The following is a 230686-nucleotide window of genomic DNA, read 5'->3' as shown; positions in this document are numbered from 1 at the left end:
CTCACCTGGCATTACCCGCACATTGTTGTCCCCGTCCAGCCACATACGGGCCCGCAGAAATTCAGTTCTACCTGCTCTGCGCTTGAAGTCTTTATCCAGCAATCCGGTAATTTCAACGGGTTTGCTTGCGACTTCGCCAGAGAGTTTTTTCAGTGCTGGAATGACTAGTTGCAACAAGGTAACAAAGGATGATACCGGGTTTCCGGGTAATCCTGAAAACAGGGTATTCTCAATTGCGCCGAATGCATAAGGTTTACCGGGTTTAATGGCGATTTTCCAAAAAGCAATCACGCCCAGTTCTTCCATAACGGGCTTAACAAAGTCAGCATCTCCTACGGAAACTCCGCCTGAACTTATTACCCAGTCATTTTGTTGTGCCGCCCGTTTAAAGGCATCGCGAGTGCTATCTAACTGGTCTGGAATGATACCTAAGTCTGTCACTTCAGCACCCAATTTACGTAAAATAGCAATCAAGCCCACCCGGTTACTCTCGTAGATTTTTCCTGGATTTAATTGCTGGCCTGGTTCAACCAATTCATCACCGGTAGCCATTACCGCTACCTTAATTTTTCGAAATACTTCTACCCGTGCCATACCCACTGATGCCAACAAGGAGAGATGTTGCGGAGCCAGACGTGTACCTTTCGATAACATCACGCTGTTTATTTTTATGTCTTCTCCAGCTTTTCGAATATTTTCTCCAATCCTGATGGGATTTTTTAAACTTAATCCTTTACCTTCAACATGGGTGTCCTCCTGCATGATAACCGCACCAGTGCCTTCCGGAATAGGGGCTCCAGTCATGATTCGCACAGCTTCACCTTGTTCTAAGGTTTTTTCATAGCGCTGGCCAGCCATGACTTCGCCTACGATTTTAAAAACACAGTGATACTCGAGGTTCTTTACGGCGTAGCCATCCATTGCTGAATTGTCGTAGGGCGGAACGTTTACTGGGGAAATTACATCTTTAGCAATAATGCGGCCCAATGCTTGGGTCAAGGCAACGGATTCAGTTTCTTTTATCGGGGAAATAATTTCCAATTGCTTGTTTAAAGCCTGTTCAATGGGTAAGAGACCGGGAGAATTACAGCCAGACATGATAAGTGCGCCCTATATTTGAAAGTTAAACTCAGGAAGACAGTTCTACCAAACTGAGCCGCTCTTTATACCTGCCTTCCTGTGTAGGTGCAATAACACGAAGCTGTGATTAAGCAAAACAATGTGAAATGAGGAGTTGCTTATTTTCAGGATAAAACAATAATTTACAGAAATAAGTGAATTTTCGGGTAAAATACTTACTGAGTTAAGGGGGCAATAATTTCAGGTGTCACCTTATCGTACAGAATTACACTAAAACACACACATTTTTGGACACACTGTATGGGCACAACAACTAAAAGATTAGGGTTTTCCCTGTCAGCCATTGCCTTAGCTTTCAGCGCCGCACAGGTGCAGGCGGCCGACAATCTGGCTGAGGCGATAGAGCAAGGGCATACCACACTGGATTTTCGTCTACGCTATGAAACGGTGGATCAGGATAACGCATTACAGGACGCTGACGCGCTAACATTGCGTACCCGTTTAACGTATGAATCTGCGGCCAATAATGGCTTTTCCTTTGTTGTGGAAGCGGAGGATGTGCGCTCTGTACTGGGAATCGATGATTACAGTGTGCCGCCTACCGGTTTTAATCCCGGTGTTTATTCTGTAATTGCAGATCCCGACTCTACAGAGTTGGATCAGGCTTATGTTCAATATTCGAATGTAAAAACCACAGTGCGGGCAGGCAGACAGGTTATCGCTTTGGATAATCAACGTCATGTTGGTCATGTAGGTTGGCGTCAGGATCGGCAAACCTTTGATGCGTTGAGTGTGGTTCATCGCTACAACAAAGAGTTCACAACAAGATATTATTTTATCAACCAGCGCAATCGCATTTTTGCCGACGAGTTGGATGTGGACTCAGAAGATCACCTGATAAACATCAGCTACAAGAGCGATATCGGAACCTTTACCGGTTATGCCTATTTGCTGGAGATTGATAATAATACGGACAATAGCCTGGACACTTACGGCATTCGACTCGACGGTGATAAAAAACTGGATTCGATGAAGTTGTTCTATCAACTGGAGTTTGCCACTCAGGAAAATCAGGTACTTGGTAGTGAGGCTGATGCGAACTACTGGTTACTTGAGGCTGGATTGGGAATTCGCAAACACAAATTCACCCTGGGTCTGGAAAACATGGGGTCCGATGATGGCATTTATGGCTTTTCGACACCATTGGCAACATTACACAAATTTAACGGTTGGACCGACCAATTTTTGGCAACTCCTGCCAATGGTTTGCAGAGTCTTTATTTCAAGTTGCAAGGTAAATTGCTGGAGGGTAAATACCATCTAGCCTGGTATGATTTTTCAGCCGATGAAGATGCGCCTGGTTTATCGGATTACGGCAGCGAGCTGGAATTACAATATACTTATGACTTTAGCAAAAATTATACAGTTGGATTGAAGTACTCCACTTATTCTGCCGACGATTTAGGCGTCGACACAGATAAAGCCTGGGTTTGGCTGGACGCTAAGTTTTAAAATATGTGTCTAAATCAAGAGGCGGCTTATAAAGCCGCCTCTTGAGGAAATTACTTTAAATGTTCGACAACCACACCGTTTGATAAGGCTGTAGACTCACTTCTTCTGTGATGTCGGTAATTTCGGTGTCAGTGATTAAATCTCGCCAGTTATCCGTAACAGTCAGGTTTAATTCACTCAAGCGCAGTACTTGTGGTTGCTCGGTAATGTTACTGATGCAAAAAATGCTTTGCCTCCTATCCATACTCTGACGCCAAAATCCAAACAACTGTAACCCCAAGTGCAAAGTAAATTGTATTGCGTTGGGATGAAACGCTTTTTGTCGGGTTCTGATATCTATCAGGGCCTTCATGCGTTGTAAGACTTTGTGGTGATGATTGAACTTCGAGCCCAATTCCATCTTTAACATGTCGTAATTCCAACGCTTGCGGTTGATGGCCCGGTTGTGATGGGTATTCTTTAACTTTTCGTAATCATTGTTTGTGCCCAGCATACTGTGAATATAAATCCCTGGAATACCCTCCAGGCCAAGCATGATGGCATGAGCGCATATAAAACGTTCCAGGCCCCATTTATCCGGTCCAGCGGTGGTGCCTTGCAATGCATCAAACAAGGCGATATTCATTTCGTAAGCTTTTTGCTCACCATTTTCAGAGGTGCGCCAGGAAATTCGGCCACCGAACTGTTTCATAGTGTTGATCAATGTCGTCAGTTCATCTTCTGACAGCAATCCTTCGGCGGGTCTTAAACCAATGCCGTCGTGAGAGGCGATAAAATTGAAATAAGTGGTGCCATTTTGTGCAGGAGGCATACTCATCAACCAGCGTTTCAGGTACAAGCAGTTGCCGGTTATCAGGGTATTTACCAGCAGAGGTGGCAAGCTAAAATTGTAGATCGCATGAGCTTCATTGGCGTTGCCAAAGTAAGTGAGATTTTGGGTGTTGGGGATATTGGTTTCGGTGATTATTACGGCATCAGGTTGGCTGTGTTCAATCAGGGTTCGCAATAATCGGATCACTTCATGAGTTTGCATCAGGTTAATGCTGGGGGTACCGGCAATTTTCCATAAAAATGCCACTGCATCCATGCGAAAAATACGCACGCCTGAATCCAGGTACTGGCGAATAATCGAAACAAAGGCTAACAATACGTCCGGGTTGCGAAAATCAAAATCCACCTGGTCATGACTAAAGGTGCACCAGACATGTTGTAATCCTTTCGCCGTTTCTGTTTCCCGCAACAAGGGGGACGTTCTCGGCCGCACCACCTGCGAAAGATCATCATCAGGTGAAGCCGTAAAAAAGTAATCAGAACCCGGTCCTTCACCACGGATAAAGTTTTGAAACCAGGCGCTGCGGCTTGAGCAGTGATTGATGACTAAATCCGCCATCAGGCGTCGGTCTTTGGCAATCGCTTCAATATCTTGCCAGTCGCCTAGAGCCTCGTTGACACTGGAGTAATCAATGACAGCAAATCCATCATCAGAGCTATAGGGGAAAAAGGGCAATATATGGACGCTGTTGATGCTGTCTGCAAAATACTTGTCCATAAACTGACGCAAGGTTTTTAACGGGTGCTCATCATCCCGGACGATACTGTCACCATAGGTGATGAGCACGACATCCTGCTGATCCCAGTTGTTCTGAAAAACCCCTGGCTGTTTGATGTCTTTATCCAGGCGCATCAGTGCGATCAGTTCATCACTCAGTGTTTGGTACGAGCGATTCAGCGTTATGCCATCGTAGATGACTTCCAGTTGTTGCTGTAGTTTGTGTTTTAAGTTGTCTAACAGCTCTGACATAACAGGATCCTTTAACTATATTCGTTGAAGTCTAACTCTACCGCTTCCTTTATCTCTTCGAGAATATCTGGTACTGCGCTAACGACACGGTTCCAGGTGGGAATAAAGGGCGTTTCCATGGGATTTTCCAGAAAATGCTGACCTGCCGTCATGATGTTTTGCGCAAACATCTCCACAGCATTTTCTTCAGTGTGAATATCAAATTTTAGGCCATTCATAATGGCATCGTTGTTGAAAGTTTCCACAAAATCAAGGGCAATTCGATAATAGGTGGCTTTCAGCGAACGGAAGGTGCCGGCATCAAATTTTTCACCCTGAGTGGCCAGTTTTCTGAATAGTGCTTTGGCGATATCAATAGACATTTTAGACAGTCCCGCTTGTTGATTATCCAGCGACAAATCCTGATGTTTATGATCGTAAGTTTTAGCAATATCCACCTGGCAAATCCGGTTATGGGAATAATTGCGATGCATTTCCGACAGGGTGCCAATCTCCAATCCCCAATCACTGGGAATGCGTAAATCATTTAAGACATCGCGACGGAATGAGAATTCACCGGCTAATGGATAACGAAAACTGTCCATATATTCCAGATATTCATTGTGACCACAAACACGCTGTAGCGCTCGGATCAAAGGGGTAACCAACAAGCGCGAAACCCGACCGTTAATCTTGCCGTCAGCGACACGAGCGTAATAGCCTTTACTGAATTCGTAATTAAATCTGGGGTTGGCCACGGGATAAAGCAGACGTGCTAGTAATCCTCTGTCATAAGTGAGGATGTCACAATCGTGTAAACCGATAGATTCGGCTTTTTTGGTAGCCAGAATGTAACCCATGCAATACCAGACATTACGTCCCTTGCCCAATTCAGTGGGGGCTAATTCCAGGGCTTGTAATTTGGCATCAATCGCTTTCAGACGAGGGCCATCGTTCCACAAAACTCTGTGGTGTTGAGGTAGTTTTTTGAAGAAATCCAGGGCGTGGCGATATTGCGCTTCGTCAGCTCTGTCCAGGCCAATAACCACTTGTGATAAATAGTCTACCTTGCTGATATCTTCGATAATATTGGGTAGTGCCTCGCCTTCGAGTTCGGAAAACAAAGAAGGTAACAACAAGCCCATAGGACGAGCCTGGCTAAAAGTTTTTAGTTCAGCTTCGAGATCCTCTGCACTGCGGTCGGCCAGATTGTGTAGCGTCGTAATGACACCATTTTGGTAAAAGTCTGCCATGGGTATTTACTCCTGATTGAAGACGATTTTTTCGAGGCATTCGGACCAGCCATCTGGCCCACAGAGGGTACTTTTGTAAAGATGTTTTGATTTTTTTATTATTGGAAAAGGGTGGTGTGCCGATTTTATCTGCACAGCAATATCAGCAGCTTCCAGCATGGCGCTATCATTTTGGCTGTCGCCCAAAGCGATGCTGGTGAATTGTTGTTCTTCACATTCTTGCGAGAACATTTGAGTCAGCCATTGCTGAGCTTTGCCCTTATCTGTGTCGCCACAAATATGGGTAAAGCGGCCACCGGTTAATACTGTGGCGCCTGCGGCCTGCATGCTATGTAAAAACTCTCGTTTGGCGTATTCATCACCTGACCAATGAAGCGGCTCGCCGTATTGACGCTGCATGGCCATTTGTGCAGCTTCTGGTGTTAGTCCTGTCAGCGCCACAACCTCAGACACACTCATCTGCGAGAAGCCTTTAAACATACCGTAAAAGTGCTGTCCGTGTTGTTGAATTAATGTCAACCAATGCTGTCTTTCATGAGTAAATGACTTTATCCACATGTCATCTTTTTCAATGGTCTCAGGTGGTTGCCAGGGGAAAAAGTCTTTGGGGATTGCAACCGCAGCCCCATTTTCAAAAATAAAAGGGGTCTGCAATGCCGCAGCTTCTGTAAAGGCTTTGATTTCAGCAAAGGTTTTACTGCTGTTGGGGATCACAAAGTGACCAGCCGCTTTCAACTTGTTGAGCGTGTCAGACGCTGCCGCGAAGCTATAGTTGTCATGATCCAGCAAGGTGCCATCGAGATCAGTAAAAATGAGATAGGTAGCTACGGACATGCACTGTACTCCAAACTAAAATGTTATAAACCAATCGTGCCTTGAATGTTGCGCAGATTATCCAGTTCCAATACCACGTCACAGCTTTGCGGTAATGATCTCAAACACTCTTCGGTGAGGCGCTGATAGAATTGAATAAACTGCAAAACCTCAGCTTCATTCATCAGACGATTGTTATTTGTGCCCTTAATCGTAGCGGATAATTTTTGTTCCTGCTCCAGTCGCCATTGGAAGACGTTGTCAAAACCCGGCGCCTTTAACATCACCCAAAAATCCATCAGGGAATAGAGTGGTTGATAATGTTCGGTTATTTGCTGATTTACCCAGTTGCGCCAAATTCGGTTGGCATCTTGTTCTGCTTCCAGCGCGTTGACCGGGTAGCGCAGTTGCAACTGAGATTGTGGGCTGACACCCCAACACCAACCTTCCATGATAACCAGATCCACCGGGCCATTTATTTTTGGCCAGTCACTGCTGGGATAGGGGTTATCTGTTGCTTTATTAAATCTAGGTACAGGCACACTACCTGGCGCTTTTAAAGCAGTCAGTGTTTTTGCCATTAATTCGTTATCGTGTGTACCTGGGACGCCACGGGTTGCCAGCAGTGGTGAAATACGTTCTGCCAATTCACGTCTGGTTTTGCGGTCGTGATAAAAGTCATCGAGGGAAAGCACCGCGACTTTCATTCCATTAGCCGTAAACCATTCCCCTAAAAATGCACTCAGAGTGGATTTCCCAGAGCCCTGGCAACCGTTTATGGCTAAATAAAAAGTGCCATTGTGTAGCGTCTGAGCTTCTGCAATTTTTTCTGCCAGGGGCAAAAAGTACCGGGACACCGTCTCGGCAAAAGCGTTTGGCAATTGATGAGTTGCTAAAAAGTCATTCAAAAATGTGGCTTTGATAGCAAATACTCCTGATTTAAATAGGTTGTTGCATTGCGAATGGTTTCAACATCCATGCCATCGCATGGATGATCTGTTATTTAACTTTGAACCTATAAAACTTAGGGGCTAGGGGATAATGATAGTGGAAAATACACATTGTCGAGAAATCTTCGATGCACCAAAATGGTGAGCATTATCAAAGAACCCTAAGCTAATGGTGCAATTTTTTGCTACAGATTGGTGCGAAATACATAAGCGATATAAGGAATAAACAAAAGGTTGCGTTAAATCGCTAATCTGTTGCTGATGATTGGGGTGAAATACTTGAGTAAATTACTCAGGTAATTTACCATTGCCGCCATTAATAGGACAGATGCCTTGTTATTCTTCGGAGTGCGTTCGAAGAAGGTATTTTGGTCAGCAAAATTAAAGATGATGGTATGTCTGAACAAATAGAAGACGCGTTAAGAAAAGAGTATGAAGCGGGTTTCGTTTCGGCGATTGAGTCGGAAACATTTGCCCCTGGACTGGATGAAGACGTTATTCGTCGTATTTCAGCAATTAAAGGTGAACCTGAGTGGATGTTAGATTGGCGCCTTAAGGCCTTTAGAATCTGGCAGAAAATGGAAGAGCCTGAGTGGGCGCATTTACATTACCCAAAAATCGATTACCAGAATATTTCCTATTATTCTGCGCCTAAGAGTATGGCGGATAAGCCCAAGTCACTGGACGAAGTTGATCCAGAGCTGTTGGCTACCTACGAAAAACTGGGTATTCCACTACACGAGCAGGAAATGTTAGCAGGCGTCGCGGTTGATGCCGTATTCGATTCAGTGTCGGTCGTTACTACTTATCGTGAAAAGTTGGAAGAAGCCGGTGTTATCTTTTGCCCCATTTCAGAAGCGGTGCACAAATACCCTGAACTGGTGAAGAAATATCTGGGCCGCGTTGTACCACAACACGACAACTATTTTGCCGCGCTAAATTGCGCCGTTTTTACCGATGGCTCTTTTGTTTATATTCCCAAAGGCACACGCTGCCCGATGGAGCTATCCACTTATTTCAGAATTAACGAGCAAAATACAGGACAATTTGAGCGCACACTGATTGTTGCTGATGAAGGCAGTTATGTCAGTTATCTGGAAGGCTGTACAGCACCACAACGCGATGAGAATCAGTTGCATGCTGCTGTCGTTGAGTTGGTTGCATTAGATGACGCTGAAATCAAATATTCCACAGTACAGAACTGGTACCCAGGCGATGCAGAAGGCAAGGGCGGTATCTATAACTTCGTAACTAAACGCGGTATTTGCCACACTAACGCCAAAATCTCCTGGACACAGGTAGAAACCGGTTCTGCCATCACCTGGAAATATCCGAGTTGTATATTGAAGGGTGACAACAGTATCGGTGAATTTTATTCTGTGGCCTTGACTCGAGGCAAACAACAAGCCGACACGGGCACTAAGATGATTCACATCGGTGAAAACACTAAATCCACCATTATCTCAAAAGGCATTTCAGCAGCGCAGAGTAACAACAGTTACCGCGGTCTGGTGCAAATGCACAAGAGTGCCAAAAAAGCCCGAAACTTTACTCAGTGTGATTCCTTGCTGATTGGAGACCAATGTGGCGCTCACACTTTCCCTTATGTAGAAAGCAGTAACCCCAGCGCCATTGTGGAACACGAAGCCACCACATCGAAGGTTAGTGATGAGCAAATGTTTTTGTGTCAGCAACGTGGATTGGATGCCGAAAAAGCCGTATCTATGATCGTTAATGGCTTTTGTAAAGAGGTCTTTAAAGAGCTACCTATGGAGTTCGCAGTAGAGGCCGGTAAGTTATTAGAAATCAGTTTAGAAGGTTCGGTGGGTTAATCCTGACGAGGCAAGCAAGGTAAAGAATTAATGTTAAAGATCAGCAATTTAAAAGCAAAAGTTGAAGATAAAGAAATCCTGAAGGGCTTGAGTCTTGAGGTAAAGCCCGGCGAAGTGCATGCCATTATGGGCCCCAACGGCGCCGGTAAAAGTACTTTGGGTTATGTATTGACCGGCCGTGATGGTTATGAAGTAACCGGTGGTGAAGCAGCTTTAAACGGTGAAGATTTGCTGGAGCTGGAAATTGAAGAGCGCGCTCGCGCTGGATTGTTCCTGGCCTTCCAATATCCGGTGGAAATCCCCGGTGTCAGTAATCTGGAATTTATGAAAGCCGCGGTTGATGCCATTCGCGAAGAACGCGGTGAAGAAGCGCTGAGTTCTGCTGACTTCTTAAAAGCTGCCAAAGCAGCCTGTAAGCAGGTGAATCTGCCTCTGGATTTCCTGAAACGCGGCGTTAATGAAGGCTTTTCTGGCGGTGAGAAAAAGCGTAACGAAATCATGCAGATGCTGCTGTTGCAACCTAAGCTGTGCATCCTGGATGAGTCCGATTCTGGTCTGGATATTGATGCGTTAAAAGTGGTAGCTGAAGGGGTGAACAGTCAGCGTGATGAGCAGCGTAGTTTCATCGTTGTTACCCATTACCAGCGTTTGCTGGATTACATCAAGCCGGATTTTGTACACGTATTGTCGGACGGCAAGATAGTTAAAAGTGGCGATGCCTCTTTAGCTCACGAATTAGAAGCCGAAGGTTACGCCTGGTTGGAAACATATGACCGTCAAGCCGAAGAGGAAACGGCATGAGTGCATGGTTAGCCAACGCGATTGAAAAAAGTCATTCAGTCAATGACTGGCTAATGGCAAAACGCCAGGGCGCACTGGCGTTATTGCAAGAAAAGAGCTGGCCGGGTCGTAAAACTGAAGACTGGAAATATACTTCAGTGCGCGCCTTAGAAAAACGCACTATTAATGGCGCTGCCAATGCAGGTCAGGCTGATATTTCAGCAATCGCCGGTCTGGAAGCGATTGAACTACATTTCATCGATGGCCATTTTCAGGGGGGTAAACAATCCCTGCCTGAGGGACTGAGTATTGTTGAACTGGGCAAAGCTGATGCTGATGTTCAGGCCTGGGCCGTTGACGCTTTCTCAGCCTGTAAACCCAAAAAACATCTGTTTGGTTTAATTAATGACACCCTGGCGGATTCTGGTCTGGTGATTGACGTGGCGGCAGGTGCCGACATTAAGCAGCCAATGCGCATAGTCAATGAAATTACCCAAGACATCGATGTACAGCATCGGGTACTGGTTCGTTTAGGTGAGGGTGCGAAAGCTACCGTTATTGAACAAGCGGGCGGCACTCAGGAAAGTTATTTTTCAGGTTTTGCTGAGTACTTTTTGGCTGAAAAGGCGGAACTTGAACACTATCGCTTTTGTTTGCGAACGGGTAAAGCCCTCAGCATTGGCGGCAGTCATTTTGAATTGAAAAGCAACGCCCAGATCAATTCTACTCTGGTGGGATTTGGTTCTGAGTTGTCCCGACTTGACGTTGATGTCATGCATCGCGGTGAAGGTGCTCATGCTAAAATCAATGCGGTTTACCTGCTGGACTCTGGCGAAATTTTCGATTTGCATTCCTGTATTGAACACGAAATTGGTCACTGCACCACAGATGAAACGGTACGTGGCATTGTCGGTGATAAAGCAACCGCTACCTTTAACGGCCGTATTCATATTCACCGTGATGCGCAAAAGACCCTGGCTGAACTGAATAATAAAAACCTGCTGTTAACAGACAATGCGCAAATTAATACCAAGCCTGAGCTGGAAATATATGCAGATGATGTGCGCTGTGCCCATGGTGCAACTGTTGCAGAATTAGATAAATCTGCACTTTACTATCTCACCAGTCGCGGTGTCAGTAAATCTCAGGCGTTGGTGATGTTGAATTTTGGTTTCATCAATGCATTGGTTGATGAAATGCCCAATGCTGCCCTGGCAGAGTGGTTAAGACCACAACTGCAGGAGCGTTTTGCCAACATGAATCTGGAACCGTCTGAAGCATGAGTTTTAATCCCGCGGAAATTAAAAAACAATTTCCAATATTGCAGCGTCAAATAGACGGTAATCCACTGATTTATCTGGATAATGCTGCCACCACACAAAAGCCTCAGGCAGTGATTGATGCCTTGACTCATTACTATACTCACTGTAACAGTAATGTGCATCGCGGTGCTCACGCTTTGGCTGATGAAGCCACCAGACTCTATGAAGCTGCACGTGAAAAAGTGGCTACATTTATCAATGCCTACGATAAAAAGGAAGTGATCTGGACGGCGGGAACCACCGAAGCCATCAATATCGTCGCCAACGGTGCAAAACAGCTATTAAAAGCCGGAGATGAGGTGATTGTTACCGAAATGGAGCATCACGCCAATCTCGTGACCTGGCAGCAGGTTTGTAAGATTTCTGGTGCCAGTCTTAAGGTTGCGCCCATTTCTGACGATGGTGAGCTGGATATTGCTGCGTTTCAGAAGTTACTGAATAGTAATACTAAGTTGGTGGCCATTCCGCATATCAGTAATGCGCTTGGCACTATTAATCCATTGCATGAATTAATCCCAATGGCGAAGTCGGTGAATGCCTTGGTGATGATCGATGGAGCTCAGGGAATTGCCCATGGCGATGTCGATGTACAGGCTATGGGATGCGATTTCTACGCGTTTTCCGGTCACAAATTTTTTGCGCCAACCGGTATTGGGGTGTTGTGGGGCAAAGCAGAAATACTGTCGGACTGGCCTGTTTGGCAAACCGGTGGCGAAATGATTTCTGTGGTGACCTATGACAGCGCAACCTGGGGAGAGCTACCTAATCGACTTGAAGCTGGTACCCCTAATATTGCCGGTGCTGTGGGATTGGGGGCGGCCATTGACTGGTTTAATAGTCTTGATCTTGAAGCCGTAAAAGCCCATGAAAAGTTGTTAATGCAAAAAGCCGTGGAATTATCCGCCAGTGTTGATGGTCTTATTATCAAGGGTAATGCACGTGATAAAATTGGGGTGCTTAGCTTTATTATCGAAGGTACACACCCGGCAGATATCGGCTTTTTATTAGATAAACAAGGTATTGCCATCAGAACCGGTGATCATTGTGCTCAGCCACTTATGAATCGACTGGGCGTTCCGGGAACGGCACGGGCATCTTTTTCCATCTACAATACGGTAGAAGATGTGGAAGCACTGTTTAAAGCATTGCAAAAAGTCAAAATGATGTTGATGTAGAGAGTTGAGATGACGGTAAATACATTTGATCCAACGGCTGCGTTGGTAACCGTAACTGATTCGGCAAAAGCCCACTTTGCAAAAATGTTGGGTAATAATCAGGACAAGATGATTCGCCTCAGCACCAAGGTAAGCGGCTGTTCCGGCTATGCTTACGTATTGGATGCCGTTGACGCGAAAAAAGATAGCGATCTGGAAATAACCCTGGATAACGGATTATTACTGATAATTGCGGCAGATGCGGCTCCACTCGTACAGGACACTGAAATCGATTACGTCAAAGTGGGTATCAACGGTGAAATTCGCTTTAATAACCCAAATGTCGTCAGTGAGTGTGGCTGCGGCGAAAGCTTTAACGTAGGTTAATTCCCAAATGCAAAAGAAAATGGTGGTCACTCAACGGGAGTGCCCGGCAAGGCGCGTGCCCTCAGGTGAACAAACCACTATCCCCGCTAATCAATTTGTTACTATCAACCAGGCTCTGGGCGGTAATTACACTGTTACCTGGATGGGCAACATGTTGCGTATTGATGGTACAGATGGCGATGCCATTGGCATGAAACCCGAAGAATTAACCTTTGATTCTGTAGATCACGACGAAATTCGCGAATCCCAGGTTAATCAGGCACTAGACACCATCTTTGATCCGGAAATTCCCATTAGCCTGGTATCTCTCGGATTAATCTATAAGGTGGATATTCAGCAGGAAAGCGGCAAAGTTGATATTGATATGACCCTGACAGCACCGGGCTGTGGTATGGGGCCAGTATTAATCAGTGACGTAAAATATCGGGTTGCTAAAGTGCCTAATGTCAAAGAGGTTAAGGTTAATCTGGTATTTGATCCCCCCTGGTCAAAAGACATGATGTCGGAAGAGGCGCAGCTGGAAGCTGGCCTGTTTTTTTAATTCTTATTGAAAGCCAAAATTTATGAGCCTACCAACTACAGAAGAAATATTAGATGACCTGGCGTTTTTTGATAGCTGGGAAGAGCGCTACAAATACATCATCGATTTGGGTAAAGCTTTACCTGCCTTTCCACAAGAATTGCAAACACCTGATCGATTAGTAAAGGGCTGTCAGAGCAGTGTCTGGCTGGAAATTGCCGGTGATAAAGATCGCATCGAGTTTCTGGTAGACAGTGACGCGGTTATCGTAAAAGGGTTATTGGTATTGGTACTGGCTGCCTATAACAACAAGTCAGCGCAACAGATATTGTCTTTTGATATCGACGCCTATTTTAAACAGCTGGATCTGGAGCGTCATATCAGTCCAACCCGTGGCAATGGCCTTAAGTCTATTGTTGCTCGCATTAACAGTATCGCTAAAGCGGCTCTCGCGTAACAGTCGTTGTTTTCACTTCGTAACCTTTTGTTATGATTAATGCACGATTAGGCATTGAATTAAAAAGGTTCCAAGGGTAACTTGAAGATCTAAATAAACTCCGAGCCTGATGACCTAAGTAGCGTCAGTTAATTCTGAACAGCGTTATAAGGAACTCTGGCCGTTCTGCTTACCAATGCATGATGCAGTGGCGCGGAACATGGGTTGGGTGAGAAATCAATCAGCCTCCCGAAAGCTAATATTTACGGACAAATATCAGCTTTAACTTGGAAAGGTGTTCAATGTTACAAGATACTTTTGGTCGCAGATTTCACTATCTGCGGCTATCCATTACTGATGTTTGTAATTTCCGGTGCAGTTATTGTTTACCGGATGGTTATCAGTGCGACTCTGATCGAAACTTTTTGTCCCTGGCTGAAATTAAGACCATAGCGCAAGCGTTTGCTGCATTGGGGACTTCTAAAATTCGCCTGACCGGTGGCGAGCCCTCCTTGCGTAAAGACCTGCCGGAAATCATTGCCGCCTGTGCACAGACTCCAGGTATAGAAAATGTAGTGATCACCACCAACGGCTATCGATTTCCCGATGTCATCGATGAATGGTATGCCGCCGGAATAGGGGGCATCAATGTCAGTATTGATTCCTTAGATGCTAATGTGTTTAGCGCCATAACCGGCGCGGACAAACTCAAAGCCATTCTGGCGGGCATTGAAAAAGCTTCTTCTTTAGGTATACCGGTTAAGATCAATTCCGTCCTGATGAAAGGCGTAAACGAACACAGCCTGAAACAGTTTCAAAACTGGCTGAAAGACACACCGGTTACTTTGCGCTTTATCGAGTTAATGGAGACCGGGCTGAGTCATCAGTTCTTCAAACAACACCATGTACCGGGAGAACCGTTAAAGCAGCAACTTTTGCAGGAAGGTTGGACAAGGGTTGTGCGAGGAAAATCCGCGGGCCCGGCTCAGGAATTTCAGCATCCTGATTATGCCGGAAGAATCGGTTTAATCATGCCTTACAGCAAAGACTTTTGTGATAGTTGCAACCGTTTGCGCATATCTGCCACCGGAAAATTACACCTGTGTTTGTTTGCAGAACAAGGTTTGTCGCTGCGAGAAGAAATTGCTTCGGGTGACCAGCAAGCTTTGCAGCACAAGATAACCCACATGCTCAATGATAAAGAAGTAAGTCACTGGTTACAGGATGGCTTTACTGGTGCCACAAAAAACCTGGCTATGCTGGGTGGCTAAAATTAATTAGGAGTAAAACGATACCAATGAGTGCCTCTGAACAAAAACTCAATATTGCGATATTAACTGTGTCAGATACGCGCACAGAAGAAACGGATACCTCAGGTCGCTATCTGGTGGAAGCCATTACCGAAGCGGGCCACACTCTGGTGGAAAAGGCGATTGTTATTGATGATAAATACCGGTTGCGGGAAATTGTATCTCGCTGGATTGCTGCAAATAACATCCACGTAGTGATAACTACAGGTGGAACCGGGTTTACTGGCAGAGATACTACGCCTGAAGCGTTAAGTGTGTTGTTTGATAAAGACATTGAAGGCTTTGGAGAACTCTTCAGGCATATTTCCTATCAGGAAATTGGTACATCCACTGTACAGTCCAGAGCCTTTGCCGGTATAGCTAATAAGACAGCCATCTTTTGTTTGCCGGGTTCAACCGGGGCATGCAAAACTGGCTGGCACGGTATCCTTAAAGAACAACTTGATGGCACTCACAAGCCTTGTAACTTTGTTGGTCATTTAACTAATTAATATGAAAAACGTTGCAAATAACAGCTCGCCGGGTTTAACCCATATCAATCAAAAGGGTGAGGCCGCGATGGTAGATGTCACCGAAAAGGCGATAACTCAGCGCGCAGCAATCGCCACAGGTATTATTAGCATGTCACCGGCCACCTTTGAGTTGATTGTTACCGGTGGGCACGCCAAAGGCGATGTACTGGCTGTAGCACGAATAGCTGGTATACAGGCCGCAAAGAAGTGTGCTGATCTGATCCCTTTGTGTCATCCATTAATGCTTAGCAAGGTGCAGGTGGATTTTGAACCTGATCCTCAGCGCCACCAAATTAAAGTGCAAGCTTTGTGCAAACTGGCGGGTAAAACCGGGGTTGAAATGGAAGCATTAACAGCGGTAGCGGTGGCTTGTTTGACTTTGTTTGATATGTGCAAAGCGGTAGATCCAGAAATGGTTATCTCTGACATTATGGTGAATAGTAAAACCGGAGGGAAAACCGGTGATTGGCAGCACAGCAAGTTAAACAAGGGGCAGGCATGATAACCGTATTGTTTTTTGCGCAGTTACGAGAGCAACTACAATGCGATAAATTGCAGTTGAATGACTATCCCCAAACGGTTGCTGAATTGCGCGCTTTACTGGGGAAGCGATCACCCCTATGGGCTGAGCTATTGATAAACGACAGTGCCCTGGCAGCAGTCAACCAAACCATCAGTGATGATCAGGTATGTCTGAATGAAGGTGATGAGGTTGCCTTTTTTCCGCCCGTGACCGGAGGTTAGTTTGACTAAAATTACTGTGCGGGTACAGGAAGCTGATTTTTCACTAGAAGGTGAATATCAGGCGGTTATAGAGGGCAACGCAGGGGCGGGAGCTGTAGTGTCTTTTGTGGGGCTTGTACGTGATTTTAATGATGGTCGAAATGTTACTGGACTAAAGTTGGAACACTATCCCGGTATGACAGAAAAAGCCCTCAATGACATAGTGCAGCAAGCGAGTCAGCGTTGGCAATTGCAGGCGGCAACCGTCATTCATCGGGTAGGGCAGTTATCTCTTGCGGAGCAAATAGTATTGGTGGTAGTGGCCAGCGCCCATCGCGGCGATGCTTTTGACGCCTGCGAGTTTATTATGGATTACCTCAAAACCAAGGCGCCGTTTTGGAAAAAAGAAACCACTGAAGAAGGTGAGCTTTGGGTGGTGGCAAAGTCAGCCGATCAAGATAAAGCGAATAAATGGTAATTGCACTTTTGCTTTAAATAACAGCTTTTTTTACTTTTCTGCAATTAGCGTTGCTCTGAGCGGTGCGGGATAGCCTTCGATGGTTTTGCTGACATCTTCTTTATCCAGAAAGTCTTGCAGCGAATGACTGGTCATCCATTCTGTACGCCGTTGTTCATCCAGACTGGTCTCGTCAAGATTGACACAGCGAATGTTTTTAAACCCGGCCCTCGACATCCAGTGTTCCAGCGCTTTGACACTGGGAATAAACCAGACATTGCGCATTTGTGCGTAACGCTCACCGGGCACCAGCACGGTATTTTCGTCGCCTTCTACAACCAGCGTTTCCAGTACTAATTCGCCACCGACTTTCAGTTGGTCTTTTAGCTGTTGCAAAAACTCGAACGGGCTTTTTCTGTGGTATAGCACACCCATGGAAAACACGGTATCAAATGCTTTAAGCGCGGGCATTTGCTCTATGCCCACGGGTAATAGATGAATTGGGTAATCAAGGGCGAAATGTTTTATGGCTTGAAACTGAATCAAAAACAATTGCGTGGGGTCGATACCCACTACTAATTCTGGCTCTTGTGCCAGCATACGCCACATGTGATAGCCGCTGCCACAGCCTACATCTAAAACCTTTCTACCCGTCAGTGATTTAATGTGGGGTGCTACTCGATCCCACTTCCAATCTGAGCGCCACTCAGTATCAATGTGAATATCATGAATGAAAAAGGGGCCCTTGCGCCATGGCATAAATTGCTTGAGCAGCCCTGTGATTTGCTTTTGTTGATATTCAGTAATATCGCTTGCTGAACCAATGCGTACTTCGTTAACCAAGTCTACCTTTGCAGGTTTGGTGTCGGGAAGTTGCTCCAGCAATTTACACCATTTTTTAAAATCACCGTGCAGAGCTTCTTTATGCCATTTAGCTAAATGGGCCGGTAAGGTTTCAAGCCAATGTCCCAATGAGGTGGGCGCTATCTCCTGGTAAAACTGAGAAAACCATTTCATTATTTAACCCTCTTTTTCTGACATAGGTTTAATTGCCAGCATCGAGGCAAAGTTGAAACACTGAAACCAAGTCAAGGCTTCAGAAAATCCAATGTCTTTAAGTCGATTCAGGTGAAAAGGTAAGGGTTCCAGCTTCATAATGTTTTCAATCGCGGTGCGTTTCTGGCTAATTTCAAGTTCGCTGTAACCGTTGCGTCTTTTGAATTCATGATGCAGCTCAATCAAACTTTCGTCTGCGGTAGAATGTCCGAGTGATACTTTTTCTGACAAAACTAAAATACCGCCTGGGTTTAGCCCGTCATAAATGTTTTTAAGGACGTTAAAGCGCTGTTCAGGTGGAATAAATTGCAAGGTGAAATTAAGAATAACCACGGATGCATTGGCTATTTCTATTTGAGTTATATCTGCTTGTTTTACCGAAACCGGAATGTCTGATTTAAAAGCCGCGAGATGACTTGTGCAGCGGGATACCATATCGGGACTATTGTCTATCGCTTCGATCTTTACGTTTTTGGCGTTTACGTATTTTCTAACCGACAAACTCGCCGCACCCAGAGAGCAGCCCAGGTCGTAGATATTACTATTGTCCTGAGCAAACTGTTGTGCCAGCAATCCTATATTATCAATTATAGTGCTGTAACCCGGCACCGAGCGTTGGATCATGTCCGGGAACACCGCGACGACATCCTGATCAAATTTAAAGTCCGCGACTTTTTCCAGAGGTTTTGAATATATCAGATCTTTGTTCAAAGGATTTCAGGCCAAGCAAAAGACGCCATTTTAACGCAAAATCACCGCCCCCTAAATAGCTGGATTTCTTTTTCCGTTTAATTGATGAGCAATTTCTTTTTGAGAAACAAAGAAGTAGCTAAAAATATTAGACTAAAGTCGTAGTCTGCACCATAATGCTTTTTACTGTTGTAGAAATATCAAAGGTTTACAATGACAAAGTTTTTAGTAGCGGATGATCACCCATTATTTAGAGATGCGTTGACAGCAGCATTAAAGGCTTTAATTAATGACCTGGAATTCATTCAGGCCGGAACGCTTGACGAAGCAATTGCCGTATTAGAGCAACACAAGGACATCGACCTGGTGTTGTTGGATTTGCACATGCCCGGCAGTGAGGATTTTTACGGAGTAATTCGCATCACAGAAGATTTTCCGGACGTGCCAGTGGCTGTTGTCTCAGCCAGTGACTCTCCCATAGTGGTGTCAAAAGTAATGGCCTTTGGTGCCAGAGGCTTTATTCCTAAAACCACTCCGTCAGTAGAAACGGCAGAAGCCATTAAATCGATCCTGGGCGGCTCCAATTGGTTGCCGGAAGGTTTTCGCGACAATCTGATCAAAGTAGAACGCGAAGATATTGATATCGCCTCACGAATGGCTGAACTAACGCCGAAGCAGTTTCAGGTGTTAAAGCATTTACAGGGCGGTATGTTAAATAAACAAATAGCATTTGATTTGAATATCACCGAAGCGACAGTGAAGGCGCATATCAGTGCAATTTTCAAAAAACTGGAAGTGAATAACCGAACTCAGGCTGTTTTAGTTGCAGAGAAGCTACAACTCAATTAACGTTTCTCATCTGCGTAACTAAATCTGAGAACTAAAATGATAAATTCGGATCTTCCTTTGGTGGATTTGCATCGTCATCTTGACGGTAATATTCTGCCTGACACTATCTGGCGACTAGCCAACAAAAACGGTATTGAATTACCCGTTAACTCTCTTGAAGCACTCATTCCCTTAACGCAAATTCAGGATCAAACCAGTGACTTACTGGCTTTTCTGCAAAAGCTGGATTACGGCGTATCTGTATTAGCCAGTATTGATGACTGTTATACCGTTGCATATGAAAACATGTTGGATGCCAAACGTCAGGGCATCGATTATGTAGAATTGCGTTTTTCTCCTTATTACATGGCTATGAATCACAACCTGAACATGGCTGATGTGGTGGCAGCTGTTGTGGATGGTGTCAGAACAGGGGAAAAAGACACTGGCGTAAAAGCTAATCTGATTGGTATTTTAAGCCGCACTTTCGGTGCTGAAACCTGTATGGCCGAATTAGAGTCATTACTGGCTCATAAAGATAAAATTGTCGCTTTGGACTTGGCGGGTGATGAAATCAATTATCCTGCAGAGTTATATAAAGAGCACTTTAAGAAGGGGCGTGATGCGGGTTGGAATATTACCGTGCATGCCGGTGAAGCAGATGGCCCACAAAGTGTGTGGAATGCCATCGAAATGCTGGGCGCTACCCGTATTGGTCACGGCGTTGCCGCTACTCAGGATCCTAAACTGATGGAATATATGGCTAAAAATGGCATTTCTGTTGAGTCTTGCCCAACATCTAACTATCAGACAGCCACCGTTAAAGCGGTTAAGGATAGCCCGATGCCGATATTTCTGGAGAATGGTATTGTGGTTAGTCTAAATACTGACGACCCTGCGGTATCTAATATTGATTTACCCCATGAATATGATGTGGCGAAAAACGTAGTTGGGTTAACTGAGCAACAGTTACGCCTGGTCCAGGAAAATGGTGTTCATGCAGCATTTTTATCTGATTCGGAGAAAAAAGCGCTATTTGCCAGCAAGCGTTAAATCTCCTCAGGCGGCAGTTGCAGTTCTTCTGTCGCCTGGTTATTCCCCAAAAACCTTCTAAAATTGCTTGATAAAAGCGCAAATTAATCATTACTTGACCATTTGGTCAATACTTGCGAGACTCAGGTAAGCTGTCATTTTGAGTAGAAATTAGCCGTTGCAGATGTTTATTTAAACAGTTAGATAGAAAACATCTCTGTTTATAAAGTTTTAATCTAAAATATCTGCAACAAGTATTACAATTAGAATAGAATAATAAAAAAAAACACTGACTTAACTGATTTAACACACTTTAGGACACAGCAACATGATAAAGAAATCAGCTATTGCAGTCGCACTTCAGTGCGCGCTTCTCTCTCTGGGTGCTCAGGCACAAGAACAGGAGGCAGAAGATAACAGCGGCTTAGAAACCATTACTGTTAAAGCTCAGAAAAGAACCCAGAGCATTCAGGATGTTCCAATCTCAATCTCTGCGCTTAACGGTGAAAAGTTTGAAGCTATTTTCTCCGGCGGTGATGACATCCTTTCTCTGGCAGCAAGAGCGCCAGGTCTGAATGCTGAATCTTCGAACGGTCGTGTTGCTCCGCGCTTTTATCTGCGTGGTCTAGGTAATACCGACTTTGATTTGGCAGCATCCCAACCTGTTTCAATCGTGATGGATGATGTTGTTAAAGAAAACGTAATTTTAAAAAGTTTTCCACTATTTGATATTGAGCAAGTAGAGGTTTTACGAGGCCCACAAGGTAGCTTGTTTGGTCGTAACACCACTGCAGGTATCGTTAAATTCGACACCCGTAAGCCTACTGAAGATTTTGAAGCTTTTGTTGAAGCCTCAGCGGGGTCGATGGAAACCTACAACCTTGAAGCTGCTGTTGGCGGCGGTTTAACGGACAATTTTTCGGGTCGTTTTTCTTTGTTGTCACAGAATCGCGGTGACTGGATAGATAACGGTTGGACAGGCGAGAATGACGCAATGGGTGGTTTTAACGAACTAGCCTGGCGTGGTCAATTGTTGTGGGACATAAGTATGGATACTTCAGTATTGCTGCAAGTATATGGTCGCGATCTGGATGGTACTGCCTCGATTTTCCGGGCCAACGCGTTGAGTACTGGTAGCAACGACTTTAATCAAAATTATGATCGTGATGTGGTTTATTACGATGCAGATCTAGACGGTGACGGCAGACAAGACCGTAACCCGCAGAACTACGAAAACACCGGTGTGACCTTGCGTATAGATCAGGAATTGGGTAACGATATCACCTTTACATCCATCACTGACTACAATATAGCTGAAGGTGATTCCCTCGGGGACATTGATGGTGGTGTAATTATATCCGGAGATGATCCGTCTGCAGTGCCAGCTGGACTAACTTACGCTATTTACGATACTGATTTTGGTCCAAATACCACTTTCCCTGGTTTTATTCCTTTCGGTGCTGTTACACAAGATAGACTGGACGATTTACACCAGTTTACCCACGAAATCCGTCTTGTAGAATCTGGAGCGGATAATTTGGATTGGACACTGGGTGCCTATATTTTTGATGCGGAGTTCGATGTAACCTCTATTGATGGTTTCTACGGTGCTACGACGGTTACGCACTCGAACCAATCGTGGGCTATCTTTGGTCAAATGGCTTATGATGTCAGTGATGATACTACGGTGACCTTGGGTCTCAACTACACAAATGATGAAAAACAATTGTCGGTTGGAGACCAAAACGTCAACGGTTTTGCACTTGTGATTGGTGCCGCGAGTGTACAGCAGTATGCAGATGTGCAGGTTGATGATAGTCAGTTAAGTGGTGACCTGTCGATTAATCATACAATCAATCGTGATGTCAGTGTCTATGCGCGTGCTGCGGTAGGTTTCCGTGCCCCGACCATTCAGGGTCGTGACGTGGCTTTCGAATCTGCGCCATCTGTGGCGGACTCAGAAACCGTAACCTCGTTTGAAGCCGGTTTTAAAGCGGATTTATTGGATCGCGTATTGCGTTTAAACGGTGCAATTTACCACTATGAAGTTGAAGATATGCAGTTCTCAGCAATCGGTGGTGACGGTAACTTCACTCGTCTTATCAATGCTGACAAAGGTATTGGACAAGGTTTTGAAGTTGAAGCAACCTGGTTGGCTGCAGAAGGACTCACTTTAACAGCGGGTTACAGCTATAACGATACTGAAATCGATGATCCAAACCTTCGCGTTTCTCCGGGTTGTGGCGCTGGTCAATGTACACTTGTTGACCAAACTGACGCAAACGGACTGGCAATCGTTGACGGAAACCCATTCCCACAGGCACCAAAAACAAACTTTAGTTTTACCGCTCGTTACTCTTTTGAAATCGAAAGCGGTGAAATTTTTGCTTACACTGACTGGGTGTATCAAGGTGAAACCAATCTGTTCTTGTATGACTCTGTCGAGTTCACGACTGATTCGCAGTTCGAAGGTGGTTTAAGAGTGGGTTATGAGAACTTCGATGACCAATACACAATCTCATTATTCGGTCGTAATATTACTGACGAAGAGAACTTAAGAGGTGCAATCGACTTCAATAACTTAACTGTGATTGACAACAATCCAAGAGTTTGGGGTGTTGAGTTCAGGAAAGAGTTTTATTAATTCTAATTAATAATAATTCATTCTAGATGCAGCCGCCCTTAAGGGCGGCTTTTTTGTTTGCCCAGCGAAGCTGGCAAACCCGTCAGGTTGAAAGAAACCTGAATCACCCCGACTGAGGGGAAGATAATCCAAATGGCAAGGGCGTTGCTGGCTAACGGCAAGGTCTGAAGGAAGCCATAGGAAGTCAGAGGTACACAACGAAAGTGAACCTGATTCGGCAAAGCAGGAGGGTAAGCGTGCAAAATAGCGTGAAGCCCGATACTCAGTCAGTTCTGTTTTGTGCTTGAGGGTGGGATCTCTGACAGGGAGCCAGTGCAGTAACTGGGGAAGCCTGACACCGTCTCTGGTGAAGAGCCAGAATCATCTGTACGAGGGGAGACTCAAGGCAGGTGTTGGTGCGAGGTGGCAGATGAATCCGTAGTAGTGAGTAAGGCCCGGCCTGTGAAACCCAGTAATGGTGTGGAGGATAAAACCGAGCTGACCATTAGCATAGTGTCTGATGGGACACTGACTGGCCAAAAGCTTATCAGTGTTGCGAAGGGAGGAAGCATACTTCAAGTCTGTGATGAACAGATGTTTTTTTTTAGTGGTACACGAGTCGGTTAGCTATCGAAGTCTTCCTGTCTGGTTTGTGGTGGAAACCGCAGACTGGAACATGAAACTGTACACGGGAGTAATGTTGTGCACGTTAAGTAGATTGCCATTGTGCCAGCACGCTTTACGACAACATGAAATATACCAACGCAAAGAAAGGATATCCGTCCCCACACAGCACACAACCTGAGGAGGCAAGGTGAGAGTTTATTACAGTTTGTATGGGCAACTGCTTAATAAAGAGCGCCTGTACAAAGGATTCAAAAAGGTAAAGAAAGCGAAAGGCGCGGCCGGAACAGATGGGCAGAGCCTGAGCGACTTCGCCTTAAATCTGAGTGATAATCTTGACCAACTTGTCTGTGAACTCAAAACCAGAAAGTACAGTCCACAACCTGTCAGGCGGAAAGAAATACCGAAAGACGATGGTGGTACACGATTACTGGGGATCCCAGCAGTACGGGACAGAGTAGTCCAGCAGGCCCTGTATGATCTGCTTATGCCGCTCTTTGATGCGCAATTCCATCCATCAAGCTTTGGATACAGACCGCATCGAAGTTGTCACGATGCCATTAATAAAGCCACGATGTTCATCCGTCGCTACGGACTGGAGCATGTTGTGGATATGGACCTGTCGAAGTGCTTTGATAAGCTCGATCATGAGATTATCCTTGAAAGTATCCGAAAGCGAGTCACAGATGGCAGCGTACTGTTACTGATAAATCAGTTCCTGAAAAGTGGTGTAATGGTAGATGGTTACTGGCAGCAGAGCGGCTCAGGAAGCCCGCAAGGTGGTGTGATAAGCCCACTGATAGCGAATATCTATCTGGATGCGTTTGATCAGGAGATGAGGAAGCGAGGGCACCGAATAGTGCGCTATGCCGATGATATTCTGATCTTCTGCCGAAGTCGTTCTGGAGCAGAAAATGCACAGAAACAGGCGACGAAGCTACTGGAGAAAGGGCTGAAACTGACAGTTAACCAGGCGAAATCTCACATTGCTCATAGCGATGAGGGAGTGAAATTTCTGGGTGTTGAAATTGGGCGTCAATACACCCGTATACAACCTCAGAAACTCGCAGCGTTTAAAAAGAAGTTGAAGCAGATGACGAAACGCAATGGTGGCAAACCGCTGTGTGCAGTTATCAAAGAGTTGAACCCTGTTTTAAGAGGGTTTAGCCAGTACTTCAGGATTGCCAATAGCAACAGGGAATTTTCTAAGATAGCGAGATGGTTGAGGCGCAGGCTTCGCAGTATCCAATTGAAATTATGGAAGAAACCAGCGAAGCTGCATCGAAGACTGAAGCAGCTTGGTTATAAACCGCCGTTCAGGTTTATCCAAATGAACAGTTGGAGAAATGCTCATAGCCCTCTGGCCAGTTATGCGATGCCAAATCAATGGTTCAACGACCTTGGTCTGGTCAATTTTGAGCTAATTAGGACGGGGTATGTGTTCAGCGCTTATGCTGAATGGAAGTATGCATGAGCCGTATACGAGGTCCGTACGTACGGTTCTGTGAGAGGGATGAGGCGGTGACGCCTCACCCTACTTGATGTGTTTATTGCTTAATCACTGAACAGAAATATTGAATAACAGCCATAAAAAAGCGTCCATATGGACGCTTTTTGAACACTGATTAAGGTGTATTATTTCTTAATTGGTGTAAATGGGCGTTGCGCTTCACCGGTATACAACTGGCGAGGACGACCAATTTTTTGACCTTCCTGACCCAGCATTTCATGCCAGTGAGAAATCCAGCCAACGGTTCTGGCTAGTGCAAATATACAGGTGAACATATTGGTAGGAATACCAATCGCTTTAAGAATGATACCTGAGTAGAAATCCACGTTCGGGAACAACTTCTTAGAAGCGAAATACTCGTCCTCAAGCGCGATTTTTTCAAGCTCCATCGCTACCTGTAATAACGGATCTTTAACGTCCAATTCTGCCAATACTTCGTGGCAGCTTTCACGCATCACAGTAGCACGCGGATCGTAGTTTTTATAAACCCGGTGTCCGAAGCCCATCAGACGGAACGGGTCGTTCTTGTCTTTTGCTTTGGCAATGAATTCTGGAATGCGATCAACTGAACCGATTTTCTCTAACATGTTCAGACAAGCTTCGTTGGCACCACCGTGCGCAGGTCCCCATAAAGAAGCAACGCCCGCAGCAATACATGCATAAGGGTTTGCACCAGAAGAACCCGCCAGGCGTACAGTCGAAGTTGAAGCGTTTTGCTCGTGATCAGCGTGTAGTGTAAAGATGCGATCTACTGCACGGGCTACAGCCGGGCTGATCTTGTACTCTTCAGCAGGCACAGAGAACATCATGTTCAGGAAGTTTTCTGCATAAGATAAATCATTACGGGGGTAGACAAAAGGTTGACCAATGTTGTGTTTATAGGCCATCGCTACAAGAGTTGGCATTTTGGCCACCAGGCGATAAGCACTGCGCAAACGCTTGTCTGGATCGCTGACGTCTAAGTCGTCGTGATAAAACGAGGACATCGCACCTACAGTGCCGCACAGCATCGCCATAGGGTGAGCGTCAGGGCGGAATCCATGGAAAAAATTAGTCATGGTTTCGTGAACCATGGTGTGGCGAGTTATCGTGTCTTTGAAATCCGAATAAGTTGCTGCATCTGGCGCTTCGCCGTGTAAAAGCATGTAGCAAACTTCAAGGTAATCTGCATCGCGAGCCAACTCCTCGATGGAGTAACCTCTGTGTAATAGCACACCTTTTTCACCATCAATAAAGGTAATTGATGATTCGCATGAGCCAGTTGCCATAAAACCTGGGTCGAAAGTGAAATGCCCGATAGAACCCAATTTTCTTACATCTATAACTGGGTTGCCGGCTGTACCCGTGTGTACGGGAAGTTCTATTTCTTTATCACCAACTTTTAATATGGCTGAATCAGCTGCCATAAAAATTCTCCTTTCGAATGTTCTAGGGGGGTGCTCATTGATTCGTCAAAAATGGACGAGACTTGTAAAGTAGACGGTAGTTTTACTTTATCCTCATAGTATAAGTCAATTTTAATGCGTATTTCATCGGTAAGTATGCATATTTCTAAAACTTTGATCACATTGCTCAAAATTTTAACAATCACGTCTTTGATCCGTAACAAAAATTGTATTTCCTGAATCCCATGGATATACTTCAGTGCGAAAACGTAAATCTGTCAGACAGGCGCTGTTATTGGTCTGCAAGCAAATTTCGTTAATAAAATGTAAATAATCCAGTTTGCATTACATACGTATGTAAATTGTGATGACATTCAAGGTGGAACACTCGCTTATTGCTCAGGTGATATTTGAGTCGACACACAAACATTCCAGGTTGGCGACAAATCGTGAAAAAACAAAGACCCGTAAATTTAGAACTCAATACGATTAGTTTTCCCCCATCAGCTCTGGTTTCAATTTTACATCGTGTAACAGGTGTAGCGTTGTTTTTCGCTTTGTTACTTGTAATTGGAGCATGGGCTTGTTCATTAACTTCAGCAGAAAGCTTTGCACACGTCTCTGAGTTAATGAATGGCGTTTTAGGTAAGTTAGTCGTTATCGGCACAGTGTCAGCGTTGACTTATCATATTCTTGGCGGTGTCCGTCATATGTTTATGGATATGGGGCATTTCGAAGAATTAGAGTCAGGTAATAACAGTGCTAAGTTTATTATTGGCCTGTGGATTGTACTGACGGTACTGATGGGAGTAGTGATATGGTAACTAACCAGGCAAGTATTAAGAGGGATGGTGTTCAAGACTTCGTCTCTTTGCGTACCACCGCAATCGTAATTTTAGCTTACAGCATATTTATGCTGTGGTTCTTCGTTTCCACTCCAGAGATTACCTACGAGGTCTGGTCTGGTTTGTTCTCTAATCTGGCTGTGAAAGTATTCACGCTTGCAGCTCTGGTTTCCATCATGATCCACGTACGCATTGGTTTGTGGCAGGTATTAACTGACTATGTGAAGCCACATAACGTCAGAGCCGTTATCCAGTTTGTTTTGAACCTTATTGCCTTCGCTTACGTAGCCGTGGGTTTATTTGTATTGTGGGGTGTGTAAGTGAAAGTAGCAGTTCATGAATTTGACGCGGTAGTAATTGGCGCCGGTGGTGCCGGTATGAGAGCCGCTTTACAAATTTCTCAGTCTGGTAAGTCTTGTGCGCTTTTGTCTAAAGTGTTCCCAACTCGTTCTCACACAGTATCAGCGCAGGGTGGTATTACCGTAGCATTAGGTAACGCCCATGAAGATAACTGGGAATGGCACATGTATGACACAGTAAAGGGTTCTGATTACATTGGTGATCAGGACGCTATCGAATACATGTGTAAGACAGGGCCTGAAGCTATCATCGAAATGGAAAACATGGGCCTGCCATTTTCGCGTTTCGAGAACGGTAAAATCTACCAACGTCCATTTGGCGGTCAGTCAAAGGATTTCGGCGGTGAGCAGGGCGCTCGCACAGCTGCTGCAGCTGACCGTACAGGCCACGCTCTGCTGCATTTGCTCTATCAGCAAAACGTTAAAAACAAGACAAAAGTATTCAGCGAGTGGTATGCACTGGACCTGGTAAAAAACCAGGACGGTGATGTTGTCGGCTGTACTGCCATTGATATTGAAACCGGCGAAGTAGTTTACTTCAAGTCTCGTGCTGTGGTGCTTGCTACAGGCGGTGCTGGTCGTATCTATGCGTCTACTACCAATGCTCACATTAACACCGGTGATGGTGTTGGGATGGCATTGCGTGCAGGTGTATGTTTGCAAGATATGGAAATGTGGCAATTCCACCCAACGGGTATAGCGGGAGCTGGTACTCTGGTAACAGAGGGCTGTCGTGGTGAGGGTGGTTATCTGTTAAATAAAGATGGCGAGCGCTTTATGGAGCGTTATGCGCCTAACGCCAAAGACCTTGCTGGCCGTGACGTTGTTGCTCGCTCAATGATGACTGAAATTCGCGAAGGTCGCGGTTGTGAAGGCCCCTGGGGCACACACATCAAATTAAAATTGGATCACCTTGGTAAGGATGTATTGGAATCTCGTCTGCCGGGTATTCTTGAGCTTTCTCGTACCTTCGCACACGTTGATCCGGTAAAAGAACCCATTCCGGTAATTCCAACCTGCCACTATATGATGGGTGGTATTCCAACTAATGTTGACGGCCAATGTTTAACAGTAGCGCCAGATGGCAGTGAAAAAGTGGTTAAAGGCTTATTCGCTTGTGGTGAAATTGCTTGTGTATCTGTGCACGGTGCAAACCGCTTGGGCGGTAATTCACTACTTGATCTGGTGGTATTTGGTCGCGCCACTGGCTTGCATTTGGGTGAGGCGCTTAATCAGGTAGATACTTCTCGTGATGCTTCTGAGTCTGACCTTGACGCGGCATTAGCGCGCTTTAATCGTTGGGAGTCTTCTGACGTAGGTAAAGGCGAAGATCCGGTACAGATCAAGAAAGACATGCAGCAATGTATGCAGCTAAACTTCTCGGTATTCCGTGAGGGTGATGCGATGGCAACTGGCTTGAATGAATTGAAAGAAATTCGCGAGCGTTTACAGCACGCCAGATTGGACGACAAGAGCTCTGAATTCAACACCCAGCGTATTGAGTGTCTGGAATTAGATAACCTGATGGAAACAGCTTACGCTACAGCGGTAGCAGCGAACTTCCGTACAGAAAGTCGCGGTGCTCACAGTCGCTTTGACTTCCCGGATCGCGATGACGAAAACTGGTTGTGTCACTCAGTTTACATCCCTGAGAATGAGTCTATGCGTAAGCGAGAAGTCAACATGACACCTAAGACTCGTGAAGCATTTCCACCTAAGACGCGTACCTACTAAGGAGCACTACAATGATAAGAGAATTTTCAGTTTATCGTTACAATCCTGATGTTGATAACGCGCCTAAGATGCAGGATTATCAACTGGAGGTTGAAGAAGGTCAGGATATGATGGTGCTTGACGCACTGCTGGCCTTAAAAGAAAAAGATCCTACATTATCATTCCGTCGTTCGTGCCGTGAGGGAGTTTGTGGCTCCGACGGTTTGAACATGAACGGTAAAAACGGTTTGGCTTGTATTACGCCTTTATCCGCCTTAGGAAAAGGTAAAGTCGTAATCAGACCATTACCTGGCCTGCCTGTTGTGCGTGATCTGGTAATTGATATGACTCAGTTCTACACTCAATACGAAAAGGTTAAACCATTCTTAATTAATGATTCAAAACAACCGCCTGCCAGAGAGCATTTGCAATCTCCTGAAGAGCGTGAAGAGCTGGATGGTTTGTACGAGTGTATCTTGTGTGCTTGTTGTTCGACATCTTGTCCATCGTTCTGGTGGAACCCAGATAAGTTTATTGGCCCTGCAGGTTTGTTGCATGCCTACCGCTTCCTGGCGGATAGTCGTGATACGGCAACTGAAGAGCGACTGAATGACCTGGATGACGCATTTAGCGTGTTTAGATGTCATGGTATCATGAACTGTGTAAGCGTTTGTCCTAAAGGACTTAATCCGACAAAAGCCATTGGTAAAATAAAATCAATGCTTTTGCAACGGGCTGTTTAGTCACAATAAACGTAAATCGCGTTTTATTTTGATTACTAAATAGCCAATCGTAGTAAGGTTGGCTATTTTTTTATTGGTACTTTGTTGGTCTTAATAAAGACCTGTTGAAAATGAATACGATGAAGGGACGGTAATGCACGAAAGCGTCATGAAAGCGTGGTGGGAATCTTCCCATATGGCTGGTGGTAACGCTGCTTACGTTGAAGAACTTTATGAAGCGTACCTGGAAGATCCACAAAGCGTTTCGGAAGAGTGGCGAAGCACGTTTGATAAACTGCCAAAAGTAGATGGTGTTTCTATTGAAACACGTCACAGTCTCGTCCGAGACGAGTTTAAAAAGATGGCCGCAATGGGGCTCGCAGGTAGAGCGCCAGCAGCCGCAGCAGGCGAAGTAGGGGATCTAAAACAGGTTAAGGTATTGCAGCTTATCAATGCATACCGATTCCGCGGGCATCAACATGCTAATCTCGACCCTCTAGGTTTATGGCAACAAGAGCGTGTCAGAGACCTGGAGCTTTCTCACCATAACCTTTCTGAACAAGATTTCGATACAGTCTTTAATATTGGCTCATACGCTGTGGGTCAAGAAAAGATGTCTTTGGGCGAGCTGTTCAAGTCACTAAATCGGACTTATTGCGGCTCAATCGGCGCTGAGTACATGCATATCACCAACACTGAAGAAAAGCGTTGGATTCAGCAGTATTTAGAAGCCGCTCAGGCCAAACCCGATCTCTCCAGAGAACAAAAAGTGAATGTGCTTAAGGGGTTAATTGCTGCTGACGGTATGGAAAAATACCTTGGTGCTAAATTTCCAGGTGCAAAACGCTTCTCTCTGGAAGGTGGTGATTCACTGGTACCCATGATTAAAACCTTAATCACCCAGGCGGGTGCAGCAGGTTCGAAAGAAGTGGTTATCGGCATGGCTCACCGTGGTCGCCTCAATGTGCTGGTTAACGTTTTAGGTAAAAACCCATCTGTTTTGTTTGATGAGTTTTCCGGATTACACGATGAGTCACTGGGCTCAGGTGACGTTAAATACCACGCAGGTTACTCTTCAGATTTCGCCACATCGGGTGGTCCTGTGCATTTGGCACTGGCCTTTAACCCTTCTCATTTAGAAATCGTTAATCCTGTTGTTATGGGTTCGGTTCGCGCCAGATTAGACCGACGTGGTTGCAGTGATGGCTCTATGTGCTTGCCTATTACGGTGCACGGTGATTCTGCAATCGCAGGTCAGGGCGTTGTACAAGAAACCTTTAATATGTCCCAAACCCGTGGCTTCCAGGTGGGTGGTACGGTACGTATTGTGGTAAATAACCAGGTGGGTTTCACTACCTCTAAGACCGAAGATACCCGCTCCACACAGTATTGTACTGATATTGCGAAAATGGTTCAGGCACCTATCTTCCATGTTAACTCTGATGATCCTGAAGCGGTAATTTTCGTCACTAAAATGGCACTGGATTATCGCAATACATTCAAACGCGATGTGGTTATCGACTTGGTTTGTTATCGCCGCCATGGTCATAACGAAGCTGATGAACCAAATGCGACTCAGCCTCTGATGTATCAAAAGATTCGCAAACACCCTGTGCCTCGTCAGATCTACGCCAACCAATTGATTGCGGAAGGCGCCTTGTCTGAACACGACGTAGACAAGTTAGTCGCAGAATATCGCGCTGCATTGGATCACGGTGCTTGTGTGGTTGATGAATGGCGTCCAATGACAGAGCATTCGGTGGACTGGACTCCATACATTGGTCATGATTGGGATGTGCCTTATGACGGTAGCGTCAGCATAGAAAAGCTCAAACAGTTGGGTGAAAAAGTCTGTGCTATTCCGGATGGCTTCAAACTACAGTCTCGTGTTAATAAACTTTATATGGACAGACTTTCCATGATGAAAGGCGAAAAGCCTTTAGATTGGGGAGCTGCAGAAACCCTGGCTTATGCCACATTAGTGGTGGAGAAAACCGACATCCGATTTACTGGTCAGGATGCCGGACGCGGTACATTCTTCCATCGTCATGCAGTTATGCATAACCAGGAAGACGGTGCTGAGCACACACCGTTACAGCACATTGCCGATGAACAAGGCGTATTTGAAATATACGATTCAGTGTTGTCAGAAGAAGCGGTTATGGCGTTTGAGTTTGGCTACGCAACCGCAGAACCGGGAACTTTGACTATCTGGGAAGCGCAGTTTGGTGATTTTGCCAACGGTGCTCAGGTGGTAATAGACCAATTCTTGAGCTCAGGTGAACACAAATGGGGACGCCTGTGTGGTTTGACATTGTTACTACCGCACGGTTATGAAGGTCAGGGACCTGAACACAGTTCAGCCAGATTGGAGCGATTCTTACAATTATGTGCTGATCACAACTGGCAAGTGTGCGTCCCATCGACACCGGCGCAGGTTTACAATATGTTACGCCGTCAGGCTGTTCGCCCAATGCGCCGTCCTCTTATTGTTATGTCGCCTAAATCATTGTTGCGTCATCCTCAGGCCGTATCTTCTTTAGAAGAGTTGTCTGCCGGTGTATTCCATAACGTCATTGACGAAATTGATGACATTAAACCTGCCAATGTAAAACGCGTGGTTATGTGTTCCGGCAAGGTTTACTATGATTTGTTAGATTCTCGTCGCAAAAACGAAATCAATGATGTTGCAATTATTCGAATTGAGCAGCTTTATCCATTCCCGCACGCGGAAATAGAAAAAGTGGTAGAGCGCTACAAGCATGTTAAAGACTGGGTCTGGTGTCAGGAAGAGCCTCAAAATCAGGGCGCTTGGTACTGTAGCCAACACCACTTCTGGGATTCCATTCCAAAAGGTGCAAAAGTTACCTATGCGGGTCGTGCGGCTTCTTCTGCCCCGGCTGTCGGTTATTTATCAGTCCACAACCAGCAACAGAAAAAGTTGGTTGAAGAGGCACTCGAGTTAAACAAGGATTAAAATGAGCATTGAAATTAAAGTTCCCGTATTGCCGGAATCTGTGGCTGATGCAACCGTAGCCACATGGCATGTTAAAGTAGGTGATAAAGTGTCTCGCGACCAAAACCTGGTCGATATTGAGACTGATAAAGTGGTTTTAGAAGTAGTGGCACCAGAAGACGGTGTTATTACTGAAATTAGTAGCCCAGAAGGTGAAACCGTTCTTGCGGAACAGGTTATTGCTCTGGTTGAGGCCGGTGCCGCAGCCAGCTCAGACAAATCTGCAAAAGCGGAAAGCAAAGCACAATCAAGTTCAGATGAAAGCGCAAAAGGTGAATCAGTGGATATTAAAGTACCTGTGTTACCTGAATCGGTAGCCGATGCAACAATAGCAACCTGGCATGTCCAACCAGGCGAAGCCGTATCTCGTGACCAAAACCTGGTAGACATTGAAACAGATAAAGTGGTTTTAGAAGTCGTCGCACCAGCTGATGGTTCTATATCAGAAATCCTGCACAACGAAGGTGATACGGTAACTGCAGAGCAAGTTATTGCGAAATTCGCCGCGGGTGCCGGAGCTGCTGCGCCAGCCCCTGCCGCTGAAGAAAGCGATTCAGATGATGAAGTTCTGAGTCCGTCAGTGCGTCGCCTGTTGGCTGAAAAAGACATTGATCCAGCTAAGATTAAAGGTTCAGGTAAAAACGGTCGTATTACTAAAGAAGATGTTGAGAAGCATCTTAAAGCTGCGAGTTCCGTGCCTGCTCCTGCGGCATCTGCTCCAGAGGCAGCCGTAACCGGTTTGGCTGATCGCACCGAAAAACGCGTGCCTATGACGCGTTTGCGTAAAACTATTGCAAATCGTTTGTTGGAGGCCAAAAACTCAACAGCGATGTTAACCACGTTCAACGAAGTCAACATGAAACCTATCATGGACCTGCGCAAGAAATACCAAACGGTATTTGAAGAAAAGCACGGGATCCGTCTTGGCTTCATGTCCTTCTATGTAAAAGCTGTAACTGAAGCGCTGAAGCGTTATCCAGAAGTCAATGCTTCAATTGATGGTGATGACATTTGTTACCATAACTATTTTGACGTTTCGATTGCAGTTTCTACACCTCGCGGACTCGTGACTCCGGTATTGAAAGACTGTGACCAGTTAGGTCTGGCAGGTATCGAGAAAGGGATCAAGAGTCTGGCACTTAAAGGCCGTGATGGTAAGTTAACCATGGATGAATTAACCGGCGGTAATTTCACAATTACTAACGGTGGTGTATTTGGTTCATTGATGTCTACACCTATCATTAACCCACCACAAAGCGCTATCTTAGGAATGCACAAAATTCAGGACAGACCTATGGCAGTGGACGGCAAAGTAGAGATTCTTCCAATGATGTATCTGGCGTTGTCTTATGACCACAGAATCGTTGATGGTAAAGAGTCAGTCGGCTTCCTGGTCACAGTTAAAGAGATGCTGGAAGATCCGACACGCTTACTGTTGGATGTATAAGGAAGTATTGCCGTCTATGACGGCATTACTTTATTGGTGCAGGATGCACACTGACAACTTATTTCAGGTCGATTTAGTCGACGTTTTTTAAATAATCACGGAAATTTCACCATGAATTTGCATGAATATCAGGGTAAACAGCTGTTTAAAGAATATGGCTTACCCGTCTCAGAAGGTTATGCAACCGACACTCCTCAGGCTGCTGCTGAAGCTGCCGATAGCATTGGTGGCAACGAGTGGGTTGTCAAATGTCAGGTCCATGCCGGTGGTCGCGGTAAAGCTGGCGGTGTAAAGCTGGTTAAAAGTAAAGACGAAATCAAAGAATTTGCTCAGAAGTGGTTAGGCCAAAACCTGGTTACTTTCCAGACTGACGAAAACGGTCAGCCAGTTAGCAAAATCTTAGTAGAATCATGCACTGATATTGCTGATGAGTTATATCTGGGTGCAGTAGTTGATCGTGGTACACGTCGCGTTGTATTCATGGCTTCAACTGAAGGTGGTGTTGACATTGAGACTGTTGCTGAAGAAACACCAGAAAAAATCCTAAAAGCGGAAATCGATCCGCTGGTTGGTCCGCAGCCTTATCAGGCGCGTGAAATGGCCTTCAAATTGGGTCTTCAGGGCGTACAAATCAAACAGTTCACCAAGATCTTCATGGGTCTGGCTAAAATGTTTGAAGACCTGGACGTAGCACTAATTGAAATCAATCCTTTGGTTGTTAAAACTGATGGCGACTTGCACTGTCTTGACGCTAAAGTAGGTATTGATAGCAATGCTATGTACCGTCAACCTAAGTTGAAAGACATGCACGATCCATCTCAGGAAGATGCGCGTGAAGCTCATGCTGCACAGTGGGAGCTGAACTATGTTGCACTAGACGGTAACGTAGGTTGTATGGTTAACGGTGCGGGCCTTGCAATGGGTACCATGGATATCGTAAACCTGCACGGTGGTAAGCCTGCAAACTTTTTGGATGTTGGTGGCGGTGCTACTAAAGAGCGCGTTGCTGAAGCATTCAAAATCATCTTGTCTGATGACAATGTAAAAGCTGTTTTGGTTAACATTTTTGGCGGTATCGTGCGTTGTGACATGATCGCTGAAGGTATTATCGGTGCAGTAAAAGAAGTTGGCGTTAACGTTCCAGTTGTGGTTCGTTTAGAAGGTACTAATGCAGACCTGGGCCGTGATGTTCTGGCGAACTCTGGTCTGGATATTATTGCTGCAACAAGTCTGACTGACGCAGCTCAGCAAGTAGTTAAAGCAGCGGAGGGCAAATAATGTCTGTATTAATTAATAAAGATACTAAAGTTATCTGTCAGGGTTTCACTGGTGGTCAGGGTACTTTCCACTCTGAGCAAGCGATTGCCTACGGTACACAAATGGTAGGTGGTGTTACACCTGGCAAAGGTGGTACTGAACACCTGGGTCTTCCGGTATTCAATACAGTCCGTGAAGCAGTAGAAGCAACTGGAGCAACAGCAACGGTTATCTACGTACCTGCTCCTTTCTGTAAAGACTCTATCATCGAAGCTGCTGATGCAGGTATCGAGCTGATCGTTTGTATCACTGAAGGTATTCCTACTCTGGATATGCTTTACGTTAAAGAATACGTAAACCAGAAAGGCGTGCGTATGATTGGTCCTAACTGCCCTGGTGTTATCACTCCGGGTGAATGTAAGATCGGTATCATGCCCGGCCACATCCACTTACCTGGTAAAGTTGGTATTGTTTCTCGTTCTGGTACCTTAACTTATGAAGCGGTTAAGCAAACTACTGACGAAGGCTTTGGCCAGTCTACCTGCGTAGGTATCGGTGGTGATCCTATTCCTGGTTCAAACTTTATCGATATCCTGCAAATGTTCCAGGATGATGACGGTACTGAAGCTATCGTTATGATCGGTGAGATTGGTGGAACAGCAGAAGAAGAAGCGGCTGCCTTTATCAAAGAAAACGTTACTAAGCCGGTTGTGTCTTACATTGCTGGTGTAACGGCTCCTCCTGGTAAGCGTATGGGCCATGCTGGTGCGATTATCGCGGGCGGTAAAGGAACTGCAGACGATAAATTTGCTGCGCTTGAAGCGGCTGGTGTTAAAACCGTTCGTTCTCTGGCAGACATCGGTAAAGCATTGCGCGAAATTACTGGTTGGTAATAATCCGCATTGTTAGTATTCTTAAAAACCCGCCTTTCGGCGGGTTTTTTGTTATAAAGCCAAGTACTCAGTTTTGAAACCTTGTCACTATGCAGGTATAGGCAAAGTTATCCCACAATTCAGAATTGTATAGTGCAACAACATCACGCCCATTTTCCTTAAGAGTTTTTTGCATCTCTACTGGTACGCCTAATAAACTCAAGTACTCGTTTTTAACGACCACAAACTGATTCTTATACGGAACCAAAAAACAATCTTCTCGTTTGTTTAATACCGTTTTTGCTTCTTCATAATTTGCGAACCAAAGATTGAGCAGTGGGCTGCATTTGGGATGATACCAGAGCTTTCCATAGTCATACTTGCAATCTGAAATGCAACCACCCAATACCGCTGACGCATGTCGCCAGTGTAGAAAGCCGGCCTGTTTCGCTACAGACTGCAATGCTTGTTTCAGTGATATTGATTCGGCTTCTGGTGCAGATTTTTGAAGTCGTTTCGCTTTGATTTTAAGTTCTGTAATGGCTTTGCTCATCGCTCTGTCTCCTGCCAATGTTGGTTGTTGGCTTTTAACTGATTTTGCGCAATGAGGTAAAGTGTGACTATGAGCAATATTGCAAGCGATGCACAAGCAATTGTTACTACTGAAAAGTGCGGGTAGAGCAAAGAGTACAATAATTCGGTCATTGTTTAATTCCTAAGTTCATTTGGATTCCGCATTTCCAACTTAGGTTCAACTGAACCGTATACTGATTTATCCAGAGTGATGTCATCTTTGGCGGAGCAGGCGTCTCTGAAACCTGGGCGCAAAATTACCTGCCTTTAAAAGGTTTGTCAATGTGACTTTGGTTTTAAGTTGACCCAACTGCATACGTATTCATGGCCCTTTACATACGTATGCACCATGTTAACGCCTTGTAAAAAAATGTTTAAAAATCTAACTTGCCGCGTTAGTTCTTTTTATATTGCGCTTCGTGCGTATCAGGCGTTGTAAATCCAATCGGAAAATATAATGAAAATACCATCACACAAATTGAAGCTTTTAACTTCAACGTTGATCAGCATGGCTTTATGGTCTTGCTCATCAGACAGCCTGGATCTCCCAGAAGTTTCTCCACCTACAACAGTTCCAGACACTCCGGAGCCATTGACTTGTGATTCGCCCGAAGTCGTTAATGAATCGGGAGATGCCTGTGAGCTACCCGCGCCATCAGTAACAGCGCAAGAAAATGAAGCGGTCATTTATTACAATCGACCCGATGGCGAGTATGACGGCTGGGTTTTACATTTGTGGAACAATGAAAACTGTCCGGATACTGTGGCAGAACCGACTACCTGGCCTGATGGTCCTTCGGTAGCTGGTGTGGACCCTGCCTATGGCGGTTATTTTATTGTGCCATTACTTGATGGTTATTCCGATTGCATGAACTTTATTGTTCACGATGCTGATGGCAATAAAGATTTATCGCAACAAGATCGCATGATGGATCTTTCCGGGGAGCGTATTGCCTGGACTCTGTCCGGTGTGCCAGATGTATTTTATGAAGCCATTGTTGAAATACCGGTGTCTGTGCAAAATGCAGAAGTACACTGGGTATACAGTGATACGTTAGTCTGGGGAGCAGACACCAGTAACTATTCAGACATTCGTTTGTATTGGTCAGAAACTGCAGATCTGGAATTCAATGCTGAAACCGGCATTGCTGGGGATAACTATGTCTCTCTGACGCTTTCTGAATCAGAAAACAGTGCAGCCGCTATGGCGTTAAATCAGGCTGACTGGGATAGTCTGACTATTGATGCTGAACTGGAACAGGTTAAGCAAATGCTTAAATCGCAGCTTATTGTAGTTGCCATGGATTCCGATGGTGATGTGGCAGCGGCAACGCGAGTGCAAACTGCAGCTGTGCTGGATGATATCTATACCAGTGGTGACAGTGATGCTGATGAGGCTAGCTATGGACCACAGTATGACAGTGATGTAGTTACTCTTAATTTATGGGCACCTACGGCGCAAGATGTCAGTTTGAAACTGTATGATGCGGACAAATCTTTGCTCAGTACCGAAGCAATGGCTTATGACGATGCAACCGGTATTTGGACTGTGAGTGGTAGCGTATCTGAGCTGGACAGACTTTTCTATCGCTTCGAAGTCACAGTATTTCATCCGCTGGAAAATGCTGTGGTCACTGTGGAAAGTACCGACCCTTACTCAGTCAGTGTGGCCACCAATGGACGTTATTCGCAAATTGTTAACCTTAATGACGATGATCTGAAACCAGCCAATTGGGATGGTCATCAATCTCCGGTTATCGAAAACTTTGAAGATGCCGTTATCTATGAGGCTCATATTCGTGATTTTAGTGCACTAGATGCATCAGTATCCCAAGAGTTACGCGGTAAGTATCTGGCCTACACTGACACTAGCTCAGTGCCTGTGCAACACCTACAAAGCCTGGTGGAAAAGGGATTAAACTTCTATCACATAATGCCTGCTAACGATATTGCCAGCATCAATGAAGATCCTGCTCAAGTGGTTAATTTAGAAGATACTGTAGCAGACCTTTGTGCCTTAAATAGCAGTGCTCCGGTTTGCGGAGTTGAAGATGATGCAGCGACTTTGCTGTCTGTTTTTGAAAGTTATGATCCAGCATCAGAAGATGCCCAGGCCTTAGTTTCTGCAATGCGCGGCTATGACAGCTTCAATTGGGGTTATGATCCGCATCACTTTAATGTGCCAGATGGTGCCTATGCATCTGATGCCGACGGTGTCGCCCGAATCGTTGAAATGCGCTCCATGATCAAAGCTTTACATGACATGGGCTTGCGGGTTGCTTTGGATGTAGTGTACAACCACACATCGTCTTCTGGTACCAATGTGAATTCAGTGTTTGATAAGGTAGTGCCAGGCTATTACCACAGATATAACCGTACCACTGGTGATATTGAACGCTCCACTTGCTGTGAGAATACCGCTACTGAAAACCGCATGATGGCGAAGTTTATGACGGATTCATTAGTGTTGTGGGCGGAACAATATCGCTATGACTCATTCCGTTTCGATCTGATGGGTCATATCCCTAAAAGTGCCATTATGGAGTCCTGGGCCGCTGTACAGACAGTAGACCCTGACAATTATTTCTATGGTGAAGGTTGGGATTTTGGTGAAGTGGGCGGTAACCGCTTGTTTGAACAAGCCACCCAAAGAAATATGGCGGGTACTGAGGTTGGTACATTTAACGACCAAATCCGCGAAGCCATCCGTGGTGCAGCTATGTTCAGTGGTGATAGCGGTTCAGGCACTTTACGGGTTCAAGACAGGATCAGAATGTCTTTAGCGGGCACACTAACTGACTTCCAGTTTGTGAGTTCTACCAACGCCTTTATTAAAACTAATACCATTGGTGGTTATGCGCAGGACCCTGCCGACATTATCAATTATGTTTCTAAACACGATAATGAAACCCTTTGGGACCAACTTAATTACACTTTGCCTTCTGACATTTCCATTGAAAACCGAGTCAGAGCGCAAAATATCTCAATGGCAACCACTATGTTGAGCCAGGGTATTCCATTTTTGCAGCAAGGTGGTGATTTATTGCGCTCTAAATCAATGGATCGCAATACTTATGATGCCGGCGACTGGTTTAACCGCATTGACTTCTCAATGAACAGTAATAACTGGAATGTAGGTATGCCTCTGCAATCAGAAAACGGCGGTCGCTGGGATGAGATTAGACCTATTCTTGCAGATGCCGGGCGCGCAGCGTCAATGACTGATATTCAGTTTGCGGCAGAAGTATTTAAGGAATATCTGGAAATCCGTCAGTCAACTAAGCTGTTCCGTTTGACTACCGGGGAGCAAATTAAAGAGCGTATTGGTTTCCATAACGTCGGACCAGACCAGAAGTCAGGCCTGATTGTTATGAGCATTGATGACGGTGCTGATTTAGAAGATATCGATCCGCTTTATGATGCTGTGGTTGTGGTAATTAACACCACTGATAGTGCGATAACTCATGCCATTCCTTCGGCTTCCGGGTTTAGCTTGCACCCTGTGCAAATGAACTCTATCGATTCGCAAGTCATGGCCGCCTCCTTCACTGAAAATGGAGACCAGGGAGAGTTCAGTGTTCCTGCTTATTCTCTGGCTGTTTTTGTTAAACACCAGCAAGGCGGGCAGGGAGTTGGTCTTAATCAGTATGCCACGATAGGCACGCCGGATTTACCCGTCTATGGCAACACCGCTGTCTATATTCGCGGTAGCATGAATGACTGGGGTACATCTAACCCAATGAGTTATCAGGGTGAAGGTATCTATCAGGTTTCAATTAGTTTAGAGGAAGGTGTAACTTACGAGTTTAAGTTTGCCAGTGAAGACTGGGCGACGGTTAACTTCGGTGCTGGTGATGACGGTGATGTTATTACCACAGGTGAGGGTTTGTCACTTGGCTATGGTAACAATCTGAGGTTCACGCCTGATTCTACCGAATCCTATATTTTCTCTGTTGATGCCAGTGAAGCTCAGGCTCCAATCATCACTGTGAGAGTGGAAGAACCTTTCGCTGGGGTAGGGGTCTTCCTGCGAGGTAGCATGAATGACTGGAGCGAAAACAGCCCGTTTGTTTATGAAGGCTCGGGTATCTACAGTATTCAGTTGCAGATGGCTGCTGGAGATTATGAGTTTAAAGTTGCTTCTGCCGATTGGGAAACGGTGAATCTTGGAGGAGATGGTTCTGCCGTTTCTCTGGAGTCTGATTACGGACTATATGCGGGGGCTGGGAATATCCAAATCAGCATCCCAACTGACGGTACCTACATCTTCACCATGAATGCTGCGGATCTAAATGCAGTGAGTCTCAGTGTATTTGAAGGTGGTATGTATGGCAGTACAGCGGTATTTATACGCGGTACTATGAACGACTGGAGTACCACAGATGAAATGCAATTTGACGGCGTTAAATCCTACTCACTGACTTTGTCACTAGCAGCCGGTAGCTATGAGTTTAAGGTTGCCAGTGAAGACTGGGCAACTGTCGATCTTGGTGCAGGGTCACAAGGAAATAGTGTTATCGTTGGAGAAAGAGTCACACTCGCTCCTGTAGGTGGCGATCTGAGCCTTAATATCACAGAAGCTGGCGATTACCTGTTTGAACTTATTGGTCCAAACAGGGAATCCCCTGACCTGAGAGTCACCAAACAGTAATTTTAAGCTGTATGAAAAACGCCACTTTTACAGTGGCGTTTTTTTTCGTCTTTTGAGGCTAAGAAGGCTAAAAATACAGCAATTTTTGTAACCCACTTTCAATGCATATTATGTAAATAGGCTGTTAAGGGAAATGCAATGTTAGCGCATCTGGAATTCACTTAATCCTCACAACTGTTTTGATGGTTTTTACTGTAAATAGGAAATAATAAATAAATACAATGACTTAACTGTTGCGGGTAATATTTTTGTCAAAAGTGGAATTGTTAAAAAAATGTACGATAATGAAGATGAATACGTATGCAAGAAGTTGTCACGTTTCAAATTCAGGCGTTAAAATCTTGGTAAATAAAAATAAGAGAAATGCTGAGAAAGGACACTTATTTTCAGCCTGACCCTTAACTCTGGTAATTAAAAACGGGAAAACACAATGTCACAATTCAAAAAAAGCATGTTGGCCTTTTCGGTCTCTGCCGCGATGACAGGTCTGACTGCAACTTCGGTTGTTGCTCAGGAAGCTGAAGAAGCTGCAGATAACACCGAAGTCATTCAGGTCACGGGTATCCGCGGTGCGCTGCAACGTGCACAGGCAATTAAGATGGATCAAACGTCCATCGTAGAAGCACTGTCAGCAGAAGATATCGGTAAATTACCAGATACTTCAGTTGCCGAATCATTGGCTCGACTGCCTGGTCTGGCTGGTGAGCGACGCAACGGTCGTACCAGTGGTTTGTCAGTTCGTGGTTTTAACGAAAACTACGTAGGTACTACCCTGAATGGCCGCGAGCTTTTAGGTATGGGTGACAACCGTGGTGTTGAATACGATCTATATCCTTCTGAGATTGTTGCAAACATCCTGGTATACAAGACTCCTGAGGCGGGTCTGATGACTCAGGGCATTGGTGGTACGATTGATATGCAAACGGTTAGCCCTTTGAGCGCTGATCCTACATTTGCTATTAACGCCAACTTCGAAAAGAACCAGGAAGACGCTGGTAACCCAGACTTCGATAATAACGGGCATCGCGTATCCTTTAACTTTGTTGATCAGTTTGCTGACGATACTTTAGGTGTAGCACTAACCTATGCCACGATGGAATCCCCACGTCAGGAAAATCACTTCCGCGGCTGGGGTTATGCAACCGCAAACCCTGAGCGTGCAGCTGAAGGTGTAGATGTACCTGAAGGTACTGTAATTTTAGGTGGTCACGATTCCTATACAAGATCTGCTTTGCTAGAGCGTGACTCACTGGCAGCGGTTATCGAATATGCTCCGAACGACAAGCTGAAACTACAGTTTGATGCTTTGTATATCGATTTTGAAGAAAACGATGTTAAGCGTGGTATTGAAGAAGGTGGTGCCGAGTGGGGTACAGGTGCATATACCATCACAGGTGTTGAAGATGGCTTGGTAACCTCTGGTTACTACGATGGCTTTATTTCTGTTATCCGTAACGATGCCAGAAAGCAAGAATCTGAATTAACTACATTCGGCCTTAATGTTGAGTACGCAATCAACGATGAGTGGACAGCCACATTTGATGTATCAACCGGCGAAGTTGACAAGACTATTATTGATGTTGAGAGTTATTCAGGTGTAGGACGTGCAGGTATTGATGGACGCCCAGCAACTCCTCGTTCCTGGACTATGACAGATACTGGTGCGGTGTACGGAAGCCACCCAACTATGGGTGATGTGGATTTGTCTGACCCTAATCTAGTGCGTTTAGCTGGTCCTCAGGCATGGGGTGGTAGTTTGACTCCAATCGAAAGATTCCAGGGCGTTGAAGGCTTTGGTCCTAACACTGCTCAGGATGGCTTCGTCAACGAACCTATTTTTGACGAATCTTTAGACGCTGTTCGCGTTGATATTGAAGGCCTGGTAGAGTGGGGCTTCTTCAGTAAATTTACTGCTGGTATTAATTACGCAGAGCGTGAGAAAACAAAGGTTAACACGGGTGCTTATTTAACATCACCTGATTGGCCAAATGATGGTCCAATCCCTAATCCTTTGGGTGTTGCGGATTTGAGCTTCATCGGTATCAATGGTGTCGTAGCCTATGATGGTATTGGTCTTTATCAAAGCGGTTACTACATTGAGACACCTGCAGAATTGGTTGAAAATGGTCGTTTGGGTGACTCCTATTCAATTAAAGAAGACATTCTGACTGCTTACGCCAAACTGGATATTGACACTGAAATCGGCGACATGTTCCTGAAAGGTAACATCGGTATTCAAATCGTAGATGTAGACCAAACGGGTTCTGGTTTTAACACTACCACTGGACCAACAGGCTTTACTGAAGCAGTTCCAATCACCGATGGTGATTCCTACTCTGACATTTTACCTACCCTAAACCTAAGCCTGGAAATTGCTGAAAATCAGTTTATCAGAACAGCTTTAGGTAAAGTGTTAAGTCGTCCTCGTATGGATGATATGCGTCCAAACAATCAGGTGACCTTTACATTTAATGATAACCAAATTATCTCGGATCAAATAGCAAATGGCCCTTGGGGTGCAAATGCGGGTAACGCCAGACTTAAACCTCTGGAAGCGAACCAGTTTGATATTTCATACGAAAACTACTTCTCTGATTCTGGTTATTTTGCCATCAGCTTCTTCTATAAGGATCTGAAAAACTGGCATGATTCTGGGGTAGCTATCGGTGATTTCAGTGACTTGTATATCCCAGGGTTTCACCAAACATCTGGTGAGACTGATATTAATGAAGATGGTGTGATTGATGAAAACGATATCGTCGGTCCTACTCTATTCCAGGGTGTCGTTAACTTCCGTGCAGATGGCCTTGAGGGTTATGTGAGAGGTTGGGAATTCCAAGCCAGCGTACCGTTTGACATGATTCATGAATATCTGGATGGTTTTGGTGCATACGCCAGTGCGACCTTCCTGAAAGGTGAATTTGATAATGGTGGGGCAGTTCCTGGTCTATCAGAAGAGTCTTACTCGTTAACCATGTACTATGAAAATGCCGGTTTTGAAGCTCGTATTTCTGGTACTAAACGTGACCCGTTCAGCACTGAAACTCGTGCCATTAGCTTGTCATTAGCACAGATTGATGACCGCGGTGGTGAACTATGGGATGCGCAGATTGGTTATGATTTCAGTGAATCAGGTATTGATGCTCTACACGGTTTACGTGTGACTCTGCAGGCACAAAACCTGACTGATGAAGATACCATTCAGGCAAACCCAGGTGACGGTCGTCAGATTACACAGTACCAGTCATTTGGACGTAACTTCCTGTTAGGTCTGAACTATACATTCTAAGCTTTGATTGCCAGCGCTTTCACAGTGCTGGTAGTTCAAAACTAGATGTAAATCAGATGACATACAAAAGCCCCAATTAGCTATACTAATTGGGGTTTTTTTACAAGTAATAGGTTGCAAAAAGCAAAAGTGCTTATGAATAAAGTGGTAAGAAAAGTTGTAGTTGTAGGTGGCGGGACTGCAGGATGGATCTCGGCTGCGGTGCTAAAAAGGATGTTGGGCAACAACATTGATGTTGAGTTGGTGGAATCGGAGAGCATTGGAACCGTTGGGGTTGGTGAAGCGACAATTCCACCTATTATGCTTCTGAATAACCTGTTGGGCTTAGATGAAAGGGAGTTTTTACGCGAAACCAACGCTACCATGAAGTTAGCTATTAAGTTTGAAAACTGGCGTGTTAAGGGCGAGAGCTACTACCACACATTCGGCGCGCCGGGTAAGAGTTTTGCTTTTTGTCACTTTCATCACTATTTCAAGCGAGCCCAATCTCTCGGCTTGAAACAATCTTTGTGGGATTTCGATTTAAACTATCGCGCTTGTGAAGCGGGCAAATTTGCCCATATCAAGAGCCCGGATCCCGTCATTGAAATGCCTTACGCCTATCATTTTGACGCTTCTTTATACGCTCGCTTTCTCAGGAAAAAATGCGAAGCCATGGGGGTGGTTCGAACTGAGGGGATGATTGAGTCGGTAATTCAGGACGAAGGTAATGGCTTTATTGAAGCTGTGGTTTTGCAAAACGGACAACGCATTCAAGGCGATTTGTTTATTGACTGCTCTGGCTTCAGAGGTCTGTTAATTCAGCAAAAGCTCGGTACGGGTTACGAAGATTGGACCCATTGGTTACCTTGCGATCGCGCTGTGGCAATTCCTTCTAAACGACATGAAAAAACCAAGCCTTATACCCGCTCTATTGCTCACGAAGCAGGGTGGCAGTGGCGAATTCCTTTGCAACATCGCAACGGCAATGGTCTGGTGTACAGTAGTAACCACATTTCTGATGAGGGTGCATTACAAACCTTGATGTCCAATCTGGACACTGAAGCCATCGGCGATCCAAACTTTATCCGCTTTAAAACAGGTCGACGCAGAAAACAGTGGAACCGCAATGTCGTGGCTATTGGCTTGGCCAGTGGCTTTCTGGAGCCATTAGAGTCCACCAGTATTCACCTCATTCAATCTGGTATCGTGCGTTTGATCCACCTCTTTCCTCATGCCGGAATCGAACAAAAATTGATAGACGAGTACAACAAGCAATCACAAATAGAATACGAACAGGTGCGGGATTTTATCATTCTCCATTATCACGTAAATGAGCGTGATGACAGCCAGTTTTGGCGAGAAGTGCGCAATATGGAAATCCCTGATTCGCTGCAACACAAGATTGAACTGTTCCGCAGCAACGGTATGTTGTTCAGAGAACAAAATGACCTGTTTTTAGAACCATCCTGGTTACAGGTGATGATGGGACAAGGGATCCAACCACAAGATTATCACCCGCTGGCTAATGCCATGCCTGAAGATAAGTTAATGGGATTAATGCAGAGTTTACTTCAGATTAAAAACGATCCTATCACCAAGATTTCCGAGCATGACGAGTTCCTGAAAAAGTATTGTGGAAGCTAGCGTGAAGAAGCCATTAAAAATTATTATTCTCGGGGGCGGCACTGCAGGCTGGATGGCGGCAAACTTGTTTGTCAGGAAATTTCCAAAAGAGCAGGTTCAGATACAGTTAATCGAATCACCTGACATAGCTACAATAGGAGTGGGTGAAGGCTCAACGCCCACTTTAAAACGCTTTTTTGAGTTATTGGATGTTCCTGAATCACAATGGATGAACCGTTGTAATGCCACATACAAGGTGAGTATTCAGTTTGAAGGTTGGAGTCCTGCCTCCGGCATAAACAGCTATCGCCACCCCTTTATCAGCCAAACCGATACCTTTACTCAGAAAGCGTTTGAAGTGAATTGTCGAACTCGCAGAATGGGGCTGGATACCCATACAGTCCCAGACGACTTTCTGATAAACGGTGTTTTGGCACAACAAATGAAAGGGCCAATTACGCCTGAAAACTTTCCGTTTCGCATGGAATATGGTTATCACTTTGATAGTGGGTTACTGGGTGAGTTTTTACGGGAATTGGCGGTGGAACGGGGAGTTTTATATCAATCTAAAAATATCGCATCCGTCACACAACATACTAATGGGGATATCAAGTCTTTGCTGGACGACAAAGGCGAAGAATATCAGGCTGATTTCTTTGTTGATTGCACCGGGTTTAGCAGTGTTTTATTGCAGAAAACCCTGGGCGTAAAATTTCAGTCATACAAGAACAACTTGTTTAATGATTCAGCCGTCGTCATGCAGACCGACGCCCTTGATATCATCCCACCTGAAACTAAATCTACTGCTATGTCGGCGGGATGGTGCTGGCAAATTCCTCTGCAAAATCGAGTGGGGAATGGCTATGTTTATAGTTCAGATTATATCGATAGTGACAAAGCGGAAACAGAATTTCGGCAACATTTAAACGCCATGGATAGCGATGTTGAGTGTCGACATTTAAAAATGAAAGTCGGGCAGGTTGAACAGCACTGGCAAAAAAACTGTCTGGCTATCGGTTTGTCTCAGGGGTTTATTGAGCCACTTGAGGCCACCGCACTGCATTTGGTGCAGATTTGTCTTGAGAAGTTTTGTCAGGATTTTAGCGAAGGGCAATACAGCAACAAAAATGCTGATAAGTTTAATGCTTTCGCAAAAGAGCGGTTTGATAAGGTGCGCGATTATATTGTTGCCCATTACAAACTCAACACCCGCGACGATAGCCAATATTGGCGGGATAATCGCAATAATTCTAATATTTCCGCATCCCTCAGTCACGTGTTGGATAAATGGTTTCGACGGGAAGATGTTAGCGCTGAAATTCATCGACAAAACATTGCCATGCACTGGGATCCGATTTCCTGGCATTGCCTGCTTTCAGGTTACGGCGCCTATCCGCCTGTAGCACCCAATCAGCCTGGCAAAGGTGATCATTACAAGGAGCAGAACGTTGCTGCTTTCCTGAAGGGCTGTGCGCTTAATTTTAGTGCTCATCAGGATAATCTGGCGGCCTTGCGCAATGATAAAATTTAACTTTAACTTTAACCGGGGGCGTCAAGTGTCCCGCACACTTCGCTTTGTTATCTTCAGTTACTTGATTTTTGGGCTTTTTTTTCAGCCCTTAAGTGCCAAAGAATATGTCTCCCACGTAATTGCTGATAATACGCTTAAGCTGACTACAAGCGAAGGTTTGATTCAGATAAGGCCGTTGAGTCAGGCAGCTGTTGAAGTGGTTTATTCGCAAAGTGACGAAGACCTTGCTCCGTCATTCGCGCTGTCACCGACAACAGAATCAGCCTCTTTTGGCTTGTATGAAGAGCCCCGCTTATTAATGTTTATGGGGGAGCAATTACAGGTACATATCACTAAAACGCCATTTTCTATCTCTTATTATCACAATGACAAAAAACTATTAAGTCATGAGTCTGGATTCTTTCAATACCCTGGAATGCGTGGTGTCAGATTTGCCCTTGAGCCTTCAGAGTTTCTGATTGGCGGTGGTCAAAGGGTTTTAGGCATGGACCGGCGTGGTCATCGTCTGCCCCTCTACAATAAAACCCATTGGGGCTATACCACCGAATCCAATCAAATGTACTTTGGCTTACCTGCACTGTTGTCCACCAATGGCTATGGTTTGATTTTTGATAATGCTGCCAAGGGGGCAATGGATCTCGGAGCCTCTGAATCCGATGTTTTACAATTTGAAGCTGTCGCCGGGCGCAATGCATACATAGTGGTTGCTGGGCTAATCGACAATCAGGTGGATTACCCAAAGCTGATACAAAACTTCACTGATATAACCGGCCGCCAACCTTTACCTCCAGCCTGGGCGTTCGGTAATTTTGCATCGCGGTTTGGTTATCGCTCAGAACAGCAGGTGCGTGAAGTGGTCAGGAAATATCAGGAGGCTGATATTCCATTGGATACAGTTGTCTTAGATCTTTACTGGTTCGGACCACAAATGCAGGGATATATGGGCAATCTGGACTGGGACCGAAAAAATTGGCCCAACCCTGAAAAAATGATCGCTGACTTCAAAGAACAGGGTATTCAAACTGTTGTCATAACCGAGCCATTTATCTTAAACACCTCTAAAAATTGGCAAAGTGCTTTAGAAAACGAAGCCTTGGCCACTGATTTGTCCGGTGAAAAGCCCAGAGTTTTTGATATGTTTTTTGGTACTGCGGGATTGGTTGATGTGTTTAGCGAGTCAGGGCAGAACTGGTTCTGGCGCAAAAACAAGGCCATCCTCAGTCAGGGCATAGCCGGTATTTGGGGAGATTTGGGCGAGCCAGAAATGCATCCGGAAAACACCTTGCATGCTATCGGGACCGCCAATGAGGTACACAATGCCTATGGGCATCGTTGGGCGCAACTGTTGTACGAAAACCATTTGCGAGACTTTCCTGAAGACAGATTATTCTTACTAATGCGTTCAGGTTTTGTGGGCTCACAGCGTTTCGGCATGATCCCCTGGACCGGCGATGTTAGTCGCTCTTGGGGGGGATTGAAGCCGCAAGTTGAGCTAACTCTGCAAATGGGTATGCTCGGCTTGGCCTATACCCACTCTGATTTAGGTGGTTTTGGCGGCGATGAAGATGTTTTTGATAAAGAGATGTACATTCGCTGGTTACAGTATGGGGTATTTCAACCTGTTTATCGGCCACACGCATTTGACTCTGTTCCATCAGAGCCTGTTTTTCATGACCAGCAAACTCAGGATATTTTGCGGGACTGGATTAAACTGAGATATCAATTATTCCCCTATAACTATTCCCTGGCATATGAAAACGCCACTACCGGAATGCCGTTACTGCGTCCGGTTTATTTTGCCGAACCGGAAAACTTAGCCTTGTTAAGCGAGAAAGACAGTTATCTGTGGGGAGACGCCTTTTTTGTGCATCCGGTGACCGAACCCGGTGTAGATTCTGTAACAACTCGCATTCCCAAAGGTGTTTGGTTTAATTATTGGAATAATGACATTGTCGAAGGGGGCAAGGAGCACAAGGTTGCAGTGTCGTTGAGTACCATACCGTTATTTGTAAAGGCCGGGAGTTTTGTACCTTTTAGCAGCAGTACTACACCTTTAAGCCAGTATCGCGGTGATGCGCCTGATATTCATTATTATCATCATGACTCTGTCAGCACAGGCTCTGGACTCCTGTATGAAGATGACGGTAAAAACAGAGATTCTTTAACTGAGGCTTTACATCTTACGCGTTTTAGCGCCACTCAAATCCCTTCAGGTCTGAATATCGAAATCAGGGCTGAAGGACAAGGCTTTTCCTCCATGGTTGGCAACAGATTGACCCGCTTTAGTTTGATTAATGTTGAAACTCAAAATGTAAAGGAAATCAGGGTCATGCAGAAGGGGCAAAAAGTAGCCCATCAGATTACATCTTCAGAAAATGATCACTTACGATTTTCTTTTGATTGGGACAGCCTCGACGCAAGTATTCAGATCATTACCAATAACAGCCCGAAAAAGGAGCAAACTCAATGAAAAAACTGGCAATCGGACTTTTGGTGGCCTCCGTTTTAGGAGGTTGCAGTAAACCTGCTACAGAGCTTGGAGTAGCTACTGACACCCCTGCCAATTTTGCAGCACATTGGCTCAGCGAAGATGTCATCGTAATTAAACCTGAAGCAGGTGCTGTGTCATTTTCATTATATGCATCTGAAGCGGCGCAGCTTGATGAAGGGGCCAGGCCTGAGTTTTTGCTGCCATTAAAATCAATGGATAGCCCTGCATGGCTAGCTACAGCCGTCCCTCATCTGCAAGAGTTTACTGCGCTTACCTTGAGTGAACCGATTAAAGACATAAAATCCCTGTTAAAAGGTCAACTGGCCGTTGCGCAAAAAAATTCTGCAGGGGAAGTGGTTAGCTTATCTTATCTGCAAACTGCCAGAGTGTTAGATACTTTGTACACCAGCGGTGAAAAGGATGCAGATGAAGTACATGATCTGGGAGCTACCATACAGGACGAATCCAGTCAGTTTGCGCTTTGGGCGCCCACCGCAAAAGCGGTGAACGTTAATCTGTATGACGATAGTAAATCTCTGTTGACCTCAGTAACCATGACTGAGGATGATAATGGTGTTTGGCGAGCCTCTTCTGAACTGGGGCAAGGCACCTGGTACCGTTATGAGCTTGAAGTTTACCACCCGCGTACCCAGGCAATCGAGAAATATGAAGTCACAGACCCATATTCGTTGAGCTTATCCCGCAACAGTCAATATTCTCAGGTAGTGGATTTAGCCAGTGAAGACAGCAAACCCGCCAATTGGGACAAGCAAACAGACACAGAGTTGTCGCACCCTGAAAGCCTGATTTTGTACGAAACCCATATCCGGGATTTTAGTGCATCGGATAAAAACTTATCTAATCCCGAGTATGCCGGAAAATACAAAGCCTTCAGCGAAACCGCCAGTGATGGCGCAAAGCATTTAAGTGCACTTAAACTGGCTGGTTTGAACACGGTTCACCTACTACCAACTTATGACATATCCACCGTTGACGAAGATCCATCGAAAGTGATTTTTCCATCAGATCCTCTCAGTAAGGTCTGTCAAATTGCTCCGCAAGTGACGGTTTGTGACACTGACGTTGATAAAACACAATCCTTACAAAGTTTACTGCAAAGCTTTGATCCGCTAACGGGTGAAGCTCAGGCTATCATCGAAGAGATCCGACCTAATGACCCATACAATTGGGGCTATGACCCATATCATTACACCGTGCCGGAAGGCAGCTATGCCCTAAATCCCGACGGGATTCATCGTGTTCTGGAGTTTCGTGAAATGGTAATGAGCCTGCACGAGAAAGGGTTTAAAGTGATTATGGATGTGGTTTATAACCATACCTTCGCATCAGGCCTGGATGACAAGTCTGTGCTGGATAAGGTGGTGCCAAATTATTATCACCGTCTGAACCCAATATCTGGAGAGGTTGAAAAGTCTACCTGCTGTGAAAATTCAGCCACCGAAAATCGAATGATGGCCAAACTAATGACCGATTCATTAGTGGTGTGGGCACGAGATTATAAAATCGACGGCTTCCGCTTTGATCTGATGGGCCATCAACCGAAAGCGGCAATGCTGGAGTCAAGAGAAGCAGTCAGAGCTGTTGATCCCGACACTTATTTTTACGGTGAAGGCTGGAACTTTGGTGAAGTAGCGAATAACGCCCAGTTCGAGCAGGCTGCACAGATCCCACTGGCAGGCACCGAAATAGGCACCTTTACCGATCGATTACGCGATGCTGTTCGCGGCGGCTCATCTTTTGTCAGTGCTGATGAGTTACGCTTTGGCCAGGGTATTGCCAACGGCTTAATCGTGCAACCTAACGAGTTGCAAACAGAAGCACAGCAAGAAGCTCAGTTAGCTGAATATTATCTGTCTATGGATCAAATCAGAGTTGGTCTGGCAGGTAACCTGGCTAACTTTCCTTTGATAAACGCACAAGGTCAGTCAGTTACCGGAAAGGACATTCCTTATGGTGGTGCACCAACCGGTTATGCATTGGATCCAGCTGATACTATTAATTACGTGTCAAAACACGATAATCAGACATTGTGGGACAACAATCATTATCGTATGCCATTTGAAGCCACCACAGAACAAAGGGTCAGATATCAAAACTTGTCACTGGCTTATCCTTTGCTTGCTCAGGGTATTCCGTTTCTGCACATGGGCGGTGAACTATTGCGTTCAAAGTCTTTTTTGCGGGACAGTTATGATTATGGCGACTGGTTTAATGCCGTTGATTTTGGCAAACAAGCTAACAACTACAATGTTGGATTACCGCCAGCGGTTAAAGATGAAGCTAACTGGGATGTGATTACTCGTATTATCCAGGGCAACGAAGGGCGCGATCTGGTTAAACCAGCACACATAGAGTTTGCATCTAAGGTATTTATGGACTTTATTGCTATTCGTGCTTCATCACACTTGTTTAGCCTGCAAACAGAGCAGCAAGTAATAGAACGGATTGCATTCCACAACACGGGTAAAGAGCAGCAAATGGGACTGATTGCCATGAGCATTGCCGATGGACAGGGAGTAAACGATTTAGATGCCGCATTTAACGGTATAATGGTTATTTTCAACAATGCGCCAACCACTCAAACCTTTAGCTTTGAAGGTGCAGGTGAATATAGTTTGCATCCCAGACAGGCAAATGGTGAGGATCCGGTTACGGCCTCAGCTCAGGCCAAAGCCGATAGTTTTGTAATACCAGGCTTAACAGCTGCAGTATTTGTCAAATAGTGACATGCCGTGAACGAAGGCTTTGTGTCTTCGTTTCCGCATTGATTGCTCGGAGAGATTACAAAAAACCTGCCAGTGAGGCAGGTTTTTTCTTATATCAAAGAGCCTTCAATATTTTAATATGCCGCCTTAAATCCAGAACGGTGAAGGCGGCAATAACGGCCAGACTTACCTTGAATATTAAGCCGACATGCTCAGTAATTCGGGGATCCATACTTTCTGAAATCCCAATAACTACAGTCTGGTCGGCATGGGTAAGCATCAATGCCAGCACAAGCAAGCCAATAATATCGATGCAAAGTGCCATTAATATAGTGGATTTGCGCCAAATTTGATTGCACAACTGCCATGTATAGAGAGCAATCGAGCAAAGTAGCAGTATATTAACTGGCCAAAACAGCAAATGATAAATATCGTGAAATTGAATTGTTAAGCCATCATATTCGTAAAGTGCACTTTGTGAAAAATCCAGCCAATGATTCCAGATGATGAAAAATATCACATCGCTGACTACATTGGTGATGGCATCTTGCTGATCAGATTTGCTTTGCTTTATCCCTTGAGATTTTATTGGATCCCAATCCTCTTTAAAATAGTCAGTCTTACCTCGGTATTCCAACACGGCAAAAAACAAAGTATTTAATGCAAATGCTATCAGCCCCAATTCCAGTAAACCGCCAAACCAGCCTGTCGTTAAAAACAGATCATTGGTGCCTGTTACATAGCGCAACAGCCCATTGATAAAAAACAAAATGAGCACCAACGTGAGTGAGATTCGCAGGCTATAGCGCCATACCGGATAAAGCTCAGGACCAACCAGGTATTGTTGTTTACCAAATCGGGCTGCTACGGTACGGGGCGAACCCAATTTTCTGAGAACATCCGCGATTTCCTCTTCACTGGCATCCCGTTGCTTTTCTTCGGCTATGGCATCCAGGTGCTCCTCGATACTACTCTGTAACTCTGTCAGTACATCTTTATCTGCAGAGTCGGGAAGATTGGATGCCACTTGATCCAGATAATTTTGCACCAGTCTCATTGTTCAACTCCTTTGAGAATATTCTCAATGTTAATATTTAATGCCTGCCACTCGTTCTGCATTTCATGCAGGGCCGTGACACCGTCATCAGATAACCAATAAAAACGCTTCTTGCGTTTACTTTCTTCTCGCCACTCACTAACCAACAACCCTTGCTTTTCCAGCCGCCGAACCAGTGGATACAAAGTACCTTCGTCGATATCCAGGCCATTCTCACTAAGGGATTTTCTGAGCGAGTAACCATAGTGTTCCTGTCGGAGTTGCATCAGTACTGCAAGTACCAGAATACCTCTGCGCAACTCTTGTTTAAGTTTATCTAGTTGTTCAATTTCCAAAGCCAGTTCCTGCCTATAATTGGAGATTTAAAACCCATATACTGTGCTTCGTATACTGTACGATAAACAGTATGTTTATACTATGTGTTACACAGTAAATTAAGTCAAATATTTTTTGCCCAAATTTTCTACTATTTGATTGACCCTTCGCCACACAGGTTTTAATTACAGTTGTAATATTAAAATTGCGTTGTTACGATTACGGCTGTAATTTCAAGAGTCATCATCAGCTTTGGAAGTCAATTAATGGAATTTGCAATTTATAAGAGGGCAGCGGTTGTAGCGTTGATATGTATTGCACAAATGGCGTGCACCTCAAAACCCACTATTCATATTTACGGAAAATATTTGTCGGAAAATAGCATTAATACGCTAGAGCAACGTTTTTTACAGTTAGGCTATGAGGCGAATACTAATCAGCTTGATACACCGGTTTCAGTTACTGAGAATACGATTCTGTATTCACTGATGCTGGAGCACCAGGAAACCCTGGATAAAGCACAGCAAGTTGTGGAGGCAAGCGGTTATAAAGTCAATTTATTGCAGCCAATGGTACGGGGCAATCATTGGTATACCAAAAATTCATTGGCGCTGATTCTGTTTCCGGAAGATTCAGCAAACAATAGTCATTTTTTTCATCAGGATCTGGTGCATCAGTATCAGGTTGAAGAGTGTGACAATGATTTAGTTTTAAAGTTAAACGCAGATTTCAGCTATCAGATTGCTGGCAAAGAATGGAGCGAGGATGAACTACCCCTGGTAAGTGGCAGCTGGCATTATCGCCAATTTCCCTATGTTGAGTTGAGGCCAGGCAATAACACCCAGTGGCACATGTACTTTGAAATCAGCCGTTCTACCACAAGCGATCAAATAAGTACTATTCAGATGCAAAAGTTGTCTCCTCTGGAGCCTTACAGCTTAATTTCAGGGTGCACATTTGAAATTGGCCAACGGGTTACTGGGTAACATTACTCTAATAAAAAGACCGGCATTAGCCGGTCTCTGTTCATACAATGCTATTTCTGCGAAAAACTTACCACTCAGTGGTAAATCTGACCCCAAATTCACTGGCATCATTAGATAGAATTCGCAGTACATAATCACCAGTATTCAGACGGGCGTTGTCGTAACGCTCATCGAAGATGTTGCGGCCGTACAAACCGATTGTGTAAGCTTCGTTACCCGGAGTATAGGAAATATCCATATTGACTAAAGTGCGGTCTTCAATCAGAGTCATACGTTCTGGTGCAGAGCTTGGCTCGCCGTACATGTCGTCACGCCATGAATAGTCGACACGTACTTTTACCGATGCGCCATCTTCCAGGAACATTTCATATGCCGGACCAAAGGCCAAAGTCCATTCCGGAGTAAGCGGTGCAACCGGTGTAAATACGGTACCGTTAACTAATTGTTCGTCCACTTCAACATCCATAAAACCGATGCTGGTTTGCAAGCTGAAATTGCCCAGGGTCAGATTACTGTCAAATTCAACGCCACGAGAAGTTTGTGATACCACCAGGTTGGCTGTATCAAAACCAGCATCGCTGACCTGGCTTACCTGGTAGGGTAAATCGTCATATTCAGTGTTGAATACAGCAATACTCAAATCCAGGTAATCAGTCAATCGGCCCTTAACACCGACTTCATAGTTAACGGCCGTGATGTTTTCGGTTGCTGTAAAACAGTTATTGGCATTCACCGCAGCCACCGCATTATCCAGGTCATCAAAACCACCAGCTCCAAAGAATTGTCCGATTAGACAGTAAGGACGGGCAGGGTATTGGCCACCCTGATAACCTGTTTGGATTGTTGCGTAGGCATTCATGCCATTTTCGAAGGTATAATTACCCGCCAGTTCCCAACTTAACTCATCCCACTCGTCAGAATCGTAGATGGTGCCCAGTGGTGGGAATACGTTAGCTGACGCATCCTTTTCATCTTCGGTATAACGAAGGCCACCAGATAGACGCAAATCATCCGATACGTCGTAGCCAATGTTGACAAACGCCGCTTTACTTGTGGCTTCCTGATCTAACTGCAAGGTGTTACCGCCACCATCAAAACTGGAATCTGAACCCTGGCGGTTATCGCCTTCTTCCTGGAACCAATATAAACCTGCCACAAAGTCGGCGCTTTCGCCCAAGTAACCGCTGAATTGTAATTCAATGGAATCCTGTTCAGCAGTACCACGCTCAGGGTAGTGATCCAGGGCATAGACTGTCGCATCATCGTCCAGACCCGCTTTGTATTCTGAAGAGCGGTGACTAGCGATAACCTTCATCATCAGGTCATCATTGATGTCCCATTCGGTAGTGAAAGATACACCGTGTGCGCTGTTTGAAACTTCATTTACCGCATCTGTGCCTGTGGCGTTGTCATAGATATCTGCCGCCACGTCATCATTAGACAGCATCACACCGACACCGTTATTTCCTGAGGTATAGCGGGTATTAGGGCCTAATTCATCAATAAGTGCCGTGTATGGACGCAAGCCACCGTCACCATTGTTACCATCGGCGGTCAGGATAAAACGCAAGTTGTCGGAAGGCTCATATTTAACGGAGAAGCGGCCATAAACTTCCTGGGTTTCACCCACATCCCATTTTGGATTTTCCAGATTATAAAACTCACCTAAGCCATCGCGCTCGGTGTAGCCAATATTCATATTAAACGCCAGACCAGGAGACAGTTCACGATTGGTGAAAATATCAGTGCGCAAACGGCCACGGGTGCCTGCTTCCAGGTTGACTTTAGTGGAGTTCACTTCGTTTGGTTGCTTGGTAATAATATTGATGGCACCACCGATTGAGTTGCGACCGTACAAAGTCCCTTGTGGACCGCGCAATACTTCAATACGCTCTATATTAGATAGGCTCCAGTTCTGACCTACCTGACGTCCCAGGTAAACGCCATCAACGTAAACACTCACACCCGGATCTGTGGTAATCAGGTGATCCTGCAAGCCGATACCGCGAATAAAAGGGTTGGCTGAGGATGTATGACCAGCGGAAAAGCCTGTTACGTTCAGATTTGGTACAAACTTGCCTACGTCGGTCAGGTCGCTGATACCTTGTTCTGCCAGGGCATCACCCTGAAATGCGCTGATTGCAATTGGAACTTCATAAATGACCTGAGCACGTTTGGTCGCGGTTACCGTAATTGCTTCAAAATCAGAGGCATCGTCTTCTGATTCCTGAGCGTATGCTGTACCTGAAAGCGCAAGTTGAATTGCTGCGCACAGAAGTGATGTTCTGAGCAGCTTGTTGCTGTCGCGGTGTGTGTTCATGTTTTCTCCGTTGCAACACCAATTGTTGTGGGGCCAGTGTTGCGATTGTGTGTGTTTCGTTCAGCCTACTTCTTCACGTGACCGTAAATTTGCCTGAAGCCAGTCAGTTGTGAAGTTCGAATGTAGTGCGTTTGTTGTGTGGCAGCTTCGTTAAAGCATGTTGAGCTTTTTCGCGTTAAAAACGCGCTAATATAGAACAAAACTCATATATTAAAGGTCAACAGGGCTTGAGAAGTGCTTCTTCTTGCGGGAAGGTATTTTAGCGCTATTTTGCAGATATTGTTAATGTTTTTTGACCAACAGGTCGAATTTTATACGCATTACATTGCACTTTGGAAAATTAGCCCGTTTTCGCTTTGATTGTCTGCTGTTCAATTGGGCGCAAATTAGATAGAATTCCCGCCCTGTTTTTTAAGGTAACCAAAGAATAAATATGTTTGAAATCAATCCTGTGCAAAATGGTATCGCAGACGTAAAAGCGCGTACTGAGCTGCTTAGGGGGTATCTTTGACTTTGCTGTAAAGTCAGAGCGCCTTGAAGAAGTTAATCGGGAACTTGAGTCTCCTGATGTGTGGAATGAGCCTGAGCGTGCGCAAGCTCTGGGTAAAGAAAAAGTTGCGTTGGAAACCGTCGTAGATACGATTTTGCAACTAGATCAAGGCGTTGAAGACGTTGAGGGCTTGCTTGAACTGGCAGTTGAAGCGGAAGATGAAGAGACATTCAACGAAGCCCAGGAAGAACTAAAGACCATGATCCTGAAGCTGGAAGAGCTGGAATTTCGCCGCATGTTTTCCGGTCCTAACGATGCTAATGATTGTTATATGGATATTCAGGCTGGTTCTGGCGGTACAGAAGCACAAGATTGGGCCAATATGCTGTTGCGTATGTATTTACGCTGGGGCGAAGAGCATGAATTTAAAACGGAACTTATTGAAGTCTCCGATGGTGATGTAGCAGGTATCAAAAGTGCCACTATTCGCTTTGGTGGCGAATACGCGTTTGGCTGGTTGCGCACTGAAACTGGCGTACATCGCCTGGTTCGCAAGTCACCATTTGATTCAGGTAATCGCCGCCATACCTCTTTTGCATCAGCATTTGTTTACCCTGAAATTAATGATGATATAGAAATTGAAATCAATCCTTCTGATTTGCGTATTGATACCTACCGTGCCTCTGGCGCAGGTGGACAGCACGTAAACAGAACTGACTCTGCTGTGCGTATTACCCATTTACCCACTAATATTGTGGTGCAGTGTCAGAATGATCGTTCGCAACACAAGAATAAAGATCAGGCCATGAAGCAGCTAAAAGCGAAACTTTATGAGTTTGAGTTACAAAAACAAAACGAAGAAAAGCAAGCGATGGAAGATGGCAAATCGGATATTGGTTGGGGCAGCCAGATACGTTCCTATGTATTAGATGACTCCCGAATCAAAGATTTGCGTACCGGTGTAGAAACCCGAAATACTCAGGCCGTCCTGGACGGTGATCTGGATAAGTTTATTCAGGCCAGCTTGAAGTCTGGTCTTTAAATCAGGAAATAATAGACACATGTCTGAGCAACAACTCGATGAAAACAAATTAATCGCGGAACGCCGTGGCAAACTGGCTAATATTCGGGAAAATTGTCCTGCTAACGCGCACCCGAATAAATTCCGCAGAGAAAACTATAGTGCCGACCTGCAAATGGCCTTTGGTGACCATGACAAAGAAAGTCTGGAAGAACTGGCTGTACAGGTATCCGTAGCCGGTCGAATCATGTCTAAACGCGGTCCGTTTTTGGTTCTGCAAGATATGAAAGGTCGCATTCAGGCCTATGCCGCTAAAGACGTGCAAAAAGATTTGAAGGCCAAATACGGGCAACTGGATATCGGCGACATTGTCGGTGTTAGTGGAGCACTGCATAAATCCGGTAAAGGCGACCTTTACGTCAACATGGAAAAATATGAGTTGTTGACTAAGTCTTTAAGACCTTTGCCAGAAAAATTCCATGGTTTGGCAGATCAGGAAACCAAGTATCGTCAGCGTTATGTGGATCTCATTATGAGTCCGGAAACTCGCGATACTTTTGTGATGCGCAGCCGCATTGTAGAGGGCATTCGTCGTTACCTTAGCGATCGCGATTTTATGGAAGTGGAAACACCGATGTTACAGGTAATCCCGGGTGGTGCAACGGCTAAGCCATTTGTAACTCATCACAATGCGTTAGATATCGATATGTATTTGCGTATTGCTCCGGAACTGTACTTAAAGCGTTTAGTTGTTGGTGGTTTCGAACGAGTTTTTGAAATTAACCGGAACTTCCGTAACGAGGGGCTTTCAACTCGCCACAACCCTGAATTCACCATGATTGAATGGTATCAGGCCTATGCTGACTATCATGATCTGATGGACCTGACTGAAGATATGTTGCGTACCTTAGCGAGGGATATCTTAGGCACTACGGATATTCGCAATACTACCAAAAACGAAGAGGGTGAAGTTGTCAGTGAAGTGATCTACAACTTTGGCGAACCCTTTGCCCGTTTGAGCATGGCTGAAGCTATTATCAAGCATTACCCGGAAGTTGACGCGTCTATCATTAATGATGCGGAAAACAATCTGGAAGGTTTACAAGCCATTGCCCGTCAGCTGCACATCAAAGAGCCTGAAGTGGATGGTATTTGGGGACCTGGAAAATACCTCTGTGAGATCTTCGAAGCAGTAGCGGAAGAAAAGCTGGAGCAACCCACATTCATCACTGAATACCCGTGGGAAGTGTCGCCCTTAGCGCGTCGCAACGACGACAATCCTTTTATCACTGACCGTTTTGAGTTTTTCGTAGGTGGTCGTGAATTAGCCAACGGTTTCTCAGAGCTTAACGATGCTGAAGATCAGGCGGCTCGGTTCAGAAAGCAAGTGGAAGAAAAAGAAGCCGGTGACGATGAAGCCATGCATTTCGATGACGACTACATTAGGGCATTGGAATATGGCTTGCCGCCAACAGCGGGCGAGGGCATAGGTATCGATCGCCTGGTGATGTTATTCTCTGATTCTCCGACGATTAAAGACGTTATCCTGTTTCCTCACATGAAACCGGAAGTGACTGAGTAGTTTCAAAGACTAGCTAACACATAAAAAGGCGCTGAAAAGCGCCTTTTATCTACCGTAATAGCTTGGAATTACAATTTCTGTAATATGAATTCAGGTTTCACTCCAGAAAAACACATAATTCCCCGTGGTTTTGGCCTGACTGTCCTGTTCTGATGTGGTCCATTCGATATCGGTAAAGTTCAGGGTTAACTGTTCAGTGGCCATATCATTGGCATGAGATTGGGTTTCAATGGAGCTGATCATGCAGTTGAAGAGTTTAACCGTCACTATGTTACCGATGATCGAATTGCCATCTCCATCGATGTTGGCATTGCGGCATAAAAACAATTGAGTCGGCTCAATACCGTCATCAATGGGGGTGGCGGATAGCATATGCTTGTATAAAAGCGGTGATGCTTTGTCTACGTATTTGACGATTTTGAGGTCTTCCATATCAGGACGCCCTGAGGTCCTGGCGGAATTACTCACATTGGTGGTCATTTGTTGTTTAAAGCCATACCCCATAGAAACAAGCTCGATACACCCCGATAAGTCTGCGCCGGACTCCACCAGTTCACCGTCAATCATGCTGGCTCCTGCTAATTCTTCACGTCCGGGTTTTAGTAAAACTAAATCCAACTGTTTTTCCTCTGGGTGGGGTTAACCGATTCAGCATAGAAAAATTTAACGCCGTTGTAAAACAATCATCTATGGATTCAAATTAGCTCCTGAATTAAGCAAACGTTCTTTTCTTAATCTATTATCCAGGCTAGTATATCGTATAATGTGAATTTACAATTTAAGGTGATTTATGACCGAGTTTACTCCATATACTGCACTGGCAGGTGGTGCGTTAATTGGTTTGGCGGGGGTAATTTTGTTATTAGCTCATGGACGGGTTATGGGTGTATCGGGATTACTGGCAAGTGCTCTTAACTCGCCTAAAGGAGCTAAAACAGCTATTTGGTTTATCCTCGGACTAGTTGCAGGGCCAGCTCTTATTAATGCATTTCAATACGATACTGTACAAATCAAATTACCAGCGGAAATTACTCTTGATTGGTGGCAAATCATTGTAGGTGCTCTGTTGGTTGGAATTGGAACACGTGTGGGGGCAGGTTGCACCAGTGGTCATGGTGTTTGTGGTATAGGCCGACTTTCCGTGCGTTCAATTGTTGCTACCTGTGTGTTTATGGTTGTAGCGATTGTGGTTGTTAGCATTTTACGGCACTAGTCAGGAGCAAATTATGCAGCGTTTTTCAAGTTTATGGGCGTTTTTAGCTGGGGTTATTTTTTCTATGGGGCTTTTGTTGTCACAAATGGTAAATCCTCAGAAGGTTCAAAACTTCCTGGATATCTTGGGTGATTGGGATCCTAGTTTACTATTGGTGATGTCAGCAGCATTGGCGGTATATTGGCTGGGTTATTTTTTGGTAAAGCCTAAAATGGAAAAGCCCTGGTGCGAGAGTTCCTTTAATTTGCCTGTGAATAAACAACTGGATAAGCAGCTCTTTATTGGCGCCTCTCTGTTTGGGATTGGTTGGGGGGTGACTGGATTGTGTCCTGGACCGGCACTGGCGAATCTGTCTGGAGGGGAACTTAAATTGCTGGTATTTGTGCTGGTGATGGCTATGAGTATGGTCATTTTTGACAAAATAAAACCAGTTAAAACTTCCTGAGGCCATACCAATGAAAAGTGCTTTTACTGACATGGAGAAAAATGCAGCGCAGGCTGTGACTATGTTAAAGATGCTGGCCAACAAACATCGCCTGATGTTGTTGTGCATTTTGCAAGACGGAGAAAAATCTGTGTCGGAACTAAATGTTTTAGTGGCGATTCCACAGTCTACCTTGTCACAGCACCTGGCTTTTTTGCGTCGCGAAAAACTGGTTAAAACCCGGCGCGACGCGCAAACCATTTACTACTCACTGGCTGACAAAAAAGTAATACCGATAATCAGTTTGTTGCACGAACTCTATTGCCAATAACCCGAAGTTAGTCGATGCCCACCACGTCACTACGACGCTCCATTGCTACTACGTTTATCCAGTTATTATGAAGTTTGCCCAAGCGCTCCTGAGTCCCCAGTATTTTAAACCCACATTTGCGGTGCAGTGCTATGCTGGCAAGGTTGTGTTCGAATATCCCGGCTTTTAATGTCCAGATCCCATGTTTTTCTGAACAGCTGACTAAGGCATTAAGTAGTTGCTCGCCACCACCGTAACCTCTGGCGTCAGAAGCCATATAAACGGTAACCTCTGCAACGCCAGCATAACAACAGCGGCTGGAAACGGGGGAAAGTGCTGCCCAACCGCAAACCCGATTAGTTTCATTCACTATGACTAAACGGCAGTGGTGGGTAAAGGATTTATCCCAGTCTTGCCATGACTTTACTTCAGTTTGAAAGGTGGCTAATCCGGTATCAATACCTTGCTGATAAATAGCCTGAACGTATTCAAAATCCATTTTCACAAAAGGGCGAACTTCAAACATGGTGTTATTGATTTGCTGATTTAACTGCTGTAAGTGTGAGCCAATCCGGCGAAGTTAGCAAACTATTAGCCTTAATTTGCGTCTTTATCCGGGGCGTTTTTTTCTTCAGAAGCGGATAGTGACTGGGCTGAATCCTGGGGTAATTGCCATTCGTCACCAATCAATTCATCTTCGTCATCCTGTTCTTCCCACGCATATTTGCGTTCAATTGGTTTCGGGTCGGCATTGCGAAATAACAGGGCTGAAATGACACCCGATAACGCGCCAAACAAATGATATTCAAAAGAAATACCTTGTTCCCGAGGAAAAATGGTGAGGGTCATACTGCCGTACATAAAAAATGCAATCATCATCAGCGCTATCGAGCGTTTGTCTCGTCGTAATATGCTGGCGAGTAACAGATAGAAGAACAGTCCATGGGTTAATCCGCTGGCACCAAAATGCCACGCTTCGCGCGCAAATAACCAGGTACCCAGCCCGGAACCAATCCAGACAATAACAATGGTCCAATATTTAGAATTGGGGTAGCCAAAATAGAGCGCCCCTAACAACAGTAGTAACGGCAAACTATTACTGGCGAGGTGTTCAAAAGAGCCATGCACCAGCGGACCACTGATGATACCGATTAAGCCTTCTATCTTACCCGGATAAACACCCATTTCATGCAGAGATACACCGAGGGATAACTCCGCGACTTTGACACACCATAAGCCCAGTACAAACAGCAACCCCGGTATAGCGGCCTGTTTGATGCTGGACAGCGCGCTTGGTTTTACAGAAGACAAACTCATTCCCAATAAACAACAATACTGAAGATATAGGGTGCCGTGTTGCGATTACCAGCTTTAATTCGCCATAACAAAGAACAATCGCATCTGAAAGCATTAGCGAGTTTGCTGTTCTCGCAACCATTGTAGCTCTTCTTCAGAAGCAAATTGTTGATCCCATTGAGCCAGTTTGGGTTGCATTAACGCAAACCATAAAGGCGGTATCAGGGTTAATCCTAACGTACCCAGATAACCCGTGGGCATTAAGGGGGCTTCTGACATGGGCTTTAGGTGTTGGAAAGGCACGTTAGCATTTGCATGGTGATGAGAATGCCGGGTCAGATTAAACAAAGACCAACTGCTGATTTTGTTATTTGCGTTCCAGGAGTGTCTGGGAAATACCCGTTTTCCAGGGATTCTGACCAATCCGTAGTGTTCCATGTAATTGACTATTTCCAGCAGGCTTTTTGCAATAAGTCCTGATGCGGTAAAGAACAATAAGCCCGCAATGCCCCCCAGAAAATAGCTCAACAACATGAGTAAAACACTAAAAAGCACGCCGCGAATAAATCGATTACGTAATGAAAGCAGAGAGCTTTTGTTTCTTTCTAATCGGTCTTTTTCAATCTTCCAGGCGCTGACATTACCTTTGATGGTGGATATCACAATATGTTGATATACGTTTCTGCCTCTGGGAGCACTGGCTGGATCTTTTTCTGTGGCAATATTAATGTGATGTCCAAAAACATGTTCAATGGCGAAATTGCTGTCGAAACTAAACGCCAGTAACCATCTGCCAACTCTGTGAGAAAAGCTGCCCCATTTTCTGTGCACTAACTCGTGAGCGGTTACTGTACCCAATGTACCTATCAAAAGTCCGCAATACAAAACCGCCACGCACCAATACAGTAACGAGGAATTTTGCATACTGCTAAGTTGAGTTATAGCGACCAGCATCAACGTTGCTAATAAAGGTAAGGCCCACCAGAGTTGAAGCCGGTAGCACCAGGCTGGCGCTGGTTTTGGTTCAGATAAGTCATCGCCTAAAAACAGATCGCCAAACACAATCGAAAACAGAGTAAAAGCAAAGCCAGCAATGAGCCATGTTTCTCCTAACCAAATGGTGGCAATGCCGATAATAGCGTAACAGTGAAACAAGAAAAATTTAAGGTAATACATAACCACTCCGACTTAGTTGTGGTTAAATATTGAACCAGTTTTTATCAACTCAGAGAGGTGCCGTAATGACAAAAGGGGAGTCATTTATTGACAAAGTCGAAAACATTGAGCATAAACCCCTATACTTTTATCAAGCACCTGACTGACGATTTTGCACGTACCGGCTCACTACATCACACATATTGGTAAATTATTGGCAACCCTGGGAGTGGACCCTGTTGAATGGTTAAAGGAAAACGATGCCAGCCAAAATCTGTTACAAGACGACTCTCTTTACGTACCAGTAGAGCAGTATGAAAGACTCGTAGAAAGTGCGGTTTTCTTGTCACCTATTCCAGACATTGGTTTAAGGTTGGGTGAAAAGTTGGGCTTAGGCAGTCATGGCCTGTTGGGCTATGGACTGCTGTTGTGTGAGAATTTGTCGCAGGCGGCACAATTACTGGATAAATATGTCAGTACCCGAACGGCGTTTATTCGCACCAAAATTGAAGTGCAAGCCGATTCGCTGGAGATCCATATCAACTCAACCTTTAAACATCCGGCTGTGCATCGTTCATTTTGTGAAACTGTGGTGGTCTCCCTGGCTAATCTGTTTACTGTTTTGTCCGGGCAGACCCATAGGGAAGATGTAATCACAGAAATTTGCTTTGATTATATTGCTCCCGAATATGAGATGCTTTATTCACAATATTTGCCAGTCCCTTTGAGCTTTAGCGCGGGTTCTTGCAAAATCGCTCTGGAAAAACAATGGCTACATCATCATTTTAGTCAGGCTGACGAGGTTGCGCTTCGGCAATTGACCCGGCAATTTGAGCAACAGATAAAACAACAGCGTCGGGAAGTGTCTGACACCTGGACACAGAAGGTTGAGACGATTTTTCAGCATGAGCAGCAGCGATTTCCCACCTTACAGGAAGTCGCTACACTGTTGTTCACGACTCCACGAACACTGCATCGTCGATTGCTGAATGAAGGCTGCAGTTTTCGTGAGTTAATGATAAAAAATAAGCAAGCTCAGGCGGAAAAATACTTGCTGACTTCTGATATGAGTGTGCAGCAAATTGCCTGGGCATTGGGTTATGATGATGTGGCTAATTTTCGCCGAGCATTTAAGTCTTGGTTTAATATGTCACCCAATGAATTTCGCCAACAGAAATCCGCAAAAGAAGTACAACATGATTTCAATTGATAACAATCCCGACTCAACTGAGTCGCTACATCCCGTGCGCTTACACTTTGCTCACGCGAACGGTTTCCCTGCAAGCAGTTATAAAAAGCTTTGGCAGTTTTTTCCAAAGCATTTTGAGGTTTTGGCTCATGAACAGTTCGGTCATGATCATCGTTTTCCGGTGAATGATAATTGGCAGAATCAGGTGGATGAACTGATAAACTTTTTACAACACTCCTGTGACACCCCAGTATACTTAGTGGGCCATTCTTTTGGTGGTGTCATTTCGTTTTTAGTTAGCTGTCAAAGACCTGATCTGGTGAAGGGCCTTATTATGTTGGATCCTCCCATAATGGTTGGCCTGATGAGTCATGTTTTTCGCTTTCTGAAAAAGACCCCCTTAATCGACAAAGTAACGCCCTCAGGAAAGTCTAAAATTCGCAAGATACATTGGGATGATCACAGTCAGGTATTAGATTATTTTAAACCCAAAGCGCTGTTCAAACATTTTGATCCTGATTGTGTACAAGACTATGTGCAATCGGCGATTAAAGTTGAGGGTAAGGAAGCCAGACTGGCCTATAAAGCCGACGTAGAAACGGCCATATTCAGAAACATTCCTCACAACCTGAATTTATTTAAAAGCAAGCTGAGTGCTCCAGCTAAACTCTTTACAGCACAACACACCAATGCCTGTTTTCCGCCTATGGTACGGCGACTGCTAAAACAACATCCGTCAATGGAGCATCAAATGATACCCAGTGTTGGGCATATGTTTCCATTGGAAAGGCCTGAACTGACTGCACAATTGATCACTGAGACAATAAACCGCTGGGAAGTTGCAGACTAGATCATAAGCCTTTTGAACCTGGTCGCAATAGCGAGACAAGGAGGGTTATGCGTAACGTCATTGACCGAGGATTAATAACTGGAACAATGTGGCAGGTTCACTGTGAATTTTTGATTTCAGCGAACCTGACCCCCTGAAGTTACCCTGAAGTTAGCTTTTATTTTATGTCCAAAATTGACAATATCGGACGTCCGACTATATGATGATTGTAGGAGGTGCTTGTCATGAATGTTAATTTGAGCACAGTCTTTGAAGACTACATAAAGCAGCAGTTAGACTCTGGAATGTATAATAACGCCAGTGAGGTTATTCGCGAAGCTCTGCGCCTTAAAATGCAGCAAGACGAAGTGTATAAGGCGAAGCTGGAAGCATTGCGACAGGCTATTGATGACGGAATAAATAGCGGCGATTTAATTCCCCTTGATATGAGCAGCATTATCGAAGAAGCCAGAGAAAATGCCGGAGTCGATGCTTAAGATAAATTTAAAGCCCCTTGCCAGAAAAGACCTTCTCAATATCTGGCAGTATTCATACAATTCTTGGGGGGCAGCACAGGCCGATAAATATTTACAAGGTCTGGAAAAAGCATTTAAGCGGCTTTCATCAACCCCTAAGCTTGGCAGAATAATTGAAGAGGTCATGCAAGGCATCAGAATGCACCCGCATGAACATCACCTCATAATTTATAAGGTTTCCGACACGTCAATTGAAGTTGTAAGGGTTCTGCACGGACGCATGGACATACAGCGCCAACCTTTGCAATAAGGCACTAAAAACAATAAAAACAAAGAAGGACATCCACCTTAAGATTGGTGTATTCCAGTTTTGGTGATTTTGTTTGTTGTTTATGCACTTTTCTGAGCAGCCTGGAATTTGACTTCCTCAACCTGTCTTTATTTTTGAACAGGCAAACTTGGAGTGGAATATACATTTGTATACTCTGGTGAAATGTACCACGGTTCTGATAGAAATAAGGAAATACACTTTTACGCTAATATTCCTGTAAGTGCTATTTCGTCTGCATGACATTGGCTGGTACAATCTGGCGCAAGACTTAAGGTGGATCTTATAGGCCCAATTATCCACTTCTGGATATTTGGGTTAGGTAGCCGGAGCACATCAAAGTTGCATCCTGGTTCTGCTCGCTGTCTATATTGCATTTCTTGTTTAAAAGGGAACAAATACTAGTGTCTCGACCTGCGTCAATGACAATCAATCTGGATGCCTTGCGGCATAACCTGGCAATTGCCAAAAGGTGTAGCCCATTTAGTAAAGTTGTAGCTGTCTTGAAAGCCAATGCTTATGGTCATGGTGCTGTAGAAGTGGCGTTCGCATTACAGGATCATGTAGAAATGTTTGCGGTATCCAGTATTGAAGAAGCGATGCAACTGAGAGAAGCCGGTCTGACACGTCCCATTTTGCTACTGGAAGGGTGTTTTAGTGCCAGTGATTTAAGTATGGCTGCCGCCCGTGACTTCCCGGTTGTGTTCCATAGCGAGTATCAAATCAATGCCCTGGAAAAACAACCACTCACTAAGCCGCTTTCAGCCTGGTTAAAAATCGATACCGGAATGCATAGACTGGGAATTTATCCCGCTTCGGGGTTGCGCTTGTACCAACGATTAAAGCAATCCAATAAGACCCGGGGGGTGGTGACTCTGATGACTCACATGGCCAGCGCTGATTTGTTGGATGAACCCTACACAGAGCAACAGTTAGCGGTCTTTAAAGCGGTTAAAAAACAGATAATCGCCTCTGATGATGGCTCCATCAGTACCAGTATTGGAAATTCCGGCACTATTTTGGGCTGGCCTGAAGGGCGTAGTGATTATATCCGGCCCGGAATTATGCTTTATGGCTTATCACCATTTGAAAGGGCCCATGAAGAGGCTGACAAACTGCGGCCTGTAATGTCGCTACAATCTAAAATTATTGCTATTCGCAACATTGAGCGCGGGGAGCGAGTTGGTTATGGCAGTACCTGGGTTGCTGAACAACCTTCTCGTATCGCGACTGTTGCGATAGGTTATGGTGATGGCTATCCGCGCAATGCAAAAAGTGGCACGCCGGTATTAGTGCGTGACAAAAGAGCGTATTTGGCTGGCCGGGTCTCCATGGATATGTTGAGCATCGATATTACTCATATACCGGAAGTGAGAATTGGGGATACGGTCACTTTGTGGGGAGAGTCTTTAAGTGCCAACGAGGTGGCGCAATGGGCAGATACTATCGGTTATGAATTGGTTACCAGAATGCCATTGAGAGTACCAAAAACTTACATTTTGTCAGAGACATAAAAAAGGCTGGTATTAAACCAGCCTGATTTTTAAGCGCCAAAAGTTGATAACCTAGTGATCACACTTGCCGTCGATACATCTGCCATACAGATACAAACTGTGATTGGTCAGTTTGATGCCGTGAGCTTCACAAATTTCTTTTTGGCGAGTTTCAATAACATCATCTTCAAACTCAATTACTTTGCCACAATCCAGGCATACAAGGTGATCGTGATGATTTTTTGCACTGATTTCAAATACTGACTTTCCACCTTCAAAATGATGTCTGTCCAGGATGCCTGCATCGTCAAACTGGTTTAGCACCCGGTAAACTGTCGCCAAGCCAATATCTTCCCCTTGTTCTAACAAGATTTTATAGACATCTTCAGCGCTAATGTGCTGATTTTTAGGTTCTTTTAGGATTTCCAGGATTTTTAGACGTGGCAAAGTGACTTTGAGTCCGGCTTTCTTCAGTTCTTGATTTTGATCCATTTTCTTGGCTTTTCAGTCATTAATTATCGGTATTATAAGTGACTTGGACAGGATTGAAAGGGGGATATTCAGAATAAAAATAATGGCTATTTGTTAAAAACAAGTTAACTGGTTGTACCACAAGGCGCTATACTAGGCTAGAATTAAGAGAGTATGCTAAGAAAATCAGAGATTTAAAGTTTAATGTTGGAAATTCAAAAGCAACACCATCAGTTAGTATTAAAGGGGAATCGGAATCTGGCCGATACAACCCGTAACCCATTGAATGCCAATTAGAAGAATAACGAGGCAAGGAAAGTTATGCGATTTACAGTTGTAGCAAAAACAATTCTCGGCTTTATCTTGCTGGGATTTGTGTTGTTTATCACAAACGTCATGTCTTATGTGGGGCTCTCTGATATTCGGGAATCGTCTGAATCTGTCATCAACGAAAAGATGCCACTTCAGAGCCAGGTGTTAAAAATTCAAACGCAATTACTCAATTTGGGTAAGGCGTCGCTAAGCGGCTATTACCTGGATAACCTGTCAGCCCTTAATAGTAACAAGAATCAATTTGATGAATTACTGGAAGAGTTTGAAGGCACTTTGCGTGAACTACAGCGCATGCCGATGGGAGATGGCCAACTCAGTTATTTAACCGACGGCAGGCGCTCCGTGGAATCCTACCTGCAAAATGCCAAGAACATGTATATGGAGAGGCAGGGATTTTTAAATCAAAGAGACAGTATTATCAGCTATATGGACAGGGTTTCATTGGCCGTTGATGATACCAGTGCGCCCCTGTTAGACCTGGCTTATATGCCTGGCGCAGAAAGCGATGATGCTATTAAGAGTTTGGCTGGTGCCGGCAATAATATTGATACCCTGTTAATTACTTTACTCAATTCCACTAACGAACTGGTTGCAACACAAGACCCTAAAGTGTCAGAAGATATTGTAGGCACAATGGAGTTTTCCATGAGCAATATCGATGAGGCGGACCAGTTCGTTTCGCGGTTGGCGGAGTCGGTGGACACGGATGGATTAGTTGAAGATTACAAAGAGCAGTTAGCCAAGCTTAAACCGTTAATTTTTGGCAGTAATGGCGTCGTTGCCATGCATCGCTTTAAGTTGGAAAAGCTGGCCAATGCACAAACGGCAAAAACGGCCTCTGAAACCAGTCTGGATAAGGCGATTGAACATTTCAAAGCGCTGTTTGATGAGGTTAATGACAGTACCCTCCAGGGACAAAACGAAATTCTGGAAATCATAGAAAGTAATATCACCATTGGCGTGATTATTATGCTGCTGGGCACTGCTCTGGCAGTGGGAACTGGCTATGTAGTTTACAAGAGTATTTCCGTACCAATTGGTCGAATTGCTCGCAGTTTGCGGGTGATAAGTTCTGGGGATTTAACTCACAAAGCTGACACGTCCAGTAACTGTGAGTTCGGAGATTTATCAAAACAGGTCAACGTCTTATCTGAAAATCTGCATCAGTTAGTGGTGCATATTCTGGAGCAACAGGAAGGATTAAATGCCGCCACTGCACAAACGGTAGAACTGGGGCATGAGGCGCTGGAAAAAGTTGACAAGCAACGAGAAGAGATTCACCTGACTGCCGACAGCACAGAACTGGTCAGGAAGAGTAGCCAAAGTAACGTTGAACAGATACGTGTTGGGATGGAAAAACTCAACGAAGTCGCCCAACAGTCAGCGCAGGCAAGTGGCCTGGCAGCTCAGGGTGAAAAGCAAATCCAACAACAGGCGAAACAAGCAGACTATTCCAGTGAGGTGATTTCTAATCTGGCTGAAAATAGCCGCAATATTGGTGGCATTCTGGATGTCATTAAGAGCATTGCTGAGCAAACTAATTTACTGGCGCTTAATGCCGCGATTGAAGCTGCGCGGGCAGGTGAGCAGGGACGAGGGTTTGCGGTTGTGGCAGATGAAGTGCGTACACTGGCCACTAAAACTCAGAACTCCACTCAGGAAATAGAAACCATGATTGGCAGTTTACAGTCTGACGCTGACAAAGCTGTTCGCACTATTGAAGAAGGCAAAGAGCTGTCAGATAAGAGCGTGGCTATGATCCGCGAAGTGAACAGTAAGGTTTCTCAAATCACCAGAATTATCGAAGAGTTGTCTGATGTTAACCATCGTATAGTAAAAGATTCAGGTGAACAGGATAGGGTTCTGAATGATGTATCAAAACGCCTTAACACCATAGTCGAGTTGGCTGACAACAGCGCTGCTCTGACGGAGCAGTCCAATACGGCCACTGAAGAAGTAAATAGCCTGATGGCGCAATTACAGGATGCGGTAACGCGATTTAAGGTATAGTTTAGGTATCAGAAACAGAAAAGGGAGCATCAGCTCCCTTTTTTAGTTTTTATATCAGCTTAAACTAATTCAGCCAGACACATTTCGTCAAAAATCTGCTTGGACCAGGCTTTCACTCTTTGCTCAGTTAACTCCGGTTGACGATCTTCATCAATGCCTAAACCAACAAAGTGATTGTCGTCTGCCATGCCTTTTGACGCCTCAAAGTCATAGCCTTCTGTTGACCTGTGGCCGACAATAATTGCGCCCTTGGTTTCTACTATGTCTCTTACCATGCCCATGGCATCAAGGAAATACTCGGCATAATCTTCCTGATCACCACAACCAAAAATACCAACCAGCTTGTCGGTAAAGTCAATTTCTTCCAGTTCCGGGAAAAAGTCATCCCAGTCACATTGCGCTTCACCGTAGTACCAGGTGGGGATACCGAAAAGCAAGAAGTCATACTTTTCAATATCTTCTTTGGTACTTTTTGCGATGTCATGAATTTCAATGACATGCTTGCCAATTTCTTTTTGAATCATTTTGGCCACGTGTTCGGTATTACCCGTGTCACTACCAAAAAATAGTCCGACGATTGCCATAACCTTCTATTCTCACTTTAAAACTTTTCCTGAAATTATTCAGGTTGGATAAATTGTAAAATTGTTAAACGCCCTGACGAAAGCTCATCAGGCGCTAAAAAATACTTGTATTACGCCCTTAGCTAAAAAGCCGACACAGCCGAAAAATAGTACTGAATAGACTACGATCCTGCCGCCCATTGGGATGTCATTTTTTTTGAGTACGTCGTGTACTGCGAATCCCATTAATACAAATAAACCACTCAGTGCCAGATACATGATAATGGTTTCAATTTGTTCGTAATATTCGCTTAGCATGACGTAATTGATTCGACCTTTGTAAATTGGCGCGCACTATAGCACAGGCGCAGGTTGTTGTTAATTGTGTAATTGATTTGCATTAGCATCTCAGTGGGCAAATTCCGGTTTAGTCGCTGTCTTCTAAAAATCGCGAAACAATACCGGCAAATACGTTGGGTTTCTCCGCGTGTAACCAGTGTCCTGTGCCATTAATGATTTTAGCTTCTGCATGGGGGAACAATGAACCAATAGCTGTCTGATGCTCTCGGGTGATGTAGTCGCTATTTCCGCCTTTGATGAACAGGGTTCTGGCTCTGTATTGCGTATCTGCCACAATGGCATCAGATAATAAGTCATAGTCTCGGATTAACATTTCAAGATTGAAGCGCCATGCAAAGCTACCTTCTTCTGTTTTATACAAACTTTTTAATAAAAACTGTCTGACGCCAGGTTCTGTTATGTGTTCAGCCATCAGTGTATCAGCTTCCTGACGGCTATTGATTTGCTGTAGATCAACGTTTTGCAGTCCATTGAAAACATTTTGATGGCGAGGGGAGTATCGAACCGGAGCTATGTCGGCCACCATAAGTCTTTTTACCAGAGATGGCTGTGTCAGCGCCAATTGCATCGCCACCTTTCCACCCAGGGAATGTCCTAGCATATTGACGGATGAGGCGTTAATGCTGTGCAGGGTTTCTGCTACATTTTCTGCGTATTGGGTAAAGCTAAAAGCCTCAGAGTATGGTGATTTACCATGGTCCGGTAAATCAATGCTGATCACCTGATATTCTCCTTCCAATTGCCTGGCAATAACGCCAAGATTCTCCAGACTACCAAATAATCCATGTAGCAATACTATCGGCTCGCCACGGCCCTTAATGTCATAATTCAAAATCATATAATTACTATTTCACTGGTCAGCGATGTTATTTTACAAATTTAATTGAAATGTGTAGGCAATAGGTTAATTTAACAAGTATAAAAATATTGGTATATGCAACTAATGTCTTACACAGAGCATTGGCAGCCTGTAAACCAAAAGTAAAAGCGGTATTGGTCTTATAGTGGTTATCGACAATATCGCTTAACGTTATCCCTGCAATCGTCGCTTCGTTTATTTTCTTAAAAATAGGACTTATTGATATGGCACTTCATCCACAGGCTGGTCAACCGGCCTCTCGAGAGCAGTTAGTTAATGTTCCCCGATTAATGACCAGCTACTACAGCAATCAACCAGACGTGGCTGATAGTACACAACTGGTTTCCTTTGGTACGTCAGGTCACCGAGGAAGTTCACTGTCTTCAACCTTTAATGAAACTCATATTGCGGCGATAAGCCAGGCACTGGCGGAATATCGATTAAATCAAGGCACAACCGGCCCGATGTTTATCGGAATGGATACTCATGCGCTGTCAGAGGCGGCATTTGTTACCGCTGTTGAAGTACTTATCGCCAATGGTGTCACCGTGGTGGCACAGCAGAGCAGGGGCTATACACCGACCCCGGTTATTTCTCACGCCATCTTGTGTTACAACCAGGGCCGCACAAGCTCGCCTGCAGACGGCATTGTTATAACCCCTTCGCACAATCCGCCTGAAGATGGTGGCTTTAAGTATAACCCGCCAAATGGTGGACCGGCCGATAGTGATGTGACCGCAATTATTCAGGCTCGTGCAAATCAGATTATTATTGATGGTAATCGCGACGTTAAAAAAGTCAGTATTACCCAGGCGCTAAACAGTGAGCTGTACTCTGAACGGGATTTTAAAGAGGAGTATATTGCGCAACTGGATCAGGTTATTGATATGAAGGCGATCGCTTCAGCGAACCTTAAATTGGGTACCGATCCGCTGGGTGGGGCAGGTCTGGAGTACTGGGATCAGATTGCAGATCGTTACGGCTTAAACATTGATGTAGTGAACCGAAATGTTGATCCTACCTTCTCGTTTATGACCCGCGATAAAGACGGTAAATTGCGTATGGACTGCTCATCGCCCTATGCCATGGCAGGACTGATCGGACTCAAAGATAAATACGATTTAGCGTTTGGCAACGATCCGGATTTTGATCGTCACGGCATTGTTACCCCTTCCGTAGGCTTAATGAACCCAAATCACTACCTGGCGGTTGCCATTAACTATTTGTATCAACATCGCCCTCAATGGTCTGATTCTCTGCAGATTGGCAAGACATTGGTTTCCAGCTCAATGATTGACAGAGTTGCAGGTGCATTAGGACGAAAAGTTGCCGAAATGCCTGTAGGATTTAAGTGGTTTGTGCAAGGAATGCTGAATTCTGAATTGGGTTTCGCCGGTGAAGAGAGCGCCGGTGGCATTTTCTTGCGTCGTGACGGTTCAGCCTGGGCAACAGATAAAGATGGCATCATCTTATGTTTATTAGGCGCTGAAATCCTGGCGACAACGGAAAAAGATCCGGGCGAGCACTATCAGGCGCTAACAGAGCAGTTTGGAGCTCCATCCTATAAACGCATTGATGTTGCAGCCTCTCCGGCACAAAAAGATGCCTTAAAGTCGCTCAGTGCGGATGATGTTAACTCAGAACAGCTAGCCGGTGAAACGATTAAGCAGGTGCAAACACATGCCCCTGGAAATGGCGCTGCTATAGGTGGTGTTAAGGTTAGTACTGAAAATGGTTGGTTTGCTGCAAGACCTTCTGGTACAGAAAACATCTATAAGATTTATGCTGAAAGTTTCCGAGGTGATACGCACCTTGAGGATTTATTGTCTGAAGCACAAAATCTGGTGGACGAGGTTTTCAAAAAACAAGGTTGTTAACGTGGTGTTTTCAGGGTGTTAATGAAATGTAAAAATATGCGTTAAAAATTTGTTATGCATACGTTTGCGGTGAAAAAATAACAAAAAAATAACATTTAACCCCTTAAATTTGTGATCTAAACATGCTTAACTCTGCACTAAATGTAATTTAATTACAGAACGGTGTAGAGTTTTTTCATTTTTGAACTGAAAAATAAGCACCCGAAGCGCATTTAAGAGGGTTAAATCAATGGCAACCAGATCCACGACCAAGAAAACAACAACTAAAAAAGCGGCCGCTTCTAAAACGGTTAAGGCTGCTGCTCCTGTAAGTACTGAATTAAAATTTGATAAAGAAGCTTTAAAGCAATCTATCGTTCGTCATCTGCATTGCACCCTGGGTACAGATGAAAACAAAGCGAATAATCACGCCTGGTGGAAAGCCGTTTGTGCGGCCATAAATGAACAGGTTTTGGAGCGTTTACGCACCACTCAGAAAACCCATTATTTCAACGATACACGCGCAGTACATTATTTCTCCGCTGAATTTTTAATGGGCAGATTGTTATCGAACAACATGCACAACCTGGGATTGTTTGAAAACACTGACAAAGCCCTGCAAGAACTCGGTATTAGCCTGACTGACATCATGGAAGAAGAGCCGGATATGGCGTTAGGTAACGGTGGTTTAGGGCGTCTTGCGGCCTGTTATATCGACTCATTGGCTACCTTAGAGTTTCCAGCAATCGGCTATGGTTTACATTACGAGCACGGTCTGTTTCGCCAGGAAATACAAAATGGCGCTCAGATCGAAAGACCTGACAGCTGGAGAGATTACGGTAACCCATGGGAAATTTGCCGACCAGAATCCATTCAGGAAATTCCATTGTATGGTTATGTAGAAACCAAGTATGGCGAAAATGGCAAGATCCAAAAAGAGTGGCACCCTGGCTCAATCGTTAAAGGCCTGCCCTGGGATATTCCGGTTGTGGGTTACGAAGGTAAAACCGTTAACGTATTGCGATTATGGCAAAGCCAGTCTTCAGACTATTTCAATTGGGATGTCTTTAACGCCGGTGGATACATAGATTCTCATTCAGAAACTGTGCAGGCCGAGACTATTTCCAAAGTACTGTATCCGAATGATGAAACTGAGGCGGGTAAAGAGCTGCGCCTTATCCAACAATATTTCTTCTGTGCTTGTTCATTGAAGGATATCGTTAGACGTTACAAGCGTGCCCATGGTACTGACTGGAGCCGTTTTGCAGAACAGGTTGTTATTCAGTTAAATGATACTCACCCTGCTATCGCTATCCCTGAATTGATGCGAATTCTGGTAGACCGGGTAGAAATGTCATGGGAAGACGCCTGGGCTATGACTACCAAAGTCTTTGCCTACACCAACCATACATTGTTACCTGAGGCCCTGGAAAAGTGGCCAGCGAGAATGATCGAGAAGATCTTGCCTCGTCACCTGGAGATCATTTACGAAATTAACCATCGCTTCATGAAGGAAGTTGATGCTAAGTGGCCAGGACAGCCTGAGATAAAGGCGAAACTTTCTATTATTGAAGAAGGTAATGAGAAAATGGTTCGCATGGGCCACTTAAGTGTGGTGGGATCATTTGCAGTAAACGGCGTTGCAGAGATTCACTCGAAACTGGTTAAAGCAAATCTGTTTCCTGAGTTTGATCAAATGTGGCCTGGCAAGTTTACCAATGTCACCAATGGTATTACTCCAAGACGTTGGTTAAAAGCTTGTAACCCAGAGTTGTCAGCGTTAATCGATGACAAGATTGGTACAGATTGGCCAGTCCACCTGGATAAATTAACCGGATTAAATCAGTTCGCGAAAGAGAAAAAGTTCCAGAATGAATTTATGGCGATTAAACGCCGCAACAAGGTTGCCTTGGCTGAAGAAGTGTTGCGCTTAACTGGCGAAACCATTGATCCGGATGCGATTTTTGACATTCAGATTAAGCGTTTGCACGAGTACAAGCGTCAGCACCTAAACCTGTTGCACATTATGGCGCTGTATCGTCGACTGTTAGAAAATCCCGATTATGATATGCATCCACGCGTGTTTATATTTGGCGCTAAAGCGGCTCCTGGCTATAAACTGGCCAAAGATATTATTTACGCCATTAACAAGGTTGCTGAACGCATTAATGCCGACAACCGGGTTAATAGTAAGCTGAAAGTCATTTTCATGCCTAACTATCGGGTTTCTCTGGCGGAGAAGATGATCCCTGCAGCGGATGTGTCAGAGCAAATTTCTACCGCGGGTAAAGAGGCATCGGGCACAGGTAATATGAAGCTGGCCTTAAACGGGGCATTAACCATAGGTACCATGGATGGCGCGAATATTGAAATTGCTGAAGAAGTCGGTGATGACAATATCTTTATCTTTGGATTGAATGTCGATGAAGTGAACGCTTTACGTGAAACTGGTTACAACCCATACGATCACTATTATCAAAATGCCGAAATCAAAGCGGTATTAGACTGGTTGGATACTGATTACTTCACTCCGGGTAAACCAGGTGAGTTATCTTCCATAAAACGCAGTTTATTGGAGCACGGCGATGCATACTTAGCACTGGCTGATTATGAGTCTTATTCTGAGGCGCATAGCAGAGTTGATAAGGCCTACAGAGATAAAGCCGGTTGGGCAGAAAAAGCCATTATCAACACGGCAAATATGGGTAAATTTAACTCTGACCGTTCGATCCGTGATTATGTAAGTAAGATCTGGAAATTGGACAGTTGTAAGGTAACTTCTTAACCCTAAAGTGCAGATAAAAGTAAGATAAGTATCTTATATAAAACCCTTGAAATAGGGGCGTTAATCGAGTTTAACGCACACTTTACAGTTAAAAGCCTTGATTATTGCATCAGGGCTTTTTTTTTGATTAAAAAAGCGCTAAATTCCCTGTTGGTTTTTTGAGGTTTAGTCGTACTCTATGAGTGTAGTTCACAATGTGCTTGCTGAGATCCCGAGTCGGTATGCTTTTTTGCAGAAAGTGCAAAGCTTAATCGACCAGAACGATCAGGTATCATTGTTCCTTATTGATGTGGTCAGATTTTCAGACGTATCTACCAGCTTTGGTTACAAAGCTGGCGATTACATATTGTCTGAAATCGTCAAACGCATTCAGTCAATTTTTGCTTTTGATGCTGAAGTGGGCAGGGTAAGTGGCGATGTTTTCGGTCTGTTATTTCCAGGTCAACACAGAACCACTCAGTTAAACAGTTTCTACACCCGACTAAACGAGCATTTCAAGTCTCCCATTCACATCGGTGATCATGCATTTATTGCTGATTTTAATGTGGGTGCAGTGTCCAATCCGACAGACAACCGCGATGTTAACCGACTCTTCTCTGGTGCTGAAACTGCGTTAAAGCAGGCGAAGGGCAATAAGTACGATAACTTTGCCATTGTGTCTATGACACAAAAGAAACACATGGGCGGTCGGGCACTGGCGCTAAAAGCCGATCTGAAGCGAGCATTTGCCAAAGATGAATTGGAGCTGTACTTCCAGCCTAAGATTGATTTGGCAAGTTTGCAGATAACCGGTGCTGAGTGCTTGCTGCGTTGGCATCATCCACTTGATGGTGTGTTGTTTCCGGGAGCCCTCATCGATGCTGCAGAATCCTATAACATGATGAATGAGTTGGGTTATTGGGCATTGCGCAAAGCCTTTGATAGCCTGCTTTATTTTCAGGCGGCGGGTTTTGACATTAACCTGGCAGTGAATGTTTCCCCGACACAGCTGTACGATGATAAGTTTGTGCATCGTTTAAAGCAGTACAGCGATAACATGTGCATAGATTTAAGCCGGATAGAATTGGAGCTGACAGAAGATGCCGCCATGTCCAATTCACTCATGGTGAACAAGCAGCTTGCAGCTGCAAAAAGGCTTGGAGCTAAAATTGCCATTGATGATTTTGGCAAAGGCTATTCCAACCTGGCTTACATTCGTGATCTTGACATTGATACCATCAAAATTGATAAAACCTTTATCATGCAGTTACTGGAAAATCCGGTGAACAAGGCCATCGTAGAGGCGACCAAGGTTATCGCGGACTCTTTGTCTTGTAACGTGGTCGCTGAAGGTATCGAAGAATTACAGCATTTGCATATCTTACGAGAATTAGGCATCAAGTCAGGCCAGGGGTATTTGTTTTCACAAGCCGTACCGATGAAAGAGTTTGTAGCACTATTACACACAGATATTAGCGTCGGTGGTTCCTACGCCTTCACCGAAAGAGCCTGATAGCAGTTACCAAATCTCACTCCTGCTTATAAAATTTTTTACTATCCTGTAATACCATTTCCATTATATATTTATACTCTCAGCGCAGCCTCAGGGACATTAGTTCGAGGCGTGCGAATGAAAGAATACTGGTTGTCTTGTGAACTTCGCACAACAAAGAAATAATGTTCCTGAGGCGCGTCTACGATGGGGCTGAAAAGCATTTATACTGTGTTGGATGTTTTTGATTTAGGCCCACTAGACCGGCAAACATCCGCCTTGTCTAAATGCTTTTCATCACCCACTGAGATGGCTAAATATATAAAGGAAATGGTATAATTAACACCTTCAACACCGTAAATAATAAGAACCCTACAAAAACTATGTCCGAAACTATTAATCAATTACTCTCAAAGGGTGATTTCCTGCACCTGTCCAGACGATCTCCGGAACTATTTGCCACGCCATTTGAGTTCACTTTGCCCAATAGCACCAGAGTGCAGGTGCTGTCTGAAGGCGTAATCCAGTTTGAACCCGTCAACTTTGGCATCAAAGATGTCGTTTACTCTTGTGGTGTTCACGGTAACGAGACTGCACCCATTGAAATCTGTGATGAGCTTGTTAAAGCGGTTTTAACCGGAGAGTTGCAACTGGCTCATCGGCTACTGGTGATATTTGGTAATTTACCAGCCATGGACATCGCCCAGCGATTCGTACAGGAAAACATGAACCGGCTGTTTGATGGGGAACACAGTAATCCTGACGTGGAAAGCAACCCCGAAAGAGTGCGTGCCGGGCACCTGGAAGCAGTGGTTCGCGATTTTTTCCTGAAGGTAGGAGAAGGGCGGCAACGCTTCCACTATGACTTGCACACCGCAATCAGGGACTCCAAAAACGAAAAGTTTGCGGTTTACCCATTTACGCACGGTCGCCCCAGAAGCCCCGAGCAGTTGGTATTTTTGCAACAATGTGGTGTATCCACAATTTTACTGTCAGAATCACCCACCACCACATTTAGTTATTTCAGCTGTAAAAACTTCCAGGCTGATGCCTTTACGGTTGAGTTGGGCAAAGTTCGCCCATTTGGAGAAAATGATATGTCGCGTTTTGCTGCAGCAAAAAACATGTTACAGCGCTGGGTGACAGAGGAAACCGTTACGCTTCCCGCATTTGATGAAAATCAATTTCATATATATCGGGTGAATCAGATTATTAATCGTCACAAAGACGATTTTGTTCTACATTTTGCTGATGACACGCCCAATTTTAGCGATTACCCGAAAGGTACTTTACTGGCCTCCGAGTCTGGAGCTGAATATCGCGCAGAACAAGACGGCGAAGCCATTGTTTTTCCCAATGCGAAAGTCGCCTTGGGGCAACGCGCATTGTTAACAGTGGTGCCTACAAGTTTAAAGGATTGATAATGTCTGAATCTTTTATTTTGCACCCGCAATTAGAGCAAGATTGCTTTCTGGTGAAGGATTTACCACTTTGTCGCGTACTCCTGATGAACGAAGCGCGTTATCCCTGGTTCATACTGGTTCCCCGAGTCAATGGACTTAAAGAGCTAATGCAATTATCAGATAATGATGCCAGACAATATTGGTTTGAATCGGGTTTAATACAGCGCTTTTTAAGTTCAGAACTTAGTGCTGATAAAATTAATGTGGCGGCATTGGGGAATGTGGTGCCGCAACTTCATGTTCATCATATCGCACGATTTACAACAGATGAGGCCTGGCCAGCGCCTGTCTGGGGAAAGTTTTCCCCTAACGCCTACACTGACGACGCTTCGTCACAATTAATCTCTCAACTTAAAGAATACATACAAGGGGAATTAGGATGATCGTAACTACCACACATGAACTACAGGGTTATGAAATAGAACATTACTATGGCATCGTTGTGGGCGAAGCGGTAATGGGCGCAAATTTATTTAAGGATATCTTTGCATCGGTCAGAGATATTGTTGGTGGTCGCAGTGGCGCTTATGAAGATGTGTTAACCAAAGCCAGAAAAATCGCCTTTTCCGAAATTGAAGCCGAAGCCAGAGGCTGCGGAGCTAATGCAGTAATCGGCATCGACATTGATTATCAGATAGTTGGCGACAAAGGCAGTATGTTAATGGTAAGTATCGCCGGAACTGCTGTTAAGGCACACAAAGCCAAAGCTTAGTCGCGACTCACATCATAAATAGGGGCGGGCTCTGAACCAGGCGGTAAGAATAAACTTTTCGCCCTTGGTCACAGGTCTACCTTCATGGTAGGCCTGGCTGTTAACGTCTCCCGTGGGCAGTAAGTTGTTCCAGATACAAGCTGAACCCGCTTTAGGCGAAACCGTTTTTTCTGCCTGGCTGAAGTAAGTGTGGCCACCTTCGAAATTGTCATTCAAATAGAGTAAACAAGTCCAGGTACGTTGCCCCTGATCTTTCATGTTTTGTTGATAACCGGGATGCGTTTTGTCAAACCAGTCCGCGTGGTTTTGATAGGCCTGACCGGGTTCGTAGCGTTGAATTTGTAATGGTTCACAGTAAGCTGGATGAATACCCAAAGTCTGGCTAAGGTGTTGTTTTAGTTTTTGTTCAATATCCAGAGCAATATCTCTCACTAATGCGGTGTCTGAAGTTCTGCCAGAATCTTTTTGCGCATAGGCCTTTCCGACAACTCTGGAGGGTGAAAAATGCCTTTTAGAGCGAATGATGAGCTGTTCACATAGTTTCGTTTCTACGACGTCGGGCAAAACAAACAACTGCATTTCTTCACAACTTAATTGCAAGCGTTGTAATTTTTGTGTGAAGGGTAATTTCGAAAGCGCGTAAAAATAGCCGCCGGAATCGAATATCTCTGCTTGTTGCGAAATATTCTCTGGTAACTGTTCGATTATGGCACCTGGTACGGGTGGGGAATAGCCGTCTAGCAAGGCTGATACCGCCGATTCAGAAAACCCTCGCTTCAGCAGATAATAAAAAAGCTGTTGTTTGCTAACACCTTTGCGCAATTGCTGGGAAATCCATTGTTCCAGTTTGTGCGTGGCTTGCTGTAAGTCTGACATACAATTTTACGAAGTTAGATTTGCATTCACCGTGGCTTGTTGCTTATATCCTGATTAATAATTCCTTAATGTCAATGTAATTTAAATTCTATGGCGATACCTCTTCTCTGGTTAGGAGCCGCTGCAGCAACCTATGCCGGCATTAAATACAGCAGCAAAGTGTCAAAGTATCGGGGCTATGCAGATGTTTTACCTGGTGGTACTAAGCTCACTGCAAAACCGGTTAATGGCGCGATTGTTTGTTGTGAAGTTTACGGTGTATTAGATCACACCGGAATTTGGGCAGAAGACAGTATTATCGAATTGAATGGCAACGGCCTGGTGCGCAATATTAGTCTCGAACGATTTTTGGCGGACCGCTCCGGAGAGGAAGCCTATATCGCATGTGATAAATACGGCCTGCCAATGGCCTGCGATGCCACATTTCAAAATGCCATTGCAAACATCTATCAATATAGACCTTACGACCTATTTAAAAATAACTGTCATCGCTTTGTCTGGGAAATGCTCAGCGATATTAGAGAGCCGGTTAATTCTTTCACAGACCTGAATCAACGTCTGAGTTCATATCATCACTCACCGGTTTCCTGGCTAAAACTCCCCTGAACTTTTTGTTAATCGGCTGAAAATTGACCTGAAACAAATTTTCAGTTGCAAAATTACGCTATAAATAAACCTGCTGCTAATATTGATAATATAAAAACTAACCAATGTCGGTTGTTTTAACTCAATAGTGGAGGGTGATGTTATGCAACATCAATTCCTGTTAAATAATTTAGATAAGTCTGATGTGTTGCAATCCAGTTTAATCGCTACCGGAATCAAAGAACAAGACATTCATTTTGTGACGGAAACAAACCGTGATTATGCTGGCCATCATGTTCATGAAGCATCAATTTTTGAAGAGCGAGATTTGCTACACAGTGCAGTGCGCTATGGCATGTTGGGCTTTTTCGTGGGGATTCTGCTCAGTGTCGTCTTGTATTTCACTCAGCCCTATGGCTGGCAGTTTAATGCGGTAAATGCGGCCTTTGTTCTGGCCCTGACAACCGGCTTTGGTGGCTGGATAGGCGGCCTTTTTGGCATCAGCCACAGAAATTATCGCATTAGTCGCTATGAAAATGAGCTGAAAAATGGCAAAGCCATCATGCTTGTATATACTGATGATGAGCATGCCGATAAAGCGAAGCAAATTGTGCAACAAACCGAAGCTGGTTCGCGCTATCTCGGCAAGGATACGACGTTCGATAATCCATTGAAAAACCAAAAACTAGAAGAACTGGAAGATTAGGAGAATATATGTCGCATAAATTTGAGGAACAACCGCATAACGCCATTACAGACAGTAAGATCGCCAGGGTTATCCCCTGCAAAGAATTAGATTACGGCGACCCAATCAAATGGTTGCGACTGGGGCTGAAAGACATGCTTAAGGCCCCACACATTACTGCCTTTTTTGGCTTGCTGTTTGCCATTGTACCTTGGTTTATTTACTACCTGGTGGAGCAAACCGGCTGGCATCTGGTGATTTTACCAGCGTTAGTTTGTTTTATGTTAATTGGACCTTTTCTGGCCGCAGGACTTTATGATGTCTCCTGGGAACTGGAAAAAAATCACGTTCCCAGTATTTGGCACAGTATTAAAGCCATTACCCGTAATGCCGTTAATGAGTGGGCTTTTGGGATTTTGTTAATGGTGCTGATGATATTCTGGCTGAGAGTCGCGGCCTTAATCCATGCCTTGTATCCTCCATATCTGGATGAAAATTTTGAAAACCTGTTACCCTTTTTGACTGTGGGTACATTAGTGGGGGCGGCATTTACTATGCTGGTTTTCTTTATCAGTGCATTTACCCAACCCATTTTAATGGAGCGTAAAGTGGATTTGGCCACAGCAGTTATGACCAGTATGAATGCCGTTTGGGTAAACAAAAAGGTTATGGCTATTTGGGGCGGGATTATTTTTAGCTTTGTTGCTTTTGGCTTTGTTGTTGGTATCACCTTGGACAAGATTCTGGGCTTTGGTAGCTTTTTGTTTACTATGCCGTTGATAGGCTATGCCGCCTGGCATGCTTATATCGATACTATCGAAACCAAACGAGGACGAAAGTTCGAATAGCTTGCTGAGTTAATTAATTGCTAAAGCGGCAGTTATCAGAACTGCCGCTTTTTTTTGCTTGTTGTATTGTCCTTTTCCATATTTTAAATAATTGACCGTTAGTCAGTTGAGAGCCTTTATTTGAATTGACCAGTTAGATCCTATTCAGTCCCATTTTTGTGATTCGATGACTTGCAGATTAAAGCCAATTTTTTGCAATGGGCTAATCTAATCCCATGCTTACTCAGCAAGCCAGATTGCAGGACGCAGTCAGGCAGAGTCAACAGGACGTTGAGATACTGCGAGGGAAGGGTAAGTAAATGGATTAAACTAAAACAACTCAGGAAGATGTTTGTATTTAGTTTAAAAGCAGTTGGAAGCTTGGGTCCGTATGGTCGTCAGGATGACGTTTTCTCAAAGTGTTTGGATTCGCAAAGGATTTGTGATGGATTTAGCCGTAAGTAGATAGGAGCTGCTGTCGGTTAATGAGGACCAAAGACAGCCCTTACAAGGAGTTGTCGATTAAAGGGAGTTGTCAGAGCAGGGATATTCTTCAGGGGCGGGATGCAATGATTGAAGAATCTGACAGATAGACAAGGGTTGTTGTGTGACTGGTTGTGTTGTCACACAACACTCTTTTCCCCTGAATATATGGAATTGATATTACTGGGTGTTATTGGCGATGGCTTGGTTGAAATAGTTTTCTACACTGATTTGACTGTCGTTTACCAGTCGCTGGTAGCAAACTCCGGCAAAAGCATAAGAGTGGGTGCCGTACTCTAATAAAACATAAGGGGCGTCAGGGTTGGAGTCGTCATAGCTCCATTGTCCACCAATTGTAGCCTTAAACACTTCACCTACATATGCACCGTAAATGTTGCACAGGGTGAAAACCGCTTTATCTTCAAGCGCTTGATCGCGATATTTATTAATCCATCTTAAGATCACTTCATCTATTTGTTTGATGCTCTCAGCACTACCATCCAGGTTTATGCCAAATTCATCGCGTGTTGTGATCACCGCATTTCTGGCACTGTCTTGCATTAATTCATCAAGTTCTTCGCGGGTCATTGCCATATTTCATTCCAAATTATTGTTGTAATTCTCGTTGGGCCAAAATCAAGTCGGTTAGCATCTTAGTGCCAGGCCCCATTCTATCTGAATGTGGGTTAACAAGCGACATGGTAACAGACCGAAAACTACTACCTTGTATCTTTAACTGGGTTAATTCACCTGCCTCAATGTACTTTTCAACATTGTGGACGGGCAACCAGCAAAACCCAAGCCCCTGGCGCAGGAACTTGATGGCCGTTTCAAAGCGACTGACCGTCCAGCGTTGTTCTGCCTTTAACCAACCCTGTCGTTCTATTGGCGCTTTTGCTGTGTCTTTGATAACTATCTGCAAATGTTGCACCAACTCATTGGGATCAATGGGACTTTTTTTCTGTGCTAATGGATTTTCCGGGTGAGTGACGGCCACAAATTTAACATTCAGAATGGGTTCGCTCAAAACCCCTTTTGGGATCGATGCGGTGAGAGCGATATCAGCCCAACCTTCATTAATAAGTTCTTCAGTGCCGGTTAGTACCGTATCTAATATATTTAAGCGACTGCCACGACAAGAAGGATAAAACTCCATCAAAATGGGAGTTAGAAACTGATCCGGAAAGGCCAGTTCAACGGCAATGTTTATTTCAGGCTCCCATTGCTGATTAATGCTTTTTGCCAGCTCTTCCAGATCTTCAACGCTCTTACTCAGCAAACGAGAACGGCGCAGCATAACTTCTCCAGCTTTGGTGAGATAGGCTTTGCGGCCCCTTACTTCCAGGAGCTGAACATCCAATTGTGATTGTAATTTGGCAACTGCGTGGTTAAGGGAAGACTGACTCTTGTTAAGCACTTTGGCTGCATGGGCATAGCCACCATGGTCAACAACTGCTTGTAAAATACGCCATTGCTCGAGAGTCGTTTTAGAGCGATACATGAGAATGTTCGATTTTTGTGATTATCTGAATATAATACTAGTCGTATCATTCTATTTATGTAAAGCAATTTTTAGTCGCTAAATTGTACCGCGGGTGGCAATAGGCTCTATCAAAAACGAAACTGGACCACACCTAATAACTGCGTTTGGCTAAGGTTAGCGTCCCTGTCCGCAAATTGAGCGCGACTGGCTTGCCAGGATTCGCTAAACAAGAGTTCAGTACCTAATTGCCAGTGCTCATTTAAGTTGTAACGATAGGCAAGGGTGGCCCCCCAGCCATTACCATTGTTGTTGTCTTCTGCTATCAAGTTATCTTTGTCTATGGTGTTAAAGTCGTCATAGCGGATGGCAAAGTTGTGAAATTCACTGCGATAGGCAAGCATGGCATACCAGCTATTAAAGCCCACCATCACGGCACCCGGACCCATGGCAGTGCGACCATGCATACCTTGCGTAATAATGCGCCAGTGGCGATCAAATCGGTATTGCCAGGCCAACGAATGGAAAATGGTATGCCAGGCATATTGTCCTCCTCTGGCAAGAATGGTTTCGTCGGCATTGTTGTTAAAATAACTGTAGCGCACCCGGGAAGTTTTTTGATAATCCCAATGCAAACCAAGTTGGTAGCCCCAGCGCCCGTCAATTTCACGGAATGGCTCCACCCAATTTGCTTGTGGTGCTAACGCCTGGCCTTCACCGATGGAGGGGTAGTCAGCGAAAAATATGCGCTCATTTATTATGGACTGTTTGTCATGTAACCCCCAACCACGCCATGCCAGTAATGTACCAGCCGGATCATTGCCCTTATAAACTGCGCCAGAAAATGCGAAGGTATGGGGGCTGCGACCGTGAAATCGGCCCGGACGGGTAACTTTAAATTCACCACCTAAAGTACGTACTTCCTCGCCAATCCAACTGCTGATAGCTGAATTGGTATAGGTATATGGCGATAACCAGCCGATGTCCGGATTTTCAAAGCCAAACTCTGGATAAAACATACCGGCTCTGAATTGCCAACGATACTTGCTGGACCAAATGGGTTTGTACTTTAACCAGAGTTGGGTTAATCCAGCGTGATTATCCGGTGTCTCAGTCGCATTGATAACCGAGTGCCACGACACATAATCTGTCAGATCTCCGGAGATTTCTAATATCGCCTGACTGACTTGAAACTTGTTGCCATTGTCGTATCGCAGAATCCCTGTTCCGCCCTCAAAAAAACTTAACTCTTCGTCTGATGAAATAGCCAAAGCCCCCTGAATTAAGCCGCGAACTTGCAATGGTTCAGCATTAATGGCAGTGGAGATGGTGAGTGATAGCAGGAATGCGGCAAATTTCATTGTTGTTCTCGGTTTTGCATAAAATTCCAAAATGCGACAAAAAGGGCTGTGCTAAACACCCATTTTAGTAATCATCAAAGTCGTCAAAATCGTTGGCTTCATCATAGTTCGGTAACAATTCCGTTTGAAGTTGGATATGTATTTGCTCTGCGGGCGAGAGCAACTGCCCATAATGGGGTGGTTCCTGCTGTGACAGTCTGGCGTGCCACATGTTCCAATGGAACTGTTCGTTATCTGGCACCTCTAACATCACCATGCCGTTGCTATCGGATTTGGCGAACCAAGGGGTGTTTGTTACATAGACATAGGCTTGCATCCAATCGTGAATATTGCAGCCTATATGAATCGCCCCAGATTCCGCCATTAGGGGGCCTGAACGAGTCTCTCCGGCCTCGACTGTAAGGTCAAATTGTTGAATGTCGGACAGGCTGTAGACCTGGTGTTTAATGTTATCCTGGTTGGGAAAGCTGACAGCTTTTCCTTTTTGGACAGCCACCACATGAGGGCTAAACTGTTTATTATTTTGTGTCATTACCGCGTTTGGAGGAGACATTTTCTGGGCCAGGTTAATTGCGCCTTGTGATAGTGGCTCCAGAGTTATAATGGCTTCAGGAAGCGGTTTGCCACTGTTGTCCTTGAGTTGAAAGGTAACAGTTGCAGCCCAGCTTTGAAAAGAAAAACCAAGCAGTATAATCAAAGTGCGAAACAGGAATGACATAAGCAGCTCTACAAATCATTCGACCTTAAATCGATTTAATAACGATTGCATATCTCTGGCCAATGACAGCAGTGCTACCACTTCTTTTAAGGTGTCCTGAGAATGCGCGTCGGACTCCACCGCCATGGATTTCAGGTTGTCGATGCTGCGATTAATTTCTTCAGCTGTTACCGATTGTTCTTCAACGGCACTGGCTACAGTCATGTTCATCCCGGAGATCAAATCAACGGCAGTGGTGATCTCTTGTAATGCTTGACCGGAGAGAATGGCTTTTTCATCCAAAATTTTTGAATTATTTAATGATTCCTCCATCACAGAGACTGCCTGAGCACTCTCGTTACTGAGCTGTTCGATGTTTTCCCTAATTTGCTTAGTCAGTTCTGAAGTGCGTTTTGCCAGGTTGCGTACTTCTTCTGCTACTACCGCAAATCCTCGGCCTTGCTCCCTAGCCCGAGCGGCTTCTATCGCCGCGTTCAGCGCCAGTAAGTTAGTTTGGTCGGCGATTTCACTAATGGTGTCAGTGACGTTTGAAATGGATTGCGTTCGCACGTCTAGTTGCTTAACAACTTCAGAGGTATGGGCAATATTGGATGTAATGGTATTGATGGTGGAAACGGATTCGTTAACGACGGCATGGCCTTTAATCGCTAACTGATTCGCTTCTTCCGTTGCTTCAGAGGCGTTTGCTGCATTTTTGGCAACGTCAGTTACTGCTATGCTCATTTGACTCATAGAACCAGAGACATTGTCGCTGACCTCTTGTTGTTTGGAGGTTGCATGTTGCAGACGATTCATTTTCTCAGCAACAAATTCCATGGACTGCATAAAGCTCACCATGGCCTGTTTTATCTGTTTCAAAATCTCCGCTTGGTTACTGGCAAACTTGTTAAAAGCAATAGCTGTTTCACCAATTTCATCACAACGGTCTTCCTCCAGCCGTTGTGTCAAATCACCATCACCTGAAGAAATTTGTTTTAATCTGTCTGTCAGTACTTTGAGTGGTTGTGCCAGCAATCGAATCGCCATCAATGTCATAAAAGTACCAAACAATACCGCGCCGATTGTTACGAATAAGATCAGTGAGGCTGAAAAGGTAACGTTTGATTCTGCCTCCTGCACAACCATTTGGCTGTCCTGAGTAACCACCGCACTCATTTGATCTATCACATCATGCATTTCGGCAAATTTCTGTGAAGCATCCTGCAAACTAATTTGCGACGCTTCGCGGCGTTCTTCTCTGCCGTTATTTTCCCGCAATGACACCACCTGGAAAGTCAGCGTTTGCCATTCTTTGCTCAAACGCTCGTAATCATTCATCAAACGATGGATTTGCGGATCGTCAATGACAAGTTTGAATTGCTGGAGTTTTTGCTGCGCTTCTTCAATGTTCAGCTTGTGGTAGTTCACCAGATTGCGGAACTGTGGGGAACTGGCATTGACAAATATCAAGCTGCGCTCGGCTGAGATCGCCCGATACAAATTCGCATCGGCGGCCAGCATAAGATTGGATGCCGTAAAGTACTTATTGGCGATGATATCGACATCATTGGCCAGTTTTTGCTGATTCCAGAAGGCTACAATAATGACCACAGACAATGAAGCAAAAAACGACCCTGTTAACAGCCACAATTTATTTTTGATGGATAAATTTAAAAACCAGTGCATATCTTATTATCCGGAGTGTCTTGCAAAGCGAACTATTTTTACAAGAAAGACTGAGGGCAGAAATAATTTCTGTCAATAAAAAGTGATTTGGCCATGGGTAATTAATGTGACCGTTACTTCCCCAGGGATTTTGGTTGTCGGGTTGATTCAAACATGTCATGTAATCTGCTGTAATGTGCTTGTTAAAAATATTGCAGATAATATTTAACGCTTTGATAGCGCAGGGGGAGAGCATGAGTGCTTATATTTTAACCACAAAGCCCAGAAACTAAATATTTACATTTTAATAAAAAGCCAAACTGACTCGTATATAGATTCAGTTAGGTCAAAGTTTGTTCGAAGTGCTAAACCTTGTTTCCCTTTACGCGCTATAAACTGCGCCATCAGTTAAAACAACAATGAGGGATATCAGGGATGATATCTCAATCAATGCCCAGCACAGGGATGTGCTGTCATTGATGGTCGTTGTTGTTCTGATGGAGAAGTTTATGCTTTTGCGCGTCAGGGGCTGCGGGGGATTCTTAAGGGGGGCGCAGCCCGGTCCCCTTGAGGCGCAGTCGGCGCCCCGACAATGATTTCAATCAAACAACAATGGTTGAATTAGACTACGTCACTGAAAAAAGTCTACTTACCAGCAAACTCAACTAAGGAGCCTGAAGACTGGTTGATAGTCTCGCTTAAGTATTCCAGGCCAAATTAACTAGCTTTTGGCTCCCATTAGAGCTGATTATGTTCGAGTATTGCTCAAAAAACGATCGCGATCTCGCCCTGTTTGATAGCGCAACCATTTTTGATGATGTAAGGGGGTAAAAACGGCAGTGAACAGCTGTTTAAAAGCAAAGCTTTAATGAATTTGTCTTAACGCTCTCTCGTGAGGCATCAGATGAAAAGGTTTTTTACGTTTTTAACATAGCTTAAAAACCGGTTACTTAATCTCATATAAGGAAAACACATGAGTACCACTACTTCTCCAAACCCCCAATCGTTAACCGCAAATACAATCACTGACTCAGCTGTTTCACTAGGCGGTGGGGTAGATTTGGCGCTAACAATCGCAGAAAAAACTGTGCCAAAACCCTATAAAATAGCGGTAAAGGCGGCAAAAATAGCAAAGGGCGTATTCTTTCCAAAGCCCAATATGACTTTGGAAACCCTCAAAGAAATTAAAGCTCAACTGGATGAAATGGACAAAAAGCTTGATGAAATCCAGATGATAAGTTCCGCCACTTATATGGCTGTAAAAACCTTAGCTTATGATTACGCGCAAAACCATTATGACAGTATTGTCACCTCACTCATTGACGCCAATATCAGTGTTAACAATAAGTTTGAAGCCTTTTACACTCAAAATGTTTTTCCCCGTACACCTGACGAATTCTATGAGTTCACTGCAAATCTTTGCCAGGGAGGCGTTTGCTCACAGGCAGATAGCAATGTTTTGAGGCTTCTGGGTGCAAATGTTCCTGAGCTAGCAACAAGTGGTGTTTTAACCGAAAGTCAGGTGGCTTCTTCAAATTTGGATCCTGCAGAATTATTGAACGAATTTTCTGACGGGTTGAGTCCTCAGCGCAATATTTGGAAAGATCTGAACAAGGCATACCGTGATGTGCTTGAAAAGACTCATGGTGAGAGCAGCATCGACAATAAAGTTGTTTATTACATGGCAGCAATGCAACCCATTGTTACCTTACAACTTAATTTACTCTCTGACATGCAACAATTGTTTTTTATGAATCAGGTTCAGGTTGCGCTGCTTTACAATCGCCCAGAGCTTTATACCGGGAAGCATGCACAGTTTCCATATTTACTATCTGATAAAAGTGGAAAAGCCGGTTATGAAGAAACACTGGTATATATGGAAGACTTTTTTGAGGATTTGGGAAACAAGTTCACTACAGTTTTCGGGGCAACCGAAGATTCCGAAGACAGAACAAAAGGTATAATTCAATTTGTTGAGCAGGCAGATTACCTGAACAACTTTTGCTCTGGTGACAGTGAGTCTGACCGATTGTTTAATACTGAAAGTATTAGTAAAAACTGCTGGATTGAAGAGCTCAATATGCCCAATAAGAAAAGTGAATGGCATACCGGCACCGTTACGGCATTGTGCAGAGTTTCAGAAGATATCCAGGAACTTACTTTAAAAAGGCTTTACTTCAACTTTCCTTACAGAGTAGATAATTTAAATAACATCACTGAACTGAATAATCCTGCAATTGAATACAAGGATGGTGTATTAAAAGCCAATAACCCGATAGATTTTAAAAATATTGTCGATACCTCAGCGCCTTCTGGCACACCATCAGCCTCTACTTGGGTAGCACACACGTCTGGTGCTCTTGGCCGTTACCACCTGATGTACCAAAAGTACAAAATCAATCTCGACTCATCCAGTAAATTTACAGAGCATGTATACGACGACAGAAAAAGTAAAATGAACAACTCATCGCGTCCCAATAAGTACGATATCTCAGTAAAGGATGGCAAGCTTGAATACCCAAAATGGGAAGGACCTGTTTATAGCAGCTCGGCAAATCCCGATGGCTGGACCAGCAGTGCTTACGCAGAGACCCAAAATGGCAGAGGTTATTGGGTAAATAGCCACTTTGTGCAGCGCGACTATCCATCCAGCACAGGAATAAGCGACCCCAAAGGACAACTTATTTATCTGGCTCCACTAAAAAATGACACCAGTTGTGAGCAAACTATTAAAGATGGCATAGTCACACTTAGCTGGCCTGCGGGCCCTGACGGAGAGGCAACAACCGTAAGTATAGACACCACTGAAAGTTGCAAATGTCCAGACAATAGCGGAACCTCAGGTGGCGGAGCATCTTTTAAGTGTGGAGAAAATGTGTTTTCTGTTACTACTGAAGCGACGATAGTGGAAATCCAGCCCTTGGCTCCTAAATAGTCCGAAAAAATTGCTTTGACAGCAAATTGCAGTTAGCAACCAGCAAAGCTTTATATCAGGATGGTTGTTGCCACAGCCATCCTGACAAATTAGACAAGTGCTTTTGCTGGAATAGCGCCAAGCCATTAATTGCGCAAACACTCAAGAACACTTTCCCAATACAGGAATGTAACACAGTGGTGGTTTAGCCTTTGGCTAACAGCGCGTTGGCAACTTTGGAGTTATTGCTGCGATTAAGTGCCTTGGTGATCTTGTCACCAGCATCCACTAAAGCATCAAGGTTAATACCTGTCTCAATGCCCATGCCATTTAGCATATAAACCACATCTTCAGTGGCCACATTGCCTGAAGCGCCTTTGGCATAAGGACAACCACCTAAACCTGCGACAGCAGCATCGATGACATTAACGCCCATTTGCAACGCCATAAGGATATTACTCAACGCCTGACCGTAAGTGTCATGAAAATGCACAGCTAGTTTTTCGACAGGGACATCCTGCAAAACTGCATTCAACATCTGTTGGGTTTTTAGCGGTGTGCCAACACCAATGGTATCGCCAAGAGAGATTTCGTAACAGCCCATATCCAGCAACTGTTTCGACACTTGTTTAACCGCTTCCGGGGCAATGTCACCTTCATAGGGACAACCTAAAACGCAGGAAACATAGCCGCGCACCTTGATGTTTTGCTGCTGTGCAGCCTCGAGAACCGGAGCAAAACGCGCCAGGCTTTCAGCAATCGAGCAGTTGATGTTCTTTTGTGAAAATGACTCAGACGCGGCACCAAAAATCGCCACTTCATCGGCTCCGGCTTCCATTGCTGCCTCAAAGCCTTTTAGGTTTGGGGTCAGGGCAGAGTAGGTGACACTTTGTTTACGCTTCACCTGTTTAAAAACCTCGGCAGAATCGGCCATTTTCGGCACCCATTTGGGCGAGACAAAACTTCCGGTTTCAATCATGGATAGTCCGGCATTCGCCAGACCTTCCACTAAGGCAATTTTATCTTGCAATAAAATATCGGCCTTTTCGTTTTGCAGCCCGTCACGAGGTCCCACTTCAACGATGGTTGCTGATTGCGGTAATGCCATTATTCGCTCACCTCAAAAGCCAGAAGCTCTGCGCCACCATCTACCAGTTCACCGGCCTGAAAGAAGAACTCAGTGACTTTACCTTTTGCCGGTGCTTTGATGGTGTGCTCCATTTTCATGGCTTCCATGATCAGCAATGGTGTATCAGCGTCAACCGTCTCTTCGGCCTCAACCATGAGTTTTACAACAGTGCCGTTCATGGGAGCAGTTAGCCCCCCGTCGGCGTCTTGCATATCATCTAAACCTAAATCAGGTTCATCTTCACTGAAGTGTAGGGCGGTTTGTGCGGTGTACAAAGACATATTACTACCATGAACTACCAGCGTAGCTTTTTGGCGATGACCATTAACATTGGCGATTAATTCGTTGCCGCTCAGCTTGCCAGATACCAATAGATCTTCACCATTGATATTCAACTCAAACTGTTCTGCGTCCACATGGGTAACTGTAACTTCGAATTTTTCACCAGCTACACCTACAACGACAGTTTGACTGTGTTGCTCATTGGCACGCCAGGCGTTGGTAAATTGCCAAGGAGACGAGACATCAGCGCTATTGGCTTTGGGTTGAGTCTGTTTTTTATTGAGCAAAATAGCTAATACCATTAACGGCAAACACTGATTGAAGTCATAGTCGCTGTTTACAAATATCTTGTCCTGGTGCTTCTCAATGAAGCCGGTGTCCAGTTCAACATTTCTGAAGGCATCGGTACTGGCCAGATTGTACAAAAACGGCAGGTTAGTGGTCATGCCATTGATATGGTAATCACTAAGTGCCGAAGTCAGACGATTGAGCGCTTTGTTGCGATCTTCGTCCCAGACAATCAGTTTGGCAATCATAGGATCGTAATAAACTGATACTTCATCGCCCTGACGCACGCCAGTATCGACCCGCACATGGCGGTTTTCCAGCGGGGCTTGCAGATAGGTAAGTTGACCGGTAACCGGCAAGAAGTCATTGTCGGGATCTTCGGCATATACCCGCGCTTCAAATGCATGGCCGTTGACTTTGAGCTGCTCCTGAGTGAGCGGTAAAGGCTCACCAGCAGCGACATTCAGCTGCCATTGCACCAGATCCTGGCCGGTAATCATTTCGGTAACCGGGTGCTCTACCTGTAAACGGGTATTCATTTCCATAAAGTAGAAACTACCGTCTACGTCATACAAGAATTCCACGGTGCCGGCACCAACGTAATCAATGGCCTTAGCGGCTTTCAGTGCGGCTTCACCCATGGCTTTTCTGACTTCATCAGATAAACCAGGCGCAGGCGCTTCTTCGATAACCTTTTGGTGACGACGTTGCACCGAACAATCCCGTTCGAACAAATACACACCGTTACCCTGTTTGTCACAAAACACCTGAATTTCCACGTGTCTGGGTTGTGTCAGGTATTTTTCAACCAACATGGTGTCATCACTAAAGCTGGACAAGGCTTCGCGTTTTGCCGCAGCTAAGGCTCCAGCAAATTCTTTTTCAGACCATACCTGGCGCATGCCTTTACCACCGCCACCAGCCGCAGCTTTGAGCAATACCGGATAACCCATGTCATCGGCGGCTTTTTTGATAACGGCTTCTGACTGGTCATCACCGTGATAGCCAGGTACCAGAGGTACACTCGCTTTTTCCATGATGGTTTTGGCTGCGCTTTTACTACCCATGGCTTCTATAGCGCCGGTCGGCGGCCCTACAAAGGTAATGTTGTTAGCTTCGCACAGATTGGCGAATTTTGCATTTTCAGATAAAAATCCATAGCCAGGATGCACCGCATCTGCACCAACTTCCTTACAAACATCAATGATGGTTTGAGCTTTCAGGTAGCTGTCTTTGGCAGCCGGGCCGCCAATGTGTACTGCTTCATCCGCCATTTGTACATGTAAGGCATTGGCATCAGCATCGGAATAGACGGCAACTGTGGGGATCCCCATTTTGCGCGCAGTTTTAATAACACGGCAACAAATTTCACCGCGGTTAGCGATTAGTAATTTCTTAAACATGTTTAATCCTTGCGCCAGTTGGGTTTACGTTTTTCCAGGAATGCGCTCAATCCTTCCTGCCCTTCGTCAGACACCCGGACAGTGGCAATTCGCAAGCAGGTCTTTTCAATGACCTCTTCTTCACCGGGCTGATTCTTAACATCAAAAATCAGCTGTTTTGCTGCCGCGACCGCCTGTGGTCCGTTGCGCAAAATGTTATTCAGCAGATCTTCGATGGAGCTATCCAGTTCTTCTTCAGTAACAGTTTCGCTCACCAGCCCCAGTCTTCTGGCTCGTCGAGCGGAAAACACTTCCGCGGTCATAAAATAGCGACGAGCAACCCGTTCGCCCATTGCGGCAATCACATAAGGACTGATGGTGGCTGGAATTAACCCAAGGCGTACTTCGCTTAAACAAAATTTACTAAGTTTGCTGGCGACTGCCATATCGCAACAGGCCACCAGGCCCACAGCACCACCATAAGTGGCTCCCTGAACCTTGGCTATAGTGGGTTTAGGCATGTAATTCAGGTGCCATAACATGTCTGCGAGCTTTTTCGCGTCAGCAACATTCTCATCAAAGGAGTAATCTGCCATGCGCTTCATCCAGCCAGCATCTGCACCAGCGCAGAAACTTTGGCCATTGGCTTGCAATACCATAGCGCGCACGTTTTTATCTTCACCGATTTGTTTGAACAGGTGCGTCAGTTCAGCAATTAGGGCATCGTCAAAGGCGTTGTGCTTTTCCGGGCGATTAAGAGTAACCGTGGCTACGCCACGTTCATCAAGGTTATAAAGTACAGAGTCAGTCATCATCACACCTTACATTCTAAAGACGCCGAATTGAGTTTCCTCAACAGGCTTATTCAGGGCCGCTGACAGGCTCAACCCCAATACAAAACGGGTGTCAGCAGGATCGATTACACCATCGTCCCATAAACGGGCCGAGGCGTAGTAGGGGTGTCCCTGATGTTCGTAGTTGTCCACGATAGGTTGCTTAAAGGCTTGTTCTTCTTCTGCGGACCAGGTTTCGCCAGCGCGTTGTTTTTGTTCTTTTTTCACCTGCGCCAGAACGCCTGCTGCTTGTTCACCACCCATTACCGAAATACGGGCGTTTGGCCACATAAACAGGAATCGAGGATCGTAAGCGCGGCCACACATGCCGTAGTTACCGGCACCAAAGCTACCACCAATGAGTACGGTGAATTTAGGCACATTGGCACAGGCTACTGCCGTTACCATCTTGGCGCCATTTTTGGCAATACCACCAGACTCATACTGTTTACCCACCATAAATCCGGTGATGTTTTGCAGGAAGACCAGTGGAATTTTGCGCTGGGCGCAAAGCTCAATAAAGTGCGCACCTTTTAGTGCTGATTCGGAAAACAAAATTCCGTTATTGGCAACGATGCCCACTGGATAACCAAATATACGGGCAAACCCGCACACCAGTGTGGTGCCATAAAGCGCCTTAAACTCATCAAATTCGGAACCATCGACGATGCGGGCGATAATTTCACGCACGTCATAGGGCTGACGGGTGTCTTTCGGAATAATGCCGTAAATTTCTTTGGCATCGTAAAGTGGCTCTCTGGCTTCGCGAATATCGATGTTGGGTTGTTTTACGCGGTTTAATCGGGCAACAGAGTCACGGGCGATCTTAAGCGCATGGTGATCGTTGTTGGCTAGGTGATCTACTACACCTGAAGTACGGCAATGAACATCGCCGCCGCCCAGCTCTTCTGCTGATACTACTTCACCTGTTGCGGCTTTAACCAGAGGTGGTCCACCTAGGAAGATTGTGCCCTGATTTTTAACGATAATGGATTCGTCTGCCATGGCGGGGACATAAGCGCCACCGGCAGTACAACTACCCATAACCACTGCGATTTGTGGAATGTTTTTAGCTGACAGGTTGGCCTGGTTGTAAAAAATGCGACCAAAGTGTTCTCTGTCCGGAAATACATCGTCCTGACGAGGCAGGTTTGCACCACCGGAGTCCACCAGGTAAATACAGGGCAGGTTGTTTTGTTCGGCAATGGTTTGGGCGCGCAGGTGCTTTTTCACCGTAAGAGGATAGTAGGTGCCGCCTTTTACCGTAGCGTCGTTAGCGACAATCATGCATTCCTGACCGGATACCCGTCCAATACCCGCGATAACCCCAGCGGCAGGCACATAGTCTTCATAGACGTTCCAGGCTGCCAGTTGCGAGATCTCAAGAAAGGGAGAGCCGGGGTCTAATAAGGCATTGATACGTTCTCTGGGCAACAATTTGCCTCGGTCGGTATGACGCTTATTGGCTTTTTCGCCACCACCTTGTTTGATTTGCGCGATTTTTTCTTGCAGATCGTTCACCTGCAGCGCCATGTGCTCAGCATTTTCTGCAAACGCAGCACTTTTCACATTAATTTTTGATTGAATTGGATTACTTGCTTGTGTCGACACATTTAACTCCGTTAAATCCGCTTCATAAAAAATCGGATTTGCGAAAAATCCGATTCATTAATTACAACCGGGCTTGAATCTACCCGGTCAATATACTTTAGACTGATTCTTTGAATAATTCGCGACCAATCAGCATACGACGTATTTCAGAAGTACCGGCACCGATTTCATAAAGTTTGGCGTCGCGCAGCAAGCGTCCAGTGGGATATTCATTGATATAGCCATTACCGCCCAATAACTGAATAGCGTCCAGCGCCATTTTGGTGGCCAATTCTGCCGCATAAAGAATCGCACCTGCAGCATCTTTACGGGTGGTTTCGCCACGGTCGCAAGCTTTGGCTACGGTGTAAACGTAGGCACGCGCTGCATTCATCTGAGTGTACATATCGGCAACTTTACCTTGTACCAATTGGAATTCACCGATGGATTGACCAAACTGCTTGCGGTCGTGAATGTAGGGCACCACGATATCCATGGCAGCTTGCATAATACCGATAGGGCCACCAGAAAGTACCAGTCGTTCGTAATCCAGGCCGCTCATCAGCACGCGCACACCGCCGCCAACTTCACCCAGAATGTTTTCTTCAGGAACTTCTACATCTTCGAATACCAGCTCGCAGGTATTGGAAGAGCGCATACCCAATTTGTCCAGCTTTTGCGCCTGCGAGAAACCGGCAAAGCCTTTTTCAACGATAAAAGCGGTGATCCCTTTGGAGCCACCTTTAACGTCAGTTTTTGCGTAAATCACGAAAGTGCTGGCGTCAGGACCATTGGTGATCCACATCTTGTTACCGTTAAGAATGTAACGGTCGCCTTTTTTATCCGCACGCAATTTCATGCTGACCACATCAGAACCGGCGTTAGGCTCACTCATGGCCAAAGCGCCAATGTGCTCACCGCTTACCAGTCTAGGCAGGTACTTTTCTTTTTGCGCTGCGGTACCGTTTTTGTGGATCTGATTGACACACAGGTTACTATGAGCACCATAGCTTAAACCTATGCCAGCTGATGCACGGCTAATTTCTTCCATAGCGACAACGTGGGCCAGATAACCCATATCCACACCGCCGTATTCTTCCGCGACGGTCATACCTAACAGGCCCATTTCACCGAATTGAGTCCACAGCTGGTTGGGGAAGGCGTTATCTTCATCGGATTTTTCTGCCAGAGGCGCAATTTCGCCCTGCGCGAACTGGTAAATACCTTCTCTTAACGCATCAATATCTTCGCCAAGATCAAAATTTAATGTAGGGTAGGGAGTATTCATGGATTTACACACCTTTGGTTAATTCAGATAATTCTTCTTTACAACGCAGCTCCACGTCATTTAGCTCATTCATCAGCATCTGAATATCTTCCATTTGCTGTTTCATGATGGCGCGTTTCTCATGCGTCATGCGTAACATTTCTTCTAGTTGTACTTTTGAGCTTTGATGAGAATCATAGAGCTCAAACAAGGTTTTGGTTTCAGCTAAAGAAAATCCCAGACGTTTGCCGCGTAGGATCAACTTTAGCCGAACTCTATCTTTTTTATTGTAGATACGGCTTTGACCGGCTCGCTCTGGTGCCAGCAGGCCTTGCTCTTCGTAAAAACGAATAGAGCGGGGGGTAATGTCAAATTCTTTTGACAATTCACCAATAGAATAAGTTTGCTCACTCACAGGTTTACCTTTACGTTCACGTAAGGAATAAGTTAACGTAAAGGTAAAGTAACCCTGACAACTTTTCAACATTCTATTTACAACCGATTTCGACAAAGTTATCGCTTGCGTCCAGAATGTTGTACAGGATGGAGATGGTCCTAAAGTACAGTCGCTTAGATTGACCAAATAGACCACAATGCCAACATCATCAGCAAAGGTAATGAAAATGACAACAGAAAATATCGTTATTGTATCTGCCAAACGCACCCCAATGGGTGCATTTATGGGCAGCTTATCCCCTCTGACCTCTACAGAACTGGGCGCTGGTGCCATTGCCAGTGTCTTGGCCGATTGCCAGGCAGACGCCAACCAGGTTGATGAAGTGATTATGGGCTGTGTATTGCCTGCTGGTCTGGGGCAATCGCCTGCAAGACAAGCAGCACTGGCGGGTGGTTTACCGCTTTCTGCTGGTGTAACCACAATTAACAAAGTATGTGGTTCGGGTATGAAGGCCGTTATGATGGCTCATGACTTTATCAAAGCTGGAAGTGCCGAAGTGGTGATAGCAGGTGGTATGGAAAGCATGTCCAATGCACCTTATTTATTGCCTAAAGCCCGTGGCGGTTATCGCATGGGTCATGGCCAGGTTCATGATCACATGATGCTGGATGGTCTGGAAAATGCCTACGACGGTCAAGCGATGGGTTGTTTTGCTCAGGCTACTGCCGATGCAGAAGGTATCACTCGTGAAGACATGGACGCGTTTGCTTTGTCTTCTTTGGATAAGGCCAAAACTGCCATAGCTGAAGGTTACTTCAAAAATGAAGTGTCTGATGTGGTGATTCAGGGCCGTAAAGGCAATCTGGTGGTCAGCGAAGATGAGTCTCCGGCTAAAGCCATGCCAGAGAAAATCCCCAATTTACGTCCGGCATTTAAAAAAGACGGCACAGTGACAGCTGCAAACTCCAGCTCTATCTCTGATGGTGCCGCTGCGCTTATGATTATGACAGAGTCCAAAGCTAAATCATTGGGCCTTGAGCCACTGGCTCGCATTGTCGCTCATTCCACCAATTCGATTGAGCCAGAAAACTTCACAGTCGCGCCGGTGGGTGCAATGCAGAAGTTAATGGATAAAGCGGGTTGGTCGTTAAATGACGTAGATCTATTCGAAATCAATGAAGCCTTCGCTATGGTGACCATGTTGGCGGTGCGTCAGCTAGAGCTTGACGAAAGCAAGGTTAATGTCAACGGCGGTGCTTGTGCACTGGGGCATCCTATTGGCGCATCAGGTGCCCGAATTCTGGTGACTTTGATCCACGCCTTAAAACGTCTGGGTAAGTCAAAAGGCGTTGCGTCATTGTGTATTGGTGGTGGTGAAGCAACTGCGATTGCCGTAGAAGTGATGTAATTCTGCTAAGTTGTTCTACAAAAGCTGGCCAGTGCGCCAGCTTTTTTGTTTTAAACCTTAAACTAATTGCTCTCAAAGTAGGTTTTGATACTGTTTAATTCGCTTGCCAGTTCATCACAAGCAGTAATCAACTGATCTGAACTCTCTCCGCTGCGAATCGCTTTTCTGATTTGCATACACAGGTTATAAGCTTGTGGCAGTGCCAGTTTATTAGATTGCTTTTGCAACTCATTAATACTGGAAGCCAGCTCAAGTGAATCTGATGCGGCTTCTTGCTGCACTTTTTCCAGAAGTGTTGGCAATGTAGTAAAAAATGATTGCAGGGCGCTGTGCCAGGCAGAAAAACTAACGCTGTGGTTGTGAATGCCCACCGCCTTATCTACACCCGGTATCTCATTAATAAACTGCATATCGCCCAAGATATCATTTATTAACTGGCTGACCTTCTCAAACTCTTCAGCTTTTAATCGGTTTTCAATCTGATTAAAGGTATCGCCTATATTCGCAAAACCAAAGTTAGCTGCTGAGCCTCTGATCGTATGCGCTAATTCAGTTAATTCCGTCCAGTTTTCTGACTGCCATAGCATGACCGCCTGTTCTACTTCCTGATTAAGCTGAGTGGCATAATTGTCAATCAACTTCACCATGTCCTCTTCCTGGCCGGCGAGTGGTGTCGTATCTTTTGGTTGCCTTGGGGGGGAGATTTCGGTACCTGGCACTTTACTTTCGGAGGTGATCAGAAAGTCCTGTAAGTAGTTTTCCAGTAATGCAACCAGATCTTCTCTGGGCAAAGGCTTGGGCAGGTGTGCAGTAAACCCTTCACGCATGTATTGTTCAACTTCATGCTTCATATTGTTGGCGGTCAGTGCGATAACCGGAGTATTGGGCTGAGATTGCTTAATTTGTTTAAGCGCTTGTCCACCATCCATTACCGGCATTTGAATATCCAAAAAGACCAAATCAAATTCTTCTTTTAACGCTGCATTGCAGGCCAAAAGACCATTTTCGACATCGGTAACCTGAAGTCCCATTCGGGAAAGCATTAATCGGATCAGTTCTCGGTTATTGGGGTGATCTTCAGCCAACAACACTTTTGCCTGATTAAACTTAGGTAATTTCTGCTTTTGTGCCTCCACCGTTTGGGTGACAACCCGTGCTTCGTCACCTGAGGTGATCCAGCGACAATCAGGAGCCGGTTGTAGTTTAATGGCCACTACGAATTCTGAGCCTTTACCTTCTTCGCTAGACACAGTCAGATCACCGCCTAAACCTTGTGCCAAATGACGGGAAATAGATAAGCCTAACCCAGAACCTCCAAAACGACGATTAATAGAACCATCAGCTTGCTGGAAGGGCTGGAACAACTCCTGTTGATTCGCCTTACTGATGCCTATGCCGGTATCTCTGACGCCGATAAGTAGTTGGTTTTCAACTGTTTTAACCGATACATTGATACTGCCTTTTTCGGTAAATTTCAGGGCATTGTTGGTGAGGTTAAACAGTATTTGTCGAAGGCGAGTGGGGTCTGTAATAACGGCACTGGGCAAGGGATAACGAAAATGTAAATCAAAGCTCAAACCTTTGTCTCTTGCGCGTTTTCCGGTTACTGACTCGATCTGTGCAAGTAGCGGGATCAGCGGTGTGGCAATATTTTCAAATTCCAGCTTGTTCGCTTCAATTTTAGTAAAGTCCAAAATGTCACTAATAACATTCAGCAGATGGTTACCGTTTTCACAGATGATTTTAATAACTCTGTGCTCTTCCTTTACCGGAATGTCTCCCTGCAGGATACTGTCGGCATAGCCAATAATGGATGTCAGCGGTGTGCGAATTTCGTGGCTCATATTTGCCAGGAAAGCAGATTTGGTATGGGTGGCAGTTTCTGCCTGCACTTTGGCTTTTTCTAACTCTGCAGATACTTTGGCCAGCCGTTGTTTTTCTCGGGAAACTGTAAAGATCCAAAAGGCCAGTGTTAACAGGGCACAGACAAGTGTAAAAGCAATGAACTGGGTCTGTTGCGAGCGTTCTTTTTCTACCGCTCCTTGTAACTGCAATATTTTGTTTTGCTCTTCAAGCTTTTCGATTTCGGCAGCTTTTGTTTCGCTTTCAAACATTGCTTGCATTACAACCAGTTGTGTTTTGTCCTTTTCTGCCTGGTAACTACTTTCCAGTTCCATGTATTCTGTTAAAGAGTCGATTGCGTTGGCTAAATCTCCTTGAGCTCTATATATCTCAGACTCGATTTTTAGAATTTTTAATAAAGCAACGTTATCATTTTTTTCGCTGGCTAGGGCACGAGCCTCGTTTAGCCATAATACCGCTTCATCTAATTTTCCAAGACCAAGGTAGGCTTTTGCCAATCCTCTTGTTGAGTACTCAACGGTATAAACTTGCTGATGCTTCTTGGCTAAGTTTAGTGCTTCGTTAAACAATGCCAGGGCTTCTTCATATTCAGCTTTGGCTAAATAAACATCACCTTGTCCGTTGCGTATTAGGGCTATTCCAAAAGTATCGTTTTCGGCCCGATACATAGCTAAAGAGCGTTTGTAAAATTCAAGAGATTTTTCTATTTGGCCCATTTTAAAATGAGTATCAGCAATTCCTTTATAGGCACTACTTTGAGGGAGCAAATCATTACTTTGCTTATAATAATCAAGTGCTGATGCATAAAGTTTGGCTTCGATATAAGTGTTGGCAATATTGTTGTAAACGTAACTGAGATACTGTTGGTTCCCAGTTACTTGATAGTAATCAGCAGCTTCAAGATATTGGTTTATCGCCCTGGTGTGCTCTCCGATACTCTGTAATACATTTCCCTGCAGCATTTTTGAACGCGCCAGGATTTCCATTAAATTATGCTGCAAAGCAATGGATTCAGACTCCTTCGCTTTTGCCATGGAGTCCTCAAATTTTGAGAGAAAATATAGCGCGTATGCTGCGCCGTTTAGCACTTTGCCACGACTGACAGGATCGGGGTTTATCCTGAAAAAATTCTCTGATTCTTTGGCTATCTTAAGTGCTTCTTCTGGTTTAACTCTTGCTAATTCTTCTACTTTTTCAACAAAATAATTAGACGTTAGCTTATTCTGAGCGAGTTCGTCTGCACTCGCCATGGTAAACCAGACAGTGAAACATGTAATAGCCGCTACATGAGCGGCTAGCTTATTTGCAGTTTTAATGATCACACAAGTATTTAGTGGTTCTGTAGATTAACTTTGAATTTATTATCTCTGTTATCCGTGTTACCTGCGTTTGTTTCAATTCCGTGCCATTGACCAGTATTTGAAATTAAATTTGAAGCAAGCGTTTTTCTTAGGCTTTCTTCATTTTGTGACAAAATGTGCTCAATATCATCCACGCCGGCGGTTTCTAGCATCAAGCGTTTTGTTTTACTGTCCGCACAATTAAACGCTGTCAGTTTGTCTGCATTTGTGGATAGCTCAATGTAAAATCGACTTAAATTGTCCATGCCATTTTCCTCTTTATTACATTCTAATGATAATTAAATCCCTCTTTCCTGGGATCTAAGATAAGCCATGCTGCTTAATTGGCTTAATTCTTTAATTCATAAGGTTCATTCCAGTGTGCAATATCACTCGCAGTGATTCCTAGCCACTCGAGACGCTCTTCTGCAAAAGAGGACTCATTACAAGCAGGAACATATAACGTGGAAATCACGCTTACTTTGCTTTTCGCCAACCTGGATATTTCAATCCAATCTTTTCTCGGTTGAAAACCGGGAAGTGTTGGAGCTTCATATATACAGACTTTATGATTTGCAGGATAATATTCTTGCAATAATCGGCTCAACGCCTGTATGCCTTGCTCTCCGGGAGTGAAATGATCACTTGTGTGCTCTCCAGTTAATCCCAATTGCCATAAAATCAGAGCGGCACTGGTATCAGGTGTTCGTTTTGTTAGTAAAAAACGGGTTGCTTCGTAAGATTGGCAGCCGGTATCTGCTGGGTCCAGGTCAAGATCTGCATACAGGCAAGCATCAGCGGCAATACCTGGCAACATTTTGACTGGAAAACCTTCATTTTTTAATACATTGCTGGCCAGACGGGTAGAGGTGACAAACACGCCTGGGTGCCCATAGAATACAGTAACGACCTGAACGCCATTGCGTACCAGGTCGACAATGTGCATGGCCATTTTTTTATAAATATCAGGGCGGGAAATACCTTCTTCATTATAATACTTGCCAAGGTGTTCGGTGGTGTCATTCAGGCTGATAATGTGCTGAATAGAGAGGGGGTTTGGGGCTACCAATAAGACTTTTTCTGCGTTTTTTATCAGACTTTCAGTTTCTAATGTCATGTGCCCAGGGTGAAGTCCACATCCGGCAATAGTCAGGCTGCCTTGTTTTGCAGTCATGTTTGATTTCCCTATTATCTTTTTCTATTCCATGTTAAGCATATGCCACTATCAAACAAGTCGCAATCCATAAAATAATAATCAATTGTTTTTACAGAGTGCTTACGAGCTACAAGGCCAGTACAACTGAAGCTATATATACGCACAAAACAAGCAACTCATGTGTTTTGAAAATATCGGCGTTGAAATTGGCAAATGGGTCATTGAAACGGCTTGTCAGCAATGTGCAAAATGGCATCAACTGGGATATAAAGGGCTTACCGTTGCAGTGAATATCTCGCCTGTGCAGTTTAAACGAGGGAACTTGCCAAACCATGTGTTCAGAGCCTTGCAAAAATTTCAATTAGATCCCTGTATGCTGGAGTTAGAGATCACTGAATCATTGTTTGTAGAAAATGCCGAGCACATTAAACAACAAATTTACGCCATGGTTGATAAAGGGATTAATTTTGCCATCGACGATTTCGGCACTGGATATTCAAATTTAAATTATCTGTCTAATTTTAATGCCTCCACATTGAAAATTGACATGTCTTTTGTGCGCAACATGTTAGCTAACAAACAGCAGCACATTGTGAACGCCATTATTCAGATGAGTCGTGCAATGAATCTTGAAAATGTGGCAGAAGGTGTAGAGACCGCTGAGATCGCAGCCGAACTAAAAGCACAAGGCTGTGCATACGGGCAGGGGTATTACTGGGCACCACCGCTGCCAGCAAGGGACTTTATCAAGCGTTTACACTCCCAAGTGGGTCGATTGGCGTCCGCGAGTTAGAGCGTTAAGTGCTAAAAAGAATTAGGGTCTGTAAGATGGATCGACATTTCTGCGGCCATGTGTCACTGTGCCGTGTCTGTCGGTATGGCTACCTCGACTTACCATAAAGCCCGTGGTGTTGCGATTTTCGTGATAATGAAAATGGTCCACTGAGCCTGAGCGACGTCTTATTTCAATTGACCCTGACCGGGTACGCTGCTGACCATGAGTTCGGTTAGCATTGTCTCGGCGATCACTGGCAGTCTCATATATTCTGTGATGGGTAATTTGATCTCCACGTGGTCTGTTCATATCACTCTCTTGCTAATCGGCATATTTCTTAACCATATGCAAGAAAGTCTAATTGTGCAAATTATTACTCTGTAATTCTCCATTTTTAACTTGCCAATCTTCTGTTCCGATGGGTTTTCAATCGGGAGTGTAAGCTCTGGTTGTCACTTTCAAAGATGATATTTTTTAAATTGACGTTAACGTAAAGGTCAAAACTCTGCTAAAGTCGCTACAATTTCTTAACATTAACAAAAGAGCTTGTACCCTATGCAAACCGTTCCCTTGTTAATTGACGGCGAATTCGTCGCCTCTCAAAGCACAAAAACTATCGATGTAACTAACCCTGCCAACAATGAAACTATTGCCCTGGCACCTGTGGCAGAAGCCATGGAAGTGGAAAAGGCTGTTGCATCCGCAAAAGCCGCTTTTGAAACCTGGCGTGAAACGCCGGTTTCTGAACGTGCCCGCGTGATGATGCGTTACCAGGCATTGTTAAAAGAAAACCACGACGAAATTGCCAAAATCCTGAGTCAGGAAACCGGCAAAACCTTCGCTGATGCAAAAGGCGATGTTTGGCGTGGTATTGAAGTTGTAGAGCAAGCCATTAATATGCCGGCTCTGATGATGGGTGAAACGGTAGAAAACGTTGCTCGTGGTATCGATACTTATAGCTACATCCAACCTTTGGGTGTTTGCGCCGGTATTACTCCCTTTAACTTCCCTGCTATGATCCCCTTGTGGATGTTCCCGATGGCTATAGCAGCGGGTAATACTTTTGTACTTAAGCCTTCTGAGCAAGATCCCATGACGCCAATGAAACTGGCAGAACTGTTCATGCAAGCCGGTGCGCCTAAAGGTGTGTTAAACGTGCTGCACGGTGATAAATCAACTGTAGACGGTTTGTTACATCATCAGGACATCAAAGCGGTTTCGTTTGTTGGCTCTGTGCCAGTAGGTCAGTATATTTATAAAACGGCTACCGAAAATATGAAACGCGCACAGTGTTTTGCCGGTGCTAAAAACCACAGCGTTATTATGCCAGATGCCAATAAGGCTCAGGTTCTGAATAACCTGGTAGGCTCATCTGTGGGCGCTGCGGGGCAACGTTGTATGGCGATTTCTGTTGCTGTATTTGTAGGTAGTGCTCAGGAATGGATTGATGAGTTGGTACCACTGTTCAATGACGTAAAACCAGGCCTTTGGGATGATGAGTCAGCGGCATTTGGTCCAGTGATCAGCCCGGCAGCCAAAGAACGCGTTTTAGCCCATATTCAAAAAGGTAAAGAGCAGGGTGCTACCTGCTTAGTGGATGGCTCTGTATGTACTGTTGAAGGATATGAGTCAGGAAACTGGATTGGTCCAACTTTGTTCAGCAATGTTACGCGTGAAATGAGCATTTACCAGGAAGAGATTTTTGGTCCGGTACTTTGCTGCATGTGTGTAGACACACTGGAAGAGGCTATCGCACTGGTTAACGCCAATCCTTACGGCAACGGTACCTCAATCTTTACTGCCAGCGGCGCTGCTGCACGTAAATACCAACACGAAATTGAGGTAGGTCAGGTAGGTATCAATGTACCCATCCCTGTGCCACTACCTTTCTTCTCCTTCACTGGCTGGAAAAACTCATTCTTCGGTGATTTGCATGCTTATGGTAAGCAGGCTGTGCGTTTCTACACCGAAACCAAAACGATTACTTCTCGTTGGTTTGAAGACGATATTCCTACCGGTCCAAACATGACCATTCACTTGCGTTAATAAAGGGGTGAGATGTGAACTTTAATCTGACTGATGATCAAATTGCGTTTGCTGATACTGCCAGACAGTTTGCAGAGCAGGAATTAGCGCCTCATGCCGCAAAATGGGATAAAGAGCACTACTTTCCAAAAGAAGTGATCCAAAAAGCGGGTGAACTAGGTTTTTGTGGCCTGTATGCACCAGAAGAAGTCGGTGGTCTTGGACTGTCTCGTTTAGATTCTTCTATTATTTTTGAACAGCTGGCTATGGGCTGTACGGCGACTACGGCCATGATGACCATTCACAATATGGCCTCCTGGATGATTGCCACCTGGGGCACAGAAGCGGTTAAAAGCGAATGGTGCGAAGCACTGGTAATGGGCGAAAAACTGGCCTCATATTGTTTAACCGAGCCGGGTTCGGGCAGTGATGCCGCGTCGTTGCGTACATCCGCGAAATGCGAAGGTGATGAGTATGTCATCAACGGCTCTAAGATGTTCATCTCTGGTGCCGGTGAAACCGACGTCATGGTAGTAATGGTGCGTACCGGTGAAGCTGGCCCTAAAGGCATTTCTGCGGTAGTTGTTCCAGCTGATGCTGAAGGTATTATTTACGGCAAAGCCGAAGAAAAAATGGGTTGGAATGCTCAGCCTACACGTCTTGTAACCTTTGAAAATGTGCGCATCCCAGTCACTAATCTATTGGGTGAAGAAGGTCAGGGCTTTACTTTTGCCATGAAAGGTCTTGACGGCGGTCGAATTAACATCGCCACCTGTTCTATTGGTACTGCACAGCAAGCTCTGAATACAGCCAAAAACTATATGCAGGAGCGCTCTCAGTTCGGTAAACCTCTGGCGGCATTTCAGGCGCTACAATTTAAAATTGCTGATATGACCACCGAACTGGTTGCCGCACGTCAAATGGTGCGTCTGGCTGCTTTTAAACTGGACAATAATGATCCAGAAATGACGGCTTATTGTGCGATGGCGAAACGCTTCGCTACTGACATTGGTTTTAAAGTGTGTGACGAAGCCCTGCAAATCCACGGTGGTTATGGTTACATTCAGGAGTACCCACTGGAGCGTCATGTGCGCGATGTACGTGTACACCAAATCCTGGAAGGTACAAACGAAATCATGCGTCTGATTGTAGGCCGTCGGGTTCTGGCAGAAGGTGCCGGCGAATTACTCTAAAAACAAGGAGAATAAAATGAGCGAAGCGCCAGTTTTATTTTCAACCGTTGCGCTAAAAAACGGTAAGCTGCTTGGCCATGCACAGCTTAATTTGCCCAAGGCACTTAATGCCCTGAATCTGGAAATGGTGCAGTTGTTGACTAAACAACTGCAAAGCTGGCAAGCCGATAAAGAAATCGCGGCGGTGGTGTTAAGCGGGGCCGGTGAAAAGGCTTTTTGTGCCGGTGGTGATGTGGTGTCTTTATATAAGGCAATGCAGGCTGAACCTAACAAAACTCCCAGTTCTGTTGAGACCTTTTTTACAGAAGAGTATCAACTGGACTTTTTAATTCACACCTACAGCAAGCCTGTAGTGGTTTGGGGTAACGGTTTCATCATGGGCGGTGGTATTGGTTTGTTTTCCGGTGCCAGCCACAAGGTAGTGACCGAAACAACGCGTCTGGCCATGCCGGAGATCACCATCGGATTATTCCCTGATGTGGGTGGAAGCTACTTCCTGAACCAGCTTAAAGACAACATGGGGCTGTTTTTAGGCTTAACCGGTGTGCAGATCAACGCGACTGATGCCAGATTAATCAGTATGGCGGATTATGCCGTTGCCGATACCAGCGTTGACGCTTTTATGGATAAGTTGGCAAGTGCGGAATTTGCTGCAGTTGCCGATGGGCTCAACCTGGTATTGACCGAACTGAGCTCTGTATCAGAAGACAAACTACCTGTCTCTAACATCGCTCAGTTTGAACCGCAGATCCGGAGCGCTATTGCACAGACATCATTGACTGATGTTGTGGCTGAGGTGAGTAAATGGCTCGAGTCAGATGAAAAATGGCTTAACCGGGCCGCTAAAACCCTGGTCAATGGCTCTCCGGTCACTCAGCGTTTGGTGTGGGAGCAGTTGCAAAGAGGTAAACAACTGTCTTTAGCTGACTGTTTTCGTATGGAATTGATTATGGCCTGTCGCTGCGCGTCAGCAGGGGAGTTTCAGGAAGGGGTCAGAGCCTTGCTGATTGATAAGGATGGAGCACCCAATTGGCTCTACCCGTCACAGGACATGATCCCGGAAGAGTTTATCGCTTCGTTTTTTACTCGTAACTGGACTGAGCAAAGCCATCCATTGGCTAATTTAGGAGTCGCATAATAATGGCAAGCATAGGATTTATTGGTTTAGGTAATATGGGTGGCCCTATGGCTGCCAACCTGGTTAATGCCGGTCACAATGTTAAAGTCTTTGACCTGGTAGCTGAGAATGTTGCAAAAGTGGTTGAGCAGGGCGCGCTTAAGGCGGACTCCGCAGCGGATGTAGTCACAGATGTGGATTTTGTGATCAGCATGCTACCCGCAGGTAAACACGTAAAATCGCTGTTTGTTTCTGAGCAGGGGATTAGTGCCCATATTAAAAAAGGCGCCATGGTGATTGACTCCAGCACAATCGATGCCGCTTCAGCCAAAGTGGTGGGCGAGCATTTAACCTCTCTGGATATCAGTTTTGTTGACGCTCCGGTTTCCGGTGGTGTCGCGGGTGCCCAGGGTGGAACACTCACTTTTATCGTAGGTGGCAGTGACGCGAACTTTAACAAAGCTAAGCCTGTGTTAGAGGCGATGGGCAAAAACATCTTCCATGCTGGTGAGATTGGTGCCGGTCAGGTAGCCAAAATCTGCAATAACATGCTGTTAGCTATTTTGATGACAGGAACCTCAGAAGCATTGCAAATGGGGATCAAGCACGGTTTGGATCCGAAAGTTTTGTCTGACATTATGTTGCAAAGCTCAGGGCGTAACTGGACATTAGAGCTTTATAACCCCTGTCCTGATGTACTGCCTAATGTGCCTTCTTCCAAAGGCTACGAAGGTGGATTTATGGTGGATCTAATGAAAAAAGATCTGGGACTGGCAATGGAGGCTGCGAATCAGAGTCAATCTATGACTCCGATGGGGGCATTGGCGCAAAATCTTTATCAGATATTGAGTGCCCAGGGCCAGGGGAACAAAGATTTTTCCAGTATTTTCCAGTTGTTGGGTCAAACCAAACATTAACAAAGGCAAACTGAGATCATGAATTTAAAAGATAAAGTAATTGCAATTACAGGTGCCGCGCAGGGCCTGGGTCGTGCAATGGCCGATATTTTGGCAGATGAAGGTGCTCATATCGCGTTGTTGGACATGAAAGAAGACAATCTGAATCAGGCCGTAGCCGAACTTTCAGAAAAAGGCATTACTGCCCGTCCTTATGTGGTGAATGTCACGAATGAACAAGAAGTTGAAGCGGTATTTGAACGCATTGCAGAAGACTTTAAGCAGTTAAATGGCTTAATTAACAGTGCTGGTATCATGCGTGATGGCATGTTACTTAAAGTCAAAGAAGGCAAAGTTCAAAAGAAAATGCCATTGGAGCAGTTTCAGTCGGTTTTAGACGTTAACGTAACTGGTACTTTTTTATGTGCTCGTGAAGCAGCTGCTAAAATGGTAGATCTGGGCTGTGAAGGTGTGATTATAAATGTCTCATCTGTATCCCGTGCCGGAAACATGGGCCAAACTAATTATTCCGCCTCTAAAGCGGCTGTAGCGACAATGACCGTCACCTGGGCAAAAGAGTTGGCTCGCTTTGGCATTCGTGCAGCTTGTATTGCTCCAGGATTGGTGGATACCGACATGGCCCGCCAAATGCGCCCGGAAATGATGGAGATGTTTTTAAGTACAGTTCCCTTGCGACGTCTGGCGAAGGTGGAAGAGTTGGGGCAAACCGCCAAGTTTATCTTCAAAAACGACTACTTTACTGGCCGTGTTATTGAGCTTGATGGTGGTACTCGCGTCTAAACCGCCATTAAAACTTTCCTAATCGCACGTTTCTTCAGCAAACGTGCGCTCTCATACCAAAGGATAGTAGCCAAACGGTGACTATTGGGTATGCTAATCACAAGTAAATAATTCATTTTCTTTTATGTCCGAACAGACCGAAAAAAACAAGGCTGTATTTTTAGACCGTGATGGTGTTATCAATGAAGATCACGGTTATACCTTTCGCATCAGTGATTTTAAGTTTTTTGATGGGGTTTTCCCCGCTTGTCGACGCTTTATGTCGATGGGTTACAAATTGGTGATAGTGACCAATCAATCAGGAATTGCTCGAGGTTATTACTCTGAGGCAGATTTCGAAAATTTAACAGATTACATGCTTAACGAGTTTAAACAGCAAGGTGTTTATATTGATGCCGTGTATCACTGTCCACACCATGGTCAGGAAGGTTATGGTGACTACAAAGTGGATTGTGATTGTCGCAAACCTAAGCCAGGTATGTTATATACCGCAGCCAGTGAGCTAAATATTGATTTAAGTCAGTCTGTTATGATTGGCGACAAAATCACTGACATGATTGCTGGAAAGGCGGCAGGTGTAAAAAAATGCATATTAATCTCACACAACCAGTCTGGAGTATCGGGAGAATTAGCAGACGCGGTTGCACCTTCCCTTTTACATGTCAGAATTTGAGCACTTAGACGCAATGAGTATTTTAGTTTCTGCGCAATCCAGGTAGTATGGGGAATTAAAATGCCTGTGTATGCTAAATACATCTGATTTTAGGGAAAAGAATGGCGACATCCATTTCAGTATTGCTGATAACCGAAAACCTGGTGCGACAGCAATCCGTTACTGATTTACTGACCGAAAGGAATGTGAATGTAATTCATGTTCAGGATTCCAGTCATGCGGTTTCCATGTTGAAACAGCAAACAGTGGATCTGATCATTTCAGATACCTTTATTGGCCAGATGGACGCCTGGCGTCTGGTCAGAATGGTGCGGGCCAATTTATTTGGCGTACCGTCAGACACCCCCTATATTCTCATCACTGACACCCATTGTGAGCATATTGCAAAAACCACAGCATCTGCGTTTACTATTAACCACGTTGTTGCCGCCGAACATCTGGACAGGTTACCCGATCTGGTTACAGCTTTTTCAGATAGCAATGAACCGGTAGACAACAGAATGTCTGTTTTGGTTGTAGAAGACGACCCTGATATTGCCGAGCTGGCGTCTCGATTATTAAAAAACAATTACCGTGTTCAGGTGGCAAATACCGGAACACTCGGCGTCGAAAAATTCAAAGCAGGCAAATTTGATATTGTGTTATTGGATGTGCAGTTGCCGGAGATGTCCGGTGGTGAGGTATTGAAGCACATACTGGCAGTCAACGCTCAACAGGCCGTCGTCATTATGACAGCCCATGGCAGTACTGAACTTGCCGAACAACTACTCATTGATGGTGCAGTAGATTTTATTTCTAAACCATTTAAAGGAGAACAATTACGCAAAGTCATTGCTATTGCAGCGCAGCGTGAAAATTACCTGGTCAGTAATAGTCAATTCGAAGATAAAGTAAAGACCATCAAACGTCGGGAAGAACAATTCCGACAGTTATCTGAAGCTCACACTCGATTATTAAATCACTTATCAACCGTGGTGATGGAGCTGGATACCGAAGGCTATATCAAGTTTATCAATAAAGCGTGGGTACTATTAACCGGGTTTTCCAAAGATGACACTATGGGCAGATCCCTCGCGGATTTTGCTTTTGGTGATGATGGCAATACTCGTCAATATGTTCAACATAATTTAACGCAGATGTTGGAAGGCAAAGCCGTTTCTAAACGCATCGAATTTCAATTGGAAACGAAACACGGTGATGCTATCTGGGTAGAGGTGCAATTTAACGATTTGTATCGCCAGGGTAAGGTTTCCGGTGTTACACTGAACCTGGACAATATCGATGACCGCAAGAAAGCTGAAATGCAGCTTAATCATTTGGCATCTCACGACACTTTGACCAATCTTTACAATCGCCATTACTTTGATAACGAGTTAAATCGTCTTGCTGTGACCGCGCAGAAACAAGGTGTGGTGCATGCGTTACTGTACCTTGACTTAGATCACTTCAAAGTCATCAATGATACTCAGGGACATCATCAGGGGGATATCATCCTGAAAGAAGTCGCCAGCGCCATTTCCTCGGTTAAAAGAGAGGCTGACGTATTTTGTCGGGTTGGTGGGGATGAATTTGCGCTGCTTTTACCGCGCACTAATCAAAACGAAGCCCGAGAAATTGCCAATGAAATTTGTAGCTTGTTACAGCAAGGACATTATCAGTTTGGTGAACGAATTTTCAAAATTAGTTGCAGTATAGGCGCTACAGAAATTAACGGTGAGCAGACTGAGCCGGAAATGTATTTGCAGCAAGCTGATATCGCGCTTTATGTTGCTAAAAAGCGTGGCAGAAACCTGGTTCATGTGTTCGAAAAAGCTGACAAAGAAACTGAAGATTTTCAAATGTCTGTACAATGGGTGCACGTGCTACAAGAAGCGATCACCAAAGATCAGCTTATTTTGCATTTTCAGCCTGTTGTTGATGCGGTTACCCGACAAGTACATTACTTTGAGGCTTTAGTTCGCCTGGAGATCGATGGCAAATTGATTTTTCCGGGTGAATTTATCCCAGCCATCGAAAGAGTTGAAGACATCAACCTCCTGGATCACCAGGTAATTTCTAAAGCCATGAGCATGATTAGTAAACATTCTGTGTTAGAAAAAGTAGCAATCAACCTGTCTGCACAGGCTTTTAGTGACGAGCGTTTATTGCCATTGGTAGAAGAAAAACTCAATCAATATGGTGTTGACCCGCAACAAATTATTTTCGAAGTTACCGAAAGTGCCAGTTTAACTAATCTTGGGGCCACTCAGGACATGATTCAAAAGTTAATGGAGCTTGGATGTGAGTTTTCCATTGATGATTTCGGTACTGGTTTTAGTACCTTCAGTTACCTTAAACAATTGCCGGCCAACTGCGTCAAAGTCGATGGCTCATTTGTTAAAGACATGAAAGACAACCCCATAGATAAAGCGTTAGTAAAATCAATTTGTGAAGTTGCTCGTGCCTTAGATAAAACTACCGTGGCTGAGTTTGTCGAAGATGAAGAGACAGCACAAGAGCTTCAGGGATTAGGGGTTGATTACCTTCAGGGCTACCACATCAGTAAACCGTTAGGTATTGATGTTATTGAAGAACGTTACGAGTTAAAACGCAACGTAGGTAACTATTAATACCGGCTAGGTCAAATTGGGTAAGAAAATCAACCTATTTTTGACTGGTAGGATGATTAGTGAAAAAATAATCACTTTATTGGTACAAAATCGGTCAAATTTTGTGTAGATTACGCGCCTCGGTATCATAAAGGATGAAAATTGATACCTGGGTATAGGCAGGTGTAATTAGTCTAATTTAATGACGAAAACAGACTTTTATACCTTGACTAGTGTCTAATTGAGCAGTCGCGAAATTAAATACTAGAAACAGAATTAGAACGACGCTCTTCTTTAACAAGTGACAGGAAATGGTGGTGTGATGTCTATGGCTGATTCAAAAGTGGAATCTGGTTTAGACATGGATGTATTTACGTATGCAGACATGATAGTTGATTACCTGAATCAGCTTAATATTGATTTTGTATACGGTGTCCCAGGCGGGGCGATTGAACCTTTATTTAACGCTCTGGCAGTTAGCGCCAGGCACGGCGGGGTAGCGCCCGTTGTATCTAGACATGAATCAGGTGCAGCATTTATGGCCGATGGCTATGCTCGTGAAACCGGTCGAATCGGTGTTTGTTGTGCCACAACAGGTCCTGGTGCAACAAACCTTATTACCGGGGTGTCCGGTGCTTATGCTGATAATATCCCAATGTTAGTTATCACGGCTCAGACACCACTGCCTAAATTTGGTAAAAGAGCACTGCAAGACTCTTCTTGTGCTGCCATTGATACTGTCAGCATGTTCAACCATTGTACCAAGTACAGTACCCTGGTGAGTCATCACGAGCAGTTGGAAACTAAACTGGTATCCGCATTGATGACGGCCCGAAATGAACCTGCTGGCCCCGTACACGTCAGTATTCCTTCAGATGTACTCAGAACCGTTGCCCTGAAACAAGCCAATGTAGAGAAAAAGACTCTGCGTAGCCGCTATACCCTGACAGATCAGGGAGCTATGGACCAAATGGTTATTGAGTTGAAGAGCGTAAATAAAGTGGCCCTCTTTATTGGTGACGGTTGTAAAGACGCCTCCGAAGAAATTATGCGCTTTGCGGAAATGATCAATGCGCCATTTGTTACCGGTCCTATGGGTAAACGCTGGGTAGACGAAACCCATCCACTTTACCGCGGCGTATTTGGCTTTGCAGGCCATGAAAGCGCCAAAGAGCTTCTTCAGGAGCACAATAAACTGGATTTAGTTATCGCTATCGGTGCTGCTTTAGGGGAACTGGGGACCCGTGGCTGGGCCAGTGAACTGATGAATGAAAAACTGATCCATGTGGATTCCCGTATTGAACACTTTACCCGTTCCCACATGGCCCGGCTGCATGTTTGTGGACATCTGCCAACAATATTCAGAATTGTTAACGAAAAGCTGAACAGAGCCCAACGCTACTGGAATAAAGAATGGGAAGGCTTACCGCAACCAACAGGTTTAAATATCAATGGTTGCGCCACTTCCTTGTTTGATGAAGATAAATGTCTGAGCGATGACAACCCGATAAAACCACAGCGCTTATTTACCCATTTAAGTCGTGACTTACCTGTTGAAAGCAGAGTATTTGTGGATGCGGGTAATGCCTGGTCCTGGTCGATTCAATACTATCAACGCAAAGAACACGACGGAAAACTACACATCGCCATGGGGCTGGGCGCTATGGCCTGGGCGATTGGCGCGGTAGTCGGTTCTGCAGCTGGCAGTCGCATAGATGGTCCGTTAAAACCGCATGTCTGCATCACTGGTGATGGCAGTTATCTGATGAGTGCTCAGGAAATCACTGTTGCCAAACAGATGAGGTTACCTATCGTGTTTTTAGTGCTTAACGACTCTGTTTTGGGCATGGTAATGCATGGTCAACGCTTAGGAGGCGCAGAGCAGGTTGGTTTCGAATTGGGTGATGTCAATTTTGCTATGATGGCCGAATCGGTTGGGGTAGAGGGTATCGTCATCAACACCGTCGAAGAACTTGAGAGCATTGATTATCCGCGCTTGTTTAGCAAAGATGGTCCAACTCTGATTGATGTCAGAGTAGATAAAAACGAAGTTCCTCCTATGGGAGACAGAGTTAAAGGTATTGCGGTGAATGGCGGTTCAGCCACACCTGGGGGATAGGGTAACAAGGTCTTAATTGAGGGACTTTAAACGGTCCCCGCTAAGATCGACCAACTGCGATTTCTTCCAGGCTGTCTGTAGTTAATGGATTATCTTATATCTATGGCTACAGACCACAAAAAACAGAAATAGCTAAGTCTTTAAACAGGACTTTGGGTTCTTATTCAATCGAAGGTAGCACCCGTTTAGGTTTGCCATGGTACTCAATATCGCTACACCTGAGTGGTAAGAAGCTCAACCGAGGATTATCTGCTGCCTCTGAATAACAAGCATGAACCCCGGAGTGAACCCAACTAGAATACAGTCGTTCTACTTCCATCGGAGAGTATCCATGATCCGCAAGTACAGAAGCACAATATCCTGCGACATTTAAACCTTCTTGATGATGTTCATCGAGATAACTGTGTATCTCTAAACAAACTTGTTCATGTTTTCCTTGCTTTAGTGCTAATTGCTTTCCAGTCCTCATCATCGCCGTAACTCGCTCATCACCTGAGGCAATAGGTCGAGAGTACCCAACTATAACAGGTTTACTGCTAAGCACTTTTGCTCGTTCATTTAGCTCTTTTTCGACAATTTCTGAAATCCCGTATCCTTCATTGAACATTTCTGTGGCTTTGTAAATAAACTCCATGCAAGCCTTCATAGTACCCGCACCATACATACGTGAGTCAGCTGCCAAAATACCACCCGCAATTGCAGAGGGACAACTGGCTCCAACCGTGCCTGTCAATGCTCCTATTTGATTACACCATATCCTTGGGTCTGGCCAACTAAGACATATAAAACTTGCTTCTAGCCAATTTGAGAAACTATCCGAGGGGATTCTTCCAGTCGTATTTAGCACTAACACCTGGAAATAAGATTTCTGTCCGACTAAGTCCCGCATCATGTCATAGCCGTGATTATAAACAGCCTCACCAATGCGCCATCCCCCTTTTGATGAGGTGATCTTTCCAACCTTGTCCAACCAAAAACTATTTGGTGCTTGATTTGATCTCATAATTACTTTCCGGAATAAAAGGCATGTCAGTCAGCGGCTTGTTTGCTTTTTCTATACCGTGAGCTGCTAAGCCGGGACTTTGCATGATCTGAAAAAGTGCGATTCCTAATCGATAGCTTAATTTAAGTTCTAAAAAGAGTGCAGCGGCTAATCCGGTAGATAGCCATGAAATTTCACAACCCTTTTTAGTTAATTCATTTAACAGATTTTCAATAGACTCGACTAGTGGCAGTTCAATCTCTAAATTTTTAAGCAGTGGAACAAATTTTAAGATGTAAGTATCTATTGAACCATAAATTGTACCAAAACCAGGAATAGGGTTCGGTTTTTGAGATAGAAGTTGTTCTTTAAATTCACAATAAATGGCTTCAGGGCTTTTATCGGCATTTGTCTTTAGCCATTTCATAGATTCCCCAACTTCCACGCTACCTAAATATTCTGAAGATAAAACTGAAAGGGAAATAGGGAGAATATGTGTTACGTGGGTCCTACCTATACCGGCATTCATCGCGGCTCGAGTAGCAGGATGCCTAATTCCCGGTGTTATAAAAAGTTTTAATAAAAAATTTAAAATGGCTGTCTGCTTTAATGTTGGGAGTTCTCCTGATAACGTCAGAAATAACATTTGTGGGTAGCTGAGCTTGGCTACTAATTCTTCAAAGTCGTAACCATGCAAGTATTGCTTTTCTGCGATAAACTCATTCTTTTGACTAGGCTCTTCAAAGCAAATTGCAGTTGGTATTTTGCTGGTAAACCGTTCCCCTTTACTGGCTTCTATTTGTTTTTTAACAGTTTTCATAAAATTAAAGTTGATAATTAAGTTTTAACCAGTAGCCTCTTTCTTCCATAGGGAAGTCGCCTGGAATTTGACCATCTGAAGGTTCATAAGCGCTTTCATTCAACAGATTACGTATACTTATGGATATGCTAATGTTATTACTCATGTCGTAAATCACATTTGCATTTGTCCAATTGTAGTCTTCTATATCAGTTCTGGCATCAGAGGGTAATCTTTCTCTGTCTTTAATCCACATTGTATCTAAATGGAAATGAACTCTGTCACTGATGTCCCAGTTGACAGAAAAATCCAGGGACAACCCCGGAGCATCTGGAATATCTTCCTCAGAAATTGCGTCTTCAGCATTTTGCCAGGATACTCCCGCTTTAAAATTGAGCTGTTCATCCAATTTCCAATGCGCTTCAAATTCTGCGCCAAATCCATCTTGTTCAGCTGCATTGTTAGCAAGGCTGGAACCATCTTGTTGAGGTGTATAAATAATCAAATTATCAGCTTGATAACCAAATATATTGAACAATAACTTCCAGTTAAAGTTTGGCCTGTAATCGAATGCCACTTCGAACGTATTAATTGTTTCTGGTTCAAGATTTGGGTTGCCCAAAATTATTGGATTATTAATAGCATACAGTTCCGAGAAGGACGGTGCTCTGAAAGCTCTACCATAAATTGCTTTCGCAGTTAGGTTGTGGTCAGCCTGCCAAACCAATGCAGCCCTGGGATTTACAGTGCTTCCAAAATCTGAATAGTGATCGTATCTGATACCAGCAGTTAACTCCCAATCTTTCGCAATTTTCCATTCATCCTGAATAGACAGATAATATACTTCGCGATCTACATCTGGTGAGAAGACAAATTCTGTTCCAGTGACATCGGTCAAGTTTCCATCTCTTGTATCGGATATGAAATCTTGCGCCAATGGTCCAAAGTTCTTAAATTCTTCCACTTCCATTTCATTTTTTAATGACCCAATTGAAAATCTTAGGTTGTGACTATCGAATCCCTGATAGATCGTGGAAGCCTCAAATGCATAGTTTTCATCATGCAATATTGGTCGGCCGATAATTCCGTCAGTAAAGATGGTGACGTTCGTCAAATTACCGTTTTCGTCAAAATTTGGTAATCCCATACCTTCTGGATAAATTGTAAAAAAGGTATCCTCTTTATAGTTTTGGAATATACCCCAAATATCAATATCCCAGTTTGTATTTAAGGATTCTTTAAATCCAACCTTAGCAGACGTTTTAGTGTTTTTAGCGTTGTCATTTAGCGACAGAGTTTGAGCAGCTCCTGCTCCAGTTTCCCCCTCATTTTTCAAATGCCATAAATGACCATAAAAAGATTGGTAACTAAAGCCAAGCCTCAAATCAAGAGACTCCAATTCGGTTCCTAATGGTCCCGGTGCATTTGAAATGGCTCCTAAGCCAAGCCCATATAATGCATCTTGCTCAACGATCCTGGAATTGTCTCCATCATAATCTTCCCATTGCGCATTTATGGTCAGGGTTAATTGCTCAAATTGATGTTGTTGATTCAACCAAAAGCTTCGATACCCAAATGACCCGGCCTTTGCACCTAACTCGCTATTTATTTCACTATCTAAGCCTTTCGTTATTATGTTGATAACACCAGAGAAGGCATCCGCTCCGTGAACTGCTGAGCCTGGGCCCCGTATTACTTCAATTCTATCTACCAGCTCAATGCCTATGTTAAACAAGTCCCATTTGGTACCACTCCAGTTTTGTGTGGTTCGCTCACCATTAACCATCACTAACACTTGTGAATTCTGACTGGTATGGATTCCACGGATGGAATAAGAAGGGTTCATGCGGTTTAGATTAGAAGGGTATACGTGGATTCCGGTTACTGTTTCTATTGCCTGGTGAATGTTGCTTACACCCATTCTTCTTATTTGATCTGCAGTTATTACATTAGCTACAGACGGGGCCTTACTAATACTTTTCTGCGTACCCGTAGCTATGCTAATAAACTCATCACTACCATAAAAATCACCAAATTGGTCGTCACCAAAATCTTCGTCCAGGTAATCGTCGTTAAAGTCGGTTTCTTGCAGCATTGGGGTTGCAGCAATAGCCATAGACGTTTGTCCATAAATGGCCATTAACACACAGGTGGTGAGTAGTCTTTTTTTCATAATATGTGTCCGCGTCAAAATGCAGATTTTGTTTTTATTATCAGAGCTGGCTCTATTTATTATATCTTTGATTGTATTAGCTATTTAGCTTTTAACAAGTCGTAGCAGTATAAAACTTTCATGAAGTTTTATTTAAGTTGAAACAAGTTGTTTAATGCTTTCACAAATGTGTTGTTAGTTACACGTATGACAGATAAGACCCTGAATGTAATAAAGTTACATTGAATAGAAGCGTTTTAATTAGAGCGATTTGGCAATCTTAAAATTATATTGTATTCCTGAGAGCGGGAGGTCTCCCGGGATGTTAACACTGCCATCATGCTCGCCCGGGCCAATACTGGGTTCAAGTATTTCATCATCTAAAGCATTGTCTATGCTTAAAGACACTCGCCAACCTGCGTAGTTTTGGTAGTTAAGGTTAAAGCCTAAATCTATATAGCCGTCCAGCGCTTTTCTTTGATCAAAATAGGTGCGCTTTCTTTCACCAATAAAAGCGGTATTAACGAACAAACTCCAGTTGGGATTGATTTGCCATAGCAATTCCGCTTTTAATTGATGGTTCGGGTAGTCGCCTACATCATCATTGACCAAATCATCTTTAGCTTTGACATAAGAGTAATTGGCTTTGACTGATATATCTCGGTGTATATCAAATCCAGTTTCTGCCTCAATTCCATAACCCGTTCTTTTACCAACATTTTGTGCCGTTGCGGTTGGTGCAAATTCATCCGGGACAAATGTTATAAAATCTTCAATTTTATAGTGAAATAAATTTATATTGGATGTGTGCCTATCATCGTGTCGGTAGCTATAAGCTAATTCAAATGAGTCAATTGTTTCAGGTTGAATAGAGGGGTTTCCCAGAGACACTGGATTGTTTACTGTCAGTAATTCAGCGAATCCCGGCGCTCTGAAGGCGCGACCGTACAAAAATTTGGTGGTAGATTTAAGACTACCAGACCAGACTAGTGCAACTCTGGGATTTGTAGTAGAACCGAAATCAGAATAATCATCATACCTTATGCCCATCGTCAATTCCCAGTCAGGGGCAAACTTCCAGATATCTTGCACTAAAAGATATCTGTTGTTTCGGTCGTATTCCGGCATAAATACGTCGTCGGTGTCGGAGACATCAACCAGGCCATTCGGATTTGGCGACAGATCTGATAAAAAGTTTTTACTTTCTGTGACTTCATACAAATCCTGAATTATGTAACCAGTGCCGACTGTTAATTGATGATCAGGCCAGCCTGTATAGTCAGCGTTTACCTCAAAGATTGTTGTACTTTCTTTCCATCCAGGGTTGCCAATAATGCCATCTGGAAAAGCGCCGAATAAGGTGCCGGGAGGTAGCAAGTTGATGTTTTTTTCAATATCCTGGGTGGACTGGTAATAATTGAAATGAGAGGTTATTTTCCAATCATTATCCATTCGTATTGTCTCATGGCTAAGATCAATCATGAGTTTATCTCCACCGAATTTACCATGTGGATCTAATGCTTCAGATATACCTTGCCCGGTTCCAACATCACCTCTGTGCTGTAAAGAAACCCCCAGATTAACTCTCTGATACTTTGCTTTGAGGAATAGGTCTAATGCATCAAATCCGAGATTTGTGCTTCCTGGTGCATGGGAGACGGCGGGTAAATTAAAAAGTTGCTCTGCTAAATCGTCAAAAATTGTTTGTGCATCAGTTTCAATAATTTCTTTTGAGCCATTGGAACTCAAATATTCAACGGATATTCCCGCTTGAAAATCACCGCTTGCCATGCCGGTTTTAAACCAACCATTTTTTGAGTTGTAGCTTCCAAAACCGAAACCCACTTCACTTTTTTGTAGATTTTCGGTGGAATGGGTAATGATATTAATAACACCTGCAAAAGCGTCAGCCCCGTATAAAGCTGAACCTGGCCCCCGAATTATTTCAATTCGGGAAATACTATTAACAGGAAACTCTCCCCAAACTACGTGATTATCACCACGTACAACACTTTTAGTCGGGACTCCATCAATCATTACGAGAGTTTGTGGTCCGTAAGTAGATGTAATTCCTCTGAAGTTAAATTTGGGTGACATTGCCTGACTACTGCGACTTATGTTTAGCCCAGGAATCATCTTTAAGGCATCAATAAGATTTCTGGCACCACTTTGTTTAATTTGTTCAGCAGTGATAACTGATGCAACAGCAGGGGCTTTATTTATGTTCTGCTGTGTACCTGTCGCAATACTGATAAATTCATCACTGCCGTAGAAGTCACCAAACTGGTCATGACCAAATTCATCTTCAAGGTATTCGTCATTTATCTCTTCTTTTGAGGTACTGTCGGCTTCGTGAGCTGCTAAGCTTGATTTACCCAACAGAGCTAGTAGAACCCAAATTGCAATTTGTTTTTTTAGCATGCGATATCTTAACAAAGTCATCGAACCGGCTTTCCGGTGCCTAATCGAAGCAAATTTAATTAATTGGAAGTTTAACGGTGAAACAGCTTCCTTCACCCTCGATACTTTCAACCTTTATTTGAGCTCCCATAAGTTCACAGAACTGTTTTGAAATGGCCAGACCTAACCCGGTGCCGCCAAACCTGCGCGTTTCACCACTGTCTACTTGTTGAAATTGCTCGAATATCTTAGCCAGTTGATCGGCGGGAATACCAATACCTGTATCAATGACATTGAATATCAGATGTCCGGACTGGCTTTCTACCCGCAAGGTTACTGTGCCGTTATTAGTGAACTTACTGGCGTTGGAAACAAGGTTGATTAATACCTGCAATACCTTTTCGCTATCTATGCGCAGAATGGGGTTGTCTGCGTGGTTGTCTAACAGGAACTTATTATTATTACGGGGAAACAGCGGGGCGGTGGCTTCAGATAAGTTTTGTAGCAGATCTTTTAAGTAAGTGCTGGACAGGTTTAATTCCATTCGGCCAGCTTCAATTTTGGATAAATCCAGCAGGCAGTTGATCATACCTAGCAAACGGTCTGCATTACGGGTGACTTTATCCAGGTCAGAGGCCATATCAAAGTGACCTTCATTCTCGGCTTCTTCTTTGGCTAAATCTACATACCCAATTATCGACTGTATCGGGGTTCTGAGTTCGTGAGTCATATTGGCTAAGAACTCGGATTTGTGACGACTGCTGGTGAGTGCAGCATCACGGGCAACCGTTAATTCTGCTGTGCGAATTTTAACTTCAGCTTCCAGTTGATCTCGCTGATTTCTCAGGCGCTCATCCTGCTCATCCAGCGTGAGCATCATGGCGTTAAAGGAGTTTGCCATTTGCTCGATTTCTTTTGCACCATGAACTTTGGCCAACCTGTGTTCACCGGTTTCATGGTTGTGCGACATAACCTCCGATAATGCTTGAAGAGGAGTTAATTGCCTTTGGATGGCTCCGCCAACAATTAAAATCAAACCAATAACCGCAATGCCGCCCGTGATGGCGATTGTTAAAATAATGTCCCGGTTGATTTGAGTCAGCGTTTCTTTGCTAAAAGACAATATCGCATAACCCAATTTTTCTTCAGTGGATTCAAACAGTTCGGTTTCGCTATCGCCTTCGTTGTCGGCCAAAATAACCGCTGAGGCAACATACCAATTATCATCGTCTTCTTCTAAAATGAGATAGTTACGGGTTTCTCGCCAGTTGATTTTACTGAAGTAACTCTCGCCTCTGGCATCGCCATGCCAGCCAAAAATTTCACCTTCCAGGGTTACCAGGCCTGCACCAGCCACATCAGGAAATGACATTACCTGATCCAATGCGGTGTCTGCGTTTTCCTCAGACTCTGTTAATAGCGCCAGTACCGATTGTTGTGCCAGTGCTCTGGCAACCTGTTGTGCGTTATTAACGGTAAGTTTACTGGTTTCTTTGCCCGCTAACCAACTGATGGTCAAACTAAACAGCACTAATAGTATGAATACACCCGCAACTATGTAGGCCAGAAGTTGCCGTCTGATGCTCAGTGAATCTTTGCGGTTGCCCACTGCGCTTCTTAACTTTCTGGTTTCTTGCAGCTCGTTCATAGTGATTTACTGCGGGAAAGTTAGATGAAATTGTTCTTTTTGCTGAGATTTGTAGTCAAACCCCAGGTGGGCTGCAGTTCTCAGGTTAACTGCCAGCTTCATATCTTGTAGTGGTATCACTCCTGCATCGTTTTGCGATTGATATATGTCTGTTACCATTTTTACCAGTTGTTTGCCCAGCGCCTGGTTATCTGGGAAGACCGAAAATAATGCCCCTCTTTTCGCATGGGCGGGCTTACTAGAAAATAACACCAGGTTTTGTTCCCAGGATTTCTCTAATAAATTGGGCAGGATAACCTGTTCATGGGCGGTGATTTTATCAACCGGTAACCAAACAGCATCGGTTTGTGGATTTATTTGGTTCAGTAATTGGTCATAGGTGGAAATGGCATCTTTAATATTTTTGACTTCGATGTGGTTAAAAGTTAGACCTTTTGCCTGTGCCTGTTCTGCCGCTATAGATATCAACCAACGGCTTCCGGGGGAGTACACAACATTTATGGTTTTAATGTTTGGCGCCAGACTCTTCAGAGAGTCAAAAATAACTCCTGGGTCAGCCAGTAAGGAAATGCCAGATATACCGTTTGGTCTTATGGGAAGTGCGCCAATTGCAACCGGGCGGTCTTTGTATATGTACTTTGCAATTCTGTAACCTCGTTTCCCTAAGGCTATCAACATTTCTGGTTGGTTTTCATTAACCCATGCTAGAGACTCATCTGGAGATTCGGAGTTGCGAATCGCTTTTATCATAAGATTGTTTGGGTGGGCGGCCTGGATTCCGGCGATTATTTCTTCAAATACCAAATTGGCTGGCGAGGGCACCTCTGGATAAACCACCGCCAAGGATTCCCTCGCCGCTAACGGAGAAGAGGTTACCCAACACAGAAATAATGAATAAATAATTTTACGGCCTAAGACCACGGTACTGAATTTCCTTCACCTGATCAGGTTGATACTAGCAACCAATCCCTGGATTGTAACGAAATTTATTTCACTGAAAAGTAAGAATTTTTATTTCGCCTGACTAAAACTACTTAACAATTTAATGGCTTGTCCCAATAAAGGAATATTGAGCTCAACATTGTTTTGAGCTGTACCATCAAAGCTATACAATTGGTAATTACCATTTGGGTCAACTTCAGTTCTCAGCTCGTTATGCAAAATGATTATTTTATTTTGCTGATTACTGACTACCCAATTTCTGGCACCTGAGAGCAGATTTTGCCCTGTAGTGTGCAAACTGTCCTCTATTTCGCATCCCATATAATTAATCATTGTCGCGGCAATATCCTGGTGAGAGGTTAACTCATTGGTTACTGCTACCGGGAGGTTAGTATAAGCGGGAATACGGTTGTCGGGGCTTAAATAGGTAATAAAAAAGGAAATAGAGTTATCAATTTGGGCCATCCAGGCCGCAGCTTGTTCGGCGTTTAAATGCAATATTGAAAGCCCGTTGTTGGATATCGGCGGCAATGCATCTTGCCCTGGTAAGCTTGCCATCGCCTTGGTGTTTTGACTCTGGAAAAAAGCAGCAACCCTTGGGTCTTCAGTATAAGAATGGATTTGTTGGCCTGATGCAGCAATTGCCTGAAACAGAATTGGCGACTTAGAAGCGACACTTGCGTGAAAAACCTCCGGCAGACCGTATAGGGCTGTTTTAATACCGGCTAATCTGGAGCTGGATAAGTCAAAATGCTGGGGTAGCTCTTTAATGGTATTAGAAGTTACTGGTTGAATTGAGCTGTTTTCAGAATCGTCATCCACCAATACCAATACCGCTTTTTTATTGGGGTTTGTAGCACAAAACAGTGAGCTTTTGGGATAGCTGATCCGTTCAAATTGGTTATTAAATTGCAGAGTCTTCTTGGTGCGGTATTGCTCTATATCCAGCAATCCATATTTAGATAACAGTGTTTTCGCTGTAGCGGGGTAAGACAGCGGAAACATATTGTCCTGTTTTACCACAGGTTGATACAAGCTGGCATCAGCCCATACGTGGACTATGTGGCTGAACATAAACAGGGTTACAAAACCCAAACTAATGGGCAGGCCAATCTTTAGCTTTTGCAGGCGTTCAATTCGTTGCCATAAAGAGTTGGCCACCAGAAGCTGAAACAGCAACCAGGCGAAAAATGAAACCAGTAAAAAAATAATTTGATGGAATTTGAGTCCGCCTAGCACTGTATCTGTTTGCTGCCGGATAAATTCGGCAGAGTAGGGACTAAAGTGCATACCGTGACGGGTATAAAGCAAGGCATCAAAAGCCAAAAACGCCAGCCCAAATGCGGCTACCACTGAGCCCCAGGCTCTTAAAAAGCGGCTATTGGGTAGCAGATAACACAAGGGCAGCATAAAAATCACGAAACCAAAAAAGGTCAAAAAGCCGATATGGCTAAACCAATTGGCTATCAGATATAGCAACCCTAATGGCGTTTCTGGCAAGGCACTGCTGAACAGATAAATGCCGGCAATACAAATAGCAACAATGATGTTGCAGAGGGTAAACCAATGCCCCCAGGTAACCAGTTTGCTGACTAATTGCCGTTTAGGCGTTTCCGTAAGGATCATGAACTTATAATTTCGTTATCGTTGTTGTTCTTTTACTTTTTTACGCTACTTAATAATACCTGGCAAAACTTTTCTGCCATTTCGGTTCTTATCTCTTGTTTTACCTGAGTTTCCAGAACATGTGTCAGGCTGTTGCCGAGTACCATCATGGCTAGATCAGGTGACGGTTTGTGTTTTTCAAGAGCGACCAAAATGTCGTTAAATAGCGCCTCAAATTGCTCATTTGAGTATTTAGATTGTTGTGGCATGTATACATCCGGAATATAGCTTGTGTAAAATGGTAACGCATTTTTATCAGAACCTGAACTCTGATTCGCGTTATAGGCGGCACATAGCCAGAATAATTGCGGCAGTTTGGTCCCGTTTATCAGAATATACAGGGATTATTTAAAGAGCACATGTTGTGATATCACCTGTTCTCTTAGTTCTGAGTTTAGTATTTTAAATTCGAATCATTTCCTAGGAATTTCATGTCAGCAATAATTAATCACTTTGTCGTACACCAACTCATTAATGATGGCGAAAAGCTTACCGTGCGGGCGCGGGATGACCTTTTTGATGTAGGCGCTGATATTGAGTTATTTGTTCAACAACTGAGCCAAAGCTACAATAACAAGCCAGTAAAAGGGATTGGCGGCTTTGTAGAGCCGGAAGATGAAGAAGAGCAGGGCTTTAGAGACTTACTGGGAGGCTTAATATCTGGTGATATCGGGTTTCTTCCTTTTTCGGTTCAGATTTGTGACAAATTAGTCAAAGCCATGGTGGAGACCGGAACACCAGAGGCCGGCTTTATTGTGGTTACCCAATACCAGTATCTGGCTACAGACTATTTAATGGTGGCGTTGTTAGATACCAAAGAACACGTAGAGATTAATCCTCAATTAAATCTTACCGTATCTAACCATCTGGACCTGGCAAAGATGCAATTGGCCGCCAGAATAGATTTGTCTCAATATCAAACAACACCTGAACTAAACCGCTACGTCAGTTTTATTAAGGGCCGTGCAGGCCGCAAGATCTCTGATTTCTTTTTGATGTTTTTAGGTTGCGCAGAAGAAGTGGATATCAAGCAGCAAAACAAATTGTTGCTGGAAAAAGTAGAACAGTTCATGGATGTAGAGCAATTTGCGCCAGAAGAAAAACAGCAAAAACGCGAAGAGTTGGCTACTTACTACAAAACGCAAATCGAATCCGGTGAAGATATTGTGGTAGAAGATGTAGCAAAAACCTTGTCAATGGCCGATCAGACTCAGGATTTCCACGCGTTTTCCCAACAATCAGAAGAAAATCTGGAAAGTACCTTCCAGGGTGATAAGACCTCCATCAAAACCTTGAGCAAGTTTACTGGTGCAGGTGGTGGTGTGAGCCTGAGTTTTGAGCGAAAATTACTCGGTGAAAGAGTGGTCTATCAACCAGAATCTGACACGTTAATTATTAAGGGCGTTCCGCCAAATCTTAAAGATCAGTTAAACAAGTGGAAGGACTAGTAAACAATTTAACCAAGGTTTAAGGCTCTGGATTTAAAAAGTGTTAAACTAAACCCTGAAATCTCAAATATCTAAGGTAATAAAACGAGAATGCATTTATTTGTAAACGATCTGACTGTGATGGACTTTTCCTATTTGTGCCCTAAACGCGGCATGGTAGGCGAGAGTTGGATCGTCGATGTGGTGCTTAATGGCGCATTAAATGAAGAAAGCATGGTGCTTGATTTCGGTAAAGTTAAAAAAGAACTAAAGTATCTGATTGACGAATATGTTGATCACAAACTGTTAGTGCCTGCTGAACATGCCTACGTGAAGTTGGGTAATGATCATAACAACGATAATGTTATCGTTAATTTTGCTCGCCCGGGTAAAAACATCACTTTAAGTTGCCCACCGGAAGCTTATGCTTTTATCTACGCTGACGAAGTGACTATGGAATCAGTGAGTCAGTATCTGAAAGAAATCATTGCTACCCACTTACCCGAAAATGTTGACGATATAACTTTGTCGTTGCGCACCGAAGTTATAGACGGCGCCTATTATCACTATACCCACGGACTCAAAAAACACGATGGCAATTGTCAGCGAATTGCACACGGGCACCGTTCTAAGATACTGGTTAAGCTGGATGACAAGTTTGATGAAAAATGGCAACGATACTGGGCCAATCGCTGGAGTGATATTTACATTGGCACTACTGAAGATATTGTCACCCCAGCTCAGTTGTCAGCCGGCCTACAAAAATTTGCAGGTGAGGGCGAGTTTTACTGTTTCGCCTACGAATCATCGCAAGGTGAGTTTGAATTGATTATCCCTAAATCAGAAACCGAACTTGTAGATACAGATTCTACTGTGGAGTGTCTCGCCCAGTACCTGGCTAATGAGCAAGCTGGATTAACGCCGGAAACCAAAGTTGAAGTCGTGGCTTTTGAGGGCGTAGGCAAAGGAGCTATAGCCTATGCGTAACCGCTTCGTCCTTGTTCTGTTGTTATGTTGTAGCGTGATGAGTTTGCAGGCTCTGGAGTTACGCGGTGAATTACAACAAGGCAGCCTATTGCGTGGCAAGCTTCCACCGGGAAGTCAAATTTGGCTTGATGAGCGGCAAATTACTGTGGCGCCCAGCGGGGATTTTGCGCTGGGTTTTTCGCGCGATGATAAATTAAACTGGCAACTAAAATGGCGCTTACCAGATGGTAGTGAACACACCAAGTCTTTGATTATTGATAAGCGCATCTACCGGGAACAGCACATAGACGGATTACCACCCAAAATGGTGACTCCGCCGGAATCGACACTGGCGCGGATCAGAAAGGACGCTCAGATGGTTCGAAAAGCCAGAGATCGGGTTGAACTGGATACGGCTTTTGCGCAAGATTTTGTTTGGCCAGCAACAGGGCCAATTTCCGGTGTTTATGGTAGCCGCAGAATTTTAAATGGTGAGCCAAAACGCCCTCATTATGGTGTGGATGTCGCAGGCCCTGTCGGACAACCGGTTTATGCACCTGCTGATGGTTTGGTAACTCTATTTGTTCCAGATATGTACTATTCTGGTGGTACTTTGATTATTGACCATGGATATGGTGTATCTTCGACATTTTTACATTTGCACAAAGGCCATGTAAAAGTCGGGCAACGGGTTAAACAAGGGGAGCTGATTGCCGAGATAGGTGATACCGGCCGGGTTACAGGGCCACATTTAGATTGGCGCATGAACTGGTACGAAAAGCGTGTTGATCCGCAACTTCTCGTACCAGAAATGGAGGATTAATCTGGTTTACTAAACCAGCTTACAACTCTTTCCTTGTCTTCAATCGTTAGGTAAATGCTGTCTTTTGTGGCAGCAGTAACGGTAAATACCACCTGCAACATCCTGCCGCGTCTGAACAGCGTTAACTCCACTTCGCTATCAAGCGGAAATTTGGCCAACTCGGCTTCCAGGGTTTTGCCTTTTAAATCCCATTGATTTAAGGCAACAATTCGATCTCCTTTTTGCAACCCTGCCAATTGCGCTGCACGGCCATTACTGACTTGTTGCACCGTTATGCCAGATGTATCACTACTGTAATGCATACCTAAATCAATGGTTGCTGCAGTGTCACTGCCTTTATTACCGCCAATGTCCTTGAGTCCCGAACGAGCTCGGAAGTGGGTTTTTACCCCAAAACTCGCTAATAGCTCCTGCCAGGGGAGTTCTTCGGTGCTATACAGAGCGGCATCTAAAAACTCATCCAGGTTAATATTTAGCTTCTCTTTGAGTAGTTGCTGGATAACATTGTCGTCTGTGCCAGATAAATCTTTGCCATAGTCCAACCAAAGAGACTGCATAACATTATCCAGACTAACCTTGTTCTGACTTTGTTGTTTAATGAGCAAATCCAGACAGAGCGCGATTACCGCACCTTTGATGTAATAGGACACTATGCCATTGATGGCATTTTCATCCTGCTTGTAGAACTTGGTCCAGGCTTCAAAACTGGATTGAGTTACCGTCTGAACTTTGCGACCTTCAGTGCGATACAAACGGGTAAGCGTTTGTCCCAGTAACTCAAGGTAACTCTCTTCATTGATAATTCCAGAGCGCAACAAACTAAAATCATCGTAATAGGAGGTGAACCCCTCATATATCCACAGCTGCTCGGAGTAACATTCTTTAGATAGGTCTGGCTTTAAATAAACCTTGGGCTTGATACGTTTAACGTGCCAGGTATGAAACAATTCGTGACTACATAGGCCCAGGAAAGACCGGTAACCATCAGTCATACTGCCTTGTTCTGCCAGTGTAGGTAAATCATTTCGACTGAACAATAGTGCTGTAGAGTGAGTGTGCTCCAGTCCGCCGAAATCTGACTCTGAAAGCAAAGTCTGAAACAGGTAGTGCTTGATCTCAATGTCGTTACCAAACAATTGCAGGTGATGCTGACAAATCTTTTCCAGATCGCTTTTTATGCGAGCCAGATCGGCATTGTGGCCACCAGCCAGTACCATCTGAAAATCTATGCCTGCAACTTTAAATTGAATCAGATCGCCATCAGCCAATAACACCGGATGTTCAATCAGGTCGGCATAATTATCCACCAGGTAAAGACCGTTGCCATTGCTATCAACATCAGCTTTTTGCATTGCCGTGTAAACCTGCCAATCTTTGGGCTGATTACAGTTGCTAATTACCACTGAAGCGGGCTTATCGTGCAGTTCTTCTATTTTCAGGAATACACTGGTGCCATTGGCAAAACCATATTCTGAGTCCAAAAATGCGGCTCTTATCGATAAATCAAAAGCGTAAACCTGATAACAGATCTTAGTTGAGTTTTGACACTGCTCAATGCGCCATGTTTGCTTATCTAATTGAGTAACGGGCAATGGACTCTCGTTTTCATTGCTAGCACTCATGGCTAACAAGTTTTTGGCAAAATCCCGCACCATGTAACTGCCGGGGATCCAGCAAGGTAGAGTCAGGGTGAGTTCGTTGAGTTCTGAGGTGTCAACCTGGATCTCAACATAAAAAGTGTGTTTGGAAATAGCGTCTATACTAAGCTGATAATGTAATTTTGAGTTCGTTGCTTTCATAGTTTCCTGAAAAATAGGGATAAATCGGATAAGATGCATTGAGGTAACAAAATTAAAATATACCGATTTAGCAGTTCAGAATCCAATTTGATATTGAAGTATTCTGGTATTTACCAGATAGTTTTCGCTTAGGTGCAAGGGACATTTGCCGATAAGCATTGCGACAATTAGACATTTGATAAGAGTATTAACACGCCTATGGCGATATTGGCTTCCAGACAAAAACTTTCCAGCGCAGATCTCAATAAATTGCGCTCATTAAAACCCGGTTTAACGGTAGATTTTCAGTTGAGCTTTCCCAACACAGTCAAACGGGTTCGTTCAGAGTTTATTGGGGCAGACGGGCGTAAAACCTTAATTTTTAAGTTTCCAGACGAAAAAAAGTTTGGGCCATTGCGCGATGGTTTATATGTAGATGGCCAGATAATCGTACGGCTGGTACTGGAAGACACAGGAGAGATAGTAGCGTTTAAAACTAAAGTCAAAGCTATCACTATGTCGCCAATTCATGCGGTGTGGGTGAATTTCCCTGAAGCCGTGCAGGTACAGGGGCTGCGCGCAGAAAAGCGTGCTCAAATCAGAGTGCCTTGTGATTTGAATGCCTTGCAATCAAAAATCTCGGAAGAGCATAAAAATCGTCTGGCCGAAGGCATGATCCTGGATATTTCCGGCAGTGGTTGCCGTGTCGGTGTACCCCGAAAAGGTCGGGAAAAAATTGAAGATAAACACATTTTGCTGGAGATAAGCGCACCAGGGAAACAGGAAGACTTCAGGTTTAAATCTGAAATCATGAATGTACGGATGGACGAACTGTATTTTTATTATGGTTTAAGATTCGAAGAGAAGAATCATTATACTGAAGCCTTACTTGAAAGGCTGATGGTCAGCACGTAAAAACAACTATTGCTCATGTAGTGCACATAATTTATGCTGCTGTCGGATTATAACAAAAAATTAACAAATCATGATTCAGCAAGTTCACCATCGACAGATAGATGCCTTACTCAATGAGTACGGTGAAAGCCATACCAATCGCACCAATATCGTTATACATGGAATTGCAGTACCGACAATTTATTGGGTTACCATTGCTTTAGTTTGGCTCATTCCAGTACCGGAGGTGCTGGCCTCCATGGATATCACTTTCGCCCATATCCTTATTATTCCTGCACTTTATTACTATTTTCGCTTATCTGGCCCCATTGGGGCCGCTATGACTTTACTGACTATAGCGGTGTTTCTCAGTATTGATGCCATGTATCAACTGGGCGTAGACATACTGCAATTTAGCATTGTCTTATTTGTTGCAATGTGGATTTTGCAGTTCGTCGGTCATCATATCGAAGGCAAGAAGCCTTCATTTTTTAAAGATCTGCAGTTTTTACTAGTAGGCCCGGCCTGGTGGTGGGTTCACTGGTTGAAGAGATTGAACATTCCGTATTAAATACACCTTCTCAAAATTATGCGACCAATAGCGTTTGTTGCAGGACAAGTAGCAAACGCTTTGCTGTTGGATAACGTATAATTTCTTTCAAATCATCAATGGAATAGTCGTTTGGTTAACTTGCACAAATTATTTGAAGACCGAGAGCGTTTGTTCTGGACACTGCACGTCGGTGGATGGGCAGGATTCGCACTGGTCTATTACATCGGCTCGTTTTTGCACGATATGCGGGCAGTGTGGATATTTGTCATTTTCCTGAATGCCATAGCAGGTTGTCTTATCAGCATCCCACTTCGTTATATCTATCAGAAAGTGGCGAAGCTTAATCCATGGCAAATGTTGCTGTCTGTTTTAATTGCGTGTTTTCTGTTTTCCCAGGTCTGGCAGGTACTTAAGAATCTACACTATTGGGAAATTTATAAGCATGGCTATCGTCCGGAAGAATGGTTTTATTATCTGAATGGCAGCCTCAATTCATTTTTTATTTTGATGTGTTGGACCGGGCTTTATTTTGGTATTAAAAACTACCAGTTGCTGCAAAAAGAAAAGCAAAACGCCTTGAAGTCCAGCGCCATGGCGCATCAGGCTCACATTAAAATGCTGCGTTATCAGTTAAATCCCCATTTTCTGTTTAACACTCTAAATGCAATATCGACATTGATATTAGTCAAAGAGAATAAAACTGCTGAAGAAATGGTCAGCCGTTTAAGTGACTTTTTACGTTACTCTCTGGACAAAGACCCCATTAAAAAAGTCCCACTGGAGCAGGAAATACAGGCCCTTGGACTCTATCTTGATATTGAAAAAGTGCGTTTTGATGAGCGTCTGGATGTGCAATGGAAAATTGATGAAGACACCAGTAAGGCATTGGTTCCCAGCCTGATCTTGCAGCCTTTAGTGGAAAATGCCATCAAATACGCGATCTCTAAAATGGAGCAGGGCGGAGAGATCTGCATTGCCACGCGTTTATTCGGTCGGGATTTATTGCTGGAAGTTGCCGATAATGGTCCTGGGGCGGATATTGTTAATGGTCAATTGCATCGTACCAACGGCGTGGGATTGACCAATATTCAGGAAAGATTACACTCTTTATATGGGCAGGATTATTCTTTCGTAGTGTCGCATAATGACCCTACGGGAATTAAAGTTAGTATCAGAATACCTTACGAATTGGTTGATAATGGATAGAAAAATAAAAGCAGTTATTGTGGATGACGAACCGCTGGCCAGAAAAGGGTTAGCCATTCGGTTGGGCGCTTTTGAGCATGTCGAAGTTATTGGGCAATGTTCCAGCGGTAACATTGCCGTTGATGAAATACCCAAACTTAAACCTGATCTGGTGTTTCTCGATATTCAGATGCCGGGTTTGAACGGGTTTCAGGTAATTAATAAACTGCGTGAGTCCGGCCAGCCTTTACCACTTATTGTGTTTGTGACTGCTTTTGATAGTTATGCCATCAAAGCCTTTGATATTCATGCTTTGGATTACGTACTGAAACCTGTGGATGATAAACGCTTAAGAGAGGCGCTAAACAAGGTAGAAGATACCCTCAGCCAGGCGCAAGAAGGGGCTCACAAACAAAAACTGGCCAGTCTGATTGCCGATTTCACGGGTGACGATTGCGAAGATATTTTGCGTAAATTAGCAGAAGGTGAGCCGATTTCGGCGAATCCGTATCCAACTGTGCTGGCAATCAAAGATGGCTCTGAAGTTACCAGAGTATCTGTTGATAGTATTCAATGGGTAGATGCTGCTGGTGATTATATGTGTGTGCACGCACAAGATGGCACACATATTATGCGTCGAACCATGAAAGAACTGATCGACGAATTGGATCCGCGTCGCTTCGTACGCGTGCATCGCAGCGCCATTGTGAACATCAATTATGTTAACAAGCTGATAAGCCATATCAGCGGCGAGTATCACTTAGTACTGCACAATGGAACGGAATTAAAAGTCAGCCGCAGCCACAGAGATAAAGTCAAAGAAATGATCAACGCCTGATAAGGCGTTGTGTTATTGACAAAAAGCTTCCAAAAATTAGTTTTATTGTTTTATGCCTTCTGCAGATAAATTCAATTAGCACATGCTAATTCAAATTGAATTCTACGAGTTTTATGAGCTAAACCATTTATCGAGGCAAGCACAAACGATCGCTAGCATTTAGAAGAGCAAATAGCGAGTTCTACTATCTATAAAGTTATTTCCCTTGCTACAATTATCTGACCGATTGATTTATAGCCAGATGGCTGGTTAACGGTATGTAGCCCGTAACAAACAGAGGCTGTAACACAATCACTAAAGCGCTGGTTAGCCCTTATATCCCTTACAAACTCATAGAACCTGCTCTCAGGTGACTTGTCTATTTTAGATGGTGGAATGACGGGGTTTATTGTGGCTAGTGCAATTTTTGTCACCTTCCTGTTGTCATCGTCGTGAAATTTCAATGTATTAACGTCTGTTGCAGCCAACTGTCTATCAGCCGCATTCAATGCGCTTTCTAAAGCGTTAAACGCTTTTCCCGGACCAAATAGTTTAGGACGTCTGGCTTTAGCCTCGATCAAAACAATTCGTCTGTCACTAAACAATGCTAAATCAAGTCTGCCTGTCTTGTTTCCTCTCAGAATAGGGACTTCTGCTGCTGGTAGATATTCTCTGTTATTGATTGCGTAAGCTTGTCTGGCTGCATGAAAAAGTAGTGGTGTTAAAGATATCTCCTTACTAGCGCTAGGAAGCGCTAAATCAGGAATTATCTGAACTTTTTCAAAATACTCTTCTAATAGCTTGGTTGTTGTCTCTAATAAAGGACGCAAAAACTTAAGTTTGTTTCCCGGATTATGGATGCTTCTGGTCATATTCCTGCAATAAAATATTTATGTTTGTAACTGAGTTTATTCAGTTACTTAGATGGATGGAATGGTGATTGGGCGAAACAAAGTAGTTTCTTTAACAGGGTAGTCGAATTTATATCAAAACTGAGTATACATTCAACCATCGCTTACAGAGTGTGGTTGAACCTTTTCAATCCAATTCATTTATTGCCATTCCAAATAAATCCTCGACTCAATAACTTACTGTTTTAGTTAGATTTATACAGTTTGTCATTAAAGTGTTTCAAATGTGTCAAAAAACACAGCTTGTAACATCTTTCACGGCTTTTGCAGTTTATCGTGATAAATCGACGGCTAACGGATTTAAACTTTTTTCTTTCTTTGATCGACCTATAGTGGCAACAGTTAAAGAAAAATTACCGGAACAATAATGGATATAACAAAAGCCGCCCTTAAAAATGCCTCCGGCGTCGCCATCGTCGTTGGCATAATCACTTTTTTAGGATTGTTCAGCTTGTCTGAGCTGCCAGTTCAATTGTTTCCGGATATAGAGCGCCCGAGGATCAGTATCCAGACTTCTTGGCGCGCTGCAGCCCCACAGGAAATTGAATCAGAAATTCTGGAACCCCAGGAAGAAGTACTGCAGGGCTTGCCAGGTATGAGAAGCATGTCCACCTTCGCTAATCAGGGTAACGCCTGGATTAACCTGGAGTTTGGTTTAGAAACCGATATGCAAAAAACCTTGATTGAAGTTATCAGTCGCATGAATCGTATCCCTCCCTTACCGCGTGATGCATTATCTCCTAATATCATGTTGGGTGGCGGTGGTGGCGGTCAGCCAGCGTTGACCTATTTCTTCTTACAAAAGTTACCTGGCAACAATAAGGATATTAAAGAATTTATTAATTACTTTGATGAAAGCATTAGACCACAACTGGAAGCCATACCCGGCGTATCTCGGGCTCAAATGCAGTCAGGTCGCGGCAGTGATGAAGAGTTCCAGATTGTCTTTGACCCTTATCGCGCTGCTGAGTTGGGCATTGATATCACCAATATTTCCCGCCTGTTAGGTTCTGCCAATGACGTTTCCGGCGGTTTTGTAGAAGTTGGACGTCGCAAATATACACTGCGTTTTGAAGGTAAGTATCAACCTCAGGAAATGGGCGAGCTAATTCTGGAATGGCGTAACGGCAGTCCTGTTAAGTTAAGTGACATTGCCGATATTCGTATCCAGGGCGGAGATGAAAACTATGTCAGCATTCAAAATGGCAATCCCGCAATCTCTATTCGCATTGATAAGGAAAATAATGCCAATGTGTTGGCCACCTTGCTGGAAGTTAAAGACAAGGTAAATGAAATCAACACCAATATGTTGAATCCTCAGCAACTTACCATGGTGCAATCTTTTGATGCTTCGGTTTTCATTTATCGAGCCATTAACCTGGTGAGCAGTAATTTAGTGATGGGTGTCTTCTTAGCGGTGGCGATTCTGTGGTGGTTTATGCGTCAGCGCCGCGCGACTTTGATTGTTGCCCTGTCTATCCCCATTTGTTTGCTGAGCACCTTTGTAGTGCTGCAAATTACCGGACGTTCCCTGAATGTAATTTCGCTGGCTGGTTTGGCATTTGCGGTGGGCATGGTACTAGACGCTGCCATTGTCGTGCTGGAAAACATAGTACGGCACAAACGAGAGATGTCCAATAGTACGGAAGCTGCTGAAAAAGCCACAAAACAAGTGTTCGGTGCTCTAATGGCATCTACTGCTACCACGGTGGCGATATTTATTCCGGTTATTTTCTTAAAAGACGTGGCAGGGCAGTTGTTCGCCGATTTAGCATTGACCATTGCTATTGCGGTAATTATTTCATTCGTCGTTGCTGTATCCATTTTACCGGTTGCTGCCAGTCGTTGGTTAAACAAAGAAATGCCAGAAGACAGACTAAAGCCCGTCTGGAATAAAATTACCAGCACAGTAATGAGAGCAACATCCAATAACAAAAAGCGCTTGGGCATCGTTGCTGTTTTGATGATCTTACCCATTACTGCAACAGTGATGCTGCTGCCTAAGCTGGATTATTTACCTCCGGTTAAGCGCGATGCCATTGATGCCTTTTTCAATTTCCCTCAGGGAGCCAGTAGTGAGTTTGTTGAAAAAGAAGTCATGGATCTGGTGGTTAAACGTTTGCAGCCTTATATGGGTGGCGAAAAAGAGCCTGCCCTTAAAAACTATTACATCATTACTTGGCCAAACGGCGGCACTATAGGTGCTCGCGCCAAAGATCAAAGTAAAGTGAAAGAACTGGAAACTTTGATGCGTGATGAAATCTTGAAAGACTTACCAGATACTCGCGCATTCGCCATGCAAGGTAATCTGTTTGGGGGATTTGGCAACGGCAGAAGTATTGATATTCGTCTGCAATCTACAGATACCGATGGTATGGCTGCCGCGGCTGTTATTGGTATGGATTTGCTAGAGGAAGCCTTTCCTGGTGCCAATGTTCAGGCACGTCCGGCACTGGAGCAAACCGAACCGCAAATCAGCTTGATTCCTAATGATTCCCGCATGATGGAAGTGGGTTACGACAGACCCCGTCTGGCAAATATCGTTCGGACAATGGGTGATGGCTTATACGTTGGCGAATACTTTGACGGTATCAAGCGCATGAACATCATTTTCCGCTCAGAACAATGGGCAACACCTGAAGAGTTAGCCGTTGTACCTATCATGACTCCATCGGGTGAAATGGTGCAACTTGGCGAATTAGCTGATGTCAGACGCACAGTGGGCCCCAGTCAGATCCAGCGTATAGATCGTCGTCGTACTCTGACTTTGTCCCTTAACCCACCAGAAAATATGTCTTTAGAAGAAGCAATGGAAATTGTTAAGGAGCAGGTCGAGCCGCATATTTTAGCTGCTATGCCTACTGATGGTTCTATCGCCTATGGCGGTTCAGCCAGTAGTCTGAACAATGTGATATCCACTATGAGCCAGAACTTCTTATTTGCGATGGCCTTGTTGTTCATCTTAATGGCGGGGCTGTTTAAGTCACCCAAAGATAGCCTGATGGTGGTATTAAGCATACCCCTGGCGACTGTCGGCGGTGTGATTGCCATGCAGTTGTTGAATTTAGTGACTTTCCAGCCATTAGATTTGTTAACCATGATTGGCTTCATAATTACCCTGGGGTTGGTAGTAAACAATGCGATTTTGTTGGTACATCAAACCCGCTTAGCAGAAAAAGAAGATGGATTAAGTCGTCGCGATGCCGTTGAGCAGGCCTTGTCTTTGCGCTTACGCCCCATCTTTATGAGCACACTGACCTCCATTTTCGGCATGTTGCCACTGTTATTAATACCAGGTGCCGGCAGTGTGATTTATCGCGGTATGGCCGCCGTCATTGTTGGCGGTATGACAGTCAGTACTGTGTTTACTCTGATTTTGTTACCTACTCTACTGCAACTGTCGGTCTGGAAGGCCTCAGAAACACCACAGGTTTCTGGTGGTGGTGTACTGCACAACGCAAAGAATCAAAAAATTAACGATAAAATATAATTAACAGGACAAGCATTATGAAAACTCTAATTCGTATCGCAATACCCGCTTTAATGACCCTGTCTTCATTAGCGGTGGCACAGGAAGAGCCAAAAGGGCCACCTCCGGCATTGGTGGAAGTGGATGACGTTAAAACCGAAATGGTATCTGAACAAATTTGGGTGCCAGGCACTGTAATGAGCCGCACCGATTCCAATATTGCCTCTGAAGTCGGGGGCAGAATCGAATGGATGGCTGATGTTGGTGAACTGGTTAAAAAAGGCCAGGTATTGGCGCAACTGGACGATGAATTACTGCAATTGCAGTTGGAACAAAATATAGCCGATATCGCCAAGTGGGAATCTCGTGTTGCCTTGCTGGAACGCAAAAAGGAACGCGTTAGTAAAATGGCTCAGTTGAATAATTCTTCACGCGATGAACTGGATGAGATTATTTCTGAACTGGAAGTGGCCCGTCAGGAAATCCAACAGTCGCGTATCAATAAAAGACAAACTGAATATCGTTTGGCACAAACTAAAGTAAAGGCACCATTTGATGCCATGGTGGTGGAACGTATTCAAACCCCAGGGGAATATACCTCTGTTGGCGCAGATTTGGTCAGAGTGGTTGATACCCAAAATATTGAAGCCAGTATTCGTGCCCCCTTGTCAGCTTCTCCATTTATCAGCCGCGGCCAGGAGGTTTTAGTTAAGAATCGCGTCAGTGAAAAAAGCGAAACAGTCCGCACCATTGTCCCGGTTGGTAATTCAGGCTCCAGAATGATGGAGATTCGGGTCGCGCTGAATCCAGGTGATTTTCCCATTGGCAGTGCGGTCAGAGTGGCATTACCTCATAGTGATGCGCACGAAGCCATTACGGTAAAGCGTGACGCTTTAGTGCTAAGACAAGCAGGTACATTTGTTTTTATCATCGACGAAGAAAATAAAGCCCATCAGGTTCCGGTAAGAACGGGCATTGGCATGGGAGAGCGGGTAGAGATCTTTGGTGATGTGCGCAATGACGACAATGTGGTTGTGCGCGGAGCGGAAAGGTTACGCGCCGGGCAAACCGTCAGATATCAGGAAACCACTGAGATCGCCCGAAACTAACTAATTAATTTGTTCTTGTTCCCTTCAGAACATTGCTTGCCGCTCTTATGAGCGGCTTTTTTATTCCAGGATGTCAAAAAACTCGGTTTGGATCTTAACCAGGTAAGGGTCTAACGGTTTTTGATTTTGCCAGGTTTCTTCAAGCGGCACTTCTACCAATTGTTGATTTTGCTCACCAATCATAATGCCGGTTTTTCCGGCTATGGCACATTCTACCGCGTAAGCCCCTAATTTAGTGGCCAGGATACGATCTTGAGGGGAAGGTGAACCACCTCGTTGGATATGCCCCAGCACCACTGGACGGCTTTCAATATCTAATTCATCATTTATCTTGTTGGCAAGGGCGGTAACCCCGCCAGGCCAGAGGTTTTCGGCCACCACCACGATATAGCTACATTGCCCCTTTTTCTTGCGCGTGGTTTCGATACGTGCCACCAGGTTTTTAAACGCAGCTTCGTTATCATTGTTTATTTCGGGCAACAGTACTTGATCAGCACCAGAACTTATCGACGCACTTAAACCGATAAAACCCGCATGTCTTCCCATGACTTCAATGAGAAAGACACGCTCAAAAGCATCCGCTGTATCACGAATTTTATCTATAGCATCTAGTGCGGTTTCAATGGCGGTAAAATATCCAATGGTTGCATCTGTACCATAGATATCATTGTCGATGGTGCCAGGTAATCCAATTACCGGTTTAGACCAAAATTGCTGCAGGTGGTGGGCACCGTGAAAAGAACCGTCACCACCAATAACCAGCAGGGCTTCTATGCCCAAAGCTTCAAGGTTGTTTGCCGCTTTTAAAGCTGCCTGCTCAGTTTTAAATTCAGGGCATCGGGCGCTGTGTAACAGGGTACCGCCATTTTGAATGATGTTAGCCACCATCTCAGGCGTTAATTCAACGTGCTCGCTGTCCAAAAGCCCATAGTAACCGTGACGGAATCCCACCACTTGTATTCCGAAATGTTCGGCGGTGAGTACTATGGCTCTGATGCAGGCATTCATGCCTGGCGCATCTCCGCCCGAGGTCAGAACTGCTATTCGTTTCATAAATAATTGTAGGGTCGATTCGCCATGGATAATAAAACTATATGGCGATATGTAGGAAAATGACAACCCTAATTAATCCGTATTCCGGCTTTTAGGCTATAAACACCGACTCTGAAACAAAAAAGTAGTAATAGTTCTGAAATTGATTCACTTAAGTATCTTGTAAGAAAGCATGTATTTTAAACAATTTAGGTATTCACTGGGTGTACACTGATAGCAATGATTACAAGGACATCAAACCCATGAAAAAGCTGATAGTTATTTTGTTAACGCTGTTGATGACGGCCTGTAGTTCTCAGTTTGCTTACAATAATCTCGACTGGCTAATTCATTGGTACCTTGATGATTATATTGATCTCACTAAACCCCAGAAAACGCAGTTTGATGAGCAGTTCGCGATCTGGCATCAGTGGCATCGCGAGCAGGAGTTGCAGATTTATGTAGCGCATTTGCAGCAGATAAAGGCGCAGTTAGGTAACAATGAGTTAAGCCCTCAAATGATTCAGGCTCATTTCGAACAAGCGCGAGGGCACTGGGAAAGGCTAAGACAACAAATAACGCCTGATATCGCAAGGCTTTCTGAGGCATTGAATAAGGAGCAGGTAGAAAAGCTGTTTGCTGAACTAGAAGAAAAAAACAGCGAAGCAGAGCAAGAGCGCCTGGCTATGGAAGAGCAGGAGTTACAAGCCTTATTTGAAGAACAGTACAATGACAGATTGCGGGATTTTTTTGGTCGCTTAACCGATGCTCAAGAGGTTTTAGTTGCAGCAGCCGCCAAAGAAGTAAAATCTAACCGAATAGAGTGGATTATTTATAAACGCAATGTGCAGCAAAATGCTAAACAGTTACTTCTTAGTAGAGACAGTAATCCAAATTTTGTGAATGATTTTACGGCGTTGTTGCAAAATCCTGAACAATATCAGCACGCAGTCTATGTTGAAAATATGCAGCATAATCGGCAGGTGTTCTCACAATTACTTTTTGATGTTGTTAACACTCTGAGCGATAAACAAATGCGGCGTTTGGTCAGAAAAATTGATGGCTATATTGAAGACTTTACGGAGCTAGCCGAAGACGTTTAAAACCGCTGGTTACGGCAACTGGAAGAGGGTAAACTCCGCCTCCTGAATTTTATTGTCGACTCTGCCATGGAATATCGCCCTTTATTTGGTTTTATGTTGTCACTCCTTACTGCTGTGATGTGGGGAGTCTTACCCGTTTTTATGCTGTTAGCATTGCAAACGATGGATCCAATTACGGTAAGCTTTTATCGCTTTCTGTTTGCTTTTATCTTTGTTGCGGCGATGATCACATGGCGCAAGCAATGGCCCATCCGACGCCAGTTTGAACAAAGGCGAGGTGGGCTGGTGATTTTGGCCGGATTAGCGCTGTCAGCGAATTACGTAGGCTATGTAAAAAGTCTGGAATACCTGCATCCCGAATCTGCTCAGGTCATTATTCAGATAGCTCCCTTCTTATTGATGTTGGGGGGCTTTTTGTTCTTTAAGGAAAGCTTTACCCGGTTGCAATTTGTTGGCACTTTGTTGTTGCTGACAGGGTTTGTGTTCTTTTTCGATAATAAATGGCAGGTGCTGTTTAGCGGTTCGTCAGGCTATACCATAGGTGTGTTGCTCATGTTGTTTGCTGCCATAACCTGGGCCGTGTATGCCTTGCTGCAAAAAAGCCTGCTAACTCATTTTACAGCCAGACAAATGACCTTAATTTTTTATGGTTTTGGTGCGCTAATGTTGCTGCCGATGTCAGCGTTGGCGGATATTTTTAACTTGACCTGGTTAAGCGGGCTGGCACTGTTGTTTTGTTGTATGAACACTTTGATAGCCTATGGTAGCTTTACCAAGGCCATGTCGATTTGGGAAGCCTCAAAAGTGAGTGCCGTCATCGCACTGGCACCGATTTTCACCATACTGAGTACCAGTGTCGCAGTAGCGATAAACCCAGAGTTTTTTGAGTATTCCGATCTGACAAAACTCGCCTACCTGGGCGCTTTTATGGTGGTTCTTGGCTCTATGCTTACGGCACTAGGTAGGAAAAAGCTTCCGCAATAACCGGGTTACTGCTTTCCTACTGGCCGCTCGTCACTATGGCAGATGGTATCGTAATCATCCCGGTAATAGCGCAATTCAACACAGGCTTCTTCGTAGCGCTGCTTCGCAGTCATAGCTGCCTGTGGATGGCTTTTATCGTTCATTTTTTTGCGCAAAGTCTGGCACATTTTTTCCTGGCGCTTAACCTCTAAAATATCTTCACAGGGTTTGCGTTCCAGTACTACACAGCCTTGCAGTGTGGCAGTTGCCGTTAAGGCAATAATGAGGTTTTTCATTTGAGTTCCATAAACTGACTTAAATCAGATTTGAGTTTTAAAAATTCAGTGGATTGTTGTTTACTAAGTGCAATGCCTTCCAGTATTTTTATGGTCTTTTTGGATTCTACTATGGTAACCAAATCCGGTTTTGTGGTCTGTTCCATTAATCGTGCAGCACAGTTGAGCAAATTCAGCGCAACATCGGCGTTAACTTGCGAATATTTTAACGCGTGACCAAAGGCTTCGAATGCTGCCTGGTATTTACCACCATTAAAGCAATCCAAGCCTTTTTGATTATAGTGTTCAAATTTACCACTTTGAGATTCAATTTCTTTACCAACCTGTTCCAACATATACTCGATGTTATCATCCAGCTTATAGTCGCTGTCTCTGAGCTCATTGGTTAGTGATTGAGCTTCGTCAAATTCACCGACTTTCACCATTAAACTAATAGTGTCTGGTGCCAGCACCATTGGCATCTGTTCAAATTTATCTTCTATTTCTTTTTGTGCAGCCGTGAGATTGTTTTTGGCCTCCAGGGATTTACCATCCAGTGAGTTAATACGCCCTGTCATCAGGTTGGCGAAGGCGTCATAACTGAATTCATCGCCCGAGCGGATAACCAGTTCATCGGTGCGTAAGCGCTGCAAGGTTAACATGGCTTCTTGTTGATACTTGTTCTTTTTGCCTTTGTCTTCCGAGTTTTCTGCAATATCGATTATAGACCGCACAAAGTTGCACATGTGGGCCAGGTCTCGGTGTACAGAACGTTTACTTTGCTCAAACAGTTCTTTGCAGCATTGCTTGGCAAACTCAAAGTCCTGATTAATGCGGCCTATTGCTGCGCCCATATATTGGCGTTTAATTGAATAAGGCGACATGTCTAATGCCAGCCGAATTTGCGCCATTGCATCAGTGTATCTCTCCAGCGCCATATAACTTTGCGCTAAAATGTCGTGACCTTCCAAGGCCAATAAACGGGCTGAAACGATTTGCCGGGCAAGTTTAATGCTTTCATCATATTCGCCCATTAATAATTTGGTTTTGGCCATAGCTACTTGTGCCCATGGCAAGTTTTTTTGCTCCAGTACCTCTGCAATTAAATCATGTGCGGCTTCGTAATCTTCAGTACGCCAAAATAGCTCGGTTAGCAACAGGATGATACTTTGGCGATATTTAGTGGCGCTTTCCAGTAAGGTTTTGCAGGCAATAATAGCGCTATCCCAATTCTGTTTATAAATTTCAATGTGAACTTTCTTTAAGGCTTGCTTTTTTTCGAAGGCTTTAGACAGGCGGTTGATTAATTGCGCCTGTGAAAAAGGCTTAATGATGTAATCATCCGGGTTGCGTTCAATACTGCCCAATACAATAGGGCGATGGCTGTCTCCGCTGACCATCATGTAAACAGTGTCGGCTCGGGCAAGCTTTTGAACTCGCAGTTGTTCAATTAATTGATAACCGTTCTTTTTGTTACTGCCCAGGTGAAGATCAGCAATAACCACATCAAACTTTTCTTTTTTACAATCAGCTACCGCACCTTCTGCACTTTGAACAATGCGCAGAGAGCGGACTCCTAACTTAGAGATAATACCTTTTAACATGAGCAAAAAAGGTCGTTGATCGTCAACGATAAGCACTCTTTTGTCGGTCAAATTAATTTTGGGCATTACATACAAAGATGTTTATTCAGAATGTAGCCATTAAAAATGAATGAGAACCGCTTCAAAAGCAAGAAAAACCACCAATGTCGTTGTTTTTTCGGGCAATTATCGAACATCGGTAGGTTCGACTTTAGTCAGACAGCCGTGGTTGAATTCAGGATTGTCGTCGACAAACCGGTCAGCCGGACAACGGAGGTTGAAATCAGGATTGTCGTCGGAATGAATTCCGACCTACAGGAAAAGTGGTGGAGGGGGCTGGATTCGAACCAGCGAAGGCAGAGCCGTCAGATTTACAGTCTGATCCCTTTGGCCACTCGGGAACCCCTCCAAAAGAGCGGCGTATATTAGCAGAAAAATTCCTGCTGTAAACTGTTCGTCATAAATAGTTTTGTTTTTAAAGAAATATCTACAATTTGCCGATAAGTGAGGTAGCAAATAGCAGTTGCTAATCAGGCACTATGGATACTAATCAGAAAACAACAGTAAATCCGGAAATCCGCCAGACGGAGTTTAAAGCCGGGCTGGGTAAAGCGTTACGTCATGGCTCACAGAGTGAGTTTGCGTTGCTGTTGTCTATGATGCAGCAGGATTTAACGCAACGCTTAAAGCTGGAAGGGGAAACAGAAGATAAACCCCTTGGCCTGATACCGATTGAGAAATTCAATTTTTATCCGCAAGTACCATTAAAAACCGAACAACAACATTATATCCGGCAACAGCAATTTGCCACAGCGGTCCAGCGCAATGATCTGCCATCCGCCAAACTGCTCGCTTATATGCATCCTACGCCTTTGTCACTGTACAATGATGTTAAACGTATTCCCGATAATGTTACGTCAAATTGTGATCTCTTTACTCAAATGAAAATAAAGGGCCTACAGGGGGAAAATATTCAGGTGGATGAAACGCTGCTCTATGACACGGTTAAAGAAGTCAGAGAAAAAGGCCTGGATTAAGCCAAATGCTTAACGATAGAAGAAATCCGCCAGAAAAAATCTGGCGGTGAGTTTATCTTGGGGGGATTATCAGAAACTGTAACTTACGTTGACACGCATGTTGCGCCCTTGTGCAGTAAAGTAATCTAAATCTGCATCAACTGCGTGACCAGCAATATTGTTATAACGAATGTACTCTTTGTCCAAAATGTTGTTGACCACAACACTGGCTTTTACAGCATCATTGAATGAATAGTCGAGTATCCAGTCAAAAACGGCATATCCGCCGGTAGCAGCATCGCCTTCATTAACTTTGTTCATCGCTCTTGCCCAGTTTAGGATAAAGTCTGAAGACCAATTATCACCAGAAATATTAATTCCCGCGGTGCCAGAAATTGGGCTGATACTCGAGATATATTCACCAGTGGTATCATCTTTTCCATCTTGATATGCAGCATTAGCAAACAAAGATACAGAATCATCGAAGTAATAGGTTAGTCCTAGTTCAGCGCCATCTATGGTTACTGCGTCGATGTTTTGATATTGAAATAGCAATATTTGTGTTTCTGCACCTGTATATGGGTCCAAAGCAGGCTCTGTTCCGATTAACTGGGTGGCCAAAAAGTTATCAAACTCATTGCGGAACATCGCAAACGTCATTGCAAGGTTACCAATATGACCCTTAACGCCAATCTCGAAGGTCCGACTTTCTTCAGGAGATAAATCTTCACTGGGTAAAAGCTTGTAACCGTATAAGGAGTTGTCGTGATCTATATAAGCCAGATCATATGAAGGGACTTTAAAGCCTTCGCCATATTGTACAAACGCGTTTAACCTTTCATTGATTCGATATAACAAGCCAGCATTTAACGAAAGATTGGAGTCATCAAAGTCACGATAAGCTTCTCCATCCGCTTTTATTGCACCATTTGCGTCCATGTCATAGCGGTCATAACGAGCACCCAAGGTCATCGTTGTTTTTTCGCTTAGCGTTAATTCGTCATTTATAAACAATCCCATGCGTTTAACATCAGTCGTGGGGAATTTATCATCGAGCAGCGGATAACCGGGCTTTGGAGTTCCTTCTACAGAATAAAGCTTCTCTGAAGTGCGACTGGCCTCTGAGTGTTCAATATCTAAACCATAACCAAGAGTGTGTTGCTGGTTTAATTTTAGCGACGCATTAGAAATAAATCCTACTGTCTTTTGCTCAAATACCCCGGTTTCCGACATGTCTCGTTTTTCTACTGTGCCAAACATGGGGGCATTGATGTCTAGATAGCCGTATTCAACATCAGTTTGTTGCGTGTCATTGACATAAACGGCGACATTCAATACATCATAAAATGATGTGTTGTTCTCGCTGTGAAAGCTCAATTTAACTGAGGTGTTTTCTTTATCACTGGTGCTGTATTCATCAACAATTTGATAACCGTAATCTGCAAGAGTGCGGAAAGGGCCTAGTAGTGCATTTGCCAGCTTTCCTTCTGTATCTTGTTGCCACCAGTCAGCCATTAGATTCACGCTGGATTTATCACTAAGATTATATTTGGCTTTATACATAGCACCAGTGGATTCAATATCTAAGTCAGGGCGTGTTTCCTGGAAGTTCTGTACTTCATGGCCTTGCCTTTCAGTAAGTGTAATCAAGTGTTCAAAGTTACCCGTTTTAAATGCCAGGGTACCTGATACGTTGGCCTGTTCACCAGAATCCGTGTATGCGGCTTTTATTTTTCCGGCAAATGACTCGCCATCAGCCAAATAATCAGATGCATCTTTGGTGACAAAAACGGCAATCCCGCCTAATGCATCTGAGCCATATAGGGAGGAAGCTGCCCCTTTTGCAACTTCCACCTGTTTAACAATACCCACATCAATAAAACCACGACCAACGATGTCGTTCGCCCCATTAGCACCATAGCCTTCGTTGACTCGCATGCCGTCTTTAATGATGAGTATCCTGTCACTACCCATACCTCTGACAACGATGTTCTGAGCGCCTCCAGTAGACCCGGTAACCTGAATGCTCGGGTCATATTTAAACAATTGACTCATATCAGTAATAGCCTGATGTTCAATATCGTCAGCATTGATAACAGAAACACTGCCGCTAACGTCCTTTAATGGTTTTACAATTTTACTGGTGACAATCATCACCTCTAAATCTTCTGCAATGTCGTTAGTTTGTTCAGCTGCAGATATTGCAACAGAAGCAGAAGTAAAGACTGTGGCAAATGCCAGACAAAGCGGGGAAAACTTGTACATTATTATTCCTAAATTAATTATGCGCTAAGAAAAATCATGAGAATGATAAGGATTCTCATTTGTTAATTCAATAATAAAAATGCGAATCATTTCTATTAGCATTGAAAGGTTTGTCGTTATTTGATAAATTTCGCCGCAATTCAAAACCAGGTTGATATAACTGTGACTATCCAATTTATCGAGGCCTTGATGGCCGATGTATCCGAGATTCTGTTAACTCCAGTCATTCTCACAATCGTATTTTTGTTTGGCTACGCATTATTCGCTTCAGGGCGGTTTCTATCGCAATTCTTAATAAGACGTAGAAATCGGATTAATTACGTGCGCCAACTAGAGGGCAATAAACCTGCATGGCTCGCGGGTTATCCAGTGCATAATTATTTCGTTAAAAATCCATCAGCTTCGGAAGATGAGTTGGAAGTCTTTGCATTGAAAAAGCTGGAGGCTTTGCGAGTGGTAACCCGAGTGGCCCCAATGCTGGGGTTGATAGCAACAATGATACCCATGGGACCAGCATTAAAATCACTAGCCGATGGCAATATTCAAGGGATCAGCGAAAACCTGATAATCGCGTTTGCGGCGGTGATATGGGGGTTAGTAATTGCAACTCTGACCTTTTGGCCTGCATCAGTGAAGAAACGTTGGTGTGCCGTTGAACTTATTAATATTCGAAAATTTAAGGGAATTGCCTGATGCGTTTTTTAGACGAAGATGAAGAGCTAAATCCCATTGTCAGTGCTGTTAATTTAGTGGATGTGTTTTTAGTTGTCATTGCAGCATTACTGATTTCGATTGCGCAAAACCCACTCAATGTGTTTACCAGTGACGATGTAACTGTGGTGAAAAATGCCGGCAAACCCAATATGGAAGTCATTGTAAAAAAAGGCAAAGAGATAACCCAGTATGAATCTACCGGAGAGGTTGGTTCTGGTGAAGGTGTCAGAGCTGGTACAGCTTACAAAATGGCCGACGGTAGTTTTGTATATGTTCCTGAAGGTGATGACAGCAAAGGAGTACAAAAGTGAAACGTACATTAATGCTTGTTTTGATTTTCAGCGTCAATCTGTTGGTATCTGCAAAAGAGCAAAAACCACAAGTCTTGTTAATGATGTCCAGTCATACATCCGCTGCAAAAGGTACATTATTAGAAGAATTGGCTGCAGACCAGCCCTTTTCGTTGACCCGTTACAACGACAAAGATAAAACTGAAGAGGAAAAACAACAGGATTGGGCAAACGCAGATTTGATCCTGCTGGACGGTATTAATCCGGCCTTGTCTAAATTTATGTTTGCCGATTTGGCACCGTATTTAAAACAATTTCCGGATGTACCGGTGATCTCTCTTGGAGATTTGCAAAACAAGGAGATGAATCAGGGGCTTAGCACAGAGCAAAGAGCAACCATTGGCAGCTACTTTGGAAATGCGGGTCGTACTAATTATCAAAATTTAATGTTTTATCTGAGTAATGAGATTTTTGAACTCAGTGAGGTTATTTATCGCGATCCCATAGTCGTTCCTGATGTTGGTCTTTACCATCCAGCTTTTGCTGGACAGGTTACTAGCGATGAAAGCGCTTTTTTTAGTTGGTTAAACAGTAGTCCCAACCAACCTGTTATTGCCATGGCAATACACCGCTCTGTTGTGGACTATGAACAACAGCAAATTGTCGATGCTGTAATTGAAAAACTGGAACAAAAAGGCGCAAAAGCATTTGGTTTTTTCTTTGAGGGAAATGATGAGTCATTGTCCTATCCCGAATTACTGATGGATGATGAACAAAATACCCGGGTCGACTTGTTGATAAATTATCGAGCTTTACATTACGTGGATAAACGTCGAGCTGAGTTTGAAAAAATTGGTGTGCCAGTAATGCATGCTCTTAATTATACTGAAGGTAGTGAAGCTGATTTTGAGCAAGATGTTGCGGGAATTTCGCCATCGCTGACGCCTTTTTTTCTGGTGATGCCAGAGGATACAGGAAGTATGGATCCGACTATCATTGCCGCCAATGACAAGGGCATTAAGCGGGTAATGGAGCCACAATTAAATGCATTAGTCGAGAGAGCTTTCAACCATGCACGTCTACCACATATTAAAAATCAGGAAAAAAAAGTAGCAACTTTTATCTGGAACTATCCTCCGGGTGAAAAAAACATAGGAGCAGCCTTCCTGGATGTACCAACGTCTATTGTCAACATTGCAAATCAAATGCAATTACAAGGTTATGACGTCAACGTACAAACAAAACAGGAGATTATCGACAATGCAGGTCAAATACTGAGACCTTATTACAGAAAGGAAGATAGTGCTGCGTTGATTGAAAAAGGTTTGGCAGATTGGATGCCACTGCAAACTTATTTGGCCTGGTTTAACGCGTTACCTGAAACTATAACCCAACCCATAATTGAACGTTGGGGACAACCCGAGGATAGTAGCATGCTTCGGGAAAACGAGGGTGAATTAGCTTTCGTGATCCCACGCATGGATCTAGGCAACCTCGTTGTCTTGCCGCAGGGGGTAAGGGGAGAAGATGCCAAAGAACACGCATCTTTGTACCACAGTACAAAAACCCCGATAAACCATAGTTATTTAGCCTTGTATCTGTATGCCAGAGAAACCTTTGGTGCTGATGCGGTTATTCATTTAGGAACCCATGGCTCACAGGAATGGTTAACTGGTAAAGAGCGCGGCTTGTCTGTTTATGATGCGCCAAATCTGGCAATTGGAAATATTCCGGTATTTTATCCTTACATCATTGATAATGTTGGCGAGGCCATGCAGGCAAAGCGTCGAGGACGAGCCACCATGATCAGTCACCTCACTCCCGGATTTGCCAAGGCAGGTTTATATGCTGAAGTCGCTGAGTTACGTGACCTCATTAACAATTATATTCTGTTGGCAGAGGGACAGACCCAAAGCAATACACAACAGGAAATTATCGGCAAAGCTACCGAACTTAATATCCTGAGTGATTTAAAACTGACTGCTGACGAGCTCATTGTCGATTTCGACACGAACCTGAGCCAGATTCAGGATCACCTCAATCAAGTAGCAGAGCAAAGTCAGCCTTTGGGAATTCATATATTTGGGGAACTACCCAAAGATGCCCATCTTTACAGTACAATTTTGCAAATTATGGGCGATGAATTCACTGAGATTGCCTCTGAATACGAGAAAGCGCAGGGGTTGGCTATTCCTGACCAATCAAGATTGGACGAGCGGAATGTGACCCGCTTAGAGGCTTTGCAGGGATATCAGGTCTTACAGGCCTATCTCAATAATCAGGAACTACCAGGACTTCCTGAAAAGCTTCTGTTGCAGCTACAGGATGCCAAAGGGCACTGGCTGAACTTTCAACAGATTGCAGAATTAACTAATTTACTGGGTGCCCTCAATGGTGACTACATTGCGGTTAGCCACGGCGGTGATCCAATTAGAAATCCTCAAGCCGCTCCGACTGGACGTAATTTAATTGGCTTTAATCCCGCCAAAGTACCTTCCAAAGAAGCCTATGAAGCGGGCGTCACCCTGATGGATCAGACTATCGCAGATTATGTTGCTAAACATGGACGTTACCCTCAAAAATTAGCATTTTCGCTTTGGTCGTTAGAAACCATGCGCCATCAGGGAGCATTAGAAGCGCAAATATTGCACGCCATGGGGTTGAAACCCAAATGGAACCGAATGGGTAATGTAACAGGAACCGAAGTAATACCCTATTCGGAGTTGGGTAGACCGAGGATAGATGTGGTTATCTCAGCTACAGGTCTCTATCGAGATGCCTTTCCTAACGTAATGTTATGGATGGCAGAAGCTATAGATAAAATTGCCAAAATGAAAGAGGAGAATAACTTTGTTTATCAACATGCTTCTGCGCTAAAACAGGAGCTGCTGGAACAGGGTAAATCCGAAGAGGACGCAGACTACCTAAGTTCAGTGCGTATATTTTCCAATGAGACCGGTAACTATGGAACTGGACTGGCGGCGTCTTCATTGGCATCTGATACATGGGAAACCGATGATAAACTAGCCGATTTATATTTACGTCGCATGGGCTACGCGTATGGCAAAGACGAAAGTCGCTGGAGTGAGAATGTCACTGACTCGGAGCTATACAGCAAGGTGTTGTCTGGCACAGATGGTGTGATCTTTTCCAGGTCGACAAACCTGTATGCATTAATGACTAATGATGACCCATTCCAGTATTTTGGTGGTATAGGCCTGGCGGTCAGAAGCCTGGATGGTAAAACTCCGGAAATGTATGTGTCTAACTTACGTCGCAAAGACAATGTTAAAGCACAAACCATGGAGGCTTTTTTGAATCAAGAAATGCGCAGTCGTTATTTTCACCCTCGTTGGATACAAGCCATGCAGGCATCCGGATACGCAGGTGCTACCGCGATTTTAGACCGAATGAATAATATGTGGGGGTGGGAAGTAATGACCCCCGAAGCTGTGCGTGATGATCAGTGGCAGGAGTTCTTTGAAGTTTATGTAGAAGATAAATACCATCTTGATATGCAGCAGTTCTTTGAGAAAAACAATGCCGAAGCCCTTGCTCAAATCCTGGAAAGAATGCTAGAGGCCGTTCGCAAGGAATACTGGAATGCAGACGAAGCCACCCTTAAGAAAATGGTAGAAGCTTACACGGATCTGGCAAACAGATATGATGTGGCTACTGACAACACTAAGTTTACTAGCTATGTAAATAGCTCTGCCAAAGGCTTTGGATTGGAGCCTATTATTTCGTTGTCTGATCCTGTGGCACCGCCAGAAGTAGCCTCAGTACAGCAAAAACAACAGGTTGCAGGTCAAAAACTGGAGCAAGTTCAAAACTCTTCCCATGAGTTCACGCCAAATTATTTGCTTTGGTTTTCAATTCTCGGCGTTTTCTTGTTAGGTGTTTTTAGTCCTTTGGCTGAACGCAGGTTAATTGAACCTCAGACAGCCTGACTGATAGGGGAAGTGACTGATAGGGGAAGTGACTGATAGGGGAAGTGACTGATAGGGGAAGTGACTGATAGGGGAAGTGACTGATAGGGGAAGTGACTGATAGAGGCTGGGAGTGCCTTTTCAGTCACTAAACCGCATAATTCTTTTAATTTTAAGTATATACCCAAATCACCTCAAGATACTGTTTCAGAGCTATCACAGCACTTTCAGTACAAGGCGCATGTGAGAAGGAATGTCGGCTACCTTTCAATCACATGCAACACAGTAATGGAAGTGCTGTGCAGCTCCCGAAGGGCGTGGCTAAAAAACGTTTATACTGCATTAAAATGACTTGACGTGAGAGCAACCATGCCTACGTCATTTTTACTTGTCTAAACGTTTTTTATCTCACGCTGAAAGCTAGCATCTTGAGGTGATTTGGGTATAAAACCAACTCTATTTAAACGAAAACTTACGAGGTTCTATTCAGGCAACACTGCTTAAACTTTTTGCCGCTATTGCAGGGGCAGGGTGCATTTCTGGAGAGTTTGATCTTGCCTGAATCTGCCTGCATTTGACCGCTAGTGTATTTCCAATGCTGTTGCTGCAATTCAAAATCAGAAATTTCATGCATCTGATAGACATTACCGGCTTCTTTGTAAAAAGCCACAAATTCTACCTGAGCAGACTGTTCAGAAGTCTCTCTGAAAGCAATTACCTGTAAGCCTAACCACAGAGAGTCACCCGCAGAGCTTTTGAGTGCCTCTATTGTTAAACTCTGCCGTTGCTCTGAGCCATAGGTGTCCAGTATGTATTGGAAGTTATCTGTACAGTAAGCTGAGAACCGGGAGCGCATCAGCTGTTCAGCATTTTTTGCTCTGGTATCACCACTCAGTATGGGACCACAGCACAGCTCGAACTTTTCACCACTACAACAATAACAATCCTGCATAGAGACACCCTGAATTAAAATCAGTGCAGTGTCTCATTGTCCTGGATGTTTTCCAATAAGATGACCTGAACTTTATTTCTGTGGCTTAGACTTTGAATACATTCAAATTGCGAGTCGCTCAGTTGGTTTTTCTCAACTACGATAGCGCTGCAATGACCTGACAGGATAATGCGTTGCAAAGATTCAAACTGACAGTGATGAGATTTAAGCTTCACTTGTAATACTGGTAAATGTGAAGCTCTGAGTTTAATTTCGTCATTCAGGAAATAAATCCAACGCTTTTGCCGAATCAACCCTAAAAACAGGGCTCTCAGCTTTGCCATTTCGTCAAACTGGTAACCGATGGACTGATTTGTATTGATTGCAACAGTTGCCTGAACATTGTTCTGAGTATCCACGCCTTCACTTAATGTGCTGTTAGTGTGTTTGATGCCTGACTCGATTAAAAACATAACAAATACCTGTATAGAACACTGTATGGGAAAACAGTAATACTGTATTTGAATCCAGTCAAGTTAAATTTTGCATAAAGTTTAAACTAAAAGAAAGGCACTCCAGATGAGCCTGAGTAACACAGGTAAGAAGTTATATACCCAAATCACCTCAAGATACTGAAAGCTAGCATCTTGAGGTGATTTGGGTATACAGTGAGTTTTTCATTTTTTAACTGTTTTACGAAACAAGACGGTTTGCACCGATTTAAGGCGTGTACTTAAAAGCAGTAACAGCAAAAGCCAATAGATTAAAGGCTCAGGATCTATGGATTTTACAGACCATATAAAGTGTAATGCGATGAGTAAACTGGCCGGATAAATCAGCTTGTGTAGCTTTAGCCAATGCTTGCCTAGTTTACGCTGCATTGCTCGTGGTGAAGTGATTGCAAGAGCAAGCAGAATTAAAAAGGCACAGATCCCAACCGTAATGTAAGGCCGCTTAATAATGTCTTCCACAAAGGTGCTGATCGCCAGCTGAAGATCAAACACCAAGTAATTGCTCAGATGCAACAAAGCCCAGCTAAAGCTATATAGCCCAAGCACGCGTCTGATTTTTATTAACTGCGGTTGCTTTAAAAACCTGGCTAGCGGCGACACCAATAAAGTGAGCAGCAACAGATTCAATGCCCCTATGCCGGTAAAATGAATAATGGTTTTAACGGGGTCTGCTCCCAGGTTATCGGTAAAGGCCCAGTAGTACCAAACGAATAAGAAACTCAAATTTAGCAGATGAATTACTGCCTTAAGGGCAGTAACGGTTTTAGGGGTTACGCGTACCATATATTTAGAAGTTTCTGACCAAATCCAGGTTTTTATAGAGTGATGCAACATCGCTGTAGCCATTAAAAAGTTGGGTTTCGATGCGTTTGCTGCCTAACAGGCCACCGCCACCGAGACGCCGCTCAGTTGCCTGCGACCACCTTGGATGCGATACCTTCGGATTGACATTGGCATAAAAACCATATTCGCTGGGCTGTAGCAGATTCCATGTATTTGGAGGTTGCTTTGAGGTTAAGCGGATCCGCACCACCGACTTAATACTTTTGAAACCGTATTTCCAGGGCACCACCAAACGAATTGGGGCACCGTTTTGCGGCGGCAGTGTTTTGCCATACAAACCCACTGACATCAGCGTCAAAGGGTGCATGGCTTCATCTAAACGCAAACCTTCCAGGTAAGGGTAATCTATACCACCACCAACAAACCGGCTTTTTTGTCCCGGCATCTCTTCCGGTCGGTGTAGTGTTTCAAAGGCAACATAGCGAGCTTTTGACGTGGGTAGGGCTTTGTTAAGTAATTTGTGTAAGGGAAACCCAAGCCATGGGATCACCATAGACCAGGCTTCTACGCAACGAAAGCGATAGATTCTTTCTTCAATATCGAAACTACTGAACAAGGCGTCATAATCAAGCTTCAGCGGCTTTTCAACTTCTCCGTCAACAATAAGCGTCCAGGGATTTACCGTTAAGCCTTGGGCATTGGCTTTTGGATCGTCTTTGCCAGTACCGAATTCGTAAAAATTATTATAGGAAGTGACTTTCGATTCAGGGGTTTTATTGTCTTCTGCCTGGTAGCGAGGATTGCTTAGATATTGCAGTGGTTGAGTTTCAAACTGTGGATCATCGCCAAATAAACTGAAGGCGTTAGATTGAGAAGGTTGAGAAAGCAGGGCGCCGGCACCAACAAACCCCATGGATTTAAGTAATTTGCGACGATTCTTAAACAGAGTTTCGCTTGTTACATCGTTTTCAGTTAGTGTCTGAGAAGAAAGTTTTAATTTTGCCATCTACAAAAGCCGATCATCTATTTTGTTTATGCTTACGTATAAGACCTGCTTTGGCTTAAAAAAATCTCTGAAGAAATTGAAAAACTACAATGGCGAGTGAATTTTATCCAAAATATCGGCGGCATATTTTAATGCAGCATTGATATCCTTGGCGGTTAAATGGCGTTCTAACTTTTTGCGCGCATCCACGGCTTCATCGATATTCTGGCAAACCGCGAGGCTAAACCAGGCATAGGCATGGAACAGGCTTTTAGGCACGCCATTACCTTGTACAAACAACATCCCCAAATACAATTGTGCTTTAGCGTGTCCTTGCATTGCTGCTTTGCGCAACCATTTAGCGCCGAGGTAATGGTTTTTTTCGTGTTTTATATAGTGAATGCCGGTAGCAAACTGTTTGTGAGGCAGTTGGTCAGGTGTCTTGCCTTTGGCTCTTTTTTCCAGTACCTGGATAAGATCGTCAATGCGTTCCAGCAGGGACATTTCCAATTGGTGGGCCTGTTGAGAATGCAGAAGTCCCGGTGAGTGATGGATATCGATGTCGGCAGAATATTCAAACTCTTCTATGTCGTTGTCTTCTTGCTGTTGTTCTGAGTCATCTTGCTCCTGAGATGGCGCTGGCTTGGACGAAGTACTGAGAATATCATCAGAATAGTCTGAAGTTTTTTTATCATTGTCGTTCTGCTTTTCTGAGAAAACTTCCTCTTCAGTTGAGTCATCGCTGTCTGAGATTAACAATTCTTCGCTTTCAATGTCATAGCTGTCTTCCAGACTAAACTCAGGCTCTTCCAAATCGTTCTCTTCTTCCAGACTGAATTCAGGCGAGCCGTTATATTCGCTGACATCACTAAAGATATCCTGCTCGAATCCTACATCTTTTTGTCTTTCTGCTTCAGCCATAATAGGTAAACCATGTTGTTCTTTATATTCATCCGCTGATTTTGAAATATCTTTAACAAACAGCGGATTATTAGCGCTTTTTGACTCTTGCAAAGGTCACTATTAAGTTTAGTAAAACTGGCCGTGATTGATACCTTGCATTTTAGGTAAAAACAGGTTGCCGTGCATTCTCGATGCAAATTCGTCTGTCATACCGGAAATATAATCGGCAATTACCCGAATTTCTGCACCGCGTTCCTTGGCTTTGTACCAACGCTTTTGGGTGTTTTCAGGCAGCAGTCGTTCAGGATCAGAGGCAAAGGCGTTGAATAGTTCCATCACTACCAGTTGTCCCTTGTATTCCAATTGCTGAATTTCTGACTTTCTAATCACTCGTTGAAAGACAAACTTTTTAAACACACCAAGGGCCTTTTCAAATTCTTGAGGGAAGCTGGCGTTGTATTTTAACAAAGGCTCAACAAAGGACTCATGGGTTTGTGTGACTTCAATTTTGGTAATAAAAGCATTTACCAAAGCGCCAATGGCATTTTTGCGTTCATGGGGAAACTCGCTGAAAAGTAAATCACTCAATTTCGGGAGTTGTTCGTTTAACCAGTGGGCCTCACGGATCTCACTGATAGGTTCCACCAGTTCTTTCTCGAATAAGCTTTGGTTAACAATGCCCATGACTATGGCGTCTTCCAGGTCGTGAATGCTGTATGCAATATCGTCTGCCAGCTCCATTATCGAACAATCAAATGACTTAAATTGCGTTTTTTGGTGAAAATTAGGTTTCTTTCCCGGTTTACTTTGAATGAGTAGGTTTCTGTCAGCCTCAGTTAAGGTGTCCAGCATCCATTGCAGGGCAGCATTGTCATCATCGTACAGTCCCTTAGGTGGGTGCCAGTCACCGGCTTTTACGCTGCGGAAATCTGAGATAGGCTCTGTGGGATAGCTCCCTTTTAATTGCTCAATGGTTCCAGGGTATTTAACCAGTCCCAATATGGTTCTGCGTGACAAATCCATACCATGTTCCGCGGTGTAGGGTTCCAGCCGCGTTACAATTCTGAAGGTCTGGCCGTTGCCTTCGAAACCACCATGCTTGTGCATCATGTAGTTTAGAGCTACCTCGCCGCCATGACCAAAGGGCGGGTGACCAATATCATGAGCCAGGCAAAGTGCTTCGATTAAAATGGGATCCAAAGCCAGCTCAGTCATCAACTGTGGGTATTTCATTTGCAGTTGTGCAGCAATACCCTGGCCAATTTGTGAAGCTTCCAGAGAGTGGGTAAGCCGGGTTCGATAAAAGTCACCGATGCCAATACCTAAAACCTGAGTTTTGGATTGTAAGCGCCGGAAGGCGGCTGAATGCAGAATACGTGCTTTGTCACGTTGAAACGGTGTGCGGTGATCTCCTTCACGCACTGTTCGGTTATCAAACCGTCGCTCATGCCATTGATTAGTCAATGCAAACCCTCTTGCGTTTTTGCTTACGTTACTGCGCTGTGCAAAGCGGGTCAAGAGGGGGAACAGATATTCTCATACCGGAAATTATCAGTTATTCCAGTTCCTGGGTAATTTCATCCAGGCTGAGTAAAAAACTGGGGACATAGGCTTCAAGAAAATACTCTACTTCAGGTGAATGGTAATCCTTTAACGTTTGATCCATACGCTTTTTTGCCAATTTAAACTCTTTATTGCCAGCAGCCAGTTCTTCCAGAGTTTTCAGGTAGGCGCAGATTACGTCGGCGGCTTTTACTAAAAAGGCTTCTTCGCTGCTGTGATGTTGTTGGTCAATCAATGCCGCGTAGTCTTCGCGAAACTCTTCCGGCGCCATATCAATGAGTCGCTGTTCAGCGATTTTTTCAATCTTTTTATACTCTTCTTTAATGGCGTTATTAAAGTATTTAACCGGATTGGGTAAATCCCCGGTTAACACTTCAGACACATCGTGAAACAGGGCAATAGTCGCCACTCTGTTGGGATCCACTTTTCCGTCGTAGAAGCGGTTTTTAATCAATGCCAGGGCGTGAGCCACCATCGCCACCTGAAGACTGTGTTCCTGAACATTTTCCTGATGAACGTTGCGCATTAAAGGCCAACGTTGGATCAGTTTCATTCTGGCCATGTGTGCGAAAAAGTGGCTCTTGGTATGCATATTTAATGATTAATCCTGTATGTAAGTTGAGAAAAATTCTTTGATGCCGTCAATAGCCGGTACCAATTGATCCTGATGGGGTAAGAACACCAAGCGGAAATAAATACCTTCGAAAAAGTTAAAGGCACTACCATGCACCAGCAGCACTTTTTGCTGTCGCAATAGATCCAGAATCATGCGTTCGTCATCGCGGATCTGAAATTTCTTTTCATCTACTTTGGCAAAGCAATACATGGCGCCCTTGGGTTTAACGCATTTGATACCCGGTATGTCATTCAGCATCTTAAATGCAATATCCCGCTGAGTGCGAAGTCGCCCACCTTCGGCAATTAATTCATTAATGCTTTGGTAACCGCCAAGTGCGGTTTGAATCGCATGTTGGCTGGGAACATTGGCACACATGCGCATTGATGACAATATGTTAAGGCCTTCTATATAACCGCTTCCCAGGCGTTTGTTGCCGCTCAAAAACAGCCAACCGGCACGAAAACCCGCCACCCGATAATTCTTCGACAAACCACTAAAGGTAGCAAAGAAGATGTCATCCGCCAGACTGGCAATAGAGATGTGTTTGGCTCGGTCATAAACAATTTTGTCGTAGATCTCGTCACTGAATATCATCAGGCCATGCTGTCTTGCTAGCTCAATGATTTCAAGCAGCAACTCTTTGCTGTATACCGCACCGGTGGGGTTGTTTGGGTTGATGATGACAATGGCTTTGGTGTTCGGGGTAATCTTAGACTTTATATCTTCAATATCCGGGAACCAGTTAGACTTTTCGTCACAGCGATAATGTACCGGCGTTCCGGAACTCAGGCTAACCGCAGCAGTCCACAGAGGGTAATCCGGGGAGGGGAGCAATACTTCATCGCCATTGTTTAACAATGCTTGCATGGCCATCACGATCAGTTCGCTAACGCCATTGCCGATAAATACATCTTCTATTGCAATATTCTTAATATTGCGTTGTTGGTAATACTGCATTACTGCCACGCGGGCTGCATAAAGTCCATTGGCATCTGCGTAACCTTGCGAGCTGGGCAGGTTGTGGATGACATCTTTAAGGATATCCTCAGGCGCTTCGAACCCGAAAGGCGCTGGATTACCGATATTTAACTTTAATATACGATGACCTTCATCCTCTAATCGTTTAGCTTCACTCAAAATTGGGCCGCGAATGTCGTAGCATACATTATTGAGTTTATTGGACTTTTCAATTGTTTTCATTTGGCATTTGTACTCCTTGCATTTGTGCAAGATTAAACAAACAGTGAACCGCTGTTAAGTGATTCTTTTAAATTTATCGGTACAATTTATAACAATTAGTCAAAAGTTTAATTTGATTTTCAAATTAGACGTGGATAATAGGGCGCGAACACAACAAAAACTTGGGAGAAAGCATGGAAATACAGCAAGAAGTACTGATTGCCTGGGGCATTAAAATTAGCCTCGCTTTGGTTATCCTGTTGGTGGGTAACTTTATCGCAAAAACCATTGTTAAATTGGTTAAAAAAGCGCTGACTAAAAAACAGATAGATGCGGCTGTGGTCAGTTTTGCTGGCAGTATCATCTATGTAATTGGTCTGTTGGCGGTTTTAATCGCCTCCATGTCTCAATTGGGCATAGATACCACTTCTTTAGTGGCGGTGATTGGTGCCGCGGGCTTAGCTATAGGTTTGGCGTTACAAGGTTCATTATCTAATTTTGCATCTGGTGTTTTGATTGTGGTATTGCGTCCCTTTAAAGCGGGCGATTTCGTGGAAGTGGGCAGCAAAATGGGCACCGTCATGGAAATAAAACTGTTTGCCACCAGGTTAAAAACCCCTGACAACAAAATCGTTATTGTGCCTAACTCCTCCATTACCGGGAATGCCATCACTAACTTTTCCACCCAGGATACTCGCAGAGTGGATTTACTGATTGGCATTAGCTACGACGCTGATATCCGTAAAGCCAAAATAGTGATTGAAGAAATTGTCGCCGCAGATGAGCGGGTACTGAAAGATCCGGCCTGGACTATTGCTGTGAGTGAGTTGGCAGATTCATCTGTTAATCTGATTGTACGCCCCTGGGTAAAAACACCAGATTACTGGCCTGTCTATTGGCACCTGATTGAAAATATAAAAATAAAGCTGGATGAAAATGACATCACCATTCCGTACCCTCAAATGGACGTTTATCTGCATAAGACAGAAAATTAATCTTTTATTGGGAGCGTATTAAGCTCCCTTTCGCAATACAAAAGAGTACACACAATGAAAAAATTATTATTGGTTGCAGCGTTAGCCACATGTGGCTATGCAAATGCTGATGACACTGAACAAAAAGCCTTTACCTTAGACGGGGAGTTGGGTTTAATTTTTACCACAGGTAATACTGAAACTACATCGGTAAAAGGGCGCTTGAGTGCCAGCCACGAATTAGAGATGTGGAGTAATGAGTACCTGATTGAGGGGCTGTATAAACAAGAAGAAGTTGAAAACGAACTGGGGGAAGATGAGAGCCAGACTTCCGCACAGCGTTATTTCCTCTCCGCCCAGGGTAATTACAAATTAGAAAACCCACAAAATCGCCTGTTTGCGTTTGCTTCCTATGAAGATGACAGATTTACCAGTTTTAACTACCAGTCCACCGTTGCTGCCGGTTGGAGTAGTGTGTTTTTTGAGTCATCAACCCAAAAGTTAACTTACAGTATCGGTCCGGGTTATTCTTTTGCTGAAAAGGATGACGGCGAGGACGCCAGTGGCTTTATCGTTCGTGGCGCGTTCGACTATACCTGGAAAATATCAAACTCAGCGAACTTTAAGCAAAAGTTGAGTACTGAAGTTGGTAGCGACAATACAAAATCCAAGTCTGAAACCTCGATTTCGGCAAAAATTGCAGAAGCGCTTTCGATGAAATTCTCAATTATTTTAAAGCACAACTCTGAAGTGGATGCCGGTGTTGATAACCTTGACACAGAAACCGCAGCCACGCTGGTTTATACCTTCTTTTAAGCTTTATCTGAGTGAGCCTGGTGGCTCACTCAGGCATTTGACGACCTGTTGCAGCGGATTCTGCTTGTTGCCAGGTTCCCGTCGATAAATTATTTGGCGAATGATTTTCCAGCGTGAAGCGCCAGGGAAAAGCCTGTTTTAATAATAATCCGGTTACAAGGCTAAATCGCCAGAATCGCTCTGCACCATTGAAATAGGGTAACAGTGGATGTTCCCATAATATTTCTGCGTTGCCGGTCATAGTAAGTACATCGCCGGAAGCAAAATCAATAAACAAAAGTCCTGCCGCAGGGTTTATTTGAAAATTCCCAAAAGTGTTAAACACCTTGTTGCCACTAAAATCGGGAATTAATAAGGAATTGTCGTCCTCTATTCGAACAAACCCCGGGACTCCGCCCCGATGTGAGACGTCTGCACCGTAGGCCACGCCGTTTTGAATTGAACGTCCGGCTGAGCTGGCCACGAAAAACGTGTCCGCTTGCTCAATGATTTGATTTATCTCGCCGCCAAACCTATTAAACTGCTTTGTAATTGTCTGTTTTTTTAAAGAGACCGCTTCTCTGGAGCGCGTATGAATATACTGCGGACAGTTGCCAAAGGTTTGCAGTACATTCAGATTAATTTGGTTGCTACTGGTGCCGGATACCACTGCCGAAAGTCGGTTCCTCCTTTTGGTTTCCAGCTCGATACCTAATAAGCCAACCGGAAATTCAGTCATTATTGACTTATCAAACAGCGTCAGTGATTCTGCCAATGGATCGCCTGCAAGAGGAGTTGCGGTTAAAACCAGCTTTTTATCCGAGGGCGTGCGAATAAATCCGGGCTGGTTGCTGAGTACAGAAGCCCATACCTGGCCGTCGATATCCTGGTGCCCTAAAAATACCATTGGCAGTGTTTGATAAAATAGTCGGTGCTGCTCTGGCATATGATCCCGAATTATTCTTTCACTCATACGGGCAACCGATTCTGCAACACCCAGCTTTTCCTGAACGCTGATTTCACCGTGGTGAAATAATGGATATGTGGTCATCAGAGAGTCCTCTTAGTTTTTTCTATGTTACAGCTATTTAAAAATCAGGACAGTAGCAAAGAGTTGTTGTGGAACTGAACATTGCTACTGAGCTTTATTTCACTGCGCTGTTAATTATGAATTCAATGCTTTCTTTGCATCTGTTTCAGTAGTCGGCATGGCAACAAATCCAGGCAATTGTTCCACTCTGGACAGCCAGGCACAAACTTCCGGAAATTTAGACAAATCAAAACCGCCTTCCGGGGCATGAGCTGTATAACTGTAAAGTGCGATATCTGCGATGGTTTGCCGCTCCCCGACCAACCAATTTCGGCCGGTTAAATGTTGCTCCATAACGGATAGCAATGCACTCGCCTTGTCTAATGTACTGTTGTGATCGAGTGGCGCGCCAAATACGGTAACAAGGCGTGCCGCTGCTGGGCCATGTGCTAATTCATTAGCTGCTTTTGAAAGCCAACCCTGAATTTGCGCCATTAGTTCAGGTATATCTGGGTACCATGAACGGCCCTGGTCATATTGAGTTGCAAGGTACACCAATATGGCGTTTGAATCCGCAACTACCCTGTTACCATATTCTAAAACTGGTACTTGTCCAAACGGATTTTTAGCCAAATAGTCTGGTTTTTTATGGCCCCGGTTTGCAAGGTCTACCGGAATAAGTTCTACATCAAGGTTTAACAAACTGGCAAACAATCTCGCTCTGTGAGCATGTCCCGATAATTCAAAATCATATATTCTCACCATAAATTTCTCTCTGTGTTGTTAATGTTGATAAGAGTTTAAATTTATGTAGATTGGAGATAAATTAGCTAAACATTAAAACACTATCTACAAAGCGTGGATAAAGGGCGGCAATGGACAAGATTCAATTGATGCGGGTGTTTTCGGTAGTGGCCCGCAACGGAAGCTTCACCAAAGCAGCCAACGAGCTCAATATTGCAGTGCAGACGGTGAGCAAGTATGTAAAGTCGTTGGAAGACGATTTGGGAGTACTGCTTTTTAATCGCACTACCCGTAAAGTGACACTGAATGATACCGGTACAGCCTATCTGGAAAAATGTGTCGATTTACTTGATCAAATTGATGAGCTTGAATCAGCAATAAAAGTGACCCACAGCGCACCCAAAGGGCGTATCCGTATTTCAGCACCTACGTCGTTTGGTGAACTACATCTGGTGCCAGCGATCCGGGATTTTTTGGTGTTATATCCGGATATCAGTGTCGATATCGATCTGTCTAACCGCCGTGTATCTCTGGTTGAAGAGGGGTTTGATATGGCATTGAGAATTGGAGAGTTGCCAGACTCAACAATGATTGCCCGCAAGTTAAGTGCAATGCGTATCGTGGTGTGCGCAGCCCCTGAATACCTTCAACACTTTGGCAAGCCCGCGCACCCTGAACAATTAACAAACCACAATTGCTTTGTAGACCACAACCTCAGACAAGGTCGTAGCTGGCGATTTTTGGAAAACAAACGGGTATTCAAAATAGACGTAAAGGGAAACTTTGAAGCTAACTCTCCCGGCTCTATGCGACGCATGGTGTTATCTGGCCTTGGGATAGGCTTGTGCCCAATGTATGTTATTAAAGACGACATCAGGTGCAATAAAATTGTCCCGTTATTGGAACAATATGAAGCATATCAATACGGCGTTTATGCACTTTATCCGCACCGCAAACACTTATCTCATCGTGTCAGAGTATTAGTTGATTTTCTGGCTGAGCGATTTCGTCAGGAAGACTGGCTACCACCTGTGTAAATGGTTTTATTATCAGGATAACTTGCTTTCGGTATCTTATTTTAGTCATATAGATCCGATACTTTTAAAGTTTGCTATGTTTAAAGACAGAGTGACTTAGGAAATCAAATGAGACGCCCACATCTCACAAGTATTCAATTAGTACTTCTGACACTACTGTTATCCTGCTTGAGTTCTTTGCCGGCAACTGTAATTGAGGTGGAACGCGATGGCAAAATTATCGAGTACCACGGATATCAAAATGCCAGAGGGGCTTGGGTATTTAATGCTGAATCCGACAAAAAGATCAGCATGGCGACATTGGACTGGTTGCCTTACATTGGTGAGAATGTCTGTGGTCAGGGATGGGTGCAGCAATTGGTGGTAGGAGTTTTTCTACAACTGGATTATCAGGTACACAGTTATTTTGTTCCATGGAAACGCGCGGTTGCCATGACAGAACGAGGCTCGGTAGATATTTTGTATCCTGAATATGCAATTGCTCCGAATGCACCTTCTGACATTTTTCCTGATAAGAACCGAGATGAGTTATTAGTTTTATCAGAGCCATTCTCTGGTGGAAATGTCGCGCTTATTAAACGAAAAGATCACGATTTTGAATTTAGTGGCGATTTACTATCACTTAAAAATCAAACTATCGGTGTCGTCTCAGGTTATGAAAATTCGCCGGAGTTTGATGCCCTGATGGAGGAAGGTTACTTTCATACCAGCCCTGCGGTTGACGACTGGACGAATATCAAAAAACTCCAAAAAGGTAGAATAAACTTTATTGTCGCCGACCCTTTAGTGGTTAACTACAGCGTTGCTCAGAACATGAACTCTGATGAAGCTATGGCCTTTAAGAATAGCGTTGATATCCTGGAGCCATTTCTCGCTGTACAACCGCTTTATCTGGCATTTTCAAAACTAAGGCCTGAGCATTTACGCCATAAAAAAGCATTCGATAAGGTGCTGGTATCATGGCGAGAATCCGGTAAATTAAAAGCCCTCAGAGATAAATGGGGCAATAAAGCTAATGAAGGAAGGTTGTGCAATATGAATTAACCGTTAAGCGCATTGTAAAAACTTCGCAACTCACTCAAACTAGCCCAAACACAGCCCAATACACACTGTAATCAGAGGCCTTATTTTGCATTTAATCGTTACTCAACCTGCTGAATCTGAAGAGTTACCCTGGACAACATTAAAGCGCCAGGCGCAACGCATTGGGCATCATATCGACCAGCAAGGCGATAAAATAGTTAAAGTGATTACAGAATTGCCCACTCAGCCATTGGCCATTAAGTTAGTTACTGCTGCAGGCGGAGTAGGTGACCAGGTAACACAGCTTACCAACGCTGAAGTGTGTGTTGAAAAAGTTCTGGATACCTCATCTGAGAACCGTGTTCAGGGAGTCACCGTTTGGTGTATGAGCAATCGCTTTTTCGCTAAAATGCTGGCTCCAAGATTAAACCTTGAAGAGAACGATGCTGCGGAATTAGAAAATATACAGGAACAGTGTTGTTGCCTGATTGCGTTGAAACCCAACAGTATGACGCAATTGCCTGTAAAAATTGCCACCTGTATTCCGTCGTCAGCTTTACCATCCACCTTTTCCTATGAAACCGAACAGGGCACAGAACAAAGGGACAGACCGGCATACTATTACAAACAGGCGGGTGTAATTCCATGGCGTAAGGTAAACGGAGAATTACAGGTAATGCTGATAACATCCAATAAAAATCGCTATTGGGGCTTTCCCAAAGGTGTGATGGAGCCGGGCGAGTCTCCTGAATACACTGCAGCTGTCGAAGCTCAAAGCGAAGGTGGCGTATTGGGAGAAGTCGGTGCCCGCATTGGGCAATTTGAAGTGCCCAAGTGGGGGGCCTTTTGTACAGTCGATACTTTTGCCATGCAAGTTTCGGAAGTTTTACCCCGCAACGTATGGCAGGAAAATCATCGCAATCGCCATTGGTGCAGTATTCCGTTAGCTAAAGGATTGGTAAGAGACTCAGGCTTTGTTGAGTTGCTAAACCAATTTGAACTCTCGATGCAATAATATTTGTATTGTATGGGGCCACAGTAAGCCAATTCTGTTTTGCTAGTTGCGGCAAAATATCACGCCCAAAGCTCCACCTGACGCAATAAATTTTGCAGAATTGTTATTTTTCCTTGATCTTTTAGTTAATAAATGACAACGTTGTCATTAATGTGTACTGTCTCTTTTTTGGACACTGTCTGACTGAGTCGCTTTTTATTTGTTCTGTTGCAAATAAAAATGACAGCGTTGTCAGTTGTTTTGCTAGATAAACAATGTGTCCTTATAAAACAGTGCTGAAGTTTTACAGGTTGCTTGCCGACTGGTGAGCAAAGTTTGGAGCGACAATATGTTTGCAAAATTCACGTTAAAATCCAAAGTATTGCTACTGGTGATCGTTATAACGGCTTCTATGTCCAGTATTGCGTTGCTCGGTTTGCATGCGCTAAAAATCGCCAGCGAGCAAGACAATATTGCCCGTATAGAGCAGCTCTTCAAGAGCACCTATTCAGCAATAGTACAACTGGAAAAGCTGACTGTGTCGGGTAAGTTACCGGAAGACCAGGCCAAGATGATAGCGGCCTCAATACTACAAGAGAACAAATATCACGATTCTGAATACGTCTATGTAGTAGATGAAAAACTGGATTTTATTGCCGCTCCACATGATCCCCAGTTATTGGGCACCAGTTTCAATGACTTTAAAGATGCCAAAGGCAACAGTATCGGTGCCCTGGTAGAGCGCGTTGCCAAGAGAGGCAATGGCAAAATGGTCAATTATGACTGGACCTCAAAGCGTGAAGGAGAAGTCGTAGAATTAACCTCGGTAGTACAGCGCACGCCGACCTGGGGCTGGTATGTCGGTACAGGTATTAGTTTTAAAGAAGTGGATGCCAGATACTGGTCAATTGCCCGGTGGTTAGTGGGCTTGTCCATGGTAATTGCGGTGGGAATTGCGTTTTACCTTTACTATTTTGGCACCAGGTTACAACAAGATTTAGGGGCCGAAATTAAACAGGTGGTGTCTACCGTAAGTAAAGTTTCAAAAGGCGATTTAAAAGCTGATCCCTTTGAACACGAGTTCCGTGAAGACAGTATTATGGGCTCTATAACTTATATGCGCAAAGCGCTTACGGATGTAGTGACTAATATCAACAGTGTATCCAGAGTGCTAAAAGAACAGGTAAAAGAGTCCGAAGAACAATCTTTGCACCTGGACAAATTAACCAGCTCACTAAACAGCGAAACAGAAACCGTGGCTCGCTCGATTGAAGAAATTGCGACAACGGCACAGACCGTAAACGAAGATGTTGCCAGTACTGCAGTAGCCATAAATGCAGCGAAACAAAAAGGTGATGAAGCCAGCGAGTTGACCCAGGAATCCACAAACACCATTACGGAGCTGGAGAGGCAGATCGAAAAAGCTGGCGAAAGTATTCATGTATTAGGCGAAGAAGTGCAGGGCATAGAAGGCGTTTTACACGTTATTCAGGGAGTTGCAGAGCAAACCAATTTGCTGGCACTTAACGCCGCGATTGAGGCAGCCAGAGCCGGCGAACAAGGGCGAGGTTTTGCTGTTGTGGCCGATGAAGTCAGGAATCTGGCAAAGCGCACCTCTGAAAGCACTCAGGAAATTCACAATATGATTGAGCGCTTACAAAAAGTGGCGCGTGATGCGATTGAATCGGTTGAAACCAGTATCAAAACCAGTGAGCACAGCGTCTCTTGCTCATCACAGGTAAGAGAAGCCTTAGATGAAATGTTCACCCTGATCGAAGATAGCGCTCAAAAGAGTCAAAACATCGCTGTTGCATCGCAGCAGCAATTACAATTAGCTGAATTGGCTAATACGCGTATCAGCGATATTTCTAAAATGAGCCGGGATACTGCGCAGGTTTCCCGCAGTGCTCACGATAAAGCCGACTTAATCCGCCAATCCTCTGAAGAACTACAGTCGGAGATGATGAAATTTCAAATATAATGGAACTGGTAGTATACCCGGTGAATAAACTAGGGCGAGAGCATGAGTGCTCATTTAGTGACCATAGTGTCCAGAATTTGAAAATTTTCATTTAGAAACAAAGCCAAGCTGATTCGTTGATAGCCTCGGTTAGGTTGAAATTTGTTCGAAGCCCGGTCACCTTAAGGCGCAGTTGGCGCCCCGACAATGATTCATATCGAACGAAAGTGGTTGAACTATACTGCGGCGTCGAAATAAATTTCGACCTACCAACAAACTCAAAATTGGAGCCTGTAGGTAGGTTGAGTGTTTCAATATCGATAATTTAAGACGTAGCCAAAATAAGTTGGTTCTGACTTCGGTTAGGTCAAGCTATGTCCGAGTGTCGCTAAAAAATCGTTTGTGACCTTACCTTGGTGCAAATAGCTATTTCGCTTTTATCCGATAGAAGGTGGCATAGAGTACCGGAACGACACCAAGTGTTAGCAGCGTACCGACAGCCAAACCAAATGCAATAACCACAGCCATTCCGTAAAACAGCGGATCTTTAAATACGATCAACGGCAGCAACCCCATCACAGTGGTAATGGTGGTCATAGTAATTGGACGCAAACGGGTGATACTGGCTTCAATGATAGCGTCATATCCATCTCTGCCTTCTTGTCGTTCAATATCAATTCGATCTATCAGCACGATGGCGTTATTGATAATAATTCCCGCCAGGCTGTAAATGCCCAGGGTCACCATAAAACCACTTGGTGCGTTCATCACCAACAGCCCAATTACTGTGCCGATAATGGATAATGGGATGGTGAGTAAAATAATGCCTGCGCGTCGAAACGAGTTAAATTGCATAACCAATAAAATCACAATTATCGCCAGTGCCAACGGCATATTGGCACTTAAAGCTTCTGCTGCTCCAGCAGATTCTACAATTACGCCGTCGTATTCTATGTAGTGATTAAGCGGCAAATCTGCGGCCAGTTTCTGAATTTGTGCATCAATCTGGGATTTCAAATCTTCGGCTGACATCATCAGGTTACGACCTTCCACACTGACTGTGCGGAACAGGTTTTCTCTTTGTATTTTGGAGTATTGATAAACCGGACCAAAGTCAGCCACCTGAAACAATGGAATGGCTTGTCCTAACTTGCTGGAGTAAATAGAAACGGTGCGCAGTCTGTCCAGGTTAAATCGCTCTCTGTCATTGGCGCGAAATACCACTGGGATAATGTCATCGTCTTCCCGATACTCAGTAACTAAAGAGCCGGAGAAAAATCCTTGTAATTCATTGGCAATGTCTTCTGAAGTAATACCGGCCCGTCTGGCTCTGTGTTGATCTACCTGTACCTGCACTTTAACGATCAGGTTTTCCCAATCCTGACGAATATCGATGGTATTGGGCACCGATTGCAATAACGCCATAATTTCCTGGGCTTTGGCATAAATAATGTCTTTATCCGGACCTTTCACCTGGATTTTGATGGTATTGGAATCAGATGGACCGAGAAACATTTTTTCAACTCGTGCAAAAACATTTGGAAAGTTTTCGATAAAGCCTTTGTGCAGTTTTTGCTGCATGGCATCTACAGCTTCGGCGTCTTTCAGATTGATAACAATAAAGCCTTTATTATCAGCCGGATCGATTGGATTTAACGACAACACAAAGCGTGGACCGCCGTAACCCACATAGCCTGTAAAGCGCTCTATTTCAGGAAATTGTTGTTTATCATTCAGCCAGTCAAATATGGCCTGCATCTGTCTGTTTGTGGTGCGCGAAGAGGTGCCATTGGCCATTTCAATGTTCACGGTTAGCTGGTTGCGATCTGAGTCAGGAAAAAATTGTTGTGAAACAAAGTTAAAGCCCACCAAGCTCAGTATAAACAGTCCTGACATGAGACCGGCAAACAAACCCCGGTTGCTCAAGATCCAACGCAGAAAGCCGCGGTAGTGTTGCTGTATATTACTGAGCATACTGACAGCTGTGGTTTCGTTGCTTTCAGAGCGGTCGCCAGCGGTATTATCCACCTTGATAAAGTAGTAACAAAGGGTTGGGGTTACACACAACGCCAAAAGCCAACTGCTTAACAAGGTGATTAATATTACCAGTGAAATCGAACGGGTATACTCTCCTGCGGCATGCTCAGCCATCATCAGAGGAATAAAAAACAATATAGTGGTCAGGGAAGAACTAAGCAGAGGCAATGCTAGTTCCTTGCCCCCCTGAAACATGGCTTGCTTGCGATCTGCTCCTGATTCAATACGGCGTTTAAAGTCTTCTGCCACCACGATGCCATTATCGACTAACAAGCCTAAAGCGATGATCAAGGTAGCCAGGCTCATGCGTTCCAGTAACATGCCGCTAAACTGCATAATGGCTAAAGTTACCAACATGACAAACGGGATAATCGAACCCACAATTAAACCGGTTCTTTTCCCCAAAAAGAGTATCACCACCAGTAACACGATAATTAGGGTTTGCAACACGCTCATTGACACACTGGACACGGTTTTATCCACTTGTTCAGCCTGCCATGTAGCCACTTCGATATTGTAACCAATGGGTAGGGTGGCCAGGATGTTGTCTAACGTGTTTTTTAATCTGGGCGCATACTCAAGAATGTTATAGTTACTGGCCATGTTAATGGCAAACATCACGGCTGGTTTGCCGTTAAAATACGCAGGCTGATAAACGGGATCCCGATAATCTCTTTTAATTGTGACGATATCCTTTAGCGCGATGGTTTCTTCGCTGCCGGGAATAGAAATGTGCGTGTTGCTGATATCTTCAATAGAATTGAAGTTACCAGTGGGCTCTACCACAAAGGCTTTACTGCCGGTATCTATCTGTCCTCCGGGCATTATAATGTTCTGCTTCGAAAGCTCCGCACTCAGGGTGTAAGGCGATATACCCAGTTGTGATAATTTTGCACCTGATGCCTCTAAGAATATCCGCTCGTCCTGAGTGCCGGAAATGTCTACTTTTTCCGTGCCGGGCACCGAATACAACATATCGCGAATATGGGTGCTTATGTCGGCCATTTCAGCCGGAGAGAATCCATCGGAAGTAAGGGCAAGGGTAGCTACTGCAACATCGCCGTAGGAATCATTGATAAATGGCGTCTGCGTACCGGAAGGTAAGTTCGCCTGAGCTTGCTTTACCTTGTTTCTCAGGTCCTGCCAGATTAGGTCAAGATCAAAATAACGATCATAAACTTCCACATGGATGGTTGATAATCCGGTAGAAGAGGTAGAACGGATTTTTTCGACTTCTGGAATTTTTCGGATTTCTTCTTCCAGCTTTTTGGTAATTAGTTGTTCAACGCGTTCCGGTGCCATTCCCTCATATTGAGTGCTGACCACCGCTGTTCTGATGGTGATTTTGGGATCTTCTTTGGCGGGCAGGGTAAAATAAGCAAACACACCGTTAATCAATAACAGCACCAGAATCATCAGAACCGGTTTGCGGTAATTAAAAGCCAACTCAGTTAAATTCATGTTCACCTCTTAATTGTATTGCTGAACATGTTTATCTAGCAGCTTTACTGTTTGCCCATCCTGCAAATAGTTAACACCAGCTGTGGCCACTATTTCCCCTGATTGCAACCCGGTGCTGACTAGGATTTGATTATCATAGATGTTCTCGGTCAGAACCTGGCGTTTTGATACCGTTTGTGTGGCCGGATCAAATACAAATACGAAACTGCTCTGTCCTTGCCCCGGAACTATCGCTGCTATAGGAAGCCTGAAGATATCACCGGAATAGCCTGTGCGTCCGGTGCCCTCAAAGGAAAAGTCCACTTCTGCGGTCATTCCGGCCCGAAGTTCTTTAGGTGGGTTTAGAACGAAGACATTCACCGGAAATGCGTTGGCAGATTCGGCACGAGAGCCTAATTCGGTAATAGTTCCTGTGTTAGAAATGCCGGGTAGAGCGGGGAAGCTCACTTCAACCGCTACCTCTTTGTTTAATCGGGAAATAATGGTTTCCGGCACCATCACTTTTACTTCCAGGCCGTCGGTGCCTTCAATTTCAAATACAGCCTGGCCGGGAGAAACCTGCATCGAGGGCTCTGCCAAACGTTTGGTTACTGTACCGTCATAAGGAGCTTCCAATTCGGTATCTGCCAGATCCTTACGCGCGATATCCAGTTGAGCCTGCGCGATGTTCACTGCTGACTTTGCTGATTCGTAAGCCGCTTTTACATTATCGAAACCCGAAGCGGAGACTAATCCCTTCTCAATCAATTCCTGATAACGGTTAAATTCATTTTGAGCCTCACTTAATGAGGACTGAGCCTGTTGCAGATTGGCTTGCGCCGATTGCAGCGACAAGCGATAGGTGCGTTGGTCTAATTTCGCAATTATCTGACCTTTTCGAATGTTGTCGCCCAAATCTACGTCAATAGTCCTTATTTTGCCTCCGACTTCAAAACTTAGATTGGTGGCTTCAACCGGCTGAATGGTTCCTGACAACCTGCGAATTTGGGTGAAGGATGAAGGTTCGGCCTGAACCCAGGAAATAGGTCTGATTGCGGGTTCAGGGGCTTGTTTGACTTCGGTACAGGATACCAGACTGAGTAACAGCGAGACGGGAAGTATCAATGCTTTCATAGCTTTTCCGGGTAGTTTGGGTATTTATGGCCTATTGAACTGAGAATATTAGCATCGTAAAGCATTGAGTTCTGCCAGTTTTGAACTTCTTTAGAAAAACTGACAAAACTTTACAAAGGTAAATTTAAGAGCGATTAGCTTTTAGATTAGGTCTGGTTAGTTTTAAAAATTTGTATCTGACTCTGTAACTCGCTGGCCAGCTTTGCCAATTCCTGACTGGCTACTGCACTGTGATTCGCGTTTTCAGCTACCATGCCGGTACTAATGGTAAATTCGTTAATGTTCTCGCTAATCTCATTGGCAACAGCGGTTTGTTCTTCTGTAGCCACCGAAACCTGTGCGTTAATATCTGATATTTCCATTACCGCTGTAACGATCTCCTGAAGCACATTGGAAGAATCTTTGGCGTGTTCTACACTCTGGCTGGCTTTATCCTGGGCTGTTGACATAGATTCCACGGCTTCTTTCGCTGAAATCTGTAGTTTTGAGATCATGTCATTTATTTTGGTGGTGGATTCCTGAGTATTATGGGCTAACTGCCGAACTTCATCGGCGACAACTGCAAAACCTCGTCCAGACTCGCCAGCTCTGGCAGCTTCTATTGCAGCATTCAGAGCCAGTAAATTGGTCTGTTCGGCGATTCCCTGAATCATCAATACCACTTGGTTAATTTCGTTGGTTTGTTGATTCAACAAGGTTATTTTCTGCGCGTTGTCATTAACCACATTGGACAGCTCATTAATACCTTTGATGTTGTCCTGGATTTTCTCAATACCGATTGCGGCATTGCCGTTGGCGTCATTAGCTTTTACTGATGAAGTATTGGCATTGTTTGCCACTTCCTGAATGGCCGCGCTCATCTCAGCAATGGCGGTTGCAATCATGGTAGTTTGTTGTTCTTGCTCTGTGGCAGTGGCCGCCACTTGAGTACTAATACTACTCATCTCTTCTGCAGAAGATGACAGGGTGTAGGTGGCTTTCGACACATTCTTAACCAGGTTCTCCAGGCGCTCCAGCATCTTGTTAAAACCCGATGCTGTCTCGGAAATTTCATCCTTACCATCCTCTGTCGCTCTGAGTCGCAGGTCCGCGGTTTCTGCAATGTTTATAATGGTATCTCTTAATCCACGCAATGCCACCTGAATACTGCGATAAACCGCCCATGCTATAACTGCCATTGCGATGATCAATAAAATTAATGTCGTGTAGAGTAGGGCTTCGGTAGTTTCAAACTCTTCATCTGATTTTGCTTTAAACTTACCAGCTTCATTTAATTGTAAATCGATTAGATCATTGAAACTGGCACTTAAAGGATCGAAGGTGGAATATAATTCAATGACAAAATTATCTGATTGAAATGGATTCAGATTACCCGACTGAATCTGGCGCTCATAATTCTCTTTTAACCGAACAACATTTTTCAGTTCTCTTTCAGAAACTTCAGTGAGTCTTTTTTCTTCAGGGGTTAATTTTGTCTGTAAATAGCGCTGCCAGTTGTCATCCGCAGTTTGCCTGAACTCTTTCACATCTGAAAGCAGGGTATTCTTATTTATCAGACCCGCGCGATATTTTATGATAATGATCAACAATATTTACTGCGTAGTTATCTGATACCACTTTGATTTGCTTAAGTGGTACTACCCTATCATCGTATAAGCTATCGATGCCTTTAACCAAAGTCTCCATAATACCGATCATAAACAGGCTCATAACAACAAAAGAAACTAAGGGAATAACCGACAGTGAAATCAGTTTAGTTTTGACGGAAAATTGATTTAGCATAATTGTGACAGAGATAATTTTCGATTGTTATTTCAGTATTGTCGAAAATTAAATATGTACAAATTAAGCCACTAAAAATTTGGAGATTGTTATTTAGACGGAGTTTAATCCTGCGATAAATGAGTTTTTATAAACTCTGTGTCTTTGTGTCTGGCTCACCCGTGACATAAATACCAATGATGAGCTAGAATATTGAATGTGTAATTAGATGTACTTTTTGAAAGGCTCATCAATGGGGGTATTGGCCACATGATTGGTAAAATTGCTCATCACTTTTTGTGCGATACCCAATATAATTGCCAGCATATCTTTATTACCGTAACCCGCATCATAAAATGCCTGCGTTTGCTCTGAGCTTAAAACACCGCGCTTTTCTACCATGGCAAGAGTCGTTGCTCTTAAGGTTTCCAATTTAGCATCTTTTAGCGTTTTGCCATTTTTAACGTCGTCATTTAAGGACGTATCCACCCCCATCATTTCAGCAATCAGGCTATGTGCCGGCAGGCAATAATGACAGTTATGCGCGCTATTGATGGTTTGCCATACAACGGTAAGTTCATCATTATTCAGGGACGATTGGGTAAATAAACCATGTATTTGCTGATAAGCCTCCAACAACTGGGGAGACTCCGCCATTACAGCATGCAGGTTTGGGATCATACCAAAATCCTTTTGGCTCTTTTCTAATAGTGATCTCGCGGCTTCCGGCGCACTTTCAAGAGAATGTAAAGTAAAGTCAGTCATAGTTTTAACCCTCTGGTTTAAAATTCCTAAACAAATCTATTTGAAATTGAACGCTTGTTCAAGGTAGATTTGAACAAATGTTCAAATGTTTTTGGAAACAACTATGAGCCGTGCAAATATTGAATCCGCCATCGAGAAAGCAACTCAGTTGTTTTGGATGAATGGCTACGGTGCTACAACTATGCGTCAGTTGCAGCACGCTATGGACATGCGGCCAGGGAGTATTTATGGTGCTTTTGGTGATAAAGATACACTTTATCTGAGGACTCTGGAGTGCTACAAAAATCAGTGGTTACTGAAAATGAAGTCCACTATGGCCGTCTCAGACTCGGCTATTGAAGGCTTGCAGAAAACCATTGCATTGGCAATATTTAGCGATAACTCCGCACCTTCAGATTTGTGCTTTTTAGTGAAAACCGTTAATGAACTGGAAACCCGGCAACCGGATCTTGTTACCTATGCCAAAAACGCATTACTGGAGGTCCGCAATGAATTACAGCATCAGACCGAATTAGTGCTGGCTGAACAAGGCAAGACTCCAGAATATATCGCACAACAAGCTATGGGGTTGGCAATTATCATACAGGCGCAAATTATGGGACTTAAGGCGCAATTAAAGCTCATTAAAGAACCACAAGTTATCGCAGATTTAGTGAGCCAGTTTGTTGATTCAATATTTAAGCGAAAAACATGAAAACTCTGGTTTTGTGCCGTCATGCTAAATCAAGTTGGAAATTTCCGGTTAAAGACTTGTACCGCCCTCTGAACCGACGTGGATTAACACAAGCCCCTGAAATGGCGCTGCAGCGTCAGGCTCAACCTGACTTAGTACTTTGTTCACCAGCTGTCAGGGCCTGGTCTACAGCTGTGTGTTATTTTCAGGAGCAGGGCTGGGACTATTCACGTCTGAAAGTCGAACCATTACTGATCGAGGCAAGCCGTAGCGATTTGGTTGCGGCAATCACATCTGTACCAAAGGAAATAAGTCGTCTTTATTTATTCGGTCACAATCCCGGTTTTAACGACTTGCTTGACTGGTTGTGTCCAGCTGATTTATCACATCCTAATCTGGTTACCTCCGGGCGAGTGGAAATAGCGTTAAAAATAATTCATTGGCAGGACATAAAAGCCTCAGTAGGAACAATACAAAGTTGGTCCGTCCCGGGGCAGTAGAAAATCGACATATAATCGCTAATTCGTAACGAAGCATTTCAGAAAAGCAATTTCCGTCAATTTTTGATATAAAATCAGCTGTTTTTTGTCATTACAAGGCAATACACACCCATACCCAATAATAAAACGACAGGATTAGATATGAGGAACATAAGAATCACCTTGCTGGCTGCAGCGATTTCTGTGGCGGTGAATGCTCAGGCCAATGAGGCTGAGCAGAAATTTAAATTTGTGATGCAGGAAGCTGGCGCCGCACAGACTGAGTCAGACAGTGCAGAGACTCAAGCGGAAGAAGAAAAGAAAGAAAAAACCATGGCGGAGAAACTGGAAGAGAAAATGGCTTTTCCAGGAATGATGGACGTTTATCGCGATGAAAAAGACGGCTCAGGCTTTGTTGTTATCACCGAAGAAATGTTAAATAAACCCATGCTTTATATGGCTCACACCGTCAACGGTGCAATTGATGCCGGACATTTTAAAGGTGGTTACCGGGACGGAAAACTCATCGAATTCAGAAAGTACTTTGACCGAATTGATGTGGTAGCGCTCAACCCGCGCTTTTACTTTGATCAGAACAATGCCATCAGCCGCGCCGCAGATGCTAACATCAGTACAGCAGTTTTACTCTCCACTAAAATTGAAATGGATGAAGAGGGCAAGTACGCCATTCCATTGTCTGATCTGGTGCTTAACGAGAGCATTCACAAAGTATCACCCTGGCCAAACCCAGCAGCTGATAAAGACTCTAAGAGATACAAGTTAGGTAAATTCACCGATGGTAAGTCGCGTATTTTGGAAATTAATAACTTTCCAGAAAATACCGACATGATCGTGGAATACGTGTTTGAAGACGCCAACCCTAAAAATGGCGGTCATAACGAGTTAGCTGATCCCCGCTATGTCTCCGTACAGTTACAACATTCTTTTGTACAACTGCCTGAAAATGACTTTCAGCCCCGCCGAGACGACCCCAGAGTTGGTTATTTCCTGCAGCAGTTTGATGATATGACATCCGATCGCACAGCCAACTATCGCGACGTCATTAATCGTTGGGATCTACAGAAAAAGAACCCGGGCGCAGAAGTATCCGATCCTGTAAAACCCATCACATGGTGGATTGAAAACACCACACCAATGGAATGGCGTGAAACTATTAAAAATGCCACATTAGCCTGGAACTCTGCTTTTGAAAAAGCCGGTATTAGCAATGCCATTGAAGTAAAAATCCAGCCAGATGATGCAGACTGGACTGCTGATGATATCCGTTACAATGTGCTGCGCTGGACCAGTTCTCCCAGACCGCCATTCGGTGGTTACGGTCCAAGTATTGCCAACCCTTATACCGGGGAAATCATTGCGGCAGATATCATGCTTGAATATACCTTCATGAAAGGCCGTTGGATTCAGGCAAACTTCCTGAGTGATGGTTATTCTGAAACCGACATGATTGATTTTGAGCAGGAAGGGCTGCATTGCTCTTTAGGGCACGCCATGAATGCCAATTTGTTATTTGGTCAGGCTGCGGCAATGGCGCAAGGCATGGGTGACATCGAAAAAGATAAGATGTTAAAGCAAACCATGTATTACCTGATCCTACATGAGGTAGGGCATACACTAGGTCTTAACCACAACATGCGTGCAACACAGTTACACGACAATGATGTTGTACACGACGAAAGTGTTACCCAGGGCATTTTAGCTGGTTCAGTAATGGATTATCCTTCGGTCAACTTTGCTCCACCAGGTAAAGAACAAGGCGACTACTACACAGAAAAACCAGGTCCATATGATGACTGGGTTATTGAGTATGGTTATTCCGAGGCGCTGGCCGATCCGGCTGCTGAAGAAGCGCGTTTAGAAGAAATTTTGAGCCGTTCAACACAACCTGAATTGGCATTTGGTAATGATGCAGATGACATGCGTGCGCCAGGCAGACATATTGATCCTCGCGTTAATATCTTCGATATGTCCGGTGATGCAGTCGAATATGCCAAAGACCGCTTTGATTTGATTCGCGACACCTGGGGCAAAATGACGGATAAAGCCCTGACGCCAGGTGATTCATACAACGACTTAGTGGTTGGTGTAAATGCGGTATTTACCGAGTTTAGCCGTCAGGCCAATGTCACTTCTCGCTATATTGGCGGCGTTTATGTTGACCGAGCTATGGTTGGCCAGGAAGGTGCGACTAAGCCCTTCACACCAACACCTGCGGTTACACAAAAAGCAGCGATGGCATCATTGCGCGACAATCTGTTTGCGCCTAACGCCTTTGACGGTATGCAACCCCTGTATGAAATGATGCAAAAACAACGTCGTGATTTTGAAAACTTCGGCAAAAACGAAGATCCCAGAGTGCACGACATGGTACTTAAAGCACAACAAGGCGTGTTAGCCCATGTTATGCACAAAAATACGATTGAGCGCATTGTCGACACTGAATTGTATGGCAATGAATACCCGCTTGAAGTGGTATTTGCAGATTTGACCGACGCCATCTTTGAAGATGATCTGAAAGGCAGTGTCAACAGCTTCAGACAAAACCTACAGGTAGCCTACGTCGACAGACTGTTGAATATCTCGGGACTGGAAGCGAAAAGTGCCTACCCGCATTTTGCGCAGGCTGTAGCCACTTACGAGCTGGAGCAAATTGTTGAGGAGTTGAATCTTAAACGTGGTGATCAAGCCACGAAGATCCATCGCAATTTTTTGCAACGTCGTATTAACAGCGCTTTTCACAAAAGCAAAAGTTAACAATCTTTAAGAAGTTAAGGCCGACATTTTCGTCGGCCTTGTTCTATCTGTAGTATGGGCTTAATTTGTAGTTTCTGTGCGAAATTGGTTTTAGTATAAACACCCCCATATACGGATAAAATACGAATTCCCAACCAGCAGGAGAGTTAATTGGAATTTTTAAGCGAATACGGCATGTTTCTACTGAAAGCCGTAACAATTGTAATGGCGCTGCTATTTGCCTTCGGCGGCCTTGTTTCCATTGCGACAAAACAAAAGCATGAAAAAGGCGAACTGGACATCAGCTCTGTTTCTGAAAAGCTAGAGGACCTGGAATATAAAGCTAAGGCCACAGTTTTAACTAAAGATCAGTTTAAAAGTTGGGAAAAGGAACAGAAAAAGCTCAATAAGGAAAAAGACAAAAAATCCAAAGAAGGGGACACCGACCCGAAGCTTTATGTATTGGATTTTAACGGCTCTATGGATGCCAACGAAGTTGACAGCTTAAGGCAGGAAATCACCGCCTTGTTAACCATTGCAGAAGACAAAGACGAAGTGCTTGTCAGGCTGGAATCACCCGGTGGTGCAGTACACGGCTATGGCCTGGCGGCTTCCCAGTTGGCACGCATTAAAAATCGCGGTCTTAAACTGACGGTGGCGGTAGATAAAGTCGCTGCCAGTGGCGGTTATATGATGGCTTGCGTCGCCGACAAAATTATTTCTGCGCCCTTTGCTTACATAGGTTCTATTGGTGTTATTGCGCAATTGCCAAATTTCAATAAGGTGCTGAAAAACAACAACGTTGAGTGGGAACAACACACTGCGGGCGAATTCAAGCGCACCTTAACTATTTTCGGTGAAAATACCGACGAAGCCAGGGACAAATTTAAAGCCGAACTGGAAGAAATTCACCATTACTTTAAATCCCATATCAAAGAATTTCGCAATGTGGTTGATATAGATAAAGTGGCCACCGGAGAACACTGGATCGGTAAAAAAGCATTAGAGCTGGATTTAGTGGATGAGATTCAGACCTCTGATGACTATCTGTTGTCGCAGGTAAAAGACAAAGAGATTTTTGCAATCAAGTTTAAGCCGCGTAAAAAACTGGCGGATAAACTGGCAGAAGCCGCAAGTATGACAGCTAAAAATGCGCTAGCGGAAGTCAGTAACTGGCGTCAGTCTGTGTTTCGCTAAGGTCTAATACAACCAAGGCAAGTTCTGGAACGAATTTTGAGCAACACTCGGATTTAGCTTGAGCTAACCGGAGCCAGAACCAAATTATTTTGGCTACGTCTTAAATTATCGATATTTAAGCACTCAACCTACCTACATGCTCCAATTTTGAGTTTGTTGGTAGGTCGAAATTTATTTCGACGCCGCAGTATAGTTTAAGCACCTTCGTTCGATATGAATCATTGCCGGGGCGCCGACTGCGCCTTAAGGTGACCGGGCTGCGCCCCCCTTAAGAATCCCCCGCAGCCCCTGACGCGCAAAGGGAGATTAGGTTCAGCACTCCGCACAAATACCGGCGTAATCGAACCTGTTTTGATTTATCATTTTAATGAAAATTATTAGTTGCTGGATACAATGGTAATTAGATGAGCATTCATGCTCTCACCCAGCCAATACAACTTATACCAATCAGTAATAATAAAAAGCCAGTCCGAAGACTGGCTTTTTTGATCTTGGTTAGAGGTCAGATTAGTCATTACCTAATTTGTGGTAAGACTTCATATCTATCTCTTCGTTATCGCTATCTGCATCAGGGTTATTGAAAACGTCTTCTGCTAGTTTGTTTTCGGATTTAGCCACGACACAAGCAACGGTACAGTCACCGGTCACGTTGACAGCAGTTCGCGTCATATCCAATAAACGGTCAACACCAATAATCAGTGCAATACCTTCAACCGGCAAGCCTACCTGTTGCAATACCATTGCTAACATTATCAGCCCGACGCCAGGTACACCGGCAGTTCCAATGGACGCCAGGGTGGCTGTCAGAATAACCATTAGATAATCAGAAATGCTCAAATCAACATTGAACACCTGTGCGATAAAGACAGTAGCAACCCCTTGCATGATAGCCGTACCGTCCATATTGATGGTGGACCCCAGTGGCACGGTAAATGATGCGACAGAGTTGTGCACGCCCAGTTTATTGCGGGCGGTCTCCAGGGTGACCGGAAGCGTCGCACTACTGCTGGAGGTGGAAAAAGCAAACAGTGCCGTTTCACGCATTTTTTTTAACAGCATCGCAGGGTTTAATCCAGTCAGGGTTTTAAGCAACAGTGGATAAACCAACATGGCGTGAATCGCCAGTACTGCCAGCACCAGGAAGAAGTATTTAAACAACGCCAGTATGGTATCAAAACCGATAGTTGAGAATAACTTGGCCATCAACGCAAATACACCGATAGGTGCCAGGTTCATCAAAATGGTAACCAGCTTCATGATGACGTCGTTTAAGTCGTTCATGATCACAGATAAACGTTCACCCGCTTTACCGGCCATTGACATGGCAATGCCAAACAATAGCGCGAACACGATAATTTGTAGCATGTTTCCTTCGGCCATCGCACTGATGGGATTAGTGGGAAACATATTAATGATTACCTGAGGCAGAGAAGGGGCTTCGTTTGCCTGGAAGCTGGTATCAGCAGTCAGTTCAACACCTTCACCGGGAGATACCAGTAGCGCCATTGAAATAGCGATAGTGATAGCAATAGCGGTGGTCAGCACATAAAGGCCCACCGATTTACCACCGAGTCTCCCCAATTGCGAAGGATCGCTGAGATTAGAGGTTCCGCAAATCAGCGACACCAATACCAGTGGAACAACTAACATTCGTAAACTGGCGATAAAGATCTGCCCGATTATATTGAAAATACCTTCAACGAAAAATCCATACGTTGAAAATTCCAGCCCGAGTAGGCTAAAGGTAAAATCTCCGCTATCATCAAACAGTAACTGTAAGAAAAACCCGGTTAATATACCGGCTACCATGCCGATAAAAACACGGGCAGTAAGGCTATATTTTTTGTTTGCTTGTTCCATAGAGTTTGCTTTATTTATTATTTGGGACAAGCGTAACAAGATTGTTTGCGAAGCTGAATAAAAAATTTAAAAGTGGGGAAGTAGCGTGCTGGGCATAAAAACAATGAGGAAACACTGGATGGGGACTTGGTCAAAGCGCATATTAGCTTTATTGACATTGTTCACGCTGACCGCCTGTGGCGGCGGTGGTGGCGGTTTAAGCCGTGATGGTAACGATGATGACTCTGATACCGACACCAATACCCTGTCGATAGCGCTTACCATTGCAGAAGCTGAAACCGGCGCTGCTAATAATCAGTTAAGTCTCGCCACACCGCTGTTAATTACCGCAACCGTTACCGATGCCGATGGCAATCCGGTGGATGATCAATTGGTGACCTATTCCTTTAATCAAACAGGTCTTGCTAACTTCTCTCCTGAAAACGGCACGGCGCTGACCAATGCTCAGGGAGAATCCAGTATCGGCCTGGTGGTAGGCTCGGTTCAGGGTGATGGTCTGGTTACAGCAGAATTACAGACCGGAGAAAGTGCTCAGATAGGATTTAGCTCCCTGGGTGATGCCAGTATTACCGGTAGAAATGTTGCAATGCGACTATTGAGCCTGGCTTCTGGTGAAGAAGACAACAATCTCGCGTCTGCTAATCCATTAATGGTGGAAGTAACGGTAACTGATCAGACAGGGCAACCGCTGGAAGACGAGTTGATAAATTTCACATTATCCAATGATGATTTAGGCTTTTTTGATCCAGCCAGCTCTACAGCTTTAACCGACCCAACTGGCGTCGCAACGATTGATATTCGGGTGGGACAAGTAGCCGGCTCTGGTAAAATATTTGCGACATTAAGCTCCGGAGAGCAAGGCGAAATTGGCTTTAATTCAGCCGGTGATGGACAGGTGGTGGAAGAGCAACCGGCCACCCTGGACTTTTTCACCAGTTCGTTATTGCTGGCATCCAGCGGTTCTGACGAAGTGGAACTTATCGCTTTAGTCAAAGACGAAGACAATATTCTGATGGAAGGAATAGAAGTGTCATTTTCTTCTAATTCGGGAGAACTGAGTATCGTTCAGGGGACAACTCAGGCCGATGGTACTGCCAGAGCGCGATTAACTTCGCAAAATAATCCGGAAAATCGCACCATTACATTGACCGCCAGAGCCGGTGGCTTAAGCAAAACCTTAACCGTGGATGTCACCGGTACCGTAGTGAATATTAACGCGCCCACGTCGGTTATCCTCAATGATACCGGGGATATCAGCATCATAGTGGCGGATTCGGATGGAAATGGTATCCCCAACCAGCAGGTAAGCTTGTCTTCGGAGGTAGAAGGCTCTCTGTCTGATTTTAATCCTGTTACTGATGAAACCGGGTTAATAACCTTAACCTACAATGCATTGGTGTCTGGCGTAGATGTGATTACCGCTACTGCTCTAAATGCGTCGGCTTCGCAGAGCATAATTGTCCAGGAAGACGAGTTTAGTTTCGCCAGAACTACGATAGAAGACGTTCCGCTGAATACCGACGAAACTATTACCATTAGTTGGTTAAAAGACAATACCCCTTATCAGGGGGGGGACATTGTTTTAACCACCACCAGAGGGACACTAAATATCAACTCAGCGGTAACCGACGAAAATGGTCAGGTAACCTTCACTGCCAGTTCTAATACCGCAGGTCCTGCGATTATCAGCGCCCGAGGCACGGATAGTGATGGCGGCGAAGTATCAGCCAGAATAGAAGTGGAATTTATAGCTACCGAGGTCGCTTCTATCATTGTTTCTGCCAATCCAAACTCCATTGGTCCCGGTGGTCAAAAAAGCACTATAACGGCTGTCTTACGTGACCCCATTGGTAATTTAGTTAAAGGCGTGACAGTAGGCTTTACCGCAGAAGATGTTAGCGGTGGTAGTTTGTTTCCGCCCGCCGCAGTCACAGACAGCAATGGTCTGGCCTCAACTGTGTTTACCTCTAATACCGTAACCAGTGAAGATGCCATTGTGATAACCGCAACTGAGGATACCTCAGGTATTGCCGCATCCACTAATATTACAGTCGCGAATCGGGCATTATTTATTTCAATTGGTACAGGTAACGAAATTCTGTCGCCCACAGGGGATACTTACGAAAAACAATTTACATTATTTGTTACTGATGCCAATTCAAATCCGGTACCCAATGTTGAACTCACGATTTCTGGTACGCCTGTGAAATATACAGAGTTACTGGATCCCAACGCTGAGCCTGGCGATGCTAACTACCAGGTGCGTAGGCCCGCTTATTACAAAGGTTACTGGGAACCTTTCCCTAATGCTGATGCCTTTGAATATTGGGTCTCAGTGTATACCGCAGCCTGTTCAAACGAAGATATTGATGACGATGCAATTCTTGATGAAGGTGAGGATACCAATGGCAATGGCGAATTGGACCCAGGTAATGTGGGTGCTATTGATGGCAACGTAGTTACTGACACTAACGGCCAGGCCCGTTTTAGCTTTAGATATCCAAAGAACTTTGGTGCCTGGGCAACTATCAAAATAGTGGCCAGTACCCCAGTTGCAGGTTCAGAAAATCGCAGTAGCCTATTCCATACCCTTGGGGTTTCCGCTGAGGACGCCACCATCGAGAGTACTCCTCCTAATGACAACGATTTTGGTTTTGGAAGCTCTTGTACCAATACATTGTAAACACAGTTAAGGCGACCAGGTGTCGCCTTTTTTAATGGGCGTGTTTTTTGTTTCACGGCTTTTCCCAAATGTGCTTCGGGGTGCTACTCTTTAAGCTAATAACCCTACAAAATTAGCGAGGCATTTTTGTGTCTTTAACGCCCGAAGAAAAACTCAATCATTATCTATGTACGCCAGGAAACGGCGTATTTACGGTACAAACTGCAAAAGAAAAAAAGGAAGTACTGCACAATCGCCTTTACGGAGTCATCGGCGAAGAGGCAAACAAAGCCTGGCGGAAGAAGTTACAGGAATACTGTTACTACAAAGTCGACAAGCCGCTGGTATTCGGCATTTGCCATGACACAGGTGGTGGTATTTTGCGTGGTGCCAATTGGGGGCCTTTATTTGTGCGACAAGCTTTGTATGACAGACTCGATAAAAACAGTGTCGCTTACGATATTGGCGACGTTCGGGTGATCCCGCATGTGCTCATGGATAAATACCTTAACTCTGCTACGGTGCGAAGCTGTCGCGCAGCGCTGTATGAAAATGAGCATCTGGAGCTTGCTGTAAGCCCGTTATCCATTGCTTATGAAGTAGTTCGCAGTGCTTACGAGCTCAATGAGGGAGCGCGCTTCTTTGCCCTCGGTGGCGACCATTCCATCAGTTACCCGCTAACTAAAGCCTACATTGAACATCAGAAAAAATTAGGTAAAAAAGTGGGAATAATTCACTTTGATGCACACACCGATTTACTTCAGCAACGTCTGGGTATCGATATCTGTTTCGGCTCCTGGACCTACCACATATTAAACGACCTGGAACGCCCCTATCACGTGGTGCAGATAGGTATACGCTCCAGCGGTAAGCCGAAAGAACATTGGCAGGAAAAATACGGGGTCAGACAATACTGGAATTACGATGTTAAAAACCGTGGTATCGAAGCCGTTGCATCAGAAACCATTGAGCACTTTAAAAAAGAAGGTATCGACGAGATTTATCTGACCTTTGATATCGATGCGATTGGCGCAGAGTATGTGAGTGCTACCGGAACACCGGAGCCAGATGGTTTATCACCAGAAGAAGCGGTAACAGCAATAGAAATGTTTGCTAAACATCTGAAGATCACATCAGGCGATATAGCCGAAGTAGCGCCCTTTGTCAGTACCAAACACTCTGGCACCGATGCACAAGAACCAGAGTCAACCTTGAGTGCTGCAGGGGACGTGTCACGAGCCATCGTTGACGCAATACAGTTTTAATTTCTAATACCAATCAGTATTAATAATAAAAAAGGGAGCTTATCGCTCCCTTCGTAACGTCAGTCTGTGTTACGCCTGCTGGAAGGTGTAAACCGAGCCAATTTTCAGAATTTGCGTTAACTCATCCAGCGCTGAACGGGATTCGTTGAGCAATTGCGGGTCAGCCAGATCAGCAACCGAAAGTTGATCTCTGTAATGTTTATCAACCCAGGTATTTAATCGGCTAAACAACTCATCATTGATCAGTGTATTTTGATTAACCGCTGCCAATTCGTCTTCAGTTAAAGCTACACGAAGGCGCAAGCATGCTGGGCCACCGCCGTTACGCATACTCTGTTTAACATCAAAAAACTTCACTTGTTTTATCGGGGTGCCCAGGCTTACCAGTTTATCCAGATATCGGCTTACCGATTTACTTTCCTGACATTCAGTAGGAGCGATAATCGCCATTTCGCCGTTGGGTAATGCCAAGATTTGAGTATTAAACAGGTAAGTTTTTACCGCATCTAAAACACTGACATCGTCGCGAGCAACTTTGATAAAATGCAACTCATCGCCGTTGAACTTGTCGCGAATTTCGGCAAATTTAGCCTCAGTATCTAAAAACGCATCTTCGTGATAGAAAAGCACATTTTGATTACCCACGGAAATTACGTCATTGTGGAAAACGCCCTGATCGATAACCTCAGGATTTTGCTGCATAAATACAGCGTTTTCTTCACTCAATCCGTGCAAACGCGCTATCGCTTGCGAAGCTTCCAGGGTTTGACGCGCTGGATATTTTTGCGGCGCGGGTTTTGAGCCATCAAAAGCTTCTTTGCCATAAACAAACAATTCCACACCAGAACGGCCATAATCTGCGCACAGGCGAGTATGGTTAGCCGCGCCTTCATCACCAAAGTGATCATTGTCTGGTAAATGCATGTGGTGCTGGAAGTATTTCGGGTTTTGGAATGTGCCTTGTAAAATACGTCCGGTAATCAAAGGCTCTAAAGAACGGTGAAATTTATTGGTTAGATTCGCTGGCGTAAAGTGAACTTTACCATCCGCCGTATCAGCACCGGGTGAAACTGTCGCCGCATTAGCTGTCCACATACTGGAAGCGGAGCACACAGATTGTAAAATATGAGGCGCTTGCTTAGCCGCTTTTTGCAATACGTCAGCATCAGTACCGCTAAAGCCAATTCTCCTTAGGGCATGAACATTCGGTCTTTCCTGTGGTGCCAACACGCCTTGCTGCATACCGAGATCGGCCAGGGCTTTCATCTTAGTCAGACCTTGCTTTGCCGCTTCTTTAGGATTACTTGTCGCCTGGGCATTGCTGGAAGATGCGACATTGCCAAAGGACAACCCGCCGTAGTTATGAGTTGGCCCAACCAGACCATCAAAATTGACTTCGTATTGCTTCATTAGTTTCCTCTAAAGAGTTGAAGAATTCGCCTTGAGTTCTTTCATCGCGTCGCCATTATACGTGTTTTAATGCTTGTGCCAATCTTGAACTCCTTATTTTTAAAGGGCTGCAGAGCATGAATAAGATAACTATGAAGAAAATCTTGTTTTCTATTCACTTTGCAGATATACCTAAAAATAGGAAATTTTAATAACAGCATGAATGTAATGTTCCACTGGCAGTTGTGAATGCCGGTCAGGTAAAGGTTAGAACGTATAATATGGCAAAATCGCTCGTTATTGTGGAGTCGCCCGCCAAGGCAAAGACAATAAATAAATATTTGGGTAAGGATTTCATCGTAAAATCCAGCGTCGGGCATGTCAGAGATCTGCCAACGAAAGCGTTAGGGAAAGTTCCGCCCAAAAAACCGGCAAAAGAACTAAAAGAATATAGTGATGATGCAAAGCAAAAGTATTTGCAGCACTATGAATATCAAAAATTAGTGGACCGCATGGGAGTGGATCCGCAAAACGACTGGGAAGCCCACTATGAAATTATGGCGGGCAAAGAAAAAGTTGTTAATGAACTAAAGAAGCTCGCTAAAGATGCTGACCATATTTATCTCGCAACGGATTTGGATAGAGAAGGAGAAGCAATCGCCTGGCATTTGCAGAACATCATTGGTAATAAAAACAAAACCTTTCACCGGGTGGTGTTTAATGAAATTACCAAAAATGCCATAAAAGAAGCCTTTGAAACTCCGGGCGAGGTCAATACCGCACGGGTTAATGCACAACAAGCCAGGCGCTTTCTGGACAGAGTGGTGGGCTTTATGCTGTCACCCTTGTTGTGGAAGAAGGTTTCAAGAGGTCTTTCTGCTGGACGAGTGCAGTCGGTAGCTGTGCGCCTGGTGGTTGAACGTGAGCGGGAAATCAAAGCCTTCAATCCTGAAGAGTACTGGGATATTCACGCTGATGTGAACAGTCAGGCCAATACGCCATTCAGAATGATGGTGGCCAGGCAAAACGGTAAAACCTTTAAGCCGGTTAATAAAGCTGAGACTGACAGTGCAATTGCATTGCTGGAAAAAGCCAAATACGAAGTGGTCAGCCGCGAATCCCGGCCTACCAGTAGTCGTCCCAGCGCACCTTTTATTACTTCGACTTTGCAGCAAGCTGCCAGTACCAAGTTAGGTTTTGGGGTTAAAAAGACCATGATGATGGCTCAGCGATTGTATGAAGCTGGCCACATTACCTATATGAGAACCGACTCAACGAATTTGAGTGCAGAGGCGCTGAACAGTGCTCGTGGTTATATCGAATCACAGTTCGGTGACGCCTACTTACCAGAGAAACCGAACTTTTATGGTAGTAAAGACGGCGCTCAAGAGGCCCACGAAGCTATCAGACCAACGAACGTTGATAAGTTGGGGGCTTTCCTCAATGATATGGAAAAAGACGCTCAGCGGCTTTATGAGCTGATTTGGAAACAGTTCGTTGCCTGTCAAATGACGCCAGCCAAATACGACGCCACTACCATCACGGTTAAAGCGGGCGACTTCGATTTAACCGCCAAAGGTCGGGTATTAAAGTTTGATGGTTGGACGCGGGTTCAGGAACAGATAAAACGCAAAGGTGAAGAAGACAACAACCTGCCTGATGTTAAGGAAGGTGAAGTTATCAACTTGCAAAAACTGGATCCCAAACAACACTTTACCAAACCCCCAGCGCGCTTCAGCGAAGCCAGTCTGGTTAAAGAGTTGGAAAAACGGGGCATTGGCAGACCGTCTACTTACGCCAGTATTATTTCTACCATTCAGGATCGCGGTTACGTGCGTCTTGAACAACGCCGTTTTTATGCGGAAAAGATGGGCGAAATTGTCAGCGACAGATTACTGGAAAAGTTCAATGATCTGATGAGCTACGATTTTACCGCCAATATGGAACAGCATCTGGATGAAATTGCCGAAGGCAAACTCAAATGGAAAGATGTTCTGGATCAGTTTTACGATGGCTTTTACAAAAAGCTGTTAGCTGCTGAACTTCCTGCCGAAGAAGGCGGGATGAGTAGCAATAAGTCAGTAGAAACCGATATTAAGTGCGATAAGTGTGGTCGTGAAATGATGATCCGCACCTCATCGACGGGTCAGTTTTTGGGATGCTCGGGTTATAACCTGCCACCTAAGGAGCGCTGTACCAATACCATGAACCTGACTTCTGCTGATGAAGTGGTGGATCTGGACAAAGAAGATGAAGCTGAAGCACAGGTACTGAGAAAGCGTCACCGCTGCCATGTTTGCGGCACATCAATGGATAGCTACGTTATTGATGAAAAACGCAAATTGCATATTTGCGGCAACAGTCCAACCTGTACCGGATACGAAGTAGAGCAGGGTAACTTTAAAATTAAAGGTTACGACGGACCCGTTATCGATTGCGACCGCTGTGAAGCGCCAATGGAACTTAAAACCGGCCGCTTTGGTAAGTATTTTAAGTGTACCAATGAGACCTGTGGCAATACCCGTAAACTGCTGAAAAGCGGGGAAGTGGCGCCACCGAAATCGGATCCGGTGGATTTACCTGAATTGCCCTGTACCAAATCTGATGCGCACTTTGTGCTTAGAGACGGGGCTTCTGGTATCTTTTTAGCCGCCCATAACTTTCCAAAATCCAGAGAGACTCGTGCTCCTCTGGTTGAAGAGTTACAACGCTTTAAAGACAGATTACCAGAGAAGTTGCGCTATCTGGCAGATGCTCCGGCAGTGGACAATGAAGGCAATAAAACTCTGGTGCGATTTAGCCGTAAAACCAAGCAGCAATACGTTTCCTCTGAAAATGAGAAGGGTAAAGCCACTGGCTGGACTGCCTGGTTTAAGGACAACAAATGGGTGGTTGAAGAACCGAAAAAAGCTGCCGCAAAAAAGTCAAAATGACAGAAAAATAAATAAAGGCTCGCAAGAGCCTTTATTTTTGTCGCACAATCCTTACTTTATAAGCAGGAAATCCAATGGCTCAATGCTGTTGGTTTTAGGCTGTTTCAGACTTAAATCAGGTAAAAAGGATGTCATTACCCGCATCAATATTCATCGGCCTCCGCTACAGTAACAGCCGAAAAAGCAATCAGTTCATTGCCTTTATTAACGCATTTTCAGTTGCGGGGATTGCGCTGGGTTTACTGGCGTTGATTGTGACCAGTTCAGTTATGAATGGTTTTGAACAACAACTCAAAGAGCGCATTTTGGGACTAGCTCCACACTTTGTGGTGCAGGGGCAACTACCCGAAGAAACCCAAAAGGCATTACAACCCTGGGTAATTAGTTCTGCTCCATACAGTGAAAATGAAGCCGTGATCCAGGCACAGGAAGGGCTTAAACCGGTTTACATCCAGGGAATTGCCAGCAGTACGTCTCAGCAATATCAACAATTTCAGCTCAATATGGCCCAAGGCGATATCGATTCACTAAAAGCGGGAGCCTATAACATTGTGGTAGGTCGGCTATTGGCAATGCGCCTGAATCTGGCCGTAGGCGATGAAATTCGCGTCATTATTGCAGGTTCGTCTGTTTATACTCCGTTGGGGCGCATTCCGGCACAGCGCAAGTTTACTATCAGTGGTATTTTTGATGTTGGCTCAGAGCTGGACGACAAAGTCGCCCTTATCAATTTGACCGATCTTGCCAGTCTGCAGCGTAAAAAACCGGATGACATCACAAATACTCGTTTATTCATGCAGGATCCTTTTCAGTATCTGAAGGTCCGAAATGTATTAGCTGAATTTGATCTGCAATGGACTGACTGGCGTGAACGACAAGGCGCCTTGTTTGATGCGGTCAAAATGGAAAAAAATATGATGTTGGTAATGTTACTGCTGATTGTTGCCGTTGCCGCTTTTAACATTGTTTCTGCGTTAGTAATGGTAGTAAATGAAAAGCAAGGCGATATTGCTATATTGCGCACCCAGGGAATGAGTCGCTGGCAGGTTATGCAAATATTTTTAGTCAATGGTATCTACAATGGCGTTAAAGGCACTGTCATTGGCGCTTTGTTAGGCATACTGATCGCCAGTCAAATTAACAACATTATCCATTGGCTAAACCTGCCCATTGTTAACTTTTTACCGGAAGGCGAACTTCCCATTGTTATGGACTTCGTTCAAATCAGTACCCTTATTGGAACGTCTCTGGGCTTGTGTTTACTGGCATCTATTATCCCAGCCTGGCGTGCATTACAGATTAACCCCGCCAGTGCCTTGCGTTATGAATAAGCAGGTCTGAATTGGCCACTATCAATTAACAGGATTTTCGAAATTAGTTATGAGTACCTTATTGCAATGCCAACACATTAGTAAAACCTATGTCGATGGCGATCGTGACGTACAGGTTTTAAAAGATGTGAACTTTACCATCAACAAGGCGGAGCAGGTGGCCATAGTCGGTGCATCCGGCTCAGGTAAAAGTACCTTACTGCATATTCTGGGCGCGCTGGATCAGCCCACTCAGGGCAAGGTTATTTTTGAAGAGCAGGATATTTTTAAGTTCTCTGAAAAACAACAGGCGCAATTTCGCAATAAAAGTCTGGGTTTTGTTTATCAACAACACCATTTGTTACCTGAGTTCAGCGCACTGGAAAATGTCGCCATGCCATGCTTGATTGCTCGCATGAACAAATCCGAGGCAAAGGCAAAAGCAAAAATACTGTTAGACAAGGTTGGCTTGTCTGAACGCATAGAGCACAAGCCATCGGCACTGTCTGGCGGTGAACGACAACGAGTAGCTATTGCCAGGGCATTGGTGATGGAGCCGCAATTAGTACTGGCGGATGAACCCACCGGAAACCTGGACGATGCCGCAGGAGAAAGCATTTATCAGTTGCTGGCATCTTTAAAAGAGTCCATTTCCATCAGTTTTGTGGTGGTTACCCACGATAAAAGCCTGGCGGCCAGGCTGGACCGAACCCTGCTGCTGAAGCACGGTAACCTGAGCGGAGATAACTCATGAGCTCTTTGCCTTTGTTACTGGCGTCGCGATTTCGACGCAGTAAAAAACAAAGTGGCTTTACTTCCTTTATCTCAGCCTCATCGACTGTGGGTATTGGCCTGGGATGCGCCGTATTAATCATCATGCTGTCAGTGATGAATGGCTTTGAACGAGAGTTAAAAAACAGTTTACTGGCTTATATCCCACACGGTGAGTTGTTTGCCGTCAGCCCTCAGGGACTAAATAACTGGCAAACCATGGTGCAGGTATTTGGCGAAGATCCCGAGGTTAAGTTTGTACAACCCTATATCACCGCCACCGGACTGGTACAAAAAGGCAAGGATAATAAAGCCGTGGAACTCACAGCCATTTCGCCTATGCAGGCCAGCAACTCGACACTACCCGAAAAGATAAACGAAACACAGTGGTCTCAATTTCAGGTGAATCAACATGGGCTGATCCTCGGCCGGAGTATCATTAAAAAATTGAACCTGGAAATCGGTGATCAGGTTCAGGTGTTATTGCCAAAAACCGGAGGTGGTAAGTTATCCTCACCCGATGCCATCTGGTTAACCTTGCTGGGAGAAATTCATCTGGGAGGCGAGCTGGATAGCTTCGTCGGCTATATGCACCTTAACACCGCCGCCGAAACGCTGGATGTAACCGCCGGTGCTATGGGTATTCAGTTAACCTATCACGATCCCTTTATTGCACCTGCCAAAACCCGGGATCTGGGTTATCGATTAAATCAACACGCTTATATGAGCGACTGGACCCGTACTCAGGGCCATTTATACCAGGATATTCAACTGGTGCGTTTTGTTGTGTATATCGCACTGACTCTGGTGATTGCTGTAGCCTGTTTTAATATTGTATCCTCTTTGGTAATGGCGGTTAACGAGCGCCAGTCCGAGATAGCCATGTTAAAAACCATGGGTGGTAGCAACCAGCTTATTATCGGTACATTTATGTGGCAGGGTATTATCAATGGATTGATCGGCGTCACTCTGGGAAGTATTGCAGGCGTATTGTTAGCTAACAACCTGACTGAAGTGGCAAAATTTGCAGAAACGATATTTAATTTTCAGATTTTATCTGAAGATGTTTATTTTATAGATTTCTTACCTTCAGAACTTAATTTATATGACGTGTTTGTGACGATTTCAACAGCGCTCACATTAAGTGTTTTAGCCACTTTATATCCTGCATTAAAAGCCGCAAAAGTTAATCCGTCACACGTATTAGGACATTAAGCTTGTGGCAAAAAGTAATAAACCTCTTAATATTTATCCGGAGCATTATTACGATAAGGATGGGTATTTAAAACCACCAAAAATATTATATTTTTCAATCATTTATTTGCTGCGCGGGTACATCATAATCGCGCTCTCTTCCAGTTACGGCAGTAACACCGAAACACTGCTAAACATATTCTACCCGCAACTATCACTGCTCTATATACACCTGGTCATAGGTGTTCCAGCACTCATCAGTTTTGTTCTGCTAACCGCTCGATTTACCTTGCGAGAAAAGCAGCGATTCTGGCCCCTAAAAACCATCAAACCACTTATCCTGCTGGGCTTGATTATGGATGCGATATTGCACATTCACATCGCCCAACTGCAATATTGGCAGTTTGACTGGGTACTTGGGAGCCAGCTATTTATCGCCTGGTTACTCTTGTACTTTGTAGCGAAAGCAAAACAAAATACAAGTGTATGATTTACCAGAATTAAACTAAACTCAAAATAGAATCGATAATTCCTTCCATGGGACCGCCGGGGCAATCTTGCCTTAATCTGGTACACTTTGACGTATCGTCATTTGTTTCAATTACTAACTCTTTATTTTCAGTTGATTTTATGTCTAAAATAATTACCGATGTAGATGTAATTGCAGCTACCACCAGTCCAAAGATATATCTTTGATTGTTATAAATAGAGCTTTTTTTCGAGGGAGTCATAACACTGTGTTCCTTTTGTTGATTGATTCAAATGTATTTTCTCCCCAAAAAGCTCTTCGCGCTTTAAAAATCAAGAAGCTTTATATTAAATTAAGGACACATTTAACATCTTTATTCAGTGTTTTTATAATGGCCGCCGTTCATTTAGATACACATGCAATAGTCCAAAGTCCTTTTCAGTCTATCGAAACAATAGAAGGTCATAGTATATCAACAACGGCTTTATATTCTGATGGAGACGAACTGTGGATTGGTTCTTTGAACGGTTTAGCCATGATTCGCCCTGGAGAGCGCAGGGTATTTAATACATCTACAGGTGACCTTCGGGCTGATCATATTTCGGGTATAACTAAAGATATCAATGGTACTGTGTGGGCTTCGATTTATGGCGGCGGTGTTTTTTTTGTAAACATTGAAAGTAATACATCCGGACAGGTTAGAGAGACATTCTCATTCAATAACGAAAAATGCTACGACTTATTGTCACTTGACTCAGGCCGAGAGATTTTAATCAGCTGCAATTCTGAATTGGCGAGTTATAAAGTGATGGAAAATGAATTCTCGGTTCTTGCAATTCCGGAAGCCGCATCTTTGAAAGTTAGAGATTTAGCTGTATTAGATGAAAATAACCTGATTTTGGGATCATGGGGGAATGGACTATTTAAGCTCGATAGAAAAAATCTAAAGTTAACAGCGTTAAACGTAGACGCATCACACATAAATGATATCCAGACCTCATCAGATGGAAACATATTGGTTTCATCAACATCGGGAGCTTTTATTTATAACTCAGGGCTCGATACCAGTAAAAAGATTAGTAAAGAAATCAATAACGAAATTTGGGATGTAGATGTTGAAACAATCTTGGAACTGGAGAGAGGAAAATATCTACTATCGTTTATGACTCATGGGCTTTACATTTATGATGAAGAGACTGAAATACTTGAAAAGCCCGAGCACTTGTTTCCTCTCTTACATTTTAGTGCTACAGGTGTTGTTGCAGATGTGAGCTTTATAAGAGGACAAGAGTCATTAGTGGTCGGCACATTAGATAGGGGAGTATACATCCTCCCTTATCATTCGAGCTTCATAAGATATTTTGATTCAGCTGAACTTTATCCATCCAATATTTCTCTCGTCCAAAATACTGATAAAAAACACTTTATTGGAGATAGTTTCAACTTATATGAAATGACACCAACGAATAGTGGGTTAAATACATTCATAGAGGGAATAGGTTTCACCTATTTTATAACTAAAGTTGGCCTTAATAATTGGATCGTGAGTTCACATGAACGTGGCTTAGTGAAGGTGGATGGCTTAGGCAATGTTTTAAGTGAGCAAGTTTCGTTTCCGGGGCTTCCATCAGAAGATGGAGTTCACTATGCGGAAGTATTAAAAACAGGAGAGTTCAACTATATACTTGGTACCGACTTTGGCAATTCAAGAGGGTTATATTTAGGTAATTTTACTGAAGGATTTAGTCAAATTCATAAGGACATAACGGTTGTTGAAATGTTTATGTTGAATGATATTGAAGCACTCATTCTCACAGCTTTCAAAGGGATTAAGCTACTTAATATCGACAGCCAAAAAATACAAACTTTTCCATTACAAACAGCCAACGATTTTACCGACTGCATTGAACAACTAAACGAGCATTTATTCTTCATTTGCGTTCGGCGCAATAAGGCGCAGATATTTGATTTAAAAACAAAGTCTTACTCTGATTTTGAACCAGAAAACATGGAAATTCGAAATGTCCGAACAGCAGAATTGGACCGTTTTCAAAACCTTTGGTTGGCTTCAAGCCGGGGGTTGTTCATTTATAATCTGGAAAGCAAAGAAATAATTAAGGTTACAGAGGCTGAGGGCGTTTTTAGTACTGAATTTTCTTCAGATATGTCTTTAATGATTGACGATACGCTTATTCTTCCAGGAAACAAGGGAATCATTTCAATTGATACTAAAAAAGCAAACGCCTATTTTGAGGCAAAAAGGCAATCAATAACCAAAAGCTCAATAACCAAATTGAACTATATTCTCTCGGATCAAGCTGAACAAAGGCCAGTTTTAACAGAAATTAAAAACAATAGTATCCAGGTTCCCTATGATAATATCCTGTTGCGGATCCAACTCAGTCATGACAATCTTTTAGAGGTTAATCAGTTGCGCTACGAAACCCGTCTGGTTGGTTTAAGTGATGAGTGGGAGCAACTGGAGGTCAACAAACACAGCACTTCTTATACGACTTTGCCGCCTGGTGAATACCAGTTTCAGGCTCGGATTGTAGACCCCCGCAGTAATGCGGTTCAGCCAACGACCGCACTAACCATTAACGTTACACCACCCTGGTGGGAGACAGTTTGGGCCTATATCGCTTACGTGCTTATCTTGCTTTCTCTTATTTATTTTATTTCCTGGTATAGAAATAAGCGTTTGATAGCAATTAATGAGCGACTTACTGCAAAAGTAAAAGAACGCACCAATACCATCACCAAACTATTGCAACAAAAACAGACATTTTTTGCCAATGTATCCCACGAATTCAGAACACCGTTGGCGTTAATATCCGGACCGCTTGATACGATCGCTGAAAAACTTAAAGAACCCGCTACATTGCGGCAAATAGCTGTAATGAGAAGAAACACCGCTCGCTTAAAAGGACTGGTTGATCAGATCCTGGAGCTAGCTAAGTTTGAAACCAGCAGTTCATTACCGAAACAGGTGTACGATCTCAAATCATCTGTAGAGGTGATTTCTTCATCCTTCACAAGCTTGCTAGAGCAAAATCAACAGCAACTTAGCATCAAACACCTGCCTTCGGTCCGTATTAAATTGATAGAGGATACGCTGGAAATGGTGTTGTCCAACCTCATATCCAATGCCATTAAGTATAGCGGTAACGGTACAGTAATAACTATTGACGGATATCAGTCTGATTCAATAATTACGCTGAAAGTCAGCGACAATGGCAAAGGAATTAGTGAAGAAAATCAGGAGCTATTGTTTGAACGATTCACCCGGTTTGATGCTGATGAAAAACTCCCCGGAAGTGGTATCGGGTTAGCGTTAGTCAAACAAATAGTTCAGAGTAATGATGGTTCAATTTCTGTTGAGTCTAAACCGGGCGAGGGAACCTCGTTTTTTGTTAATTTTCCAGACAATGTTGCCCAGGATGAAGAGATTACTCAGGTTTCTAAAGTGCAGATTCTGGATTCTGAACTTAACTCAATTTCAATGCACAACATTGAACTGCAAACGCCGACAGAAACATTGCCTGATACTGATGAAGACAACAACGAGAAGTTTAAAATTTTAATTGTGGAAGATAACCCCGATTTGCGCAGTTTTATTTCTGAGTCCCTTGCCAGTGAGTTCGAACTGGAGTTAGCTGAAAATGGCGAGCAGGGGCTTAAAAAGGCGCAGGAGAATATACCTGACTTGATATTGTCAGATATTCTGATGCCCAAAATGGATGGTTATGAGTTGGCCAATGCCATCCGTTCTGAGCAGGCCACATCGCACATCCCTATCATTTTGTTAACGGCAAAAGGGGACGATTTGAGCCGTATGAAAGGATGGGAAGAGCAGGTAGACGATTATTTAACTAAACCCTTCAAACTAAAAGAGTTGAAGTTACGCATCAACAGACTACTGACCATTCGCGATATCCTCCGCAAAAAGCACACCTCTGAATTACACAATAAATTGGCCACAAAAAACCAACAAGCCATTAGTTTTCAGAGTAAACGGGACCTGGAATTTTTTAATCGCTTTGAAGCCGTTATTGAAAAGCACTACCAGAATGAACACTTCTCCAGACCAGAGGCTGCCAGTGAACTAGCCATGAGTGTAAGGCAACTGAACCGAAAGCTAGCAGCATTGGTGGATTACAATTTCGCTGAATACCTACGCAAATATCGTTTACAAAAAAGCCGGGAGTTGTTGCTTTCTGGTCGACAAATTACAGAAGTCGCTTATGACGTTGGATTTAATTCGCCCTCGTATTTCTCTAACTGTTTTAAGGCTGAATTTAATAAAACTCCGAAACGCTATGTAGAAGATCTGGAACAACAATAGCGTCCTTTAATCGTTAACAGCGGACTTTGAGTGAGGGTTTTCTGGGCGCAATATTTGCGATAAAGCTTTGTACAGGTTGGCTTTATCAATGGGTTTACCGATATGGGCCTGTGCGCCAGCTTTAAGGTAAGAATTTACTTCTTCCCTCATCACATTAGCTGTTTGCATTATGATAGGCATGGTCAGACCTGCTTGTCTGATGGCAATTACTGCGTCGTGTCCGCTCATTACTGGCATTTGTACGTCCATCAAAATGGCATCTGGTGCTAAGTGCTTAGCGGCGATAACGGCCTTTTCCCCATTGTCGACAAATGTTGCGGTGACGCCTGTATGGGATAGCAGATAACGCAAAATCTCGGTATTGACAGGGTTGTCTTCAGCCACCAACACTCTGAAATCTTTTAAATCTGGCGCTTTGGCTGCTTCTGACTCTGAAAGTTGAGCTTCGCCTTTTTCCGTTTGAACGGTAAAGGCAAATTCACTACCTTCGCCTGGTGTGCTTTGCACCGTAACTTCGCCGTGCATCATCTCTACCAGGGACTTACAAATGGACAATCCCAGTCCGGTGCCACCGTATTTACGAGTGGTGGAATTATCCGCCTGTTCAAACTTATTAAACAGCCGCAGTCGCTGCTCTTCGGTTAAGCCAATGCCGGTATCCTTTATGGTGAATTTCAAAAACAAGGTATCCTTTTGGGTCAGTTCTGAGACTGCGATGGTAACGCTGCCTTGTTCGGTGAATTTCAGCGCATTAGACACCAGATTATTCAAAATTTGGGTTATACGGGTAGGGTCGCCTTGCCACCAGTCTTGGGATATCCCTTTACTGTTAACCTGCAACTTAATATCTTTACTTTTGGCAGTGTGATTAAAGGTTCTGATCACATTGAGCAGCAATTGCTTAACGTTGAAATGAATTTGTTCTATCTGCAGTTTGCCCGCTTCCAGCTTAGATAAATCCAGAATGTCGTTCACTATGGTGAGCAGGGTTTTAGCTGACTCGGTAATGCGCTGCACCAATTGCTTGTGCTCCGGAGTGGAAACTTTACTGTTGAGAACATCTAACAGACCCAATACGCCATTCATAGGGGTTCGAATTTCATGGCTCATATTGGCTAAAAACTGGGTTTTTATTTGTTCTGATTTCTCTGCAGTGAGTTTGGCTTCTTTGAGGCTGCTGATTTGTCGACTTATTGTGGCAGCCATACTGTTCATGGCATTAATGGCCTGTTCAAACTCCACAAACTCCTGGTCTTTTAAATGTGGTTGGTAATCACCTCTGTCAAACTTATTGGCGGTTCGGGTAAGTTCAAGCAGCGGATACTTCACCCTGTTGGAGAGGCGCATTACCAGGGTGACTGAAATAACAATCACCAGGATGGTAAACAATAAGGTGTAAAACAGGTTCTCCTGAAAGCGTTGTAAAAAGGACTGCTGAGACAGGGATATTTTTAAAGTCAGTTCATTGTTTTGATTAAAATCCAGATTGCTGCCAAAGATGGTTTGTTCGGCACCCACTAATTTGCCTTCTGGCAGTTCACCGTGCTTTAAGACTACCGTCGAGCCAAAATACAAAATGGATTGGGTGGCAGGAGATTCAAATAAATCGGCAGCGGTTTTCAGATCGATTTCGACAAAAAACGCCGAGGTTACCCGATAGGGATTAACGATAGAGCCAGTTTCTTTTCTCAGTGGCATGACAAAGAACAACCTTGGCGAGGATTGTTCTGCGTTATTGTCTGACAATAATTCATCGTTAATTGTTAACAACAAAGGCAATTCCAGCTCTTGGCCTTTGTCCATGATGCTTTGCGTAATTGCGGAAATCCCGGAGGCATCGATTTTGTAGGTACTGTTTGGGTAGCCTTCTATGATGAAAACAGAGCCGTCAGAAATAAACGCGGATTTTACATAGGGATTATCTTCCACCAGTCGCTGCATTTGTTTTTGCGCAAATTGAGCGAACAGGATGTTAACAGCCAGCTCACCAATGGCTTTATTGCGGGAAAAGGATGCCACCTGATATTGCAGTTGAAACAGGGCACTACGCAACTCATAGGCTTCACGGTCCAATTCCTTTTGTACGGAGAACTGAGCTTTTTCCATACCAGCCTGATAGGAGTCTCGTAAGAAGTAGCCATAAGAAATCAACAGCGGCACCGCAATGATCATGGTTACCGAAATCAACAACATTTTGTGAATGGAGGGTTTTTGAGTGCTCAATACAGTTCCCGCCGGGTCTTTTCTGCAATGTATTGCATATATTCAGAAGCCTGGTTGGCATCCAATGCGCCGCCCTGATGCCTGTTAAAGCCCATTACCAGCGCTTCCCAGATAATTGACATTTCTGGGTCTGTGGGCAAGGGTTCGGCATTATCCAGTTGCTGAATTAAATTGCTGATATTGTTGTTGTTTTGTGCCTTGATGGTTTGCTGAATGTTGCTGTTCGCAGGTAAAAACTGATACTCATCCCAAAAACGACGTTGGATTTGCTCGGATTGCAGAAACAAGGCCAATTGCTTAAGGGCGGCACGCTTTTCTGAAGATGCTGAGTTACCGGGAAAGGCCAGCGCAAATACCGATGAGTAGGGTTTCATCACTTTGCCTTGGATTGTTGGTAATTGTGTGATCCCCAGGTCGTCACCAAGCGCTTTGGAAAAACCATTTAATGCCCAACTGCCGTTGATCATATAAGCCACTTCACCCGAGACAAATTTATCAAAACTGCATTGGTAGTGACACTGTGTAGAAACCACGCCCGAAGTAGCCAGGTTTTGATAATAATTTAAGGCATTGGCGGTTCCACTGGCATTAAGGTTAACTTTGCCATCTTCGTAAGGAAAAGCTTCAAAAGCCCCCAGAAAGGGAATTAACCAAAACATCTCGTTGTAGCTCCAGGCAATCAAGTCGATGCCATTTGGTAGTACTGATTGTTGGGCTTTTAAACTTTTCCAACTATTAGCAGGTTGTTTAATCAAACGCTTATTGTAATAAAGCATCAGGTGATTGCCGGCAATAATCGGAATCCCCAGCAAACGCTCTTTCACCCGGGCGTGGTGCAAGGCCTTTTGTGGCAAATTTGCATTTAACCAGTTGGGCGAAATTTCACTGAAATTAACCATTTCCAGACCCAGCAGGTCGCCGGGCACTAGTACGGCATCAGGCAGAGTCTGCGTGTCGGCCCGAATGATGAGTTCCATTTTTAGATCGGCGGTATCTAAAGCGACAAACTCGTAGTCGATACCGGTTTTACGTTTAAACTCATCCAGAAAAATGCTGATGTCATAATCATCCAGACTTGAGGCTATGCTGATCACTTCAGCTTTGGCTAAACACCACATAGGGAGCAGCAACAACCACAGCGCCATAATCGCCTGTTTGTAGCGACGCCAACTTGTCAGCAAAAAAGCCTTAGCCAAATTAAACCGCATTAATTAAAACAACATATTGATTCTGCATGATTAATTTTCATTCTAGTGATTTTCTGTGTGCCCGCAACAGGATTAGGGCAATTTGCAGCTTACAAGGAATAATATGCAACGTCTGCATACGTATGTAAGTGGTTAAAGCCTGAATTGCTGTTTAGAATCCTGTTAAATTTAGGTTAATTCATTGTTCCCGCCACCGGAACCTAAAACAGGATCAGATATGATTAGCACCAGATTGACTCGTTTGTATGCACTGCCGTTGTCGTTCGCCTTAGTTGGTATTTCGTCCAACGCGACGGCCGAAACATTAACGGTTAGCTCTCCGGATAAGCGTCTGGCAGTCACTATTTCTGATGACAATGACATGCCTCAATACAGTGTCAGGTTTGGCAAAGAAACCATCCTCGATGCATCCAGACTTGGTCTTAACTTTAAAAAGCTACCAGAATTTGGTCCCGATTTTAAAATTGCCAACTCCACAACAACTACAATTAACGATACCTGGGAGCAGCCCTGGGGCGAAAAGCAATATATCACCAGCCACTACAATGAGTTGGCGATTGAGTTTGAAAATAATGAGGGCTATGAATTTATCGTGCGCTTTCGGGTATTTGATGACGGTGTCGGTTTTCGCTACGAAGTATCAGAACACAAGAATATATCGCAGGTAGAAATCGTTGATGAAGAGACCGAGTTTGCATTCGCATCAGATTCCACGGCATGGTGGATCCCGGCAAGAGGCTGGAATCGCTACGAATATATTTACGAAACTACGCAGCTTAGTGAAATTGACCGTGTCCATACGCCCTTTACCGTTAAAACCCCGGGTGGCACTCACGTAGCCATCCACGAGGCAGCCCTGATAGATTATGCGGCCTTTACCCTGGATCGAAGACGTGGAACAACGCTAAAGACTGATTTAACTCCCTGGTATGATGGCGTACGAGTAAAAACTAATGCACCGTTTAAATCCTCATGGCGCACAATTCAGGTGGCTGACGATGCCACAGGCTTGTTAAATTCAGATCTGATTTTAAACTTAAACGAGCCTAATAAACTGGGTGATGTTTCCTGGGTTGAACCTGGCAAATACGTTGGTATTTGGTGGGCAATGCACGTTAATGAAAAAACCTGGGGATCTGGCGACAAACACGGCGCCACCACAACAGAAACCAAGCGTTATATCGACTTTGCGGCGCAATACGGTTTTGACGGTGTATTGGTAGAAGGTTGGAACGAAGGCTGGGATGGCAGTTGGTTCCACAACGGTGATGTGTTTAGCTTTACGAAGCCCTATCCAGATTTTGATTTACCAGCACTGGCAGAGTATGCACAGCAAAAAGGTGTCAGATTAGTGGGTCATCACGAAACCTCCGGTAGTGTCAGTAACTACCGCAATCAGATGCAAGACGCTTACGACCTTTATGAAAAAATGGGCGTTCGCCAGATTAAAACTGGCTATGTGGCAGATGGTGGCGATATCAAACGCATTGACGAAAATGGCGCAGTGCGCCATGAATGGCATGATGGCCAGTTCATGGCCAATGAATATCTGCATTCGGTTTTAGAGGCGGCAAAACGCAAAATCAGTATCAATACTCACGAACCGATAAAAGATACCGGCTTACGTCGTACTTATCCCAACTGGATATCCAGAGAAGGTGCCAGAGGGCAGGAGTTCAACGCTTGGGGTTCACCACCAAATCCACCAGAACACACCGCAGTTTTACCTTACACCAGAATGCTGTCTGGCCCGATGGACTTTACCCCCGGTATTTTTAACCTGGCTCCTTATGGGTTACACGCTGAAAACCGAGTACAAACGACTCTGGCCAAACAGCTGGCATTATACGTTGTTCTGTACAGCCCAATTCAGATGGCAGCAGATTTGCCAAGGCATTATGAAAGCAATATCCCTGCCTTCCAATTTATTCGGGATGTACCTACCGATTGGTCGCAAAGCATTGCGTTAGATGGAGAAGTCGGGGATTACGTGGTATTTGCCCGTAAGGAAAGAGATGGAGAAGATTGGTATTTGGGCGGCCTTACTGATGAAAATGCCAGGGTAGTGCAAATTGACACCGATTTTCTGGATAAGAACCGCCTGTATGAAATGCAGATCTATCAGGATGGTGCAAAAGCCGATTGGTTAAATAATCCTTATGAAATGGAAATCTATCGCAAGCCCATCAGAGCCGGGCAAAAATTGACGTTGCGCATGGCTCAAAGCGGTGGTGTGGCCATCCGATTTAAAGCCCAGAAATAACCAGCACAGTTTGCTCCGTCTGATTTTGCAGTGCAAATTCAGGCGGGTGTGTTACTTTTAATCAAATAACTTAATAACAATGAGACGAAAGGGAAAGGCATGAACAGAGCAAAGCCGGAACTTAATTTTTTCCAGATTTTTAATATGTGTTTTGGATTTCTGGGGATTCAGATGGGCTTTGCTTTGCAAAATGCCAATGTCAGTCGGATTTTTGAAACACTCGGTGCTGATTACAACAACCTGGCCATCTTATGGATTGCAGCACCCATCACCGGTCTGGTGGTCCAGCCCATTATTGGACACATGAGTGACAACACCTGGAATCGTTTTGGTCGTCGTCGCCCCTTCTTCCTTATAGGTGCAATTTCTGCCAGTTTAGCGCTGTTGATTATGCCGAACTCACCATACTTGTGGATGGCTGCTGGTATGCTCTGGATAATGGATGCTGCGATTAATGTTTCCATGGAACCCTTTCGCGCCTTCGTTGGTGACATGTTACCAAAACATCAAAGAGCCACCGGCTTTTCCATGCAAAGCTTCTTTATCGGTATCGGCGGTACCATTGCATCCGCTATGCCCTGGATTTTGGCCAACTGGTTAGATGTCAGCAATACCGCTGAGCCTGGAGTGGTACCAGATTCAGTCAAATTTTCGTTTTATTTTGGCGCGGTAGCCTTCTTTCTTGCTGTTGGCTGGACAATTTGGTCTACCAAGGAATACAGCCCGGAAGAACTGGACGAATTTGCAGCGGCTGAAGAAGAGGAAGAGAATAAACGCGGCCTGGAGCACGCGGTGCAAATTAAACAGCACGTTAGTCGCACTGCTTTGGCTTACACGCAGGGCGGTCTCGCCTGGCTGTTCGCCGGGGTGATCATGACGGCTGTGATTCAGATCTTTAAAGAATCATTGGATAAACAGCTGTTTATTTTGGCAGGTGTGGTGGCATCTTTTGGCGTTTTACAACTAATAGCCGGGTATCTGACCAAAAAAGGCAGTACCGAGAATGGCTTTAAAACCATGATGGATGATCTGTTTAATATGCCTGACACCATGAAGCAATTGGCCTGGGTGCAGTTCTTCAGTTGGTTTCCGCTATTTGCCATGTGGATTTATACAACGGCCGCAGTAACCTCACATCACTTCAATACCCGTGATACGGCTTCTACAGCGTACAATGATGGCGCAAACTGGGTAGGGGTGTTGTTTGGCGGGCAGTTTGCCTTTGCTGCCATCGCAGCGGTTGTGATCCCTATCCTGGTAAAAGCCACTAACTTACGGGTAACTCATCTAATCAACCTGAACCTGGGAGCAATCGGTTTTATCTCTTTTATGTTTATCGATAACCCGGACTATCTGATTTATTCCATGGTGGGCATTGGTTTTGCCTGGGCATCAATTTTGTCTATCCCGTACACCTTACTGGCTAATTCCTTACCGCAAAATAAGATGGGAATTTTCATGGGCATATTTAATTTCTTTATTACCCTGCCACAGCTGGTCGCCGCCAGTATCCTGGGCTTTATGGTCACCAAAATTTTCGGTGGCGAGCCTATTTACGCTCTGTTAATTGCAGGTGTGAGCATGGCGATAGCGGGTTTGTTAACCTTGCGGGTTCGCGAAGCTTAGGTTTTAGCACGAAAGTAAAACGGCAGCTAATTAGCTGCCGTTTTCATTTTTACTGGCTGGAAAAAAGAGAGTCTGGAATAAGGGAGTTTTACTTTTCGCCGCAGCTTTGTCGCACGATGATTTCGGCATCAATTAAATGACTTTGACAAGGTTTCCCTTCAATTTGATTTACCAAGGCATCCACCAGTAATTCACCAGCAAGCTTGGTGTTTTGCCTAACTGTAGTCAGTGGTGGGTTGGTGAAAGGGGCAAGTGGAATATTATCAAATCCCGCTACAGCGATATCTTCCGGCACAGAAACACCTGAGTCTTTTAACGCGGTAAGCACACCAATTGCTATCAGATCGGATGCACAAAGTATCGCATCCACTTTAGCACCAGACTCCACCAGGGCTTTACCAACATTGTAGCCAGAATGCTCGGTGGAAATCGCATCCCAATGTTTGGCCCGCTGATTTTCTTTGACGATACCGGCTTCAATCAACGCGTCATTAAAGCCATTAAAGCGCTCTAAAAACTCGGGACTGTTATTATCCGCACCGCCAACAAATACAAACTCTCTATGGCCTAGTTCCAGCAAATGCCTGGTAATGCTTTTACCACCTTGATAATTATTACTGCCAATAACGATGCCGGGGTGGCTCTCGTTAATGGCTCCCCATCGGACAAAATGGGTTTGTTGTTCTTCCAGTGCTTGCAGCTTTTCCTGATATTCCAAAAAGTCACCGTAGCCCAGCAGAATAATGCCATCCGCTTTATGGGTATCTTCAAAGTCCGCATGCCAGTCGTCACTGAATTGCTGAAAGGACACCAACAGATCGTAACCGGCGTTAGCCGTTGCGCGCGTGATGCTTCCTAACATGGAAAGAAAGAAAGGGTTGATCATGGAGTCATCAGAAGTGGGATCTTCAAACAGCAGCAGGGCCAGTGTTTTACTTTGTTGCTGACGCAAATTACTGGCGTTTTTATCAACTTTGTAATTAAGTTCCCGCGCGATACTCTTTATCTTGTCCCGGGTTTCTTTGCTCACCAGGGGACTATTCCTTAACGCCCTGGATACGGTTGACTGTGATACGCCAGCTCTGTGGGCGATATCAAATGATGTGGCTTTTTCTTTCATTGTTATAATTACAGCATGTTGCCTTTATGGTCACTGGAAAATAGTAGTCTGCTCAGGTCGATAGACACAAGTTTTATTGCGTTTAGATGGCTAAAAACAGTGATTTTATGCAATATTAGCCTGTTTAGTGAGCAATCAATAAGAATTAACGGCGCTACATAAAAACATACTGGAATTAACAGTACCGATATTTACCGGATAAGCTGCAATCAGGCTTCCTTAAAGCAAAGCAAAAAGTTATCATCTGGCTTTTGTATCACTCCGCATAAACCAGCGAGTAAAAGGCTGGAACTAAGGGCCAAATAGCCCGAATGGAGATCAGTAAACGCAGTAAGAGGATGACCGATGGCCGAGACAGAAAAGCGTCCGACCAATTTTATCAGGCAAATCATAGATCGCGATCTTGATTCAGGTTTGCACACCACAGTACACACCCGTTTTCCCCCTGAGCCAAACGGTTTTTTGCATATCGGCCATGCTAAGTCGATTTGCCTGAATTTCGGCATCGCCGAAGATTACCAGGGCACTTGTAACTTACGATTCGACGATACCAACCCTGAAAAAGAGAGCATCGACTATGTCAATGCCATCAAAGAAGATGTCAGCTGGTTGGGCTATCACTGGGATGGTGAGATCCGCTATTCTTCAGATTACTTCGATAGTTTGCACGGTTTCGCCGTTGAACTCATTGAAAAGGGATTGGCATTTGTTGATTTCAGCTCACAGGAAGAAATTCGCGAGATGCGTGGTACCCTGAAAGCACCCGGACAACACAGCCCTTACCGCGATACTGACGTTGCGACGAACCTGCAAGAGTTCGAAAAAATGACTAGGGGTGAATATGCCGAAGGGCATTGTTGTTTGCGCGCCAAGATAGACATGGCGTCGCCCTTCATGTGTATGCGTGATCCGGTCATTTACCGTATTAAATTCGCCCATCATCATCAGACAGGTGAGAAGTGGTGCGTTTATCCGATGTACGACTTCACTCACTGTATTTCTGATGCGCTTGAAGGTATCTCTCACTCGCTTTGTACACTGGAATTTCAGGATAACCGCCGTTTATATGACTGGGTAATTGATAATATCAGTATCGAAACTCAGCCCAGACAGTATGAGTTTTCTCGCCTGAACCTGGAATACACGGTGCTGAGTAAGCGCAAATTGATTCAGTTGGTTACTGAAGGCTTTGTGGACGGTTGGGATGATCCCCGTATGCCCACCATAGCCGGATTGCGTCGTCGTGGTTATACACCGGCTTCGATTCGCGAGTTCTGTGCTCGTATTGGTGTTACCAAAATGGATAATTTGATTGAAATGTCCATGCTGGAAGCCTGTATTAGGGACGAACTTAACGAAAATGCGCCTCGTGCAATGGCTGTTCTGGATCCTATCAAGATTGTGATAGAGAACTATGATAAAGCAGATGGTGAAACCCTGACCGCGGCTAACCATCCTAATAAGCCGGAATTGGGCACAAGAGAGCTGGCTTTCGATAAGGAGATCTTCATTGAACGTGATGACTTCCGAGAAGAAGCCAACAAAAAGTACAAGCGTCTGGTATTGGGCAAAGAAGTTCGTTTGCGTAATGCCTACGTTATTAAAGCGGAGCGTGTCGAAAAAGACGAAGCTGGCAATATTCAAACGATATATTGTACTTATGACGCCGATACCCTGGGCAAAGATCCTGCTGACGGACGTAAGGTTAAGGGCGTAATCCACTGGGTTTCAGCGGCCCGCCACGAAAAGGCCGAAATTCGCCTGTATGATCGCTTGTTTAAAGAGCCGAATCCAGGTTCTATGGAACTTGCCGAGGCCTATAATCCAGATTCACTGGTTAAGTTAAACGGTGTGGTGGAATCTGGTCTGGCTGGCAAAGCCATTGGTGAAGCGGTACAGTTTGAAAGAACCGGTTACTTCTGTCTTGATAAAGAGTCTGAGGCAGGCAAGCTGGTATTTAATCGCACAGTGGCTTTAAGAGATACATGGGCCAAAATAGGCGATTAATTTCAGCTTTGTATTCTTAGGCAACTCGCCCAAATTAAAAAAGCCGCAAAATGCGGCTTTTTTATTATTCAGTGGAAATCCATCAAGTTATTTAGATTTGCCTTGATTAGCAACGGCATCCATCATTTTCTTAATTTCTTCCGGGTCACCTAGGTACTGCTTGCTGATAGGCTTCAGGTTCTCATCCAGTTCATAAACCAGTGGTACACCCGTTGGGATATTCAGTTCTAATACCGCTTCATCTGTCATGTCATCCAGATACTTAACCAGCGCGCGCAAGCTGTTGCCATGGGCCGCGATAATGACCTTTTTACCACCACGAATTTCAGGAACAATTGTATCGTGCCAGTAAGGCAGTACACGCTCGATGGTTAACGCAAGGCTTTCAGCTTTTGGCAGGATACGTGGATCAATGCCCGCATAACGCTTATCGTGTGCCGGGAAGCGCTCGTCAGACTCCTCAACCGCCGGCGGTGGGATATCAAAGCTACGACGCCAGATTTTAACCTGATCCTCACCGTGTTTTTCGGCTGTCTCAGCTTTATTCAGACCAGTTAACGCGCCGTAGTGTCTTTCGTTCAGACGCCAGTGGCGGATCACTGGCGTATACAACTCATTCATTTCATCCAAAGCTATCCACAAAGTGCGCATGGCTCGGGTTAACACCGAGGTAAATGCCAGATCAAAACTGAATCCATTTTCTTTTAACAGGTTACCCGCCATTTTTGCCTGAGCAACACCTGTGTCGGTTAGATCAACATCGTGCCAGCCGGTGAAGCGGTTTTCTTTGTTCCAGGTGCTTTCACCATGTCTGATAAGTACGAGTTTATGCATTTAAAAAGTCTCCTTAATCACTGAGAGATAGCTTGAGTGTTAAATTGGATTATTTGCGCTTAGTAGGGGAGCAAGCGGCTGAATTTTCCGCCTAGTTTAGAACAAAGCACCAGGTCATGTCATGGCATAAATAATTATTTGTCATAACCGAAGCAAAATACAAGAGGAAATGACCGGGATTACACCATAATCCCGGTTGGATTGGGTTACGACTTCGACTTGCTGTTGTCTTCTGTTGGCGAGGTTTATACCAATCAGTTATAATTTGTGCTCGCTCAGCGTTAGTCTCATAGCCATGAGGTCGCGACGCGCGAGTGAAGGAATACTGGTGGTCTTTCGAGTCTCGCGCAAAGCTTATCGCATCCTGCTCTCGCCCCTTACCAACATCCTTGTTGGCAACAAAGAGATCATGGCTATGAGCAACGTCGAAGATGGGTTTGAAACGCATTTATGCTGTGTTAGATGTTTTTGATTTAGACCCACTAGACCCGCAAACATCTGCCTTGCCTACCAAATGCTGTTGGAACAGCATACAACAGCTTTAGCTGGCCTGCGAAGCAGGTGAGCTACAGGGATGTAGCGAATAAATGCGTTTCAATTCCCACTGAGTAGATCACATATTATTACTGATTGGTATTAGTAACTTCAGTATCGGGCAAATCCTGAATCTTAGGTTGACGTTTACGCTGCGCTTTAACTGGTACCATACCACGCATTGATTCCATCTTGCCAAAACACAGCAGTTTATCTTCTTTTTCCAGCACGCGATCGGAGCGAGGGTTGGGGATAACTTTATGTCCGCGGTACAGAGTCAGTACGTTAAGATCTTTTTCTGAAAGTCCAATTTCCGACAGTTTTTTGCCGACATAGTTGGAACCTTCCGGAACATAGATTTCACTGACCCCATAGCCTTTACTTACTGTTAGTCGCTGGCGGATATCGATTTCAGGAAAATCTACCTGAGCTGCAATATAATCAATAATGGCACCGGCGATATCCAGTTGCGTGCAGGTTTCAATACCTTCCAGGCCCGGAGAGGAATTGACTTCCATAATCTGGGGACCTGATGCGCTTTCCAGCATATCGACACCAGCCACTCTGAGACCCAGAATCTGTGCGGAGCGAATTGCCGCCTGTTCGTATTCTGGTGACAGCTCCACCTGTTCAGCGCGACCACCTCTGTGCACATTACTGCGAAACTCTTGTCCTTGCGCTACTCGACGCATAGCCGCTACGACGCGATCGCCCACCACAAGTGCTCTGATATCTTTACCCCGGCTTTCTGCCACAAACTTCTGGATCAAAACGTTTTGTTTCTGACTTTGCAGTAGTTCAATAATGGCTTCGGCTTGTTTAACGGTATCTGCCAACAACACCCCAATACCTTGGGTTCCTTCAATCAGTTTAATGATAACTGGCGCACCACCGACCCGTTCAATGGCCGGTAAAACATCTTTTTTATCTCTTACAAAAGTGGTTTCCGGAATACCAATATGATGTCTGGCCAATACCTGTAAACTGCGCAGCTTGTCTCGGGAGTTGATAATACCGTGAGCGGTATTGGCACAGAAAACATCCATTTCCTGAAACTGGCGCACTACCGCAGTACCGTAGTAGGTTATCGAGGCACCGATTCGAGGAAGTACCGCATCATAATCGGTGATTTCTTTTTGTTTGTAATACAGGTCCGGGGCGCCGCGCTTTAAATCAATGGCGAACTTTAAGGTATCTAACACCTTGACATCAAAACCGCGATTTTTAGCAGCTTCTTTTAATCTGCGAGTACTATAGATATTCGGAGAGCGAGATAATATTGCCAGTTTCATGGAAAACTCCCTTGTTATTCATCCTCCAATGGTAGATCACAAAATGCTAAAACGTTAGGGAATAATCAGGAATTTCTCAGTTTAATCAGCATTGCCTTTTACAAGGTCTATACTTGTTTGAATAAGCCCGTAAGTAATCGATTTATATACAAAAAATGAACAGTGAAAGTTATCAAAAAACGCTCGAAAAGTTACAAATTGAACTAGTTCATCTACAACACTGGGTGGTAGAGCGAAACCTCAAAGTCATTGTTGTTTTTGAGGGCAGGGACGCCGCAGGCAAGGGCGGTGTTATCAAAGCTATTACCGACAAGCTCAATCCCAGAGTTGTGAAGATAGCGGCATTGGGCAAACCCTCAGACCGAGAAAAAGGGCAATGGTATTTTCAGCGCTATGTGGCTCAATTCCCGGCAGCCGGTGAAATCGTATTGTTTGACAGAAGCTGGTACAACCGTGCCGGCGTAGAAAAAGTTATGGGCTTTTGCAGTGACGAAGAGTACCAGTACTTTTTAGAAAGCTGCCCGGTATTTGAAAAGATGCTGATTGATTCCGGTATCATTTTATTGAAATACTGGTTTTCGGTGTCCGACGAAGTACAGGAGAAACGGTTTCAGGAAAGGCTCAATAATCCGCTTAAGCGCTGGAAGTTTTCAGATATGGACCTGGAAGCGCGAAATCGTTGGCACCAATATTCAACCGCAAAAGATAAGATGTTTAAACACACAGATACTAAAGTATCTCCTTGGTTTGTAGTGAATGCCAATAGTAAGAAGTCAGCCAGATTAAACTGTATTGCCCATATACTGTCACAAATTGACTATCAGGAAGTGTCATTTCATCCGGTGCAATTACCTAAACTCAAACACCGCAAAATCAAGCGCATGCCAATTCTTAAATTAAACTGGATTCCGGAAAAGTTTTAACTTCCTCTTTTCCCCTTTTTAATTCACTGCCTCTGAAGGTAAAAAAGCCCCAAAAAGTTTTGGGGCTATAAATACCAATTTTCACACAAGGTTTAGGGTTCCTGAGGGTGAGTCCATCCTGGACTCTGTCAGGGGGTTTACAGCAATTACTTTCGTAAAGTGCTGTTAATTCAAACCTTCCTTTGTTTGAAAAACTTAGGTCTGATTAGAAGCGGGCTCTTGCACCCACGTACCAACGGCGACCAATTGGGTCATAGGTACCGGCATCAGTTTCAGTACCTGTATCACTGCTTGGTAAACCACTGAGAATCGCTGGCGGCTCGGGGTCGAACAAGTTATCCACACCAGCAAACAGTTCAACAGTTTCTGTTAATTGATAAGTAACCTGGGTATCTACATAGATTTCAGAACCAACTTCAATCGCGTCTGGTGCTAAATCAAACCCAGCAAGAAACTGATCATCCAGTGCAGCGGAACCAATGTAGGTAGCGCCCACGGTGACAGACCACTCATCCCAATCATATGCCACATTCAGGTTAGCTCGATGTTTTGAGGCACCAATTTCACCCACATACGGATCTTCAGGTGCTCCCGGTAATGGGAACACGCTGCCTTCCATCACGTAGGTATAGGACAAACGTGAATTTAATCTACCAGGACCAACATCGCCTGAGTAGGTCACAGTTAAATCAACACCTTCGTTGATTTCACCGCCACTGTTCGAGTCAGCACTATCAATAAATTCTAGTGAGCCTGCGCTATTTGAACCTACAGGAGCTGCACGACGTGTAATGAACTGACAGAAGCTAGTGTCGCCACCGTAACATTGGTCAAGAATAAATTGACGTGGTGTAGGTACAATTGCGTTTTCGATTTCGATATCGAAATAATCTATTGTCAGACCGAAATCTTCCAACATGCCCTGAGGTGTAAATACCAGACCAATAGTGGTTGATTTACCGGTTTCTTCAGTAAGGTTCTCATTACCGCGGTTAAAGCCACTGATACCCTGGATATCTGATTGATTTAAGGTAAATGCACCATTGGCTGCAATGTTAGCAGCGACGCCTGCATCAGCTTTACAGCGCTCGGCTACTGTTCCTGTATCGGAGGCAGTAACGCCGTTACATGGATCGTTCAGACCTGGCGGGAAGGTTTGACTTGGCGGTGAAAATAGCTCGTTAATGTTTGGCGCTCTGACCGACTCTGCTTCAATTGCACGGAAACGCAACCAATCTGTAACTTGCCAGTCCAAACCAACATTCCAGCTGGAAGTGCTACCCACGGTTGAATAATCAGACGCACGATAAGCAGCTCTAGCATTCAAATTTTCGATGATGGGTATGTTAGTTTCGATGTAGAACTCTGTAACATCGAATGCACCTTTGGTAGCAGGGATCGCATTACCACCGTTAAGTCCGGATTGTTGCAGCGCATCAAACTCATCGCGGCTGGTTTCTTCACGATATTCAAAACCCACGGCAACACCCAGAGGGCCTGCTGGCAACTCGAATGCATCACCACTGATATTACCGCCAATAATTTCTTGTGAAATAAATGAAGACAATAGTGCGGGAGCACTAACGTATGCAGCTGCCTCAGGCGATATGGAGTTAAAACCATAAATATCGATAGGTACACAGCCAAATCCGCGTGCGGTTTCGTCAATACAGACCGCTTCTTCAGTATTGCCATCACCATCCAGATCCAGCGTATCTGTTACCGACTCCAGCGCGTAACGGAAGTTTTGTACGTTTACCAGACCATTGGAAACCTGAGACTCTTTGGTTTGACCATATACATAATACAGATCATAGAACCAGTCGTTGTATAGCTCGCCTTCAAAGCCAACCGTAAATCTAAAGGTGTCTCTATCTGCAGTATTACCGCGATTGTTTATATCCAATAAGCGCTTAACAAAATTATCCAGCTCTCTTAAACCATCTCCATCAAGATCTGCCGCTGCGTTCAGGATTTCGTCGGGCACGTACGGATTGGTAAGGATGGTGCCATTCACGTCAAATTCTAATGGAACGGTTCCATCAGCATAAATATCGTCTGATGAAAACGGGAAAGGCTCAAGTTCAGTAACCGTTTGAGAGGCCGCATAGTTACCCTCAAAGAACACTGAATGGGCATCTGACAGCTCATAGCTACCTTTTGCTGCAAACAGGTAACGTTCAGTAGGGATGGCGATTGTACGATAGTTACTGCGGTTAAAACCATCAGGACCAATAGTTCCGTCACCGTTGGTACTAAAACCCTCTTGTAAGTTGTTGTTACTATCAAAAGTATAAGTTACACCGCCAGCTGAAAAGCGGCCTTGTGGTGGGAATGACGAAAAGAACGGGCGAGTAGGAGTAAACGCATCCGCCGGATCACCTGTAAATCGGAAAGTAGAAAACTGATCAACTGCTGAGCGTTCTCTATCTCTGGAAAATACCGCACCTTGATTGGTATAACCCAGGTGAAACATCAGATTTCCTTTGCCGTTATCTGTTGTTGCGCCTGTTGTAAGACTAAATTGTCTTTCGGTATCGTCTCCTTCAGAGCTTTGACCAAATTGCCCCTCAAATTCAACACCTTCAAAATCATCTTTAAGGATCAGGTTAACTACACCCGCTACCGCATCAGAACCGTATACTGAAGAGGCGCCACCAGTAAGAATCTCAACCCGCTCTATAAACTGAGCCGGGATGGTGTTTAAATCCACCGCCATTTCACCCGGTTGACCAGAAACGAAACGACGACCATTAACCAATACCAGTGTACGTGCTGTACCCAGGTTTCTTAGGTCAACCGTAGCAACACCAGCACTAGCTGTCGAAAAGTTAGAGTTGGTACGACTGATCGCAGGAGTACCAAAAGTAGGATTATCTAACAACAACTCCTGGATGTTTGCGATACCAGAGGCATCGATGTCACCAGCATCGAAGCTTTGCAGAGGTGATACTGAGTTGAGGTTTGCTGAACGAATACGCGAACCTGTGACGGCAATTTTTTCAACGCCTGTCGCTTCGCTTTCATCCGCTTCCTGTGCTGCCACGTTTGCAACTTGCAAAGTCGCCGTCATCGCACCTAATGTCAGCGCGAGTCGGATTGATTTTGCCAGTTTAGAATGATTCTTCATATTGAATCTCCCTGAGATATTTATATTTTTATAAGGGATAACCGCAGTTATCTCCGCGTTTGTGCCAGCTAAAATTAAGATTTGCTTACACTAAGCACCAGCGGCAATCCGCAACCGATGTAAAGCGTGTGACGAGCAGCTTTAATTCTGGGGTGAATAACTTTCAGTTGGTGTGAAGTGCAGTAAAAAACCAGTGAGTGGGTAGGTTTTTGGGGTGAATGGAGGGTGCTGTTTTGCAATAAGGATGCAAAATAAGATAATTAATATCTGTGATTTGTGACGAGTACATGGATATTCAGGATAAAAGGCGTATTTTATGCTGTCATCATGGCAATATTTACTACAAGATTAATGAGTTACCACCCTATTTTGATGTGTTTTAGCTGTTTAAAAAGGCGATTCACCCCATGGAAATTGCTCAAATTGAGTTCCTTGTACATAATTCTCTAGCAAACACCTAAAAAATAAATGAACTCTTTAATGAAAAGTCGTTCTCAATCCAAAGTTAAAAGCCAGTAGTGGTAGATAAGACACTTGAAAGACGCAATAGCAAGACTTAAAAATTGGCGGATCTGGTTAGGTAGTACGCTGGTATTACTTATCCAGGCATTGTTCAGTTTTAATCTGAAATTTCATGCTGAGCACATATTCATAGAAAACTTGGACAGTGTATTTAGTGCTGCGAGTTTAATCTTTTTTTGGTATTTGCCTGCCATGCTAATTGCGCCCTTTATTGTGGCATTCGCACCTTTAACCCGCCTTAAGGATATAGGCTGGTTAACTTTTATTATCTTCAACTCCATTTATATATTGGCAGCGACCATTCTTGTTCAGTTACTTTCCATGTCATTGTTGTATTACGGGTTGGGGCAAAGTTGGCAGCAAGCAGACTTACTAAGCATGCTGGCTTATTTTTATCGCAACACTCCCTGGCATGCCGACAGCATCATGATCCTGGCCTTATTTACATTAGGTTATGCACTTGATTACTCACAGCGCTTGAGAAGCAAAGAAATACAAGCTGAAAAACTGAAAGTGGAACTGGTGAGTGCTGAACTCCAGGCACTTAAATCTCAGCTCAATCCTCACTTTTTGTTTAACGTACTCAACGGCATCAGTGGTTTAGTTCGGGTAGGGCGCAGTGACGAAGCCACTGATGCGCTGAGCGATTTGAGTAGCATGTTACGAACAATACTTGAAAACAGAGACCAGGAAATGGTAACTGTAAAAAGTGAGCTTGAATTTATTGAACTGTACCTGGCTCTGCAGAAACTGCGTTTTAACGACAAACTAGAAATTGAAATATCAGCTGAGGACAACGCGTTATCCATTCTGGTGCCCTTTATGGTGATGCAACCTCTGGTTGAAAATGCGGTGCATCACGGAGCGCAGCTTGATAAGGAAGGTAACCTGATAAAGCTCAAATTATTTGTGCTGAATAACATGCTGCACTTTGAACTGCTTAATCGGGTACCCGTCAGTTCCTCTGAAAGCGGTTTTGGTATCGGTATCGGAAACAACAAAACCAGGTTAGAAAAGATTTATGGAAGTAACTTCAGTCTGGAGTTACAGGAATTGCCGGACAGGTACTTCCTGACCAGACTGTGTGTTCCTGCAGGAGATGGAAATGCTTAAAATATTGGTGGCTGACGACGAGCCATTAGCGCGCGAAAGTATTGTTGCCTTATTAGAAAAAGACACCGATGACTATCAGGTTTTTCAGGCTAAAGACGGGCAAGAGGCCTTGGATATTGCCTGGCAAGAAAGGCCCAACATATTATTTTTGGACATTCAAATGCCAGGCATCACGGGTATTGATGTAGCAGCCGAACTACCGCCTGAAACGGTCGTTATTTTCTCTACAGCTTATGATGAATATGCGGTAAAAGCGTTTGAATTAAACGCCATTGATTACTTACTTAAACCTTTTAAAAATGCCCGATTATACGAAGCGCTAAACAAAGCCAAAAGGCAAATGGATGATCAGCTGTTTCTGGATCAACGCGCAGTCAAGGCACTGAATAAAGATTTACAACAAGATTCGAATAACTATAAAGATCGCATAGTTATCAGAGAGCCCAAACGGGTTCGTTTTGTAGACGTTAACAACGTGAAGTATATCGCTGGTGCAGGGAATTACGCGGAATTGCACTTATATAATTCAGCAAGCATTCTATATCGCGAAACCCTGAGTAACCTGGAAGCTGTGCTCAACCCCAAAGATTTCAGGCGAATACACCGTTCTACCATTGTCAGATTATCTTCAGTTGCAGAGCTGCAACCGAATTACCAGGGAGATTACACGGTAGTTTTAACTTCTGGCGAACAGCTTATGTTGTCGCGAAGGTATAAAGACAAACTTCAGGATGTACTTACGTAAATTTACAAAATCAGTAAAAAATTCAAAATATTTTTCAAACTACTAAAGCCTTCGTACATCCCGCATTTTGCGCGGGATTGCTCCTGATTTGCCATGCCCAAAATACCTCTAAGTCATTCTATTAACTATAAAAGAGGTTGCTTTTCCACACAGAATATAAGATAACAAAAGGGTCAGGGATTTACATAACATTTACAAACTTCGTGTAAGGGGTTACCGATGAGTCGTCTCACACTGCTGCCTTTTTTCTTATTTTCTGTGTCTTTAGGAGCACAAGCTGCCAGTCTTGTAAAAACCTATCCTGCGTCCTTGTGTTATCAGTCAACCGGACCTGCAAATAGTGTCCAGGTTAATACTTCTGGTAATTTGTCCAATCTCAGTAATGAGTCTGCGATTACGCTATTTTGCCCGGTATTGGTGGAGCAAAATGCATCACTATCCGGTCTGCAAGTGAAAGTCGTTGTCATTGATGGCGAAAACTCTGGAGATGGTGTCTCTTGCCAGGTGTCCGGCAGTCACTTTGGGGCCAGCTACACTTCACGCTGGGGCAATGCAGTCAGCAGTGAAAAAGGCGCCGGCTTACAAGCCATAACAACCTCACTGTCTGAGCTAAACAAAAACAATTCCAATTATGTGAAAGCGAATTTAAGTTGTTCATTACCGGCTGCTACTGCGCCAGGTAATGTATCTCTTGTTTCTTACCAGGTTACTGAGCTGTACCGTTAATCGTTGCGTGGCAATCAGGGAGTCGATGAAGATATGAATAACGTAGGAAGCACACAAAAACTACTATTAATGGTGAGCGCATCGCTTATCGCCATAGTAGGTTATTTGTTGCTAAAACCAACTGCGTTAATCAATGAGTCTGCACAAGCCCCTTTAAGCCAGAACAGCAACGACAGTTTAATTCGGGAACTCGCTCAAATAGAAAACCGTTTGCAACGTCAAATAGCGCGCCTGGAAAGTAATGCGATTCACAACCAGTCTAATGACTTCTCAGACAGTGAGAATCGCGAACTACAAACACTCAATCGCCAGCTTTCGTTGCTTTTACAGCGTCAGGAAGAGTATGACAACAGACTCAACCTGATTGAAAACAAGCTTAATGCCATAGCGACACCAGCAACGGTAGAACTCGCATCCCACAGAGAAATTAACGTACTCAACGCCGCTCCAGTGGAGTTTGTGGCGGACAACAGAGCTTCCTTGTCGGCTTCTGATATGTACAACGAACAATATGAGCAAACCAGAGTAACGGGTATTCAACAACAAATCAGAAGTTATGAAGACAAACTTTTTGATGAAGGAACGGATACCGAATGGACAGATACCGTTGAAAAACGTGTATTAAAAGTTATTCGCGATACCAAACAACTCAGTGGCGTACATCTACAGGAAAGTCAGTGTGGTACCAGTCTTTGCAAACTGGAAGTCTATGTTGAAGAAGGTGAAAGCGTGGAAGAGAAAGTACAAATGTTGATGGTAAATCGCCCATGGGAAGGGGAGTCATTTGTATCATTTGAGTATACCGGGCAGGGAGCGATATTTTTCGCCAGAGACGGTGAGCAGTTGCCATAAATGGATCGAATAGTCATGAAGAAATCTTTACTCCCCATCATTTCTGCCATAACAATCAGTGCATTTTCGTCAAGTGCTTCAGCTGTAATTTGCCTGGCTAAAAATGTTCAGGCACCACCAAAGCAGCTCTATTTGGCAAATAATTGCCGTTATTTCTCGGGATCTAAAGAGCTGCGCCTGGACCGTTCTGGTGCACTTTTTAATTACAACAATCGAGGCGATTACCACGACCAGTTGAATGGCAATAGTTTTATTTACTGTCCAATCCTGGCTGATGCTCTGGAAAACGATAATGTATCAGCAGAAATCAAGGTTGCCGATCTCAATAAACAACAAGATGTGATTTGCCAAATGGGTAAATCCAGTTATACCAATACCGGCTTTGCGGCTTACTGGGGAGAAACCACCAGAAGTCAAAGTACCGGAGTGCAAACCCTAAAAACGAAATCGCGAGTTTCTTCTCACGCTAAGTCAATGCCAAACAGCTTTATTACCTGTTCCTTACCGCCACAGGACAACCAGGATCAAAAGGCGTCTTCACTAGTTGCTTATTCAGTAAATAGTAAAGAACTAACTTCCCAAAGCTTTTTTAATAGCAACTAATACTGCGCTCAATTTCCCAGCGGTATCGTCAGAATAGGTGCCGCTTGTTGAATTGACCCCGATTGCAATGCAAAGATTTGAGTGAGCAGACTAAAAGTCGATTTGCTTGCGGAGTCTGTGTCATCAATATAAAACCAGTGGTCTCGATAAAACACCGAAACAGAAGCCATTTCAGGTTTTTCTAAAGAACTGCGGATCTAAAACAAATCTTTTGTGACCCGGGCTTCGTTGAATATTTACCGGTATCGTGCATAAATACGCTCAATTTCTCCCTCGCTGATCATCTGTAACAAGGCGGCATTCATAGCTGGAAGTATTGATTTCTGATTGGGATGTACACGCATCATAACATCACGTTTGTCCACAACATTGCCAATCTGCAGGTCCCGATACTCTGGCATTTCTTTTTGAAAATACAGAATCGTATTAAGTCCGACAAATACCTGTTTAAATCGATCTTTTAACAGCTGTTGTAGCAGATTAGTTTGTGACACATTATTGATGCGGATAATCATTTCTGAGCTAAACGCAGCATCATAATCGGGATAGGAAAAGCCACGCACAATACCTACAATTTCATCAAGTAAATCACTGGGACCATTCACTTCTTTAAAATTTCCTGGCGAAAAGACAACAACTTCTTCGGAAACAGCGTAAGCGACCGAATATTCTCCCAGAACTTTCATATGACGACGCCAGTCAGGATTGACACCAGGCTCAATATCAATATTGCCGGCATCAAATTCATGTAATGCACGCGCAATCGGCATGTATACAAATTCAAACTTGAGATCGGTACGTTGCTCGATGCCAGCAAAGACATCAATAAAAACACCACGGGTATCGCGTTTTTCAAAAATGACATAAGGCGGATTGTTCGGTTCATACAGCATGACCGAATAGGTCTCGTCAGCAATGGACGAATCGACACACAGATACAACAAAGCGCAATGAATTTATTGATTGATAGGCGCATCAGATGAACCAGCTATTGGGTTACTAACACTCAGAGCATAGAAGAGCCTGAGCGGAAGTACCAAAAATGAAACTAGATTTTGAAGCGACGCTACGCAAATAAAACAGCATCAAGCCCCAACAAATTCATTTCCAATCACGTAGCAGCGCGCACTTATATACCACCAGTTTAAAAACCGCAAATTCACTAAGAGGGGGTAACTTATTGATATTAATAGCATTGTGATAACCTGTGGATAAATTATTCATTTAACATAATATACATTATGGGAACTCTTGAGATTATGTGGATAATTATTTTTAACTTTATAGCTGGTTATGAGCATTACGTTCAACTTGCGGTTTTAGAGGTTCATTTTTCTACGTTTTCATTGTGTTACGACAAATACAAACCTGAACAGATTTTGTGGAACAACCTTCACTGGTCTGAGTTCAATATATTTCTCCTAAATATTTTGGAATTTTTAATATCTGACTATTTTGTAACCGTATTTGAGTTGATCAGGAAAGATTGCTCGGTATTATTTTTACACACCTTCTTCACTTTTGGGTTGTTTACATGTCGAATAAGGAAGTACGAACATCTGGACCAACAACTGCGGCTATCATGTCTAAACTTGGGTTGATTACCGTGGACACTCGAAATTTACCTGCGCCACACATCATGTTTGAGCACCTTTTTGGTAAAGGTATTTCCAAATTGGATTTCGCACATGCTTCCAAAGTCTTAAAGACACCTGAATCAACTGTCAGGCGTTGGTACAGCAACAAAACGTTTCCTTCTATGGCTGTCGAGCTGCTCACAATTAGATATCGTGGCTATTTGCCTTACACAAACACATGGAAAAAGTTTTATTTCGATGCAGATGAAAACTTAGTAACTCCATTTGGAATAGTTACACCTGGACAACTTGTTATGTTTCATAAAATAAAATGGCGTATGGAGCGCCAACACGAAGAACTTCAAAAGCTTAAATCAACATTAGATTCTGAATTTCAAAGAACCAAGCAAAAACAACTTGCTAAAAAAATGGCTGAATTACAGAAGCTTATGGAAGCAAGCAATCCAGAAGAACTAAGCGTTTACAATAATGAATCTGCAAATAGCGCCTGAGCTGCCACTCATTTATTAATCATTTTTTGACCGTCTTATATCTGGTAAGTTATCGGGGCGCAATGTTGTGCTGAACCGGTATGTAAGGATATAAAAGATGAAAAATGCAAAACGCCACCTTTTTACAACCGCATTCGTAATATCGTTTACCTGGAGTTTTGGCTCTATTGGTGATTGGTTTTCTTCGGGTGCTGGTAAAATTCCGACTGACACTGAAAATTCACGCCCCGGTGGACCAAGACCTGAATCAGAAAGCTCTCAACGATCTCGCCCTGGTGGACCTAGACCCAACTAAAAATTTATGGACTGGATTAAAGATAGTCCGGTCCGTTTTCCTGTTCTTCGATTACTGTTTGTACAACAAGGTAAACGAAGTAAAAAAGAACCATGTTTAACCCTATCAAGTAAAGATAATAAAAATCAAAATGTCCCTTCTGAATTATATTGTCGTAAATACTTCCGTCCTTAGGTATTCCCATTAATAGAGCGTAAGCTATGTTCACAATTGCATATGCGAACTCTAATAAAACGTATAATTTTACGATATCTACAACTCTGATTTCGTATTTTGTAGGCATCATTTGTTCTAGTTGCTTGTTAGAGAAGGCCCTAAATTGCGGGATTTGTCCAATGATTGTAAAGCTATACTCTGAAATTATGTCGCTGTATTTTACAATTGTAAAAAGGACTAATCGACTTATGAAGCCAAACCAAACAACCAAGTACACCCCGCTTAATCCAGAACGATACCAAAGCCAATACCAAACTAATAAATCAAGGAATGCTGCCAAAGCAAATACAATTGCAGTTCTATGATTATTAGCCCCTCTAAAAAAAACACAACTGGCCACGATTACAGCGGCATATATGTAGAAGCTGGAGAGATTCAAAAGATCCCAAACCGTCTTAGGCTTTGTGAATAGTGTTTCTGTTCCTGATTGATAAGAGAATGTTAATACGGTTAAACCGATTAAAAACTGTATAAATGGCACTGCAAAACCGCTAAATGAACTCATATCATTTCATCATCCGCTGAGCTTGTAGTTTCATCGTTTCCAAATCTGACTTCCGATAGCCCTTGTTTATCATTTCTTTTAAAATTAGAAAATCTCGATGCTTGTAGGTACCCTTAGTTTCCCAGTTTGACACTGTATTACCTGATACATCAAAAATGTGCCCGCAATCATCTTGAGTAATACCTAGTTTATTGCGTAATGCCTTGAACTTTCTTCCTGTCTGAATTCCGAACATACTTCCTCCCGGATAACGCGAGAATATTTGATCAGTCACGCAACCCGGTCAAGTATTTAACCAAAATTCCAAATTTATTTGGAAGACACATTTAATCGGGAAGTGCTAATTTATTAACAGGAGGAGGGGTTTCGTTCTTTTGAATGAGTGTCCGACATAACTTACTTATCGATTCTTATCAGCACTGGGCACAAAGCAAAGGAACCCCCTTCCCCTACTCCACAATCTAATTTTCTAACTCAGATTGATGCACCTCTAACAAGGAATTTAACCTTCTAATAGCTATTTCTAATCCTTAAGGCCTTTTCTGTGTCATCTGTATCTACTAGATCTTAACAGAGGCCTTTAATGTCCCATATCAGAGCTAAGTAGTCTAAAAGTAACTTAGATATATTCATGCAAATACAATAACGGCACGTACCATTAACCACTTTAAATTATGAGACATAAAGTTTATTAAATGCGACGTATATATTTCAATGAGTTATTAAAGTGACTTATAGAAAGCTATCTGTCTCAATTGCAAAATCGTCTTCCTTATCGATCTTTTCTAAAATTAACTTCGCTCTTTCTCTTGAAAGTACTCTATACCTCCCATTTTCACACACAATCCTAAGGATAATTGACTTTAAAGGATTGAATTTTTTTAACTTTTGGACCAATTCATCGTCCAAGTCCACCCAACAGTTTTCACCTAAGATCCCTAATATTTCGTCACCGTACTCCTCAAGCTTAGAGGCACTTTCTTCGCGCTGCAATCCATCATATGGAATTGTTAACGCATTCCAAGCAGAAGTATGAAACCTTGCATCTAGTTCTGTATAGTTGAAAGCAAAAAAAAATGACTTCCCATTTACATTGTAAATAAAATATCTACAAGTATTAAATCCTGAGCCCAACAACAAAACGTCGCTATCAACAAAGCCTAGATGTCCATTTTTGTCTCTTTCACCGTGCATTTCAACATCCCAAATTCCGACTTTGGTATCTCTCCTAAGCATTAATGAATAAAACGCAGCCTCCAAAAGATTCTTTGGGTCATAGGTGATGCGGTTGATTTCTTTTGCATAATGACTTGTTATGACTGAATCAAATAAAGAAGAGTTTAGTTCATATAAAAATTCAAAACACTTAGAAAAGCTACCACAATACTTACTATCAAAGAGTTTTTTTAATAATTCAAAGCTATTTTTATGAAAAAGAACATACTCAGCCGCAAAGAATTCTAATATTGTTTTGTGAAAAAACTTTATTTCATGGCCGTCTTTATAGGCTAAGGGGACTGAAACTAAAAGGTCATCTAAATACTTTGATGCTGACTTTGGTTCAATTGAAGTTATTTCCGTTGCTTTTTTAATTATTGAAATTGCATCACTCCAATTTTTAAAATAATATTTTCTAGTAAGCATCATGATGTAGCACATAGCTCTTAACAAAGTTCTAAAGTCTTCAAAATCTAATCCAGATTTTTTCATCCTTCCATAACCATTTTTATTTACTAGATCGTGACCTTTATAAAGAGCGTGATAAATTTCCTCATAAAAAGTACATGTTTTTTCCGCAATAGATTTATTAACACCAAATGTTTTATATAATAAAGATACTAAAAGTGGGCTTTCTATGAATTTTTCCGGAACTTTGTCTATCTGAGCGCTCAACTCTTTTCCAACTGAACAACCAGATACTTTGTCGTATCTAGATAACATAGATAAAGCTTGTTCCTTCGTAAAGCTTTTA

184 protein-coding genes, 1 tRNA gene, 1 pseudogene and 1 riboswitch (2 of these 187 running past the window's edge) are annotated in these 230686 nt (G+C 44.1%); of the genes and pseudogenes, 106 read left to right on the top strand and 80 right to left on the bottom strand.

The genetic code is table 11. The features are described 5' to 3' along the window. Positions 1-1098: the 5' portion of a molybdopterin molybdotransferase MoeA gene (gene moeA / locus ACXAD8_RS04790; RefSeq protein ID WP_475225557.1), read on the bottom strand. 129 nt of this gene lie to the left of the window's left edge; the window shows 1098 of its 1227 coding nt (coding positions 1-1098); it begins with the start codon at positions 1096-1098; its stop codon lies beyond the left edge, outside the window. 282 nt (positions 1099-1380) lie between these two features. On the opposite strand from moeA, the gene ACXAD8_RS04785 reads away from it, so the two are divergent. Further along, positions 1381-2592, top strand: a complete 1212-nt coding sequence (locus ACXAD8_RS04785) for an alginate export family protein (RefSeq protein WP_475225555.1) — start codon at positions 1381-1383, stop codon at positions 2590-2592. 55 nt (positions 2593-2647) lie between these two features. On the opposite strand, the gene ACXAD8_RS04780 is transcribed toward ACXAD8_RS04785, so the two are convergent. From ACXAD8_RS04780 to ACXAD8_RS04765, 4 genes are read right to left on the bottom strand one after another with little or no spacing between them, the layout of a single operon-like run. After that, entirely contained in the window at positions 2648-4393 is a 1746-nt protein-coding gene (locus tag ACXAD8_RS04780) for a sugar phosphorylase (RefSeq protein ID WP_475225553.1), read from the bottom strand. A gap of 11 nt (positions 4394-4404) precedes the next feature. After that, entirely contained in the window at positions 4405-5625 is a 1221-nt protein-coding gene (locus tag ACXAD8_RS04775; protein ID WP_475225550.1) for a glycosyltransferase family protein, read from the bottom strand. 6 nt (positions 5626-5631) lie between these two features. After that, entirely contained in the window at positions 5632-6459 is an 828-nt protein-coding gene (locus ACXAD8_RS04770) for an HAD-IIB family hydrolase (RefSeq protein WP_475225548.1), read from the bottom strand. Between the two features lie 23 nt (positions 6460-6482). Further along, on the bottom strand, positions 6483-7346 hold the full coding sequence (locus ACXAD8_RS04765; RefSeq protein WP_475225546.1) for a kinase: 864 nt from the start codon (positions 7344-7346) through the stop codon (positions 6483-6485). A 437-nt stretch (positions 7347-7783) separates the two neighbouring features. Here ACXAD8_RS04765 and sufB point away from each other — a divergent pair, with 437 nt between their 5' ends. The 12 genes from sufB (at position 7784) to moaE (ending at position 16842) form a co-directional block, all read left to right on the top strand. Next, positions 7784-9220 carry a Fe-S cluster assembly protein SufB gene (gene sufB, locus ACXAD8_RS04760; protein WP_475225543.1) on the top strand — a complete coding sequence of 479 codons (1437 nt, stop codon included), beginning with the start codon at positions 7784-7786 and terminating at the stop codon, positions 9218-9220. Positions 9221-9250: 30 nt separating this feature from the next. Continuing rightward, complete coding sequence (gene sufC / locus ACXAD8_RS04755; RefSeq protein ID WP_475225541.1) at positions 9251-10021, top strand: Fe-S cluster assembly ATPase SufC; 771 nt, start codon at positions 9251-9253, stop codon at positions 10019-10021. Continuing rightward, positions 10018-11283, top strand: a complete 1266-nt coding sequence (sufD, locus tag ACXAD8_RS04750; RefSeq protein ID WP_475225539.1) for a Fe-S cluster assembly protein SufD — start codon at positions 10018-10020, stop codon at positions 11281-11283. The genes sufC and sufD overlap by 4 nt, the downstream gene beginning before the upstream one ends. Next, positions 11280-12497: an aminotransferase class V-fold PLP-dependent enzyme gene (locus tag ACXAD8_RS04745; protein WP_475225536.1), complete on the top strand. Its 1218-nt coding sequence runs from the start codon at positions 11280-11282 to the stop codon at positions 12495-12497. Before sufD ends, ACXAD8_RS04745 begins: the two co-directional genes overlap by 4 nt. Before the next feature lie 9 nt (positions 12498-12506). Further along, entirely contained in the window at positions 12507-12863 is a 357-nt protein-coding gene (locus ACXAD8_RS04740) for a HesB/IscA family protein (RefSeq protein ID WP_475225534.1), read from the top strand. A gap of 7 nt (positions 12864-12870) precedes the next feature. Next, complete coding sequence (sufT, locus tag ACXAD8_RS04735; protein ID WP_475225532.1) at positions 12871-13404, top strand: putative Fe-S cluster assembly protein SufT; 534 nt, start codon at positions 12871-12873, stop codon at positions 13402-13404. 22 nt (positions 13405-13426) lie between these two features. Continuing rightward, positions 13427-13840 (top strand): SufE family protein, encoded by a 414-nt coding sequence (locus tag ACXAD8_RS04730; protein WP_475225529.1) that lies wholly within the window; start codon positions 13427-13429, stop codon positions 13838-13840. Positions 13841-13926: 86 nt separating this feature from the next. Continuing rightward, a riboswitch (molybdenum cofactor riboswitch) is annotated at positions 13927-14133 on the top strand. Then, on the top strand, positions 14122-15090 hold the full coding sequence (gene moaA / locus ACXAD8_RS04725; RefSeq protein ID WP_475225526.1) for a GTP 3',8-cyclase MoaA: 969 nt from the start codon (positions 14122-14124) through the stop codon (positions 15088-15090). (Overlaps the previous riboswitch by 12 nt.) 26 nt (positions 15091-15116) lie before the next feature. Continuing rightward, positions 15117-15620: a molybdenum cofactor biosynthesis protein B gene (gene moaB, locus ACXAD8_RS04720; RefSeq protein WP_475225523.1), complete on the top strand. Its 504-nt coding sequence runs from the start codon at positions 15117-15119 to the stop codon at positions 15618-15620. Between the two features lies 1 nt (position 15621). Then, positions 15622-16143: a cyclic pyranopterin monophosphate synthase MoaC gene (moaC, locus tag ACXAD8_RS04715; RefSeq protein WP_475225520.1), complete on the top strand. Its 522-nt coding sequence runs from the start codon at positions 15622-15624 to the stop codon at positions 16141-16143. Beyond that, positions 16140-16385 carry a molybdopterin converting factor subunit 1 gene (moaD, locus tag ACXAD8_RS04710; RefSeq protein WP_475225517.1) on the top strand — a complete coding sequence of 82 codons (246 nt, stop codon included), beginning with the start codon at positions 16140-16142 and terminating at the stop codon, positions 16383-16385. The genes moaC and moaD overlap by 4 nt, the downstream gene beginning before the upstream one ends. Position 16386: 1 nt before the next feature. Further along, positions 16387-16842: a molybdopterin synthase catalytic subunit MoaE gene (gene moaE / locus ACXAD8_RS04705; protein ID WP_475225515.1), complete on the top strand. Its 456-nt coding sequence runs from the start codon at positions 16387-16389 to the stop codon at positions 16840-16842. Between the two features lie 30 nt (positions 16843-16872). Here moaE and cmoB read toward each other — a convergent pair whose 3' ends face one another. Together cmoB and cmoA are read right to left on the bottom strand one after the other, a co-directional pair. Beyond that, positions 16873-17838, bottom strand: a complete 966-nt coding sequence (gene cmoB, locus ACXAD8_RS04700; protein ID WP_475225513.1) for a tRNA 5-methoxyuridine(34)/uridine 5-oxyacetic acid(34) synthase CmoB — start codon at positions 17836-17838, stop codon at positions 16873-16875. 3 nt (positions 17839-17841) lie between these two features. After that, the gene (cmoA, locus tag ACXAD8_RS04695; protein ID WP_475225510.1) at positions 17842-18588 is read right to left on the bottom strand and encodes a carboxy-S-adenosyl-L-methionine synthase CmoA; all 747 of its coding nucleotides are present in this window, start codon (positions 18586-18588) and stop codon (positions 17842-17844) included. A 192-nt stretch (positions 18589-18780) separates the two neighbouring features. Between cmoA and ACXAD8_RS04690 the strand changes: the two genes are divergently transcribed. The 4 genes from ACXAD8_RS04690 to ltrA all read left to right on the top strand — a co-directional run bounded on the left by ACXAD8_RS04690 (position 18781) and on the right by ltrA (position 25148). After that, on the top strand, positions 18781-19416 hold the full coding sequence (locus ACXAD8_RS04690) for a response regulator transcription factor (RefSeq protein ID WP_475225507.1): 636 nt from the start codon (positions 18781-18783) through the stop codon (positions 19414-19416). 36 nt (positions 19417-19452) lie between these two features. After that, positions 19453-20448 carry an adenosine deaminase gene (add, locus tag ACXAD8_RS04685; RefSeq protein ID WP_475225504.1) on the top strand — a complete coding sequence of 332 codons (996 nt, stop codon included), beginning with the start codon at positions 19453-19455 and terminating at the stop codon, positions 20446-20448. Positions 20449-20755: 307 nt separating this feature from the next. Then, a complete protein-coding gene (locus ACXAD8_RS04680) occupies positions 20756-23071 on the top strand; it encodes a TonB-dependent receptor (protein ID WP_475225502.1) in 2316 nt (771 codons plus the stop codon). Positions 23072-23864: 793 nt separating this feature from the next. Further along, positions 23865-25148 carry a group II intron reverse transcriptase/maturase gene (ltrA, locus tag ACXAD8_RS04675; RefSeq protein WP_475225500.1) on the top strand — a complete coding sequence of 428 codons (1284 nt, stop codon included), beginning with the start codon at positions 23865-23867 and terminating at the stop codon, positions 25146-25148. Positions 25149-25309: 161 nt separating this feature from the next. On the opposite strand, the gene gltA is transcribed toward ltrA, so the two are convergent. Further along, positions 25310-26590 (bottom strand): citrate synthase, encoded by a 1281-nt coding sequence (gene gltA / locus ACXAD8_RS04670; protein ID WP_475225497.1) that lies wholly within the window; start codon positions 26588-26590, stop codon positions 25310-25312. Positions 26591-27018: 428 nt separating this feature from the next. Between gltA and sdhC the strand changes: the two genes are divergently transcribed. The 8 genes from sdhC to sucD all read left to right on the top strand — a co-directional run bounded on the left by sdhC (position 27019) and on the right by sucD (position 36821). Continuing rightward, positions 27019-27393 carry a succinate dehydrogenase, cytochrome b556 subunit gene (sdhC, locus tag ACXAD8_RS04665; protein ID WP_475225495.1) on the top strand — a complete coding sequence of 125 codons (375 nt, stop codon included), beginning with the start codon at positions 27019-27021 and terminating at the stop codon, positions 27391-27393. Beyond that, positions 27387-27734 (top strand): succinate dehydrogenase, hydrophobic membrane anchor protein, encoded by a 348-nt coding sequence (gene sdhD, locus ACXAD8_RS04660; RefSeq protein WP_475225493.1) that lies wholly within the window; start codon positions 27387-27389, stop codon positions 27732-27734. Before sdhC ends, sdhD begins: the two co-directional genes overlap by 7 nt. Beyond that, the gene (gene sdhA, locus ACXAD8_RS04655; protein ID WP_475225491.1) at positions 27735-29507 is read left to right on the top strand and encodes a succinate dehydrogenase flavoprotein subunit; all 1773 of its coding nucleotides are present in this window, start codon (positions 27735-27737) and stop codon (positions 29505-29507) included. Between the two features lie 11 nt (positions 29508-29518). Next, positions 29519-30229, top strand: a complete 711-nt coding sequence (locus ACXAD8_RS04650) for a succinate dehydrogenase iron-sulfur subunit (RefSeq protein ID WP_475225488.1) — start codon at positions 29519-29521, stop codon at positions 30227-30229. A gap of 133 nt (positions 30230-30362) precedes the next feature. Next, on the top strand, positions 30363-33185 hold the full coding sequence (locus ACXAD8_RS04645) for a 2-oxoglutarate dehydrogenase E1 component (protein ID WP_475225485.1): 2823 nt from the start codon (positions 30363-30365) through the stop codon (positions 33183-33185). 1 nt (position 33186) lies between these two features. Then, on the top strand, positions 33187-34671 hold the full coding sequence (gene odhB, locus ACXAD8_RS04640) for a 2-oxoglutarate dehydrogenase complex dihydrolipoyllysine-residue succinyltransferase (RefSeq protein ID WP_475225483.1): 1485 nt from the start codon (positions 33187-33189) through the stop codon (positions 34669-34671). Between the two features lie 111 nt (positions 34672-34782). Then, a complete protein-coding gene (sucC, locus tag ACXAD8_RS04635) occupies positions 34783-35949 on the top strand; it encodes an ADP-forming succinate--CoA ligase subunit beta (RefSeq protein WP_475225481.1) in 1167 nt (388 codons plus the stop codon). Then, a complete protein-coding gene (sucD, locus tag ACXAD8_RS04630; RefSeq protein ID WP_229527141.1) occupies positions 35949-36821 on the top strand; it encodes a succinate--CoA ligase subunit alpha in 873 nt (290 codons plus the stop codon). The genes sucC and sucD overlap by 1 nt, the downstream gene beginning before the upstream one ends. Positions 36822-36888: 67 nt before the next feature. Here sucD and ACXAD8_RS04625 read toward each other — a convergent pair whose 3' ends face one another. Together ACXAD8_RS04625 and ACXAD8_RS04620 are read right to left on the bottom strand one after the other, a co-directional pair. Next, positions 36889-37353 (bottom strand): glyoxalase superfamily protein, encoded by a 465-nt coding sequence (locus ACXAD8_RS04625; RefSeq protein ID WP_475225478.1) that lies wholly within the window; start codon positions 37351-37353, stop codon positions 36889-36891. Beyond that, on the bottom strand, positions 37350-37505 hold the full coding sequence (locus ACXAD8_RS04620) for a hypothetical protein (RefSeq protein ID WP_475225476.1): 156 nt from the start codon (positions 37503-37505) through the stop codon (positions 37350-37352). Before ACXAD8_RS04620 ends, ACXAD8_RS04625 begins: the two co-directional genes overlap by 4 nt. Before the next feature lie 325 nt (positions 37506-37830). Between ACXAD8_RS04620 and ACXAD8_RS04615 the strand changes: the two genes are divergently transcribed. The 6 genes from ACXAD8_RS04615 to pulA all read left to right on the top strand — a co-directional run bounded on the left by ACXAD8_RS04615 (position 37831) and on the right by pulA (position 53684). Continuing rightward, the gene (locus ACXAD8_RS04615) at positions 37831-42024 is read left to right on the top strand and encodes an alpha-1,6-glucosidase domain-containing protein (RefSeq protein WP_475225474.1); all 4194 of its coding nucleotides are present in this window, start codon (positions 37831-37833) and stop codon (positions 42022-42024) included. A gap of 430 nt (positions 42025-42454) precedes the next feature. After that, a complete protein-coding gene (locus ACXAD8_RS04610) occupies positions 42455-45313 on the top strand; it encodes a TonB-dependent receptor (protein WP_475225471.1) in 2859 nt (952 codons plus the stop codon). A gap of 135 nt (positions 45314-45448) precedes the next feature. Then, the gene (locus ACXAD8_RS04605; protein WP_475225469.1) at positions 45449-46939 is read left to right on the top strand and encodes a tryptophan halogenase family protein; all 1491 of its coding nucleotides are present in this window, start codon (positions 45449-45451) and stop codon (positions 46937-46939) included. Between the two features lies 1 nt (position 46940). After that, on the top strand, positions 46941-48449 hold the full coding sequence (locus ACXAD8_RS04600; RefSeq protein ID WP_475225466.1) for a tryptophan halogenase family protein: 1509 nt from the start codon (positions 46941-46943) through the stop codon (positions 48447-48449). 25 nt (positions 48450-48474) lie between these two features. After that, positions 48475-50919, top strand: a complete 2445-nt coding sequence (locus tag ACXAD8_RS04595) for a glycoside hydrolase family 31 protein (protein WP_475225463.1) — start codon at positions 48475-48477, stop codon at positions 50917-50919. Continuing rightward, a complete protein-coding gene (gene pulA / locus ACXAD8_RS04590; protein ID WP_475225461.1) occupies positions 50916-53684 on the top strand; it encodes a pullulanase-type alpha-1,6-glucosidase in 2769 nt (922 codons plus the stop codon). The genes ACXAD8_RS04595 and pulA overlap by 4 nt, the downstream gene beginning before the upstream one ends. Before the next feature lie 97 nt (positions 53685-53781). Here the strand turns inward: pulA and ACXAD8_RS04585 are convergent, their stop codons facing one another. Then, positions 53782-54723, bottom strand: a complete 942-nt coding sequence (locus ACXAD8_RS04585; protein ID WP_475225458.1) for an HAAS signaling domain-containing protein — start codon at positions 54721-54723, stop codon at positions 53782-53784. Continuing rightward, positions 54720-55058, bottom strand: a complete 339-nt coding sequence (locus ACXAD8_RS04580) for a PadR family transcriptional regulator (RefSeq protein ID WP_475225456.1) — start codon at positions 55056-55058, stop codon at positions 54720-54722. The genes ACXAD8_RS04585 and ACXAD8_RS04580 overlap by 4 nt, the downstream gene beginning before the upstream one ends. Positions 55059-55304: 246 nt before the next feature. Here ACXAD8_RS04580 and ACXAD8_RS04575 point away from each other — a divergent pair, with 246 nt between their 5' ends. After that, complete coding sequence (locus tag ACXAD8_RS04575) at positions 55305-56024, top strand: hypothetical protein (RefSeq protein WP_475225453.1); 720 nt, start codon at positions 55305-55307, stop codon at positions 56022-56024. Positions 56025-56091: 67 nt separating this feature from the next. On the opposite strand, the gene ACXAD8_RS04570 is transcribed toward ACXAD8_RS04575, so the two are convergent. Then, positions 56092-58344: a TonB-dependent receptor gene (locus ACXAD8_RS04570; RefSeq protein ID WP_475225450.1), complete on the bottom strand. Its 2253-nt coding sequence runs from the start codon at positions 58342-58344 to the stop codon at positions 56092-56094. Between the two features lie 433 nt (positions 58345-58777). Here ACXAD8_RS04570 and prfB point away from each other — a divergent pair. Both prfB and lysS read left to right on the top strand, forming a co-directional pair. Beyond that, positions 58778-59876, top strand: a protein-coding gene (gene prfB, locus ACXAD8_RS04565) for a peptide chain release factor 2 (RefSeq protein WP_475225447.1) whose coding sequence is annotated in 2 segments (ribosomal slippage) — positions 58778-58852 and positions 58854-59876 — 1098 coding nt in all. Because the reading frame shifts where the segments join, the coding sequence is not laid out codon by codon here. Between the two features lie 19 nt (positions 59877-59895). Next, positions 59896-61437 carry a lysine--tRNA ligase gene (gene lysS, locus ACXAD8_RS04560; RefSeq protein ID WP_475225444.1) on the top strand — a complete coding sequence of 514 codons (1542 nt, stop codon included), beginning with the start codon at positions 59896-59898 and terminating at the stop codon, positions 61435-61437. Between the two features lie 90 nt (positions 61438-61527). On the opposite strand, the gene ACXAD8_RS04555 is transcribed toward lysS, so the two are convergent. Then, positions 61528-62055 carry an Hcp family type VI secretion system effector gene (locus ACXAD8_RS04555; protein WP_475225441.1) on the bottom strand — a complete coding sequence of 176 codons (528 nt, stop codon included), beginning with the start codon at positions 62053-62055 and terminating at the stop codon, positions 61528-61530. A gap of 172 nt (positions 62056-62227) precedes the next feature. On the opposite strand from ACXAD8_RS04555, the gene ACXAD8_RS04550 reads away from it, so the two are divergent. The 3 genes from ACXAD8_RS04550 to ACXAD8_RS04540 are packed head-to-tail and all read left to right on the top strand — an operon-like array spanning position 62228 to position 63405. After that, positions 62228-62650 (top strand): YeeE/YedE family protein, encoded by a 423-nt coding sequence (locus ACXAD8_RS04550; protein ID WP_475225438.1) that lies wholly within the window; start codon positions 62228-62230, stop codon positions 62648-62650. Between the two features lie 13 nt (positions 62651-62663). Next, entirely contained in the window at positions 62664-63095 is a 432-nt protein-coding gene (locus tag ACXAD8_RS04545) for a DUF6691 family protein (RefSeq protein ID WP_475225436.1), read from the top strand. Between the two features lie 10 nt (positions 63096-63105). Then, the gene (locus ACXAD8_RS04540) at positions 63106-63405 is read left to right on the top strand and encodes an ArsR/SmtB family transcription factor (RefSeq protein WP_475225433.1); all 300 of its coding nucleotides are present in this window, start codon (positions 63106-63108) and stop codon (positions 63403-63405) included. Between the two features lie 7 nt (positions 63406-63412). Here the strand turns inward: ACXAD8_RS04540 and ACXAD8_RS04535 are convergent, their stop codons facing one another. The 3 genes from ACXAD8_RS04535 to ACXAD8_RS04525 all read right to left on the bottom strand — a co-directional run bounded on the left by ACXAD8_RS04535 (position 63413) and on the right by ACXAD8_RS04525 (position 65856). Further along, positions 63413-63910 carry an N-acetyltransferase family protein gene (locus tag ACXAD8_RS04535; protein WP_475225431.1) on the bottom strand — a complete coding sequence of 166 codons (498 nt, stop codon included), beginning with the start codon at positions 63908-63910 and terminating at the stop codon, positions 63413-63415. Positions 63911-63981: 71 nt separating this feature from the next. Further along, positions 63982-64695 (bottom strand): rhomboid family intramembrane serine protease, encoded by a 714-nt coding sequence (locus ACXAD8_RS04530; RefSeq protein WP_475225428.1) that lies wholly within the window; start codon positions 64693-64695, stop codon positions 63982-63984. Between the two features lie 99 nt (positions 64696-64794). Further along, complete coding sequence (locus tag ACXAD8_RS04525; RefSeq protein WP_475225426.1) at positions 64795-65856, bottom strand: alkane 1-monooxygenase; 1062 nt, start codon at positions 65854-65856, stop codon at positions 64795-64797. A gap of 193 nt (positions 65857-66049) precedes the next feature. Between ACXAD8_RS04525 and ACXAD8_RS04520 the strand changes: the two genes are divergently transcribed. The 5 genes from ACXAD8_RS04520 (at position 66050) to alr (ending at position 70171) form a co-directional block, all read left to right on the top strand. Continuing rightward, positions 66050-67045 (top strand): AraC family transcriptional regulator, encoded by a 996-nt coding sequence (locus tag ACXAD8_RS04520; RefSeq protein ID WP_475225423.1) that lies wholly within the window; start codon positions 66050-66052, stop codon positions 67043-67045. Then, on the top strand, positions 67032-67874 hold the full coding sequence (locus tag ACXAD8_RS04515) for an alpha/beta fold hydrolase (RefSeq protein WP_475225421.1): 843 nt from the start codon (positions 67032-67034) through the stop codon (positions 67872-67874). Before ACXAD8_RS04520 ends, ACXAD8_RS04515 begins: the two co-directional genes overlap by 14 nt. 224 nt (positions 67875-68098) lie before the next feature. After that, on the top strand, positions 68099-68350 hold the full coding sequence (locus ACXAD8_RS04510; protein WP_475225418.1) for a type II toxin-antitoxin system ParD family antitoxin: 252 nt from the start codon (positions 68099-68101) through the stop codon (positions 68348-68350). Further along, positions 68343-68639, top strand: a complete 297-nt coding sequence (locus ACXAD8_RS04505) for a type II toxin-antitoxin system RelE/ParE family toxin (RefSeq protein WP_475225416.1) — start codon at positions 68343-68345, stop codon at positions 68637-68639. The genes ACXAD8_RS04510 and ACXAD8_RS04505 overlap by 8 nt, the downstream gene beginning before the upstream one ends. 422 nt (positions 68640-69061) lie before the next feature. Next, complete coding sequence (gene alr / locus ACXAD8_RS04500) at positions 69062-70171, top strand: alanine racemase (RefSeq protein ID WP_475225414.1); 1110 nt, start codon at positions 69062-69064, stop codon at positions 70169-70171. 51 nt (positions 70172-70222) lie between these two features. Here alr and fur read toward each other — a convergent pair whose 3' ends face one another. Beyond that, a complete protein-coding gene (gene fur, locus ACXAD8_RS04495; protein WP_475225412.1) occupies positions 70223-70642 on the bottom strand; it encodes a ferric iron uptake transcriptional regulator in 420 nt (139 codons plus the stop codon). Between the two features lie 300 nt (positions 70643-70942). On the opposite strand from fur, the gene ACXAD8_RS04490 reads away from it, so the two are divergent. Beyond that, the gene (locus ACXAD8_RS04490) at positions 70943-72964 is read left to right on the top strand and encodes a HAMP domain-containing methyl-accepting chemotaxis protein (protein ID WP_475225410.1); all 2022 of its coding nucleotides are present in this window, start codon (positions 70943-70945) and stop codon (positions 72962-72964) included. Between the two features lie 59 nt (positions 72965-73023). Here ACXAD8_RS04490 and fldA read toward each other — a convergent pair whose 3' ends face one another. The 3 genes from fldA to ACXAD8_RS04475 all read right to left on the bottom strand — a co-directional run bounded on the left by fldA (position 73024) and on the right by ACXAD8_RS04475 (position 74725). Beyond that, entirely contained in the window at positions 73024-73548 is a 525-nt protein-coding gene (fldA, locus tag ACXAD8_RS04485; RefSeq protein WP_475225408.1) for a flavodoxin FldA, read from the bottom strand. An 87-nt stretch (positions 73549-73635) separates the two neighbouring features. Next, the gene (locus tag ACXAD8_RS04480; protein WP_475225406.1) at positions 73636-73845 is read right to left on the bottom strand and encodes a DUF2788 domain-containing protein; all 210 of its coding nucleotides are present in this window, start codon (positions 73843-73845) and stop codon (positions 73636-73638) included. 109 nt (positions 73846-73954) lie between these two features. Then, positions 73955-74725: an alpha/beta fold hydrolase gene (locus ACXAD8_RS04475; protein WP_475225404.1), complete on the bottom strand. Its 771-nt coding sequence runs from the start codon at positions 74723-74725 to the stop codon at positions 73955-73957. 245 nt (positions 74726-74970) lie between these two features. Between ACXAD8_RS04475 and pgm the strand changes: the two genes are divergently transcribed. The 6 genes from pgm to ACXAD8_RS04445 all read left to right on the top strand — a co-directional run bounded on the left by pgm (position 74971) and on the right by ACXAD8_RS04445 (position 83033). Then, positions 74971-76623: a phosphoglucomutase (alpha-D-glucose-1,6-bisphosphate-dependent) gene (pgm, locus tag ACXAD8_RS04470; RefSeq protein ID WP_475225402.1), complete on the top strand. Its 1653-nt coding sequence runs from the start codon at positions 74971-74973 to the stop codon at positions 76621-76623. A gap of 229 nt (positions 76624-76852) precedes the next feature. Further along, entirely contained in the window at positions 76853-79387 is a 2535-nt protein-coding gene (locus ACXAD8_RS04465; protein ID WP_475225400.1) for a glycogen/starch/alpha-glucan phosphorylase, read from the top strand. Between the two features lie 178 nt (positions 79388-79565). Next, positions 79566-80879, top strand: a complete 1314-nt coding sequence (locus ACXAD8_RS04460) for a putative bifunctional diguanylate cyclase/phosphodiesterase (protein WP_475225397.1) — start codon at positions 79566-79568, stop codon at positions 80877-80879. A gap of 362 nt (positions 80880-81241) precedes the next feature. Beyond that, positions 81242-82279 (top strand): succinylglutamate desuccinylase, encoded by a 1038-nt coding sequence (gene astE, locus ACXAD8_RS04455; protein WP_475225394.1) that lies wholly within the window; start codon positions 81242-81244, stop codon positions 82277-82279. 2 nt (positions 82280-82281) lie between these two features. Beyond that, a complete protein-coding gene (locus ACXAD8_RS04450) occupies positions 82282-82704 on the top strand; it encodes an HIT domain-containing protein (protein ID WP_475225391.1) in 423 nt (140 codons plus the stop codon). Continuing rightward, the gene (locus ACXAD8_RS04445) at positions 82701-83033 is read left to right on the top strand and encodes a heavy metal-binding domain-containing protein (RefSeq protein ID WP_229527526.1); all 333 of its coding nucleotides are present in this window, start codon (positions 82701-82703) and stop codon (positions 83031-83033) included. The genes ACXAD8_RS04450 and ACXAD8_RS04445 overlap by 4 nt, the downstream gene beginning before the upstream one ends. A 12-nt stretch (positions 83034-83045) precedes the next feature. On the opposite strand, the gene ACXAD8_RS04440 is transcribed toward ACXAD8_RS04445, so the two are convergent. Then, positions 83046-83909: a 2OG-Fe(II) oxygenase gene (locus ACXAD8_RS04440; RefSeq protein ID WP_475225389.1), complete on the bottom strand. Its 864-nt coding sequence runs from the start codon at positions 83907-83909 to the stop codon at positions 83046-83048. Positions 83910-83999: 90 nt separating this feature from the next. On the opposite strand from ACXAD8_RS04440, the gene ACXAD8_RS04435 reads away from it, so the two are divergent. The 3 genes from ACXAD8_RS04435 (at position 84000) to ACXAD8_RS04425 (ending at position 86027) form a co-directional block, all read left to right on the top strand. Further along, the gene (locus ACXAD8_RS04435; protein WP_475225386.1) at positions 84000-84515 is read left to right on the top strand and encodes a hypothetical protein; all 516 of its coding nucleotides are present in this window, start codon (positions 84000-84002) and stop codon (positions 84513-84515) included. Positions 84516-84657: 142 nt separating this feature from the next. Then, positions 84658-85200 (top strand): hypothetical protein, encoded by a 543-nt coding sequence (locus ACXAD8_RS04430; protein ID WP_475225384.1) that lies wholly within the window; start codon positions 84658-84660, stop codon positions 85198-85200. Between the two features lie 8 nt (positions 85201-85208). Further along, a complete protein-coding gene (locus ACXAD8_RS04425) occupies positions 85209-86027 on the top strand; it encodes a DUF2189 domain-containing protein (RefSeq protein ID WP_475225382.1) in 819 nt (272 codons plus the stop codon). 642 nt (positions 86028-86669) lie between these two features. Here the strand turns inward: ACXAD8_RS04425 and ACXAD8_RS04420 are convergent. The 5 genes from ACXAD8_RS04420 to ACXAD8_RS04400 form a co-directional block, all read right to left on the bottom strand. Further along, complete coding sequence (locus ACXAD8_RS04420; protein WP_475225380.1) at positions 86670-87083, bottom strand: hypothetical protein; 414 nt, start codon at positions 87081-87083, stop codon at positions 86670-86672. A 13-nt stretch (positions 87084-87096) separates the two neighbouring features. Then, complete coding sequence (locus ACXAD8_RS04415; protein WP_475225377.1) at positions 87097-87990, bottom strand: LysR family transcriptional regulator; 894 nt, start codon at positions 87988-87990, stop codon at positions 87097-87099. 110 nt (positions 87991-88100) lie between these two features. Next, positions 88101-89330, bottom strand: a complete 1230-nt coding sequence (locus ACXAD8_RS04410; protein WP_475225375.1) for a hypothetical protein — start codon at positions 89328-89330, stop codon at positions 88101-88103. Positions 89331-89394: 64 nt separating this feature from the next. Next, a complete protein-coding gene (locus tag ACXAD8_RS04405; RefSeq protein WP_475225372.1) occupies positions 89395-90048 on the bottom strand; it encodes a methylamine utilization protein in 654 nt (217 codons plus the stop codon). Between the two features lie 15 nt (positions 90049-90063). Continuing rightward, complete coding sequence (locus ACXAD8_RS04400; RefSeq protein WP_475225370.1) at positions 90064-91713, bottom strand: methyl-accepting chemotaxis protein; 1650 nt, start codon at positions 91711-91713, stop codon at positions 90064-90066. A 952-nt stretch (positions 91714-92665) separates the two neighbouring features. On the opposite strand from ACXAD8_RS04400, the gene ACXAD8_RS04395 reads away from it, so the two are divergent. Then, positions 92666-94627 (top strand): hypothetical protein, encoded by a 1962-nt coding sequence (locus tag ACXAD8_RS04395; protein WP_475225367.1) that lies wholly within the window; start codon positions 92666-92668, stop codon positions 94625-94627. Positions 94628-94811: 184 nt separating this feature from the next. Here the strand turns inward: ACXAD8_RS04395 and ACXAD8_RS04390 are convergent, their stop codons facing one another. From ACXAD8_RS04390 to ACXAD8_RS04365, 6 genes are all read right to left on the bottom strand, one after another. Next, complete coding sequence (locus ACXAD8_RS04390; RefSeq protein ID WP_475225364.1) at positions 94812-95714, bottom strand: hydroxymethylglutaryl-CoA lyase; 903 nt, start codon at positions 95712-95714, stop codon at positions 94812-94814. Then, a complete protein-coding gene (locus ACXAD8_RS04385; RefSeq protein WP_475225361.1) occupies positions 95714-97708 on the bottom strand; it encodes an acetyl/propionyl/methylcrotonyl-CoA carboxylase subunit alpha in 1995 nt (664 codons plus the stop codon). Before ACXAD8_RS04385 ends, ACXAD8_RS04390 begins: the two co-directional genes overlap by 1 nt. A 2-nt stretch (positions 97709-97710) precedes the next feature. Further along, positions 97711-98499: an enoyl-CoA hydratase/isomerase family protein gene (locus ACXAD8_RS04380; RefSeq protein ID WP_475232874.1), complete on the bottom strand. Its 789-nt coding sequence runs from the start codon at positions 98497-98499 to the stop codon at positions 97711-97713. A gap of 9 nt (positions 98500-98508) precedes the next feature. Then, on the bottom strand, positions 98509-100131 hold the full coding sequence (locus ACXAD8_RS04375) for a carboxyl transferase domain-containing protein (RefSeq protein ID WP_324255585.1): 1623 nt from the start codon (positions 100129-100131) through the stop codon (positions 98509-98511). A 97-nt stretch (positions 100132-100228) separates the two neighbouring features. Continuing rightward, complete coding sequence (locus tag ACXAD8_RS04370; RefSeq protein WP_475225358.1) at positions 100229-101398, bottom strand: isovaleryl-CoA dehydrogenase; 1170 nt, start codon at positions 101396-101398, stop codon at positions 100229-100231. A 4-nt stretch (positions 101399-101402) separates the two neighbouring features. After that, positions 101403-101792 (bottom strand): MerR family transcriptional regulator, encoded by a 390-nt coding sequence (locus ACXAD8_RS04365; protein WP_229528025.1) that lies wholly within the window; start codon positions 101790-101792, stop codon positions 101403-101405. Between the two features lie 208 nt (positions 101793-102000). Here ACXAD8_RS04365 and ACXAD8_RS04360 point away from each other — a divergent pair, with 208 nt between their 5' ends. Beyond that, entirely contained in the window at positions 102001-103182 is a 1182-nt protein-coding gene (locus ACXAD8_RS04360; protein WP_475225355.1) for a thiolase family protein, read from the top strand. Between the two features lie 62 nt (positions 103183-103244). Here ACXAD8_RS04360 and ACXAD8_RS04355 read toward each other — a convergent pair whose 3' ends face one another. The 3 genes from ACXAD8_RS04355 to ACXAD8_RS04345 all read right to left on the bottom strand — a co-directional run bounded on the left by ACXAD8_RS04355 (position 103245) and on the right by ACXAD8_RS04345 (position 107559). Continuing rightward, positions 103245-106295 carry an ATP-binding protein gene (locus tag ACXAD8_RS04355; protein ID WP_475225352.1) on the bottom strand — a complete coding sequence of 1017 codons (3051 nt, stop codon included), beginning with the start codon at positions 106293-106295 and terminating at the stop codon, positions 103245-103247. 80 nt (positions 106296-106375) lie between these two features. After that, positions 106376-106651, bottom strand: a complete 276-nt coding sequence (locus ACXAD8_RS04350) for a hypothetical protein (protein WP_475225349.1) — start codon at positions 106649-106651, stop codon at positions 106376-106378. Positions 106652-106734: 83 nt separating this feature from the next. Next, positions 106735-107559, bottom strand: a complete 825-nt coding sequence (locus ACXAD8_RS04345) for an SAM-dependent methyltransferase (RefSeq protein WP_475225347.1) — start codon at positions 107557-107559, stop codon at positions 106735-106737. A gap of 160 nt (positions 107560-107719) precedes the next feature. Here ACXAD8_RS04345 and ACXAD8_RS04340 point away from each other — a divergent pair, with 160 nt between their 5' ends. Beyond that, positions 107720-108334, top strand: a complete 615-nt coding sequence (locus ACXAD8_RS04340; protein WP_475225344.1) for an EAL domain-containing protein — start codon at positions 107720-107722, stop codon at positions 108332-108334. A 21-nt stretch (positions 108335-108355) separates the two neighbouring features. On the opposite strand, the gene ACXAD8_RS04335 is transcribed toward ACXAD8_RS04340, so the two are convergent. After that, positions 108356-108625 carry a hypothetical protein gene (locus ACXAD8_RS04335; protein WP_475225342.1) on the bottom strand — a complete coding sequence of 90 codons (270 nt, stop codon included), beginning with the start codon at positions 108623-108625 and terminating at the stop codon, positions 108356-108358. Between the two features lie 246 nt (positions 108626-108871). Here ACXAD8_RS04335 and ACXAD8_RS04330 point away from each other — a divergent pair, with 246 nt between their 5' ends. The 8 genes from ACXAD8_RS04330 to ACXAD8_RS04295 all read left to right on the top strand — a co-directional run bounded on the left by ACXAD8_RS04330 (position 108872) and on the right by ACXAD8_RS04295 (position 119728). After that, positions 108872-110362: a CoA-acylating methylmalonate-semialdehyde dehydrogenase gene (locus ACXAD8_RS04330; protein WP_475225340.1), complete on the top strand. Its 1491-nt coding sequence runs from the start codon at positions 108872-108874 to the stop codon at positions 110360-110362. Positions 110363-110376: 14 nt separating this feature from the next. Continuing rightward, complete coding sequence (locus ACXAD8_RS04325; protein ID WP_475225337.1) at positions 110377-111534, top strand: acyl-CoA dehydrogenase family protein; 1158 nt, start codon at positions 110377-110379, stop codon at positions 111532-111534. A gap of 16 nt (positions 111535-111550) precedes the next feature. Continuing rightward, positions 111551-112672 carry an enoyl-CoA hydratase/isomerase family protein gene (locus tag ACXAD8_RS04320; RefSeq protein WP_475225334.1) on the top strand — a complete coding sequence of 374 codons (1122 nt, stop codon included), beginning with the start codon at positions 111551-111553 and terminating at the stop codon, positions 112670-112672. 2 nt (positions 112673-112674) lie between these two features. After that, complete coding sequence (gene mmsB / locus ACXAD8_RS04315) at positions 112675-113568, top strand: 3-hydroxyisobutyrate dehydrogenase (RefSeq protein ID WP_475225331.1); 894 nt, start codon at positions 112675-112677, stop codon at positions 113566-113568. 18 nt (positions 113569-113586) lie between these two features. Beyond that, complete coding sequence (locus ACXAD8_RS04310; protein WP_475225329.1) at positions 113587-114348, top strand: SDR family oxidoreductase; 762 nt, start codon at positions 113587-113589, stop codon at positions 114346-114348. A gap of 124 nt (positions 114349-114472) precedes the next feature. After that, the gene (gene gmhB, locus ACXAD8_RS04305; protein WP_475225327.1) at positions 114473-115021 is read left to right on the top strand and encodes a D-glycero-beta-D-manno-heptose 1,7-bisphosphate 7-phosphatase; all 549 of its coding nucleotides are present in this window, start codon (positions 114473-114475) and stop codon (positions 115019-115021) included. Positions 115022-115122: 101 nt separating this feature from the next. Further along, entirely contained in the window at positions 115123-117630 is a 2508-nt protein-coding gene (locus ACXAD8_RS04300) for a GGDEF/EAL domain-containing response regulator (RefSeq protein WP_475225325.1), read from the top strand. A 307-nt stretch (positions 117631-117937) separates the two neighbouring features. Beyond that, positions 117938-119728: a thiamine pyrophosphate-binding protein gene (locus ACXAD8_RS04295; RefSeq protein ID WP_475225322.1), complete on the top strand. Its 1791-nt coding sequence runs from the start codon at positions 117938-117940 to the stop codon at positions 119726-119728. A 160-nt stretch (positions 119729-119888) separates the two neighbouring features. On the opposite strand, the gene ACXAD8_RS04290 is transcribed toward ACXAD8_RS04295, so the two are convergent. From ACXAD8_RS04290 to ACXAD8_RS04255, 8 genes are all read right to left on the bottom strand, one after another. Next, complete coding sequence (locus tag ACXAD8_RS04290) at positions 119889-120731, bottom strand: citrate synthase family protein (protein WP_475225320.1); 843 nt, start codon at positions 120729-120731, stop codon at positions 119889-119891. Next, positions 120706-121530 carry a citrate synthase family protein gene (locus ACXAD8_RS04285; RefSeq protein WP_475225318.1) on the bottom strand — a complete coding sequence of 275 codons (825 nt, stop codon included), beginning with the start codon at positions 121528-121530 and terminating at the stop codon, positions 120706-120708. The genes ACXAD8_RS04290 and ACXAD8_RS04285 overlap by 26 nt, the downstream gene beginning before the upstream one ends. A 4-nt stretch (positions 121531-121534) precedes the next feature. Beyond that, positions 121535-123682 carry a TonB-dependent receptor plug domain-containing protein gene (locus ACXAD8_RS04280; protein WP_475225316.1) on the bottom strand — a complete coding sequence of 716 codons (2148 nt, stop codon included), beginning with the start codon at positions 123680-123682 and terminating at the stop codon, positions 121535-121537. A gap of 240 nt (positions 123683-123922) precedes the next feature. Further along, a complete protein-coding gene (locus ACXAD8_RS04275) occupies positions 123923-126082 on the bottom strand; it encodes a TonB-dependent receptor plug domain-containing protein (protein WP_475225314.1) in 2160 nt (719 codons plus the stop codon). A 55-nt stretch (positions 126083-126137) separates the two neighbouring features. Next, a complete protein-coding gene (locus ACXAD8_RS04270; protein WP_475225312.1) occupies positions 126138-127709 on the bottom strand; it encodes a sensor histidine kinase in 1572 nt (523 codons plus the stop codon). Positions 127710-127715: 6 nt separating this feature from the next. Next, positions 127716-128546 carry an ABC transporter substrate binding protein gene (locus ACXAD8_RS04265; protein ID WP_475232872.1) on the bottom strand — a complete coding sequence of 277 codons (831 nt, stop codon included), beginning with the start codon at positions 128544-128546 and terminating at the stop codon, positions 127716-127718. Between the two features lie 174 nt (positions 128547-128720). After that, positions 128721-130277 (bottom strand): DUF3413 domain-containing protein, encoded by a 1557-nt coding sequence (locus tag ACXAD8_RS04260; protein ID WP_475225310.1) that lies wholly within the window; start codon positions 130275-130277, stop codon positions 128721-128723. A gap of 32 nt (positions 130278-130309) precedes the next feature. After that, entirely contained in the window at positions 130310-130525 is a 216-nt protein-coding gene (locus tag ACXAD8_RS04255; RefSeq protein ID WP_475225307.1) for a YejL family protein, read from the bottom strand. 222 nt (positions 130526-130747) lie between these two features. On the opposite strand from ACXAD8_RS04255, the gene yejK reads away from it, so the two are divergent. From yejK to ACXAD8_RS04240, 3 genes are all read left to right on the top strand, one after another. Next, positions 130748-131764, top strand: a complete 1017-nt coding sequence (yejK, locus tag ACXAD8_RS04250; protein ID WP_475225305.1) for a nucleoid-associated protein YejK — start codon at positions 130748-130750, stop codon at positions 131762-131764. Between the two features lie 90 nt (positions 131765-131854). Further along, positions 131855-132730 (top strand): 6-carboxytetrahydropterin synthase, encoded by an 876-nt coding sequence (locus ACXAD8_RS04245; RefSeq protein ID WP_475225303.1) that lies wholly within the window; start codon positions 131855-131857, stop codon positions 132728-132730. Next, positions 132723-133532: a M23 family metallopeptidase gene (locus ACXAD8_RS04240; RefSeq protein ID WP_475225300.1), complete on the top strand. Its 810-nt coding sequence runs from the start codon at positions 132723-132725 to the stop codon at positions 133530-133532. The genes ACXAD8_RS04245 and ACXAD8_RS04240 overlap by 8 nt, the downstream gene beginning before the upstream one ends. On the opposite strand, the gene ACXAD8_RS04235 is transcribed toward ACXAD8_RS04240, so the two are convergent. Beyond that, the gene (locus tag ACXAD8_RS04235) at positions 133529-135331 is read right to left on the bottom strand and encodes a M61 family metallopeptidase (RefSeq protein ID WP_475225297.1); all 1803 of its coding nucleotides are present in this window, start codon (positions 135329-135331) and stop codon (positions 133529-133531) included. The genes ACXAD8_RS04240 and ACXAD8_RS04235 overlap by 4 nt on opposite strands. Positions 135332-135529: 198 nt before the next feature. Here ACXAD8_RS04235 and ACXAD8_RS04230 point away from each other — a divergent pair, with 198 nt between their 5' ends. The 4 genes from ACXAD8_RS04230 (at position 135530) to ACXAD8_RS04215 (ending at position 138780) form a co-directional block, all read left to right on the top strand. Further along, positions 135530-136225 carry a flagellar brake domain-containing protein gene (locus ACXAD8_RS04230; RefSeq protein ID WP_475225294.1) on the top strand — a complete coding sequence of 232 codons (696 nt, stop codon included), beginning with the start codon at positions 135530-135532 and terminating at the stop codon, positions 136223-136225. Positions 136226-136295: 70 nt separating this feature from the next. Next, on the top strand, positions 136296-136775 hold the full coding sequence (locus ACXAD8_RS04225) for an Mpo1 family 2-hydroxy fatty acid dioxygenase (protein ID WP_475225292.1): 480 nt from the start codon (positions 136296-136298) through the stop codon (positions 136773-136775). Between the two features lie 111 nt (positions 136776-136886). Beyond that, positions 136887-137963 carry a sensor histidine kinase gene (locus ACXAD8_RS04220; RefSeq protein ID WP_475225290.1) on the top strand — a complete coding sequence of 359 codons (1077 nt, stop codon included), beginning with the start codon at positions 136887-136889 and terminating at the stop codon, positions 137961-137963. Then, a complete protein-coding gene (locus ACXAD8_RS04215) occupies positions 137956-138780 on the top strand; it encodes a LytR/AlgR family response regulator transcription factor (protein WP_475225287.1) in 825 nt (274 codons plus the stop codon). The genes ACXAD8_RS04220 and ACXAD8_RS04215 overlap by 8 nt, the downstream gene beginning before the upstream one ends. Positions 138781-138968: 188 nt before the next feature. Here the strand turns inward: ACXAD8_RS04215 and ACXAD8_RS04210 are convergent, their stop codons facing one another. After that, entirely contained in the window at positions 138969-139631 is a 663-nt protein-coding gene (locus ACXAD8_RS04210; protein WP_475225285.1) for a hypothetical protein, read from the bottom strand. Between the two features lie 406 nt (positions 139632-140037). Here ACXAD8_RS04210 and ACXAD8_RS04205 point away from each other — a divergent pair, with 406 nt between their 5' ends. Together ACXAD8_RS04205 and ACXAD8_RS04200 are read left to right on the top strand one after the other, a co-directional pair. Further along, positions 140038-143160, top strand: a complete 3123-nt coding sequence (locus ACXAD8_RS04205) for an efflux RND transporter permease subunit (protein ID WP_475225282.1) — start codon at positions 140038-140040, stop codon at positions 143158-143160. Positions 143161-143177: 17 nt separating this feature from the next. Continuing rightward, the gene (locus tag ACXAD8_RS04200) at positions 143178-144248 is read left to right on the top strand and encodes an efflux RND transporter periplasmic adaptor subunit (protein WP_475225280.1); all 1071 of its coding nucleotides are present in this window, start codon (positions 143178-143180) and stop codon (positions 144246-144248) included. Between the two features lie 60 nt (positions 144249-144308). Here ACXAD8_RS04200 and ACXAD8_RS04195 read toward each other — a convergent pair whose 3' ends face one another. Beyond that, the gene (locus ACXAD8_RS04195; protein ID WP_475225277.1) at positions 144309-145301 is read right to left on the bottom strand and encodes an ATP-dependent 6-phosphofructokinase; all 993 of its coding nucleotides are present in this window, start codon (positions 145299-145301) and stop codon (positions 144309-144311) included. A gap of 242 nt (positions 145302-145543) precedes the next feature. Here ACXAD8_RS04195 and ACXAD8_RS04190 point away from each other — a divergent pair, with 242 nt between their 5' ends. Together ACXAD8_RS04190 and ACXAD8_RS04185 are read left to right on the top strand one after the other, a co-directional pair. After that, entirely contained in the window at positions 145544-146383 is an 840-nt protein-coding gene (locus ACXAD8_RS04190) for a DUF6279 family lipoprotein (RefSeq protein ID WP_475225274.1), read from the top strand. A 66-nt stretch (positions 146384-146449) separates the two neighbouring features. Continuing rightward, positions 146450-147367 (top strand): DMT family transporter, encoded by a 918-nt coding sequence (locus tag ACXAD8_RS04185; protein WP_475225272.1) that lies wholly within the window; start codon positions 146450-146452, stop codon positions 147365-147367. A gap of 5 nt (positions 147368-147372) precedes the next feature. On the opposite strand, the gene ACXAD8_RS04180 is transcribed toward ACXAD8_RS04185, so the two are convergent. The 3 genes from ACXAD8_RS04180 to ACXAD8_RS04170 form a co-directional block, all read right to left on the bottom strand. Further along, entirely contained in the window at positions 147373-147642 is a 270-nt protein-coding gene (locus ACXAD8_RS04180) for a hypothetical protein (protein WP_475225269.1), read from the bottom strand. Then, positions 147639-149291, bottom strand: coding sequence for a response regulator (locus ACXAD8_RS04175; RefSeq protein WP_475225267.1), 1653 nt, complete (start codon positions 149289-149291; stop codon positions 147639-147641). Before ACXAD8_RS04175 ends, ACXAD8_RS04180 begins: the two co-directional genes overlap by 4 nt. A 237-nt stretch (positions 149292-149528) precedes the next feature. Beyond that, a tRNA-Tyr gene (locus ACXAD8_RS04170) sits at positions 149529-149613 on the bottom strand. Positions 149614-149743: 130 nt separating this feature from the next. Between ACXAD8_RS04170 and ACXAD8_RS04165 the strand changes: the two genes are divergently transcribed. Further along, a complete protein-coding gene (locus ACXAD8_RS04165; protein ID WP_475225265.1) occupies positions 149744-150241 on the top strand; it encodes a VC2046/SO_2500 family protein in 498 nt (165 codons plus the stop codon). A 69-nt stretch (positions 150242-150310) separates the two neighbouring features. Here ACXAD8_RS04165 and ACXAD8_RS04160 read toward each other — a convergent pair whose 3' ends face one another. Continuing rightward, positions 150311-152485, bottom strand: coding sequence for a TonB-dependent hemoglobin/transferrin/lactoferrin family receptor (locus tag ACXAD8_RS04160; protein WP_475225262.1), 2175 nt, complete (start codon positions 152483-152485; stop codon positions 150311-150313). Positions 152486-152806: 321 nt separating this feature from the next. Between ACXAD8_RS04160 and ACXAD8_RS04155 the strand changes: the two genes are divergently transcribed. The 3 genes from ACXAD8_RS04155 to cobN are packed head-to-tail and all read left to right on the top strand — an operon-like array spanning position 152807 to position 157439. Next, the gene (locus ACXAD8_RS04155; RefSeq protein ID WP_475225260.1) at positions 152807-153178 is read left to right on the top strand and encodes a MotA/TolQ/ExbB proton channel family protein; all 372 of its coding nucleotides are present in this window, start codon (positions 152807-152809) and stop codon (positions 153176-153178) included. Beyond that, on the top strand, positions 153178-153510 hold the full coding sequence (locus ACXAD8_RS04150; protein WP_475225258.1) for a DUF2149 domain-containing protein: 333 nt from the start codon (positions 153178-153180) through the stop codon (positions 153508-153510). Before ACXAD8_RS04155 ends, ACXAD8_RS04150 begins: the two co-directional genes overlap by 1 nt. Further along, the gene (gene cobN, locus ACXAD8_RS04145) at positions 153507-157439 is read left to right on the top strand and encodes a cobaltochelatase subunit CobN (protein ID WP_475225255.1); all 3933 of its coding nucleotides are present in this window, start codon (positions 153507-153509) and stop codon (positions 157437-157439) included. Before ACXAD8_RS04150 ends, cobN begins: the two co-directional genes overlap by 4 nt. 451 nt (positions 157440-157890) lie before the next feature. Here the strand turns inward: cobN and ACXAD8_RS04140 are convergent, their stop codons facing one another. From ACXAD8_RS04140 to ACXAD8_RS04105, 8 genes are all read right to left on the bottom strand, one after another. Continuing rightward, entirely contained in the window at positions 157891-158370 is a 480-nt protein-coding gene (locus ACXAD8_RS04140) for a YchJ family protein (RefSeq protein ID WP_475225253.1), read from the bottom strand. A 20-nt stretch (positions 158371-158390) separates the two neighbouring features. Continuing rightward, on the bottom strand, positions 158391-158822 hold the full coding sequence (locus ACXAD8_RS04135; RefSeq protein WP_475225250.1) for a hypothetical protein: 432 nt from the start codon (positions 158820-158822) through the stop codon (positions 158391-158393). 204 nt (positions 158823-159026) lie between these two features. Further along, complete coding sequence (gene msrQ, locus ACXAD8_RS04130; RefSeq protein WP_475225247.1) at positions 159027-159644, bottom strand: protein-methionine-sulfoxide reductase heme-binding subunit MsrQ; 618 nt, start codon at positions 159642-159644, stop codon at positions 159027-159029. Between the two features lie 4 nt (positions 159645-159648). Continuing rightward, complete coding sequence (msrP, locus tag ACXAD8_RS04125; RefSeq protein WP_475225244.1) at positions 159649-160650, bottom strand: protein-methionine-sulfoxide reductase catalytic subunit MsrP; 1002 nt, start codon at positions 160648-160650, stop codon at positions 159649-159651. An 84-nt stretch (positions 160651-160734) separates the two neighbouring features. Further along, entirely contained in the window at positions 160735-161643 is a 909-nt protein-coding gene (locus ACXAD8_RS04120; RefSeq protein ID WP_475225241.1) for a tetratricopeptide repeat protein, read from the bottom strand. 15 nt (positions 161644-161658) lie between these two features. Further along, positions 161659-162996 (bottom strand): anti-phage deoxyguanosine triphosphatase, encoded by a 1338-nt coding sequence (locus ACXAD8_RS04115; protein WP_475225238.1) that lies wholly within the window; start codon positions 162994-162996, stop codon positions 161659-161661. A 91-nt stretch (positions 162997-163087) separates the two neighbouring features. Beyond that, positions 163088-163687: a 5'-deoxynucleotidase gene (yfbR, locus tag ACXAD8_RS04110; RefSeq protein ID WP_475225236.1), complete on the bottom strand. Its 600-nt coding sequence runs from the start codon at positions 163685-163687 to the stop codon at positions 163088-163090. A 9-nt stretch (positions 163688-163696) separates the two neighbouring features. After that, entirely contained in the window at positions 163697-164914 is a 1218-nt protein-coding gene (locus ACXAD8_RS04105) for a pyridoxal phosphate-dependent aminotransferase (RefSeq protein WP_475225233.1), read from the bottom strand. A 173-nt stretch (positions 164915-165087) separates the two neighbouring features. On the opposite strand from ACXAD8_RS04105, the gene ACXAD8_RS04100 reads away from it, so the two are divergent. Beyond that, on the top strand, positions 165088-165888 hold the full coding sequence (locus ACXAD8_RS04100; protein WP_475225230.1) for a mechanosensitive ion channel family protein: 801 nt from the start codon (positions 165088-165090) through the stop codon (positions 165886-165888). Positions 165889-165942: 54 nt separating this feature from the next. Further along, positions 165943-166683, top strand: coding sequence for a DUF481 domain-containing protein (locus ACXAD8_RS04095; RefSeq protein ID WP_475225228.1), 741 nt, complete (start codon positions 165943-165945; stop codon positions 166681-166683). Between the two features lie 25 nt (positions 166684-166708). Here ACXAD8_RS04095 and ACXAD8_RS04090 read toward each other — a convergent pair whose 3' ends face one another. Continuing rightward, the gene (locus ACXAD8_RS04090; RefSeq protein WP_475225225.1) at positions 166709-167713 is read right to left on the bottom strand and encodes a hypothetical protein; all 1005 of its coding nucleotides are present in this window, start codon (positions 167711-167713) and stop codon (positions 166709-166711) included. 114 nt (positions 167714-167827) lie between these two features. Further along, complete coding sequence (locus ACXAD8_RS04085) at positions 167828-168457, bottom strand: glutathione S-transferase family protein (protein WP_475225223.1); 630 nt, start codon at positions 168455-168457, stop codon at positions 167828-167830. A gap of 110 nt (positions 168458-168567) precedes the next feature. Between ACXAD8_RS04085 and ACXAD8_RS04080 the strand changes: the two genes are divergently transcribed. The 4 genes from ACXAD8_RS04080 to ACXAD8_RS04065 all read left to right on the top strand — a co-directional run bounded on the left by ACXAD8_RS04080 (position 168568) and on the right by ACXAD8_RS04065 (position 173471). Further along, positions 168568-169473, top strand: a complete 906-nt coding sequence (locus tag ACXAD8_RS04080) for a LysR family transcriptional regulator (protein ID WP_475225220.1) — start codon at positions 168568-168570, stop codon at positions 169471-169473. Between the two features lie 108 nt (positions 169474-169581). Continuing rightward, positions 169582-170517, top strand: coding sequence for a substrate-binding periplasmic protein (locus tag ACXAD8_RS04075; RefSeq protein WP_475225218.1), 936 nt, complete (start codon positions 169582-169584; stop codon positions 170515-170517). 85 nt (positions 170518-170602) lie between these two features. Continuing rightward, a complete protein-coding gene (locus ACXAD8_RS04070) occupies positions 170603-171511 on the top strand; it encodes an NUDIX hydrolase (protein ID WP_475225215.1) in 909 nt (302 codons plus the stop codon). Between the two features lie 328 nt (positions 171512-171839). Beyond that, a complete protein-coding gene (locus tag ACXAD8_RS04065) occupies positions 171840-173471 on the top strand; it encodes a methyl-accepting chemotaxis protein (protein WP_475225212.1) in 1632 nt (543 codons plus the stop codon). Positions 173472-173876: 405 nt separating this feature from the next. On the opposite strand, the gene ACXAD8_RS04060 is transcribed toward ACXAD8_RS04065, so the two are convergent. From ACXAD8_RS04060 to ACXAD8_RS04040, 5 genes are all read right to left on the bottom strand, one after another. After that, positions 173877-176948, bottom strand: a complete 3072-nt coding sequence (locus ACXAD8_RS04060) for an efflux RND transporter permease subunit (protein WP_475225209.1) — start codon at positions 176946-176948, stop codon at positions 173877-173879. Positions 176949-176957: 9 nt separating this feature from the next. Further along, on the bottom strand, positions 176958-178061 hold the full coding sequence (locus tag ACXAD8_RS04055) for an efflux RND transporter periplasmic adaptor subunit (protein ID WP_475225207.1): 1104 nt from the start codon (positions 178059-178061) through the stop codon (positions 176958-176960). Between the two features lie 146 nt (positions 178062-178207). Further along, positions 178208-179650, bottom strand: a complete 1443-nt coding sequence (locus tag ACXAD8_RS04050) for a HAMP domain-containing methyl-accepting chemotaxis protein (protein ID WP_475225205.1) — start codon at positions 179648-179650, stop codon at positions 178208-178210. Next, positions 179607-179771 carry a hypothetical protein gene (locus ACXAD8_RS04045; protein ID WP_475232871.1) on the bottom strand — a complete coding sequence of 55 codons (165 nt, stop codon included), beginning with the start codon at positions 179769-179771 and terminating at the stop codon, positions 179607-179609. Before ACXAD8_RS04045 ends, ACXAD8_RS04050 begins: the two co-directional genes overlap by 44 nt. A 276-nt stretch (positions 179772-180047) precedes the next feature. Next, positions 180048-180587 (bottom strand): carboxymuconolactone decarboxylase family protein, encoded by a 540-nt coding sequence (locus ACXAD8_RS04040; protein WP_475225202.1) that lies wholly within the window; start codon positions 180585-180587, stop codon positions 180048-180050. Between the two features lie 103 nt (positions 180588-180690). Between ACXAD8_RS04040 and ACXAD8_RS04035 the strand changes: the two genes are divergently transcribed. From ACXAD8_RS04035 to sohB, 4 genes are all read left to right on the top strand, one after another. Next, entirely contained in the window at positions 180691-181281 is a 591-nt protein-coding gene (locus ACXAD8_RS04035; RefSeq protein WP_475225200.1) for a TetR/AcrR family transcriptional regulator, read from the top strand. Beyond that, on the top strand, positions 181278-181760 hold the full coding sequence (locus ACXAD8_RS04030; protein ID WP_475225198.1) for a SixA phosphatase family protein: 483 nt from the start codon (positions 181278-181280) through the stop codon (positions 181758-181760). Before ACXAD8_RS04035 ends, ACXAD8_RS04030 begins: the two co-directional genes overlap by 4 nt. Before the next feature lie 150 nt (positions 181761-181910). Next, positions 181911-184514 (top strand): zinc-dependent metalloprotease, encoded by a 2604-nt coding sequence (locus tag ACXAD8_RS04025; RefSeq protein WP_475232870.1) that lies wholly within the window; start codon positions 181911-181913, stop codon positions 184512-184514. A 150-nt stretch (positions 184515-184664) separates the two neighbouring features. Continuing rightward, positions 184665-185690, top strand: a complete 1026-nt coding sequence (sohB, locus tag ACXAD8_RS04020; RefSeq protein ID WP_475225196.1) for a protease SohB — start codon at positions 184665-184667, stop codon at positions 185688-185690. A 507-nt stretch (positions 185691-186197) separates the two neighbouring features. Here sohB and ACXAD8_RS04015 read toward each other — a convergent pair. After that, on the bottom strand, positions 186198-187550 hold the full coding sequence (locus tag ACXAD8_RS04015; RefSeq protein WP_475225193.1) for a dicarboxylate/amino acid:cation symporter: 1353 nt from the start codon (positions 187548-187550) through the stop codon (positions 186198-186200). 118 nt (positions 187551-187668) lie between these two features. Here ACXAD8_RS04015 and ACXAD8_RS04010 point away from each other — a divergent pair, with 118 nt between their 5' ends. Then, the gene (locus tag ACXAD8_RS04010) at positions 187669-190233 is read left to right on the top strand and encodes an Ig-like domain-containing protein (protein ID WP_475225191.1); all 2565 of its coding nucleotides are present in this window, start codon (positions 187669-187671) and stop codon (positions 190231-190233) included. A 128-nt stretch (positions 190234-190361) separates the two neighbouring features. Continuing rightward, entirely contained in the window at positions 190362-191477 is a 1116-nt protein-coding gene (locus tag ACXAD8_RS04005; RefSeq protein ID WP_475225188.1) for an arginase family protein, read from the top strand. 69 nt (positions 191478-191546) lie between these two features. Here the strand turns inward: ACXAD8_RS04005 and astB are convergent, their stop codons facing one another. Then, positions 191547-192887 (bottom strand): N-succinylarginine dihydrolase, encoded by a 1341-nt coding sequence (gene astB / locus ACXAD8_RS04000; protein WP_475225185.1) that lies wholly within the window; start codon positions 192885-192887, stop codon positions 191547-191549. Between the two features lie 260 nt (positions 192888-193147). Here astB and topA point away from each other — a divergent pair, with 260 nt between their 5' ends. From topA to ACXAD8_RS03970, 6 genes are all read left to right on the top strand, one after another. After that, the gene (topA, locus tag ACXAD8_RS03995; RefSeq protein ID WP_475225183.1) at positions 193148-195799 is read left to right on the top strand and encodes a type I DNA topoisomerase; all 2652 of its coding nucleotides are present in this window, start codon (positions 193148-193150) and stop codon (positions 195797-195799) included. 128 nt (positions 195800-195927) lie between these two features. Beyond that, positions 195928-197130, top strand: coding sequence for a lipoprotein-releasing ABC transporter permease subunit (locus tag ACXAD8_RS03990; protein WP_475225180.1), 1203 nt, complete (start codon positions 195928-195930; stop codon positions 197128-197130). A gap of 49 nt (positions 197131-197179) precedes the next feature. Continuing rightward, complete coding sequence (gene lolD / locus ACXAD8_RS03985; RefSeq protein ID WP_475225177.1) at positions 197180-197863, top strand: lipoprotein-releasing ABC transporter ATP-binding protein LolD; 684 nt, start codon at positions 197180-197182, stop codon at positions 197861-197863. Further along, positions 197860-199095: a lipoprotein-releasing ABC transporter permease subunit gene (locus ACXAD8_RS03980; protein WP_475225175.1), complete on the top strand. Its 1236-nt coding sequence runs from the start codon at positions 197860-197862 to the stop codon at positions 199093-199095. Before lolD ends, ACXAD8_RS03980 begins: the two co-directional genes overlap by 4 nt. A gap of 4 nt (positions 199096-199099) precedes the next feature. Further along, positions 199100-199564 carry a DUF2919 family protein gene (locus ACXAD8_RS03975; RefSeq protein WP_475225173.1) on the top strand — a complete coding sequence of 155 codons (465 nt, stop codon included), beginning with the start codon at positions 199100-199102 and terminating at the stop codon, positions 199562-199564. Positions 199565-199820: 256 nt separating this feature from the next. Beyond that, a complete protein-coding gene (locus ACXAD8_RS03970) occupies positions 199821-203888 on the top strand; it encodes an ATP-binding protein (protein ID WP_475225170.1) in 4068 nt (1355 codons plus the stop codon). A 6-nt stretch (positions 203889-203894) separates the two neighbouring features. Here ACXAD8_RS03970 and ACXAD8_RS03965 read toward each other — a convergent pair whose 3' ends face one another. Both ACXAD8_RS03965 and ACXAD8_RS03960 read right to left on the bottom strand, forming a co-directional pair. Further along, positions 203895-206111 (bottom strand): HAMP domain-containing hybrid sensor histidine kinase/response regulator, encoded by a 2217-nt coding sequence (locus ACXAD8_RS03965; protein ID WP_475225168.1) that lies wholly within the window; start codon positions 206109-206111, stop codon positions 203895-203897. Continuing rightward, entirely contained in the window at positions 206108-207307 is a 1200-nt protein-coding gene (locus ACXAD8_RS03960) for a sugar ABC transporter substrate-binding protein (RefSeq protein WP_475225165.1), read from the bottom strand. Before ACXAD8_RS03960 ends, ACXAD8_RS03965 begins: the two co-directional genes overlap by 4 nt. 229 nt (positions 207308-207536) lie before the next feature. On the opposite strand from ACXAD8_RS03960, the gene ACXAD8_RS03955 reads away from it, so the two are divergent. Then, positions 207537-209582, top strand: a complete 2046-nt coding sequence (locus ACXAD8_RS03955) for a glycoside hydrolase family 97 protein (protein WP_475225163.1) — start codon at positions 207537-207539, stop codon at positions 209580-209582. A 99-nt stretch (positions 209583-209681) separates the two neighbouring features. Further along, a complete protein-coding gene (locus tag ACXAD8_RS03950; RefSeq protein WP_475225161.1) occupies positions 209682-211208 on the top strand; it encodes an MFS transporter in 1527 nt (508 codons plus the stop codon). Positions 211209-211296: 88 nt separating this feature from the next. On the opposite strand, the gene ACXAD8_RS03945 is transcribed toward ACXAD8_RS03950, so the two are convergent. Next, on the bottom strand, positions 211297-212328 hold the full coding sequence (locus ACXAD8_RS03945; protein ID WP_475225158.1) for a LacI family DNA-binding transcriptional regulator: 1032 nt from the start codon (positions 212326-212328) through the stop codon (positions 211297-211299). 345 nt (positions 212329-212673) lie between these two features. Here ACXAD8_RS03945 and glnS point away from each other — a divergent pair, with 345 nt between their 5' ends. Next, complete coding sequence (gene glnS, locus ACXAD8_RS03940; RefSeq protein WP_475225155.1) at positions 212674-214335, top strand: glutamine--tRNA ligase; 1662 nt, start codon at positions 212674-212676, stop codon at positions 214333-214335. Positions 214336-214422: 87 nt separating this feature from the next. Here the strand turns inward: glnS and gpmA are convergent, their stop codons facing one another. The 3 genes and pseudogenes from gpmA to ACXAD8_RS03925 form a co-directional block, all read right to left on the bottom strand. Continuing rightward, positions 214423-215169, bottom strand: coding sequence for a 2,3-diphosphoglycerate-dependent phosphoglycerate mutase (gene gpmA / locus ACXAD8_RS03935; protein ID WP_475225152.1), 747 nt, complete (start codon positions 215167-215169; stop codon positions 214423-214425). Positions 215170-215792: 623 nt separating this feature from the next. After that, positions 215793-216062 (bottom strand): cation:proton antiporter regulatory subunit, encoded by a 270-nt coding sequence (locus ACXAD8_RS03930; RefSeq protein WP_475232869.1) that lies wholly within the window; start codon positions 216060-216062, stop codon positions 215793-215795. Between the two features lie 75 nt (positions 216063-216137). Continuing rightward, positions 216138-216995 (bottom strand): annotated as a pseudogene (locus ACXAD8_RS03925) (ATP-grasp domain-containing protein); the annotation flags it as partial. A gap of 155 nt (positions 216996-217150) precedes the next feature. Between ACXAD8_RS03925 and ppk2 the strand changes: the two are divergent. Then, positions 217151-217918, top strand: coding sequence for a polyphosphate kinase 2 (ppk2, locus tag ACXAD8_RS03920; RefSeq protein WP_475225150.1), 768 nt, complete (start codon positions 217151-217153; stop codon positions 217916-217918). A 205-nt stretch (positions 217919-218123) separates the two neighbouring features. Here the strand turns inward: ppk2 and ACXAD8_RS03915 are convergent, their stop codons facing one another. Further along, positions 218124-221048 carry a TonB-dependent receptor domain-containing protein gene (locus tag ACXAD8_RS03915; protein WP_475225147.1) on the bottom strand — a complete coding sequence of 975 codons (2925 nt, stop codon included), beginning with the start codon at positions 221046-221048 and terminating at the stop codon, positions 218124-218126. Between the two features lie 534 nt (positions 221049-221582). Between ACXAD8_RS03915 and ACXAD8_RS03910 the strand changes: the two genes are divergently transcribed. The 5 genes from ACXAD8_RS03910 (at position 221583) to ACXAD8_RS03890 (ending at position 225609) form a co-directional block, all read left to right on the top strand. Continuing rightward, the gene (locus ACXAD8_RS03910; RefSeq protein WP_475225145.1) at positions 221583-222683 is read left to right on the top strand and encodes a sensor histidine kinase; all 1101 of its coding nucleotides are present in this window, start codon (positions 221583-221585) and stop codon (positions 222681-222683) included. After that, positions 222676-223428, top strand: coding sequence for a LytR/AlgR family response regulator transcription factor (locus ACXAD8_RS03905; protein WP_475225143.1), 753 nt, complete (start codon positions 222676-222678; stop codon positions 223426-223428). The genes ACXAD8_RS03910 and ACXAD8_RS03905 overlap by 8 nt, the downstream gene beginning before the upstream one ends. Before the next feature lie 219 nt (positions 223429-223647). Then, the gene (locus tag ACXAD8_RS03900) at positions 223648-224154 is read left to right on the top strand and encodes a hypothetical protein (RefSeq protein WP_475225140.1); all 507 of its coding nucleotides are present in this window, start codon (positions 223648-223650) and stop codon (positions 224152-224154) included. A 33-nt stretch (positions 224155-224187) separates the two neighbouring features. Next, the gene (locus ACXAD8_RS03895) at positions 224188-225006 is read left to right on the top strand and encodes a hypothetical protein (RefSeq protein WP_475225137.1); all 819 of its coding nucleotides are present in this window, start codon (positions 224188-224190) and stop codon (positions 225004-225006) included. Between the two features lie 15 nt (positions 225007-225021). Continuing rightward, positions 225022-225609, top strand: a complete 588-nt coding sequence (locus tag ACXAD8_RS03890) for a hypothetical protein (protein ID WP_475225134.1) — start codon at positions 225022-225024, stop codon at positions 225607-225609. A gap of 236 nt (positions 225610-225845) precedes the next feature. Here ACXAD8_RS03890 and ACXAD8_RS03885 read toward each other — a convergent pair whose 3' ends face one another. Beyond that, positions 225846-226553 carry a substrate-binding periplasmic protein gene (locus ACXAD8_RS03885; RefSeq protein ID WP_475225131.1) on the bottom strand — a complete coding sequence of 236 codons (708 nt, stop codon included), beginning with the start codon at positions 226551-226553 and terminating at the stop codon, positions 225846-225848. 590 nt (positions 226554-227143) lie between these two features. Between ACXAD8_RS03885 and ACXAD8_RS03880 the strand changes: the two genes are divergently transcribed. Further along, a complete protein-coding gene (locus ACXAD8_RS03880; protein WP_475225128.1) occupies positions 227144-227698 on the top strand; it encodes a hypothetical protein in 555 nt (184 codons plus the stop codon). Positions 227699-228009: 311 nt separating this feature from the next. Here ACXAD8_RS03880 and ACXAD8_RS03875 read toward each other — a convergent pair whose 3' ends face one another. From ACXAD8_RS03875 to ACXAD8_RS03865, 3 genes are all read right to left on the bottom strand, one after another. Continuing rightward, positions 228010-228714 carry a hypothetical protein gene (locus ACXAD8_RS03875; RefSeq protein WP_475225126.1) on the bottom strand — a complete coding sequence of 235 codons (705 nt, stop codon included), beginning with the start codon at positions 228712-228714 and terminating at the stop codon, positions 228010-228012. A 1-nt stretch (position 228715) separates the two neighbouring features. Then, complete coding sequence (locus tag ACXAD8_RS03870; protein WP_475225124.1) at positions 228716-228949, bottom strand: helix-turn-helix domain-containing protein; 234 nt, start codon at positions 228947-228949, stop codon at positions 228716-228718. 497 nt (positions 228950-229446) lie between these two features. After that, positions 229447-230686 carry the 3' portion of an NACHT domain-containing protein gene (locus ACXAD8_RS03865; protein ID WP_475225122.1) on the bottom strand. The gene runs 719 nt beyond the window's last position, so the window shows 1240 of its 1959 coding nt (coding positions 720-1959); its start codon lies beyond the right edge, outside the window; the stop codon is at positions 229447-229449.

The sequence above is a fragment of the Planctobacterium sp. AWH2_060 genome (assembly GCF_056158425.1).
This window is presented reverse-complemented; position numbering and strand designations above follow the sequence as displayed.

Bases quoted from the DNA above. Each gene is read 5' to 3' on its own strand.
- mmsB (WP_475225331.1), top strand. From the start codon at position 112,675: ATGGCAAGCATAGGATTTATTGGTTTAGGTAATATGGGTGGCCCTATG.
- astE (WP_475225394.1), top strand. From the start codon at position 81,242: ATGTCCGAAACTATTAATCAATTACTCTCAAAGGGTGATTTCCTGCAC.
- sdhD (WP_475225493.1), top strand. From the start codon at position 27,387: ATGGTAACTAACCAGGCAAGTATTAAGAGGGATGGTGTTCAAGACTTC.
- ACXAD8_RS04785 (WP_475225555.1), top strand. From the start codon at position 1,381: ATGGGCACAACAACTAAAAGATTAGGGTTTTCCCTGTCAGCCATTGCC.
- ACXAD8_RS04645 (WP_475225485.1), top strand. From the start codon at position 30,363: ATGCACGAAAGCGTCATGAAAGCGTGGTGGGAATCTTCCCATATGGCT.
- sufC (WP_475225541.1), top strand. From the start codon at position 9,251: ATGTTAAAGATCAGCAATTTAAAAGCAAAAGTTGAAGATAAAGAAATC.
- ACXAD8_RS04440 (WP_475225389.1), bottom strand. From the start codon at position 83,909: ATGTCAGACTTACAGCAAGCCACGCACAAACTGGAACAATGGATTTCC.
- ACXAD8_RS03900 (WP_475225140.1), top strand. From the start codon at position 223,648: ATGAGTCGTCTCACACTGCTGCCTTTTTTCTTATTTTCTGTGTCTTTA.
- ACXAD8_RS04095 (WP_475225228.1), top strand. From the start codon at position 165,943: ATGAAAAAATTATTATTGGTTGCAGCGTTAGCCACATGTGGCTATGCA.
- ACXAD8_RS04410 (WP_475225375.1), bottom strand. From the start codon at position 89,330: ATGAAATTTGCCGCATTCCTGCTATCACTCACCATCTCCACTGCCATT.
- ppk2 (WP_475225150.1), top strand. From the start codon at position 217,151: ATGAACAGTGAAAGTTATCAAAAAACGCTCGAAAAGTTACAAATTGAA.
- sucC (WP_475225481.1), top strand. From the start codon at position 34,783: ATGAATTTGCATGAATATCAGGGTAAACAGCTGTTTAAAGAATATGGC.
- ACXAD8_RS04625 (WP_475225478.1), bottom strand. From the start codon at position 37,353: ATGAGCAAAGCCATTACAGAACTTAAAATCAAAGCGAAACGACTTCAA.
- ACXAD8_RS04065 (WP_475225212.1), top strand. From the start codon at position 171,840: ATGTTTGCAAAATTCACGTTAAAATCCAAAGTATTGCTACTGGTGATC.
- ACXAD8_RS04465 (WP_475225400.1), top strand. From the start codon at position 76,853: ATGGCAACCAGATCCACGACCAAGAAAACAACAACTAAAAAAGCGGCC.
- ACXAD8_RS03880 (WP_475225128.1), top strand. From the start codon at position 227,144: ATGTCGAATAAGGAAGTACGAACATCTGGACCAACAACTGCGGCTATC.
- ACXAD8_RS04380 (WP_475232874.1), bottom strand. From the start codon at position 98,499: ATGACTGACTCTGTACTTTATAACCTTGATGAACGTGGCGTAGCCACG.
- ACXAD8_RS04355 (WP_475225352.1), bottom strand. From the start codon at position 106,295: ATGGCGAGTGCAGACGAACTCGCTCAGAATAAGCTAACGTCTAATTAT.
- lolD (WP_475225177.1), top strand. From the start codon at position 197,180: ATGAGTACCTTATTGCAATGCCAACACATTAGTAAAACCTATGTCGAT.
- ACXAD8_RS04480 (WP_475225406.1), bottom strand. From the start codon at position 73,845: ATGCTAAGCGAATATTACGAACAAATTGAAACCATTATCATGTATCTG.
- ACXAD8_RS04015 (WP_475225193.1), bottom strand. From the start codon at position 187,550: ATGGAACAAGCAAACAAAAAATATAGCCTTACTGCCCGTGTTTTTATC.
- gmhB (WP_475225327.1), top strand. From the start codon at position 114,473: ATGTCCGAACAGACCGAAAAAAACAAGGCTGTATTTTTAGACCGTGAT.
- sufT (WP_475225532.1), top strand. From the start codon at position 12,871: ATGCAAAAGAAAATGGTGGTCACTCAACGGGAGTGCCCGGCAAGGCGC.
- ACXAD8_RS03905 (WP_475225143.1), top strand. From the start codon at position 222,676: ATGCTTAAAATATTGGTGGCTGACGACGAGCCATTAGCGCGCGAAAGT.
- ACXAD8_RS04390 (WP_475225364.1), bottom strand. From the start codon at position 95,714: ATGGCATTACCGCAATCAGCAACCATCGTTGAAGTGGGACCTCGTGAC.
- ACXAD8_RS04690 (WP_475225507.1), top strand. From the start codon at position 18,781: ATGACAAAGTTTTTAGTAGCGGATGATCACCCATTATTTAGAGATGCG.
- ACXAD8_RS04405 (WP_475225372.1), bottom strand. From the start codon at position 90,048: ATGTCATTCCTGTTTCGCACTTTGATTATACTGCTTGGTTTTTCTTTT.
- ACXAD8_RS04605 (WP_475225469.1), top strand. From the start codon at position 45,449: ATGAATAAAGTGGTAAGAAAAGTTGTAGTTGTAGGTGGCGGGACTGCA.
- ACXAD8_RS04230 (WP_475225294.1), top strand. From the start codon at position 135,530: ATGGCGATATTGGCTTCCAGACAAAAACTTTCCAGCGCAGATCTCAAT.
- ACXAD8_RS04770 (WP_475225548.1), bottom strand. From the start codon at position 6,459: ATGTCCGTAGCTACCTATCTCATTTTTACTGATCTCGATGGCACCTTG.
- ACXAD8_RS04575 (WP_475225453.1), top strand. From the start codon at position 55,305: ATGGAATTTGCAATTTATAAGAGGGCAGCGGTTGTAGCGTTGATATGT.
- moaD (WP_475225517.1), top strand. From the start codon at position 16,140: ATGATAACCGTATTGTTTTTTGCGCAGTTACGAGAGCAACTACAATGC.
- ACXAD8_RS04300 (WP_475225325.1), top strand. From the start codon at position 115,123: ATGGCGACATCCATTTCAGTATTGCTGATAACCGAAAACCTGGTGCGA.
- fldA (WP_475225408.1), bottom strand. From the start codon at position 73,548: ATGGCAATCGTCGGACTATTTTTTGGTAGTGACACGGGTAATACCGAA.
- ACXAD8_RS04740 (WP_475225534.1), top strand. From the start codon at position 12,507: ATGACGGTAAATACATTTGATCCAACGGCTGCGTTGGTAACCGTAACT.
- ACXAD8_RS04345 (WP_475225347.1), bottom strand. From the start codon at position 107,559: ATGACTGCAAAACAAGGCAGCCTGACTATTGCCGGATGTGGACTTCAC.
- ACXAD8_RS04515 (WP_475225421.1), top strand. From the start codon at position 67,032: ATGATTTCAATTGATAACAATCCCGACTCAACTGAGTCGCTACATCCC.
- ACXAD8_RS04280 (WP_475225316.1), bottom strand. From the start codon at position 123,682: ATGAAAAAAAGACTACTCACCACCTGTGTGTTAATGGCCATTTATGGA.
- ACXAD8_RS04730 (WP_475225529.1), top strand. From the start codon at position 13,427: ATGAGCCTACCAACTACAGAAGAAATATTAGATGACCTGGCGTTTTTT.
- moaC (WP_475225520.1), top strand. From the start codon at position 15,622: ATGAAAAACGTTGCAAATAACAGCTCGCCGGGTTTAACCCATATCAAT.
- ACXAD8_RS04425 (WP_475225382.1), top strand. From the start codon at position 85,209: ATGTCGCATAAATTTGAGGAACAACCGCATAACGCCATTACAGACAGT.
- ACXAD8_RS04615 (WP_475225474.1), top strand. From the start codon at position 37,831: ATGAAAATACCATCACACAAATTGAAGCTTTTAACTTCAACGTTGATC.
- ACXAD8_RS04745 (WP_475225536.1), top strand. From the start codon at position 11,280: ATGAGTTTTAATCCCGCGGAAATTAAAAAACAATTTCCAATATTGCAG.
- ACXAD8_RS04335 (WP_475225342.1), bottom strand. From the start codon at position 108,625: ATGAACAGACCACGTGGAGATCAAATTACCCATCACAGAATATATGAG.
- ACXAD8_RS04235 (WP_475225297.1), bottom strand. From the start codon at position 135,331: ATGAAAGCAACGAACTCAAAATTACATTATCAGCTTAGTATAGACGCT.
- ACXAD8_RS04650 (WP_475225488.1), top strand. From the start codon at position 29,519: ATGATAAGAGAATTTTCAGTTTATCGTTACAATCCTGATGTTGATAAC.
- ACXAD8_RS04180 (WP_475225269.1), bottom strand. From the start codon at position 147,642: ATGAAAAACCTCATTATTGCCTTAACGGCAACTGCCACACTGCAAGGC.
- ACXAD8_RS04205 (WP_475225282.1), top strand. From the start codon at position 140,038: ATGGATATAACAAAAGCCGCCCTTAAAAATGCCTCCGGCGTCGCCATC.
- moaA (WP_475225526.1), top strand. From the start codon at position 14,122: ATGTTACAAGATACTTTTGGTCGCAGATTTCACTATCTGCGGCTATCC.
- fur (WP_475225412.1), bottom strand. From the start codon at position 70,642: ATGGATCAAAATCAAGAACTGAAGAAAGCCGGACTCAAAGTCACTTTG.
- pulA (WP_475225461.1), top strand. From the start codon at position 50,916: ATGAAAAAACTGGCAATCGGACTTTTGGTGGCCTCCGTTTTAGGAGGT.
- glnS (WP_475225155.1), top strand. From the start codon at position 212,674: ATGGCCGAGACAGAAAAGCGTCCGACCAATTTTATCAGGCAAATCATA.
- ACXAD8_RS04290 (WP_475225320.1), bottom strand. From the start codon at position 120,731: ATGAGATCAAATCAAGCACCAAATAGTTTTTGGTTGGACAAGGTTGGA.
- ACXAD8_RS04585 (WP_475225458.1), bottom strand. From the start codon at position 54,723: ATGAGACTGGTGCAAAATTATCTGGATCAAGTGGCATCCAATCTTCCC.
- sufD (WP_475225539.1), top strand. From the start codon at position 10,018: ATGAGTGCATGGTTAGCCAACGCGATTGAAAAAAGTCATTCAGTCAAT.
- ACXAD8_RS04340 (WP_475225344.1), top strand. From the start codon at position 107,720: ATGTGTTTTGAAAATATCGGCGTTGAAATTGGCAAATGGGTCATTGAA.
- ACXAD8_RS04210 (WP_475225285.1), bottom strand. From the start codon at position 139,631: ATGACCAGAAGCATCCATAATCCGGGAAACAAACTTAAGTTTTTGCGT.
- ACXAD8_RS03895 (WP_475225137.1), top strand. From the start codon at position 224,188: ATGAATAACGTAGGAAGCACACAAAAACTACTATTAATGGTGAGCGCA.
- msrP (WP_475225244.1), bottom strand. From the start codon at position 160,650: ATGGCAAAATTAAAACTTTCTTCTCAGACACTAACTGAAAACGATGTA.
- ACXAD8_RS04075 (WP_475225218.1), top strand. From the start codon at position 169,582: ATGAGACGCCCACATCTCACAAGTATTCAATTAGTACTTCTGACACTA.
- ACXAD8_RS04395 (WP_475225367.1), top strand. From the start codon at position 92,666: ATGAGTACCACTACTTCTCCAAACCCCCAATCGTTAACCGCAAATACA.
- moaB (WP_475225523.1), top strand. From the start codon at position 15,117: ATGAGTGCCTCTGAACAAAAACTCAATATTGCGATATTAACTGTGTCA.
- topA (WP_475225183.1), top strand. From the start codon at position 193,148: ATGGCAAAATCGCTCGTTATTGTGGAGTCGCCCGCCAAGGCAAAGACA.
- ACXAD8_RS04240 (WP_475225300.1), top strand. From the start codon at position 132,723: ATGCGTAACCGCTTCGTCCTTGTTCTGTTGTTATGTTGTAGCGTGATG.
- ACXAD8_RS03980 (WP_475225175.1), top strand. From the start codon at position 197,860: ATGAGCTCTTTGCCTTTGTTACTGGCGTCGCGATTTCGACGCAGTAAA.
- ACXAD8_RS04420 (WP_475225380.1), bottom strand. From the start codon at position 87,083: ATGGCAATGACCCGCGAAGAACTTGATGAATTAATGCAAGACAGTGCC.
- ACXAD8_RS04570 (WP_475225450.1), bottom strand. From the start codon at position 58,344: ATGAACACACACCGCGACAGCAACAAGCTGCTCAGAACATCACTTCTG.
- ACXAD8_RS04475 (WP_475225404.1), bottom strand. From the start codon at position 74,725: ATGATTTTGAATTATGACATTAAGGGCCGTGGCGAGCCGATAGTATTG.
- ACXAD8_RS04080 (WP_475225220.1), top strand. From the start codon at position 168,568: ATGGACAAGATTCAATTGATGCGGGTGTTTTCGGTAGTGGCCCGCAAC.
- astB (WP_475225185.1), bottom strand. From the start codon at position 192,887: ATGAAGCAATACGAAGTCAATTTTGATGGTCTGGTTGGGCCAACTCAT.
- ACXAD8_RS04330 (WP_475225340.1), top strand. From the start codon at position 108,872: ATGCAAACCGTTCCCTTGTTAATTGACGGCGAATTCGTCGCCTCTCAA.
- ACXAD8_RS03950 (WP_475225161.1), top strand. From the start codon at position 209,682: ATGAACAGAGCAAAGCCGGAACTTAATTTTTTCCAGATTTTTAATATG.
- ACXAD8_RS04160 (WP_475225262.1), bottom strand. From the start codon at position 152,485: ATGTACAAGTTTTCCCCGCTTTGTCTGGCATTTGCCACAGTCTTTACT.
- ACXAD8_RS04105 (WP_475225233.1), bottom strand. From the start codon at position 164,914: ATGAAAACAATTGAAAAGTCCAATAAACTCAATAATGTATGCTACGAC.
- ACXAD8_RS04165 (WP_475225265.1), top strand. From the start codon at position 149,744: ATGGATACTAATCAGAAAACAACAGTAAATCCGGAAATCCGCCAGACG.
- ACXAD8_RS04415 (WP_475225377.1), bottom strand. From the start codon at position 87,990: ATGTATCGCTCTAAAACGACTCTCGAGCAATGGCGTATTTTACAAGCA.
- ACXAD8_RS04255 (WP_475225307.1), bottom strand. From the start codon at position 130,525: ATGCCACAACAATCTAAATACTCAAATGAGCAATTTGAGGCGCTATTT.
- ACXAD8_RS03945 (WP_475225158.1), bottom strand. From the start codon at position 212,328: ATGAAAGAAAAAGCCACATCATTTGATATCGCCCACAGAGCTGGCGTA.
- ACXAD8_RS04215 (WP_475225287.1), top strand. From the start codon at position 137,956: ATGGATAGAAAAATAAAAGCAGTTATTGTGGATGACGAACCGCTGGCC.
- ACXAD8_RS04225 (WP_475225292.1), top strand. From the start codon at position 136,296: ATGATTCAGCAAGTTCACCATCGACAGATAGATGCCTTACTCAATGAG.
- ACXAD8_RS04540 (WP_475225433.1), top strand. From the start codon at position 63,106: ATGAAAAGTGCTTTTACTGACATGGAGAAAAATGCAGCGCAGGCTGTG.
- pgm (WP_475225402.1), top strand. From the start codon at position 74,971: ATGGCACTTCATCCACAGGCTGGTCAACCGGCCTCTCGAGAGCAGTTA.
- ACXAD8_RS04285 (WP_475225318.1), bottom strand. From the start codon at position 121,530: ATGAAAACTGTTAAAAAACAAATAGAAGCCAGTAAAGGGGAACGGTTT.
- ACXAD8_RS04320 (WP_475225334.1), top strand. From the start codon at position 111,551: ATGAGCGAAGCGCCAGTTTTATTTTCAACCGTTGCGCTAAAAAACGGT.
- gpmA (WP_475225152.1), bottom strand. From the start codon at position 215,169: ATGCATAAACTCGTACTTATCAGACATGGTGAAAGCACCTGGAACAAA.
- ACXAD8_RS04175 (WP_475225267.1), bottom strand. From the start codon at position 149,291: ATGCCCAAAATTAATTTGACCGACAAAAGAGTGCTTATCGTTGACGAT.
- yejK (WP_475225305.1), top strand. From the start codon at position 130,748: ATGTCAGCAATAATTAATCACTTTGTCGTACACCAACTCATTAATGAT.
- add (WP_475225504.1), top strand. From the start codon at position 19,453: ATGATAAATTCGGATCTTCCTTTGGTGGATTTGCATCGTCATCTTGAC.
- ACXAD8_RS04510 (WP_475225418.1), top strand. From the start codon at position 68,099: ATGAATGTTAATTTGAGCACAGTCTTTGAAGACTACATAAAGCAGCAG.
- ACXAD8_RS04450 (WP_475225391.1), top strand. From the start codon at position 82,282: ATGTCTGAATCTTTTATTTTGCACCCGCAATTAGAGCAAGATTGCTTT.
- ACXAD8_RS04060 (WP_475225209.1), bottom strand. From the start codon at position 176,948: ATGAATTTAACTGAGTTGGCTTTTAATTACCGCAAACCGGTTCTGATG.
- ACXAD8_RS04490 (WP_475225410.1), top strand. From the start codon at position 70,943: ATGCGATTTACAGTTGTAGCAAAAACAATTCTCGGCTTTATCTTGCTG.
- ACXAD8_RS04445 (WP_229527526.1), top strand. From the start codon at position 82,701: ATGATCGTAACTACCACACATGAACTACAGGGTTATGAAATAGAACAT.
- cmoB (WP_475225513.1), bottom strand. From the start codon at position 17,838: ATGAAATGGTTTTCTCAGTTTTACCAGGAGATAGCGCCCACCTCATTG.
- ACXAD8_RS04350 (WP_475225349.1), bottom strand. From the start codon at position 106,651: ATGGACAATTTAAGTCGATTTTACATTGAGCTATCCACAAATGCAGAC.
- ACXAD8_RS04270 (WP_475225312.1), bottom strand. From the start codon at position 127,709: ATGAACGAGCTGCAAGAAACCAGAAAGTTAAGAAGCGCAGTGGGCAAC.
- ACXAD8_RS04435 (WP_475225386.1), top strand. From the start codon at position 84,000: ATGGCGATACCTCTTCTCTGGTTAGGAGCCGCTGCAGCAACCTATGCC.
- lysS (WP_475225444.1), top strand. From the start codon at position 59,896: ATGTCTGAGCAACAACTCGATGAAAACAAATTAATCGCGGAACGCCGT.
- gltA (WP_475225497.1), bottom strand. From the start codon at position 26,590: ATGGCAGCTGATTCAGCCATATTAAAAGTTGGTGATAAAGAAATAGAA.
- ACXAD8_RS04245 (WP_475225303.1), top strand. From the start codon at position 131,855: ATGCATTTATTTGTAAACGATCTGACTGTGATGGACTTTTCCTATTTG.
- ACXAD8_RS04360 (WP_475225355.1), top strand. From the start codon at position 102,001: ATGACAACAGAAAATATCGTTATTGTATCTGCCAAACGCACCCCAATG.
- ACXAD8_RS04150 (WP_475225258.1), top strand. From the start codon at position 153,178: ATGCGTTTTTTAGACGAAGATGAAGAGCTAAATCCCATTGTCAGTGCT.
- ACXAD8_RS04780 (WP_475225553.1), bottom strand. From the start codon at position 4,393: ATGTCAGAGCTGTTAGACAACTTAAAACACAAACTACAGCAACAACTG.
- ACXAD8_RS04085 (WP_475225223.1), bottom strand. From the start codon at position 168,457: ATGGTGAGAATATATGATTTTGAATTATCGGGACATGCTCACAGAGCG.
- ACXAD8_RS04550 (WP_475225438.1), top strand. From the start codon at position 62,228: ATGACCGAGTTTACTCCATATACTGCACTGGCAGGTGGTGCGTTAATT.
- sufB (WP_475225543.1), top strand. From the start codon at position 7,784: ATGTCTGAACAAATAGAAGACGCGTTAAGAAAAGAGTATGAAGCGGGT.
- msrQ (WP_475225247.1), bottom strand. From the start codon at position 159,644: ATGGTACGCGTAACCCCTAAAACCGTTACTGCCCTTAAGGCAGTAATT.
- ACXAD8_RS04190 (WP_475225274.1), top strand. From the start codon at position 145,544: ATGAAAAAGCTGATAGTTATTTTGTTAACGCTGTTGATGACGGCCTGT.
- ACXAD8_RS04090 (WP_475225225.1), bottom strand. From the start codon at position 167,713: ATGACCACATATCCATTATTTCACCACGGTGAAATCAGCGTTCAGGAA.
- ACXAD8_RS04185 (WP_475225272.1), top strand. From the start codon at position 146,450: ATGGAATATCGCCCTTTATTTGGTTTTATGTTGTCACTCCTTACTGCT.
- ACXAD8_RS04260 (WP_475225310.1), bottom strand. From the start codon at position 130,277: ATGATCCTTACGGAAACGCCTAAACGGCAATTAGTCAGCAAACTGGTT.
- ACXAD8_RS04610 (WP_475225471.1), top strand. From the start codon at position 42,455: ATGTCACAATTCAAAAAAAGCATGTTGGCCTTTTCGGTCTCTGCCGCG.
- ACXAD8_RS04040 (WP_475225202.1), bottom strand. From the start codon at position 180,587: ATGACTGACTTTACTTTACATTCTCTTGAAAGTGCGCCGGAAGCCGCG.
- ACXAD8_RS04535 (WP_475225431.1), bottom strand. From the start codon at position 63,910: ATGTTTGAAGTTCGCCCTTTTGTGAAAATGGATTTTGAATACGTTCAG.
- ACXAD8_RS04385 (WP_475225361.1), bottom strand. From the start codon at position 97,708: ATGTTTAAGAAATTACTAATCGCTAACCGCGGTGAAATTTGTTGCCGT.
- ACXAD8_RS04045 (WP_475232871.1), bottom strand. From the start codon at position 179,771: ATGAGCCTGTTTATGATCGGTATTATGGAGACTTTGGTTAAAGGCATC.
- ACXAD8_RS03915 (WP_475225147.1), bottom strand. From the start codon at position 221,048: ATGAAGAATCATTCTAAACTGGCAAAATCAATCCGACTCGCGCTGACA.
- ACXAD8_RS04055 (WP_475225207.1), bottom strand. From the start codon at position 178,061: ATGAAAGCATTGATACTTCCCGTCTCGCTGTTACTCAGTCTGGTATCC.
- ACXAD8_RS04200 (WP_475225280.1), top strand. From the start codon at position 143,178: ATGAAAACTCTAATTCGTATCGCAATACCCGCTTTAATGACCCTGTCT.
- ACXAD8_RS04545 (WP_475225436.1), top strand. From the start codon at position 62,664: ATGCAGCGTTTTTCAAGTTTATGGGCGTTTTTAGCTGGGGTTATTTTT.
- ACXAD8_RS04010 (WP_475225191.1), top strand. From the start codon at position 187,669: ATGGGGACTTGGTCAAAGCGCATATTAGCTTTATTGACATTGTTCACG.
- sucD (WP_229527141.1), top strand. From the start codon at position 35,949: ATGTCTGTATTAATTAATAAAGATACTAAAGTTATCTGTCAGGGTTTC.
- ACXAD8_RS04310 (WP_475225329.1), top strand. From the start codon at position 113,587: ATGAATTTAAAAGATAAAGTAATTGCAATTACAGGTGCCGCGCAGGGC.
- ACXAD8_RS04035 (WP_475225200.1), top strand. From the start codon at position 180,691: ATGAGCCGTGCAAATATTGAATCCGCCATCGAGAAAGCAACTCAGTTG.
- ACXAD8_RS04100 (WP_475225230.1), top strand. From the start codon at position 165,088: ATGGAAATACAGCAAGAAGTACTGATTGCCTGGGGCATTAAAATTAGC.
- ACXAD8_RS04275 (WP_475225314.1), bottom strand. From the start codon at position 126,082: ATGCTAAAAAAACAAATTGCAATTTGGGTTCTACTAGCTCTGTTGGGT.
- ACXAD8_RS04620 (WP_475225476.1), bottom strand. From the start codon at position 37,505: ATGACCGAATTATTGTACTCTTTGCTCTACCCGCACTTTTCAGTAGTA.
- ACXAD8_RS04370 (WP_475225358.1), bottom strand. From the start codon at position 101,398: ATGAATACTCCCTACCCTACATTAAATTTTGATCTTGGCGAAGATATT.
- ACXAD8_RS03875 (WP_475225126.1), bottom strand. From the start codon at position 228,714: ATGAGTTCATTTAGCGGTTTTGCAGTGCCATTTATACAGTTTTTAATC.
- ACXAD8_RS04525 (WP_475225426.1), bottom strand. From the start codon at position 65,856: ATGTATTACCTTAAATTTTTCTTGTTTCACTGTTACGCTATTATCGGC.
- ACXAD8_RS04460 (WP_475225397.1), top strand. From the start codon at position 79,566: ATGAGTGTAGTTCACAATGTGCTTGCTGAGATCCCGAGTCGGTATGCT.
- ACXAD8_RS04400 (WP_475225370.1), bottom strand. From the start codon at position 91,713: ATGCACTGGTTTTTAAATTTATCCATCAAAAATAAATTGTGGCTGTTA.
- ACXAD8_RS04680 (WP_475225502.1), top strand. From the start codon at position 20,756: ATGATAAAGAAATCAGCTATTGCAGTCGCACTTCAGTGCGCGCTTCTC.
- ACXAD8_RS04430 (WP_475225384.1), top strand. From the start codon at position 84,658: ATGCAACATCAATTCCTGTTAAATAATTTAGATAAGTCTGATGTGTTG.
- ACXAD8_RS04775 (WP_475225550.1), bottom strand. From the start codon at position 5,625: ATGGCAGACTTTTACCAAAATGGTGTCATTACGACGCTACACAATCTG.
- ACXAD8_RS04295 (WP_475225322.1), top strand. From the start codon at position 117,938: ATGGCTGATTCAAAAGTGGAATCTGGTTTAGACATGGATGTATTTACG.
- ACXAD8_RS04135 (WP_475225250.1), bottom strand. From the start codon at position 158,822: ATGTTTTTAATCGAGTCAGGCATCAAACACACTAACAGCACATTAAGT.
- ACXAD8_RS03870 (WP_475225124.1), bottom strand. From the start codon at position 228,949: ATGTTCGGAATTCAGACAGGAAGAAAGTTCAAGGCATTACGCAATAAA.
- odhB (WP_475225483.1), top strand. From the start codon at position 33,187: ATGAGCATTGAAATTAAAGTTCCCGTATTGCCGGAATCTGTGGCTGAT.
- ACXAD8_RS03955 (WP_475225163.1), top strand. From the start codon at position 207,537: ATGATTAGCACCAGATTGACTCGTTTGTATGCACTGCCGTTGTCGTTC.
- ACXAD8_RS04140 (WP_475225253.1), bottom strand. From the start codon at position 158,370: ATGCAGGATTGTTATTGTTGTAGTGGTGAAAAGTTCGAGCTGTGCTGT.
- ACXAD8_RS04505 (WP_475225416.1), top strand. From the start codon at position 68,343: ATGCTTAAGATAAATTTAAAGCCCCTTGCCAGAAAAGACCTTCTCAAT.
- ACXAD8_RS04195 (WP_475225277.1), bottom strand. From the start codon at position 145,301: ATGAAACGAATAGCAGTTCTGACCTCGGGCGGAGATGCGCCAGGCATG.
- ACXAD8_RS04030 (WP_475225198.1), top strand. From the start codon at position 181,278: ATGAAAACTCTGGTTTTGTGCCGTCATGCTAAATCAAGTTGGAAATTT.
- ACXAD8_RS03890 (WP_475225134.1), top strand. From the start codon at position 225,022: ATGAAGAAATCTTTACTCCCCATCATTTCTGCCATAACAATCAGTGCA.
- yfbR (WP_475225236.1), bottom strand. From the start codon at position 163,687: ATGCATACCAAGAGCCACTTTTTCGCACACATGGCCAGAATGAAACTG.
- ACXAD8_RS03990 (WP_475225180.1), top strand. From the start codon at position 195,928: ATGTCATTACCCGCATCAATATTCATCGGCCTCCGCTACAGTAACAGC.